Here is a 230,686-nt window from a genome sequence, read left to right as displayed (position 1 = left end):
GGTGTGTTCGCCCGCGAAGGCGATGCGCTGCATAGGACGCTCCCACAGGCGCCAGTACTTGCTGATCTGCCCCGGACCAAACGCCAGGTAGGAGCCGCCAGTACCCGCGTCGGTGCTGTAACGACGCACCTCATAGCCGGTAAACGCCCCTCGCGCCTGTGGATAAAACGCGTGCAGGCGGATCAACACCTGATCGACCATCTGTTTGTCGCCGAACGCCTGAAGCAGGCGAGCGTTGTCACCCGACAGGTTGATCACCACGTTGGCACCGCCCTTCAGCGCAGGCTCGATCCAGAGCATGCCAAGGCCGGTGTTGCTGTAGATTTCACCGGACATCCGCGCACGGCTTTCCCAGACTGGCGTTTTGAACTTCAGCATCAGCTGATCGCGCCAGCCGTAGTTGGTGCCCTTGATCGCCGCCAGGTGCAGGTTGTCCAGGCCCGGCGTCATTTGGATCTTGGCCAACGCCCGCAATGGCACGGCCAAGACCACGTAATCCGCCTGGTAACCGACACTGCCAACCTTGACGGTAACACCGTCTTTATCTTGGCTGATCGCCGTGACCGGCGAACTGGTCTTGATGGTTTTCAGCTGTTTGACGAACGCCTGGGCCAATACCGGGCTGCCGCCAGGCAGGCGGGCGGCACGCAGGTCACGGTCGTTGACGCCACGGTAGACTCGATTCTGCTGGGCGAAATACAACAGCGACAGGCGCGATGGTTCGTCATAACGGGTACGGATCTGCTGGTTGATCAACTGCCGCGCGGTAGTCGGCAGTTGCAGTTTGTCCAGCCAGGTGGCGACGTTCATCTGATCCAGGGCGAACAGGGTGCTATTGCCCGCCGGGTTTTCCGGGTCGTTGATCGAACGGGCCAGGTCGTCGAGGGTTTTCTCATAACGCTTGATGGCCTCGGCGGTGGCCGGCTGCTTGGTGGCCAGGTCAGCGGCGCTGAAGTACTCGCCGTCGATCAGATAGCCCGGTGTACGAACGAACTCAGGCGCCGGCAGGGTGCTGAGCTTGAAGGTGTCCAGGTACTTGTTGAGGATCGGCTGTGCCTTGCTGTTGCCAATCCACTCGCTGGTGGCCAGGCCTGAACGCCCACCCATGCTGGGTTTGGCTTCCAGCAAGGTCACCTGCCAGCCCTTGATTTGCAATTCATAGGCAGCGGTCAGGCCCGCCAGGCCACCGCCGACGACAATCGCCGTCGGCTGCTTGGCGGCCGCCAATGCCCCCGTACTGAACAGCCCAATCATTACTAACGCGCACGCGCGCAGCCAACCAGCAGACATTTGGCGAACTCCGGATCAAAGGCAGATAGAAGTGGGGGGTGAACACCCCAAGAAAGCTGCGTGAAGGATACGCCAGCATTGTCGGCCTCGCCAGCGAGCCGGGGCAGGATCACGCACTATGGGTTGTTCTCCTCCAGCGCTTTGCATAGGCTTGCGCGCATACCCGAATACGCATCGCCAGGAGAGAGCCGATGGGCCTGAATCAACAGTGGATGCAACGTGACCTCAAGGTCCTGTGGCACCCCTGCACCCAGATGAAAGACCACGAGCAACTGCCGCTGATCCCGATCAAGCGCGGCGAAGGCGTCTGGCTCGAAGATTTTGAAGGCAAACGCTACCTGGATGCGGTCAGTTCCTGGTGGGTGAATGTGTTTGGCCATGCCAACCCACGCATCAACCAGCGCATCAAGGATCAGGTCGATCAACTTGAGCACGTGATTCTGGCCGGTTTCAGTCATCAACCGGTCATCGAACTTTCAGAGCGCCTGGTCAAGCTCACGCCTGACGGACTCAATCGGTGTTTTTACGCCGATAATGGGTCTTCCTGCATCGAAGTCGCACTGAAAATGAGCTTTCACTACTGGCTAAACCAAGGCCAGCCGGAGAAAAAGCGCTTCGTCACCCTGAGCAACAGCTACCACGGCGAAACCATCGCGGCCATGTCGGTCGGTGACGTCCCGCTGTTCACCGAAACCTACAAGGCGCTGTTGCTCGATACGATCAAAGTACCAAGCCCAGACTGCTATTTGCGCCCAGAAGGGGTCAGTTGGGAGGCGCATTCGCGCACGATGTTCGCGGCCATGGAACAGACCCTGGCCGAACACCATGCGACCATCGCGGCAGTCATTGTCGAGCCCTTGATTCAGGGTGCCGGTGGCATGCGCATGTACCATCCGGTGTACCTCAAGCTGTTGCGCGAAGCCTGTGACCGCTACGGGGTTCACCTGATCCACGACGAGATCGCCGTAGGCTTCGGCCGTACCGGAACGATGTTCGCGTGCGAGCAGGCAGGCATCCGGCCAGATTTCCTCTGCTTGTCCAAGGCCCTGACCGGCGGCTATCTGCCGCTGGCCGCCTGCCTGACCACCGATCAGGTGTACAACGCGTTCTACGACGATTACCCGACCCTGCGCGCGTTCCTTCATTCGCACAGCTATACCGGCAACCCGCTGGCCTGCGCGGCGGCCCTGGCGACTCTGGATATCTTCGAGCAAGACAACGTCATCGAGAACAACAAGGCCCTGGCCCAGCGCATGGCCAGCGCCACGGCACACCTGGCCGATCATCCGCATGTGGCCGAAGTGCGCCAGACGGGCATGACCCTGGCCATCGAAATGGTTCAGGACAAGGCCAGCAAGACGCCTTACCCGTGGCAGGAGCGGCGCGGCCTGAAAGTCTTCGAGCACGCGCTCAGCCGCGGCGCACTGCTGCGCCCACTGGGCAGCGTGGTGTACTTCCTGCCGCCGTATGTCATCACCCCGGAACAAATCGATTTCCTTGCCGAAGTCGCCAGTGAAGGCATCGACCTCGCCACGCGTGACAGCCTGAGCGTTGCCGTGCCCAGTAACTTCCACCCTGACTTCCGCGATCCGGGCTAGCGCACACCCTGGGGGCCGGCCCTACCGGCCTTCGGGGGTGAGCAATGCGCCAATCGCCCGTTTTGATTCAGAGACCGACATGAGACTGTCCCGTTTTTTCATTGATGCCCCGCTGAGCCTTGGCGAGCATGACCTGCCTGAAGCCCAGGCCCATTACATCGGCCGCGTACTGCGCATGGCCACTGGCGACGCTGTACAGCTGTTTGACGGCAGCGGCCAGGAATACCTTGGCGAGTTGCTGGAAGTCGGCAAGAAAAACGTGCGCGTGGTGCTCAGCGAAACCCTGCCGGGCCAAGCCGAGTCGATGCTGCACGTCCATCTGGGCCAAGGCCTGTCACGCGGCGAGCGGATGGACTGGGCAATCCAGAAGGCCACCGAGCTGGGTGCCAACGAAATCACCCCGATTGTCAGCGAGCGCTGTGAAGTCCGCCTCAAGGACGAGCGCGCCGACAAGCGCCTGGCCCATTGGCGCCAGGTAGCGATCAGCGCCTGCGAACAGTGCGGTCGCTCACGCCTGCCGGTCATTCATGCCCCTATGCTGCTGGCCGACTGGCTCAAGCAACGCGACGAAACGCTGAAGCTGGTCCTGCATCCGGTCGCCGAGCCAATGGTCAGCCACGCCAGACCCGAGCACCTGGCCTTCTTGATCGGCCCCGAAGGCGGCCTCTCGGAGGCGGAAGTCGGACAGGCCAAGAGCACCGGGTTCCACGCCGCCCGCCTGGGCCCAAGGGTACTGCGCACGGAAACCGCACCCGTGGTAGCACTGGCCGTTGCCCAACAACTGTGGGGTGATTTCTAAAGCACGTAGAAAAACACCGCGACAAAATGCATCAGGCTGCCGGCGATCACGAACAGATGCCAAATGCCATGCCAATGGCGAAAGCGGCTGTCATAGGCAAAAAAGATGATCCCGATGGTGTAGAACGCCCCACCACCGGCCAGCCAGGCAAACCCCGCAGTGCCCAGGCTGGCCAGTAGCGGCTTGACCGCGACCAGCACGATCCATCCCATCACCGCGTAGATGACGATCGACATCACCCGCGCCTCGGAGCGCGGTTTGATTTCCTGCAGCATACCGATCACTGCCAGCCCCCAGACGGTGCCAAACAAGCTCCAGCCCCAGGGGCCACGCAAACTGACCAGGCAGAATGGCGTGTAACTGCCCGCAATCAGCAGGTAGATCGACAGATGATCAAGCTTGCGCATGACCGTTTTGGCCTTGCCGCGTACGCTGTGATAGAGCGTGGAGATGCTGTACAGCAACAGCAAGGTGAAGCCGTAGATCGTCAGGCTGACAATTTTCCAGGGGTCGCCTTGCAGTACGGCAATCCCTATCAGCCATGTCGCGCCGACAGCGGCCAGTAGCGCGCCGACGAGGTGGGTCCATGCATTGAAGCGTTCACCATGGTACATGTGGCGCTGTCCTCCAAGGTCCTCTTGCAGGCTCATGCTACACAGGCATTCGCCTCAAACCACCCCCGCCTCTAGTAGTAGACGCTCCAAGGCGACCAGATCCGGCACCCGCGCCACCAACTCACCGACCTGTACGGCCGCCAACTCCAGCGGGGCCAACGGCACATCAACGTAGTTGAGCTGGCTGTCCAGCTTGCAGGAGCGCGGGATACCCTGCACCAGCAACGCCATGAAGCGCAGGCGGCCTGTCGCCCAGCGAGTTGAGCACGACGATCCGTGCCCGCTCGCCCACCTGTGTTGAGCCGCCACACGCGGCCTCGAAACTGATCAGAGGCAAGCGCTGATTGCGCCAGTCGATCCACCCCAGGTGCCAGTCGAAACCCTCCAACACCTGCATGCCAGGACGATAGCCAATCAGCTCGGCCACCGCGACGTTCGGCAACACCAGGCAGCGATCACTCAGCGGCAGTAGCAGACCGGTCAGGCTGCTACGCCCCCCGTTGCGGACGGGTTGTTCAAGCATTGTGCGTACTCCACTGGGCAATACTCTGCAGCAGCACCGACTCTTGATACGGCTTGCCCATGTATTCATTCACGCCAATGGCCATCGCCCGGTCACGGTGCTTCTGCCCGGTACGCGACGTGATCATGATGATCGGCAGGTCCTTGAGCCGCGGGTCCTGGCGAACCCGGGTCGCGACCTCGAAGCCATCCATGCGCGGCATTTCGATGTCGAGCAAGACCACGTCCGGGCGGTGCTCCTGCAACAACGCCATGGCGTCGACGCCATCCTTGGCGGTCAAGACGTTCATGCCGTGGCGCTCAAGCAGGCGCCCAGTGACCTTGCGCACGGTCACCGAGTCATCCACGACCAACACCAGCGGTGGGCGCATGACGGTACGCTCGGCCAACGTATGCAGTGAGCCACGCTCGGCACTTGGCTGTTGGGCGGGGCGCGACTGCTGCGCGCGCAACTGGGCGAGCAAGTCGAGAATCAGCACCACTCGCCCATCCCCCAGGATGGTCGCCCCGGACAGCCCTTGAACCGAAGCGAACTGCGGCCCCAGGCTCTTGACCACGATCTCGCGGCTGGCGGACAGGGCATCGACCTGAACCGCAAACTGCTGTTCTTGAGAATGCACCAACAGCACGGGCAGGGGCAGGGTCTGGCCGAGCAAGCGAGGTGGCGGCAGATCTTCCAGAAGCCCCCCAAGGTAGTGCAGTTCATAACGGTGCCCGGCGTACTCATAACGCGGAGGATCCAGCTGGTAACAGGCTTCGAGCTCGGCCGGAGGCACCCGAACGATACCCTCGATGGTGTTCAGCGGGATCGCATACTGCTCATCGCTACTGTGCACCATCAACGCCCGGTTGACCGACACGGTAAACGGCAAGCGAATCAGAAAGCGCGCACCTTTGCCCGGGATCGAGTCAATGATCATCGACCCGCCCAGTTGCTTGACCTCCTCATGCACCACATCCATCCCCAGCCCTCGCCCGGAGATCTGGGTGATTTTTTCAGCGGTGGAGAACCCTGGCTGCAAAATGAACTGCATGACCTCGTGATCACTGATCTCGGCGGCCGGGTCCAGCAGCCCGCGCTTGATGGCCTTGCGGCGCACGGCCTCCAACGACACACCGGCACCGTCGTCCGACATCTCAATGACGATATCGGCGCCTTCATGCAGCAGGTTCAAGGCAATCAGCCCCTGCTCCGGCTTGCCTGCGGCAAGGCGCACCTCCCGGGGCTCCAGGCCATGGTCGACTGCGTTGCGCAACATGTGTTCCAACGGTGCGACCATGCGCTCAAGCACGCTGCGATCCAACTCGCCTTCGGCATTGCCAACCACTAGCTCGACCTGTTTGCCCAACTCGCTGGCGACCTGGCGAACCACTCGCTGCAGGCGCGGTACCATGCGCTCGAACGGCACCATGCGCGTACTCATCAGGCCTTCCTGCAGGTCGGTATTCACCCGTGCCTGCTGCTGCAACAGGGCCTGCGCCTCGTGGGCGCGTACGCTCAAGGTCTCTTTCAGGTCGAGCAGGTCCGAAGCCGACTCAAACAACGCACGGGACAACTGCTGCAATTGCGAGTGACGGTCCATTTCCAGCGGGTCGAACTCTTCATAACCCAGCGGCTCACCTTCGCTCGGCTGCGCACCGAGCGCGCGGCCCTGGGTTTCGCTGTCGAGCCGACGCAACAGGTCTCGCATCCGCTCCAGCGTGGTTTCCATTTCACCCAGGGCCGTTTGCGCGTCATTCACCTGCTGCTCGATACGCCCGCGAATGATGGAATTCTCACCGGCGAGGTTGCCCAGGTCGTCGAGCAGTTCAGCAGCCACTTTCACCTGGTCAGCCGCCGGCCGTTCAGGTGTCGGGGCAGGCGCCTCGGCCACCACGCTGTCGCTTTGTGGTTGGCTTTCGCTGACCGCAGCACTGGTGAAATTACGGATGTAGTCGATCAGTGCGGTGGGGGCAGGCAGCGGTTGCTGCAGGCGCACTGCATCGAGCATGTGTGCCAGACGGTCATGGCAGTTCTGCAGCAGGCTGAACAGCGCCGCACTGGGCTGAAGCTGACCGGCGGCCAACTGCTCAAACAGAAACTCCAGCTCATGGGCGAGGTCGCCAATCGGTGCGATCTCGACCATCCGCGCGCCCCCTTTCAGGGTGTGCAGATCGCGTAACAGGTTCTCCACTTCCAGCGTATTGCGTGGCTCAGCCTGCCAGCGCAACAAGGCTGCCCCAGAGCTTTCGACGATATCGAAACCTTCCTCCAGGAAAATCTCCAGCAGCTCCTTGTCGCCCTCTTCTGCCGGCTTCTGTGTCACCGGCTGAACCGGCGCAGGCCCGGCGTCCTCCTGGCGGAACTCACGCAAGGCCGTGAGCGCGTCAAGCGCCGATAGCGGCATCTGGCCCTGTTGTAATTGGTCGAGCATCCGGGCCAACAATGCGTGACTGTCGAGCAGCAGTTCAAACAGCGCTGGCGATGCATTGAAGCGCCGATCCACCAGGCCCTCATAGAAGCTTTCGAGTGCCTGGGCCAGTTCGGCTACGGCACTGACGCCAGCCATTTGGGCGCCACCGTTGAGGGTATGCCAATCGCGCTGCAGCGATGACAGCGCGGCGCTGTTCTCCGGCTCGACACGCCAACGTGCCAGGGTTTGATCAGCCCCCTCGAGAATATCCACGGCCTCTTCGAGGAACAATTGCACCAGCGTTTCGTCGGGTAACTGCTCGGCCAGGGCCGCCGTCGCCTCGCCCAACTCATGCACCTGCGACTGCCCGCCGGCGCTACGAACCAGGCCCATGGCGGCAGGGTCCAGCCCCTCCTCCAACAGTTCACGCAAGGCGCGCAGGTGCTCAGGGCTGGCCTGAACTTCCTGGCCCGCAGCGATCTGGTCGAGCATGCCGATCAACGCCTCATGGGCATGCTGCGCCTCCTCGAAGAAACGCGGGCTGACCACAACACTGCTTTCCTCAACAGCGCCGTAGAGATCGAGCAAGGCCTCGCAGAGCTCATCCACCTGCCAGAGGTCCGCCAGGTGTGCGCTCTGCCCCAGCGTGGTCAATTCGTCGAGCAGGGCGCTCAGCTCCTGACGCTGCTCGGGGTGTTCCTGCCAACGCAGCAGCAACGACTCGGCATCAAGCAGAATGTCCATGCCCTGCGCCAGGAAGCTGGCAATCAACTGTGGGTCACGCTTGACCCGCAGGCCTGCACTAGGCGCCTCCAGCAAGGCCCGCAAACGCGGTCTTCACCACCTGATCTACCTGTTCGATCAGCAGCTCGGCACCCATGATCGGTGCCAATGGTGTGCTGTCGAGCTGCTCCAGGCCCCGGTGCAACAAGGCATCAGCGGTTTGCAGCAGGTAGATCTCGTCCAGATCAACACCCAATTGATGAGCCTTGTACTCACGTACGAGCAGGTCAAGGGCAGCCGCCAGCTCAGCAATCGGCACCACCCCCGCCATTGCCGCGCTGCCTTTGAGGGTATGCAGGGCCCGTTGCAGGTCGTCACTGACCGGCAGCGGCAGTTGCTCATCGGCACTCTGCAGGAACGCATCAAGGCTGGCCAAATGGGCCTGCGCTTCATTGCGGAAAATCTCCAGCAACTGCGGGTCAATGGCCTCGGCGTTGTCGGTCTGCGGTACATCGTTCATGGCCAAGGCATGCAAGTGCAGTGATAACTGCTCCACCGTCTCGTTCATCAGTGGCCGGCCTTCGGCGTACTCGGCCAGTAACGCTGGAAACAGCGCCAACGCCTGTTCCAGGCTTGCCAGTACCGGCTCCCCCGGCGCCACACGGCCTTCGAGCATGCGGTTAAGCAGATGTTCTGCCGACCACGCCAGTTCAGCCACGACCAGTGCATGCACCATCCGCCCGCTACCCTTGAGGGTATGAAAGCCTCGACGCAGCTCGACCAACACCGGTCGCAGGCGCGTATCACTGCGCCACTGAACCCACTGCTCATTCAGGTGCCGAAGAACGTCCTCGGCCTCTTCGAGAAACACCTCGCGAAGCTCATCATCGATTGTCGCGACGTCTGCCTCGACCGGTGCCGACGTCTCGACACGCGGTGACTCGAGCACATACCCCAGCACCGTGAAACTACGCTCAGCCTGCTCGAGGAAGCGCTCGACCTGCGCCTGAGGATCAGCGCTCAGGTACTGCAGGTAACATTCAAGGTTGCAGATGGCGTCGGCGAAAGGCTCCAGGGCACTGGCATCCGGCAGTTGCTCACTGCCGAGCAAGCGGCTTTCGACATAGTCGCCACAGTAGCGCAACAGGCGCGACGCACGTGGCAGCATGAGCATCGCCAAGGCACCACGAACTTGCGTGAACAACCCAGGCAGTGGCTCCAGGCGCTGGCGCTCCCAACCGCCCTCCAAGGCATCGGCGATCAGTTCCTTGGCTTGCTGCAGCACCCCATGAGATTCATCAAAGACCACTTGGCGTACTTCAGCCAGATCGGCACCCGGCGGCTGGGCCTGCCCAGGCGAATCAATCGAACCGACCATGCCGGCCAGCGTCGCCTCGACATACAGCAACGCACCCGCCACATCCATCAATACGGCATCGTCCGGGGCGCGCTGCCCGCGTGCCAGCCCCTGCAAGACCGAAACCTGATCGATGATGACCCGGCGCGGCTGGCCAAAACCAAGCACCGCGAGGGTATCGGCCGTCTGTCGCAAGGGCGCCAGCAGCGCCTCCAGCTCATCGACCTGCTGACGGTCGCCGCGCACAAAGAGGTCCAGGCGCTCCTTGGCCCATCGCAAGTCTTCACAGACAGCGGCGACCACCGAGCGCAAGGCATCACGGTCCGAGCCGACCTGCAAGCGGTCGCGCAGCCCACTCAGGGACAACTCCAGGTTGCCTTGCCCCTGGGCAACGTCAGGCTCGCTCGGCGGCACATCATTCAACGGGGGTTGCAGCAGTGGCTCGGCACCGCGAGCCGTACGCAATGGGTTGAGCAGCGGCAGGAGCACCAACGGAAGGTCACGCCCGGCAGCACGCAGACGCTCCAGGTACAGGGGTAACTGATCCAGCCCCCGGAACAAGGCGCCCAGCGCTTCACCACGGGCAGCCACGCGCCGTTGCTGCAAGGCCAGACTTAGTTGCTCCACCTCCTCGGCCAGCAGCACAGCCCCCTGCAATTCGAGCATCTGCAAACAACCCACAACCTGATGTATCGGCTCGACAACGTCGGCCAGGACCTCGATATCCCCCGGTTCAGCGGCAAAATGCTCCAGCGCCTTGCGCGCAGCACCCAGGCACTCGGCAATGGCGGCATTGACCCAGACCAGGGCAACAGTAGCGTGACGATCAACCATAAGCCCTCCAGTAGTCAGGGTCAGCGAGCCGGCGGTAAGGTAAAGCCCGACACCGAACGCCGCATTTCACTGGCCATACGGGCCAGATTGCCAATGCTCTCGGCCGTCGCGGTCGAGCCGGACGAAGTTTGCGAGGTGATCTGCTGAATCACCGCCATGGTATGGGAGATCTGCCCGGCCGAAGACGTTTGCAGCTGGGCGGCATCGGAGATGCTCAGAATCAGCTCGGCCAAGGTCTGCGACACCCCTTCGATTTCTGCCAGGGCCACCCCGGCATCCTGGGCCAGGCGCGCACCACGGACCACCTCGGCGGTGGTCTGCTCCATGGAAATCACCGCTTCGTTGGTATCGGCCTGAATCGCTCGCACCAGCGCCTCGATTTGCCGTGTCGCCGAAGACGAACGCTCAGCCAAGCGCTGCACTTCATCAGCGACCACGGCGAAACCACGTCCAGCCTCACCGGCCATGGACGCCTGAATCGCAGCGTTGAGCGCAAGAATGTTGGTCTGATCGGCAATGTCATCGATCAGGCTGACGATATCGCCGATTTCCTGAGAAGACTCGCCAAGGCGCTTGATGCGCTTGGCGGTGTCCTGAATCTGCTCACGGATGTTGTCCATGCCGTGGATGGTGTTGTGAACCACCTCGTTGCCCTTGTTGGCAATCGCCACCGCCCGCTCCGCCACTTTGGCCGACTCATAGGCGTGGGTCGAAACCCGATCGATCGACTCAGCCATGTCACCGACGGCCATCGACGCATCACTGATCTGCTGAGCCTGGTGCTCGGACGCCTTGGCCAACTGACGGGCTGTGGTCTGAGTATCCTGCACCGCGCTGGCAACTTCCTCGGCACTTTGGTTGATCGTCGCCACCAGGTCGCGAAGCTGGTCGATCGAGTAATTGATCGAGTCGGCAATCGCTCCGGTAAAGTCCTCGGTGACCGAGGCAGTGACGGTCAGGTCGCCGTCGGCCAGGTCTTCGATTTCATCCAGCAGGCGCATGATTGCCTGCTGGTTGCGCTCATTTTTTTCTGCCGTTTCATGCAGTTGGCGATGGGTTTCACGCACCATCACCAGGCCGATCAGAATGATCGAGGCCAGTGCCAGCAGACCCAACGCGTAGCCGCCAACGGTGTCCAGCGTGCGCCCTGCGGCCAGGTTCTCGAAGCCATTGGCCAGACGCGAGGCCTCATCGAGCAACGTCTGCGACAGGTTGAAAATGTTGCTGGCCGCTTCACGCACCCGGAACAACTCGGGGGACGTCTCGAGAATTTCGTCCACGGAGCCCGCGACGAACTGGAACAGTTCAGCGATTTCAGTCAGGCGAGCACGGGCATCGGGGTCTTGAACACGGGTCAGTTGAATCGACGGGTTGCCCGCCAGCATGCCCTCAAGGACCTGACCAAAGCGCGTCGCATCGCGCCCAAAGGCATCCGCGGCCTGAACGGAGGTGTCATCGCCGGCCAGCACTGTATTGACCGAGCCGAGAATGCGTTCGGCCAATAGCGCCTGGCGCTGGGCTACCGCAACCTGGCTGGCCGGGGCACCGTTCTTGAGGAGGATCTCCACGACCTTCTCGTATTCGACCTGCAACTGCGGAACCGTCTCGGACAGGGTTGCCGCCACCTGGTGCAGCGACAATACGGTCTGCTCACTGGCCAGGATCGTATCGGTGTATTTGCGCAGGTTTTCCCAGTCACTCAGCACGGCCTCCATTTCGCTACGCACGGCAGGCGGAGCGGAGGGCAGGCCGGTGGCGTGATCGCCCTTCTTCAAATAGCCCCAACGCTGCTCAAAGTCATTGCGAGCATCACTCAACAACTTGAAGGCCCGCGCCTTGCCCGCAGCCGCCTCAGTGGCGTTCTTGGCAATACGCTGGGACAACACGCGCAACTCGCCGGCATGCCCGATGTACTGCTTGTCGTAATTGGCCTGGGTATTGAGGTAGGCGAAATTGGCGAACAACAGGATGATCGACAGGATCAGCACGATAAACAGCACGGCAATCTGCGCGCTGCTGCGAGAGCCTTGTACCGAGGGAAAGGTCTTGGTCACGGGTTCGACATTCCTTTACAGCGCCACATCGAGAAAGCCCGTTGCCTGCGACAGGGCAAATGGACTGAAGATTCCCCAGCAACGCTCACGTTGAAAGTGGCCCTGGACAAAGGGCCCTGCCCCGGCCAACAGCGGCGACGGCACGGAGAGGTCCAGGCTGCGCAGCGGAAAGTGCTGCAGACCGGCAACTTCATCGACCAGCAGCCCGGCAAACACCTCCTGGTGATCCAGCACCAGTACGCGGCGCTGCTTGCGCAAACCGCTCTGGGCCAGGCCGAAATACCCACACAGGTCCATCACCGGCAACAACCGCCCACGCAGGTTAGCGACGCCAAGCACCCAGGGCTTGACCCCGGGGATACGGCTGAGGCGTGGCTCCTGCAGCACTTCGGCGACTTCCTGCATCGGCGCGACAAACCACTGTTCAGCGATACGAAAGCCGATCCCGCTCCAACTCTGCAGGCGGGTCTCCTGTAACGGCAGGTCGGCCGCCAACAGGCGACAGCGGCGGTCGATGTCCAACAGCAGTTCAAATGCCGTCAGCGACTCGCCCTTGGGCCGGGTGGTCAACCCTTGAGTACGCCGTCGAGGGTCTTGATCAGGGTCTGCTCATCCACCGGCTTGGTCAGGTAGTCGCGAGCGCCCTGACGCGTGCCCCAGACCTTGTCGGTTTCCTGGTCCTTGGTGGTCACGATAATCACCGGGATACCACTGGTCTCAGGGTCCTTGCTCAGTTGGCGGGTCGCCTGGAAGCCGTTCATGCCCGGCATGACGATGTCCATCAGTACCGCGTCGGGTTTTTCCTGGCGCGCCAGTGCCACACCGTCGGCGCCATTTTCAGCCTTGAGCACCTGATGCCCGTGTTTTTCGAGCATTCCGGTCAGTTTGTACATTTCAGTCGGCGAATCATCGACGATCAGAACTCGGGCCATGCTATTCCCCATCGAAGGAAAGGATGCCGCGCCAGGTGCGCAGCATCAGGGTGCGTGTTGTGCTTCTGCGGCGAAACCCGGCACATGCGCCTTGATCGCGTCCAGCAGTTCTTCCTTGCTGAAAGGCTTGGTCAAAAACTGATCAGAGCCGACAACCCGGCCGCGGGCCTTGTCGAACAGCCCATCACGGGATGACAGCATGACCACCGGCGTATCCTTGAACATACTGTTGTGCTTGATCACTGCGCAGGTCTGGTAACCGTCCAGGCGCGGCATCAACACATCGACGAAAATGATATCGGGACGGTGGTCGACAATCTTGGCCAGGGCGTCAAAACCGTCAGTGGCGGTAATGACGGTGCAACCGGCTTCGCCGAGCAACATCTGCGCGGTACGACGAATCGTCTTCGAGTCGTCGATGACCATCACCTTCAATGCCGCTTCGGGCTGTCCCATAATTGCTCTACCATCGCCTGGAAGGGCCGTGCAGGCCACATGCCAGGCCTTTTTAGCACACTCTCAAGGTGCATTCCATCGGCCTGCGCCGGGGTCGCCCACGATGCGTTTTCCGCTTGACCGCCAGCGTCGCCGGCGCCACCCTGACGCCACTTTTCATTTGAGCCACTGCGGCCCGTTGCCGCCGAGAGGATATACCCCATGAGCGTTCGCCTCGGGATTGTCATGGACCCCATTGCGCGCATCTCCTACAAGAAGGACAGCTCGCTGGCCATGCTGCTGGCCGCCCAGGAACGCGGCTGGTCGCTGTTCTACATGGAGCAGCAGGATCTTTACCAACGCGAGGGCCAGGCCCGGGCACGGATGCGCCCACTGCGCGTGTTTGCCGACCCCGAGCATTGGTTCGACCTGGAAGCGGAAACCGACGGCGCCCTGAGCGACCTGGACGTCATCCTGATGCGCAAGGATCCGCCCTTCGACATGGAGTTCGTCTACAGCACCTACCTGCTGGAGCAGGCCGAGGCCGCAGGCGTGCTGGTGGTCAACCGCCCACAGAGCCTGCGTGACTGCAACGAAAAGCTGTTCGCCACCCTGTTCCCGCACTGCACGCCGGCGACCGTGGTCAGCCGCCGCCCGGATATCCTGCGCGACTTTGCCACCGAGCACGGTGACGTCATCCTCAAGCCGCTGGACGGCATGGGCGGTGCGTCGATTTTCCGCCACCGCGTGGGTGACCCCAACCTGTCGGTGATCCTTGAAACACTGACGGCCCATGGCACCCAGCAGATCATGGCGCAAGCCTACCTGCCGGCCATCAAGGATGGCGACAAGCGCATCCTGATGATCGACGGCGAGCCAGTGCCCTACTGCCTGGCACGGATTCCGGCCAGCGGCGAAACACGCGGTAATCTGGCTGCCGGCGGACGTGGCGAAGCCCGCGAGTTGACCGAGCGCGACCGCTGGATCGCCGCACAGGTCGGCCCAACCCTGCGCGAGAAAGGCCTGCTGTTTGTCGGCCTGGACGTGATTGGCGAGCACCTGACCGAAATCAACGTCACCAGCCCGACCTGCATCCGCGAAATCGATAACGCCTTCGGTACCCGGATTGGCGTGCAGTTGATGGACGCCATTGATCGCAAGCTCAAGGCACGCTGACAGTCGAGGCAGGGAAACTACGCAGAGTGGGTTATGATGCCGGTCCTTTTTTCGACCTGGCCGCCCGCTTTGCCGGTTTCACCCCGGCTGCTGGATAACCCATGACGCTCCCCGCCGACATCCCCGCCGATTTTGCCCCGCCCCGCGTTCGCCCGGCGGACCGGCTCGGCTTTACCCTTTTTCTGGCGGCGCTGCTGCACTTGGCGCTGATCCTGGGTCTGAGTTTTACCTTTGCCAAACCCGAAGAAATTCGGCGGACCCTGGAAATCACCCTGGCCACCTTCAAGAGTGAAGCGCCACCAAAGAAGGCGGACTTCCTGGCTCAGGACAACCAGAAAGGCAGCGGCACCCTGGACAAGAAAGCGGTGCCCAAGACCACTGAACTGGCGCCCTTCCAGGACAGCACGATCAACAAGGTAACGCCACCGCCTGCCGCACGGCAGGAAGTGCTGCCGCAGCCGACACCGCCCAAGGCCGTGGTCACCACCCAGGCCGCCAAACCGCAGAAAGTCGAAACCCGGCCCAAGGAAGTCAAACCGCAACCAAAACCCAAGGTGGCGGCACCGGAATTCGACAGTTCGGAACTGTCCAGCCAGATCGCCAGCCTTGAGGCCGAACTGGCCCATGAACAGCAGGCCTACGCCAAGCGCCCACGCATTCATCGGCTCAATGCTGCCTCGACCATGCGCGACAAAGGCGCTTGGTACAAAGAGGAATGGCGCAAGAAGGTCGAGCGCATTGGCAACCTCAATTACCCCGACGAAGCGCGCCGCCAGCAGATCTATGGCAGCCTGCGCCTGATGGTCTCGATCAACCGCGACGGCTCGCTCTATGAGGTGCTGGTACTGGAGTCTTCCGGGCAACCGCTACTCGATCAGGCAGCACAGCGTATCGTGCGCCTGGCGGCGCCATTTGCGCCCTTCACCGGGGATCTTGCCGACATCGACCGGCTGGAGATCATCCGTACCTGGCGCTTCGCCCGCGGCGACCGCCTTTCGAGCAATTAAAGGGCGTGCCTCAGGCTTGTCAGTAGGGCGCCTCAACGCCACACTAAGGGTCATGAAGAACATCGCCCCGACCTACCTCAAGCACCAGTTTCTGATTGCCATGCCGCACATGGCCGATCCGAACTTTGCCCAGACCCTGACCTACATCGTCGAACACAACGAGAGCGGCGCCATGGGCCTGGTGGTCAACCGGCCACAGGAACTGAACCTGGCCGATATCCTCGAGCAACTTCGACCGGACACCGAAACGCCGACGCGCTGCCTTCAGATCCCCATCTACATGGGTGGCCCGGTACAGACCGACCGCGGTTTCGTGCTTCACAGCCGCGGCCCGACCTACCAGGCAACCATCGAGCTAGAAGGCTTGTCGCTGTCCACCTCGCAGGACGTCCTGTTCGCCATTGCCGACGGTACAGGCCCGCAAAACAGCCTTATCACCCTGGGTTATGCCGGCTGGGAAGCCGGGCAGCTTGAGGCAGAGCTCGCGGACAATGCCTGGCTCAATTGCCCATTCGATCCCGAGATCATCTTCGGCCTGGCCAGCGACCTGCGCCTTGAAGCGGCCGCCGCCAGCCTGGGGATCAACCTCAGCCTGCTGACCAGCCAGGCGGGGCACGCCTGATGAGTGCACCAAGGCTCCTGCTGGGTTTTGACTATGGCAGCAAACAGATTGGCGTGGCCGTTGGCCAGATGATCACCGGGCAAGCCCGCGAACTGTGCACGCTGAAAGCGCAGAACGGCGTGCCGGACTGGGCCCAGGTGGAAAAACTGATCAAGGAATGGCAGCCCGACGCAATTGTCGTCGGCCTGCCGTTGAACATGGACGGCACGCCCAGCGAAATGAGCGCCCGCGCCGAGAAATTCGCCCGCCGCCTGAATGGCCGCTTCAACCTGCCTGTGCATACCCACGATGAACGCCTGACCACCTTTGAAGCCAAGGGCGAGCGCATGGCCCGTGGCGGTCAGCGCGGCAGCTACCGCGACAACCCGGTCGACGCCATTGCCGCCGCCCTGCTGCTGCAAGGGTGGCTGGAAGCCAATGCCGGGCTGATGCAACCCTGATCACGGATTCAAGCCGGACCGTATTAGCGCCCGGCCTCTTGAGGAGCAAGCATGAGCCTACCCAATCCCGCCGAACTGATCCGGCAGATGGCCAGCGACCTGCAGGCGCATCTGGCCCGCCGTAACATCACCGAGCCGCGCTACATTGGCATCCGCACGGGCGGTGTATGGGTTGCCCAGGCCCTGCTTGAAGCCCTTGGCCAACAGGACGCCGCGCTCGGCACACTGGACGTATCGTTCTACCGCGACGACTTCAGCCAGAACGGCCTGCACCCGCAAGTGCGCCCGTCAGAGCTGCCCTTCGAAATCGAAGGCCAGCACCTGGTGCTGGTGGACGACGTGTTGATGAGCGGTCGTACCATCCGCGCCGCCCTAAACGAACTGTTCGATTACGGTCGTCCAGCCAGTGTCACCCTGGTCTGCCTGCTCGACCTGGACGCTGGCGAACTGCCGATCCGTCCGAATGTGGTCGGTGCAACCCTGTCCCTGGCTGCCCATGAACGGGTAAAATTGCTCGGCCCCGCCCCGCTCGCCCTAGAGCGCCAGGACCTCGCCACCGTTTCCGCACTTTAAGAGTCCCCCGCGATGACGCCAATCGACGCCAAGCGCCCGCTGCAGCTCAATGATCAGGGCCAGCTGCGCCACTTTCTCTCGCTCGACGGTTTGCCCCGCGAACTGCTGACCGAAATCCTCGATACCGCCGACTCCTTCCTGGAAGTCGGTGCCCGGGCCGTGAAAAAGGTCCCATTGCTGCGCGGTAAAACCGTGTGCAACGTGTTCTTCGAGAACTCCACCCGTACCCGTACCACCTTCGAGCTGGCTGCCCAGCGACTCTCGGCGGACGTGATCACCCTGAACGTGTCGACCTCCTCGACCAGCAAGGGCGAGACACTGTTCGACACGCTGCGCAACCTTGAGGCCATGGCGGCCGACATGTTCGTGGTCCGTCATGCCGACTCCGGTGCCGCACACTTCATCGCCGAGCACGTGTGCCCGGACGTGGCGATCATCAACGGTGGCGACGGCCGTCACGCACACCCGACCCAGGGCATGCTCGACATGCTGACCATCCGTCGGCACAAGGGCAGCTTCGAGAACCTCTCGGTGGCTATCGTTGGCGACATCCTGCACTCGCGGGTCGCCCGCTCGAACATGCTTGCGCTGAAAACACTGGGCTGCCCGGACATCCGCGTGATCGGCCCGAAAACCCTCCTGCCAGTGGGCATCGAGCAGTACGGCGTGAAGGTCTACACCGACCTGGAGCAAGGCCTGAAAGACGTCGACGTGGTGATCATGCTGCGCCTGCAACGTGAGCGCATGCAGGGTGGCCTGCTGCCGAGCGAGGGCGAGTTCTACCGCCTGTTCGGCCTGACCACCGCGCGCCTGGCCGGCGCCAAACCGGACGCTATCGTCATGCACCCGGGGCCGATCAACCGTGGGGTCGAGATCGAATCGGCCGTGGCCGATGGTGCCCACTCGGTCATCCTCAATCAGGTCACCTACGGCATTGCCGTGCGCATGGCCGTACTGTCCATGGCCATGAGTGGCCAGACCGCACAACGTCAATTCGAGCAGGAGAACGCCCAGTGACCCTCAGCATTCTCGGCGCCCGGATCATCGACCCGGTCAGCGGCCTGGACCAGGTCAACGACCTGCACATCGACGCGGGCAAGATCGTTGCCATCGGCGCCGCCCCGGCCGGTTTCAACGCTGCACGCAGCCTGGATGCCCAAGGCCTGGTGGCTGCGCCGGGCCTCGTCGACCTCAGCGTCGCACTGCGTGAGCCGGGTTACAGCCGCAAAGGCACCATTGCCAGTGAAACCCGCGCTGCTGCAGCCGGTGGCGTCACCAGCCTGTGCTGCCCGCCACGGACCAAACCAATACTGGACACCTCGGCGGTCGCCGAGCTGATTCTCGACCGCGCCCGTGAAGCCGGGCATGCCAAAGTATTCCCGATCGGCGCCTTGAGCAAAGGCCTGGAAGGCGAGCAACTGGCCGAACTGATAGCCCTGCGAGATGCGGGCTGCGTGGCCTTCGGCAATGGCCTGAGCGGCTTTGCCAACACCCGCACCCTGTGCCGCGCACTGGAATACGCCGCCACCTTCGACCTGACGGTGATCTTCCACTCCCAGGACCGCGACCTGGCCCAGGGCGGCCTCGCCCATGAAGGCGCAATGGCCAGTTTCCTCGGCCTGCCGGGTATTCCCGAAACCGCCGAGACCGTGGCGCTGGCGCGTGACCTGCTGCTGGTTGAACAAACCGGCGTGCGCGCACACTTCAGCCAACTGACCAGTGCCCGCGGCGTCGAGCTGATTGCCCAGGCCCAGGCCCGGGGCCTGCCCGTGACCGCCGATGTCGCCCTGTACCAGTTGATCCTCACCGATGAAGCGCTGGTGGACTTCTCCAGCCTTTACCACGTCCAGCCACCGCTGCGCACCCGGGCCGACCGCGAAGGCCTGCGCGAGGCCGTGAAATCCGGTGTAATCCAGGCCATTTCCAGCCATCACCAGCCTCACGAACGTGACGCCAAGCTGGCACCGTTCGGCGCCACCGAGCCAGGTATCAGCAGTGTCGAACTGCTGCTGCCGCTGGCCCTGACGCTGGTCGAAGACGGCCTGCTGGACCTGCCAACCCTGCTCCAACGCCTGTCCAGCGGCCCGGCGCACGCCTTGCGCCTGCCGGTTGGTGAACTGAAGGTGGGGGCAGCCGCCGACCTGGTGCTGTTCGATCCGAAGGCCTCGACTGTCGCGGGCGAACAATGGCGCTCCAAGGGTGAAAACTGCCCGTTCATCGGCCACTGCCTGCCAGGCGCCGTACGTTACACCCTGGTCGACGGGCATATCAGCCACGAAGCCTGAGCCTGCTGACACCTCAGGCTGCTGAAGAACCCCCGCTTTTTAGCGGGGGTTCTTTTTTAAGCCAACGACAGGGTAAGACCGTAGCGCCCCCTGACCGACTCGCCTGAGACGGCACATGGGAAGCCGGCAAGACCCGCCTGCAAAACAACCGCTCATCCGTAGCAGTTGAAATACCCGTCATCACCCCCATATGAGTCTGCATCGGCATTTTCGCCCCGCTGCGTGGAGACTCTCCCCTTGACCACCATCGTTTCAGTACGTCGCCACGGCAAAGTCGTCATGGGCGGCGACGGCCAGGTTTCACTCGGCAACACCGTGATGAAAGGCAACGCGAAGAAAGTTCGTCGCCTGTACCACGGCCAGGTACTCGCTGGCTTCGCCGGCGCCACCGCCGATGCGTTCACCCTGTTCGAGCGTTTTGAAGGCCAGCTGGAAAAGCACCAGGGCCACTTGATCCGCGCTGCCGTCGAACTGGCCAAGGAGTGGCGTACCGACCGCTCCCTGAGCCGCCTGGAAGCCATGCTCGCGGTCGCTAACAAAGATGCCTCGCTGATCATCACCGGCAACGGTGACGTGGTCGAGCCGGAAGATGGCCTGATTGCCATGGGCTCCGGCGGCAACTTTGCCCAGGCCGCCGCACGCGCGCTGCTGATGAAGACCGACCTGTCGGCCCGCGAAATCACCGAGACGGCCCTGGGTATCGCCGGCGATATCTGCGTGTTCACCAACCACAACCTGACCATCGAGGAAGAGGACCTGGCGGAGTAACCAGCTGTTCTGGCGCCCAGCATTTCATCGCTGGGCTTTTCCACGCTGAACTCATCGTTAAAGGACCACCTATCACCATGTCCATGACCCCCCGCGAAATCGTCCACGAACTCAACCGCCATATCATCGGCCAGGACGATGCCAAGCGCGCCGTCGCCATTGCCTTGCGCAACCGCTGGCGCCGGATGCAGCTGCCTGCTGAGCTGCGCGTCGAAGTGACCCCGAAGAACATCCTGATGATCGGCCCGACCGGCGTCGGTAAAACCGAAATCGCCCGGCGTCTGGCCAAGCTGGCCAACGCACCGTTCATCAAGGTCGAAGCGACCAAGTTCACTGAAGTCGGCTATGTGGGCCGAGACGTCGAGTCGATCATCCGCGACCTGGCCGATGCCGCCATCAAGCTGCTGCGCGAACAGGAAATGGTACGCGTACGCCATCGCGCAGAGGACGCCGCCGAAGAGCGCATCCTCGACGCCCTGCTGCCACCGGCCCGCACAGGTTTCAACGAAGACGCCGCCCCGAGCCAGGACTCCAACACCCGTCAGCTGTTCCGTAAGCGCCTGCGTGAAGGCCAACTGGACGACAAGGAAATCGAGATCGAAGTCGCCGAGGCGATGGGCGTCGACATTTCTGCGCCGCCGGGCATGGAAGAGATGACCAACCAGTTGCAGAACCTGTTCGCCAACATGGGCAAGGGCAAGCGCAAGAGCCGCAAGCTCAAGGTCAAGGAAGCCCTGAAGCTGGTGCGCGACGAAGAAGCCGGGCGTCTGGTCAACGAAGAAGAACTCAAGGCAAAGGCCCTGGAAGCCGTCGAGCAGCACGGTATCGTATTCATCGACGAAATCGACAAAGTCGCCAAGCGTGGCAACGTCGGCGGTGCCGATGTATCCCGTGAGGGCGTACAACGCGACCTGCTGCCGCTGATTGAAGGCTGCACGGTGAACACCAAGCTGGGCATGGTCAAGACCGACCACATCCTGTTCATCGCCTCGGGTGCGTTCCACCTGAGCAAGCCAAGCGACCTGGTTCCCGAGCTGCAAGGCCGCCTGCCGATTCGTGTCGAACTCAAGGCCCTGAGCCCGCAAGACTTCGAGCGCATTCTCAGTGAGCCACATGCGTCGCTGACCGAACAGTACCGCGAACTGCTGAAGACCGAAGGGTTGAACATCGAGTTCACCCCGGAAGGCATCAAGCGCCTTGCAGAGATCGCCTGGCAGGTCAACGAGAAGACCGAGAACATCGGTGCCCGTCGCCTGCACACGCTGCTGGAGCGCCTGCTGGAAGAGGTGTCGTTCAGCGCTGGCGACCTGGCCAGTGCCCACAGCGAAACACCGATCCAGATCGACGCCGACTACGTCAACAGCCACCTGGGCGAATTGGCGCAGAACGAAGACCTGTCTCGTTATATTCTGTAAGCCTCACCCTCTTACAGGCAGGGCCGTTCGCGGCCCTGATCGCTTATGACTCGACTCCCCACCGCAATCAACCTGCACAAAGCCTCCAAGACCCTGAGCCTCAGCTATGGGCCCAACGAGGTCTACCACCTGCCCGCCGAGTTCCTGCGCGTGCACTCCCCCTCCGCCGAGGTCCAGGGCCACGGCACCCCCATCCTGCAATTCGGCAAGCTCGGGGTCGGCCTGAGCGCGATCGAACCGGCCGGCCAGTACGCACTGAAACTGACCTTCGATGACGGCCACGACAGCGGTCTGTTCACCTGGGAATACCTGGAGCAACTGTGCCTGCGCCAGGAACAGCTCTGGGCCGAGTACCTGGAGGAACTGGCCAAAGCCGGCAAATCCCGCGACCCTTCCGAGTCTGTCATCAAACTGATGCTCTAATCGGGCACTCTTGTGTTTTAGAGCGCATTTTCTAATTTGATCTGCTTGAATGCCTCTGCACAGCCAATGGATGGCTGGCGTGCGCAACACCTTAACGTCGGGTTACCAATGGATCTGGCAAGTTCCCTGCATCGGTTTTTTTGCAGGCTCTAGTCGAGATGCCGAAGTCGCGAGCGAGCGCAGGCTGTCTTCTCACGCAAAGACCACCCGCACGACGCGCCTTCGTTTTCATCCAGACACGCTGTACGCAGTTCGTTATCACTGGTCACCCGAGCAGTAGTACCGGCCTCTCCTGTGCCACCGCCACAGCCAAAACCGGTACTCGTCTCAGGACAACGGAGCGTCGTAGATGAGCAACAAGAACAACGATGACCTGCAGCGCCAAGCCTCGGAAAACACCCTGGGCTTAAACCCTGTAGTGGGCTTGCGCCGTAAGGATTTGCTGACTTCTGCCCGTATGGTGCTGCGCCAGGCCATCCGCCAGCCGCTGCACAGTGCCAAGCATGTCGCGCACTTCGGCATGGAACTCAAGGATGTCCTCTTCGGGAAGTCCAGCTTGCAACCGGAGAGCGATGATCGTCGCTTCAACGACCCGGCCTGGAGCCAGAACCCCCTGTATCGCCGCTACCTGCAGACCTACCTGGCCTGGCGCAAGGAGTTGCACGACTGGATCGGCGACAGCAATCTGTCGGAACAGGACATCAGCCGTGGCCACTTCGTCATCAACCTGATGACCGAAGCCATGGCCCCGACCAATACGGCTGCCAACCCGGCTGCGGTGAAGCGCTTTTTCGAAACGGGCGGCAAGAGCCTGCTGGATGGTTTGTCCCACCTGGCCAAGGATCTGGTGAACAACGGCGGCATGCCCAGCCAGGTCAACATGGACGCCTTCGAGGTTGGCAAGAACCTGGGCACCACCGAAGGCGCCGTGGTGTTCCGCAACGAAGTACTGGAGCTGATCCAGTACCAGCCAACCACCGAGCAAGTGCTTGAACGCCCGCTGCTGGTGGTACCGCCGCAGATCAACAAGTTCTACGTCTTTGACCTGAGCCCGGAGAAAAGCCTGGCACGCTTCTGCCTGCGCTCCAACGTGCAGACCTTTATCGTCAGTTGGCGAAACCCGACCAAGGCTCAACGCGAATGGGGCCTGTCGACCTACATTGATGCACTGAAAGAAGCCGTCGACGCCGTGCTGGCGATTACCGGCTGCAAAGACCTGAACATGCTCGGCGCCTGCTCCGGTGGGATTACGTGCACCGCGCTGCTCGGCCATTATGCGGCGCTGGGCGAGAACAAGGTCAATGCCCTGACCCTGCTGGTCAGCGTACTCGACACCACCCTCGACAATCAGGTAGCACTGTTCGTCGACGAGCAGACCCTGGAAGCCGCCAAGCGACACTCCTACCAGGCCGGCGTGCTGGAAGGCCGCGACATGGCCAAGGTATTCGCCTGGATGCGGCCCAACGACCTGATCTGGAACTACTGGGTCAACAACTACCTGCTGGGCAATGAACCTCCCGTGTTCGACATCCTGTTCTGGAACAACGACACCACGCGCCTGCCAGCCGCCTTTCACGGCGACCTGATCGAAATGTTCAAGAACAACCCATTGACCCGCGCCGATGCACTGGAAGTGTGCGGTACCCCTATCGACCTGAAGAAAGTCACCAGCGACATCTACAACGTCGCCGGTACTGCCGACCACATCACACCGTGGCAGTCCTGCTACAGATCCGCACAGCTGTTCGGCGGCAACGTGGAGTTCGTGCTGTCCAATAGCGGCCATATCCAGAGCATCCTCAACCCGCCGGGCAACCCCAAGGCACGCTACCTGACGGGAGGTGAGCTGTTGTCACAGGCCAGCGAATGGCAGGAAAACGCCATCAAGCACCCAGACTCCTGGTGGCTGCACTGGCAAAACTGGCTGACAGAGCGCTCGGGGGCGCTGAAAAAAGCGCCGACACGCCTTGGCAGCAAAGCCTATAGCGCAGGCGAAGCCGCACCGGGCACCTACGTTCACGAGCGTTGATACACCCGCCGCCGTGGCCAGCTGAGGGGCGCGGCGCTTTATCCATCACAGGGGCTCGCGCATGCCGCAACCGTACGTTTTCAGAACTGTCGATCTGGATGGTCAATCCATCCGAACGGCAGTTCGCCCCGGCAAATCGCACTTGACGCCCTTGCTGATCTTCAACGGCATTGGGGCCAACCTGGAACTGGTGTTTCCATTCATCCAGGCGCTGGACCCGGACCTGGAAGTGATCGCCTTTGACGTGCCCGGTGTCGGCGGCTCCTCCACCCCGCGCCGCCCGTACCGCTTTCCAGGCCTGGCCAAACTGACCGCACGCATGCTCGATTACCTGGACTATGGCCAGGTCAATGTCATCGGGGTTTCCTGGGGTGGCGCCCTGGCGCAACAGTTCGCCCATGACTACCCGGAACGCTGCAAGAAACTGGTACTGGCGGCGACCGCTGCCGGTGCGGTCATGGTCCCTGGCAAGCCCAAGGTACTGTGGTTGATGGCCAGCCCGAGGCGCTACATACAGCCCTCCCATGTCATCCGCATTGCCCCGGACATTTATGGCGGTGCATTTCGCCGCGACCCGGACCTGGCCTTGTCACACGCGGCCAAGGTGCGCTCTTCGGGCAAGCTGGGCTATTACTGGCAACTGTTCGCCGGGCTTGGCTGGACCAGCATCCACTGGCTGCACAAGATCCAGCAGCCAACCCTGGTGCTGGCCGGTGACGACGACCCCTTGATCCCACTGATCAATATGCGCCTGCTGGCCTGGCGAATTCCCAATGCCCAGCTACACATAATCGACGACGGCCATCTGTTCCTTGTCACCCGGGCCGAGGCCGTCGCACCGATCATCATGAATTTCCTCCAGCAGGAGCGCCAGCGGGCCGTGATGCATCCTCGGCCTGCACCTGGCGGTTGAGCGGTGCCCTGGCCTGTCGCTTGCGTGCGTGGCAGAAAGGCTCCGCCAGAACCGCGAAGCGCAATTGGTGCCGCACTTGCATGGATGAGTGTGTTGATGGCTTGACGACGGAGTGTTGCCTGATGAAAGACAGACCCGCGAAGGGCGTACCACCGGCCCCCGCCACTTATATCAACGCGCAGAACGCGATCACCGGATTGCGCGGCCGCGACTTGATCTCGACCTTGCGTAGCGTCAGTCGCCATGGTTTGCGCCACCCGCTGTACACAGCCAAACACATGCTGGCTCTGGGCGGACAGTTGGGTCGGGTGCTGCTGGGCGATACCCCTCATCAACCCGGCCCTCGCGACGAGCGCTTCAACGATCCGACCTGGCGCCAAAACCCTTTTTATCGGCGTGGCCTGCAGGCCTACCTGAGCTGGCAGAAGCAGACAAGCCAGTGGATCGACGGCAGCCAACTGAGCCATGACGACCGCGCCCGTGCGCACTTCCTGTTTTCACTGATCAACGATGCCCTGGCCCCGAGCAACTCACTGCTCAACCCGCTTGCGGTGAAGGAGCTGTTTAACACCGGCGGCCTGAGCCTGCTGCGTGGCCTGAACCATCTGCTTGATGACCTGCGGCACAATGACGGGATGCCCCGGCAGGTCAACCGGGAGGCCTTTGAAGTCGGCAAGACACTGGCCACCACACCCGGCGCCGTGGTGTTTCGCAACGAACTGCTGGAGCTGATCCAGTACAAGCCGATAAGCGAGAAACAGTACGCCCGGCCCTTGCTGGTGGTGCCGCCCCAGGTCAACAAGTTCTATATCTTCGACCTCAGCCCGCACAACAGCTTCGTCCAGTACATGCTCAAGAACGGCCTGCAGGTGTTCATGATCAGCTGGCGCAACCCAGACCCGCGCCACCGTGAGTGGGGCCTGTCCAGCTACGTGCAGGCCCTGGAAGAAGCCACCAACGCCTGCCGAGCCATCAGCGGCAGCCGAGACGTGAACCTCATGGGGGCCTGCGCAGGTGGTTTGACCATGGCCGCGCTACAGGGCCATTTGCAAGCCAAGCGCCAGTTGCGTCGGGTACACAGCGCCACCTACCTGGTGAGCCTGCTCAACAGCCAATTCGACAGCCCGGCCAGCCTGTTCATCGACGAACAGACCCTGGAAGCCGCCAAACGACGCTCCTACCAGCACGGTGTGCTCGACGGGCGCGAAATGGCCCGCGTGTTCGCCTGGATGCGCCCCAACGATCTGGTCTGGAACTACTGGATCAACAATTACCTGCTGGGCAAGTCGCCACCGGCGTTCGATATCCTCTACTGGAACAACGACAGCACCCGCCTGCCCGCCGCGCTGCACGGCGACCTGTTGGACTTCTACAAGCACAACCCGCTAGCCCACGCCGCTGGCCTGGAAGTGTGCGGCACCCCCATCGACTTGCAGAAGGTTACGCTCGACAGCTTCACCGTGGCCGGCGACAACGACCACATCACCCCATGGGATGCGGTCTATCGCTCGACCCTGCTGCTCGGCGGTGAACGGCGCTTCCTGCTGGCCAACAGCGGGCATATCCAGAGCATCATCAACCCGCCGGGCAATCCCAAGGCCTGGTTCATGGAAAACCCGAAACTGAGCAGTGACCCACGCGCCTGGTTCTATGACGCCAAGCAGGTCGATGGCAGCTGGTGGCCGACGTGGCTGGAATGGATACAGAAACGCTCCGGGACGCAACGCGAAACCCTGAATGTACTCGGCAACCCAAACTTTCCCCCCATGGACCCCGCACCCGGCACCTACGTGCTGGTGCGCTGAACAAGAAGAACGGATGAAAACCCGCGACCGTATCCTTGAGTGTGCCCTGCAACTGTTCAACCAACAGGGTGAACCCAACGTCTCGACTCTGGAGATCGCCAATGAAATGGGCATCAGCCCGGGCAACCTGTATTACCACTTCCATGGCAAGGAGCCCCTGGTACTCGGGCTGTTCGAGCGTTTCGAGGAAGAACTGACGCCGCTGCTCGATCCACCGGTCGACCTGCGCCTGGATGCCGAGGACTACTGGCTGTTTCTGCACCTGATCGTCGAACGCATGGCCCAGTACCGCTTCCTGTTCCAGGACCTGTCGAACCTGGCCGGACGCCTGCCACGCCTGGCACGCGGTATCCGCAACCTGCTCAACGCGCTCAAGCGCACCCTCGCCGCCCTGCTGTCCAGCCTCAAGGCGCAAGGCCAGATCAAGGGCGACACGCGCACCCTCGGCCAATTGGTCGAGCAGATCACCCTGACCCTGCTGTTCTCGATGGATTACCAGCGCATCCTGGCTCGCGACAGCCAGGTCGGCATCGTCGTCTATCAGGTGATGATGCTGGTCGCACCGCACCTTGAGCCTGCGCCACGGCATGCGGCCGAACAGCTCGCGCTGCGTTATCTGGACGATTGACAGCCTCACCGGCCAGAACTGAAAACGCCCGGCACACAGGCCGGGCGCTTGTCGACAGCCGCCTCGATCAGGCCTGGCTGGTAGATGCCGGGGTCGCCGACGGCGTACCGCTGACCGGGGCTGGCGCCGCGCTTGCTGCTGGCGTGGCGGCCAGAGCGGCGTTCACGGTTTCAGCAGGCTTGGTCGCCGGTGCCTTTTTCACGGCCGGTTTTCTTGCCACGGGCGGCTTGGCAGCAGCAGGCTTGGCCGCGGCTTTTGCAACTGCTGGCTTGGCAGCCGGTTTAGCCGCTGCAGCCTTGGCTACGGGTTTGGCTGTAGATTTGGCAGCGGCTTTCGGCGCGGCCTTGGCCAGTGGCTTGGCGGCAGTGGCAGGTTTGGCCGCAGCAGGTTTGGCCGAAACCGACTTGACCGAGGCGCCGGTGAGCTTCTCGATCTGCTTGGTCAGGGTATCGACCTGCTGATGCAGTGCCTTGACCTCATTGCGGCTAGGCACCCCCAGACGCGAAATCGCACTGTTCAGGCGCTTGTCGAAGGCTTCTTCGAGCTCGCTCCACTTGCCCAGCGCCCGCTCCTTCACATCGCCAACCCGTGATTTCGCGGACTTTGCCGAACTCTTTGCAGCATCTACCTGCTCGTCGACCCGGGTCTTGGCCTGCTTCTCGGCTTTCTCGCCATCCTTGACCAGGGTTTCGAACAACTTACTGCCATCGTTGCTGATCTTTGAGTAAGCGCCCAAGCCTGCCAGCCAGATCTGACGGGAGTACTTTTCGACCTCGCCGACCCAGGAGCTGCCTTCTTTTTCTACTTTCTTCTTGCCAGCCATCCCGCTCTCCTTAGTGTTTACGTGCAACGTGTTCGAGCAATGCTGTCAGCTCATCGAGCTTGGCAGAAAGTGTCTCCACGTCATGTTTAGACGGAATGCCGATACGATTCAAGGCGCTGGCGACGCGCGTGTCGAATGCCTTCTCGATTTTATCGAGCTGCACTTCGACCTTGCCTTTGACGCCACTGATCTCATCCTTGACCGAATCGATCTGGCTGTTGGCCGCGTCGAGCTCATGGTCGATACGCTTTTTGCCGCGTTTTTCGATACCTTCGCCCGCCTTGACCAACTCTTTCAAATAGTCGGCACCTTCCTGCCCGACCCGGGCATAGGCTCCCAGGCCTGCCAGCCAGATCTTGCGCGCGTAGCCGCGCACCTCACCCAGCGTACCGCTCTGGGTATGCTCTTTTTGCTTCAGGGAAACCTTGGCCATGCTCTGCACCTCACGTTGATCGCGGAAATGGAGAAACTGCCCACGAGGTCGGGGCTTGTGCACAAGGTAGGGGGAAAAATTAGAATGCTCACCCTAAGGCGAGATAACCGCACTACGCCCTTGGCGGCAAAGCCGACGCCTGTGACGATGACAGGTACCGGCGTTGCAGGCGAAGAGCACCGAGATGTCAGGCCAGGGCCTTGTCCAGCGCCCGTTCGATTTCAGCCTTGATGGTCCCGCCCATCATCGACAGCATCATCCCCAGTTTCAATTCGACGCGAATGCTGTCGTCACCGATCTGAATGCTGCCATTGGCGCCACTGCGCTTGACCTGGACAGTGTCGCCTTCCCACTGTGCCTTGAGGTCATACTCCCGGGCCAGGCGCTCCACCAGGGCTTCGGCCTTCTGCCGGGCCGCCTCGCGGCCTAGGCTGTGTCTACGTTCAACGCTGATCTGGGTCATTCAATCAATCCTGGCTAAGAAGGCATACTGGCGGCCTATATTAGCCCGCCCCCCTCCTGCGACACAGCCCGCCAAGACAAATCACGCCGCACGCCCTAGAATGGCGGTAATTTTTTCCGGTGACAGCGATATGAACGATCAGCGCAAAGGCGAAAACGCCGAAACCACCACTCACTTCGGCTACCAGAGCGTGCCGGAAAGCCAGAAGGCGGAAAAGGTCGCTGAGGTTTTCCACTCGGTGGCGGGTAAGTATGACTTGATGAACGATGTGCTTTCCGGCGGCATGCACCGCCTGTGGAAGCGCTTCACCATTGAACTGTCGGGCGTTCGCAGCGGTAACCGCGTCCTCGACATCGCCGGCGGTACCGGCGATTTGACCCGCAAGTTCTCCCACCTGGTCGGCCCGACCGGTCAGGTCGTACTGGCCGACATCAACGCCTCGATGCTCAAGGTCGGGCGTGATCGGCTGCTCGACCTGGGTGTGGCTGGCAACGTCGAGTTCGTCCAGGCCGATGCCGAAAAGCTGCCCTTCCCGGACAACCATTTCGACTGCGTCACCATCGCCTTCGGCCTGCGCAACGTCACCCACAAGGAAGACGCCCTGCGCTCCATGCTGCGAGTGCTCAAGCCCGGTGGCCGTCTGCTGGTGCTGGAGTTCTCCAAGCCGACCAACAAGGTGATGTCCAAGGTTTACGATGCCTATTCGTTCGCCTTCATGCCGCTGATGGGCAAGCTGATCACCAACGACGCCGAGAGCTACCGCTACCTGGCCGAATCGATCCGCATGCACCCGGATCAGGAAACCCTCAAGGCGATGATGGTTGAAGCCGGTTTTGACCGCGTGACCTATCACAACATGACCAGCGGCATCGTTGCCCTGCACCGCGGCATCAAACCCTGATGTTGCTGAGCGGCCTTCTCGCCAGTGTCGAACACGGGGTCAACCGTGTTTTGCGCCTGGACAGCACGGCACTGCCACGCCTGGCACGGCTCGAGGGCAAGGTGATCGCCATCGACTGTCGCCAGCCAGCGCTGCAGTTGTTCATCCTGCCCAGCGATGAAGGCCTGCTGTTCGCCGCGCATTGGGCAAACGACGCCGACTGCACCCTGCGTGCACCGGCTTCAAGCCTGATGCGCCTGGCCATGAGCAAGGACAAGACCGCCGTGCTGCACAGCCCGGAGGTCGAACTCGACGGTGACAGTGGAGCACTGCTGGACCTGGTCGCAGTGCTACAAGACCTTGAACTGGACTGGGAGTATGAAGTCTCCCGCTGGCTCGGGCCGGTGGCTACGCAACTGATCAGCGGTCACCTGCGCAGCCGCGCCCAGTGGACCCGCCAAGGCCTGTCCAGCCTCAACCAGAACATCGCCGAGTACCTGGCCGAAGAGGCCCGGACACTGGTTGGGCAACGCGAAGCCGAGGTGCGCTTCAGCGAGCTCGACACACTCAAAGTCGATATAGAACGTCTCGAGGCGCGTATTGAGCGCCTTGCCCGATCCCTTGAATCCAGCGATAACGCATGAAGCTGCTTGCCGTCCGCCGTCTGTTGCGCATCCAGCGCGTCGTAATCCGCTACCGTCTCGATGACCTGCTGTTCGCCCTGCCGTTGCCCTGGTGGCTGATGGCGCTGCGTTTCGTCATGCCGTGGCGCTGGCTGCCACGCAAGCCCGTGGCGCTGAGCCGTGGCGCACGCCTGCGCCTGGCGTTGCAGGATCTGGGGCCGATCTTCATCAAGTTCGGTCAGTTATTGTCGACCCGCCGCGACCTGCTGCCCGAAGACATTGCCGATGAGCTGATGTTGCTGCAGGACCGCGTACCGCCGTTCGATCCGCAAAAAGCCATCGCCATGATCGAGGAACAACTCGGGGCGAAAATCAGCGAAGTGTTCAGGCGCTTCGACGTCGAGCCCTTGGCTTCGGCCTCTGTGGCCCAGGTACATGCGGCGCAGCTGAAAAGTGGCGAAGAAGTGGTGGTCAAGGTCGTACGCCCGGGCCTCAAACCCATCATTGCCCAAGACCTGGCCTGGCTGTTCCTGATTGCCCGTGCCGCCGAGCGGCTCTCATCCGACGCCCGCCTGCTGCACCCCGTGGAAGTGGTCAGCGACTACGAAAAGACTATCTACGACGAACTCGACCTGTTGCGCGAGGCAGCCAACGCCAGCCAGCTCAAGCGCAATTTCGAAGGTTCGGAAATGATGTACGTTCCGCAGGTGTACTGGGACTGGTGCCGGCCGAAAGTGCTAGTCATGGAACGCATCTACGGCATTCAGGTTACAGACCTGGCGACCCTGGCCGATCAGCGCACCGACATGAAGATGCTCGCCGAGCGCGGCGTCGAGATCTTCTTTACCCAGGTATTTCGCGACAGTTTCTTCCATGCCGACATGCACCCCGGCAACATCTTCGTCAGTACCGTGAAGCCGTGGAGCCCGAAGTACATCGCCATCGACTGCGGCATCGTCGGCAGCCTGACCCCCGAGGACCAGGACTACCTGGCGCGCAACCTGTTCGCGTTCTTCAAGCGTGACTACCGCCGCGTCGCGCAATTGCATATCGATTCGGGCTGGGTGCCTGCGCACACCAAGCTGAACGAGTTCGAGGCGGCGATCCGCACCGTGTGCGAACCGATCTTCGAGAAACCGCTGAAGGACATCTCCTTCGGCCAGGTCCTGATGCGCTTGTTCCAGACGGCCCGGCGTTTCAACATGGAAGTCCAGCCTCAGCTGGTACTGCTGCAGAAAACCCTGCTGAACATCGAGGGCCTGGGCCGTCAGCTCTACCCCGAGCTAGACCTGTGGAGCACCGCACAGCCGTTCCTGGAGCGCTGGATGCGTGATCGCGTCAGCCCGAAATCGTTGCTGCAGAACCTGCACAACCAGGTTGAACAGGTACCCCATCTGGCCGGTATGGCCCGCGACCTGCTCGAACGCCTGTCGCAACCGCATGCCAGCGAGCAATCAACGGCCCGGCGCCAGAACACCGACAGCTGGGCGCTGCGCCTTTTGGGCGCCGGCCTGCTCGCCGGTGGCGCAACCCTCGCCGCGGGTGCCATCAGCCTCAGTGCTCCCGCGGCCTGGCCGGCCTGGCTGATGCTCGCCGCCGGGCTCTACCTGATCGTGCGTCGATAGCCAGCCAGACACCTGGCTGGCAAACTAGCGAAAACATTCGACATAAGATCGAGTGTGGTTTTGGAGTTTTTCATGAAAGACTGGCTGGACGAGATCAACTGGAACAGCGACGGTTTGGTACCGGCGATCGCCCAGGACCACAAGACCGGGCGCGTACTGATGATGGCCTGGATGAACCGCGAAGCACTGACCCTGACTGCCGCTGAGCAGCGTGCCATCTACTGGTCGCGTTCGCGTGGCAAACTGTGGCGTAAGGGTGAGGAGTCGGGGCACGTGCAAAAACTGCACGAAATGCGCCTGGACTGCGACGCCGACGTGATCATCCTGATGGTCGAGCAGTTGGGCCATATCGCCTGCCATACCGGCCGTGAAAGCTGCTTCTATCGTGTCTTCGAGAACGGCGAATGGAAAACCGTCGACCCGGTTCTGAAGGATCCACAAGCCATCTACAGCGCAGGACACTGACATGAGCGACACCCTGACCCGTCTGGCCGAAGTGCTGGAGGCGCGCAAAGGCGCAGCACCCGACAGCTCCTACGTCGCCAGCCTATACCACAAGGGCCTGAACAAAATCCTGGAAAAGGTCGGCGAAGAATCGATCGAGACTATCATTGCTGCCAAGGATGCTGCTGCCAGTGGCGACTACAGCGATGTCATCTACGAAACCGCAGACCTGTGGTTCCATAGCCTGGTAATGCTGGCCTCGTTGGGACAGCACCCCCAAGCGGTACTGGACGAACTGGACCGTCGCTTTGGCCTGTCCGGGCATGCCGAAAAAGCTGCGCGCAAGCCAGATCTGACTGAATAAATTCGAAGGAGTGCACCATGGGTATTTTTGACTGGAAACACTGGATCGTACTGTTGGTCGTCGTGGTGCTGGTGTTCGGCACCAAGAAGCTGAAGAACTTCGGCAGCGACCTGGGCGAATCGATCAAGGGCTTTCGCAAGGCCATGAACGAGGAAGACAAGCCCGCCGACGCAGCGCCTGCCCAACCTACCCAGGCACACTCATCGCAAACCATCGACGGCCAGGCACACAAGGTCGAAGAACCCGTCCGGCAAGAACCGGTCCGGAAGGACTAACCCATGTTCGGGATCAGCTTCTCCGAGCTGCTGCTCGTCGGCCTGGTTGCCTTGCTGGTACTTGGCCCAGAACGCCTGCCCGGCGCGGCGCGCACTGCGGGCCTGTGGATCGGGCGGCTCAAGCGCAGCTTCAATTCAATCAAGCAGGAAGTGGAGCGTGAGATCGGCGCCGACGAAATTCGTCGCCAGTTGCACAACGAGCACATCCTCTCGATGGAGCAAGAAGCACGCAAGATCCTCAATCCGCAGAGCGTAGCGCCCCAGCCTTTCCAGCCACCGGCTGAAAGCAGCCCCGCACAGCCAGCGCCGAGCCTGACGCCAGCTGCCACGGACGCACCGGCTGCGCCTGCGCCTCTCAACGATTCGCCACAACCGCCGCGAGCACCATGAGCGATATCCCGGAAAACGACCAGCCAATGCCGCTGGTTTCACACCTCACTGAACTGCGCACACGCCTGTTGCGTTGTGTTGCGGCCATCTTCCTGATCTTCGCCGGGCTGTTCTCCTTCGCGCAGCAGATCTACACCCTGGTGTCGGCGCCGTTACGCGCACACCTTCCGGCCAACGCAACGATGATCGCCACCGATGTGGCCTCGCCGTTCCTGACGCCGTTCAAGCTGACCATGATCGTCTCGCTGTTTCTGGCGATCCCGCTGATCCTGCATCAGATCTGGGGGTTTATCGCGCCCGGCCTGTATCGCCACGAAAAGCGCATCGCCGTGCCCCTGCTGGTATCGAGCATCCTGCTGTTCTATGCCGGCATGGCATTCGCCTACTTTTTGGTGTTCCCACTGATTTTCGGTTTCTTTGCCAGCGCGACACCGGAAGGCGTCTCGATGATGACGGACATCGCCAGTTATCTGGACTTCGTCATGACCCTGTTCTTCGCCTTCGGCGTTGCCTTTGAAATTCCGGTGGCGGTGGTGCTGCTAGTCTGGATCGGCGTGGTCGACGTCAAGTACCTGAAGAAGATACGCCCTTACGTGATCATCGGCTGCTTCGTCGTCGGCATGATCCTGACCCCGCCAGACATCTTCTCGCAGACGCTGCTGGCAGTGCCCATGTGGCTGCTGTTCGAGATTGGCGTACTGTTCGGCGGCCTGATCCGCAAGCGCAGCGAACACCCTGAGGCACCCGAGCAAGACCACAACGACCAGCCGCCAGCGACCCAAGCGTGAACCTGCTGTTACTTGAGGAAGCCGACTTCGTTGCGGCTGACCGGGTGGTGCTGGGCGACCGCCGCTTTACCCACATGCAGGAAATTCACCGGGTAGCGGTCGGTGACAACCTGCGGGTTGGCCGCCTTGGCGGGCAAATGGGCCAGGCTCAGGTACTGCGACTGGAAGGGCATGAGGCGGAGTTGCAGGTCACCTTCGACCAGCCGCCACCGGCCAAGCTGCCGCTCACCCTGGTGCTGGCACTGCCTCGTCCCAAGATGCTACGCCGTGTGTTCCAGACCGTTGCGACCATGGGCGTACCGAAACTGATCCTGGTCAACAGCTACCGGGTCGAGAAGAGCTTCTGGCAAACGCCGTTCCTTGAGCCCGACGCCATTCGCGAGCAGTTGATTCTCGGCCTTGAACAGGCACGCGACACCGTGCTGCCCGAAGTGATCATCGAGAAGCGCTTCAAGCCGTTTGTCGAAGATCGCCTGCCGGCCATCAGTGCCGGCACCCTCGGGCTGGTCGGTCACCCCGGTAATCATCCCCCCTGCCCACGTGGCCTGGACGAGCCGGTAACCCTGGCCATTGGCCCGGAGGGTGGCTGGATCCCCTATGAAATCGACCTACTGAACAAGGCAGGCCTGACGCCGGTACAGCTCGGTGACCGAATCCTACGCGTGGAAACGGCAGTAACCGCATTGCTCGCCAGACTTTTCTGACTTCAGGTTCAATGATCGAGGCCGATGCATTGGCATTAGAACAATGAATCGCCTCGACCGCTGGCAAGGAGTCGCACCATGTACCGTTGGTTCTCCCATCAACTCGGCAATCTCAGCGTTAACCTGAAACTCGGGATTGGCTTTGGCCTGGTGCTACTGTTAACCCTGATCATCACTCTGACCGGCTGGCAGGGCTTGCAGGGGGTTATCGACCGCGGCGACAAGCTTGCAGCCATCTCCCGCGTGAGCCAGCAGACCCAGGAGCTACGCAATCAGCGCCTGAACTATGAAAAAGAGCGCACGGCAGAGGCAGCAGCCAATGTAGAAAAAGCCTTGGCGGCCCTGGATGACAACCTGCAGCAGGTGCGCAAGCGCATCAACGACAGCCAGGACAAAGACCGCCTCGGTCGCCAGATCGATGCCGTAGCCGAGTACCAGCGAGCCTTTACCGACCTCAAACAGGCGGCACAAGATCGCGAGCATAGCCGTGGGCAACTGGGTACGAGCGCTGACCGCGCTGCCGGCCTGCTCGAGCAGATTGAGCAGCAATTGCTCAAAAGTGAAAGCTTGAGCCAGTTCAACAGCGCAATGACCGTTGACAAGCTGCTGCAGAATGCGCGCTTTCAAGTGCGCGGCTACACCTACAGCGGCAAGCCAGAGTTTGAACAAACCGCCACCGCCGCCATCGATCAGGCCGCAGCCCAGCTCAACGCCCTGATCGACAAATTGCCGACCGAGCACACTGAGTCACTGACCAACGCCGGCCATGCGCTAGCCGGCTACCGAGCAGCCGTTGGCCTCTACCGTGACGCCCAATTGGCCAGCGAACACGCCCTGCAGCGCATGGCACAGCAGGGCCAGGTGTTGCTCGACCTGAGTCGCGAGCTGACGCTGTCGCAAACCCAGCAGCGCGATGACGAGTCGCAGCACGCCAAGCTGATGCTCACGCTCGCCACAGGCCTGGCACTGCTGCTGGGTGTTATCGCCGCCTGGGCCATCACGCGACAAATCATCGTGCCCTTGCGCCATACGCTGACCGTGGTCGACCGTGTTGCCGACGGCGACCTGAGCCAACACGTCAACGTCGAACGCAGCGACGAGCTGGGCCAGTTGCAACACAGCATGCAACGCATGACCCACAACCTGCGCGAACTGATCGGCGGTATCGGCGACGGGGTTACGCAGATTGCCAGCGCGGCCGAACAGCTGTCGGCTGTCACTGAGCAGACCAGCGCTGGGGTCAACAACCAGAAGGTTGAAACCGATCAGGTCGCAACGGCCATGAACGAGATGGCCGCAACCGTGCAGGAAGTGGCACGCAACGCCGAGGAAGCCTCCGAAGCGGCAGTAATGGCCGACCAGCAGGCCCGCGAAGGAGATCGGGTGGTGGGCGAGGCCATCGCCCAGATCGAGCGACTGGCGGCCGAAGTGGAACACTCCAGCGAAGCCATGAGCCAGCTCAAGACCGAAAGCGACAAGATCGGTAGTGTCCTCGACGTGATCAAGGCCGTGGCCCAGCAAACCAACCTGCTAGCCCTCAACGCAGCCATCGAGGCTGCCAGAGCAGGTGAAGCCGGGCGTGGTTTTGCCGTAGTGGCCGACGAAGTGCGCAGCCTGGCACAACGCACACAGCACTCGACCGAGGAGATCGAAGCGTTGATCGCCAGCTTGCAACATGGCACCCAGCAAGCGGCCAGCGTGATGGACAGCAGCCGTGGCCTGACCGAAAGCAGCGTCGAACTGACCCGTCGTGCCGGCACCTCGCTGGAGACGATCACCCGTACCGTGTCGTCCATCCAATCGATGAACCAGCAGATCGCAGCCGCGGCAGAACAACAGAGCGCCGTGGCAGAAGAGATCAACCGCAGCGTGATGAATGTGCGTGACGTCTCTGACCAAACCTCCGCTGCCAGTGAGGAGACCGCAGCCTCCAGCGTCGAGCTGGCGCGCCTGGGCACTCACCTGCAGACGCTTGTCGGCAAGTTTCGCCTGTAGTCATTAAACACCCTGTAAACGCGCGCCGCCCCTGGCTTTCTGGCCTCGGGCGGCGCGCGCATGTATGTAATGAAAGAAAAGCCCTACAAATAACGTAAAAAACTCCAATTTCACGCAAACTTAGGCGAAATTTCCTACATCACTCACAGGTTCAGGTCCTCGTTCTCCGGCCGATGAGCACAATGGCCGCGCCTCCCCCTTCAGGTGCGAAGCCCTTCATCATTCAGGAGAACCGCCATGTTCGGACCCTTGTCCCGCCTGCTTAGCAACCTGAGCGTCAAGCTCAAACTCGCCGCCGGTTTTGCCATGGTTCTGTCGCTGACACTGGCCATAACCCTGTTCGGTTGGACCGCGCTGGGTGATGCCATTGAGAGCTCAAAGCGACTGTCCAGCATTGCCCGACTCAGTGAGCTCAACAAGGATCTGCGCGCCGAGCGCATCACCTTCCGGGTGTTGGCTGACGATGAGAGCAAGGGCCAGGTACTCAAGGCCTTGAACGACATGCAGCACATGCTGGAACTCATGCTGCCGCAGTTCGACGACCCCGTAGAACTGAAATTGCTGAACGACGAGCAACAGCTCGTGCACACCTACCAGCGCGACTTCGACACCCTGCAAAAAGCCGTCACGTTGCGCATGACGCACTTTCAAGCGCTGGAGGTTCAGGAGCAGCAAGTTCTCGACACGATTGATGCCATCGAGAAGCAGCTCCTGCTCCTGCAGGATACGGAGCATAACCAGACAGCTCGCTCCAAGGCGCTGACGCTGCTGGAAAACCTGGGGCGGCAGATCGACAATATCAGTCAGCAACGTCAGGTGCCAGCCTACATGTCCAACCCTACCAGTGCCTTTGCCAATGTCGGCAAGCAGGCGATGACCGCTGCCGAGTCGGCACTCGGTCAGTTGGGCACGGCACTGGCTCAACTCCGGCTGACGGACACCTCGGCACTGCAGGCGAGCGGCTCAGCACTGAGCCGCTATGGCCAGGCGCTGGATCAGTACCGTAATGCAGCCATTGCAGTCGAAAATGTACAGAATGATCTGGAAACCCTTGGCAAGCAGATGCGTGAAGTCGGCCAACGCCTGACAGACCATCAACTCAGTGTTCAAGAGCAAGAGGCGCACACCGCGCAAGCCGCCCTCAGCAGCGTCTCCGCGCTGGCACTGCTGGTCGGTATTCTGGCTGCGTGGATTATCACCCTGCAGATCACCACGCCCCTGCGACACACCCTTGAGCTGGCCGCACGGATTGCTCAGGGTGACCTGAGCGGCGATAGCGAGGTGACGCGCCGGGATGAAATGGGCCAGTTGCAACGCAGCATGCACCGCATGACCTTAAGCCTGCGCGAGTTGATCGGCGGTATTGGTCATAGCACTTCCCAGCTGTCGGACGCCGTACAAACGCTTTCGGCCGTAGCCGCTCAGACACATGGCGGTGTCAGCAGCCAAAAGGAGGAAACCGATCAGGTGGCGACCGCCATGAACCAGATGGCCGCAACGGTACAGGAGGTAGCCCGCAATGCCGAGCAGGCTTCGGCTGCAGCCTGTGATGCCGACCATCAGGCCCAACTGGGCGATCAGGTCGTCGCGGAAGCCGTCGCACAAATCGAACAGCTGGCGGATCAAGTCAACCGTTCAATCCAGGCAATGGGCAAGTTGGCGCAGGAAAGCGAGCGCATTGGCAGCATTCTGGATGTGATCAAGTCGGTCTCGGAGCAGACCAACCTGCTGGCACTCAATGCCGCCATTGAGGCGGCCCGGGCAGGTGAGGCTGGACGAGGCTTCGCCGTAGTTGCCGATGAGGTACGAGGGTTGGCACAACGCACCCAGCAGTCCACCGAGGAAATCGAGGAACTGATCGCCAACCTTCACAACGGTACCGCTCAGGTCGTTGAACTGCTCGACAGCAGCAGGAACCTGACCCAGGACAGCGTTGCCCTCAGCAGAAAAGCTGGCGCGGCCCTGGCCCAGATCGCTCACAGCGTCTCGAACATCCAGGGCATGAACCAGCAGATCGCGACAGCCAGCGAAGAGCAAAGCGCAGTCGCCGAGGAGATCAACCGCAACGTGATCAATGTGCGCGATGTTGCCGAGGAAACCGCATCGGCCAGCACACAGATCACCCGATCGAGTGTGGAGCTACAGAAACTGGGCAATCAATTGACGACGATGGTCGGCCGATTCGGCATCTGAGCCTTGCGCAAGGAATGACCCGAGCATGGGGGCTGGCGAACCAGCGCCCATGACACAAGCGCTACAGCACCTGGCGCAGGAACGCCTGGGCACGCAGGTCCTTTGGCGAGGTAAAGAACGCCTCGGGTGGCGAGTCCTCCAGCAGCTTGCCGTGATCGAAGAACAGCACCCGGTCCGCGACTTCGCGGGCAAAGCCCATCTCGTGGGTGACGCAGACCATGGTCATGCCTTCCACAGCCAGGGTCTTCATGACGTCCAGCACTTCACCGACCATTTCCGGGTCGAGTGCCGAGGTCGGCTCGTCAAACAACATCACCTTCGGGTCCATCGACAGTGCCCGGGCAATCGCCACGCGCTGCTGTTGGCCACCCGAGAGCCTGGAGGGGTACTCGTTGGCCTTCTGACCGATACCGACCTTCTCCAGCAATGCCCGCGCCTTGGCCTCGCGCTCCTGCTTGCTGCGCTTGCGCACCACCTTCTGTGCCAGGCACAGGTTCTCCAGCACGGTCATGTGCGGGAACAGGTTGAAGTGCTGGAACACCATGCCGACTTCACGACGATAGGCGTTGATGTCGGTCTTCGGGTCGTTCAACTGCAAGCCGTCAATGGCCACCGAGCCCTCATCAAAACTTTCCAGGCCATTGAGGCAGCGCAGGAAGGTCGACTTGCCCGACCCCGAAGGACCGAGCACTACCAATACTTCGCCCTTGGCTACGTCGGTGCTGACGTGGTCGACAGCTCGTACCACCTGACCACGGGTATCGAAGACTTTTACCAGATCGCGAACTTCAATCACTTTGCGCGAGCCTCCGCTCAAGCCGGCTGGCGAAATGCGACAGCGGCAGGTTGATCAGCAGGTACAGGCCGGCAACGCAGAACCAGATCTCGAAGGTCGAGAACGAGGTAGTAATTGCCTCACGGCCACTTTTGGTCAATTCGGTGATTGCAATGACCGAGACCAGCGACGTGTCTTTGACCAGGCTGATGAATTGCCCTGCCAGCGGCGGCAGGACACGTTTGAATGCCTGTGGCAGCACCACATGGCGCATCGACTGGCTCGCACTCAGCCCCAGCGAGCGGGCGGCTTCACTCTGGCCACGGGCAATCGACTGAACCCCAGCACGCACGATCTCGGCCACGTAGGCACCGGTAAACAGCGCCAAGGCTGCTACCCCGGCGAACTCTCGAGACAGGTTGAGCACCGTGCCGATGAAGAAATAGAAAATGAAGATCTGCACCAGCAGCGGCGTACCACGCACCAACTCGACGTACACCGTCGACAGGTCGCGCAGGGTCGGGTTGTTCGAGAGCCGACACAAACCGGCCACCAGGCCGACCAGCAGGCCCAGCACACCGGAGGCCAGCGAAATCCATACGGTGGTCCACAGGCCCCAGGCCAGCGGCCCTGCGGTCCAGTGCCGAGTGACACCCACCAGATCGCCTTCAGCAACATCGTCGCCCTTGGACAGCTGCAGGCTGTTCTGCTCGACGTCCAGCACCTGTTCGCCGCCGTCTTCGTCGCGCAGGGTGACCTTGGCCATGCTGCCCTGCTGCACAATGGCTTCGACCTTGCCGTAGCCGGCCGCGCGCTGCGCTTCTTCAGCCTGGTAAGCGAAATACTGTGGCACCCGACTCCAGCGCCACTCGTAGGAAATCACCGAGGTCGCGTAATACAGGCTGACGGCCAGGCCGACCAACACCAATGCGGTCAGCCCGTGCCAAGGCCACTGAGCTTTCTTGTGTTTAATCACGAAAGGTAGTTCCGTAAAAGCGAACGCGCAGGGCTAGCCTGCGCGTCAGGTTTCAAGCCAGTCGAACGACGGCCTTATTCCATGTCCTTGAGCCAAGCGGTGTCTTTGAACCACTTGTCATGGATACGTTTGTAAGTGCCGTCGTTGTGGATCTGGTGCAGGTAGTTGTTGATCCAGTTGATGCTGTCGTAGTCGCCTTTCTTCAGGCCGAAGGCCAGCGGCTCATAGGTGAACGGCTCGTCCAGGAACAGCAGCTTGCCAGCACCGGCCTTGTTCACCGCAACCACGTTGTAGGGGGCATCGTAAATGAACGCATCGGCTTTGCCGTTGACCACGTCCATCACGGCTTCCTGCTCGTTGTCGTAGCCGTGATACTTGGCTTTGCCGATCAGCTTCTTGGCGACCAGTTCACCGGTAGTCCCCACCTTGGAGGTGATACGGTACTCGTCGGTGTTCAGGTCTTTGTACGACTTGACCTTGTCTGCGAGCTCCTTGCGGATCAGCAGGGTCTGGCCGACCACGATGAAGGGTTCGCTGAAGTTCAGACGCAGGTTGCGTTCCTGGGTCAGGGTCATGCCGCTGCCGATCATGTCGAACTTGTCGGTCAGAAGCGCCGGGATGATACCGTCATAGCTGGTGGACACCAGCTCCAGCTTGACGCCCATGGCCTTGGTCATGGCCTTGAGCAGGTCGACTTCGAAGCCGATGATTTCGCCACGCTTGTTGGTCATCTCGAACGGCATGTAGGTAGGGTCCATACCCACGCGCAGGGTGCCGCGCTTGACTGCGTCGTCAATTGCCCCGGCCTGGGCCGTTGCCACTGTAGCCAGTGCTGCGACGCCGGCCAGCAGCATCGACAGGTACTTTTTCATCATCACCAGATCCCCCAACAGGAAAGCTCGAATTTTATTGTGATCGCAGATCGCCCTGATGGACGACGCACTGTATCGAAGTGCGCGATGCTACCCCATGCGCCGCAAGGCACATATAGGCGATAGGCACTTTGTTATGTGTTGTCGGCAGAAACGACATCGCCGGCAAGCCCAAGCCCCATGTAGGGCACTCAGGTTTGTCGGCGATGGTTGCAGCGCAGTTCAACGATCAGGCATTAGCCAGCGATGGCAACTCCTGCGACTGCGGGTGTAACGGCAACAACGGCGAATGCGGGTTGCTGGCAATCGATTGCCGCCAGACGTCCAGCCAGGCGGCACTCTGCTCGGCCCAGACACGCTCATGCAAGCGTGACAACGCTACCGGGTCACTGAGCAGTGCCAATCGGGTACTGCCGTCGAGTGCGCCAGGGCCAACCTCCAACGCCTTGGCGATACGCTCGGCACGCAGGGCCTCGATCGGTGCGGCAACACCATGACGCGCCGTCGCCAGGGCACAGGCCAGGGCATTCTGCTGTGGATCGACCACTGCCCGGACAAAACCGTCATTCAGTGCATGCCAACGGTTTTCATGGGTGTACTGATCAGTCGCCAGCAACTCATGCGGTGTCGCGTATTCCTCAGGGATCAGGAACAGGCGTTCATCCTTGGCGCGCAGGCCCAGGTTGACCCGGCTGGAGATCACCGAAACCGGAATCGACAGCATCAGCGAACCGACAATCGGTACCAGCCACCAGAGGAAGCTCGGGTTCAGCCATGCCACCAATAGTGCCCAGGCAACGCCCAGCAGGGTTTGCGGGCCATGCCGGCGAACAGCCTCGCTCCATGGCGTGGAGTCGTCGTCACGCTGTGGCGAGTTCCAGGTTGCCGCCCAGCCCAGGAACGCGGCCAGCACGAAGCGGGTGTGGAAAATCATCCGCACAGGCGCCAGCAGCATGGAGAACAGCATCTCCAGCAGCATCGACAGCGTCACCTTGAAGCGACCGCCAAATTCCTTGGCGCCCTTGGCCCAGATCAGAATGATGCTGAGCAACTTGGGCAGGAACAACAGCACAATGGTCGTCGAAAACAGCGCAATGGCTTTTTCCGGGTGCCATTGAGGCCAGAGCGGGTAAAGCTGACGTGGCTCGAGGAAGTACTGCGGCTCCATCAAGGTGTTGGTTGCCAGCAGCGCCGTCGACAGCACCAAGAAGAAGAACCACAGCGGCGCCGACAGGTAGGACATCACACCTGTGAGGAACACCGCACGGTGTACCGGGTGCATGCCCTTGACCAGGAACAGACGGAAGTTCATCAGGTTGCCGTGGCACCAGCGCCGGTCGCGCTTGAGCTCGTCGAGCAGGTTAGGCGGCAGTTCTTCGTAGCTGCCCGGAAGATCGTAGGCAATCCACACGCCCCACCCCGCACGCCGCATCAGTGCGGCCTCGACGAAGTCGTGGGAGAGGATCGCACCGGCGAAGGCACCCTTACCCGGCAACGGCGCCAAGGCGCAGTGCTCGATGAATGGCTTCATCCGGATAATTGCGTTGTGCCCCCAGTAGTGCGACTCGCCGAGCTGCCAGAAGTGCAGTCCGGCAGTGAACAGCGGGCCATAGACGCGGGTGGCGAACTGCTGCATGCGTGCATACAGCGTGTCCATGCCCGAGGCTTTTGGCGCGGTCTGGATGATACCGGCGTCCGGATTGGCTTCCATCAACCGCACCAGGCTGGTCAGGCATTCGCCACTCATTACGCTGTCGGCGTCGAGTACCACCATGTAACGGTAGTCCCCACCCCAACGGCGGCAGAAGTCGTCCAGGTTGCCACTCTTGCGCTTCACACGGCGACGACGGCGGCGATAGAAGATCCGCCCAAAGCCTTTGGCCTCGCGGCAAACCTCCAGCCAGGCCTGTTGCTCGGCCACGGCAATATCGGTGTCGTTGGTGTCACTGAGCACAAAGAAATCGAAACGGTCGAGATCGCCCGTCGCAACCACCGACTCGAAGGTCGCCCGCAACCCTGCAAATACACGCGGGACATCTTCGTTACAGATCGGCATGACGATCGCAGTACGCGCCTGCGGCGCAATCGGCTCGTTGCCAGCGCTGCTGCCAGAGATACGGTACTTGTCGCGCCCGGTCAGCAGCTCAAGGAAGCCCATCAAGGCCGTCCAGAAACCCGCGGATACCCAGCAGAAGAGGATACCGAACAAGACCAGGATGCTGGTCTGCAATGCATACGGCCAGACCTGTTGGACGGTGGTCAGCAGCGGCTGGTTCAGGACCTCGTCGAGGTCGACGAATGACCAGCCCTGATAAGGCAAGATGCCTTTCATGTACCAACCGGCAACGATGGTCTGCCCCAGCATCAGCGTTAGCAGGATGTAGCGGCGCACCGAACCGACCCAGCGCCAGCGTGCAGCCGGTAGCTCGCGCTTTTCGGGCGCAGGGGCGTTTGTCCGGCCGGTCAAACGACGCCAGGCGCGAATCAGGATATTGGTCCGCCACGGCTCAGGAACCACCCGAGTGCGACGAATTGGCGGGGTAGCCTTCAGGCACAACCGACCGCTGGCATCGAGGCCGAGCATCTCGGCCTCCTCCAGTTCCTCAGCCGTACCCAAGGTAAGGCGACCTGCAACCGACGCCTGGGCGGCCTCGGCCTCCCCGGCAGACGGTTGTGCGGACAAGCGTTGATGCAGCTCGCTGAACGAGGTGCAGCTGGCCAGTTCGGCCCGCTGCTCGTCGCTCAGTGGCAGGTGTTCCAGGTATTCGCTCAGCGACCCTGGTTGTGCAGAGTGTTTACTCATCGGCAGGCAACTGATAACTCCAGGTCTCGGTCAGGACTTGTTCGGTCGTGGCCGGAGCCGTGGTGGTGGATGCCGCATCGGCGGCTGGCTGTGCGGCCGCTTTCTCGGCCTTGTCTTTGGCCTGCTTGGCAGCGGCTTTTTCCTGCTTGGTCGGCTTGGCCGGCTCAACAGGAACGTCACGTACCAGCGCAGCACGCATTTCAGTGGACTTGTTCGGGTCCTTGACCTTGAACCGCAAGGTCAGGCGCCAGCCCTGGATTTCCGGGTTGTAGCGCAGGCTGTTCTCGACCAGCTCACCGTTGTCGCCAAGGCTGACCTGGCTACGTACAGCGGTGTCTTCCGGCAACGCCTTGAGCACCGGGCCTTCAAAGTCGACCAGGAAGGCCACGCTACCGTCAGGCTGACGGATCAGGTTGGATTGCTTGACATCACCGGTCGAACGCAGGGTCTGCTTAACCCAACCCAGCTTCGGCGAATGCAGTTCGGACTCATCCATGGTCCAGTGCAGGCGGTACTCGAACTCGGCAGCAGTACCAGGCTCAGGCAGTTTTTCCGGGCTCCAGAACGCAACGATGTTGTCGTTGGTTTCATCGGCAGTTGGAATTTCCACCAGGTCGACCGTGCCCTTGCCCCAGTCGCCAACAGGCTCGATCCAGGCGCTTGGGCGCTTATGGTAGTTGTCATCCAGGTCTTCGAACTGGCTGAACTCGCGCTGACGCTGCAACAGGCCAAAACCACGTGGGTTTTCCACGCTGAAGTTGCTGACAGCCAGATGTTTCGGGTTGTTCAGCGGGCGCCACAGCCATTCGCCGTTGCCGGCATGAATCGACAGGCCTTCAGAGTCGTGCAGGGCAGGACGGTAGTTGAGCACCTTCGATGGCTGGTTGCCACCGAACAGGAACATGCTGGTCAGCGGGGCAATGCCCAGGCGGCTGACACGGTCACGCAGGAACACCTTGGACTTGACGTCAACGATGGTGTCGCTACCCGGACGCAGGGTCAGACGGTAAGCACCGGTGGAACGAGGCGAGTCGAGCAACGCATAGATGACCAGTTGCTTGTCGGTCGCCTTTGGACGCTCGATCCAGAACTCAGTAAAGCGTGGGAACTCTTCGCCAGACGGCAGTGCCGTGTCGATAGCCAGACCACGGGCAGACAGGCCATAGGCTTGCCCCTTGCCGACCACGCGGAAATAGCTGGCGCCCAGCAAGGTCATGATTTCGTCTTGCTTGTCAGCCTTGTTGATCGGGTACAGCACGCGGAAGCCGGCGTAACCGAGCTTTTCAGTGGCCTTGCTGTCAAAGCTCAAGTCACCGAAGTCAAAGCGGCTGGCGTCGTACTTGATTTCGTGGACTTTGCTGCCGACAACCTCGTTGATCGTCACAGGGGTGTCGAAGTGCATGCCCTGGTGATAGAAGGACAGCTTGAAAGGCGTCTTGGCCTTGGCCCACTCGGCCTTGTCCTCGCGGAAGCGAATTTGCTGGTAGTCCGCGAATTTCATTTCGCGGAACACTGCTGGCAGGTTGCTCTTCGGCGCCTCGTACTTCTGCCCGGCAAGATCCTTCGCCTTGGCCGCTACATCGTCAAGGTTGAACGCCCAGAGCTGGCCTGCGCCGAGCAGGCAGACGAGCGCCGAGCCGGCTGCCAGAGCCTTGCGCAGCCGATTGCCAGGAGTTCTTGGTGCATTACAGGGACTTACAATCACGAGCAACCCTCGCCGAAAACAGATCAAAGAACCAACGGCCAGCCATCGTTTGCCGGGTTGGCGAGCACTGTTCGGACTCCGAAAGGGCGTAATGATTCCCTAAACGGCGTCAGACAGTTCTCAAGTTAAAGTAAAACAAATCGGCGAACGCCGATCTTGGTAGCGCGCGATTATCTAGCAGGCAGCGCTACAACGCATCAGGGCAACACAACTATTTCTGCTAGAACCCCCCTTTTTTCCTGCAAAAAAGGAGGTTTTCAGCCTTATATTTGTAACATAAATGTTACGGGGCCATCATTGACCAGATGTACCTGCATGTCGGCACCGAAACGCCCGCTTTCAACTGTACCGTGCAACGCCCTCGCCTGCCCCAACAAGTACTCGAAAAGCTCGGCACCCAGCGCCGGTGGTGCAGCGCTGGAGAAGCTCGGGCGCAATCCGCTCTGTGTATCAGCCGCCAGGGTGAACTGCGAGACCAGCAGCAAGCCGCCCTGAATGTCCTTGAGCGACAGGTTCATCTTGCCCTGCTCATCACTGAACACGCGGTAATTGAGCAGTTTGTGCAGCAGCTTGTCGGCATGGGCGCGGGTATCGCCCGGCTCGACTGCAACCAGCACCAGCAATCCCTGGTCGACCGCCCCGACAATCTCTGCGTCCACCTCAACGCGTGCGCTACGCACGCGCTGCAACAGGCCCTTCACGCTTCTTCCAGTGGCAAGTCCAGCAAACGCCGGGCCATTTGGTCGGCAGCACGCACCAGCGCATCGGTGATACCCGGCTCAGACGCCGCATGCCCTGCATCGCGAATCACCTTCAGCTCGCTGTTTGGCCAGGCCTGATGGAGCTCCCAAGCATTATCCAATGGGCAGATGACATCATAACGACCATGCACGATCACTGCAGGCAGGTGGGCGATCTTCGGCATGTCGCGAATCAGTTGGTCGGGCTCAAGGAATGCATTGTTCATGAAATAATGGCATTCGATCCGCGCAATAGACAACGCGCGCTGAGGCTCGGAGAAGCGGTCGACGACCAACGGGTTGGGCCGCAGGGTAGCGGTACGCCCTTCCCAGGTCGACCAGGCCTTGGCGGCATGCATCTGGGCAATTTGATCATTGCCGGTCAGGCGCTTGTGGAAAGCCTGGACCAGGTTGCCGCGTTCCTCGGCCGGAATCGGCGCGATGTAGTCCTGCCAGTAGTCAGGGAACAAGCGGCTGGCGCCACTCTGGTAGAACCACTCGATTTCCTGTGGGCGGCACAGAAAGATACCGCGCAGGATCAAACCCTGTACGCGTTCGGGGTGAGTCTGGGCATAGGCCAAGGCCAGGGTCGACCCCCAGGAGCCACCGAACACCACCCACTTGTCGATACCCAGGTGCTTGCGAATGCGCTCAAGGTCCTCGACCAAATGCCAGGTGGTGTTGTTCTCAAGGCTGGCATGCGGTGTCGAGCGCCCGCAGCCGCGCTGATCGAAGGTAATGATGCGGTACAGGTTCGGGTCGAAATAGCAGCGACTCTGTGCATCACACCCTGCTCCCGGCCCACCGTGGATAAACACCACCGGCAACCCCTCGGGCGAACCGCTCTCGTCAACATACAGCACATGCGGCGCCTCCACGGCCAGATCGTGTCGGGCGTAGGGTTTGATCTGCGGGTACAAGGTCTGCATTACGCACTCCGTGTGGGGGAATTATTCTGCCGTTGGGCATCATAAACCCGAATTGCGCTTTGAGCATGCCCCCCGCAACATCTGACACCGCATAAAACCGTTCACACTGCGTAGTGCGCCTTGCCCCAGGCCACTGCTGCGTTGAGCAGGCGTTCCAGCACCTGCTGGGTGGGTTGCGCCAGATCCTCGCGATAATGGAACGGCTCGACTTCCTCCATATAGGTAGTCTGCGCTAACTCCAGCTGTACCGCATGAATGTGCCTGGCCGGGTCACCATAGTGACGGGTGATATGCCCACCCTTGAAGCGCCCGTTCAGCACATGGCTGTAACCCTCGGCGCAAGCGCACACCGCTTGCAACTGCTCGGCGAGTTGCGGGTCGCAGCTGGCCCCATTGAACGTGCCCAGGTTGAAGTCCGGCAGCGTGCCGTCGAACAGGTGCGGGACGTGCGAGCGGATCGAGTGGGCATCCCACAGCAGCGCGTAGCCGAACTGCTCACGCAGACGCGCCAGTTCCTGGCGCAAGGTGTCGTGATACGGGCGCCAGATACGCTCCAGATAGTCAGCTCGCTCGCGGGCCGATGGCGTCAGCCCGTCCTTGAACAACGGCGTACCGTCGAACAGGGTGGCCGGGTACAGCCCGGTGGTGGCACCGGTATACAGCGGCTGGTCATCGTCTGGACGGTTGAGGTCGATGACAAACCGCGAATATTCGGCGGAAACAATGCTGGCGCCCATGCTCACCGCAAAGTCATACAACCGTGGAATGTGCCAATCGGTATCCGGCAGGCTGCGTGCCGGTTCGATCAGGCCGGCCTCGACTGCCGGTGTCAAACGCACGCCGGCATGGGGCATGCTGATCAATAGCGGCAAGGTGCCTTGGTGAAAGTTCAGAACCTTATCCATAAAGACGCTCTTCAAAAATGGGTTTCAAGGCCATGGCGAATGACCCGCTTGGGTAAGTCGCCGCCCAACCAATAGGACAGGTCGGCAGGACGCTCGATGTCCCAGGCGATGAAATCGGCGACCTTGCCCACTTCCAGCGACCCGTGACTGTCGCCCAGCCCAAGGGCGCGGGCAGCATGCAGGGTCACCCCGGCCAGGGCTTCTTCCGGCGTCATGCGGAACAGCGTACAGGCCATGTTCATCATTAGACGCAACGACAGCCCTGGCGAGGTCCCGGGGTTGAGGTCGGTGGCGATGGCGATCTTCACACCGTGCTTGCGCAAAGCGTCCATCGGCGGCAGCTGGGTTTCACGCAGGAAGTAGAAAGCGCCGGGCAACAGCACCGCAACGGTGCCGGCTGCCGCCATGGCGATGGCGTCCTCCTCGGTCATGAACTCCAGGTGATCCGCCGACAATGCCTGATAGCGCGCCGCCAAGCTGGAGCCGTGCAGCGACGACAGTTGTTCGGCATGCAATTTGACCGGCAGGCACAATTCACGGGCTTTTATAAACACCCGCTCGACCTGGGCCGGGGAAAACGCCAGGTATTCACAGAACGCATCCACGGCGTCGACCAGCCCCTCAGCGGCCAGAGCCGGGAGCATTTCAGTGCAGATGTGTTCAATGTAGTCGTCTGCCCGACCGGCGAACTCCGGCGGCATGGCGTGCGCCGCCAGGCAGGTACCGCGCACCGTCACCGGCAACTCAGCGCCCAGCCGACGAATGACCCGGAGCAACTTGCGCTCACTGGCCAGGTCCAGGCCATACCCGGACTTGATTTCGACGGTGGTCACGCCATCGCGCAACAAGGCCTGCAGGCGTTGCCGAGCGCTGGCGTACAACTGTTCTTCCGTAGCGGCGCGCGTAGCGCGCACGGTGCTGGCGATACCACCACCCTGGGCGGCGATATCGGCATAGCTGACACCTTGCAAGCGTTGCTCGAACTCGCCACTGCGGTTACCGCCGAACACGGTATGGGTGTGGCAGTCGATCAGGCCCGGGGTTACCCAGGCACCGTTAAGCTCGACCACCCTGGCATCTGCCGTGACCGGCAGGGACTGGCGCGGGCCGATCCACTCGATCCGCTCGCCGGACGTCAAAATCGCCGCATCCTCGATGATCGAGTAAACACCTTGCGCCATGCTTGCCACATGGCAGTGCTGCCAGAGGGTTTTCATGCACCGTCTCCGTGACTATCGTTGAGTGTTGGACAATACCTGAGCAGGCGCCACAGCCACGCGCGGCTTGCACCAGAGCAGGTAAGAGGCAACCAGGAACACCACCCAGACCACGCCGACGAGCAGCGCTGCCTGTGTATCCGGGAAATAACCCAGCACACCGAAGATGAACACCATGAAGGCGATCGCTGCCGCTGGACCATAGGGCCAGAACGGTACCGGGAACTTCAGTTGCGCGGCTTCTTCACGGCTCATGCTGCGACGCATGGCGACCTGGGTCACCAGAATCATCAGCCAGACCCATACCGTGGCGAACGTGGCAATGGAGGCGATCAGCAGGAAGACGTTTTCCGGGATCAGGTAGTTCAGCACGACGCCGCTCAGCAGTGCCACACCCATGACCAGTACGGTCATCCATGGCACACCTTGACAGGAAACCTTGGCGAACCCCTTCGGTGCCTGACCTTGCTGAGCCAAGCCGTACATCATGCGCCCAGCGGCAAAAATATCGCTGTTGATCGCCGATACCGCCGCCGAGATCACCACAATATTCAGTACAGCTGCAGCCGAACCGATCCCCAGATTGCTGAAAATCTGTACGAACGGGCTACCTTGGGTACCGATCTGCGGCCACGGGTAGAGGCACATCAGGACGAACAGGGTCAGCACATAGAACAGCAGTATCCGCAGCGGAACAGCATTGATCGCCTTGGGCAGCACGCGCTGAGGGTCTTTCGCTTCACCGGCAGTGATACCGATGATCTCGATACCGCCAAAGGCAAACATCACCACAGCAAACGAGGCGATCAGGCCGCTCACGCCATTGGGCATGAAGCCGCCGTGGGCCGTCAGGTTGGCGATACCACTGACCGTGTCGCCATTGGCGCTGCCCAGCCCGAAGAGCATGATGCCGAAGCCGGCCAGGATCATCGCGACGATGGCAACGACCTTGAGCAGCGACAGCCAGAACTCCATCTCGCCGTAGACCTTGACGTTGCACAGGTTCAGCCCGCCGATCAGGAAGACAATACCCAGCACCCAGATCCAGCGCGCGACTTCGGGGAACCAGAAGCCCATGTAAATGCCGAAGGCCGTCACGTCGGCCAAACAGACAATGACCATTTCAAATGCGTAGGTCCAGCCGAGCACAAACCCGGCCATCGGCCCCAGATAGGTGGAGGCATATTGACCGAACGAGCCCGAAACCGGGTTGTGTACGGCCATTTCCCCCAGGGCGCGCATGACCATGAAGACGGCAGCACCGCCGATCAGGTAGGCCAGCAGCACTGCCGGGCCCGCCATCTGGATCGCCGAAGCAGAGCCGTAGAACAGGCCCGTACCAATGGCCGAGCCCAGGGCCATGAAACGAATATGGCGAGCCGTTAGCCCGCGTTTGAGTCCTTGCGATTGAGATTGCATTTCGCGGTCCTGATTATTTTTGTAGGCGAAAAGCGGTACGAGCCCTTTCGGGCCCGTACGGCAAAGGCGATATCAGCCCAACGGATCAGAGGCTCGGCAGAACGCCAGCCGGCAGCAGACCGTTCAAGTGCCCTTCAGCCAGCAAGGCGCTGGCTGCCTCGATGTCCGGCGCGAAGAACCGGTCCTTTTCGTAATAAGCGACCTTGCTGCGCAGCAGTTGACGAGCCGTTTCCAGCTTCGGCGAGGTCTTCAGCCCTTCACGCAGGTCCAGGCCCTGGCAGGCGGCCAGCCATTCCACGGCGAGGATGCCGCGAACGTTGTCAGCCATTTCCCAGAGGCGCTTGCCAGCAGCCGGCGCCATCGACACGTGGTCTTCCTGGTTGGCCGAGGTCGGCAGGCTGTCGACACTGTGCGGGTGAGCCAGGGCCTTGTTCTCGCTGGCCAGCGCTGCTGCCGTGACCTGCGCGATCATGAAGCCGGAGTTGACCCCACCATTGGCCACCAGGAACGGTGGCAGCTGCGACATGTGCTTGTCCATCATCAGCGAGATACGGCGCTCGCTCAGCGAGCCGATCTCGGCAATGGCCAAGGCCATGTTGTCGGCAGCCATGGCCACCGGTTCGGCGTGGAAGTTGCCGCCGGAAATCACGTCGCCCTCTTTGGCGAATACCAGTGGGTTGTCCGATACGGCGTTGGCTTCGATGACCAGTACTTCGGCCGCCTGACGGAACTGGGTCAGGCAAGCCCCCATGACCTGAGGCTGGCAACGCAGCGAGTATGGGTCCTGGACCTTGCCGCAATTCTCATGGGACGCCGAGACTTCACTGCCGTCACCCAGCAGGTCACGGTAGCAGGCCGCTGCGTCGATTTGACCGCGCTGACCACGGGCGGCGTGAATCCGCGGGTCGAAAGGCGAACGCGAACCGAGCACGGCTTCAACGGTCAGGCCACCGCAGGCCATGGCCGCTGCGAACAGGTCTTCACCCTGGAACAGGCCACGCAGCGCGTAGGCCGTGGACGCCTGGGTACCGTTGAGCAGGGCCAGGCCCTCCTTGGCAGCCAGGGTCAGCGGTTCAAGCCCTGCTACTGCCAGTGCTTCGGTCGCCGACAGCCACTGGCCTTTATGACGAGCCTTGCCCTCGCCCAGCAGAACCAGCGACATGTGCGCCAGCGGCGCCAGGTCACCGGATGCCCCCACCGAACCCTTGAGCGGGATGTGCGGGTAAACCTCGGCGTTGATCAGCGCGATCAGCGCATCGATGACCTTGCGGCGGATGCCCGAGAAACCACGGCTCAGGCTGTTGACCTTGAGCACCATGATCAGGCGCACCAGCTCATCGCAGATCGGCTCGCCGACACCTGCGGCGTGAGACAGCACCAGCGAGCGCTGCAGGTTTTCCAGGTCATGGCTGGCGATACGGGTCGACGCCAACAGGCCAAAACCCGTGTTGATGCCGTAGGCGGTACGGTTTTCCGCAAGAATCTGCTCGACGCAGGCAACGCTGTCGTCGATCTGCTGGTCGGCGCTGGCATCCAGCTTCAGTTTCAGCGGGTTCTTGTAGATGGCACGCAGCTGAGCCAAGGTCAGGGTGCCAGGCTTCAGGGTCAATTCAGTCACGTTGTTGCTCCGCTACAGAGAGGCGATTACGCCTGTCGTTAATTCAGTATCAACCATTGCGCGCCAATCAGCGCGTAATCATCGGCAGGTTCAGGCCTTGTTCCTTGGCGCAATCGATGGCGATCTGATAACCGGCATCGGCATGGCGCATCACGCCAGTGGCCGGGTCGTTGGTCAGAACGCGAGCGATTCGCTCGGCTGCCTCGTCGGTACCGTCACAGACGATGACCATGCCGGAGTGCTGCGAGAAGCCCATGCCGACACCGCCGCCGTGGTGCAGCGAGACCCAGGTCGCGCCGCTGGCGGTGTTGAGCAGTGCGTTGAGCAATGGCCAGTCGGACACAGCGTCGGAGCCATCCATCATCGATTCGGTTTCGCGGTTCGGGCTCGACACAGAGCCCGAGTCCAGGTGGTCACGACCAATCACGATCGGTGCCGACAACTCGCCGCGGCGAACCATCTCGTTGAAGGCCAGACCCAGCTTGGCCCGCTGCCCCAGACCAACCCAGCAGATACGTGCTGGCAGGCCCTGGAAGCTGATGCGCTCACGGGCCATTTCCAGCCAGTTATGCAGATGCGCATCGTCCGGGATCAGTTCCTTGACCTTGGCGTCGGTCTTGTAGATGTCTTCGGCGTTACCCGACAGGGCCGCCCAGCGGAACGGGCCGATACCACGGCAGAACAACGGGCGAATATAGGCCGGTACGAAGCCTGGGAAGTCGAATGCGTTTTCTACGCCTTCTTCCTTGGCCATCTGACGGATGTTGTTGCCGTAGTCGAAGGTCGGAATGCCCTGCTTCTGGAAATCGAGCATGGCCTGCACGTGTACGGCCATCGACTGCTTGGCCGCCTTGACCACGGCAGCCGGCTCGGTTTGTGCGCGGTCACGGTACTGTTCCCAGGTCCAGCCTGCTGGCAGGTAGCCGTTGAGCGGGTCATGGGCGCTGGTCTGGTCGGTGACCATGTCTGGACGCACACCGCGCTTGACCAGTTCGGGCAGGATTTCAGCCGCGTTGCCGTGCAGGGCAATGGAGATGGCTTTGCCTTCAGCGGTGTACTTGGCAATGCGCGCCAAGGCGTCGTCCAGGTCGTTGGCCTGTTCGTCGACATAGCGGGTGCTAAGGCGGAAGTCGATGCGGCTCTGCTGGCATTCGATGTTCAGCGAGCAGGCACCGGCCAGGGTTGCAGCCAGCGGCTGCGCGCCACCCATGCCACCCAGGCCGGCGGTCAGTACCCACTTGCCCTTGAGGCTGCCGTTGTAGTGCTGGCGGCCGGCCTCGACGAAGGTTTCATAGGTGCCTTGAACGATGCCCTGGCTACCGATGTAGATCCAGCTGCCAGCCGTCATCTGGCCGTACATGGCCAGGCCCTTGGCATCCAGTTCGTTGAAGTGCTCCCACGTGGCCCAGTGCGGCACCAGGTTGGAGTTGGCGATCAACACGCGTGGGGCGTTGGCGTGGGTCTTGAACACGCCGACCGGCTTGCCGGACTGCACCAGCAGGGTTTCGTCGTCGTTCAGGTTGGTCAGGCTCTCGACGATCTTGTCGTAGCACTCCCAGTTACGCGCCGCACGGCCAATGCCGCCGTACACCACCAGCTCTTTCGGGTTTTCCGCGACTTCAGGGTCGAGGTTGTTCATCAGCATGCGCAGCGGCGCTTCGGTCAGCCAGCTTTTGGCGGTCAGCGTAGTGCCGCGCGGGGCGCGAATTTCGACGTCACGGAATTTGTTCATGTTCTTGTCAGTCACGGTAACGGCTCCTCAAGCGATCGATCCCGCCCAACCCAGGCTGTGGGCGAGCGTGCCAGCGGTGGCAGGCAAATTCGGGATGGCAGCAGGGCTGCCATGCACACTCATACAAACACATATTTACTTGTATGTACAAGCATAGGCAATTGAAGTGCCAACTTCTCCGACGAACTGCCACAGAGGCACGCCACGGCCAACGCAGCGCAAGAAATCCGGGGTTCTGGCAGCAAAAGAAAACGTATGGGAGGGGGACAGGGGTGCAGAACAACGCCGTCAGACAAGGTGGCGTTGCACCACCTTGGGTCAATCAGTAACACACCCGCGCGCAACTCATCAGTAACCGCGGTAACAATCTCAGCAGTGGCTCAGCTCGATCAGGCAGCAGTGGCCACTCAGCTCAAGCGCCTGCAACCCCGCATTTCCTTCGACCTGCACGCAGTCGTGGCGCGACAGCGTCTGCACCGCATGCCCGCCCAACGCGGCACGAACCTGCTCGCCAGCAGCGAAGACCAACAGCGTCTGCGCCGAACTGAAGAGACGACTCTCACCCTCAAGCCATTGCAGGCGAGCGCGGTAACGCTGCGGCGCATAGATCAGGTTGAAATCGCGGATCGGCCCACCCAACAAGCGGCAGCTCACCTGACTTTCACCCGAGAACATGAAGGCATCGAAGGGCAGCAGTGCACGACTTGCCTCGCCATCGACCTGCAGCACCATGCCATCACCTTGCAGCACGGTGATGATCCGCTGGTATCCGGCAAAGCTGGAGAAGCCACCCGACTCGGCAATATCGGCAATCGAAAGACGCCAGCCAAAGCCCTCAAGGCCCTCTCCGGCGTCACGGGCGATTTCTTCGGTGCTGCCACCACCATTCTTCCAGGGCATGCGGGGGTAATTGACCGCGCGAAGTACCTGCATCTGACTCATTTACTGAAACGTCCTTCCAAGCGATGACGGGAACCAGGGTGAATCAAACGTGCCGCCGTCACCGGCTGACGGCCGGACCACGTGCGACGGCGAATCAGCAGGCACGGCTCGCCCTGCTCGATCTGCAGCAGGCGACATTCCTCCGGCTCAGCCAGAATCGCCTCGACCACATGCTCGCCCTCGGTCAGGGGTGCCACCTGGGACAGGTAGGCATAAGGGGTCTGCACGGTGAAATCCTGCTTGAGGTAGTCCGGTGCAACCTGGGCATTGACGAAGCGGTCTTCGATTTGCACCGGAATGTCGTTCTCGTAATGCACGATCAACGAATGGAACACCCGCTGACCTTCGCGCATATCCAGTGCCAACGCCCGCTCGGAGCCGGCAGCCTCTTCAGCCAGGGTCACCACCTTGCAGGTGTGTTTGTGCCCCCGCGCGGCGATCTCGTCTGCAATGTTATTGACGTCGAACAATGCGGAACGGGTCTTGGGCTCGGCAACAAAGGTCCCGACGCCCTGCATGCGCACCAACAGCCCCTCGGCTGTCAGCTCGCGCAGTGCGCGGTTGATGGTCATGCGACTGAAGCCCAGCTCACTGACCAGTTCGCTTTCCGACGGCACACGGTGGTGCGGTGGCCAGCTACCGTTCTTGATTTGCTGGGCAATCATTTGCTTGACCCGGGCATACAGCGGCGCCGGCCCCTCGCCCATTTGGGCAACCAGCGCGGAGACAGGTGGTGTCGGCACGTCGAGATCCTTGTTCAAAATGAGTACTCCATAGATTGCCGGAGTTTACCCAGCAGGCAAACGTCTGTATATGTATATACAAATAAACAAAACGAGGTGCCGTGTCGATGTCCGTCTTCTTTGCCGAACGTGCTTTGCTGCCTACCGGCTGGGCCAACAATGTCCGCATCGAGGTCGGTACCGACGGCCGAATCGGCCGCGTCCATACCGATGCCTCGGCCGAGGGCGCCGAACGCGTGGCAGGCCCACTGCTGCCGGGTATGCCAAACCTGCACTCACATGCCTTCCAGCGCGCCATGGCTGGCTTGGCTGAAGTGGTTGGCAACCCCAATGACAGCTTCTGGACCTGGCGCGAACTGATGTACCGCATGGTCGGCCAGATCAGCCCGGAACAACTGGAAGTGATTGCCCGCCAGTTGTACATCGAGATGCTCAAGGCCGGATACACCTCGGTCGCCGAGTTCCACTACGTGCACCACGATGCTGATGGCACTCCCTATGCCGACCCGACTGAACTGTCCCAGCGTATCAGCCAGGCTGCCAGCCACAGCGGCATCGGCCTGACCCTGCTCCCCGTGCTCTACAGCCATTCAGGTTTCGGTGGCCAAGCGCCCACCGATGGGCAGCGCCGCTTTATCAACAGCACCGAGCAGTATCTGCGACTACACGAGCGCCTGGCACCGCTGCTGGCGCAGCAACCCGCGCAACATTTGGGGCTGTGCTTCCACTCGCTGCGCGCCGTCACCCCGCAACAGATCGCTCAGGTCATGGCCGCCAGCGACCCACACTGCCCTGTGCACATACACATTGCCGAGCAACAGAAAGAAGTCGACGACTGCCTGGCTTGGAGCGGCCGACGCCCACTGCAATGGTTGTACGAGAACACCGAGGTTGATCAGCGCTGGTGCCTGGTCCATGCCACCCACGCCGAAGCCGACGAAGTCGCGCTGATGGCGGCCAGCGGCGCGGTAGCTGGATTGTGCCTGACCACCGAGGCCAACCTGGGCGACGGCATCTTCCCTGCAGTCGACTACCTGGCCCGTGGCGGTCGCCTGGGTATTGGCTCGGACAGCCATGTTTCGCTCAGCGTGGTGGAAGAACTGCGCTGGCTCGAATACGGCCAACGCCTGCGCGACCAGCGACGCAACCGACTGTACCGCGCGGAGCAGCCGATGGTTGGGCGCACGCTGTTCGATGCAGCCCTCAGTGGCGGAGCACAAGCGCTGGGGCAGCCGGTGGGTACGCTGGCAGAAGGTCACCGCGCCGACTGGCTGGTGCTCGATGGCAACGACCCCTACCTGGCAACGGCCAAGGGCGACGGCATCCTCAATCGCTGGCTGTTTGCCGGAGGCGATCGTCAGGTCCGCGATGTGATGGTCAACGGCAAATGGGTGGTACGCCAAGGCCATCATGCCGCCGAAGAACAGACCGCCCAGGCCTTTACCCGTGTGCTGAGAGAACTGTTGGGCTGACGCTGGAGTTGATGCTGGGGCCAGCCAGGCAAGCAATCACGGCCGCCTGGCAATATCCCGATCAGACACCCGCCAGATCAAGCGCGTCGTGTCGTACCCCTGCTGGCGTGCCTTGGCCAGCAGGCTTTCGCGCTCATAGGCCGGCACCGTCGGCTTGCGCGAGAGCAGCCAGAGGTAACGCCGGTTCGGGTTGCCAACCAGTGCGGTCTGGTAGTCATCGTCGAGGTACAGCACCCAATAGTCGCCCTTGGCGACGCCCGGCAGCAGTCTCGAGAACCAGTTATCAAACTCGACCCAGAGCTTGTCGGTCTTGCCTGGCACCTGTGGCGTGGCGGTACCGCTTGCCTCCTGCCACTCCCCTTCTAAGGTGCGACAGCGATTGAGAACGCCGACATTGCCATCTGGCTTGAGGCTGTAATGCGCTTCAGATTGCGCACAATCACGCTGGAAGAACATGGGCAAACGCGCCAGTTCATACCACGTGCCCTGGTAGCGCTTGAGGTCGACACGCTCGACTGTCTTGGGCGGCAGTGGCCCGCTATCAGAGTGCGCGCAACCGCCAAGAAGCAGAGCCGCGCTCAGCCCCAGCAGGTGAGAGAGTCGTTTCATTTGAGCCCCTGTCCTGAGTACATCAACACATTGTCACCCGCAAACTGGATACTGATGAAGGTGTCTTTGTCACCCCAGGTACAGCTGGAGATGCCCAACGCACCTGAGCAATCAGTTGGCTTGCCGAGCAGCTTTTCAACGTCGACCTTTGCCATGCCCGCCTTGAGCCGTGAGTAGTTTTCCTGATTGATTTTGTTGCACGCAGTCAGAAACACGCACAAGGACAACAGAGCGAGGGAACGCAACGACATGAAAGGTCACTCCTGAACATGAGGGGGCTGGGCGGATAGCCTGCCATCAGCTTAGAAGGGGAAAAGCCCCTGTGGTTCCCCGCAGTAGAACATTGATCGATGACGTTGGTCGGCTCAGGTGAAATGAGCATTAATCTTTTTTACCGCTTGGACGACACCTAGAGTGCGCTGCGACCTTTTGCCGCGCCCTCACCATTGATTCGCCTTGCGTAAAAAGACCTCGTAATGACCAAAAACCTGAAGTTCAGCCACAAGATCCTTCTCGCTGCCGCCCTTGTGGTCGTCGTCGCCTTCTCCGGCTTTATCCTGTTCAACGATTACCGGCAACGCGAGGCCCTGCGCGACAGCACCGAAGCATCGATGCAGGAACTGGGCAGCCTGACCACCAGCAACATCCAGAACTGGCTAGGCAGCCGTATTCAGATCCTGAATTCTCTGGCTCAGCAAATTGCCGTGGACGGCACCCAAAAAGACAGCCTGACACGCAGCATTGAGTTACCGGTCTATAGCGATAACTTCCTGATGACCTACTTCGGTGGCGAGGATGGCAGCATGTTGTCAGTGCCTGCCGGAAACCGTGCAGCCGACTATGACCCACGCGCCCGAGGCTGGTACAAGGCTGCCAGCAACGCCAACAGCACCATTATCACCGAGCCCTATGTATCGGCCTCCATGGGCAAGCTGGTCATTACCATTGCGACCCCGGTGCAGCATGATGGCCGGCGGGTTGGGGTGACGGGTGCCGATACAGGCCTGGACACCATCAGTTCGATCATCAACGCCTTGAACTTCGATGGGCATGGCCGCGCGTTCATCGTCGGCAGCGACGGCAAGATCCTGATCCACCCGGACAGCTCGTTGAACCTGAAGACACTGGCCGATGTGTACCCACAAGGTGCACCGACTATTGGCAGCGGGCTCAAGGAAGTTGAAGTCAATGGGCACAAGAAGTTCATCAGCTTCACGCAGGTCAGCGGCATTCCGTCGGTCAACTGGTACGTCGCACTGGAACTGGACCAAGAGGCGGCCTTTGCCATGCTCGGCGAGTTCCGTACCTCGGCGATGATTGCCATGGCGATTGCCGTGCTGATCATCATCGGCCTGCTCGGCATGCTGATTCGCGTGCTGATGGAGCCGTTGCATGTGATGGGCCGTGCGATGCACGACATTGCCGAAGGCGAAGGCGACCTGACCAAGCGGCTGCGCATCCATGCTCAGGACGAATTCGGTGCATTGGGGCAGTCGTTCAATCGCTTTGTCGAACGTATCCACGAGTCGATCCGCGAAGTGTCCTCGGCTACCGGTCAGGTCAATGAAGTAGCCACCCGCGTGGTCAGCGCCTCGAACGCCTCGATTCAGAATGCCGACCAGCAGGCCAGCCGGACCAACAGTGTTGCTGCAGCCATCAACCAGCTCGGCGCCGCCGCACAGGAGATCGCGCAAAACGCCGCGCTAGCGTCGCAACACTCCAGTGAAGCGCGCAACCTGGCCGAAGACGGTCAGCAGGTGGTTGATCAAACCATTTCGGTGATGAATCAGCTGTCGACGAAGATCAGCGACTCCTGCGGCAATATCGAAACCCTGAACGCCAACACGGTGAACATCGGGCAAATCCTCGACGTCATCAGTGGCATTTCCCAACAGACCAACCTGCTGGCGCTTAACGCTGCCATCGAAGCAGCGCGTGCCGGTGAGGCCGGGCGTGGTTTCGCGGTGGTGGCCGATGAAGTACGTAACCTTGCCCACCGTACCCAGGACTCAGCACAGCAGGTACAACGGATCATCGAAGAACTGCAGAGCGGGGCGCGGGATGCGGTCAACACCATGACCGAAAGCCAGAGCCAGAGTGAACGCAGTGTCGGTATCGCCAACCAGGCCGGCGAGCGCCTGGGCAGCGTGACCCAGCGGATCAGCGAGATCGATGGCATGAATCAATCGGTCGCTACGGCCACCGAGGAGCAGACCGCCGTGGTGGAGTCGATCAACGTCGACATCACCGAGATCAACACGCTGAATCAGGAAGGGGTGCAAAACCTGCAAACCACACTGCAGGCGTGCAATGACCTGGAGCACCAGGCCACACGCTTGAAGCATCTGGTCGGCAGTTTCAGGATCTAAACAGCGCTGCATCGCCGGCCAGGCCGGCGATGCGCCTTAGAACCGAGAGCCCGGCTCCAGCAGGAAGTCCATTTCCTCGTCGGTGCTGGGCCGACCGAGTACCAGATTGCGGTGCGGGAAGCGCCCGAAACGGGTTATGACGCGCTGATGCTGCTCGGCATAATCGAGAAAACCCTCGAACAGGCGACGATCAGACTCAGGCTGGGCCGCCAGCAACAGCCGGTAACGCTCGACGCAGATATTCTGCCAGTCCAGCACTTCGGCATGTTCCAGTACCAGCAGGATGAACACCCGCTGGATCGGCAAAAGCTGATAATCCCAGGCTTTGTCCAGGCCCTGCATCACCAGCACCTGTGCACGCCGGTCGCCATCGAAGGCTCGCGGCGTATCGCGATAGATCATCCGCGGCAGTTGATCCAGCAACAATACAAGGCCCAACCACCCCTGAGGGCTTTGCAACCACTCATCCAGGCCGCCAGCCAGTGCCTGCTCGACCAGATCACCGAAGCGCTCATGCGCCTCGGCATCGTGGTGCTTGCCGAACCACAAGGTGCTCTTCTCGTCAGCCACGTCTTGAGGGCTGGTGCCCCAACCGAACCACCACTCCAGTAACGGCTGCCAAGGTGCGAGCATGGAATTACTCCTTGTGGTAGCCGGTCACGCGCTCGACTTCCTGCTTGGAGCCGAGGAACACTGCAACGCGCTGGTGCAGGCTGTCTGGCTGAATGTCGAGAATACGCTGATGACCGTCAGTGGCAGCACCACCGGCCTGCTCGATGATGAACGACATCGGGTTGGCTTCGTACATCAGGCGCAGCTTGCCCGGCTTGGAAGGCTCGCGGGAGTCACGTGGGTACATGAACAGGCCGCCACGGGTCAGGATGCGGTGCACATCGGCAACCATCGACGCGATCCAGCGCATGTTGTAGTTCTTTTTCAGCGGGCCGGTTTCGCCTTCCAGCAACTCGCCGACATAGCGCTGTACCGGGGCTTCCCAGTGACGCTGGTTGGACATGTTGATGGCGAACTCGGCGGTGCTTTCCGGCACGCTGATGTTCTCGTTAGTCAGGACGAAGCTGCCCAGCTCGCGATCCAGGGTGAAACCTTTGACGCCATCGCCCAGGGTCAGGATCAGCATGGTCTGCGGGCCATAGATCGCGTAACCGGCAGCAACCTGCTTGGTGCCTGGCTGCAGGAAGGCTTTCTCGTTCAGGCTTTCGTTCTGGCTCAGGTACTCATTCGGGCAACGCAGTACCGAAAAGATGGTGCCGACCGACACGTTGACGTCAATGTTCGAAGATCCGTCCAACGGGTCGAACACCAGCAGGTAGGCACCCTTCGGGTATTTGCCCGGGATCTGGTAGGCGTTGTCCATTTCCTCGGACGCCATGCCGGCCAGGTGGCCGCCCCACTCGTTGGCCTCAAGCAGGATATCGTTGGAAATCACGTCCAGTTTCTTCTGGACTTCGCCTTGCACGTTTTCAGTGCCCATGCTGCCGAGGACGCCGCCCAGGGCGCCTTTGGAGACGTGGTGGCTGATCTCCTTGCACGCACGCGCCACCACTTCGATCAGGAAGCGCAGATCGGCAGGGGTACTGTTGCTGCGGGTCTGCTCAATCAAATAGCGACTCAGGGTAACGCGGGACATGTAAGGCTCCGAAGGAAGGGGGTAGTAAAAAACCCACGCAGTTTACAGGGAGAGTGAAGCGCTAGCGAGCAATAGGACGGGCTCGCCTGATCAGACGGCACATTGGCCCGAGAGTTCACCCCCTCGGGCCACATGCAGCCACTCACTCCAGCGCATGCCAGATCTCGGTGGCGTACTCGCGAATGGTCCGATCCGAAGAGAACCAGCCCATGCGCGCACTGTTGAGTACCGCCGAACGCCACCACAGCTCAGGTTCGCGCCACAACGCCTCTACGCGCCGCTGCGCCTCCCAGTAGGCGTCAAAATCGGCGCACACCAGGAAGCGGTCATAGGCCAGCAGGGAGTCGATCAACCCAACGTACCGCGATGGATCATCCGGCGAAAACACTCCGCCACGAATGGCATGAAGCACATCATTGAGGCGGTGTGAGGCGGCTGCAGTGGCATGGGCGCTGAAATCGCCACTGCGCTTGCGTGCCTCGACCTGCTGGGCGGTGAGGCCAAAGATAAACATGTGCTCGGCACCGACCTGCTCGGACATCTCGACGTTGGCGCCATCCAGCGTGCCGATGGTCAAGGCGCCATTGAGGCCGAACTTCATATTGCTGGTGCCAGACGCCTCATAACCAGCAGTGGAGATCTGCTCGGACAAGTCTGCTGCCGGAATGATGCTCTCCGCCAGGCTGACGTTGTAGTTGGGCAGGAATACCACCTTGAGCTGGCCCCGCACCGTCGGATCGTTATTGACCACCTTGGCAATGTCGTTGGCCAGCTTGATGATCAGCTTGGCCTGGTGGTAGCTGGCTGCCGCCTTGCCCGCGAACAGTTTCACCCTTGGCACCCAGTTGGTCTCGGGCTCGGCACGGATCGCCTGATACAGCGCCACGGTATGTAACAGGTTGAGCAGTTGGCGCTTGTACTCGTGGATGCGCTTGACCTGCACATCGAACATCGCCTCAGGGCTGATGGTGATACCCAAGCGGTCCTGAATCATTTGCGCCAGTACCCGCTTGCTGTGCAGGCGCTGCTCGGCGAAACGCTTGCGGAAGCCGGCCTGTTCAGCGAAAGGCTCAAGCCCCCTCAAACGTGTCTCCGGATTGTCGAGCAAGTCGGCACCGAGTGCCTCCACCATCATGCCGGTCAAGCGTGGATTGGCCTGGTAGAGCCAGCGGCGAAAGGTGATGCCGTTGGTCTTGTTGTTGATCCGGTCGGGGTACAACTTGTGCAGTTCGGCAAACACCGTGCTGCGCATCAGCTTGGAATGCAGCGCCGAAACACCGTTGACGCTGTGTGACCCTAGAAACGCCAGATTACCCATGCGCACACGGCGCCCGTTGTCCTCTTCAATCAGCGAGACCGCCCGCAGTACATCGAAATCATGGATGCCCTTGGCCCGCAGGGCGTCGATATGGAAGGCATTGATCAGGTAAATGATCTGCATGTGCCGTGGCAGCATCCGCTCCATCAGGCCCACCGGCCAGGTTTCCAGCGCTTCGGGCAATAGCGTGTGATTGGTGTAGGCCAGGGTATCGACAGTCAACTGCCAGGCGGTATCCCAAGGCACTTCGTGTTGATCGACCAACAGCCGCATCAACTCAGCCACGGCAATCGAGGGGTGGGTATCGTTGAGCTGGATCGCCACCTGCTTGGGCAGGTTAAGGAAGTCATCATGCATGTTCAGGTGGCGGCGCAGCAGGTCCTGCAGCGAGGCCGAAACGAAGAAGTACTCCTGGCGCAACCGCAACTCCTGACCGGCTTCGGTGCTGTCGGCAGGGTACAACACCCGCGAAATGCTCTCGGCGCGCGCCACCTCAGCCACGGCACCCAAGTGGTCACCGGCATTGAAGCGCTCCAGGTGCAGTTCTTCCAGCGCCCGTGCCCGCCAGAGGCGTAACGTGTTCACACTGGCGCCACGCCACCCGACGACCGGCGTGTCGTACGCCACCGCGCGTACCGTCTCCGCCGGCCACCATATTTGCCGGAAAGATCCGTCAGCCTGCTTGACGGTCTCCACGCTGCCACCAAAACTGATGGGGTAAATGACTTCGGCCCGTTCAAATTCCCAGGGGTTACCGAAGTCCAGCCAGTTTTCCGTCTGCTCCTGTTGCCAGCCATCGACGACCGCCTGACGGAACAGACCGTGCTCATAACGGATGCCGTAGCCGTGCGCCGCAATGCCGAGCGTTGACATGCTTTCCATGAAACAGGCCGCCAAGCGCCCCAGGCCACCATTGCCAAGGGCAGCATCCGGTTCGAGCAGGCGAATACGATCCAGGTCAACGTTCAACCCGGTCAAGGCTTCGCGTGCAACGTCCAGCAAGCCCAGGTTGCTCAGGCTGTCATACAGCAGGCGACCGATCAGGAACTCCAGTGACAGGTAATAGACCCGTTTCTGGTTACTTCGGTAGATCTGCCGCGTATGGTCCATCCAGTGGTTGACCATATGATCACGGGCCGCCAGGGCAATGGCTTCAAACCAGTCATGGTCGAAAGCGTGCTCCGGGTCCTTGCCAACCGCATACGTCAGTTTGGCCAATACAGCGGCGCGGAAGGCCGCCACCTCTTCGTCACGAGCAAGCGTTTCCTGAGACATTCGTCGTCCTCAAGCAGGTTGACGTTCGGGTGCGATCTATCAGCCTAGACGCTCCAGCACAGACCGACAGCCCTGGTTCGTGGTTTTCTGCGTGACGCCAGAAACTTTCATCGAGAAAAACCGGCAAATGGTTGTTCATTCTTTCACCAACCCCGGTATCATCGCGCGCCCGTATGACCGCCGAAAGTCGAACCCGATGAAACCGACCCTGATCGCTGCAGCTGAACTAGACCGCCTGGATACCTGGCAGAAATATGCCAGCCACATGTGTGGAGGCTGCATGTCCAGTTGCTGCACCCTGCCAGTGGAAGTGCGCATCAAGGACTTGATCCGTATCGGGGTAGTCGACGAATTTGAAAAGGACGAGCCGCCGAAGAACGTTGCCAAGCGACTGCAAAAGGAAGGGATTGTCGAGCGCTTCAATCAGAAGTCGGGCATCTTCACCCTGGCACGGATGAGCAACGACGATTGCCTGTACCTGGACCGCAAGAGCCGCCTCTGCACCATCTACGACAAGCGCCCGGACACCTGCCGCAACCACCCGAAAATCGGCCCTCGGCCGGGCTATTGCGCCTACAAGCCAAAGCCTCCAGCGCGCTAAGCGCTACCAACGGGTAGTCGTCGGCCTGGCTGGCGACAAACGCACATAAAAAAACGCCCCCGGCCTTTCGACCGGGGGCGTTTTCATTTAGCCGAGCTTAGTTAGCCTTGGCTTTCTTGGCAGCGCGGGTACGCTCGCCTTCGTCGAGGATCTTCTTGCGCAGACGGATCGACTTCGGCGTAACTTCACACAGCTCGTCGTCCTGGATGAACTCCAGAGCCTGTTCCAGGGTGAAACGAACCGGTGGAACCAGAGCGATGGTTTCGTCTTTACCCGAAGCACGCATGTTGTCGAGCTTCTTGCCCTTGGTAGGGTTGACGCCCAGGTCGTTGTCACGGCTGTTCAGACCAACGATCTGACCGTTGTAGATGTCCTGACCGTGCTCGATGAACAGCTTGCCACGAGCCTGCAGGGTTTCCAGGGAGTAGGTCAGTGCCTTGCCGGTCTCAACCGATACCAGTACACCGTTCTGACGGCCGGACATGTGGCCGGACTTCATGGTGTCGTAGCGATCGAAGATCGAGGTCAGGATGCCTGCACCGTTGGTCAGGGTCAGGAACTGGTTACGGAAACCGATCAGACCACGGGCTGGAATGTTGTACTCCAGACGCACACGACCTTTACCATCCGGCGACATGTTGGTCAGGTCGCCTTTACGCAGACCCATCTCTTCCATGACCTTGCCCTGAGCTTCTTCAGGGATGTCGATGGTGACGTTCTCGAACGGCTCCTGCTTGACGCCGTTGACTTCACGGATGATTACTTCAGGACGGCCTACAGCCATCTCGAAGCCTTCACGACGCATGGTTTCGATCAGAACCGACAGGTGCAGCTCACCACGGCCGGAAACCTTGAACTTGTCAGCCGAGTCGCCTTCTTCAACGCGCAGTGCAACGTTGTACAGCAGCTCTTTGTCCAGACGTTCCTTGATGTTACGGCTGGTGACGAACTTGCCTTCCTTACCGCAGAACGGCGAGTCGTTGACCTGGAAGGTCATCGAAACGGTTGGCTCGTCAACGGTCAGTGGCTTCATCGCTTCGACGTTCAGTGGGTCGCACAGGGTGTCGGAGATGAACAGCTCGTCGAAACCGCTGACGCAAACGATATCGCCCGCCAGTGCTTCTTCAACGTCAACGCGGTGCAGACCGTGGTGACCCATCAGCTTCAGGATACGGCCGTTGCGCTTCTTGCCGTCAACGTCGATGGCTACAACCGGGGTGTTCGGCTTGACGCGACCACGGGCGATACGGCCAACGCCGATAACACCGAGGAAGCTGTTGTAGTCCAGGGCAGAGATCTGCATCTGGAACGGGCCGTCACGGTCAACGGAAGGCGCTGGTACGTTGTCGACGATCGACTGGTACAGCGGGGTCATGTCTTCCGCCATGTCGGTGTGGTCCAGACCGGCAATGCCGTTCAGGGCCGAGGCGTAGACAACTTTGAAGTCCAGCTGTTCATCGGTAGCACCGAGGTTGTCGAACAGGTCGAAGATCTGATCCAGAACCCAATCAGGACGCGCGCCTGGACGGTCAACCTTGTTGATGACCACGATTGGACGCAGGCCGGCTTCGAAGGCCTTCTTGGTCACGAAACGGGTTTGCGGCATAGGGCCGTCTTGAGCATCAACCAGCAGCAGCACGGAGTCGACCATCGACATTACGCGCTCAACTTCGCCACCGAAGTCGGCGTGGCCGGGGGTATCCACGATGTTGATGTGGTAACCGTTCCAGTTGATGGCGGTGTTCTTCGCCAGAATGGTAATGCCGCGCTCTTTTTCCTGGTCGTTGGAGTCCATCACGCGCTCGTCGTTGAGCTCGTTGCGCTCCAGAGTGCCGGACTGACGCAGGAGTTTGTCTACCAGGGTGGTCTTACCATGGTCAACGTGGGCGATGATGGCGATGTTACGGAGATTTTCGATCACTTGTGTATCTCGAGCAGAGGATTCGGGTTGCCGCCAGTTTAGGCGGCGAATATGAATGAAAAACGCTCAACGGGCCCGCCGGTCGGGAGGGCGGTGGCGGATGCTGCCGCCATACAGCCCTGGCGTCTTATGCCGGGCGATAAACACGCACATTGGCATGTCCCTCGCTCAATAAGTGGTGGGCATGCAGGCGGCTCATTACGCCCTTGTCGCAATACAGCAGGTACTGGCGGGTAGCATCCAGTTCCTTGAAACGGCTGTTCAGGGCATAGAACGGCAGCACCTGAACTTCGATACCTTCGAGTACCAGTGGCTGGTCTTCCTGGGCGTCGGGGTGACGGATGTCGATCACCACCTGCCCGGCCAACGCCTGGCTGACTTCTTCAATTTGAATATCCTGGCCCAGCTCATCGATGACATTGTCGATCGAGATCAGGCGGGCACGCTCCAGCGCACGCTCCAGCACCGCCATGTCGAAACCGCGTTCTTCGCTTTCGACGCGGTGACGCTTGGCGCAGGTTGTCGGGTTCACCGAAATCACGCCGCAGTATTCTGGCATGTGCTTGGCGAACTCGGCGGTCCCGATCTGGTAGGCCTGATCGATGATGTCCTGCTTGTGGCTGGCCAACAGTGGGCGCAACACCAGTTTCTCGGTCGCCGAATCGATCACCGCCAGGTTCGGCAGGGTCTGGCTGGAGACCTGGGAAATCGCCTCACCGGTCACCAGTGCGTCGATTTCCAGGCGATCGGCAATGCGGGTTGCAGCACGCAACATCATACGCTTGAGGGTAACGCCCATATAGCTGTTACCGACCTTGCCGAGAATTTCGCCGACCACTTCTTCGAACGGCACGCTGACAAACAGCACACGCTGGCTGCTGCCGTACTTTTTCCAGAGAAAGTGTGCGACTTCCATTACGCCAAGCTCGTGGGCACGGCCACCGAGGTTGAAGAAACAGAAATGGGTCATCAGGCCGCGGCGCATCATCTGGTAGGCCGCCACGGTAGAGTCGAAACCACCCGACATCAGCACCAGGGTCTGCTCCAGCGCGCCCAGCGGGTAGCCGCCGATGCCCGGGTGCTGGCTGTGCACCACGAACAGACGCTCATCACGCAGCTCAAGACGCACGACCACTTCAGGGTTACGCAGATCGATCCCGGCTGCGCCGCACTGCTGCCGCAGTTGGCTGCCGACATAACGATCGACATCCATGGAGGTGAAGCTGTGCTTGCCCGCACGCTTGCAGCGAACCGAAAAATGCTTGCCGGCCAGCTGCGCACCATAATGAAGCTTGCACTTAGCGACGATATCGTCGAAATCGACCAGCGGGTATTCGTCGACCTGCAGGAAATGCGCAATGCCCGGCGTACAGGACAGGCGCTCGATCATCTCACGCTGCACTTTTTCATCGTCCAGGCGCGTGATGATCTCGAGATTATCCCAGACACCCTTGACCACGAGCTCTGGATCGAGGTCCTTGAGCACGACACGAATGTTGCGGCAGAGCTGGCGAATGAAGCGCTTGCGCACCGGGCCGCTCTTGATGGTGATCTCTGGGAAAATCTTGACGATTAGTTTCATGAAAAACTGCGTGCAATGTGCCAAGCGAAAAAGGGGGGCGCGGATTATAGCGGAAATTGCTCAAGGTTTGACCAACTATTGTACGGACGGCATCCATCGCACCAAAATAGGTCATCTTGATTAAAAATCGCATCATAAGAGTGCGAAAAAAATCCGCTTTTTCAGTATTTACGGCGCAAACGCCTATGTTTGGGGCAAAAAACCCAACTCGGGGCACTGGCATGCAATTTGCTCCCTTGTGAGGCAGGTTGCCTTGGCGGACTATTCGCGCCCGGCATCACCCAAATTCAAGGGCTGCACAGGCAAGCTCTACCCCACCCGGAGGACACTATGTCGAAGTCGGTTCAACTCATCAAAGATCATGACGTTAAATGGATTGATCTGCGCTTCACTGACACCAAAGGCACTCAGCACCACGTGACCATGCCAGCCCGTGATGCGCTGGATGAAGACTTCTTTGAAGCCGGCAAGATGTTCGACGGCTCCTCCATCGCTGGATGGAAAGGCATCGAAGCGTCCGACATGATCCTGATGCCGGTCGACGATACTGCCGTGCTCGATCCGTTCACCGAAGAGCCAACGCTGATCATCGTTTGCGACATCATCGAACCTTCGACCATGCAAGGCTACGACCGCGACCCACGCGCCATCGCCAAGCGTGCCGAGGAGTACCTGAAGTCCACTGCTATCGGTGACACCGTACTGGTCGGCCCGGAGCCAGAGTTCTTCATCTTCGACGAAGTGAAGTTCAAGTCCGACATCTCGGGCTCGATGTTCAAGATCTTCTCCGAACAAGGTTCGTGGATGTCCGACCAGGACGTCGAAGGCGGCAACAAAGGTCACCGCCCAGGCGTCAAAGGTGGTTACTTCCCAGTTCCTCCGTTCGACCATGACCACGAAATCCGTACTGCCATGTGTAATGCCATGGAAGAAATGGGCCTGGTCATCGAAGTTCACCACCACGAAGTGGCAACTGCCGGCCAGAACGAAATCGGCGTGCGTTTCAACACCCTGGTGAAGAAAGCCGACGAAGTTCAGACCCTGAAGTACTGCGTACACAACGTTGCCGACGCTTACGGCCGTACCGCTACCTTCATGCCGAAGCCACTGTACGGTGACAACGGTTCGGGCATGCACGTTCACATGTCCATCTCCAAAGAAGGCAAGAACACCTTCTCCGGCGAAGGCTATGCCGGCCTGTCCGACACCGCCCTGTACTTCATCGGCGGTATCATCAAGCACGGTAAGGCACTGAACGGCTTCACCAACCCTTCGACCAACTCCTACAAGCGTCTGGTCCCAGGCTTCGAAGCCCCAGTAATGCTGGCCTACTCGGCGCGCAACCGCTCTGCCTCGATCCGTATTCCATACGTTTCCAGCCCGAAAGCACGTCGTATCGAAGCGCGCTTCCCGGACCCGGCTGCCAACCCATACCTGTGCTTCGCAGCGCTGCTGATGGCAGGTCTGGACGGTATCCAGAACAAGATCCACCCAGGCGATGCCGCCGACAAGAACCTGTACGACCTGCCGCCTGAAGAGGCCAAGGAAATCCCACAGGTTTGTGGCAGCCTGAAAGAAGCCCTGGAAGAGCTGGACAAGGGCCGTGCGTTCCTGACCAAAGGCGGCGTTTTCAGCGACGACTTCATCGACGCCTACATCGCCCTGAAAAGCGAAGAAGAAATCAAGGTTCGCACCTTCGTACACCCACTGGAATACGAGCTGTACTACAGCTGCTAATCCCGTGACGCTCGCGCAAGCGGCGTAAGAAAGGCCTCCCTCGGGAGGCCTTTTTTGTTTCTGACGTCTCACCTACGCAAAGCCCCGACGCCTGGCACTGATCCCTGCAGGAAGCTGGCTTGCCAGCGATGCAGGCACCAGGCACTCGCTGACACACCCGTCGACGCCAACGCAGGCAAGCCTGCATCCCACAGAAAACGCAGCCTGAGCCGCCCTCGGAAGCCTCTTTCCAGGCAACGCCTTTAATGCAGAACCGATCCTGGCTCAATGCTCTATATTGGTGCGATGGGCCGCCTGCATCCGCTGTTCACAGCCCATTTTGGTTCAAGAAAATCGCAAGCCCAGGGCTTTGTAGTCCTTTTTTGGGCATATACAGGTCTTTTTCAGGCGAATCCGCTTCTTTTCGGAGCCTTGGTTTGTTTTTTGCATTTTCTTCGTATCAGCGGATTACCAGTGCGCGCGACCCTGGCTTCAGCCACGGTTGTCATGTACCAAAAGAGGTCAACGACGCCCCATGACCATCAGCGATGCTCTGCACCGACTGCTACTGGACAACCTGACCACTGCCACCATTCTGCTCAATGCCGAACTGCGTCTTGAGTACATGAATCCGGCGGCGGAGATGCTGCTCGCCATCAGTGGTCAGCGCAGCCATGGCCAGTTCATCAGCGAGCTGTTCACGGAATCGACCGAAGCGCTGAACTCCTTGCGCCAGGCCGTGGAACACGCTCACCCGTTCACCAAGCGCGAAGCCCAGCTCACCTCCTTGGCTGGCCAGACCCTGACCGTCGACTACGCGGTAACGCCCATCCTGAGCAACGGAAAGACCCTGCTGTTGCTTGAAGTCCATCCGCGGGACCGCTTGCTGCGGATCACCAAGGAAGAGGCTCAGCTGTCCAAACAAGAGACCACCAAGATGCTGGTCCGTGGCCTGGCCCACGAGATCAAGAACCCGCTTGGCGGTATTCGCGGCGCGGCACAGTTGTTGGCTCGCGAGTTACCCGAAGAAAGCCTGAAGGACTACACCAACGTCATCATTGAAGAGGCAGATCGCCTGCGCAACCTGGTTGATCGCATGCTGGGCTCGAACAAGCTGCCGTCACTGGCCATGACCAACATCCATGAAGTGCTGGAGCGGGTCTGTAGCCTGGTCGAAGCAGAAAGCCAAGGCTGCATCACCTTGGTGCGGGACTATGACCCAAGCCTGCCGGACGTCCTGATCGATCGCGAGCAGATGATCCAGGCCGTGCTCAACATCGTTCGCAACGCCATGCAGGCCATCAGCGCCCAGAACGAACTGCGCCTGGGCCGTATCAGCCTGCGTACCCGAGCCATGCGCCAGTTCACCATTGGCCATACACGCCATCGCCTGGTGGCCAAGGTCGAAATCATCGACAACGGCCCTGGCATTCCCGCCGAACTGCAGGAAACCATCTTTTATCCAATGGTCAGCGGCCGTCCCGACGGAACCGGGCTGGGCCTGGCCATTACCCAGAACATCATCAGCCAGCACCAAGGGCTGATCGAGTGTGACAGCCACCCTGGTCACACCAACTTTTCGATCTTCCTGCCGCTGGAACAAGGAGCCATGTCCTCATGAGCCGTAGTGAAACTGTCTGGATCGTCGATGACGATCGCTCCATCCGCTGGGTTCTGGAAAAAGCCTTGCAGCAGGAAGGCATGACCACCCAGAGCTTCGACAGCGCTGATGGCGTCATGGGTCGTTTGTCCCGGCAGCAGCCGGATGTGATCATCTCTGATATCCGCATGCCTGGGGCCAGTGGCCTGGACCTGCTCGCGCAGATTCGCGAGCAGTACCCTCGCCTGCCGGTCATCATCATGACCGCCCACTCGGACCTCGACAGCGCCGTTGCGTCTTATCAGGGCGGGGCCTTCGAGTACTTGCCTAAGCCTTTCGACGTTGACGAAGCCGTATCACTGGTCAAACGTGCCAACCAGCATGCCCAGGAGCAACAGGGCATGGATGTGGCACCCAGCCTGACCCGCACCCCGGAAATCATCGGCGAAGCACCGGCGATGCAGGAGGTGTTCCGTGCCATTGGTCGCCTGAGCCACTCCAACATTACCGTGCTGATCAACGGCGAGTCGGGTACCGGCAAAGAGCTGGTCGCCCACGCCCTTCACCGCCACAGCCCAAGGGCAGCATCGCCGTTTATTGCATTGAACATGGCGGCAATCCCCAAGGACCTGATGGAGTCAGAGCTGTTCGGCCACGAAAAAGGCGCCTTTACCGGCGCGGCCAACCTGCGGCGCGGGCGCTTTGAGCAGGCGGACGGCGGCACCCTGTTCCTCGATGAAATTGGCGACATGCCAGCCGACACCCAGACGCGCCTGCTGCGCGTGCTGGCCGATGGCGAGTTTTATCGGGTTGGCGGCCACGTGCCGGTCAAAGTCGATGTACGAATCATTGCTGCGACCCATCAGAACCTGGAAACGCTGGTTCAGGCAGGCAAGTTCAGGGAAGACCTGTTCCACCGCCTGAACGTGATCCGCATTCACATCCCGCGCCTGTCGGATCGTCGCGAAGACATCCCGACCCTGGCCCGGCACTTCCTCAGCCGTGCCGCGCAGGAACTGGCCGTCGAGCCCAAGCTGCTCAAGCCTGAAACCGAAGAGTTCATTCGCAACCTGCCATGGCCGGGCAATGTTCGCCAGCTGGAGAACACCTGCCGCTGGATCACCGTCATGGCTTCAGGCCGGGAAGTGCACATTGGCGACCTGCCGCCCGAACTGCTGAACCTGCCGCAGGACGCCGCGCCCGTCACCAACTGGGAGCAGGCCTTGCGGCAGTGGGCAGACCTGGCCCTGGCGCGTGGGCAGTCGAACCTGCTCGACAGTGCCGTGCCTAGTTTTGAGCGGATCATGATCGAAACCGCCCTCAAACACACTGCAGGGCGCCGCCGGGATGCCGCCGTGCTGCTGGGCTGGGGGCGCAATACCCTGACCCGGAAGATCAAGGAGCTGGGAATGAACGTAGCGGGCGGCGAAGAGGACGAGGCTGACGACGCCTGACGCCCCATTTCTGCAGGAGCATGCCTTGCTGGCGATCAAGGCGCCCGTTTCACCTGACGCGGCGCCGGCTCCTGCAGCCCCCGATGTAGAAGCTGCCCTCTCCTGCTGAACGCGCCACCCTGCACCAAACCCGCTCGCGATGCACCGCGACAAGGCAAAAATCCCCGTCCTAGAGCCTTCTTCTTCCGGTAAAACGGCTGTAATCAGCCATTTCCAGCCCTGCAACAAAACTGGCACACACAGTGCATAACATAGGTATCACCCGTTTTGGGGACCTTGGTACAGGCAGGCCGGGGAATCCCCTCTTTTATTCGCGCAACAATACCTGCAAGCGCCAACGCCCGTCCTGCTCTGCACCGGCCCAATCGCCGTGCAGAGGACGGGCCGCTACCAGGTTCACCAGCAAGCCCTTATCGGTCTTCTGCACCCGCCAGCTCACGGGCTTGCCCTCAAGTTGCAACTGACCACGCTGAGGCCGCCCATCAGCCTCGAACAGCAGCGCAACAGCACCCTCGACTTCTTCGCCATGCAGCTTGGGTTCTTCGTTGAACCACAGGTTCAGCCCTCCTTCGATGACCTCGACCTGCTCCAACTCCCGAGGCTCGGGCGCCGTCAATCGACCGATCATCAGCCCGACCAACATGCCGAAGATTGCCAGCGAGAACATCACTCGCGGCCAGAGTTGCGAACGTGGGTCCGGTTCAGGAGTAGAATGCCCTTCGTCTTTTTGCCCGGAGCCGTGCATGTTTCACGTCATCCTCTTTCAACCAGAGATTCCGCCGAATACCGGCAACATTATCAGGCTGTGCGCCAACAGCGGCTGCCACCTGCACCTGATCGAGCCTATCGGCTTTGAGTTGGACGACAAGCGCTTGCGCCGAGCGGGCCTCGACTATCACGAGTACGCCACACTCAAGCGTCATGCCGACCTGCCAAGCTGCCTGGAAAGCCTGGGGCAGCCGCGTCTGTTCGCGTTCACCACCAAGGCCTCGCGGCCCTTCCATGATGCCAGCTTCCAGCCCGGCGATGCGTTTTTGTTCGGTCCGGAAAGCCGCGGCCTGCCAGCCGAAGTGCTCGACGCGCTGAGCAGCGAGCAACGCCTGCGCCTGCCGATGCGCGAAGGCTGCCGTAGCCTGAACCTGTCCAACACCGTCGCGGTGGCCGTCTACGAGGCCTGGCGCCAGCAAGGCTTTGCCTGAACCAAGAAAAAAGCGCCCCGTGGGGCGCTTTCAGGTGACAGCAGTCGCTTATTGCAGCGACGGCGCCTCACCGGCTTCCTGCATACGCGCCATTTCCTGGGCGTACAGGGCATCGAAGTTCACTGGCGACAGCATCAGTGCCGGGAACGAGCCACGGGTCACCAGGCTGTCCAGCGCTTCACGCGCATAAGGGAACAGGATGTTCGGGCAGAATGCGCCCAAGGTGTGGCTCATCGAAGCGGCATCGAGGTTCTTGATCAGGAAGATACCGGCCTGCTGCACTTCAGCGATGAAGGCTACTTCTTCACCGTTCTTGACCGTGACCGACAGGGTCAGCACGACCTCGTGGAAATCGCCTTCCAGACCTTTTTGCTTGGTGTTCAGGTCCAGTGCGACGCTCGGCTCCCATTGCTGACGGAAGATCGCCGGGCTTTTCGGCGCTTCGAACGACAGGTCGCGCACATAGATGCGCTGCATGGAAAACTGCGGTGCGTTCTCATCCAGCGCTTCTGCGCCGTTGTTCTGTTGATCAGTCATGACAGATCCTTCTTTCCAGGGTCTTGTAGGGGTTCTGAATCAAGCCTTGAGCAAAGCGTCCAGCTTGCCCGCTCGCTCAAGGGCATACAGGTCGTCGCAGCCACCCACATGGGTAGCGCCGATCCAGATTTGCGGCACCGATGTACGCCCGGCCTTCTGGCTCATTTCAGCGCGCAGCTGCGGCTTGCCATCGACCTTGATCTCGTCGAAGGCTACACCTTTGCTCTGGAGCAGGTGCTTGGCGCGCGAGCAGTAAGGGCAGTAATCGCTGGAGTAGACGATGACATCAGGCATGGATCACTTCACCAATGGCAGGTTATCGGCGCGCCAGCTGGACACACCGCCAGACAGCTTGGCAGCGGTAAAGCCGGCCTTGAGCAGCTCACGGCAGGTAGTACCGGAATGCTGGCCCATGTTGTCGACCACGATCAAGGTCTTGGCCTTGTGTTTTTCCAGCTCGCCAATGCGTGCAGCCAGCTTGTCCTGAGGAATGTTCAGGGCGCCGACGATATGACCGGCAGCGAAGTCCTTGCTGGTGCGAATGTCGATGACCAGGCCCTTCTCGCTGTTGACCAGAGCGGTCAGTTCGCCGCTGCTGAGGCTGCGACCGCCGCGACGGGCCTCGGTGAGAATCAGCAGTACCAGCAGCACCGCGAACAGTGCGACGAGCAAATAGTGGTTAGTGGCGAATTCAATCAGGTGAGCAACCATCAGAGGGTTCCGGGCCATTAAAAATGTTGGCCAGTATACACAGCCGCCAAGGTCGGCCAAAGCCCGCCCGACGACCCCGCCTGCAGTAATTCCGCTTAATGTGTTGCAGCTTGTCGGCTTATTCCGTTAACCACACAAAGGGAATTCGTCATCCGGGACCAAGATGCCCTAAAATGCGTTTCTTTTTCATCTGAACAAGCGCGAGTGGGATTCATGACGAGCACGCCAAAACCCCTGGTCCTGATCATCCTGGATGGTTTCGGTCACAGCGAAAGCCACGAGTACAACGCCATCTACTCGGCCAACACCCCGGTTTATGATCGCCTGCGTGCTACACAGCCGCATGGCCTGATCTCCGGCTCCGGCATGGACGTGGGCCTGCCGGACGGCCAGATGGGCAACTCCGAGGTTGGCCACATGAACCTGGGTGCCGGGCGTGTGGTGTACCAGGACTTCACCCGTGTCACCAAGGCGATCAAGGACGGCGAGTTCTTCCAGAACCCCGTGCTGTGTGGCGCCGTGGACAAGGCGGTCGGTGCTGGCAAGGCCGTACATATCCTTGGCCTGCTCTCCGATGGTGGCGTACATAGCCACCAGGACCACCTGATCGCCATGGCAGAACTGGCCGTTCAGCGCGGCGCAGAGAACATCTACCTGCACGCCTTCCTCGATGGCCGCGACACGCCACCAAAGAGTGCGCAATCGTCCATCGAACTGCTCGACGCCACCTTCGCCCGCCTGGGCAAGGGCCGTATTGCCAGCCTGATCGGTCGCTACTACGCGATGGACCGTGACAACCGCTGGGACCGCGTCGCTGCGGCCTACAACCTGATCGTCGACAGTGTCGCCGAGTTCAGTGCCGACAGCGCCCAGGCTGGCCTGGAAGCAGCCTATGCCCGCGACGAGAGCGATGAGTTCGTCAAAGCCACACGCATTGGTGATGCCGTCAAGGTTGAAGACGGCGATGCCGTGATCTTCATGAACTTCCGTGCCGACCGTGCCCGCGAGCTGTCGCGGGTCTTCGTCGAGACCGAGTTCAATGAATTCCCTCGCGCACGCCTGCCGAAGCTGGCGGCCTACATCGGCCTGACCCAGTACTCGGCAAAGATCCCGGCACCGGCCGCCTTCGCCCCAGGAAGCCTGGACAATGTGCTCGGGGAATACCTGGCCAAGCAGGGCAAGACCCAACTGCGTATCGCCGAAACCGAGAAATATGCCCACGTCACCTTCTTCTTCTCCGGTGGCCGTGAAGAGCCGTTCCCCGGTGAAGAGCGCATCCTGATCCCGTCACCCAAGGTCGCCACCTACGACCTGCAGCCGGAAATGAGCGCCCCCGAGGTGACCGACAAAATCGTCGAAGCCATCGAGCAGCAGCGTTATGACGTGATCGTGGTCAATTACGCCAATGGCGACATGGTTGGCCATAGCGGTGTGTTCGAGGCTGCGGTCAAGGCCGTGGAGTGCCTGGATACCTGCGTCGGCCGGCTGGTCGAAGCACTGGAGAAGGTCGGCGGCGAAGCGCTGATAACTGCCGACCATGGCAACGTCGAGCAGATGGAAGACGAATGCACGGGGCAGGCGCACACCGCCCACACCACCGAACCGGTCCCGTTCATCTACGTCGGTAAACGCCCGTTCACCGTTCGTGACGGCGGCGTACTGGCAGATGTCGCCCCCACCATGCTGAAACTGATGGGCCTGGAACAACCCCGGGAAATGACCGGGACCTCGATCCTGATCGACGCCTGACCTGCGTAAACCAGCCATAACGGTCGGTTTTCCGGACAAACGCCTCAAGGCAGTTGCCTTGAGGCGTTTTTTTTGCGGCGCGTGCCGGGCATACTAGGCCGGTCTCCCTCTTGGTATCGCCCTTCAGATGCTTCGCGCCCTGATCCTTCTAGCCCTGACCTGCCTGTTCAGCCCGGCATTCGCCGATGAACGCGCACAAACCCAGCAGCAACTGGACGCTACGCGTCAGGATATTGCCGAGCTGAAAAAGCTCCTTGGCCAGTTGCAGCAGGAAAAATCCGGCGTGCAGAAAGACCTGCGCTCGACCGAAACCGACATCGGCAAGCTGGAAAAACAGGTGGAGGCATTGCAGAAGGAACTAAAAAAGACCGAGGGCGAGCTGGAGCGCCTGAACAGTGAGAAAAAAAAACTCCAGAGCGCCCGCATTGAACAGCAACGCCTGATCGCGATCCAGGCGCGTTCTGCTTACCAGAATGGCCGTGAGGAATACCTCAAACTGCTGCTCAACCAGCAGAACCCGGAAAAATTCGCCCGCACCCTGACCTACTATGACTACTTGAGTCAGGCGCGCTTGAGCCAGTTGCGCAGCTTCAATGAAACCCTGCGCCAGCTTGCCAATGTGGAAAACGACATTGCCCTGCAGCAGGCCCAGTTACTGGCCCAGCAAGGCAGCCTCGACAGTCAGCGCCAGGAGCTGGAAAAGGTCCGTGAGGAACGCCAGCAGGTACTGGCCAAGCTCGACACCGACGTAAAAGCCCGTGACCAGAAGCTACAGGCGCGCGAGCAAGAGCAGGCTGACCTGAGCCGCGTCCTCAAGACCATCGAGGAAACCCTGGCCCGTCAGGCGCGCGAGGCCGAAGAAGCACGCCAGCGTGCATTGCTTGCCCAACAGGAAGCCGAGAAACAGCGCCAGCGCGAAGCCCTTGCGGCCCGTGAAAACGATGCGCCGAAGAAGCCTCAGACAACCCCTGGCCCGCTGGTCTCCAGTGATGGAGCCGCATTTGGCGGGGCATTTCCCGCAGCCCGTGGCAAACTGCCATGGCCGGTCAATGGCCGCTTGCTGGCACGCTTTGGTGAAACCCGTGGCGATGACTCGCGGGCCAAGTGGGACGGCGTGATGATCAGCGCCTCTGCGGGCAGCCAGGTGCATGCCGTACACGGGGGCCGCGTGGTCTTCGCCGACTGGTTGCGCGGTGCCGGACTTCTGGTCATCCTCGACCATGGCAATGGTTACTTGAGCCTTTATGGCCATAACCAGACCCTGCTCAAGGATGCCGGCGACATCGTCAAAGCCGGTGAGGCCATCTCCACCGTCGGCAACAGCGGTGGCCAAAATACTTCGGCGTTGTATTTCGCCATTCGCCAGCAGGGTCGCCCGAGCGATCCGGCGCAATGGTGCAGGTCCCAGGGATAGGCATTACCTTATTGTTCACGGCCTGACCGCTATCTGTCATGCCGATGCCCCGAACGGGGCGAAACCCGGATCAGGAGTTCGTTCGACATGCTGCACTCGCCCCGCCTCACCTCGCTGGCCCTGGCTGCTGCCCTGGTCATCGGCGCGCCTCTGGCCAACGCCGCCGAACCGGCACAGCCAGCAGCGATGCCGGCCACGACCGTCAGCGCCAAGGCGCCACTGCCACTCGATGAGCTACGCACCTTCGCCGAGGTGATGGACCGCATCAAGGCAGCCTATGTCGAACCCGTCGATGACAAGACCCTGCTGGAGAATGCCATCAAGGGCATGCTCAGCAACCTCGACCCGCACTCGGCCTACCTGGGCCCGGAAGACTTCCAGGAACTGCAGGAAAGCACCAGCGGCGAGTTCGGTGGCCTGGGTATCGAAGTCGGCAGCGAGGATGGCTTCATCAAGGTGGTGTCGCCCATCGACGATACCCCGGCGTCCCGTGCAGGCATCGAGGCCGGCGACCTGATCGTCAAGATCAACGGCCAGCCGACCCGTGGCCAGACCATGACCGAAGCCGTCGATAAAATGCGTGGCAAGGTCGGTGAGAAAATCACCCTGACCCTGGTCCGCGATGGTGGCACACCGTTCGACGTGACACTGGCCCGCGCCATCATCCAGGTCAAGAGCGTCAAGAGCCAGATGCTCGAAGACGGCTATGGCTACATTCGTATCACCCAGTTCCAGGTCAAGACCGGCGAGGAAGTCGGCAAGGCGCTGGCCAAGCTGCGCAAGGACAACGGCAAGAAACTGCGTGGCCTGGTCCTGGACTTGCGCAACAACCCCGGCGGCGTGCTGCAGTCGGCGGTCGAGGTGGCCGACCACTTCCTGACCAAGGGCTTGATCGTCTACACCAAGGGCCGTATCGCCAACTCCGAACTGCGCTTCTCGGCTGACTCGGCCGACGCCAGTGAAGGCGTGCCGCTGGTGGTGCTGATCAACGGTGGCAGTGCTTCGGCATCCGAAATTGTGGCCGGCGCACTCCAGGATCAGAAACGGGGTGTACTGATGGGCACCGACAGCTTCGGTAAAGGCTCCGTGCAAACGGTACTGCCGCTGAACAATGACCGCGCACTGAAGATCACTACCGCGCTGTACTACACCCCCAACGGACGTTCGATCCAGGCCCAGGGCATTGTTCCCGACATCGAGGTGCGCCGCGCCAAGATCACCAGCGAGCAGGACAGCGAGAACTTCAAGGAAGCCGACCTGCAAGGTCACCTGGGCAATGGCAATGGCGGCGCAGACCGTCCATCGGGCAAAGGCTCCGCACGCAAGGCACGCCCGCAGGATGACGACTTCCAGCTCAGCCAGGCCCTCAGCCTGCTCAAGGGCTTGAGCATCACGCGCGACAAGTAAGGTGTTCTTGCGCTGCCTCGCGCTCGTACTGTTGTGCGGGCTGGCCGGTGCCGCCTCTGCGGCGCCGGCCTACCTGAGCCTGATCATCGATGACCTGGGACAAAACCCGGCACGGGACAGCCGCGTGCTCGCCCTGCCCGGCCCGGTGACACTCGCCGTGATGCCCGACACGCCACATGCCAGCGAGTTTGCTCGCCAGGCTCACCGGGCGGGCAAAACGGTCATTCTGCACATGCCCATGGACCCGGCAACAGGGCCCTATGCCTGGCATCCAGGCATGCCGCAGGCTGAACTGATGCGCCGCCTGGACGCCGCCCTGGTCAAGGTGCCCTTCGCGGCGGGCCTGAACAACCACATGGGCAGCCGGATGACCGCAGAGCCCGAGGCCATGGGTTGGCTGATGGATGAACTGCACCAACGCGATCTGTTCTTTGTCGACAGCCGCACCAGTGCCAGGACGGTGGCCGCAGCCAAGGCCCAGGAAAAGGGCCTGGCCAGCGTCTCACGTGATGTGTTTCTGGACGATGTCCGCACCACTGCCGCCATCGCGGCGCAGTTGCAACAGGGCATCGACCTGGCGCACAAACAGGGCTCGGCGGTACTGATTGGCCACCCTTACCCGCAAACACTTGACGTGCTGGAGCGCGAGCTGCCGAAACTGAAAGCCCAGGGCATCACCTGGATTGAAATACACCAGATGATTGCCGAACGCAGCAACCAGGCCATGCCCGGCCATGGCAAACATGGCCGGTACCTGCCCGCCCGCTGAACGCTCCCGCTCGTGCTCCAGGCGACGATCAGTCGAGCTGCAGTATCTTGTCCACGTCAGCCAACTTCACATCGCCCCGGTGGATATTGATAAGGCTTCCGTCATCCCGCGCATTGGCCAACTGATAGCGGCGCCCAAGGTTTCGGTCCTTCCAGGCCTTCAGGTGGCCTTTGACGAACTGCCGACGTGGCGTGGCATTGTCCGGGTAGTGGAGGTGTATTTCCCACAGCGGCTCCAGCTTTTGCGTTCTGATTTCATATTTTTCAATGAAGTCATTGGCATGCCCTTCGACCGGCGTTCGACTCCCTACCCGCGCGATCTGCAGCTTTGCATACTTGTACAGGTACTTCAGGCTCTCGGCCTGTGGCGGGCTCTCCTTGTAGAAGGTAATCAAATCCTCGCGGAGGGTATCGGCCGCCTCACGAAGCGCGACGATTTTGCCCAGGTCGCCCTCAGTCAACTGCTCCCCTAGTGCCTCAAGCTGCTGAGCCGCCTCACGGAAATTACGCTCTTCATGCTCAAAAATGTGCTCAAGGCTCTTCAGCGAATCGGTTTTTTTCAGGTAACCACGCAGTTTGCGCAACGCACCTTCACGCCTTTTCAACATGCGATTGGCTTTTTCCCTGGCCAGGCGCAATGCATCAGCAGAGGGCGCACCTTCCTGAGGAGCGGGCAGCTCATTGCTGCCTTGCGCCTGCTCAACCACTTCGACCCACTGATCACCATGCTGGTGAAAGCGGCTCAGGCGCTCCCCCGTCACCTTATTACGCTGCTCAACGTAGACCTGATCACCCTCGGTCACTTCCTCCCCTACCAGTACGCGCTGGTCATGCGTGGTGATGGTGCGCGATTTTACGGAAAACTTCGGCGTCGGACGCGGCCTGACAGGGGTACGGGGTTGATCCAGTTCCTGGGCCCTGATCGCGAGTGCCAAGTCTGTCTCGGCGCTGTGTTTCAAATCCTTCAGCTCCGCCCTGTAGCGCTCCAGCGCGTCGGCACGCACGTTGTCGTACGGGTTTTCCTGAAGAAACTCACAGATCTGTAACGTTGTGTCATAGACTTCAAGGCTACTGTTCAAAATGCTGATTCGATCAGACAGCGAAACGTCCTCCTGCTCCAGGGAGGCATGGGAATACCCTGCACGCTTTAAATCCGAACCGATCAGCAGATGTTCCAGCCACAGGAAGTCATCCGGGTCGGACATCGCAGCCCTGTTCATGACCAACTCGCCAAGGTCGGTCAGGTAGGCAAAGCGAAGCTCTTTCGTGCTGAACAAACGCTCGGCACGCACCTTGGCAACGGCGTCGCTCAACCCCGCCTCAACCAGCAGGCCGTCCAGATGATCGAGTTGCGCCAGGAAGTCCAGGATTTCCTTCTGCTCCTGAATGTTGGTCGTCAAAGCATCGACAAACTGATTGTAATGGTCGATTTCAAGCTCACTACGCGGCCATCTGACAACACGCTCACGACTCTCGGCAAGCGTGTCCCAATCGGTGCAAAGGTAAAGCCGTTGGTGCAGGGTGGCAGAATCAATGGCCAACTGGGTCAACACCGCGTCAAGGTTCTTGGAGACCCCTGTGCGCGCATAGAACTTCGCGTATTGAGGCTTACCCAAGTCGATAACAATGTCCCTGACTTGCCATTGAATATCCACCATCCGCCGTAGATGCGTGATCTGGTTCTTGTACTGCGCCGCCAGCACATTTTCCCGCTCAAGCTGAAGCGCTTGTACTTTTGCGATGACCCCTTCAAGCACCGTCTTGGCCGGTCCATCAGCGACCTCATGCTTGGCCTTGAAGCCCGCCAGAGTCTTCGCTGCGTTGTCTTTTTCGGCCACCAAACTCCGCGAGGTCTCGATCAGTTTCTCGAAAGCGTCTTTCTCCGTCACGTAGTCTTGCATGGCCTTGCTCATCTGCTCGAGCGTCGCTTCGTAATGCGCCTTGTTGGCCTCGGCCAATGCACTGATCTGACGCTTCGGGCCGCCGCCACGCAAGGCCAATCTCAAATCCAGCGCCCATTCATCAGCCGACAGGTGCCGCAACCGCGGGCCACGCTGAAGACGGTAAATGGGGTTGACCACCCAGACCTCCCCTGCCGCCCGGTCGACACGATAGACAGCCCCTGCAACCTTGGCATACAGGTTGTCATCGGTACCATACAGCCCCCGCGCCTCGTCATCCTCGCGATAGCCTCCCAGGTCTGTCATCGGATCCACCTGCCAGCGCCGAAGCTTTTCACGCTGCACTGCGCTCAGGTGGTTCGCGGGGTTGCTCCAGGAAAAATCCAGTGCGGTGCCATTGCCGCCAAGCGTGGCGGTAGTCGAGAACGACTGGTCTTTTTGCACTTTCACCAATGGCACCACATCGCCCTCAAGCCTGCGCGCAGGGCCGGCAATCTCTGGCAAGGCAACAGGCTTGGGCGGCGCGGTCTCACCGGGCGGCGATGAGCGGTGCAACAGGAGCAGGCCCAGATTGAACAGCAAATCAACAATCGCCGCGTCCCGCTGAAACTCATCCCCGCTGCGCAACGCCTTGAAATCCTCGTTCAGACTGCTAACCAGTTGAACGATCCAGATAACCACAGCGACAGGACCACGCAGTAGTGGCACTACCGCGCCGAACACCAGCCACGCACCTTTCTTAATCAGTGCCCAACGGCTTTCGGCATTGGACACCGAGTCTCGGTTGGCCAGCTCGACCAACATCCGGGTATTGCCCTCAAAGAGCCGTTCACAGGCCGTTCCCACCACGTCCACCGCAACCAACTGAGCAGGTGCTGACCGTTCCAGCGGCAATAAAGTGTCAATGATCACCCTGGATATGTGCGGCTCGTCGAAACCACCGTTGGCGTAGACTTGACGGGTATCATCACTGAACCAACTGAGGACACTCTCCTGTAACGCTCCCTCTTCCTTGATGGCATCAAACAGCGCCTCAGTGCTGGGGAACTGTAGCAACGGTTGCTCGGTGTCAAGCGGCCGGTACAGCACGCACGGACCTGTTGTCATATCACGGGGAGCAATGACAAAGAAATTGACGACCTCATCCGCGACCTCGCTGTCAGGCTCGTGCTTGAAGGCAAGCGGCCTGATCAACACGGCGGCCTCATCGCCCGTTAAATCATCACTCAGCCCCAGCGTCGCACTCCGCACATAGTTGTAGCCCACTTCACTGAAACCGGCCTGTCCACGGATTTTGGCCTCCAGCGCCACAAGCGGTAAATGCACTTCAAGCTCACGGCAAAACAGCTGTTGTCGACGCTTGAGCTGGGTAGGGTCGCCCAGTAACGCCGCGACGTGCTTGGGGTACACCTCACCGATGTTCACCCGCTGCACCAGTTCATCAATGTACTCAGGCGTCATCCAGGCCATGATCGGCTTGCCGTTCCGATGGCTGATGACCACAGTGCCACTGGGCTTTGAGACCAGATTGCCGATGGCATAGTCGGTAAAGGTCATGGCCTCGTGCCTGATCATGCCAGCTGTACCCAGTTGCCCTTCGGCAATCGCGAACGTCAGTATCAGATCATCCGCAAAGTAGTCGCCGTCCGATGGGTGATCATTCAGTAGCTGATCGCGCAGTGACTGAGCGGTAAAAGCCTTCAAGCTCGGCACATCATAAAGAAATGATTGCCCGCGAGACGTTGCCTGCGCATTGGCCAGCCCCAGCAAAAGGCCCATATAGGCAAACTGATCGGATGCCGAGGCATCACTTAACCAGTCTGGCAGGCTGTCGCTCAGTACGGCCTGTGGCACCACCGTCAGCAGCGCGGTGGGCTGGAAGAACACCGAAGGATCCGTGAGCGCACTAAAGCCTTGCTCCAGCGCCTGCACATCGGCAAATCGACGCGACGCCAACGGCGTCAATGCCTCTAACTGACGATTCAACAGTACACTGGCCTGCACCTCGAACAGGTTTTCTTCAGGCTCATGACAGCTCCAGGTCACCTGAGACACCACGAAACGCTTGGCGACCCACGCATGCAAGGCCTCGGAAAACGCCTCTTCGCGGGTAAACGATTCCACCCGCCCCGAAGGCTGACACCAGAGGAACCTGTCGTGCCCGTCTACCCGAGACTTCAACAGCACGTCACCACTCAGCAAGGCATAGGGACCGGCAGCCCCATCCACATGGATATCAATCAGGTAGGCTTGCGTGCAGTCATTGCCATAGCGCCGCTGTCGACTCATTTTCAGCGGTACTTCGACGACTTGGGACAGTGCAGCACGCTCCTCACGCCCTAACTCTGCAGTGGACTGGCTTGCAGTCAAAACGGTCTTGAGCACCTCGCTGAGCCACAGCGTCCGTGGCACCTGTGTGCTGCCCGTCTGCTGCCAGTAATCGACCAAGGCTTGTTGCAAATTGATATGAATCGTCGCCTGCAACTCATTCAGCGACTGAGCCACATCCTCCATGTCCAGACGATTCTTCAGGTCACCCGATTGCATGACTGCGGGGTAGTCATAGCTGAGCCGGTAGGCCTCCTGAGTCTCATTGGCAAATACCAGCGTTTTTCCCTGTGCGAAATGCAGCATGAAGACATCAAGCAGTGACTGGCGCGAATAGAACAGGCGCTTCTCACGCCTTTCGGGCACCATCAGGCTGATTTGACTGGCCGAGACCAGGCCGGGGTAGTTCCGGGCGAGGGATGGGTAACGTGCGAATAGCACCTCAAGCATCCGCCGCTCAAGCACGCTACGCAAGGTAGGGCGCGAGGCGAATTGCAAGGCAACCATCGCCTGAATGTTGATATCACTGGGGTGTAAAGAACCAGACATGCACAACTCCTGTCAGTGCGATAGAACACATACAGGAGCGTAACGTCAGCCTTGTACGGCCGATCAATAACTATCTACCACCAGGCAGAAGCGCCCTTCTCGCCTTACAGATAGCGGGCAAACGTAGCGTCAACAAACCCATCCTCGCGCATCTGCTCCAGTGCCTGCTGAAGCCGACTGACAACTGCGTCCGAAACGCTCTTGTTCAGTGCCAGGTACAACTCTGCACCATTAAAACGCAGCACCGTCTTGAGCTGGTTGATGCCGATCTGGCGGGCCAGGTAGCGACCCGCCGGGTCGCCCGTCGCCCACAGGTCGATCTCCCCCCGGAGCAGCTTCCCGGCATTGTCCTGATCCCGCAGCACGATGGAAGGTCGTAGCCCTTGCTTGCTCAGGTGTTCGGCAATGGCATCGCCCTTGTAGGCGCCTATCCGATAGCCACGAGCGTCTTCCAGGCGTTCCAGGGTGATCGGGCTGCCCTCAGGCGCCAGCAGGATCCAGTCATCCGGCCCGATAGGGCCTACCCATTTGAACAGCGCCTCGCGCTCCGGCTGGCGGGCCGTGACAAACACACCGTAGCCTGGCGTATGCAGGGCCAGCTTATAAATACGCTCCCAAGGAAAGCGCAGAGTCATGCTATAGGAGACATCCGCACGCCTGAACATTTCCCGAACGATATCAGCCGCAATGCCTTCGATATTGGCATCCTGAGCGAAGCTCTTGCCGTTCGTGGCCATGTTGTAAGGCGGAAAGTTCTCGGTCAGCAGCACCAATGGCTCGTCTGCACGAGCAACACTGCTGAGCAGGAATACGCTGAAGATCAGAAAAGCAGGAAGCTTGAACATGGCAGGCACCGGGATCCTTGGCGCCTTCAAGAGTGCCGGGCACCTGAGCGGCTGTCCAGCACCGCAGCACACATGAAAAAGAAAGGGCCCTGTTCCTGCGAACAGAGCCCTTGGCTTTCAGCGGATCATGGTCAGCTGTACACCCGACCCAACACCTGACGATGGCTCTCGAATTGATCGAGTACATCCCGGGTAATCTGCTCCGGCGTGAAGCCCATCAGGTCGTACTCCTGGCTACCGTTATGCAGGTAAACCTCGGCCCGATAGAAGCGTTGCCGTACATCGCTGGCACCGTCAGCCGGCGCTTCGTTTGGCGCGGCCAGGTAGCCATCCAGGCTGACTTCATAGACGAAGGGGTTGCCCTCCTCCATGTCGATCCGCAGGCCCATCGCCGCACGCGACTGGCCCAGGCGGGTCTGCACCTCATAGCCCAGGGTCTTCAGTTGCTCAGCCGCTTCCTTGAGCGCCGGGCTGACCTGCTTGTCCATGAAGCGCTGAACCATGGCCTGGGTCGGCTGAAGGTCCAGTTGGCTCAGGCGCTCGCTGAAGCCGCGACGGCCCCGGGCCGCCAATTCGGCTTGCTCCTGCTCGACCTGAGTATCCTGTTTCATCGCCTTGAACAGGCCGAACATGAACACCACCAGCACCACGGAGAACGGCAAGCCTGCCAACACCACCATGGTCTGCATGGCTTCAAAATTGCCTGCGAACAGCAGACCGATGGTCACCAGAGTGATGATCGCCGACCAGAGAATACGCAGCCAGTGCGGTGCGTCTTCGTCGACCTGGCCACCCTTGCAAGACAGGTTGGCCATCATGACTGCACCGGAATCGGCCGGGGTCAGGAACAGCACGAAACCGACAAACACGGCCACACCCACGACGATCTTGGCCGCTGGATAGTGCTCCAGCAGTTGATAGATCGACATTGAGGGCTGCTCCAGCGCCGTGCGTCCCAACTCCACCGCGCCCTGGTTGATCACCAGGTCCAGCGCGGTATTGCCGAAGATCGACAGCCAGGCCAAGGTGAAGCCCAACGGAATCAGCAGCACGCCGGCCACCAACTCACGCACGGTACGACCACGGGAAATACGCGCGATGAACATACCCACGAATGGGCCCCAGGAGATCCACCAGGCCCAGTAGAACACCGTCCACAGGCCCAACCAGCGCTCCGACTTGGCGCTGTCACCCTCATAGACGTAGAGGTCGAAGGTCTTCAGGATCACGCCGTTGAGGTAGTCACCCGTGTTCTGTACGAAGCTGTTGAGCAGGTGCAGGGTCGGGCCGTTGAACAGCACGAACAGCAGCAGGCCGCTGAACAGCAGGATGTTCAGGTTGGACAGGCGACGAATACCGTTTTCCACACCCGATACCGCAGCAATGGTGGCCACCGTGCTCATCACCAGAATGACGATCAGCAGGTTGGTCTTGCTATGGTCGATCCCAAACAGGTACTCCAGGCCCGACGATACCTGCATCGAGCCGATGCCCAGGTTGGTCACCAGGCCCAGCAGGGTCACGAACATCCCGAAGATATCAACGGTGTGCCCGGCTGCGCCCTTGACCCAGCGCTCGCCCATCAGCGGGTAAAGCGCCGAACGCAGGGCCAGCGGCTGGTTGTGACGATAGGCGAAGTAGGCCACCGACAGACCAACCAACGCGTAGATCGCCCAGCCATGCAGGCCCCAATGCAGGAACGTCAACTGCAGGCTCTGACGGGCTGCTTGCAGGCTGGCCGGTGTACCTTCCGGCGGGTTGAAGTAGTGATCCAGCGGTTCGGAGGCGCCGAAGTACAGCAGCGAAATACCGATACCGGAGGAGAACAGCATGCCGGCCCAGGCACCGTAGCTGAAGTCCGGTGTGTCGTCCTTGCCGCCCAGCTTCAACTTGCCGAAGGAGGAAAACGCCAGAACGATGACGAACAGCAGGTAGCCGCCAATCACCAGCATGTAGTACCAACCGAAACTACGCGACAACCAGGCTTGGGCCTGGCCAAGCACACGACCTGCAGTTTCAGGAACCGCGATCAGCAAGGCAGTCAGTACAAGAATCAACAGCGCCGAGGTGAAGAACACCACGCTATTGACCCGGACCCTCTCAACAGGGGTCTTTATCAAAGAGGCAGAACTCATTGCACAGAGGCTCCAGGCAGTGCGAGAGAAAACAACAGAACGACCCGTTACCTGAGCAAATGGTGCAATAGCCACATTGGCTCAGGTGTTATAAAAGCACCTTGGAAAAAACCGTAATCCCGAACGATTGCGTTAAAAAACAGACCGAAAACCCCGACCAGAAGGTTTGCCGCATGGCCGCGTGCCGTTCGGCCGATCTGTTCAATATTCCGCAAAAAACCGTCAACGCCTTGTGTTACGGGGCTTACACGTCATTTTAGGGTGCCAATTTGCGCCAACAGAAGGTCAGAAAAACCTGTCAATGGTGCAGATTGTCGCAGAGCTTATTCTTTGTTGATTGAACGTTCAATCAAAACAAAATAGACTGGCCTTCGCCGAGGCAGCCGCTTGTCGTCTGCCCGCAGGCCTGAGGAGATTTGCAAGATGCCCAAGGTCGGTATGCAACCCATCCGCCGCCAGCAGTTGATCGAAGCCACGTTGATGGCGGTCGATCAGGTCGGCATGGGAGATGCCAGCATTGCGCTGATCGCCCGTTTGGCCGGTGTGTCGAATGGCATCATCAGTCACTACTTTCAGGACAAGAATGGCCTGATCGCAGCGACCATGCGGTACTTGATGAGCGTGCTCACCGAGAGCGTCGCCGCACGTCGGCATGCGCTCAAGGACAACAGCCCGCGCGCCCACCTGCAGGTGATCATCGAAGGCAACTTCGACGCCAGCCAGGTCAACGGCCCGGCAATGAAAACCTGGTTGGCATTCTGGGCAACCAGCATGCACCAGCCGTCTTTGCACAGGTTGCAGCGGATCAACGATCACCGCTTGTATTCCAACCTGTGCTGTCAGTTCCGCCGCGTACTGCCGTTGCCTGAAGCACGCAGTGCCGCACGCGGGCTGGCAGCCTTGATCGACGGCCTGTGGCTGCGTGGTGCGTTATCCGGAGACGCCTTCGACACCGACCAGGCGCAGCAAATCGCTTACGAATACATGGATCTACAACTGGCAAAACAGACGAGCCCGGACACACACAACCAGGCCTCTGATGCACCGCGCCCGGCGATTGCCACACAGGCAGGAGCGCTGCGCGGATAGCCAAACCACAATGCACTTGCGAGGACACTATGGCCCGTTTCGAACTGCAAAAACTCTACATTGATGGTGGTTATGTCGACGCTGGCGGCGATGCCACCTTCGAAGCCATCAACCCGGCCAACGGCGAAGTCCTCGCCCACGTGCAACGTGCCACCAAAGAAGACGTCGAACGCGCCGTCGAGAGCGCCGAACGTGGCCAGAAAGTCTGGGCCGCGATGACCGCCATGCAGCGTTCGCGCATCCTGCGTCGTGCCGTTGACATCCTGCGCGAGCGCAACGATGAGCTGGCCGCGCTGGAAACCCTGGACACCGGCAAGTCCTACTCCGAAACCCGCTACGTCGACATCGTGACCGGTGCCGACGTACTCGAATACTACGCTGGCCTGGTACCAGCCATCGAAGGCGAGCAGATCCCGCTGCGCGACAGCTCCTTCGTCTACACCCGCCGCGAACCACTGGGTGTGACCGTCGGTATCGGCGCCTGGAACTACCCGATCCAGATCGCCCTGTGGAAATCCGCCCCGGCCCTGGCCGCTGGTAACGCGATGATCTTCAAGCCCAGTGAAGTCACCTCGCTGACCACCCTGAAACTGGCCGAAATCTACACCGAAGCCGGCCTGCCAGATGGCGTCTTCAACGTCCTGACCGGCAGCGGTCGCGAAGTCGGTACCTGGCTGACCGAGCACCCACGCGTTGAAAAAGTATCCTTCACCGGCGGCACCGACACCGGCAAGAAGGTCATGGCCAGTGCTTCGAGCTCCTCGCTCAAGGAAGTCACCATGGAGCTGGGCGGCAAGTCGCCACTGATCATCTGCGCCGACGCCGACCTGGATCGCGCCGCCGACATCGCCATGATGGCCAACTTCTACAGCTCCGGTCAGGTCTGCACCAACGGCACCCGCGTGTTCGTGCCTGCCTCTCTGAAAGCCGCCTTTGAAGCCAAGATCGTTGAGCGCGTTGCGCGCATCCGCGTGGGTAACCCGGAAGACGAAAACACCAACTTCGGCCCACTGGTCAGCTTCGCCCACATGGAAAATGTCCTCGGCTACATCGCCAAGGGCAAGGAAGAAGGCGCACGCGTACTGTGCGGTGGCGAACGCCTGACCACCGGTGACTTCGCCAAGGGTGCCTTCGTTGCGCCGACCGTATTCACCGACTGCCGCGACGACATGACCATTGTTCGCGAAGAAATCTTCGGCCCGGTGATGAGCATCCTCACCTACGAAACCGAAGAAGAAGTCATCCGTCGCGCCAATGACACCGACTTCGGCCTGGCCGCGGGTGTCTGCACCAACGACCTGACCCGTGCGCATCGCATCATCCACCAGCTGGAAGCCGGTATCTGCTGGATCAACGCCTGGGGCGAGTCGCCTGCCGAAATGCCGGTCGGCGGTTACAAGCAGTCCGGTGTCGGCCGTGAGAACGGTATCAGCTCGCTGGCTCAGTACACTCGCATCAAGTCGGTACAGGTCGAGCTGGGCAACTACAACTCGGTGTTCTAAGCACCCTTGTAGCCGCGCCCGAGTCGCGAGACCCGGGCGCCATCCGCTCACCTCGTTCACTGCCAAGAGGGTACATTCATGTCCCAAGAATTCGATTACATCATTGTCGGCGCAGGCTCGGCCGGTAACACCCTGGCCACCCGCCTGACCGAAGACGAAGGCGTCACCGTACTGCTGCTTGAAGCCGGCGGCCCGGATTACCGCTTCGACTTCCGTACCCAGATGCCTGCCGCCCTGGCCTTCCCGCTGCAGGGCCGCCGCTACAACTGGGCCTACGAGACCGATCCAGAGCCCTACATGAACAACCGTCGCATGGAATGTGGCCGGGGCAAGGGCCTGGGTGGCTCATCACTGATCAACGGCATGTGCTATATCCGTGGCAACGCCATGGACTATGACGGCTGGGCCAAACTGCCAGGCCTGGAAGACTGGAGCTACCTGGACTGCCTGCCGTATTTCCGTAAAGCGGAAACCCGTGACATCGGCCCTAACGACTACCATGGCGGCGAAGGCCCGGTCCGCGTGACCACGCCAAAGGCGGGCAACAACCCGCTGTTCCACGCCATGGTTGAAGCTGGCGTGCAAGCCGGCTACCCGCGCACCGAAGACCTGAACGGCTACCAGCAGGAAGGCTTTGGCCCGATGGACCGTACGGTGACCCCGGAAGGCCGTCGCTCCAGTACCGCACGCGGCTACCTGGACATCGCCAAGAAGCGCTCGACCCTGACCATCGTCACTCATGCCCTGACCGATCGCGTGCTGTTCAACGGCAAACGCGCTATTGGCGTGACCTACCTGCAAGGCGACAGCGAAGAGCGTGTCGAAGCCCGTGCACGCAAGGAAGTCATCGTCTGCAGCGGCGCCATCGCTTCGCCGCAGTTGCTGCAACGCTCCGGTGTCGGCCCGGCCAAACTGCTGCAGAGCCTGGACATTCCGGTGGTCCACGACCTGCCGGGCGTGGGTGAAAACCTGCAAGACCACCTGGAACTGTACCTGCAGTACGCCTGCACCCAGCCGGTCTCGCTGTACCCTTCGCTGCTGTGGTGGAACCAGCCCGCTATCGGTGCCCAGTGGCTGTTTGCCGGAACCGGTATCGGCGCCAGCAACCAGTTCGAGGCTGGTGGCTTCATCCGCACCCGCCCCGAGTTCGAGTGGCCGAACATCCAGTACCACTTCCTGCCGGTCGCGATCAACTACAACGGCAGCAACGGTGTGCAGGAGCACGGCTTCCAGGCCCACATGGGCTCGATGCGTTCGCCAAGCCGTGGGCGCATCCAGGTCAAGTCCAAGGACCCACGCCAACACCCAAGCATCCTGTTCAACTACATGGCAACCGAACAGGACTGGCAGGAGTTCCGCGATGGCATCCGCCTGACCCGTGAGATCATGGCGCAGCCGGCGCTGGACGCATACCGTGGTCGTGAAATCAGCCCGGGTGCGCATGTGCAAACCGACGCAGAGTTGGACACGTTCATTCGCGAGCACGCCGAAACCGCGTTCCACCCGTCCTGCTCGTGCAAGATGGGCACCGACGACATGGCCGTGGTCGATGGCCAGGGTCGCGTACATGGCATGGAAGGCCTGCGCGTGGTCGATGCCTCGATCATGCCGATCATCACTACCGGCAACCTGAACGCCCCAACGATCATGATGGCCGAGAAAATCGCCGACAAGATTCGTGGGCGTCAGCCACTGCCACGCAGCACCGCCAAGTACTACGTGGCCAACGATGCGCCGGTCAAGGGCAAGCCGCTGCGTGAAGTGAAGCAGGCATAAGCTAAGGCTGCGGAAAAAAGCGCTCGACCAGGCTCTGCCCGACGCCCCCCAGGCGTCGGGCATACGCCGCTCGCTGGAACGGCTCCCCGGTACGAAACTCGAACATCGCCTCGTCAGGAGCAACCGACTCAACCCCCTGCAAACGGACTTGAGTGAAACGAAAATCCGCCCCGACGACCTCGGCAATGTCGAGAATGCGCAGCGGCCGACCCGGCAAGATCAGTGCCTCGGCCTCATGTTCCAGGTCGGAAAAGGCTGCTACGGGCGACGCATAGGCGGGCCCACCAGGCTCCAGAACGAACACCACGGAGCTTTCGTCGAAACGTGCCTGAACGGCACTCCTGTCTTCACGGAACAACTCCCAGAGGGTGTACGGGTTTTCTGTAAACGACGTAAAGTCAGTCGTCAGGAGCACGTCCCCAACCTTCACCTGCCCACGCTTGAGCCATGCACCGGATGTGCCTCTCGCCGCAGACGCAGCGCGATACAGCCGCACCTGATTATCGCAGCCAACCATGCCCAACTCCTTGGATAATGCATGAATCCTGGCCACATTAGCGTCAACCGTGCCTTCCAGCGGCAGGCCGCGCAAGAGGTTGTTGTAGCGCTGCGGCGAATGGCTGTACTGCTTGATGTGACGTGCGCCAAAACCCAGTTCATCGCGGTACACCACATAAGGCTCACCAAACGGATCCAGGTAGTCGCCGCTGGCCGAGACCCGCTCCAGATCGGCTTCAGGCAGGTGCGTCAACAGGCTTCGCTGACGTGCCAACGCCTGATCGGACAGTGCCAGCAATTCATCGGCGGCGGGCCGCATGCAGGCCGTCCAGAACGTAGAGTTGCCGTCAGAGAGCGGCGGTGCCCCCACAGGCTGCGCATCAACCGGGAGCGGCGGCAACGCCACCTGCGGGGCTCGGGTCAATGGCACAGCCTCAGAACCACCCGGTGCACGAACAGCACGCGCTTCACCGTTGAAGGCATCGGCTTCAAGCATCTTGGCATCCAGCAACACAAACAACAGGTCCACAACCGCCAACACCCAACCGCGCCGGCGCTGGCGTATATCGCTCGCGTTGACAGCCTGGTCCAGATGCAATCCCAGGCTTGCCGCCCCGGCACCGACCGCCGCCAGGGCGAGCGGCCAGCCCAGTGGCGCCAGCGGTGAAACCACACGACTGACAACCCCCAGCCATGCCAGCCATTTGGCCTTGCGCAAGTCACTATTGGCGGTGATTCGTGCCAAGGCAACGGCCTTGAGTTCCTGCTTGGCGGCCTCCCGCAGATGCACAAAGACATCCCCTGCAACGGGCGCGACATCCCAATTGAGCACTCGCTGACCGGCTGATAGACGCTCACACAACACCTTCCCCGCGGCCGGATCAAGGTCAGGAAAGTGTTGCTGAAAACGCTGCCGGCCTGGCTCGTCCGCCACTTGCTCCTTTATCCAGGCATAGAGCTGGTCCTTGCCGGTAAAACGAATCAGGGCAGGCGTCTCGCTGGCCAGGTACAGCAGCAAGGCATTGCTCGGGAGTACCAACCAGAACATATCGCGCGCCACCTGCCCACTGAAGCTGAGGGCGCTGAAGCCGGAGTTCACACCCTCCCCCTGCGACTGGCGCAAGCGCGCGAGCGTTGCCGGGAAGCGGATCGAACCGACTGCCGCACGCAACACCGCCTGTTGCTCGGCGTCGGACAAGCCCTCCTTCTCTCGTGCATGCGCCAATGCTGTCAGAAACTGTGCCCGGGCAAGCAGACAGAAGTTATCGGCATGCTGCGCCCAGAACCGCTCCAGGGTTTGCAGGTACACCGACTGCAGGTCGAGCGCCCAGAAGGCCTCCATGACATTTTCAGGTGCCAGGCGAACCTCGACACGCTCGTCATAATGTCCATGGCCCGCACCCACTCGGTAAAACCCACCGTAGTTGCTGAGCAGGTCGGGATTGAGCTGGTCGTTGAGGGTGAAACGACGTTGAATCAGCTCGCTCAAGGTCATCGACTCGATCGGCGCACTGTAGTGCGCCCAACCACTGAAGGTTCGGTTGCTGCTGACGGCATGATCAAAGCGGTGCCAGTAGACTTGGTCGGGATCGAGCCAATAGCCGAGTGCATTTTCGATGATATGGCCTGCGCCAAGCCGGGCCAGGCTATGGATATCGGGATAGGCCCCGAGGAAGCCTTGAGCGATGTTCTGCAGAGAAGCGGATGCGAATGACGTCATGATAATTGCCGTATTGGTTGCCGATACGGCATTGCAAACGCTATCAAGCACATCACGGTGGTAACTATCTAGACAGTTTTCCAAGCGCTCAGGTTAGAATCCTTGGCACGCGACCTGCTTGTTTCTGCACACCTTTCCCGCCGATTGTCCTGGAGTACTGCCTTTGAATGCGACCGCCATCAACAGCCTGTTCTTGATCGGCGCGTTGCTGGTAGGTGCAAGTATTCTGGTCAGCTCACTGTCTTCGCGACTGGGCATCCCCATCCTGGTGATCATCCTCGCCGTAGGCATGGCAGCCGGGGTCGATGGCGGCGGCATCATCTTTGACAACTACCCCACCGCCTACCTCGTCGGCAACCTGGCACTGGCCGTGATTCTGCTCGATGGCGGCCTGCGTACGCGGGTCGCGAGCTTCCGTGTTGCCTTGTGGCCAGCGTTATCGCTCGCGACCGTCGGGGTACTGATTACCACCGGCCTGACCGGCATGATGGCGGCCTGGCTGTTTGACCTGAACCTGATCCAGGGCCTGCTGATCGGCGCCATTGTCGGTTCGACCGACGCTGCTGCGGTGTTCTCCCTGCTGGGCGGCAAGGGCCTGAACGAACGGGTCACCGCCTCGCTGGAAATCGAATCGGGCAGCAACGACCCCATGGCGGTGTTCCTCACCGTGACCCTGATCGACATGCTCGCCAGCGGTCAGACAGGCCTGCACTGGGGCCTGCTCGGGCACCTGGTGCGCGAGTTTGGCATTGGCGCAGTGCTCGGCCTGGGCGGCGGATGGCTGATGCTGCAACTGGTCAACCGGATCAACCTGGCCGGCGGCCTCTATCCGATCTTGGTGATCAGTGGTGGCCTGCTGGTATTTGCCCTGACCAACGCCCTGCACGGCAGTGGCTTCCTCGCCGTGTACCTCTGCGGCCTGGTACTGGGCAACCGCCCGATCCGCAGCCGCCACGGCATTCTGCACATGCTCGACGGCATGGCCTGGCTGGCACAGATCGGCATGTTCCTGGTGCTGGGGTTGCTGGTCACTCCGCACGACCTGCTGCCAATTGCCCTGCCGGCACTGGGCCTGGCCTTGTGGATGATCCTCTTCGCCCGCCCGCTGTCGGTGCTGGCCGGGTTGCTGCCATTCAAGGCCTTCCATGGCCGCGAAAAGGCCTTTATTTCCTGGGTCGGCCTACGCGGCGCGGTACCGATCATTCTGGCGGTGTTCCCGCTGATGGCCGGGCTGCCCAACGCACAACTGTATTTCAACCTGGCCTTCTTCATCGTCCTGGTCTCGCTGCTGGTGCAAGGCACCAGCCTGCCGTGGGTGGCCAAGCTACTGAAAGTCACCGTGCCACCTGACCCGGCACCCATCTCCCGCTCTGCACTGGAAGTGCACATCACCAGTGAATGGGAGCTGTTCGTCTACCGTCTGGGTGCTGAAAAATGGTGCATCGGCGCAGCGCTGCGTGAGTTGAAAATGCCTGAGGGTACCCGCATTGCAGCGCTTTTCCGTGGTCAGCAACTGCTCCACCCGTCGGGAAGTACCACCCTGGAGGTGGGTGACCTGCTCTGTGTCATCGGCCATGAACACGATCTCCCGGCCCTGGGCAAGCTGTTCAGCCAGGCACCACAACGTGGTCTGGACCTGCGCTTCTTCGGTGACTTCGTCCTTGAAGGTGACGCAGAACTGGGGGCTGTAGCGGCCCTGTACGGCCTCAAGCTCGACGGTCAGGACCCACACACGCCTCTGAGCCACTTCATCCAACAGAAGGTTGGTGGTGCGCCGGTAGTGGGTGACCAGATCGAATGGAACAACACCTTGTGGACCGTTGCGCTGATGGAGGGGAACAAGATCCTCAAAGTGGGCGTCAAATTTCCCGAAGGAAGTCGCCCCGGCCCGGGCCTGTTCCTCTAAACTCCGCTTTCTTACATCTGCTTGTACGAATTTTCTGCCTATGTCCTTGCGCACGCTTGTCTGCGCAGCCCTGCTGGGGCTGTGCCTTTCTGCAACCTTCGCCTTCGCTGCGGAGCCACCCAACGCTGCCGCTGTTCAGCAAAGTCTCGACAAGATTGCCGAGCGCAAGCTGCCTGAGGCGGAGCAGAAAGCCCTGCGTCAGGTGCTGGAACAAACCCTGGTCTTCCTCAACAGCAAGGATGACAGTGAAAAACGCCTGGCCGCGCTCAAGCAGCAACTCAGCGATGCCCCAAAAAAGACCGGTGAAAACCAGCGCGAACTGGCCAAGCTCAAGAGCAGCACGGTCATTCCGGTGGCTGAGCGTTATGCCAGCCTTGATGTTCCCCAGTTGGAACAGTTGCTCACCGAACGCACGACCCAACAGAGTGACCTGCAAAAGGCACTCTCCGAAGCCAACAGCCTGACCATTACCTCCCAGACTCGCCCGGAGCGGGCCCAGGCCGAAATCAGCGACAACCAGACACGCAGCCAACAGATCAATACCAGCCTGAAACTGGGCAAAGAAGCCGGGAAGGTGCTGTCGCCAGAACAGCGCAACCAACTCAATGCCGAGCTAGCCGCCCTCAACGCCCTGACCCTGCTACGCCGGCAGGAACTGGCCGGCAACAGCTTGCTGCAAGATCTGGGTAGCAGCCAGCATGACTTGCTGATCGAGCGCGCGGCACGCTTGGAGCAAGAGATTCAGGACCTGCAGACCCTGATCAACCAGAAGCGCCTGGCCCAGTCGCAGCAGACCGTCACCGAACAATCCATCGAGGCGCAGAAAGCCGGGGGCAGCAGTGTTCTGGCCACCGAAAGTGCTGCCAACCTCAAGCTCTCCGACTACCTGCTGCTGAGCACAGACCGGCTCAACCAACTGACTCAGGAAAACCTCAAGACCAAGCAGCAACTTGATGCCCTGACCCAGAGCGATCTGGCGCTGGACGAACAAATCAGTGTGCTCAAGGGCAGCCTGCTGCTGTCCAAGATTCTCTACAAACAGAAACAGTCCCTGCCGCACTTGAAAGTCGACGGTGACCTGGCTGACCAGATTGCCGATATCCGCCTCTACCAGTTTGAGATCAACCAGCAGCGCGAGCAGATCAGCAGCCCGAGTAGCTATGTCGACAAACTGCTGGCCAGCCACCCAGAGGAAAGCGCTACGCCGCAATTGCGCAAGGCGTTGCTTGAAGTCGCGATCACCCGCAGCGACCTGCTTGAACGACTTAACCGTGAACTGAGTGCACTGCTCAACGAATCCATCACCCTGCAACTGAACCAGAAACAGCTGCTGAGCACAGCGCAGAACCTGCGCGCCACCCTCGACGAGCAGATGTTCTGGATCCCCAGCAACAAGCCGCTGGAACTGGAATGGCTACGCAGCGTACCTGAGCGCCTGCAAAAGCAGGTCGTGAGCCTGCCGTGGGCCTCAAGTGTGAGTGAACTGGCTGACGGTCTGGTGCAGCGCCCGCTGTTGTTCCTGCCGCTGCTGTTGCTGATCGGTGCCCTGCTCTGGCGCCGCAACTACCTGTATGCGCGCCTGAGCAAGGTCCATCGGGATATCGGTCACTTCAAGCGCGATAGTCAGTGGCACACCCCTCAGGCGCTCCTGATCAACGTGCTGCTGGCGCTGCCGATCAGCCTGGCACTGGCCCTGTGCGGCTTTGCCTTGCAGATCGACGCACGCGGTCAGAATGCCAACCTCGGTGCCGCCCTGCTACAGATTGCCCAAGCCTGGATGGTGTTCTACACCGCTTACCGGATTCTCGCGCCCGCAGGTGTTGCCGAGCTGCATTTTCGCTGGGAGAAACCGCAGGTGGAGTTCCTCCGCAGCTGGATCCGGCGTCTTGGCGCAGTGGTGTTGGCACTGGTGGCCGTGGTGGCGGTCGCCGAGCACCAACCCTCGGCCTTGGCCGACGACGTGCTGGGTATCGGCGTAGTACTGACCTGCTACGCCCTGATGACCTGGTTGCTCAGCCGCCTGCTGCTCAGCAGCCCGAACCATAGCCAGGCCTCGCTATTTCGCATGGCCGTGGGGCTGGCCTTCACCGTGTTGCCAATCGCCCTGTTCGTCGCGGTCTGTTTTGGTTACTACTACACCGCGCTGAAACTCACCGACCGGCTGATAGACACGCTGTATCTGTTGATGCTCTGGCTGGTGATCGAGGCTGCATTCGTCCGTGGCCTGGCAGTTGCCGCACGCCGCCTGGCTTATCAGCGTGCACAGAGTAAACGTCAGGCCGTCAAGGAAGGCCCGGACGGTGAAACGATGATTGAAGAGCCGACCCTGGACATCGAACAGGTCAACCAGCAGTCGCTGCGCCTGATCCGCCTCGCGCTGCTTGGCATCTTCATTGGCGCCCTGTACTGGGTCTGGGCAGACCTGATCAGTGTGTTTGCCTACCTCGACAACATCACCCTGTACGAATACACCAGCGGCACCGGTGCAGCCATGAGCATGGTCCCGATCAGCCTCGGTGACCTGTTGGGTGCACTGGTGATCGTCGGTATCACCTTTGCCCTGGCCAGCAACCTGCCAGGCTTGCTGGAAGTGCTGGTACTGTCGCGACTGAACCTGGCCCAAGGCAGTGCCTACGCGACGACCACGCTGTTGTCCTATGCAATTGCCGGGATCGGCTTCGTCACCACGCTGTCGACCCTCGGCGTCAGTTGGGACAAGCTGCAGTGGCTGGTGGCTGCGCTGTCGGTCGGCCTGGGCTTCGGGATGCAAGAAATCTTCGCCAACTTCATCTCGGGGATCATGATCCTGTTCGAACGCCCGGTGCGTATCGGGGACACCATCACCATCGGCAACCTGTCCGGTACCGTGAGCAAGATCCGCATCCGAGCGACCACCATTACCGACTTCGACCGCAAGGACATCATTGTCCCGAACAAGACCTTCATTACCGGGCAACTGATCAACTGGTCGCTGACTGACACCATCACCCGAGTCACGCTCAAGATCGGCGTCGACTATGGCTCGGATCTGGAGCTGGTGCGCAACCTGCTGCTCAAGGCCGCCAACGACAACCCACGCGTGCTCAAGGAGCCGGCCCCGACGGTCTACTTCCTCAATTTTGGCGAAAGCACACTGGACCACGAACTGCGCATGCATGTACGCGACCTCGGTGACCGCAACCCGGCGCTGGATGAGGTCAACCGCGTCATCAACAGCGAGTTCAAGAAAAACAACATCAACATCGCGTACCGCCAACTGGAGATTTACCTGAAAAACATGCAGGGACAGGTGTTCAACATCGTTCCCGCAGAGGATCAGAAAACCGCCGTGCCAATCCCTTTGATTGGCAAGCCGGGTGATCTGGCATCAGGTTCCAATCCCGCCTGACTGGACGTCAACGGCCATACCCTTGCAGAATGCTCGGACATTCTCCTGGAGATGGCCGTTGAAAGCCCTCGACGAACTCACCTTCGATAACCGCTTCGCTCGTCTGGGCGATGCGTTCTCCACGTCGGTACTGCCCGAGCCGATTGCCGAGCCACGTCTGGTGGTTGCCAGCGATGCCGCCATGGCCCTGCTCGACCTCGACCCTACCGAGGCCCACTCACCGGTGTTTGCCGAGCTTTTCAGTGGCCACAAACTCTGGGCCGAGGCTGAACCTCGGGCGATGGTTTACTCCGGTCACCAATTCGGCTCCTACAACCCTCGCCTGGGCGATGGCCGTGGCCTGTTGCTGGGCGAAGTGCGCAATGACGCAGGCGAATATTGGGACCTGCACCTGAAGGGCGCCGGGCAGACGCCCTATTCGCGCATGGGAGATGGTCGTGCGGTTCTGCGCTCTTCGATTCGCGAGTTCCTCGCCTCCGAGGCCCTTCATGCCCTGGGTATCGCCAGCAGCAGAGCGCTGTGCGTAATCGGCTCGAACACGCCTGTGTGGCGCGAAACCCAGGAGCACGCGGCCATGCTGTTGCGCCTGGCACCCAGCCATGTTCGCTTCGGTCACTTCGAATACTTCTACTACACCCGCCAGCCGGAGCAGCAGAAGATCCTCGCCGAGCACGTGCTGAACCACCATTTCCCCGAGTGCCGCGATCAGCCCGAGCCGTACCTGGCGATGTTCCGTAGCATCGTTGAGCGCAACGCCGAACTGATCGCCCATTGGCAAGCCTATGGTTTCTGCCACGGCGTGATGAATACCGACAACATGTCGATCCTGGGCATCACCTTTGATTTCGGCCCCTTTGCATTCCTGGACGATTTCGACGCCCGCTTCGTCTGCAACCACTCGGATGACCAGGGACGCTACAGCTACAGCAATCAAGTGCCGATTGCACACTGGAACCTCAGCGCCCTGGCCCAGGCCCTGACGCCCTTCATCAGCGTCGAGGCCCTGCGCGAAACCCTGGCGTTGTTCCTGCCGCTGTACGAAGCCCACTACCTGGACCTGATGCGTCGTCGACTCGGCCTGACGCACGCTGAAGACGCCGACAAGGCGCTGATCGAGGGGCTCCTGCAGGTCATGCAACAGGGTGCGGTGGATTACACATTGTTCTTCAGAAAGCTCGGCGACCAGCCCGCAGAAGCAGCACTGCGCGTGGTTCGCGACGACTTCGTCGACCTCGCCGGTTTTGACCGTTGGTCTGAGGACTACCTGGCACGCATCGCCCGTGAACCGGGCAACAGCGAAGAACGCCGCGCCCGGATGCATGCGGTCAACCCGCTGTACATCCTGCGCAACTACCTGGCCCAACGCGCGATAGAAGCCGCTGAAGCGGGTGACTACAGCGAGGTGCGTCGCCTGCACCAGGTGCTCTGCACGCCATTCGACGAACAGCCGGGCATGGAAGCGTACGCAGAGCGGCCACCCGAGTGGGGCAAACATCTGGAGATCAGTTGCTCCTCGTGAGCAACTGCCAACACCAATGAATCAGACGAGAATCACTCGGAGCCGACATTGAAAAAGCTGCGCGTACGCTCCAGATAACCTCTATCGACTCGCTTCCCGGACGCCACCATGACCGACCCGCTGCTGATACCCTGCCCTCATTGCAATGGCCTGAATCGCATCCCCGCCGCACGCGTGGGCGACGCGCCGAAGTGCGGACGCTGCAAAAGCGCCGTGCTGCTGAACAAACCGTTTGAATTGAAACAGGGTGACTATGCCAGCCAGATCAAGGGCGATCTGCCACTGCTGGTTGATGTCTGGGCCGACTGGTGCGGCCCGTGTAAATCCTTTGCGCCGATCTTTGAACAAGCGGCCAGCCAGCTAAGCGGGCGCTGTCGCCTGGCCAAGCTCGACAGCGAGGCCAACCCGCAACTGGCCGGACAATTGGGTATTCGCTCAATCCCCAGCCTGATCCTGTTCAAAAATGGCCGCGAAGTCGCACGCCAAAGCGGCGCCTTCCCACTCCAGCACTTGCTGGAGTGGCTGCGCAGTCAGGGGATTTAAGCGTTTTCTTCCAGCAGCGAATGCAGTTCAACAAACTGCTGGGTCAACTTGTGCCGTGGTTCCAGATGGATCAACGGCAAGTTGGCCTGATGCGACTCGCGCATCTTCACTGAGCTGTTCAGGTAGACCGGCAGCACCGGCAAGCCTTCAGCCAGCAACTCGTCGAGCATCTGCTGGGGCAGGCTGGCCCGGGCCTGGAACTGGTTGACCACAATGCCCTCGACCTGCAGGTGCTCATTGTGGTCCTCACGCAGTTCCTCGATTTCGGCCAGCAGACCGTATAGGGCCTGGCGCGAGAAGCTGTCGCAGTCGAAGGGAATCAGTACCCGATCGGCCGCAATCAATGCCGATACCGCATAAAAGTTCAGCGCTGGCGGCGTATCGAGATAAATCCGGTCGTAGTCTTCGGACAACTCATCGAGCAACTTACGCAGCTTGTTGATCTTGTGCTTGGCTTCGAGCTTGGGTTGCAGGTCAGCCAACTCCGCAGTAGCGGTGACGACATGGAGGTTGTCGAACGGCGTCTCGTAGATGTCGACCTTGTTCTTCCTGGCAAAGGGGCCGGACGACAATGTCTGCTTGAAGAAATCGGCAATCCCCATGGGGATATCCTCGCCAGTCAGGCCGGTGAGGTACTGGGTCGAGTTGGCCTGAGCATCCAGGTCAATCAACAGGGTTCGGTAGCCTTCACTGGCACTCACCGCCGCCAGGTTGCAAGCAATACTCGACTTACCCACGCCACCTTTCTGATTAAACACCACGCGCCGCATGGAATGACCTCCGTGTATCAGTGAATGACCGAGTATGTGGGCGTGACGGCGGTTTAGCCAGCACCATTGAGCCCTTGACCCGCCAGCAGCTCGACAAAGGCACGGGCCATGGCCGAGGCTGACTCGCGTCGCTGTACCAACCACACAGCGGTAACCGCGTCGGCATCAAGCAGGGTTCGATAGACCACACCGTCAATACGCATGCGCTGAAAAGAGGCCGGCAACACTGACACCCCTAGGCCCGCTGCCACCAAGCCAATAATCGTCATGGCCTCACCCGCCTCCTGGGCAAAGTGCGGGCTGAAGCCGGCCTGCCGTGCCAGGCTCATCAATTGCGCATGCAAGCCACTGCCATAGCTGCGCGGGAAAAATACAAACGGCTCATTGGCCAGCGTCGACAACAACAAGCCACGCTCGCTGCCCTCCGCCAGCGGGTGTGTAGCGCTGAGCACCGCCACCAGAGGCTCACGGAACAACTCCGTGACGAGCAGGCTCTCCGGCAAGGCCAGCGGGCGCATCAGGCCGATCTCGATGGTCTCGTCGAGCAGCGCATCGGCAACATCACGGCTGCTCATTTCCTTGAGGTTCAGGTGCACAGCGGGAAAGCGCTGACGAAAGGCATAAATCGCCTTGGGGATACCCGAATTAATCGGCGCGGAGGTGGTGAAGCCAATTTTCATTTCACCCAGCTCGCCAAGCTGGGCGCGCCGAGCGACATCGGCAGCCTTATCGACCTGGGCCAGCACCTGCCGCGCCTCATCGAGGAACAAGCGGCCGGCTTCACTCAGCTCCACCCGTCGGTTGGTCCGCTCGAACAAACGCGCCCCCAACTCCTGCTCCAGGGCCTGGATCTGCTGGCTCAAGGGTGGCTGGGAGATGCCCAACAGCTGTGCCGCCCGCCCGAAGTGGAGCTCTTCGGCAACTGCAATGAAGTACCGCAAGTGGCGTAATTCCATGACACCCTCAACAGGTCGCAAAACCTCTTAAACAGGTCGAACAATATATTGGAAATGATCATTAGCTAGCTATATGCTTTTTCCACTGCCTGACTGGCCGTAGCCCTTCCGAGGTTTACCGTGAAAACTGCTGTTGCTCCCCTCGCCCATGACGTGCCCCCTGCACCCACCACGGACGCAGCCACCACCACTGACCACTGGATCGAAAAGGGCACACCGGCGTTCATGCGCACGGTGCTGGCATTGTTCTGTGGTGGCTTCGCCACCTTCGCGCTGCTGTATTGCGTGCAACCCATGATGCCGCTGCTGTCCCGGGAGTTCTCCATCAATGCGGCGCAAAGCAGCCTGGTGCTGTCGGTGTCGACTGCGCTGCTAGCGTTCGGTCTACTGGTCACCGGGCCTGTTTCAGACCGTATTGGGCGTAAGCCCGTAATGGTTGCAGCGTTGTTCTGCGCCGCACTGTGCACAATCGCCAGTGCGCTGATGCCCACTTGGGAAGGGGTTCTGGCGATGCGCGCGCTGGTCGGTCTGTCCTTGAGCGGGCTGGCTGCGGTGGCCATGACCTACCTCAGCGAAGAGATCTACCCTCAGCATCTTGGCCTGGCCATGGGCCTGTACATCGGCGGCAATGCCATTGGTGGCATGAGCGGACGCTTGATTACCGGCGTACTGATCGACTTCGTCAGTTGGCACACGGCACTGCTGGCCATCGGTGGGCTGGCACTGATCGCCGCGGTACTGTTCTGGAAAATGCTCCCCGAGTCGCGCAACTTCCGTGCGCGCCCGCTGAATCCTCGCAGCCTGCTGGACGGCTTCACCTTGCACTTTCGCGATGCCGGGCTGCCCTGGCTGTTCCTTGAAGCCTTCCTGCTGATGGGCGCCTTCGTTACCCTCTTCAACTACATCGGCTACCGCCTGCTGGCAGAGCCTTACCACATGAACCAGGCCCTGGTCGGGCTGCTGTCGGTGGTTTACCTGTCGGGCATCTACAGCTCGGCACAAATTGGCGCGCTGGCCGACAAGTTGGGCCGCCGCAAGGTGTTCTGGGCAACCATTGTGCTGATGTTCGGTGGCCTGCTGCTGACCCTGCTCGAACCCCTGCCACTAGTCGTCATCGGCATGCTGATCTTCACCTTCGGCTTCTTCGGCGCACACTCGGTGGCCAGTAGCTGGATCGGCCGCCGTGCCTTCAAGGCCAAGGGCCAGGCCTCGTCGCTGTACCTGTTCAGCTACTACGCTGGCTCCAGTGTCGCCGGCACCGCTGGTGGTGTGTTCTGGCACCAGGGCGGCTGGAACGGCATCGGCCTCTTCATCGGCAGCTTGCTGGTCATTGCCCTGCTGGTGGCACTGCACCTGAGCAAGTTGCCGGCGAAAAGTTAGAGGCCGTTCCTGCGCAGACTCAGTTCAATACCTCGACCAGATCCACATCGACATCACGCTTCATCAGGCCCTTGTCGACTTCGCCAGTCAGTTTGACCAGGGTCTTGTCGTTGAAGGCCACTGGCGGCAGGTCTTCGTCGTCGATTTCGACAATGATGTTGCCGGTAGCATCCTTGAACTCGTACTTCTCGTTCTTCAGCTTCTGGGTGATGTGACCTTGCAGCACGGCTGGGGTGTCGTCAGCCGCGTTGTGGGCCTCGGCAACCGTGGCCACCGATTGTGCGCCAGGGCCCGTGTAGCCAGCGGCCAGGGCAGCGGTGCTGAACAGGGGAGCGAGAAGCAGTGCGAGATAGCGGGTTTTCATAAGTGTGATCCAATCTTGGTTTCGATGGGACCAGCATAAGCAGGCACGCTGAATTCAAACTTAATGCAAAACGCCCGGCATTGGCCGGGCGCTTTTTATTCAACAGTGCTTACTGGTGGTACTGCGCCGACAACTCATGAACGGCGTTGATGAAGACACCAGCATGCTCAGGATCGACTTCCGGGGTGATGCCATGGCCGAGGTTGAACACGTGACCGGTGCCATGCCCGTAGCTGGCCAGGATACGCCCCACTTCAGCACGGATGGCTTCAGGCTTGGCGTAGAGTACGGTCGGGTCCATGTTGCCCTGCAGGGCAACCTTGGCGCCGACGCGCTGGCGGGCTTCGCCAATGTCGCAGGTCCAGTCCAGACCAAGGGCGTCGGCGCCAGCATCCGCAATGCTTTCCAGCCACAGGCCGCCATTCTTGGTGAACAGGATGACCGGAACCTTGCGCCCTTCGTGCTCGCGGATCAGGCCACTGACGATCTTGCGCATGTAGGCCAGGGAGAACTCCTGGTAGGCCGCAGCCGACAGGTTGCCACCCCAGGTGTCGAAGATCTGTACGGCTTGTGCTCCGGCGAGGATCTGCCCGTTGAGGTACGAGGTCACCGACTGCGCCAACTTGTCCAGCAACAGGTGCATGGCCTGCGGGTTGTCGTAGAGCATGGCCTTGGTCTTGCGGAAGTCTTTCGACGAGCCGCCTTCGACCATGTAGGTGGCCAGGGTCCATGGGCTGCCGGAGAAGCCGATCAGCGGCACCCGGCCATTGAGCTCACGGCGGATGGTGCTGACCGCATCCATCACGTAGCCCAGGTCCTTCTGCGGATCGGGGATCGGCAAGGCTTCGATGTCAGCCAGGGTGCTGACGACCTTCTTGAAACGCGGGCCTTCGCCGGTTTCAAAGTACAGGCCCTGGCCCATGGCGTCGGGAATGGTGAGGATGTCGGAGAACAGGATCGCCGCGTCCAGCGGATAGCGCTCCAGCGGCTGCAGGGTGACCTCGCAGGCAAACTGCGGGTTCATGCACAGGCTCATGAAATCGCCGGCCTTGGCGCGGCTGGCGCGGTACTCCGGCAGGTAACGGCCGGCCTGGCGCATCATCCATACAGGGGTAACGTCTACGGGTTGCTTGAGCAGGGCGCGCAGAAAACGATCGTTCTTCAAGGCAGTCATGTCGGCATCCGGAAAAAAAGTGGGGGCATTTTCTCAGACACCAACGTAAAAGGCACGGTATGAACCGTGCCTTTTGTCTATCGACCTGCACTAGGTCAATAGATTTTCTAAACTTCATCGCCGGACGAGCTCGCCCCACCACGGTCGCGATGGGGCTGACCCTGTGGGAGCGGGCTCGCCCCGCGATGTTTTTTCAGACGCCCAGGTAGTCCAGGATCCCTTCAGCGGCATTGCGCCCTTCGAAGATCGCAGTCACCACCAGGTCAGACCCACGGACCATATCGCCACCGGCGAAGATCTTCGGGTTGCTGGTCTGGTGCTTGTACGCGCCCTGCTCCGGCGCCACCACACGACCCTGGCTATCGGTCTGGATGCTGAACTGCTCGAACCATGGCGCGGGGCTTGGACGGAAGCCAAAGGCGATCACCACGGCGTCTGCCGGGATGATTTCCTCGGAGCCGGGAATCGGCTCAGGGCTGCGACGGCCACGGGCATCCGGCTCGCCGAGACGGGTCTCGACAACCTTCACGCCCTCAACCTTGTCTTCGCCCACAATGGCGATTGGCTGACGGTTGTAGAGGAATTTCACGCCCTCTTCCTTGGCGTTCTTCACCTCTTTGCGCGAGCCTGGCATGTTGGCTTCGTCACGACGATAGGCGCAGGTTACCGCCTTGGCACCCTGACGGATGGACGTGCGGTTGCAGTCCATCGCCGTGTCACCACCACCCAGCACCACGACCTTCTTGCCTTTCATGTCGACGAAATCTTCCGGCGACTTTTCAAAGCCCAGGTTGCGGTTGACGTTGGCCACCAGGAAGTCCAGCGCATCATGCACGCCCGGCAGGTCTTCACCAGGGAAACCGCCTTTCATGTAGGTGTAGGTACCCATGCCCATGAACACGGCATCATACTCGGCCAGCAGCTGTTCCATGCTGATGTCCTTGCCCACTTCGGTGTTCAGGCGGAACTCGATGCCCATGCCGGTGAAGACTTCACGACGATTGCTCAACACGGTCTTTTCCAGCTTGAACTCGGGGATACCGAAGGTCAGCAGACCGCCGATTTCCGGGTTCCGGTCGAACACCACCGGGGTTACCCCACCACGCACCAGCACGTCGGCACAGCCCAGGCCAGCCGGACCGGCACCGATGATCGCGACACGCTTGCCGGTCGGCTTGACCTTGGACATGTCCGGGCGCCAGCCCATGGCGAACGCGGTGTCGGTGATGTACTTCTCGACCGAACCGATGGTCACCGCACCAAAACCGTCGTTGAGGGTGCAGGCACCCTCGCACAGGCGGTCCTGCGGGCACACCCGGCCGCAGACTTCCGGCAGGGTGTTGGTCTGGTGCGACAGTTCCGCCGCCGCCAGGATGTTGCCCTCGGACACCAGCTTCAACCAGTTGGGAATGAAGTTGTGCACCGGGCACTTCCATTCGCAGTACGGGTTGCCACAGCCCAGGCAGCGGTGGGCCTGTTCGGCCGACTGCTGGGGTTTGAAGGGTTCGTAGATCTCCACGAACTCTTTCTTGCGTTGACGCAGCAGTTTCTTCTTCGGATCCTTGCGCCCGACCTCGATGAACTGGAAGTCATTACTCAGACGTTCAGCCATGTTTAAACCTCATCAAACTCTTCAGGCGCATATCACTGCGGGTTGGCACGGGTGCTGGACAGCAGGTTCTTCAGGCTCGCAGCCTTCGGCTTGACCAGCCAGAAGCGGCGCACGTAGTCGTCCAGGTTCTCCCAGAGCTCACGTCCCCACTCGCTACCCGTCTCTTCGACATACTCGCCGAGCACGCGCTGCAAGTGGCTGCGGTACGCTTCCATCGCTTCGCCGGTGATCCGCTGGATTTCCACCAGTTCGTGGTTGACCTTGTCAACGAAGCTGTTGTCCTGGTCGAGCACGTAGGCGAAACCACCGGTCATACCAGAACCGAAGTTGTAGCCGGTCTTGCCCAGTACGCAAACGAAACCGCCAGTCATGTATTCGCAGCAGTGGTCGCCAGTGCCTTCCACAACCGTGTGGGCGCCGGAGTTACGCACAGCAAAACGCTCGCCAGCAGTACCCGCAGCAAACAGCTTGCCGCCAGTAGCGCCATACAGGCAGGTGTTGCCGATAATCGCGCTGTGCTGCGTAGCAAACGGGCTGCCCGCTGGCGGTACGATCACCAGTTTGCCGCCAGTCATGCCTTTGCCGACATAGTCGTTGGCGTCGCCTTCCAGATACATGTTCAGGCCACCTGCGTTCCAGACGCCGAAGCTCTGGCCTGCAGTACCCTTGAAGCGGAAGGTGATCGGTGCTTTGGCCATGCCCTGGTTGCCGTGCAGACGGGCGATCTCGCCGGAAATCCGCGCGCCGATCGAACGGTCGCAGTTGCAGATGTCCAGGTTGAATTCGGCGCCCGCCAGATCCTTGATCGCTGGCAGGGCCATCTCGACCATCTTCTCGGCCAGCACACCCTTGTCGAACGGCGGGTTGCGGTCAACTTGGCAGAACTGCGGCTTGTCAGCCGGCACATGCTCACTGCCCAGCAGCGGGCTGAGGTCCAGGTGCTGCTGCTTGGCAGTTTCGCCCGGGAGCATTTCCAGCAGATCGGTGCGCCCGATCAGCTCACCGAGGCTACGCACGCCCAGTTTGGCCAGCCACTCACGGGTTTCTTCGGCGACGTAGGTGAAGAAGTTCACCACCATGTCGACGGTACCGATGTAGTGGTCCTTGCGCAGTTTGTCGTTCTGGGTCGCTACACCAGTGGCGCAGTTGTTCAGGTGACAGATACGCAGGTATTTGCAGCCAAGGGCGATCATTGGCGCCGTACCGAAGCCGAAGCTTTCAGCACCCAGAATGGCTGCCTTGATCACGTCCAGGCCGGTTTTCAGGCCGCCGTCGGTCTGCACGCGAACCTTGCCACGCAAATCGTTGCCGCGCAGGGTCTGGTGAGTCTCGGCCAAGCCCAGCTCCCACGGGGCACCGGCGTACTTGATCGAGGTCAGTGGCGAAGCACCAGTACCACCGTCGTAACCGGAGATGGTGATCAGGTCGGCATAGGCCTTGGCCACGCCAGCGGCGATGGTACCGACGCCCGCTTCTGCCACCAGCTTCACCGAAACCAGCGCCTGCGGGTTGACCTGCTTGAGGTCGAAAATCAGCTGCGACAAGTCTTCGATGGAATAGATGTCGTGGTGCGGCGGCGGCGAGATCAGGGTCACGCCAGGTACGGCATAACGCAGCTTGGCGATCAGGCCGTTGACCTTGCCACCAGGCAGCTGCCCACCCTCACCCGGCTTGGCGCCCTGGGCCACCTTGATCTGCAACACTTCCGCGTTGACCAGGTATTCCGGCGTCACGCCGAAACGGCCTGTGGCCACCTGCTTGATCTTGGAGCTCTTGATGGTGCCATAACGGGCTGGGTCTTCACCGCCCTCACCGGAGTTGGAACGCGCACCCAGGCGGTTCATGGCTTCAGCCAGCGCTTCGTGCGCCTCTGGCGACAGGGCGCCAAGCGAGATACCAGCAGAGTCGAAACGCTTGAGGATTGCTTCCAGTGGCTCGACTTCGTCCAGCGCCAGAGCCTGGTCTGCGACCTTGACCTTCAGCAGGTCGCGGATCATCGACACCGGGCGCTTGTCGACCAGCGCGGTGTATTCCTTGAACTTGGCATAGTCGCCCTGCTGCACAGCGGCTTGCAGGGTGTTGACCACATCCGGGTTGTAGGCGTGGTATTCGCCACCGTGAACGAACTTGAGCAAACCGCCTTGCTGGATGGGCTTGCGCGGGCTCCAGGCTTCGGCAGCGAGCAGCTTCTGCTCGTTCTCGATATCAACGAAACGTGCGCCTTTCAGGCGGCTGGCAACGCCCCGGAAACTCAGCGCTACCACTTCATCCGACAGGCCAACGGCCTCGAACAACTGGGCGCCGCGGTAAGAAGCAATGGTGGAGATACCCATCTTCGACAGGATCTTCAGCAGGCCCTTGGAGATGCCTTTACGGTAGTACTTGAAGACCTCATCCAGGTCACCCAGCACTTCCCCGGTGCGGATCAGGTCGGCCAGCACTTCGTACGCCAGGTACGGGTACACAGCAGAAGCGCCGAAACCGATCAGTACCGCAAAGTGATGCGGGTCACGCGCGGTCGCGGTTTCCACCAGGATGTTACTGTCGCAGCGCAGGCCTTGCTCGGTCAGGCGGTGGTGTACGGCACCGACAGCCAGCGATGCATGCACCGGCAGCTTGCCCGGGGCAATATGGCGGTCGCTCAACACCAGTTGAGTCTTGCCACTGCGCACCGCTTCTTCAGCCTGATCGGCAATGTTGCGGACCGCTGCCTCAAGGCCGAGGCTTTCCTCATAGTTGAGGTCGATCAACTGACGCTCGAAACCTGGACGATCCAGGCTCATCAGCGAACGCCACTTGGCGGGCGAAATCACTGGGGAGCTGAGGATCACCCGCGAGGCATGCTCAGGCGATTCCTGGAAGATGTTGCGCTCGGCACCGAGGCAGATTTCCAGGGACATGACGATCGCTTCGCGCAGCGGGTCGATCGGCGGGTTGGTGACCTGGGCGAACTGCTGGCGGAAGTAGTCGTACGTCGAACGCACGCGCTGCGACAACACTGCCATCGGCGTGTCGTCACCCATCGAGCCCACAGCTTCCTGGCCTTGCTCACCGAGCGGACGCAACACCTGGTCACGTTCCTCGAAGGTGACCTGGAACATCTTCATGTACTGCTTGAGCTGGTCAGCATCATAGCTGGCCACGCCCTGGTCATCGCTCAGGGTTGCCTGGATACGCAGGGCGTTCTGGCGCAGCCAGCGCTTGTACGGGTGACGCGACTTCAGACGGTTGTCGATGGCGTCGGTGTCGAGGATCTGCCCGGTTTCAGTGTCCACGGCGAAGATCTGGCCCGGGCCGACACGGCCCTTGGCGATCACGTCTTCAGGCTTGTAGTCCCACACGCCGATTTCCGACGCCAAGGTGATGTAGCCGTTCTTGGTGGTGACCCAACGGGCTGGACGCAGGCCGTTGCGGTCGAGCAGGCACACGGCGTGGCGACCTTCGGTCATGACCACACCGGCTGGGCCGTCCCATGGCTCCATATGCATGGAGTTGTACTCATAGAACGCACGCAGGTCAGCGTCCATGGTTTCGACGTTCTGCCACGCTGGCGGAATGATCATCCGCACGCCACGGAACAGGTCGATACCGCCGGTGACCATCAACTCCAGCATGTTGTCCATGCTCGAAGAGTCGGAACCGACGCGGTTGACCAGCGGGCCGAGCTCTTCCAGATCAGGGATCAGTTCGTTGGCGAACTTGGTTCGACGCGCCTGGGCCCAGTTGCGGTTACCCGTAATGGTGTTGATCTCGCCGTTGTGGGCGAGGAAGCGGAATGGCTGAGCCAGCGGCCATTTCGGCAGGGTGTTGGTGGAGAAGCGCTGGTGGAACACACAGATCGCAGTCTGCAGGCGCTCGTCGCTGAGGTCCGGATAGAAGGCGGCAAGGTCTGCCGGCATCATCAGGCCCTTATAGATGATCGTCTTGTGCGAGAAGCTGCAGATGTAGTGGTCGGTATCGGCAGCGTTGGCCACCGACGAGCGCCGACGCGCACTGAACAGCTTGATGGCGAATTCCTGATCGCTCAGGCCTTCACCGCCGATGAACACCTGCTCGATTTGCGGCAGGCGCTCCAAGGCCAGACGGCCCAGAACGCTGGTATCGATCGGCACCTTGCGCCAGCCCAGCAATTGCAGGCCCGCGGCAAGGATTTCCTTGTCCATGTTGGCGCGTGCCGCTTGCGCCTTGGCATCATCCTGATTGAAGAAGACCATGCCCACGGCGTACTGCTTGGGCAGGTCGCTGCCGAACTGCTCGCGAGCGACGGCTCGCAGGAACTGATCGGGCTTCTGCATCAGCAGACCGCAGCCGTCACCGGTCTTGCCGTCGGCGTTGATCCCACCACGGTGGGTCATGCAGGTCAGGGCCTCGATGGCCGTTTGCAAAAGGTGGTGGCTGGGTTCGCCCGTCATATGGGCGATCAGGCCAAAACCACAGTTATCCTTGAATTCTTCGGGATGGTACAGACCTGTTTTCATAGACACTTTCTCACCAGGTTCGCCTCTCACCAAGGCAAATCTCTTTTTAGTACAACCACTTACCATCCACGCCGAACGAACGCCAGCTTTGCGGGGGCAAAAGGGCAGTCATTGTTGCACAGCGACAAGGTAGCCCACAAATTTGGCGACGAAATCGCGCAAATCCATGTCGCATTTTTGAATGTTTTATAAGCACTGCCGTGATAGCGGCTTCGCTTGAGTCTGAAGCGTTTCAGCCTGGACTGCAATGGCTTTTGGCCGTCAGTCTGGGACAGAAAAGCCTGCCGCGCATGGCGCAGCAGGCTTGACCGAAATTCAGGAGACGCTCAGCAGGTGGCGGGGGTGGTGCCACCGAGCTATTTCAGCGGGTCGCTGCCAGCTCTTGTTGGACGCTGGCAACACTACGAGGCCAAGGTTTACCAGCCTGGACCTTGGCTGGCAAGGCCTTGATTGCAGCAAGTGCGGCATCACGGCTGGCAAAGTTGCCGTAGGTAACGACGAACAGCGGCTTGCCCTGCAGGTTTTTCTTGAAGTAGCGATAGTCGCCACCCTGAGAATTGACATAGGCCTGAGCCGTCGCCTCAGAGCTGGTACCGAGGATCTGGACCACATAGTTGCTCGGCTTTTGCCCGGCATACCAGTTACCACCGGCGGCGGCCTTCGCGACTGGTTTCTCTGCCGGCTTTTCTACCGGTTTCGGCGCCGGCTTGGCTGCGGCGACCTGCACAGGGGCAGGCGCAGGCTTCACTGCAGGTGCAGGCGCAGGTGCAACCGGCTTGCTGGCAGCGGCGACCGGGGCTTGCTGAGCGTGTGCAGCCGGTTGCACCTGAGTAGACGCTACCGGTTGGGCAGGTGTCGGTGCAGGGCCAGCGGGAACACCAGCAGGGGGTGCGATGGTCGTCACCGTAGGCGGCTGCAATGCAGTTTCGCCAGCAGGCGTACTTTCATCACCGTCCCCCATGCCCGCCGCTTCAGCCAGCGGACCACGCATCACCGGTTGAGACTGCCCCACCAGTGGCAATGGCATAGGCTGCGAGGAGCCAGCAAATTCGATGGCCGGGCCACCATTGTTGGACTGGGCAGTGCTTGGCTGCCCCTGGCCCAATGGCAGCTGTGCCTGCTCTGCAGGCGCTCCGGCAGGCGCCTGGTCGCCCTTCTTGGGCATCAACACTGCCGCCGCAACGGCGACCACTACCACAGCAGACAACGCCAGTACGTGCTTCTTAGGCATTTTGAACCCCATTGATGGTCGCTTCGCCGTCGTGCGGCTGGCAATCATGGCTTCGATCAAGGCATCCCGGGCAACCTGGTTGATTACGCCAGGCCAACCCTCCGAATGCTCGTGAATATCGGCGATCTGCTCACTGGTCAGCACGTTGAGGCCACTTCCGGCACCTTCCAGGCGCTGCTCCAGGTACTCCCGGGTTTCATCCTCGCTGTAAGGCTGCAGCTCAATGATATGGAAGCGCTCCTGCTCGGCATTCAGCGCATCCAGCCCGGCGATCAGTGACGGCTCACCGAACAGGAACACGTGCGGACGCCCCTCAGGAGTGCCCGCAGCCAGTTCCAGCAAGGCTTGGAGTGCCGACTCGTCGAGTTGTTCCGCATCATCGACCAGCAAATAGACTTCCTGCCCGGTCAGCGCCAACTGCACCACCTGAGCGAGAATCTCTGGAACCTCGGCCTTGGCCAGGTTCAACGACTGGGCGACCTGCCCCAGCACACTGGCGGCATCGCTTGCCCCACGTGCCGAGACCACAATGCTCTGTACGGACTGCTTGTTGGTACTGGCGACCAGGGCCTGGCGCAGCAAGGTCTTGCCGCTGCCCAGTGGCCCGGTGACCACCAGCAATAGTTGACTGTAACGCGCCAGGTGATGGAGCTGGCCCAACACCGGCTTGCGCTGGGCCGGGAAGAATTTGAAACCAGGCACCCGCGCAGCGAAGGGGTCGTGGCTCAACTGGTAATGGCCGAGAAAGGCCTCGTCGGCATGCAAACTAGTCATCGAACTCTTATCAACCTCAAAGCTGGGCCACGATCGCGCGGTAATCCGCGTCCAGCGTGGCCTGAAGAATCTCTCTTGGATAGTCGTCGGTAACCACAGCCTCACCCAACTGGCGCAACAGCACCAGCCGCAGGCGACCGTCGAGTACCTTTTTGTCGACTGCCATATGCTCCATGAAATGCGCCGGGGTCATTTCCTGTGGAGGCACCACCGGCAGGCCTGCGCGTTGAAACAGGCGGATGGCCCCGATCTCGGGCCTGCTGACTGATCCAGCCCAGACGCATGGACATTTCCAGCGCCATGACTGTGCCAGCGGCAACGGCTTCACCGTGCAACCAGACACCATAGCCCATGTGAGTCTCGATCGCATGACCGAAGGTATGTCCCAGGTTCAGCGTGGCGCGCACGCCGGACTCACGCTCATCAGCGCCGACCACGGCGGCCTTGGCCGCGCAGGAGCGCTGAATGGCAACGGTAAGCGCGGCTTGATCAAGCCGGCGCAGGGCATCGACATTCGCTTCCAGCCAGCCCAGGAACGGCTCATCGCAGATCAGGCCGTACTTGATGACTTCCGCCAGGCCTGCCGAGAGTTCGCGGGCCGGCAGTGTATTCAGGCTGGTGGTATCGATCAGCACTGCATTGGGCTGATAGAACGCACCGACCATGTTCTTGCCCAACGGATGGTTGATACCGGTCTTGCCGCCCACCGAGGAGTCGACCTGCGACAGGAGCGTGGTCGGCACCTGGATGAAATCCACGCCACGCTGGTAGCACGCCGCCGCAAAACCGGCCATATCGCCGATCACACCGCCGCCAAGGGCGATAATGGTGGTCCGACGATCATGACGCGCGGTCAGCAGGGCGTCGAAAATCAGCTGCAGGGTTTCCCAGTTCTTGAAGGCTTCGCCATCCGGCAATACCACTGGCAGCACTGAAAAAGCGCCCAATGTACGGGTCAGGCGCTCCAGATAAAGGGGGGCAACGGTCTCGTTGGAAACGATGGCAACCTGCCGACCCGCTATGTGCGGCGCCAGCAACTCGGGCTGATCCAGCAAGCCCTCACCAATGTAGATCGGATAGCTACGTTCACCCAACTCGACCTTAAGTGTCTGCATGTTTCCCCACAATGAACTAGGGCGCGGGAGCAATAGCGCGGCCCGCGCAGTAACGAGGTGCCCTGTCACGGCATGACTGGCCGCCGAGGATAGCCTAACGGGGCGGCAACTTCTCCAGGCGTTCGAGAATATCCAGCACCACCATGCGCGGCGGCCGTTCGTCGGTTTCGACGACCAGATCGGCGATCTCCCGGTACAGCGGATCGCGCAGCTCCAGCAAGGCACGCAAGGTCGCAGCAGGATCGGCGGTACGCAACAACGGTCGATTGCGGTCACGCGCGGTGCGCCCGACTTGTTGTTCAACCGAGGCATGCAGGTAAACCACTCGCCCACCGGCATGCAATGCCCGGCGATTGGCTTCACGCATCACGGCACCACCGCCGGTTGCAAGCACAACGCCATCGGCCTCGCACAGCTCGGCGATCATCGCCTGCTCACGATCACGAAATCCCGGCTCGCCTTCCTTGTCGAAGATCCATGGGATATTGGCGCCCGTACGCAGCTCGATTTCCTTATCGGAATCCTTGAACGGCAGACGCAGCTCTTTGGCAAGCAGACGGCCAATGGTGCTTTTGCCAGCACCCATCGGCCCAACAAGTATCAAATTTCGCACAGAATCAACGACTCACAGCAATCGCCTGGTCACTCATGATACGCGGAGTCAGGAAGACCAGCAGCTCAGATTTTTTTTCTTGTACGACATCGCGCTTAAACAGCCGCCCAACATACGGCACATCGCCCAAAAATGGCACCTTATCCACCACTTTACTTTGCACCGTCGAATACACCCCGCCAATCACGATGGTCTCCCCATCACCCACCTGAACCTTGGCGTTGACCTCATTCTTCCGTATCGGCGGCACCTGAGCCTGGGCATTGAGGTAATCAGGCTCATCCTTGGTCACCTTGACGGCCATCACCACACGGTTGTCTGCCATGATCTGCGGCGTCACTTCAAGTGACAGGGACGCCTCGCGAAAGGTGATCGAGGTGGTGCCATTGGCGCCCGACTCCTGATAAGGCACCTCGGTCCCCTTGAGGATCCGTGCAGTTTCTCGGTCAGCAGTCACCACCTTGGGCTGCGAGATGATCTCCCCGTTACCGGATTTTTCCATCGCAGTGAGCTCAAGGTCCAGCAATTGGCTGTCACGAACCAGCCCCAAGCCGATGCCCGAGCTCGCCCGTTCCGCCCCAAGGTCGACAAAAGGCCGCCCCACCTCACCCGGCCCGTAGAGCGCCACGCCAGCACCCAGGCTCAACTCGCCACCCCAGCGAATGCCAAAGCTTTTCTCGTAGTCGACATTGGCCTCAACGATCCTTGCCTCGATCAGCACCTGACGCACAGGCACGTCCAGTTGCGCGACGAGCTGGCGCAACGCGTCAAGGCGCGCCGAAGTCTGGTTCGCGAGAATCGTGTTGGTGCGTTCATCAATCACGATCGCACCGCGCTCAGCGCCTGCTGCATCCCCTGTGAACAAGCCCAGGTAGAGCTCAGCGATATCTGCCGCCCTGGCATGCGTGACCTGCAACACCTCACGCTGCAATGTCGCCAGACCCGCCAATTCTTCCAGCGGTGCCACCATCAGCACATTACCGTCCAGGCGCCTGCCAAGCCCCTTGCTGCGTAACACCAGGTCCAACGCGTGATCCCAAGGCACGTCCTGCAAGCGCAGGGTGACAGTGCCCTGCACCGCATCGCTGGTTACCAGATTCAGCTCGGTGAAATCGGCCAGCACCTGCAACACCGAACGCACCTCGACATCCTGAAAGTTCAGCGACAATGGCTCTCCAACATAAGGACCTGTCGATACAGCCGCGCGCAGATCTGTGTCTGCCATGACTAAAAACAGCACACCAAACACCCAACACCGCTTGCTCATCCATGACCTCCAGTGTCAGCGACCGTCTCCTCGGTCTGCCTGCTTCAACACAAGGGTTCGGGGCCGCTCAAGCCAGCCCCTGCCCTCAATGAACACTTGCTCGACAAGCTCCACTTGATGCTCGCTGATGGCCACGACGCGTCCGTGATCAGGCCCCAAGCGATCCTCCAACTGAATACGGTGTATCGAACCCGCCCCTCTCAGCAGAGCCACTCTCCCCTGCCGACCGCGCAGGCTGCCGACCATTTCAAACTGCTCAAGCGCAAGCCGCTCAAGCAGCGTGCGCGACTCAAGTGGCTCAACGGCAGCAAACGGATCATGTGGCAGTGGCGCTGAAGCGTCGACGATCACCGGCAACAGGGCAGGCTCCAGCGCCTGAGACTGATCACCAGCACGATAGGTACTGGCAAGCAGGCGCAGCTGCAGTTGCCCCGGTGCCTTCGCCTCCGCCGGGGCCAGTTGCAACGACGTCAAGGTGACGATACGGGACAGCCCGGCCAGACCGGCGAGCAAGGCCGTCAGTTGTGGATAAGCGCCTATGGCGTTCAATTCCAGCGGCTGTTCGACAAAATAGGCATGAGGCACCTCATCAAGCAGCTTGAACTGCTCGACCCAAAGCCCGTCGCCCAGCCGCGCGACATCCTCCAGCAACCGTGCAGCATCGCCCTGCTGCAACCGCTGCCTTGCAGACTCAAGACGGTGCTGCAAGGCATCGATCTGCTGGTGATAGCCCTCCGACAGCGCGGCCTGCACCGACTTTTCGGCAATTTCGCCCCTGAGCGCTGCCTCTCGGCCCATGGAGCGCTCAAGATCCAGCAGCCCATCACGCACCTGAAACCCGTAGCCTAACCCTGTCACGGCAGCCAAGGAGGCTGCCAGCAGCGCGGCCTTCGCCCGCCAGGACCAACTGCCCAGCACGCCCCACTCCAAACCGGCAAGCATTGCCAGCCGGCTCATGGCGCAGGCTCCGAATCAGCCAACTGCACGCCCACCAGCAGTTGAAAGGCCACCCCCGTTCCGCTCGACTGCACATCCTGCAGCTCAGGCCTCTGCAAGCCCGGCACGGTGCCAAGGTTACGCAGGAAGCGGGCAACCGCTGCACTTGAAGGGGCCAACCCCGAGACGTTCAACTGCGCAGCCTCAAAGAGCAATCCGGTAAGCTGTACACCCTGCGGCACGGCGTAAACCAAACGCTCAAGCACGTCGAATCCCTGGCCCTCCTGCAACACCTCAACGTCCTGTAACTGCTCCAGCAAGGCATCACGTTGCTCTGCCAGATCGGACAGGCGGGCGATCAACTCATCAAGCTGCTCACTGTCTTGTTGCAACCCGGCATTGCGCGCCTCCTGTCCGCTTAGCCGCCGTTCGACCGCACGATCCACCAGGTACACACCTGCGCCCCCCAGCACGAGCGTTGCAACCAGCATTACCTGCAACTGCTTACCCCGTGCCTGGCGCCTGGCCTCGCGCCACGGCAGCAGGTTGACCCGCCGCATCAGTCAAAGCTCCTGCGCGCAAGGCCGCTGGCAATCGCCAGGCAAGGCGCCGCTGCACGCAATGCGCCATCCCGCACACCGGGCATGCCGTCAAAGGGGTCAAGCACCGAGCAGGCAATACCCAACCTCGGCTGCAACTGCTCGGCAAGCGCCGCAGTGGCACCAGCACCCGCCAACAGCAACTGCTCTGGCATTGATCCGCGGCCACGCTCCAGGCTATCCAGCAACCAGTGGTCGAGCGCACGCACAATGGACTCCAACTGCAGGGCCGCATCCCCGCCCCGTAATTCGTCCCGACGGTGTTCACCGGCCTCGCGCAGATGATGAAAGACAAGATGGTCTGTCTCGACCACTAGCACCGCAGACACCTCACCTGACGCCCGACAGGCAACCCGCTGCAAGGCATGGCTGTCGATATCGACAACCTGTGGGCACAGGCCAGCCAGCGCCAGGACCTCCTCGATCGCCTCCAGCGCATCCCAGCGGCATACCGCTACCGCCACATCGAGCGCGCCCGGTGCCTGCGCATTGACACCCATCACTTGAAAGTCGATGGCAGCGTCATCGAGCGGGTAAGGGATGCCACCTGCAAGCTCGTCAGACAAACGGTCAGCCATTTCGGCCTCACCGAGCCCACGCGGCAACGTCACCTCACAACACATGACCGCCGATGCCGGCAGCGACAGTGCGGCATCAACCGCTGTAGCGCCACTGCGCCTGAATGCCTGGGCCAACGCCGCTGCGATCACATCAAGCGCCACCATGCGCCCATCGATCACCGCCCCAGCAGCCAGTGGCTCAATCGCCCAGGCGCGCACCGCACCACCGCCCCCACGACGCTCCAGTTGCACCAGGCGTACGGCAGTAGCGACAATTTCAATACCCAAAAGTGAACCGGCATCCTTGCCGAAACGTCCAAACATTGGCTTTCCCTATTTTTATAGTCACCATTCACCGCGCAGCGCTTGCGCCAGCGGCAATCGAGCACCTTGACAAGGGCTCGCGTAACGCGCCGAGGTGAAATTTGCTTATAATGCCCAGCGTTTTTTGACGTCTGCCGGGCCTGTGCTCAACTCACTCCTCTACCTGGACACCCCAAAGCCTTGATACGCCTGCTGAAGTTCTTCTGGTGGTCTTTCGTCGCAGTCATTTGTGCGCTCGTACTCGGTCTGAGCGGCGCGTTTCTGTATCTTAGCCCCAGCTTGCCCTCGGTAGAGGCCCTCAGAAGCATCCAGTTGCAGATCCCCCTGCGGGTCTACAGCAGTGACGGCAAGCTCATCGCCGAGTTTGGCGAAATGCGTCGTTCACCCATCCGTTTTGCCGACATTCCGCCGCATTTCATCCAGGCATTGCTGGCTGCCGAAGACGACAACTTCGCCAATCACTACGGGGTCGACCCGAGCAGCCTGATGCGCGCTGCAACACAATTGATCAAGTCGGGCCACATCCAGAGTGGCGGCAGCACCATCACCATGCAGGTGGCGAAGAACTTCTTCCTGAGCAGCGAGCGCAGCTTCTCGCGCAAGACCAACGAAATTCTCCTGGCCCTGCAGATCGAGCGCGAACTGACCAAAGATGAAATCCTTGAGCTGTACGTGAACAAGATCTACCTGGGTAACCGCGCCTACGGCATTGAAGCCGCAGCCCAGGTTTACTACGGCAAATCGATTCGTGACGTAAGCCTGGCGCAAATGGCGATGATCGCCGGCCTGCCCAAGGCGCCCTCGCGCTTCAACCCGCTGGCCAATCCGGTACGCGCCAAAGAGCGCCGCGACTGGATCCTCGGCCGTATGTACAAGCTTGGCAAAATCGACGAAGCCAGCTACCTGAGCGCGTTGGCTGAGCCGATCAACGCCAGCTACCACGTACCGACCCCCGAAGTGAACGCGCCCTACATCGCCGAGATGGCCCGCGCCGAGATGGTTGGCCGCTACGGCAGCGACGCCTACACAGAAGGTTTCCGGGTGACGGTTACCGTCCCTAGCGACCTCCAGGAAATGGCCAACAATGCCGTACTGGAAGGGCTGCTCGCCTATGACCAACGTCACGGCTACCGCGGACCGGAATCGCGCCTGCCCGGTAAAACCCGAGCGGCATGGCTGCAGGAACTGAACAAGCAACGACCGCTGGGAGGCCTGGAGCCGGCCATCGTGACCCAGGTTGACAAGAGCGGCCTGCATGTCCTGACCCGCACCGGTGAAGAGCTTCCGGTTGCCTGGGACAGCATGAAATGGGCCCGCCCATTCCTCAGCACCAACAGCCAGGGCCGCAGCCCACAACAACCTGCAGATGTTGCCCAGATCGGCGACCTGATCCGGGTGCAACGCCTGAGCAGCGGCATCCTGAAGTTCAGCCAGGTACCCACAGCGCAGAGCGCACTGGTCTCGCTCGACCCCCACAGCGGCGCTATCCGCGCACTGGTCGGCGGGTTCTCCTTCGAGCAGAGCAACTACAACCGCGCCATGCAAGCCAAGCGTCAGCCAGGCTCAAGCTTCAAGCCATTCATCTACAGTGCTGCACTGGATAACGGCTACACCGCCGCCAGCCTGGTCAACGATGCCCCTATCGTGTTTGTCGACGAGTACCTGGACAAGGTCTGGCGCCCGAAGAACGACACCAACACCTTCCTTGGCCCGATCCGCCTGCGTGAGGCACTGTACAAGTCGCGCAACATGGTTTCGATCCGCCTGCTGCAGAGCATGGGCGTCGACACCACGATCGACTACATCACCAAGTTTGGCTTCAACAAACAGGACCTGCCACGCAACCTGTCGCTGGCCCTGGGCACGGCAACCCTGACCCCGATGGAGATCGCCACCGGCTGGAGCACCTTTGCCAACGGCGGCTACAAGATCGCCCCGTACCTGATCGAGCGCATCGAGAGCCGTAACGGCGAAACACTGTTCACTGCCAACCCGGCGCGCGTGCCGCAAGGTAATGAAGACCAGAACGGCATTGCCGCCCCCGAAGCCGGGCCAATCAGCGTCGATACCGCCAACCCTACGACCATGGTGCAAGCGCCAGTGATCGCGCCACGTATAATCGATGGCCGCACCGCGTACATCCTTACCAGCATGCTGGAAGACGTGATCAAGCGTGGCACCGGGCGCAGGGCGATGGTCCTGGGGCGAACCGACCTAGCCGGCAAGACAGGCACCACCAACGAAGCCAAGGATGCCTGGTTCTCTGGCTACAACGCCGACTACACCACCACGGTGTGGACGGGCTTCGACCAGCCCGAGACCCTCGGCCATCGCGAGTATGGCGGCACGGTAGCCCTGCCGATCTGGATCAACTTCATGGGCGCAGCGCTGAAGGACAAACCTGCGCACAGCCTGGCAGAGCCGGAGGGCATCCTCAGCCTGCGAATTGACCCGGCCAGTGGTCGTGCAGCGACACCTAGCACGCCAAACGCCTACTTTGAACTGTTCAAGGCTGAAGACTCACCGCCGTCAGTCAACGAACTGGGCAACAGCAACCTGCCGGGCAGCCCGCTGCCCGCAGATGAAGCAGCTCCGATCGACCTGTTCTGACGCCAAAGCAACCGTACTCCTACACCGCAGGAGTACGGCTCTTGCAGGCGACGGCGTCATCGTTGGGGTAAAGCCCTATCGCGGCGCCTGCATCGCAGGCAAGCCTGATCCTACAGAGATGCACTGTTCTGCGCGGATTCCTGTGGGAGTTGGCTTGCCAACGATGCAGGCGCCGCGGACTCGCTGGCACCGCGCCGATGCCATCGCAGGCAAGCCTGCCCCTACAGGTGCGGGATGCAGGCTTGCCTGCGATGGCTTCTACGGCGCACAAAAAAAGCCCCGACGCTCACGCGCCGGGGCTTTTTGCTGGAGCGCTACAACGGCTTAGCCGTTGAACACGTCATCCACGCTTTTCAGCGGGTAGTTCTGTGGATACGGCAGGGTTGCCACACCGGTCTCGATCGCAGCCTTGGCCACAGCATCGGAGATCACGGTGATCAGGCGAGCATCCATTGGCTTCGGAATGATGTACTCACGACCGAACTCCAGCGCGATACCGCCGTAGGCGTCGCACACTTCCTTCGGCACTGGCAGCTTGGCCAGCTCACGCAGGGCGTTGGCAGCAGCGATCTTCATCTCTTCGTTGATGCGCTTGGCGCGAACGTCCAGGGCACCACGGAAGATGAACGGGAAGCCCAGTACGTTGTTGACCTGGTTCGGGTAGTCCGAACGGCCGGTGGCCATGATCACATCGTTACGGGTGGCGTGAGCCAGTTCCGGCGAGATCTCTGGATCCGGGTTGGAGCAGGCGAACACGATCGGGTTGGCCGCCATGCGCTTGAGGTCTTCAGCGCTCAGCAGGTTCGGGCCAGACAGGCCTACGAACACGTCAGCGCCTTCCAGCGCTTCGGACAGGGTGCGCTTCTCGGTAGCGTGAGCGAACACCGCCTTGTACTGGTTCAGGTCGTCACGGCCAGCGTGGATAACGCCAGTACGGTCAACCATGAAGATGTTTTCGATCTGCGCACCCATGCTCACCAGCAGCTTCATGCAGGAGATGGCAGCAGCGCCGGCGCCCAGGCAGACGATTTTCGCCTCGCCCAAGGTTTTGCCAGCGATTTCCAGGGCGTTGATCATGCCCGCAGCGGTCACGATCGCAGTACCGTGCTGGTCATCGTGGAATACCGGGATGTCGCACTGCTCGATCAGAGCACGTTCGATCTCAAAGCACTCTGGCGCCTTGATGTCTTCCAGGTTGATACCACCGAAGGTGATGGAGATACGCTTGACGGTGTCGATGAACGCCTGTGGGCTTTCCGAGTCGACTTCGATGTCGAACACATCGATACCGGCGAAACGCTTGAACAGAACACCCTTGCCTTCCATGACAGGCTTGGAAGCCAGAGGGCCCAGGTTACCCAGGCCGAGGATGGCAGTGCCGTCGGAAATGACTGCTACCAGATTGCCCTTGCCGGTGTACTTGTAGGCCAGCTCTGGATCGCGAGCGATTTCACGTACCGGCTCGGCGACGCCCGGGCTGTAGGCCAGGGCCAGGTCGCGAGCAGTCGCAGTAGGCTTGGTGAGCTCGACGCTCAGTTTCCCCGGACGAGGCTGAGCATGGTATTCGAGAGCGGCAGTTTTCAAATCTGACATGATGGGCATTCCGCTTTTACTGTTCTGACGAGCCGCCGAGGATACGCAAAGAGCAAGGGGCCGACAAGACTGCCCGGTCACTAGTGTCAAGGCCTTTAACCTACGACTTTCTGCCAAGAGCCGCGTCCTGCAAGGCTTTCAGTGTGTACAATTTATTTTAAAAATGTCCACAATTTTTACTTAATCAACCCGATCGAGCATGCTTGGGTCAGTCAGCGGCAGCAACCAACGCGCCTGCCCCGATTTCAGCCCGCCTTTGCGGGAACGATCCAGCACCCAACCCCGTGCTTCGACCTTGCGCCCCTTGAGACCCTCAAAAAAGGACGATGGGAAGTCACCCTGCAAGCGCGGGCTGACCTGAAGCACCAGTCCTTCGTCGATTTCGATCCAGATGCCGCCACGGTTACGCTCAATGCCCCGAACCCGGCCAGTAATCAGCGCAAAGCCCGACTGTTCGATTTGCCCGGCAGTACGCACTGCAGGCGCGCGCCAAAGCCCCAGCCCCGCCTTGCGAGCCACTCGCTCGGCGTCCTGCTGGCACGCTACCAGCGCAACGTTAGGCGCCACTGCCACGCGATAGCCCAGGCCTTCAGCCAACAACTGCGCCTCAATATTGTCGCCATTGCGTGTGTAGATATGTGCAAGTGTACGCCCATACTTGTCGCGACCTTGCACGCCGGGCTGCAGGCCAATACGCCCGCCACTGGCCTTGACCAACGCTTGCAGGCGTTGCCGGGCAGCGTCGGCAAACGGTTCACTGCTGCGGCCTTTGCGACCGATTTCCGGGGCATTTACCCCAATCAGGCGCACGCTGCGCCCATCCTCCAGACGCACGGTATCGCCATCGACCACCTGCGTGACGCTAACCGACTGTACGCTGGCCGGGGCAGGACAGAACGCCAAGGCGACGCCCTGCCAAATCGCGCCCATAAAAAAGGCGCCCACGAGGGACGCCTTCTTCAGCAGCATTGACAGGCCCACAGGGGCTAGCCTTGCGCGCAATCTTACTTCTTGGCACCGAACATGCCGAAGCGATCGGCGAACTTCTGTACGCGGCCGCCAGTGTCCAGTACTTTTTGCTTACCGGTGTAGAACGGGTGGCACAGCGAGCACACGTCGAGGCTCAGTGGCTTGCACAGAGTCGAACGGGTTTCGATGACAGCGCCGCAGCTGCAGGTGGCAGTAACGGCTTCGTATGTTGGATGAATTTCTGGCTTCATGGTCACTTCCTCGACTGCGTGCCGCCATCCAACACCATTGTTGAATACCGCACGTAATTAGGCGGCGAATAATACCAGAGCCGACGGTCGACGCAAGTTGTCGCTTGCACCGGCGGTCGTCTGCTAGGCTCGGCGGTTCAGGAATCCCCCTTCAGAGAAATTACCGCGTGTCCGACGTCATTCTGCGCCTTGCTCTGCCCTCGCCCCTGCGGCGACTGTTCGACTACAGGGCCCCAGCGAGCATGGCCCGCGTCGAACTGACACCCGGCATGCGCATTCGTGTGCCATTCGGTCGGCGCGAAATGATCGGCATCCTGGTGGAGGTCTGCGACCACAGTGACGTCCCAGCCGACAAGCTCAAGCCCGCCATCGCACTGCTCGACCCGGTCTCTCCGCTGCCGCCCGCCTTCTTCAAGCTATGCCTGTGGACCGCGCAGTACTATCAGCACAGCCTGGGCGACACCTTCAGTTGGGCGCTGCCGGTGTTTCTGCGCCAGGGTGAACCGGCCGAGGCGCGGCAGGAGCGCTTCTGGCAGATTGCACCTGGCGCACGCCTGGACGACCCGCGCATTGCCCGGGCACCACGCCAACGTGAAGCATTGTCGACCCTGGCCCAGCACCCGCACGGCGTCGCCCACGGCCTGCTCGGCAAACTGGGCCTGAACAAAGACAGCCTTGACCTGCTGCTGAGCAAAGAACTGGTGCAGGTTGAAGTACGCCGCCATGCGCCGCAACAGCGCCATGAGCATTGGCTGGCACAACCGGAACTGCCGCTCAACGAGGAACAGCACGCCGCCTTCAACGCCGTGCGAGCCGGTTTCGACAGCTTCCACGCCTTCCTCCTTGCTGGTGTCACCGGCAGCGGCAAGACCGAGGTTTACCTGCAACTGATCCGTGAAGCCCTGGAAGCCGGCAAACAGGCGCTGATTCTGATCCCCGAGATCAACCTTGGCCCACAGACCCTGGCCCGCTTCGAGCAGCGCTTCAATGCCCGCATCGCCTTATTGCACTCCGCGGTCAACGATCGCGAACGCCTGGATGCCTGGCTGGCGGCCCGCGATGGCGAGGCCGACATCATCATCGGCACCCGTTCAGCCCTGTTCACCCCCATGAAGAACCCGGGGCTGATCATCATTGATGAAGAGCATGACGGCTCCTATAAACAGCAAGAAGGCCTGCGTTACCACGCACGCGACCTGGCACTGGTACGCGCTCGCCAGGAAAATATCCCGATCGTGCTGGGCTCCGCCACGCCATCGCTGGAAAGCCTGCACAATGCCTACACGGGTCGCTACGGCCTGCTGCGCCTGAACCACCGCGCCGGAGGTGCCCAGGCACCGCGTTTTCTGCGTCTGGACGTCAAGAGTCGCCCACTGGACAGCGGCATCAGCGGCCCGATGCAACAAGCCATCGGCCAGACACTCGCAGCGGGGCAGCAGGTACTGGTGTTCCTCAACCGCCGAGGCTTTGCCCCGACATTGCTCTGCCATGATTGCGGCTGGATGTCCGAGTGCCCGCGCTGCGATGCGCGGATGACCGTTCACCAGCGCTCCGGCGAGTTGCGCTGCCACCATTGCGGCTATGACGAGCGCGTGCCACGCCAGTGCCCACAATGCAACAAGGTCGACCTGCGCCCGGTCGGCGCCGGCACCGAGCGCGCCGAAGAACGCCTGAGCATCCTGTTTCCGGACTACCCGGTGCTACGCGTCGACCGCGACAGCACCTCGCGCAAGGATGCGATGAACCAGTTGTTTGCCACCATCCAGCGCGGTCAGCCGTGCATTCTGGTCGGCACCCAGATGCTGGCCAAGGGTCACCACTTCCCGAGGGTCACGCTGGTTGCCATTCTCGATGCCGATGGTGGACTGTTTTCCGGCGATTTCCGCGCCAGCGAGCGCATGGCCCAGTTGATCGTTCAAGTTGCGGGCCGCGCAGGGCGCGCAGAAGAGCCCGGCAGAGTCATTATCCAGACTCACCTGGCCGACCATCCACTGCTGGTGCAACTGACCGAACAAGGCTACTTCGCCTTTGCCGAGCAGGCCCTGAGCGAGCGCCGTGCAGCCGGCCTGCCACCCTTCGCACACCTTGCCCTACTGCGTGCCGAAGCCCACAAGCCCGGGCAGGCCGAGGGCTTTCTCGATGAAGCCTGCGCCGCCGCCGAACAACTGCTGGCCGAGCACAACCTGCATGGCATCGAGCTGCTCGGGCCAGTACCTGCGCCAATGGAGCGTCGGGCCGGTCGTTACCGCGCACAGTTGCTGCTGCAGGCCAACGCACGCGCGCCGCTGCATCGGCTGATCAATGCCTGGCTGCTATTGTTGGAACACATGCCCAGCGGGCGGCAGGTACGCTGGTCGCTGGATGTGGACCCGGTCGACCTCTACTGACCCATCCGGCCTCATCGTCAACGAGGCCGGTTTGAGTACGTATTGCAGAGGATCGAACGCAAGACAGCCCCAAAGGTTGGCAAGCTCGTGCCAGCAACGGATAATGTTCAGTTTTTCCACCTGCGCATCCAAGCGCCGCCGCGCTTGCGGTCGAAAGAGAATCCCATGAAAGACACCATTCGCCAGCTGATCCAGCAAGCCCTCACCCAACTCGTCACCGACGGTGTGCTGCCTGAAGGGCTTACGCCGGCGATCCAGGTGGAAAACGCCCGGGACAAGACCCACGGCGACTTCGCCAGCAATATCGCGATGATGCTGGCCAAGCCGGCCGGCATGAAGCCACGCGACCTAGCCGAAAAAATCATCGCGGCCCTGCCCGCCGATGCCCAGGTCAGCAAAGTGGAAATCGCCGGCCCCGGCTTCCTGAACTTCTTCCAGAATACCCAGGCCCTGGCGTCACGCCTCGACGCCGCGCTGGCCGACAGCAAACTTGGCGTACAGAAAGCCGGCCCACAACAGAAAGTGGTCGTTGACCTGTCGGCACCCAACCTGGCCAAAGAGATGCACGTTGGCCACCTGCGCTCGACCATCATCGGCGATGCCGTCGCCCGCGTACTCGAGTTCCTCGGCGACAACGTGATCCGGCAGAACCACGTCGGCGACTGGGGCACCCAGTTCGGCATGCTGATGGCCTATCTGGAAGAAAACCCGATCACCAGCGACGAGCTGTCGGACCTGGAAAACTTCTACCGCGCCGCGAAAAAGCGCTTCGACGAGTCCGAAGCCTTCGCCGACCGCGCGCGCGGCCTGGTGGTCAAGCTGCAAGCCGGTGATGCCGAATGCCTGAAGCTGTGGACCCGCTTCAAGGACATCTCGCTGTCGCACTGCCAGAAGACCTACGAGCAGCTCAACGTCAAACTGACCATGGCTGACGTCATGGGCGAAAGCGCCTACAACGACGACCTGATCAACGTGGTCAACGACCTCAAGGCCAAGGGCCTGCTGGTCGAAAGCAACGGTGCCCAGTGCGTATTCCTCGAAGAGTACAAGACCGCCGACGGCGACCCACTGCCGGTGATCGTGCAGAAGGCCGATGGCGGCTACCTGTACGCGACCACTGACCTGGCAGCCGTGCGCTACCGCAGCAACGTCCTCAAGGCCGACCGCGCCCTGTATTTCGTTGACCAGCGCCAGGCACTGCACTTCCAGCAGGTGTTCGAAGTCGCCCGCCGCGCTGGCTTCGTCGGTAACGACATGATCATGGAGCACATGGGCTTCGGCACCATGAACGGTGCCGATGGCCGCCCGTTCAAGACCCGCGACGGCGGCACGGTCAAGCTGATCGACCTGCTCACCGAAGCCAAGGAACGTGCGTACACCCTGGTCAAGGAAAAGAACCCGCAACTGGCGGAAGATGAACTGCGCGCCATCGCCCAGGTTGTCGGTATCGACGCGGTGAAATACGCCGACCTGTCCAAGCACCGCACCAGCGACTACAGCTTCAACTTCGACCTGATGCTCAACTTCGAAGGCAACACCGCGCCTTACCTGCTGTACGCCTACACCCGCGTGGCGGGCGTATTCCGCAAGCTGGGCAAGGACTTCAGCGAAGTTGACGGCCATATCACCCTGCAAGCCGCCCAGGAACACGACCTCGCGGCACGCCTGGCGCAATTCGGCGAAACCCTGAACAACGTTGCTGAAAAAGGTACGCCGCACGTGCTTTGCAGCTACCTGTACGACGTCGCCGGCCTGTTCTCCAGCTTCTATGAGAACTGCCCGATCCTGGCCGCCGAAACGGCCGAACAGCAACAGAGCCGCCTGCGCCTGGCCGCACTGACCGGTCGCACCCTCAAGCAGGGCCTGGAACTGCTGGGCCTGGAAACCCTGGAGCGCATGTAAGGTGGCAGCCAAGAAAAAGCCCGCCCCCAAGCGCGGCGCCAGCCGCTATCAGGCACCGGAGAAGAAACCGATCCCCGGCTGGCTGTGGCTGGCTGTCGGCCTGACCGTGGGCGCGTTCATTGTCTTTCTGATGAAGCTTGATCCGAGCACCGACGAGGTCAAGCGGAGCAAGCCCGAACAGCAGAAAGCCGAGCGCGCTGCCGAAGCGAACAAGACACCGCCCAGCCCACAGCAACCAGTGAAGCCGAAATACGACTTCTACACCTTGCTGCCAGAGTCGGAAGTCATCGTGCCGCCGGAAGCCGTACCGGAGAAAACCCCGCCGGTACCCGCCCAGCCACAGCAGCCGGTGACACCGGCTGAAGCCGCGAAGATCGACACCGCCAGGGCCCAGGCCGCACTGCTGGGGCAAACGCCGCCACCGCCACCTCCCGTGGTGAAACCGGCAGCGACCACCCAGTTCTTCCTGCAGGCCGGCTCGTTCCGCAAGCAGGCTGACGCCGACAAGGTCCGTGCGCAAATCATCCTGCTCGGCCAGGCAGTGCAGGTCGAGTCCGGCATGGTCCGCGACGAAACCTGGTACCGCGTGCTGGTGGGCCCGTTCAGCAACCGCGAACAATTGACCGTGGCCCAAAAGCAGTTGGCCGGTAGCGGCTTCAACAACCTGCTCTTGCAGCAGCGCCAAAACCGCCAGTAAGCCCCCTCGCCCAGCGGCGCCTTAGCGCCGTTGGGCGTTTCTCAGCGACACCTGGTCGTTCAGGGTCCAGAAGTCGTACAGCACGCCCACCAGAAACAGACCGCCCGTCACCAGATAGATCAGGCCACTGATCCATTTGCCCTGGTACATGCGATGCACGCCAAACACCCCAAGAAACGTCAGCAGAATCCAGGCGATGTTGTAATCCAAAGGCCCAGAGTGAAAGCGCATGTCGGCTTCACGGTCCATCGACGGGATCAGAAACAGGTCGATCAACCAGCCGATGCCGAGCAACCCCAGGGTAAAGAACCAGATTGTGCCTGTGACTGGCTTGCCATAGTAAAAGCGGTGCGCACCGAGAAAACCGAAGCACCACAGCAGATAGCCTACAACCTTGCTGTGCGTGTCATGGAAGGGTGGGCTCTGTTGATAACTGTTCATTCGTAGCCTCAGCGGGTTATGTGAAAATTTTCTAAACAAAAATGTGACTTTTCAGTAGCAAGCCGACGTATGGTGCCGTCGAAATCGACCAACGGGGCAGATCCGCGCAAAAAAGCTGTTATAAAGTTGCGCGCTAACCAACAAGAGCCCTGCCTATGCGTCCCCTTTTCAAGACATGGCTGACTATTTGCCTATTATTGCCCCTGGCCGCCCACGCCACCAATCGTGAGCAACGTCTTCCTAATGGCTTCTCTGGCTATACCGCCAATGCCACCGGCGTACACGCCAACAAAGGTTCGGCATCACCGATCCACTATGCCAACCGTAGTGCAAAACCGACAAAATCAACGGCCAACCTGTCGGCCAAGCAAAGCAGCGATGTGCTGAGCCGCGCCGTCAACGCGCTGGGCACCCCCTATCGCTGGGGTGGCAGCAGCCCAAGCAAAGGCTTCGACTGCAGCGGCCTGGTCAAGTACGCCTTCAACGATATCGATGAAGTCGACCTGCCTCGCACCTCCAACGCCATGGCCAGCGGCCACGGCATCAAGGTCGATAAAAAAGACCTGAAACCGGGCGACTTGCTGTTCTTCAACATCAAGAGCCGCAAGGTCAACCACGTTGCCATTTACCTGGGCAACGACCGCTTCATCCATGCGCCACGCACCGGCAAGCGCGTCAGCATTGATACGCTGAACAAGCCTTACTGGCAGAACCATTATGTGGTTGCAAAGCGCGTACTGCCCAAGGACCAGCAACAGCTGAACCTGGCCAAGCGCTAAAACCCACCGGGCGCGCATCCCACCGCCCGGCGCGTATCAGCACTGATCTCCCCCCTTGCCATCAGACCCTGCAGACAACTGTCCAGGGTCTGCATGCCCAGCGCCCCGCCGGTCTGGATTGCAGACTGGATCTGCACCACTTTCCCCTCCCTGATCAAATTGCGAATCGCCGGCGTCGCCAGCATGATCTCGTGCGCGGCTACCCGGCCACCACCGGGCTTGCGCACCAGCACCTGAGACACCACCGCCTGCAGGGACTCGGCCAGCATCGCACGTACCAATTGCTTTTCCTCGGCGGCAAATACATCGACGATCCGGTCAACGGTCTTCGCTGCCGAGCCCGTATGCAGGGTGGCCAGCACCAGATGCCCGGTTTCGGCCGCCGTCAGGGCCAGGCGAATCGTTTCCAGGTCCCTCAATTCCCCCAGCATGATCACATCCGGGTCCTGACGCAGGGCGGCCCGTAGCGCCGCCGCAAAACTGTGACTGTGACGCTGCACCTCACGCTGGCTGATCCGGCCACGCACCGGGCTGTGGATAAACTCGATCGGGTCTTCGACCGTGAGAATATGCAGGGCGCGCTCGCGGTTCAGGTGATCAATCAAGGCTGCCAGGGTGGTGGACTTTCCCGAGCCGGTGGGGCCGGTCACCAATACGAGCCCACTACGCAGTTCAGCGATTTGCCGGAAAACAGCACCCAGCCCCAACTCAGCCAGGCCACGTACCGATGAGGGGATCAACCGGAATACCGCCCCCACGCCCTGCAACTGCTCGAAGGCATTTACCCTGAAGCGCCCCACCCCCGCCATGGCAAAGGAGAAATCGAGATCCTGAAGGGTTTTGAAATCCTTTTTTTGCTGATCCGTCATGATTTGCGCGATTAACGCCCGCGCCTGATCAGGCTCAAGCGGCGGCAAATCCAGTCGCAGCATCTCGCCATCCAGGCGGATCATTGGCACATCACCGGCCGCCAGGTGCAGGTCCGAGGCCCCCTCCTTGACAGCAAGGGCCAGCAGTTCAGTCACATCCATAAGACTCCCCAAACACCGCCAAGCAGGTAGAATGCCGCAGACCCAAAGAGCCGCTGGCATCGATCATGTCCACCATAGCAGACAACATTTCCACCCTCGCCGAGCGCATCCACCGTGCCGCCGAGGCTGCCGGGCGAGATCCGGCCAGCATCAAGCTGCTGGCCGTGAGCAAAACCAAACCTGCCGCCGCCGTGCGCGAAGCCTTCGCTGCCGGCCTGCGCGACATGGGCGAGAACTACCTGCAGGAAGCCCTGGGCAAACAGGCCGAATTGACCGACCTGCCCTTGACCTGGCACTTCATCGGCCCCATTCAGTCGAACAAGACGCGCGCTATCGCCGAGCACTTCGACTGGGTACATTCCGTGGATCGCCTGAAAATCGCTCAACGCCTTTCAGAGCAGCGCCCTGAATCGCTGGAACCATTGAACATCTGTATTCAGGTCAATGTCAGTGGCGAAGACAGCAAGTCCGGCTGCACCCCGGAGGAACTGCCCGCGCTGGCCGCTGCTATCGCGGTGCTACCACGGCTGAAGCTGCGTGGCTTGATGGCGATACCCGAGCCCACCGAAGACCGCACCGCGCAGGACGCAGCCTTTGCCAAGGTACGCGACCTGCAGGCCAGCCTGGGCTTGCCACTTGACACGTTATCCATGGGCATGAGCCACGACCTGGAGTCGGCGATTGCACAGGGTGCAACCTGGGTGCGCATCGGTACCGCGCTGTTTGGCGCCCGTGACTACGGCCAACCCTGACCCTGCTTTACTCACCTTTTTCGACAAGGACCTGACATGAGCAAGACTCGTATTGCCTTTATCGGTGCCGGCAACATGGCCGCCAGCCTGATCGGCGGCCTGCGCGCACAGGGCCTAGAGGCTGCGCAGATTCGCGCCAGCGACCCTGGCGCCGAACAACGCGCCAAAGTTCACGCCGAACACGGCATCGAGATGTTCGCCGACAATGCCGAGGCCATCGACGGCGCCGACGTGATCGTGCTGGCCGTCAAACCGCAGGCCATGAAAGCCGTTTGCCTGGCCCTGCAACCCAGCCTCAAGCCAAACCAGCTGGTCGTCTCGATTGCTGCCGGCATCACCTGCGCCAGCATGAACCAATGGCTTGGCGCCCAGCCGATCGTACGCTGCATGCCCAACACCCCAGCGCTACTGCGTCAGGGCGTCAGCGGCCTGTTCGCCACCGCCCAGGTCAGTGCCGAACAGCGCCAGCAGGCCGAACAACTGCTCTCGGCCGTAGGCATCGCACTGTGGCTGGAACAGGAACAGCAACTGGACGCCGTTACTGCCGTATCCGGCAGCGGCCCGGCCTACTTCTTTCTGCTGATCGAAGCCATGACTGCAGCCGGCGAGAAACTTGGCCTGCCACGTGAAACCGCAGCACGCCTGACCCTGCAGACCGCACTGGGTGCCGCGCAAATGGCAGTTACCAGTGATGTCGACGCAGCTGAATTGCGCCGTCGGGTGACCTCGCCAGCCGGCACCACGGAGGCGGCGATCAAGTCCTTCCAGGCTGATGGATTCGAAGCGCTGGTGGAAAAAGCGCTGGGCGCAGCTGCGCACCGCTCGGCCGAACTGGCCGAACAACTAGGCAACTAAGGAGCCGAAGATGATCGGACTGAACACCGCTGCAATCTACATTCTGCAGACCCTCGGCAGCCTGTTCCTGCTGGTCGTGATGCTGCGCTTCATCCTGCAGCTGGTTCGCGCAGACTTCTACAACCCGCTCAGCCAGTTTGCCGTACGCGCCACCCAGCCGCTGCTCAAACCGTTGCGCCGGATCATCCCCAGCCTGTTCGGCCTGGACATGTCGTCATTGTTGCTGGCACTGGCCGTGCAGCTGCTGCTGATGGGCCTGACCTTGTTGCTGGCCTACGGCACCACCGGCAACCCGGTACAGTTGCTGATCTGGTCGATCATTGGCGTCACCGCGCTGTTCTTGAAGATCTTCTTCTTCGCCCTGATCGTCAGCGTGATCCTGTCCTGGGTCGCACCGGGCAGCCACAACCCTGGTGCCGAACTGGTCAACCAGATCTGCGATCCGTTCCTGGCCCCGTTCCGTCGCCTGCTGCCAAACCTCGGCGGCCTGGATATTTCGCCGATCCTGGCGTTCATGGCGCTGAAACTGATCGACATGCTGGTCATCAACAACCTGGCAGCCATGACCGCAATGCCAGAGATCCTGCGCCTGCTGGTCTGATTTCAGGCCTGACGACACCACGCCCGCAGAGGCGACCTTGCCGACGATGAATTCACATGGCTTCGTCGGCAAGGCCAGCCATCTACCACGCGGCTTGCCCCCCACCCCAGCGGTCTTTAGACTTACGCCTCATTTAAGCGTGAGCAGGGTCGATGTCCACTGTCTTTCCCGAAGATTCGGTCGGTCTGGTAACACCGCAACTGGCGCACTTCAGCGATCCCCTGGCCCTGGCCTGCGGTCGTTCGCTGGCCGCCTACGACCTGATGTACGAAACCTACGGCACACTCAACAGCAGCGCGAGCAACGCCGTGCTGATCTGTCATGCCCTGTCGGGGCACCACCACGCGGCGGGCTACCATAGCGCCGACGACCGCAAGCCCGGATGGTGGGACAGTTGCATCGGCCCCGGCAAACCTATCGACACCAACCGTTTCTTCGTCGTCAGCCTGAACAACCTCGGCGGCTGTAACGGCTCCACCGGGCCAAGCAGCATAAACCCGGCGACCGGCAAGCCTTTTGGTGCCGAGTTCCCGGTGCTCACCGTGGAAGACTGGGTACACAGCCAGGCACGCCTGGCCGACCGGCTTGGCATCAGCACCTGGGCGGCGGTCGTTGGCGGCAGCCTCGGCGGCATGCAGGCGCTGCAGTGGACCATCAGTTATCCCGAGCGGGTACGCCACTGCCTGACCATCGCTTCTGCACCGAAACTCTCGGCGCAGAACATCGCCTTCAACGAAGTGGCGCGCCAGGCCATCCTGTCCGACCCGGAGTTTCACGGCGGCTACTTCCAGGAGCACGGGGTAATCCCCAAGCGCGGCCTGATGCTGGCGCGCATGGTCGGGCACATTACCTACCTGTCCGATGACTCGATGGGCGAGAAGTTTGGCCGCGAACTGAAAAGCGACAAGCTCAACTACGACTTCCACAGCGTGGAATTCCAGGTTGAAAGCTATCTGCGCTATCAGGGCGAAGAATTTTCGGGGCGTTTCGACGCCAACACCTACCTGTTGATGACCAAGGCCCTGGACTACTACGACCCGGCCGCCGCCCACGGGGGTGACCTGGCCGCGACCCTGGCCGGCGTCAAAGCCGATTTCTGCGTGATGTCGTTCACCACCGACTGGCGCTTCTCGCCCGCCCGCTCGCGGGAGATCGTCGACGCACTGATGGCCGCGAAGAAAAACGTCTGCTACCTGGAGATCGATGCGCCACAAGGCCACGATGCCTTCCTGATCCCGATCCCACGGTACCTGCAGGCCTTCTCCCGCTACATGAACCGCATTGCCCTCTGAGGACCCCATGAGAGCCGATCTGGAAATCATCCAAGACTGGATCCCCGCTGGCAGCCGGGTACTCGACCTTGGCTGCGGTAATGGCGAGCTACTGGCTTCGCTGCGCGCCAACAAACAGGTAACCGGCTACGGCCTGGAAATCGACCCCGACAACATCGCCGAGTGCGTGGCCAAGGGCGTCAACGTCATCGAACAGGACCTCGACAAGGGCCTGGGCAACTTTGCCAGCAACAGCTTCGATGTCGTGGTCATGACCCAGGCCCTGCAGGCGGTCGAATACCCGGACCGGATTCTCGACGAAATGCTGCGGGTCGGTCGCCAGTGCATCATCACCTTCCCCAACTTCGGTCATTGGCGCTGCCGCTGGTACCTGGCGACCAAAGGTCGCATGCCGGTGTCGGACTTCATGCCGTATACCTGGTACAACACGCCGAACATCCACTTCTGCACCTTTGAAGACTTCGAGGCGCTGTGCCGCGAGCGCCGGGCACAAGTACTCGACCGCCTGGCAGTAGACCACTTGCACCGCCACGGGTGGGCAAGCAAGCTTTGGCCTAATCTACTAGGTGAGATCGGCATTTACCGTGTCAACAGCCCGGGCCTGCAGGAACATCAGGTCGCGGTTTAACCCCGCCCTTTTCGAGGAGTACGATCATGCGCCGTCTAGTCCTGTTTCTATGCAGCCTGTGCCTGGCCATCCCGGTCCTGGCTGCCGATGCCGCCAAGCCCGAGCGCAAGGAAGTCTTCGGTGATGTGACCGTTCACTACAGCGTCTTCAACTCCGGCTTCCTGCAACCGGCGACGGCCCAGGCTGCTGGCCTTGTACGCAGCAAGAACCAGGGCGTGCTGAACATCACCGTTCTCAAGGACGGCAAGCCCAGCGCCGCCTCGGTCAGCGGCACGGTCAGTGACCTGACCAGCCGTAAGACCGACCTTACCTTCAAGCAGGTCAATGATCAGGGCGCGACGTACTACATTGCCCAGTTCCCGGTGCAGCAGCCAGAAACCTACACCTTCACGGTCACTGTCGGTGCCGCTGGCAAAACCAACAGTTTCAGCTTTAACCAGGAAGTATTCCCAGGCGAATGATGACTTTTCCACAGCTCGTATTGGCCAGCCATAACGCCGGCAAACTGAAAGAACTCCAGGCCATGCTCGGCGACTCGGTTCAACTGCGTTCAATCGGTGAATTCAGTAGCGTAGAGCCCGAGGAAACCGGCCTGTCGTTCGTTGAGAATGCCATCCTCAAAGCCCGTAATGCGGCGCGTATTTCCGGGTTGCCGGCCTTGGCCGACGATTCAGGGCTGGCCGTGGACGCCCTCGGTGGCGCCCCAGGCATCTACTCGGCACGCTACGCCGATGGCCAGGGCGACGCGGCCAACAACGCCAAGCTGCTCGACGTTCTCAAGGACGTTCCACACGACCAGCGCACAGCCCAGTTCGTTTGCGTGCTGGCACTGGTACGGCACGCTGACGATCCGCTACCCATTCTCTGCGAAGGTCTCTGGCACGGTCGCATCCTGACCGAAGCCAGCGGTGCCAACGGCTTTGGTTATGACCCGCTGTTCTGGGTGCCGGAGCGCAACTGCTCGAGCGCCGAGTTGAACCCGGTCGAGAAAAATCAGCTGAGCCACCGTGCTCGCGCCATGAGCCTGCTGCGACAGCGCCTGGGCCTGGGCCTGGCATGACCGAGCATTCACCAGCACAGCCTCTGCACCTGAGCGAGGCTGGCTTCAGCTCCCAGGCACCTCGGCTGGCGCTGCCACAGCTGCCACCCCTTGCGCTGTATATCCACATCCCCTGGTGCGTGCGCAAATGCCCGTACTGCGACTTCAACTCTCATGCGGCCAGTGCCGAGCTGCCAGAAGAGGCCTATGTCGACGCACTCCTGGCTGACCTTGAGCAGGAGTTGCCTGCCGTCTATGGCCGGCCGCTGAGTTCGATCTTCTTCGGTGGTGGCACCCCTAGCCTGTTCAGCGCACAGGCACTGGGCCGGTTGCTGGCCGGTGTCGAACAACGCATCCCGTTCGCCAGTGACATTGAAATCACCCTGGAGGCCAACCCCGGAACGTTCGAGCAGGAGAAGTTCACCGCCTACCGGCAACTGGGCATCAACCGCCTGTCGATCGGCATCCAGAGCTTCCAACAGGCCAAGCTCGAAGCCCTGGGGCGTATCCACAACGGTGAAGAAGCCGTGCGTGCGGCCGACATGGCACGGCGGGCCGGGTTCGACAACTTCAACCTGGACCTGATGCACGGTTTACCCGATCAGTCCCTGGATGACGCCCTGAGCGACCTGCGCCAAGCCATCGCCATGGGCCCGACCCACCTGTCCTGGTACCAGCTGACCCTGGAGCCGAACACGGTGTTCTGGAACCAGCCACCGGTGCTGCCCGAAGACGACATCCTCTGGGATATCCAGGAAGCCGGCCAGGCCCTGCTTGCCGAGCATGGCTACGCCCAGTACGAAGTGTCCGCCTACGCCCAGCCCGGGCGCGCTGCGCGGCACAACCTGAACTACTGGAGCTTCGGCGACTTCATCGGTATTGGCGCGGGCGCCCATGGCAAGCTCAGCCACCCGGACGGGCGCATCGTGCGCACCTGGAAGACTCGCCTGCCCAAGGACTACCTGAACCCGGCCAAAGCCTTCAAGGCGGGTGAAAAGCTGTTGCCCGTTGAGGAGCTGCCGTTCGAGTTCCTGATGAACGCCCTGCGCCTGACTCAAGGGGTGGACGCGGAGCTGTTCAGCCAGCGTACCGGGCTGCCGATGGAACAGTTGGCGGCGGCACGTCGCGAAGCCGAACAAAAGGGACTTTTGCAGGTCGAACCGACGCGACTGGTGGCCACGCCACGCGGCCAGTTGTTCCTCAACGACCTGCTGCAGTATTTCTTGACCTAAGGATTGCGAATGGACTTGGTACTCGACCTGCTCTCAACCGTTTCCCGCTGGAGCCGCAGTAACCTGTCGGAGATTTCCTTGGCGCTGGTCGGCTGCCTGCTGGTGCTGTTCGGCACGGATATCAAGGGCTGGATCGAACAACGGATCGGCAATCTGGCGGGCGCCTTGCGCGTCCCGTTCATGGCCCTGCTGTGCCTGATCGGCAGTGGTGCGGCGCTGATCTATGCCACACCCTGGGTGGTGCGCGGCCTGAGCCAGTTCAACAACTATGCCCTGGCACCGGTACTGCTGGTGGTACTGGTGCTGATCGGCGTTGTCGCCGACCGCCGCTGACCTGCAGGAGCCGGCAGTGCCGGCTCGCGCAGAGGCTTACGCCAGCTTCTCGAACTTCAAGTCCCAGACGCCATGCCCGAGCCGCTCACCGCGACGCTCGAACTTGGTAACCGGGCGCTCTTCAGGACGCGGTACGCATTTGCCGTCTGCTGCCAGGTTGCGGTAACCCGGTGCAACGTTCATGACTTCCAGCATGTACTCGGCATAGGGCTCCCAGTCCGTGGCCATGTGCAGCACACCACCGACCTTCAGCTTGCTGCGTACCAGCTCGGCGAATGCCGGCTGAACAATGCGCCGCTTGTGGTGACGGCTCTTGTGCCAAGGGTCCGGGAAGAACAGCAGCAAGCGATCAAGGCTGTTGTCAGCCACGCACTTGTTCAGCACTTCGATGGCATCGCAGTCATACACCCGCAGGTTCTTCAGGCCCTGGGTCAGCACGCCATTGAGCAGCGCACCGACACCCGGCCGGTGCACTTCGACACCGATGAAGTCCTGTTCAGGCGCAGCAGCGGCCATTTCCAGCAGGGAATGGCCCATGCCGAAACCAATCTCCAGCGTGCGCGGAGCGGCGCGACCGAAAACCTGGTCGAAATCCACCGGGCTATCGCTCAGCGGCAGGACAAACAGCGGCGCGCCCTGGTCCAGACCACGCTGCTGGCCTTCAGTCATGCGGCCGGCACGCATCACAAAACTCTTGATGCGGCGGTGTTGACGCTCTTCGCCTTCAGGAGAGATCGGCGGTTGTTGCGATTCAGTCATCGGGAGCTCTTACTTGATCAGACCATCCAGCGGCGACGAGGCGCTGGCATAGAGTTTTTTCGGCATACGACCGGCCAGGTACGCCAGGCGGCCGGCAACGATTGCATGTTTCATGGCCTCGGCCATCATGATCGGCTGCTGAGCATGGGCAATCGCCGAGTTCATCAGCACGGCTTCGCAACCCAGCTCCATGGCAATGGTCGCGTCCGAGGCGGTACCGACACCGGCATCGACCAGCACAGGCACCTTGGCTTCTTCCAGGATGATTTGCAGGTTGTACGGGTTGCAGATACCCAGGCCAGTGCCAATCAGGCCCGCCAGCGGCATCACGGCAATGCAGCCAGCTTCGGCCAGTTGCCGGGCGATGATCGGATCATCGCTGGTGTACACCATCACGTCGAAACCGTCCTTGACCAGCACTTCGGCGGCCTTCAGGGTTTCGATCACATTGGGGAACAGGGTCTTCTGGTCCGCCAGCACTTCCAGCTTCACCAGGTTGTGCCCATCGAGCAGTTCGCGGGCCAGGCGGCAAGTACGCACGGCTTCGACGGCGTCATAGCAACCGGCGGTGTTCGGCAGGATGGTGTAGCGGTCTGGCGGCAGCACGTCGAGCAGGTTCGGCTCGCCCGGGTTCTGGCCGATGTTGGTACGGCGCACGGCGACGGTGACGATCTCAGCCCCCGAGGCCTCGATGGCCAGACGGGTTTCTTCCATGTCACGGTACTTGCCGGTACCCACCAGCAGGCGCGACTGGAAGGTACGGCCAGCCAGGGTGAAAGGCTTGTCGCTACGAACATTGCTCATCGGAAATCCTCTTGGGGGTTGAGGGGCTTGCAGGTGAATCGCGGGGCGGCCTAGCCGCCACCAATGGCGTGGACGACTTCGACCTGATCGCCTTCGCGCAGGGCGGTGGCGGCGTGCTGACTGCGCGGCACGATATCCAGGTTGAGTTCCACTGCAATCCGGCGGCCGACCAACTCCAGCCGGGTCAACAATGCCTCGACGGTCGTACCGTCAGGCAGCTCATAGGGTTCACCGTTCAATTGAATGCGCATGCGGACGGCAGCCATTATTTTCAGGGGGCAAGCATTCTAGCCCCGATCCACGCGGATGACCAAGGCAAAGCAGCGCCATTCGTCCCGGTTTTCGACCGATCAGTCAACTCAGGCGCCAGGCGGCAAAGCCCCAGGCACAACCAGCCCGCGAGGAACGCCACACCGCCCAGTGGCGTGATGATGCCCAACTTGCCGACGCCGGTGAGTGTCAGCAGGTACAGGCTGCCAGAGAACAGCACGATACCCAGGCTGAACAGGCCGCCGGCCCAGCCCACCAGGCGCCCGGGGAGCTGCGTGGCAAGCAACGCTACCGCCAGCAGGGCCAGGGTGTGAATCAGTTGATACGTGACCCCGGTTTGAAAGATCGCCAGGTACTCACTGCTCAAGCGTGCTTTCAGGCCGTGGGCGGCAAAGGCGCCAAGGGCGACACCGGTAAAACCGAAAAAGGCAGCGAGCAACAAGAAACTACGAAGCATAAGACAACTCCCAGTCAGGATCATGGCGAGGCAGAGGGTCTGTATAATGGCCCGCTCCATCGGTTCGGCCAAGCCATCTCTCCTATGCTGTCATCCCTACTGCGTCGCCTCACTCGTGCCCTGCTCTGGTTCGCGGCCGGCAGTGCCCTGCTGGTGCTGCTCTTTCGCTGGGTGCCGCCACCGGGCACTGCACTGATGGTCGAGCGCAAGGTTGCCTCCTGGTTCAACGGCCAACCGATAGACCTGCAGCGCGACTGGCAACCCTGGGAACAGATCTCTGACGATCTGAAAGTGGCGGTGATCGCCGGAGAAGATCAGAAATTCCCTGAGCATTGGGGCTTCGATTTCACGGCAATCCAGGCCGCGCTGGCCCACAACGAACGTGGTGGCAGCATCCGCGGGGCCAGTACGCTGAGCCAGCAGGTGGCGAAGAACCTGTTTCTCTGGTCGGGGCGCAGTTGGTTGCGCAAGGGGCTGGAAGCCTGGTTCACGGCGCTGATCGAAGTGTTTTGGTCGAAAGAGCGCATCCTTGAGGTGTACCTCAACAGCGCTGAATGGGATGACGGGGTGTTTGGCGCACAGGCCGCCGCCCGGCACCACTTCGGTGTCAACGCCCGTAACCTGTCCCAGCAACAGGCCAGCCTGCTCGCTGCCGTGCTGCCCAGCCCACGCAAATGGAGCGCCAGCCACCCCAGCAGCTACGTCGCGCGACGTGCCAGCTGGATACGCCAGCAAATGCGCCAGTTGGGCGGCAGCAGTTACCTGAGCCTGCTCGACAGCCGACGTGCGGCGCCCTGGAATCAGTAAGCCGCTGCCCTGTATCGCGGGCAAGCCAGTTGCCACACGATGTGAACAAGGCCATGCAGTACAGGTCGCCCTATTGAGCAAACGCCTGCAAAACAAAAGCCCCTGGCCTTTCGGTCAGGGGCTTTGTTTGTAAGGCTTGGCGCAGCGCCTTACAGCCCGTCGAGCAGGGCCTTGTTGCGTACCGCACCCTTGTCGGCGCTGGTGGCCAGCAGAGCGTAGGCTTTCAGCGCAGTGGTCACTTTACGTGGGCGCACTTCAACCGGTTTCCAGCCTTTCTTGTCCTGCTCAACCCGGCGTGCAGCCAGTTCGGCGTCATCCACCAGCAGGTTGATCGAGCGGTTCGGGATGTCGATCAGCACTTTGTCGCCATCACGTACCAGGCCGATTGCACCACCGGCTGCCGCTTCTGGCGAAGCATGGCCAATCGACAGGCCCGAGGTACCGCCAGAGAAACGACCGTCGGTCAGCAGCGCGCAAGCCTTGCCCAGGCCTTTGGACTTCAGGTACGAGGTCGGGTAGAGCATCTCTTGCATGCCCGGGCCGCCTTTCGGACCTTCGTAACGGATGATGACGATGTCACCTTCCTTCACTTCGTCGGCGAGGATGCCGCGTACCGCGCTGTCCTGGCTTTCGAAGATCTTCGCGTTGCCTTCGAACACGTGGATCGACTCATCGACGCCGGCAGTTTTCACCACGCAGCCGTCCAGGGCGATGTTGCCGTAAAGCACAGCCAGGCCGCCTTCTTGCGAGTAGGCGTGCTCAACGCTGCGAATGCAGCCGTTTTCGCGGTCGGCGTCGAGGGTTTCCCAACGGGTCGACTGGCTGAAGGCGGTCTGGGTCGGAATGCCGGCCGGGCCCGCGCGGAAGAAGGTATGCACCTCGGGGTCATCGCTCTGGGTGATGTCCCACTTGGCAATGGCATCGGCCATGGTCTTGCTGTGTACGGTCGGCAGGTCGGTATGCAACAGGCCACCACGGGCCAGTTCACCGAGGATGCTGATGATGCCACCGGCGCGGTGCACATCTTCCATGTGGTACTTCTGGATGTTCGGCGCCACTTTGCACAACTGCGGCACTTTGCGCGACAGGCGATCGATGTCGCGCAGGTCGAAGTCGATTTCGGCTTCCTGAGCCGCGGCCAGCAGGTGCAGGATGGTGTTGGTCGACCCACCCATGGCGATGTCCAGGGTCATGGCGTTCTCGAACGCCTTGAAGCTGGCGATATTGCGCGGCAGAACGCTCTGATCGTTCTCGCCGTAGTAACGCTTGCACAGCTCGACGATGGTCCGGCCAGCCTGCAAGAACAGTTGTTCGCGGTCGCTGTGGGTGGCCAGGGTCGAGCCGTTGCCCGGCAGGGCCAGGCCCAGGGCTTCGGTCAGGCAGTTCATCGAGTTGGCGGTGAACATGCCGGAGCAGGAACCACAGGTCGGGCAGGCGCTGCGCTCATACTCGGCGACCTTTTCATCGGAGGCCGAGGAGTCGGCTGCGATGACCATGGCGTCGACCAGGTCCAGGCCGTGGCTGGCCAGCTTGGTCTTGCCGGCTTCCATCGGGCCGCCGGAAACGAAGATCACCGGGATGTTCAGGCGCAGGGCGGCCATCAGCATGCCGGGGGTGATCTTGTCGCAGTTGGAGATGCAGACAATGGCGTCAGCGCAGTGAGCGTTGACCATGTACTCGACCGAGTCGGCGATGATCTCGCGGCTTGGCAGCGAGTAGAGCATGCCGTCATGGCCCATGGCGATGCCATCATCGACCGCGATGGTGTTGAATTCCTTGGCCACGCCACCGGCGCGTTCAATCTCACGGGCGACCAGTTGGCCGAGGTCCTTGAGGTGGACGTGGCCCGGTACGAACTGGGTGAACGAGTTGGCAATGGCGATGATCGGTTTCTTGAAATCGTCGTCTTTCATACCCGTGGCGCGCCACAGGGCGCGTGCGCCGGCCATGTTGCGGCCGTGGGTGGACGTTTTCGAGCGGTAATCTGGCATGGAGCACTCCTGGCGGCTAAGCAGGTAACAAAAAGGGGAGTGAGCGTCTCTTGTCCTTTGCACCGAAGGCAGGTGGCCGCTGGTGCGGATGAAGCCGAGAACGCCGCGGGATCGCCGTGCGCTCGGCCAGAGCTCATAAACCCGCCGGGGATGACTGGCGATGAATAGGCCGATTCTACACGGCTGGCCGCGGGAAGGAATGGCGCTATAGCGGGTTGGTGCGTCAGCGGTGCCTCCAAGGGGAAAATCTGGCGGCACTTGGTTAGACTGCCGCCCTTCGCAGCTCCCCCGGCAAAAGGACTTGGCATGCCCGCGTTATCCCCTTCGTTATATTTTTATCTGCTCGTTGGCGCCCTTCAGGGGCTGTTGCTCTTGAGCGCACTTTGGCTGGAGATCCCCTGGATCAGCACCATGCTGGTGACACTGGCTACCGTCGGCGGGATCAACCTGCAACTGCTCGGGCGTTCAGTACTGCAGCGTGGTACCTGGGTACTGGTTGCACTGATGACACTGGTGATGACAGCGATCAGCGGCTGGGTCTTTTCCGACAACGGCTCGCAGTGGTTGCAAGGGTCCTGGGTGGTCTGCGCGAGCCTGCTGGGCTACATCGGCTGCGCCTTCATCGCCAGTTGGCCAACCCGTGAAGGCCGCTGGCCACGCTATGAAGACCTGTTCAGGCATGCCTGGAACAACATTTTCATCGTGCTCCTCGCCCAGCAGCTGATCATGGTGGTGATGCTGCTGGTGCTGTTATGTGGTGCGCTGTTCAAGATGCTGGGCGTGCCGCAGGTCAAGGCGGTGCTCGAGTCACCACTGTTCCTCGCGATCGCCCTGACACTGGTGTTTTCCCTCGGCATGCGCATAGGCCGCGAGAAAGAGACGGTCATTGGGCTGCTGCGTGGCGTGCTGCTGGCGGTGTGCCGCTTCCTGCTGCCATTCGGAGCACTGATGACCGTGCTGTTCATCCTGACCTTGCCATTCAGTGGTCTGCAACCGGTCTGGGATACCGGTTCTTCGACCCTGATCCTGCTGTGCCTGGTGGGGCTTAACCTGTTTCTGGTCAATGGTGTGTTCCAGGACGGTCACGACAGCGCCCCATACGCCAGAGGCTTGCGGCTTTTGGTGGAGTTGTCCCTGCTGTGCTTGCCGGTGCTGGTCGTACTGGCAGGCTACTCGACCTGGCTGCGCATTGAGCAATACGGCCTGACGCCGCAACGTTTCATGGCGATCCCACTGCTGCTGGTCGCGCTGCTGTATAGCCTTGCGGCGGTGTGGGCGGTTGTTCGCCGGCAGTCGGTGTGGCTGGGGCATCTGCGTACCAGTAACCCGCCCATTGCCCTGTTTGGCTGCGTGGTGTTGGTACTGGTGCATACGCCACTGGTGAGCCCTGAGACCTGGAGCGCAAAGCACCAGGTGCAACGCCTGCTCAGCGGGCGTACAGCGGTGGCGGACTTCGATGCCTGGACCCTGCGCTACCGGCTTGGTGCGCCTGGAATCGAGCAGCTCGAATGGCTCACGGCCGAAGTGGACCGCGGGCAGATTCTGGACGCTCAAGGGCGCGAGCAGCTGCGTGAGATTTTGAAAGAGCCGACCTACCGCTCGAACTCGGCAGAATTTGACGGCCGTGATAACGCCTTGAAGATCGAGTGGGTCGGCAATACCGAGGACGGTGTCGAGACGATGCTGAAAGGCGCGTTCATCGGCATGCATTGCCAGGGGGCTGGTTGCGTACTGCACGCCATGGACCTGAACGACGACGGTCGCAACGAGGTGCTGCTCGTGTCCAAGGAGGAATGGGCGTTCAAGGCTTACATTCTGGAGCGTGATAAGCACGGCGAGTGGCGAGCGGCTGCAGACCTGGAGGGGCAGGAAGACCCGGCGCGCATGATCGAGTTGATCCGCCAGGGTGCACTAAAGCCGGTCAAACCCCGCTTTAACACGTTCAACATCGACGGTGTGGAACTGAGCGCAGTGCCAACGCACGACTAGGTGTTGGGCTGCCGAGCAGCCCAACACCGGCACCGCATGTTAGCTGTTAGGCAGCAAACGGCAGGTCAGGCTCTTGATGTAGCGGGTTTCCGGAATCGCCGGGTGTACCGGGTGATCCGGGCCCTGGCCGCCACGTTCCAGCAACTGGATGTTGCGGTCCAGGTGGCGGGCGCTGGTCAGCAGAATGTTCTGCAGGTCGTCTTCAGGCAGGTGCATCGAGCACGACGCGCTGACCAGGATGCCGTCCTTGGTGAGCAGGCGCATGGCTTGCTCGTTCAGGCGACGATAGGCGCCCTCGCCGTTCTTCAGGTCTTTCTTGCGCTTGATGAACGCCGGTGGGTCGGCCACGATCACGTCGAAACGCTCTTCGGCAGCTTTCAGTTCTTTCAGTGCTTCAAATACGTCACCTTCGACGCAAGTGACCTTCTCGGCAATACCGTTGAGTGCAGCGTTACGCTCAACGCCGTCCAGGGCGAAGCCCGAAGCGTCGACGCAGAACACTTCGCTGGCGCCAAAGGCACCGGCCTGCACGCCCCAACCACCGATGTAGCTGAACAGGTCGAGAACACGCTTGCCTTTGACGTACGGCGCCAGGCGCGCACGGTTCATGCGGTGGTCATAGAACCAGCCGGTTTTCTGGCCTTCCATCACCGGCGCTTCGAACTTCACGCCGTTTTCTTCCAGTGCAACCCACTCGGGCACCAGGCCGAATGCGGTTTCCACATAGCGATTCAGCCCTTCGGCATCACGTGCAGCGGAGTCGTTCTTGAACAGGATGCCACTTGGTTTGAGCACCTGGATCAGCGCGGCAAGGATGTCGTCGCGGTGCAGTTCCATGGTGGCCGAAGCCAGTTGCACGACCAGAATGTCGCCGAAACGGTCGACCACCAGGCCCGGCAGCAGGTCGGAATCACCGTAGACCAAGCGGTAGTAAGGCTTGTCGAACAGGCGTTCACGCAGCGACAGGGCCACATTCAGGCGGTGCACCAGCAGCGACTTGTCCAGCGGCAGCTTGGCATCACGCGACAGCAGGCGAGCACAAATCAGGTTGTTCGGGCTCATGGCGACGATGCCAAGGGCTTTACCGCCCGCGGCTTCCAGCACCGCCTGATCACCGGCCTTGAATCCATGCAGCGGGGTCGCGGCGACGTCGATTTCGTTGCTGTAAACCCATAGATGGCCGGCGCGCAGGCGGCGGTCGGCGTTGGCTTTGAGGCGAAGGCTGGGCAGGGACATGACGTCGCTCCGGAAAAAAGAGCGGGAGTATAACGCGTCGACGAGGTTCAACGCGTGGCTGAGGATAAATAGCCGCCAAGTGGTGAACCGAGGTGGCAATTAGTTGCAATTGAGCCATCTGCCGGTGTTCCTTGGGCGCAGGGCAAGGTTAAAATCGCCGCTCAGCCCCGAGTGTGTACTTATGTCCCAAGAGCTCTCCTCCGAACAGATTCAGCAGGCCCTGCAGGGCATCAGTGTGCCGCCCCAGCCGCAAATCATGGTTGATCTGCAAATGGAGCAGTACATGCCTGATCCAGACCTGGAGATGATCGCCAAGCTGATTTCCCAGGATCCGGGGCTTTCTGGAGCACTGCTCAAGCTGGTCAACTCAGCGCATTTCGGCCTGACCAACAAGATCGCTTCGATTCAGCGCGCGGTGAATCTGCTCGGTAGCCGTTCGATCATCAACCTGATCAATGCGCAGTCGATCAAGGGCGAGATGAGCGATGAAACCATCGTCACCTTGAACCGTTTCTGGGACAACGCCCAGGACGTGGCCATGACCTGCATGACCCTGGCCAAGCGCTTGGGCTCACAAGCGGTGGACGAGGCCTATGCCCTGGGGCTGTTCCACGACTGTGGCATCCCGCTGATGCTCAAGCGTTTCCCGGAATACATGAGCGTGGTCGAAGACGCCTACGCCAGCGCCGGGCCCGGCCAGCGGGTGGTCGATACCGAAAACCAGGTGTTCAACACCAACCATGCCGTGGTCGGCTACTACACCGCCAAGTCGTGGCGCCTGCCGGAACACCTGAGCAATGCCATTGCCAATCATCACAACGCCCTGGCGGTATTCAGTGATGAATCGGCGCGTAACAGCCAGTTGAAGAACCTGCTGTCGATCCTGAAGATGGCCGAGCATATTTGCGCTTCGCACCGGGTGCTGGGTGGCCAGAGCGAAGACCATGAGTGGAACACCATCAGCCATCTGGTGCTCGATTACGTCGGCTTGCCTGAGTACGACTTCGAAAACCTCAAGCAAACCATCCGCGACCTGGGTGGGCATTGATCGATGCCTGAATTGCCAGAGGTCGAAACAACACGACGCGGGATCGCGCCCTATCTGGAAGGTCAGCGGGTCAAACGGGTGATCGTGCGTGACCGGCGCCTGCGCTGGCCGATCCCCGAAGACCTTGATGTTCGCCTCTCAGGCCAGCGTATCGTCAGCGTCGAACGGCGGGCCAAGTACCTGCTGATCAACGCCGAAGTCGGTACATTGATCAGTCACCTGGGCATGTCCGGCAACTTGCGGCTGGTAGAAATCGGCCTGCCAGCGCTCAAGCACGAGCACGTGGACATCGAGCTGGAGTCCGGGCTGGCACTGCGTTACACCGACCCCCGGCGCTTTGGCGCGATGCTCTGGAGCCTCGACCCACTGCACCATGAACTGCTGATCAAGCTGGGGCCTGAGCCGCTGACCGATCTGTTTGACGGTGAGCGCCTGTTCCAGCTATCGCGGGGACGCTCGATGGCGGTCAAGCCATTCATCATGGACAACGCGGTGGTGGTGGGCGTCGGCAATATCTATGCGACCGAGGCGTTGTTTGCCGCCGGCATTGACCCTCGACGCGAAGCGGGGAGCATTTCCCGGGGCGCGCTACCTGAAACTGGCTATCGAAATAAAACGAATCCTGGCCAGTGCCATCGAGCGTGGCGGTACCACCTTGCGTGACTTTATCGGTGGCGACGGCCAGCCTGGCTATTTCCAGCAGGAACTGTTCGTTTACGGACGCGGGGAAGAACCGTGCAAGGTGTGTGGCAGCACCTTGCGAGAAGTACGCCTTGGGCAGCGCGCCAGCGTGTACTGCCCACGCTGCCAGACCTGAGCCGCCTCAGCGCGGGCTGAATACCTCGGAGGTGCCCAGCCCGCGTGGATCGCTGGCCGCCTCCAGAGTATGCACGGCCTTGTCCCAGAACAGCACCTGTTGATTGCCATAGGCGCGACCCACGTCCTTGAGCGTGTAGCCACGCGCCTGCAACTCGCGCTGCTGCTCGGCACTGAATGCCCCCGGCTCATGTTCGACCACGTCCGGCAGGTACTGGTGGTGGTAGCGCGGCACCGCTGGCCACGTGGCCACGGGGCGGCCATCAAGAAACGCCATGACCGATAACAACACCATGCTCGGGATGCGGCTGCCGCCAGGCGTACCAAAGGCGGCGAACTGGCTGGGGCTCTCGATAAACGTGGGGCTCATGCTCGACAGCGGTCGCTTGCCGGCGGCTACCGCATTGGCCTGGCTGCCGGCCAGCCCGTAGCTGTTGCTGCCGCTGGGGTCTGCTGCAAAGTCGTCCATTTCATTGTTCAACACCACACCCGTACCAGGGGCGCTGTAGGCGGCACCAAACGGCATGTTGACCGACAAGGTGGCCGCTACCGCATTGCCTTCGCCGTCGATCACCGCGAAATGAGTGGTGTGGTCGCCTTCGCGCCAGGCCGGCGCTGGCGGCAAATCGGCACTGGGGGTCGCCTTGTAGGTATCAATGCCATCGGCCAACCCCTGCAGGTAACCGCGCGAAAGCAACTGGGGGATCGGGTTACTGACGTAATCCGGATCGCCCAGCAGGCCACGGTCTCGGTAGGCGCGGCGCAGTACTTCAAGCACGTAATGACTGCGCTGCACGCTGTCGGCGCTCTGCCAGGGCAGGCGCTGAAGCATGGCCAGGCTCTGTGCCAGGGCTACACCACCGGCAGACGGCGGTGGTGCGCTGATCAGCTCGCGGTGCTCGGCCAGCGGGTAGCGCAACGGTTCACGGTGAACGACGCGGTAGTCGTTCAGGTCGTCCTGGCGCCAGATACCGCCTGCACCCTGCACGCCACTGAGCAGTGCCTTGGCCGTGGCGCCGGCATAGAAGCCGTCATGACCCTGCTCGGCCAAGCGTGTCAGGGTGACGGCCAGTTCAGGCTGGCGGATGAACGTACCCAACGCCGGGACGTCACCGTCTTTCAAGAACAAGCGCGCACTTTCCGGGTCGTCACGCAGGGCAGCCAGGCGCATCTGGGCACGGTCGCGGTAAACCCGGTCGACAGCAAAACCCTGATTGGCCAGGCGAATGGCCGGCGCCAGCGAGCGGGTTAGCGGCAGCCTGCCGTAGTTGGCAGCGAGGTCGGCCAGCGCGGCAGGCAGGCCTGGAATAGCGGCAGCCAGCGGCCCATTGATCGACAGGCCCGGTTGAACCTTGCCGTCCTTGAGGTACAGGGTCGCGGTGGCCTTGCCCGGCGCACGCTCGCGGGCATCGATGAACTGATAGCGGACCGGTGAGCCGGGTTGGCGCAGCAGGAAGAACCCACCGCCACCCAGCCCAGAACCATAAGGCTCAACCACCGCCAGGGCAGCACTCACGGCAATTGCCGCATCGAACGCGTTACCGCCCTGCTCCAGCATTTCCCGGGCGGCTGCCGTGGCTTCCGGGTGCGGGCTGGCAATCGCCGCCCGCCCCGGGCCGTCGGCCAAGGCCTGCGTGGCACACAGCGCCAGCGCGGCGCCAAGCAACAGTGAGCGAAGCGCGGCGCTACCGGGCATCAGGCCTTGCCGGTGATCTTGCGGTACTTGATCATCAGCTCTTCATGGGTTTCCGGGTGGGCTTCATCCAGCGGGATGCAGTCAACCGGGCAAACCTGTTGGCATTGCGGTTCGTCGTAGTGACCGACGCACTGGGTGCACAGGTTCGGGTCGATCACGTAGATCTCTTCGCCCTGGGAAATAGCGGCGTTCGGGCACTCGGGTTCGCAGACGTCGCAGTTGATGCAGTCGTCGGTGATGATCAGGGACATGGGGACTCCGGCCTGGGCATCTGGCCCTGGCATGTGAAAACCAATGGCGTAATTGTGCCGCATTAGCGCCCGCGATGCACGCGGGCGCTCGGTTCAGGCCGGAAGAATCACTTCTTGAAGCGTTGGGTCAGGGCGTCGGCCACCGCTGGGTGAACGAACTTGCTGATGTCTCCACCCAAGGCTGCGATTTCACGCACCAAGGTGGAGGAGATAAACGAATAGCGTTCGGAGGGCGTCAGGAACAGGCTCTCGACATCCGGGGCCAATTGGCGGTTCATGTTCGCCAGCTGGAACTCGTACTCGAAGTCGGACACTGCGCGCAAACCTCGCAGGAAGACATTGGCTTGCTGCTCCTTGGCAAAATGCGCCAGCAGCGTGGAGAAGCCGATGACTTCGACATTGGGCAGATGACGGGTGACCTCGCGCGCCAACTCGACCCGTTGTTCCAGAGGGAACAGCGGGTTCTTCTTGGGACTGGCGGCAACCGCGATAATCACGTGGTCGAACAGGCGCGAGGCGCGTTCGACCAGATCGCCATGGCCCTTGGTAATAGGGTCGAATGTCCCTGGGTACAACACTCGGTTCATCGCGTCGTCCTGGCAGGAGTGCGTTGGGGAGTCGGATGGTAGCGCAGCCTCTGCAGTCGGCCAAGTCGCATGCACAGGCTGATGGCACTATAGACAGCATGAATAAGGCTTGTCACCCGCCTTTCGACAGGCGCTTGGCCAAGGCATCACTGAGCCTGGCGCTCAGGCCATACACCGATAACTGTGGGTTGGCGCCAATGCTGGTGGGGAACAACGAGCCGTCGTGAATCGACAGATTGGCCAATTGATGATGCTGGCCAAGGCTATTGCACACCGCCTGGCGCGGGTCTTCACCCATGGCGCAGCCACCCATGACATGGGCGCTGCCCAAGCGGACAAGATAGCGTTCGAGGTTCAGGCCGTCGATCATCAGCCGGGCTTCGGCCAGGCTTTTCACGTAATGCGCGTCACTGTGCAGGGGCAGCACCGCCTCGGCCCCAGCGGCGAACTGGATCTCGGCCATGCTGTGGAAGGCGCGACGCAGGCCATCCCAGGTGTAGTCGGATATCGAATAGTCGAGCACGGGTGAACCATCATCGCGCAGCGACACCTCGCCACCGACACTCTGTGGATGGAAGCCGTCACGCATGAGTGCCAGCATGACATGGGTGTTCGGCAGTTGCGCCATGCGCAGGGCATTCTCGCGACCAAAGTGACCTAGCAGGGTACTGGCCAGCGCCGGGTGCAGGGGCGGTACCTCCAGCTTGTAGGCCATGGGCCCGGTAACGCCGTCGCGCCATTGAAAATGGTCGGAGTAGATCGACTGAGGGGCGCCGTAAAACGGGTTCACGGTGTCCTTGAACTGTGCGGCGCTGAAATTGACCAGGTGCAAGAAGGTGCGCTTGCCGAGACGTTGATGTGGGTCTGGCGCATCGGAGCGCAACAACAAGGCCGGGCTGTTGATACCGCCACCGGCCAGCACATAGTGCTGCGCCTTGATGGTGATGCGCCGGCCCGTGGGTGAAACGCAGCGGCTGTCCATGGCCACACACTCCAACTGCGCGATACGCTCACCGTTATGCACCAGGCGCTCGGCACGGGCCAGGTACAGCAGCTCGCCGCCGCGTTCCAACGTCGCCGGAATACTGGTGACCAGCATCGACTGCTTGGCGTTGACCGGGCACCCCATACCGCAATAGCCCAGGTTCCAGCAGCCACGCACATTGCGAGGAATGACCTTCCAGGCGTAACCCAACTGCTCACAGCCGCGGCGCAGCACCTCATTGTTGGCATTCGGCGGCATGGCCCAGGGCTCAATGCCAAGTCGCTTTTCCATGCGTTCGAACCATGGCGCCAGTGCTTCGGCACTGTGGCCTTTGACCCCGTGCTCGGTGGCCCAGTGGTCCAGGGTTTGCGCCGGCGTGCGAAAACTTGAGGTCCAGTTGATCAGCGTCGTGCCACCGACCGCCCGGCCTTGCAGGATGGTAATGGCGCCGTCCTTGCTCATGCGGCCTATGCCCTCCTGGTAGAGGTTGGCATAGGCCTGGTCTTCAAGCAGGTGAAAGTCGCTACTGGTCTTCAACGGCCCCTCTTCGATCAGCAGCACCTTGAGCCCGGCGGCGCTGAGCAACTCGGCGGTGGTGGCGCCGCCGGCACCGCTGCCGATGATCGCCACATCGGCTTCCAGCGTCAGATCCTGGCTCAGTGTCGAACCGTCGTAGGTCTTCCAGCCTCGGGCCAGGCCTTCGCGGAACAGATCGGGTACGGGCATGTCGGTGCTCTGGATAAGGGGGTCAGATTTTCGGCGGGCCGGGGTAGCCACAGTCGGCCCACGCATCGGGCAGGCTGTACCACGCCATCTGTAACAGTTGAAGCAGCGAGCCATGCCCCATGCGTAGCAGGTCGAAGGTGCTGTGCTGCCATCGTTTCAGAAAGGCCTGGATCTGCTCGCTACTCGCCTGGTCCCACGCGCCCCATACGCCGGTGAGCGGGCCTCGGGTCAGGGGCAGGCTGAGCACATCGAGTAGCTGTCGGGTCAGTTTCAGCATGGCTGGGGAGAGGTAGGCGAGCTTGTCATCCAGGCTGCGCAGCACCGCCTCCACCGTGTGCACTGCAGCCGTGCCTTCCAGAACCACGGGAATCAGCGCCCGCAGCATCGGCAGGTCGCTGTCGCGCAGTACCTGCAAGCCCTTGGCCGACGGCGCCGGTGTGCAACCACCCAGCCCAACCGTGGCAAGCAGCGCGGTGGCGCCGAGCCCCAGCTTGAGCAGGCTACGCCGGTTCAGTGTGTGCAGGTCAGGCAGGCATGTCGTCATTGTTATTGGGCCCGGGGGTATCGCCGATTAACGGATGAACAGTTTGTACACCAGCTTTTGCAGGGCCTTGCCATAAGGCGGGTAGATCAGCCGCGCCGCATTCAATCGCTGCTTGACCAGCACAGCCTTAGCCTTGCTGAAGGTCAGGAAACCATCATGCCCGTGGTAATGGCCCATGCCAGAAGGGCCGACGCCACCAAACGGCAGGTCATCCTGAGCAACATGCAACAGGGTGTCGTTCAGGCACACCCCACCGGAGTGCGTCTGCTCCAGCACACGCTGCTGTTCTCGGCGGTTATAGCCGAAGTAATACAGCGCCAGCGGGCGAGGCCGCTGGTTGACGTAGGCCAGGGCATCGTCAAGCTGGCGATAGGGCACAACGGGCAACAGCGGACCGAAGATTTCGTCCTGCATGACCCGCATGTCGTCGTTGACCTGCAGCAGCACATGAGGTGCCAACTGCCGGCCCTCGCGGTGCTCCCCGGGGTACAGGTCGAGCACCTGCGCGCCCTTGTCGCGCGCATCGCTGAGGTAGTCGTTGAGCCTGGCCAACTGGCGCGGGTTGATGATGGCGCTGTAGTCCGGGTTACCTGCGATCTGTGGATAGAACCGCTGTACCGCCTTGCGGTAGGCGTCGACAAACCCGGCCAAGCGCTGTTCAGGCACCAGTACATAGTCCGGGGCAACACAGGTTTGCCCGGCATTCAGGGTTTTGCCAAAAGCAATCCGTTCGGCTGCAGCCTCCAGTGGTACATCCGCCGAGACGATCGCCGGGGATTTACCCCCAAGTTCCAGCGTCACGGGGGTCAGGTTTTGTGCGGCGGCCTGCATGACCTTGCGCCCGATGGAGGTCGCGCCCGTGAACAGCAGGTGGTCGAACGGTAAGTGCGAGAACGCCTCGCCAACCTCGGCCTCGCCCAGCACCACACTGACCAGGTCATCGGGAAAGACCTTCTGCAGCAGGCCTTTGAGCCGTTCGCCAGTGGCCGGCGTGGCTTCGCTAAGCTTGAGCATCACCCGGTTGCCGGCTGCCAGAGCACCAGTCAGCGGGCCTATGGCAAGAAACAGCGGGTAGTTCCAGGGCACGATCACCCCGACTACGCCCAATGGCTGGTACTCCACCCGCGCACGGGCAGGCTGGAACGCCAGACCGACCGGGCGCCGAGCCGCTTTCATCCAACGCTGCAGGTGCCGCTCGGCATGGCGCAGGCCCTGAACACTGGGCATCAGTTCGGCCAGCAGGGTTTCATCGGCACTGCGCGTGGAAAAGTCGCGGCCAATCGCCTCGACCAGTTCGTCCTGATGCTCCAACAGCGCCAGGCGCAGGTGCTTCAACCACTGCCGACGCTGGGCCGCAGGCGGCATCGGGTTACCGGCAAAGGCCTGTCGTTGAGCGGCAAAGGTCGCGTTCATTGCATCAAGTGCAGTGGCTAGCGGTAGCGTACTGGCAGTGTCGACGGTCATGCAGTGCTCCACGACAGGGGCAATATGAATAGAGCTAATGCTCTAATATTGCACTGTTGTACCAATTTTAAAAGCCTCTGGCCGGGTACATCCTGCGGTCGATAAACCGTAAGATGGGCCTAATCATTCAAGCTCATGTTTTGGGAGCTGACCCATGGCCCCACGAATCAATACCCGCGAACGCATCGTGCAGAACAGCCTGGAGCTGTTCAACCAGCAAGGCGAGCGCAGTGTGAGTACCAACCACATCGCCGCTCACATGGAGATTTCGCCTGGCAACCTGTACTACCACTTTGCCAACAAGCAGGAAATCATCGCCGTATTGTTCACGCAGTACGAAGAACAGGTGGACAGTTTCCTGCGCCCGCCAGAAGGGCGGATGGCGACCGTGGAGGACAAGCGCTTCTACCTCAAGGAATTGCTGGCCGCGATGTGGAACTATCGCTTCCTGCACCGCGACCTTGAGCACCTGCTCGACAGCGACCAGGAACTGGCCTCACGTTACCGCCGCTTTTCTCAGCGCTGCCTGCTGCAGGGGCAGGCGATCTATCGCGGTTTCGTCGAAGCCGGCATCGTTGCGATGGACGCCGTACAGATCGAATCATTGACGCTCAATGCCTGGATCGTGCTGACCTCCTGGGTACGCTTTCTCTGCACGACCCGCGAGCATTCCGCGCACCTGAGTGAAGAAGCGTTCAAGCGTGGCGTTTATCAGGTGCTGGTACTTGAGCTGGGCTTCGTCACCGCCCAGGCGCGCCCGGCGGTGGATGCCCTGTGTGAAGAATTCTACGTTTCGCTGAACAAGGCACTGGAGCAGTGACGCCCCCGGCCTTTGCTACTCACCCTATTTGAACGATAAGGAGATGGTCATGCCCCTCGCGCAACTGATGAGCCCTGAGCAACTGGCCGAACGGCTCGAACAGCCAAAGCTGGTGGTGCTCGATTGCCGCTTTGCCCTGGACGATGTCGATTACGGTCAGCGCAGTTATGCCGGAGGGCATATCGCCGGTGCGCATTTCGCCGACCTGGAGCGCGACCTTAGCGGCCCAGTGGTCAAGGGCGTGAGTGGACGTCACCCGCTCCCCCAGCCAGGGCGGTTGATTGAACGCCTGCAAAGCTGGGGCGTGGATAACGACAGTGACGTCGTGCTTTATGACGATGGCCCGGGCGCCTTTGCCGCGCGAGCCTGGTGGCTGTTGGCCTGGCTGGGCAAGCGCAGTGGCGTCTACGTGCTCGACGGCGGGCTCAAGGCCTGGCACGCCGCAGGGTTGCCGTTGAGCCTGGACCCCGCAGAAAAACGAGAAGGACATTTTTCCGGCAAACCGGATCAGGCCATGCTGGTTTCGGCGCAGCAACTGAACAAACGTCTGGGTTCACCGGAACTGACCTTGCTTGATGCCCGTGCCTTGCCGCGTTTCCGTGGCGAAGTAGAACCTATCGACCCGGTCGCAGGGCATATCCCGGGCGCCCAATGCGCAGCCTTCACCGATAACCTGGGCACTGATGGCCGTTTCCTGCCGGCCGAACAGTTGCGCCAACGCTTTGCTGCTGTTCTGGGCGCACGTCAGCCAGAAAACCTGGTGGCCTATTGCGGTTCAGGCGTGACCGCCTGCCATAACCTGTTTGCCCTGTGCCTGGCCGGTTACCCGCTGGCAACGCTGTACGCAGGCTCCTGGAGCGAGTGGATTACCGACCCGCAAAACGCTGTCGCCACCGGCGATTAAGCACCGCTGGCCAACCACTGCGGAATGCGCCGCTCCAGGTAATAGCCGGGGTGGCGTAGGCTCCCGTCGATAAAACCGACATGCCCACCGTGGGCATGCAGTTCCAGAGTGGTCTGCGTCGACAGCTCGTTGTTACCCGGCAGGCTGTGGCGAAACACGAAGGGGTCATCGCTGGACTGGATGATCAGCGTTGGCGTCCGATTCTCTCCGAGAAAGTAACGGCTCGATGAACGCCGGTAATAGTCATGGGCGTCGGCAAAGCCGTTCAGCGGCGCAGTGACCTTGCCGTCAAAATCCCAGAACGTGCGCAAATGCTCCAGTGACCCCAGGCGCTCGATAGCCGACAACCCCTCCTGATGACCGTGGCGCTGGAAATGCCGCTGCTTGTCTTTCACGTAAGCCCGCATCGCGCGCATGAAATGGGCTTGATACACCCGCGAAAAGCCCTGGCCAATTCGGTCGGCACACTGATCCAGGCGAAACGGCACCGAAACCGCCACGGCGGCCTGCAAAGGACAGGCTGTACCGGTCTCGCCCAGGTATTTGAGCAATATGTTTCCACCCAGCGAGTAGCCAACAGCATAGAGCGGTGCAATAGGGCGCTGAGCCTGCAGGTGAGCGATGACTTCGGCAAGGTCCTCGCTGGCGCCAGAATGGTAGCTGCGCGGTAACAGGTTCGGCTCGCCTGAACAGCCTCGCCAGTTCACCGCAACACTGCCCCAGCCTTGCAGGGCCAGTGCCTGCTGCACGCCGAGGATATAAGGCGATGACGAAGAACCGGTGAGGCCATGCAACAACACCACAAGAGGCGCATCAATGCTGTGCGGGCCATGCCAGTCAAGATCAAGGAAGTCACCGTCCTTGAGCCAAAGGCGTTCACGCCGACGTGACGGCACCGCAAGCTTGCGCCATAGCGGGCCCCACAAGGTTTGCAGATGGGGGTTGCCCAGCCCGGGGGCTGGGCGAAAGACAGGGGTATTGAAGGCTGCGGCCAACGTCGATTCCTCTTCGTGCATCGACTACGTTGCCACAAACCTGAATGCTTGTACCGCCTCTATTCGTCGGTTTGCGCAATCAACGAGAGATCAGGCAACGGCTCCTGAGGCACCTCGGGGCCCACACTGATGAACACCGACTTCGTGAGGTCCAACTTACGATTTACAGCAAGCCTGACAGCCTCTGGCGTCAAGGCGAAAGCCTCTTCCTGTTGCCGCTGAATGTAATCAAGCGGCCTACCGTTGAAGCCTATGGCAGAAATTTTCCGCACCGCGAGGGCGTTGACCGAAATTGAGTTGAGCGCTTCGCTACGAAATAGCTGTCTGGCCAGGTCCAGCTCTTCCTGGGTGGGGCCGTTACGCAGGAATGTCTCCAGCATCTCACTGACCAACGCTTGAGAAGCCTCGTTGTAGCGAGGCTCTACATCCCATTTGATCTGCAACGAACCGCCAGCCTTGAACGGCATGAACGTGGCCACAACACCATAGGTCAGCCCACGTTTATGGCGCAGTTCATTCGTCAGACGTGCGTTGGGATGGTTGCCCAATAAAATACTGGCAATCTCCATGGCAACGTAATCCGGGTCGTCTAGCGTGACGCTCGGAAATGCCAGCATGACATCGGTTTGTGCATTCGGGCGCTCAAAATGCAGAACCTCAGGCTCAGCTTCTGGCGTACTGGCAATCGGAGGTTGAGCCGGCCCCTCGGGCAGCGCCTGGCTAACGGTTTCGGCAATGGCCTTGGCCTCCTCCAGCGCCAGATCACCGATCAGTGAAATGACCATGTTCTGGGGGGTGTAGGTCTGGCTGTGAAACCTGTGCAAGGCTTCGCGGGTAACCGCTGCAATACCCTCTGGCGTGCCCCCTGACGGCTGGGCGTAGGGGTGGCCACGAAAGAGCTGGGCATATAACTCGTTCTTCAGGAAAAACGGCATCCAATTGTTGTCATCGTTCAACTGATTGAGCATCTCCCCTTTCAACCGCTGCAACTGAGTGGCGCCCAGTGCGGGCTTGCCAACCACCTCGGCGAACAGCTCAACCAGCGGTATACGGTGCTCGGCAGCGCTCAGGCTGCGCAGCGAAACAGAGACAGAGTCCGCTTCGTAACGGGTCGAGAACTTAGCGCCGTGCCGCTCGAACAGTTCGGCAATTTCGTCGGTGTTGTAGTCTTTGGTTCCTTCGTTGAGCATGCTCACGGTAAGCGCTGATAACCCTGGCGTGTCGCCATCCCGGACGCTGCCGGCATCAATCTTCAGCACCAGATCAAACATGGGCAGGCCAGGCGAATGCACGAATAGCACCTGAGTGCCTGCGTCGGTACGCCAGGTCTGAATGTCCTGCTTTATCTCGGGGTGGCTGAGCAGATCAATCTCGTGAGGTGAGGTAAGCCCACCGAACAGTTCATCCGTTGCTGTTGCGGCGGTAGAGGTCATCAGGGTGAAGAGCGCAACGCTTAGTACGCCAATCACGCCATGACGCATACGTGCCTTGAGGTTATTCATGGTCGGCCTCCTTGGCCTGCAGATGGGCAATGGTCAAACGCTCACGCGTCAACAGGCTTTGGGCGGCGTGCTGAACATCCTCGGCGGTGACAGCTTGCAGTGCCTGGATTTCGTCGTTGAGGTAGGTCAGCGGTAAACCGCTGCCGACGAACTCGCCGATGGCGTCGGCCTGTGCACCCAATTCGTCGCGGACATACACCTGCGAAGCGATCAAACGCGCTTTGGCACGTGCCAGTTCGGCTGCTGTAGGTGGCGTGGACTTGAGTGCTTCGAGCATTTCCCAGATCCGCATTTCGACGTCAGCCAATGCGGGCTGGGTGGTCGGGTTTGGGAACGCATCCAGCGTCAGCAGTGTGTCGCCGCGCCGGTAGGGCTCGTAGGAAGACTGTACATAGGACAGCATTTTTTCATGACGGATCAGTTGGGCGTTCATGCGTGAACTGAAGCCTTCCGTGAGTATCTGAGGAATCAGGCGCAATGCCAGGGGCAGATGAGGCGCTTCAGCCGTTGCAGCACTGGGGACGTTAAAGGCCAGTATCAGGCCAGGCTCCAACTGGGGCAGGCGCAGGTCCAGGCGACGCTCGCCCACGCTACCCTGCTCGCGAGGCACTTTCTTCACCGGAGTGTCTCGGCGCGCAATGGCGCCGAAATAGCGCTCAACCAAGGGTTTAAGCGTTTCAAGGTTTACGTCACCCACCACCACAAGGGTGGCGTTGTTGGGGACATACCAGTCGCGATACCACTGCCGCAGCTCCTCGACGCGCATCTGTTCAAGGTCGTTTGCCCAACCAATTGTCGGCGTCCGGTAGCTGCTCTGTGCATAGGCGTGGGCCTGGACCCGTTCCTGAGCCAACATGATCGGCGCGTTGTCCACGCGGCGGCGGCGCTCAGCCTTTACTACCTCGATCTCACGCGCATATTCCGTTGCGCCCAAACGCGCAGTTTCCATCGCGTCAGCGGCTGCCTCCAGGGCGATTGCAAGCCGGTCGCTGGGCAAGGTCTGGTGAAATACCGTGGCGTCATGTGTAGTGAAGGCGTTTTCCGTGGCCCCGATGCGGCCGAATATCTTTGCAATCTGGCCGGGGCCGATTTTGCTGCTGCCCTCGAACATCAAGTGTTCCAGTGCATGGGACAATCCCGATTGGCCGGGGTATTCGTAGCTGGAGCCGACGTGGTACCACAGCTGCGATTCAACGAGAGGGGCACGGCGATCTTCTCGCAAAATAACCTGCAGGCCATTGTCGAGGGTGAAGTGCTGCAAGGGGGCGGGTTCACTGGCCGTTGCCAGTAGCGGCAGGCCGGGGGCAAGACAGGCGAGCGCCCATCGCAAGGTTTTTTTGATCATGGGAAGTACTCCATAAAGTGGCATCAATTGCCGGAGTAGCTTCTGTGTTCTGCCAAAGGGGATGGGTGTAGATAGTTATTGAGGTGTCAGGCCCGCCGAGCGGCGGGCCTGATGTGCGATCAGCTGCGCTGCCACAACGCGTAGTGCACCTGGCCGGCCTTTTTCTCCCGGTGCAACCGCCAGTTGCCGGGCATGTGCAGGCTCGACGGCGCGGTCTCACTCTCGGTGTAGATCCACGCGCGTGGCGCCAGCCATTGGCGCTCTTCAAGCAGGCTGCAGGTCGTGCTCAGCAGGTCCTGGTGAAACGGCGGATCGAGAAACACCACATCAAAGGGAGCACCTGGCTCGCCCTGCAGGTAACGCTGGGCGTCACTCTGGATCACCTGGCCAAGTGTGCAGCGCAGGAGTTCCAGGTTCTGCTTGAGGCTGGCAATCGCAGCCGGATTGTTGTCCAGCGCTACCGCAGAGGCGGCACCGCGCGACAACGCTTCAAGGTACAACGCCCCGCTGCCACTGAAAGCATCCAGCACACGCGCGCCTTCGATGTAGGCAGCCAGCCAGTTGAACAGGGTTTCTCGCACCCGGTCCGGGGTCGGGCGCAAGCCTGGGCCGTCGGGGAAATTCAGACGACGGCTACGCCATTCGCCGCCAATGATGCGCAGTTGGCCCTGGCCATTGTGGGCACGGGCCGGTTTTGCGGATGGACTGGCCATTAATGCTCCGGAACACCGAGCGGTTGCTCGGCGGGTTTGTCTGTAGGGGGTGGCAAAGGCTTTTGCGGCACACTCGGCCCCGCCGTAACGATGACCATCTTGTCAGCCACCAGGTGCTTGTTCAGCGCCGCCCTGACCTGCTCGGTGGTCAGGCTCTGGGACTGCTGCATGTAGTCTTCCAGGTAGGTCAGCGGCAGGTTGTAGAAGCCGATAGCGCCCAGTTGGCCAACGATACTGGCGTTGCTGGCATTGGACAGCGGGAAGCTGCCGGCCAACTCACGCTTGGCGTCGTCCAGCTCTTGCTGGGTAGGGCCGGTTTTCAGGTAGTCACGCAGAATGTCCTGAACCAGTTTCAGGGTGCCCTCGCTGAGTTCGGCGCGGGTCTGCAGGTTGATCAGGAACGGCCCACGTGCCTGCATCGGCGTGAACCCGGAGTACACCCCGTAGGTCAGGCCGCGTTTTTCCCGTACTTCGCTCATCAGCCGCGTGCCGAATGTACCGCCACCCAGGATCTGGTTACCCAGCATCAGCGCGGCATAATCCGGATCGTTACGGTCGATGCCCAATTGGGCGAGCAGCAGGTGGGTCTGCTTGGACGGGAAGTCGATATGGCTGGCGCCCGGTGTGGGCTCTCTCGGCTCGGCGACTTTGGCCAGTGCCGGGCCTTTAGGCAGCGCGGCAGACACCTGGGCAGCGATCTTTTCGGCGTCTTCGCGGCTCAGGTCACCCACCAGTGCGATCACGACGTTACCTGCGGCGTAGGCCTTGGCATGGAAAGCACGCAGTTGTTCGACGGTAATCGGGGTAATGCTCTTGGCATTGCCATCGCTCGGGTGAGCGTAGGGGTGGCTGCCATAGAGGCGTTCGAACAGTTGCTGGCTCGCCAGCTTGCCGGGGTTCTGTTTCTGGTACTCGAAACCCGCCAGCAACTGGTTCTTGATTCGCGCCAATGCATCGCTCGGGAACGTCGGCTTGCCGACCACTTCAGCGAACAGTTTGAGCGCAGGCTCACGCTTGCTCGTGCTGCTCAGGCTACGCAGGGTGGCAACGGCCATGTCGCGGTAGGCGCCGTTACCGAAATCGGCCCCCAAGCCTTCGAAACCTTCGGCAATGGCACTGACGTCCTTACCGGCAACGCCTTCATTGAGCATTGCATTGGTCAGGGTCGCCAAGCCAGGGGCATCGCCATCCTGGCTACTGCCTGCAGCGAAAGTCAGGCGTAGGTCGAACATCGGCAGCTCGCGGGCTTCGACGAACAGCACCTTGGCGCCCTCAGCGGTGTTCCAGGTCTGGATATCCAGTTGGCGGCGACTCGGCGCCTTGTCGTCGAGCTCAGCCAGCGACTGCAAGGTATTGCTTGGCTTTGCCGCCGGTTTTTCCGCGACTGCAGCATTATCGGACTGGGCAGGGCGGGCCAGGAAGAATGCCAGCAGTGCCACCGCCAGCAGGATACCCAGGCCCATCAGGGTGTAACGGGGAGTCGTGCGCTCACTCATGAGCCTTTTCCTCGGGCAATACGTGGGCGATGCTCAGGCGCTCGCGGGTGAAGTAGGTGCTCGCGGCCTTCTGGATGTCAGCCGGGGTCACGTTTTTCAGCTCCTCCAGTTCGTTGTCGATCAACTTCCAGGACAGGCCAACCGTTTCCAACTGACCAATGGTCGTGGCCTGGCTGCTGATGGAGTCGCGGTTGTAGACCAACCCGGCGATCACTTGGGCGCGAACACGCTCAAGCTCTTCAGCCGACGGCGGTGTGGTCTTCAGCTCTTCGAGCAGTTTCCAGATACCGGCCTCGACGTCGGCCAGGGTCTTGTTCTTCTGGGTATTGGGCGTGGCCGAAATCACGAACAGGCTGTCACCACGGGCAAAGGCGTCGTAGTTGGTAGACGCCCCGGAAACCAGTTCCTGCTCACGCTCGAGGCGGGTAGACAGGCGGGCGCTGTAGCCCCCATCAAGCAGGGCCGAGATCAGGCGCAGGGCGTGTACGGTACGCGGGTCCTTGGCGGTTGCCAGGCTCGGTACGTTGAAGCCGTAGATCAGGCTCGGCAGCTGGGTACGCACATGCAGCGTCAGCTGGCGCAGGCCAGGCTCGGCCAGTTCCAGCGGAAGCTTCGCCGAGGGCACCGGACGCTTGGGAATACCGCCGAAAAAGCGCTGGGCGAGGGTTTTGACCTCGTCTGGAGTGACGTCGCCGACCACGACCAAGGTGGCGTTGTTTGGCACATACCAGGACTGGTACCAATGGCGCAGGTCTTCGACGGTCATGCGCTCAAGGTCGGCCATCCAGCCGATGGTCGGTGTGTGGTAGCCGCTGGCCGGGTAAGCCATCGCGTTGAACCGCTCGTAGGCCTTGGCAGTCGGCTGATCGTCGGTGCGCAGGCGGCGCTCTTCCTTGATGACTTCGATTTCACGGCTGAATTCGTCGGCAGGCAGGCGCAGGCTGGCCATGCGGTCGGCTTCCAGCTCAAAGGCCACCGGCAAACGGTCGCGGGCCAGCACCTGGTAATAGGCGGTGTAGTCATCGCTGGTGAAGGCGTTTTCTTCGGCGCCCAGGTCACGCAGGATGCGAGAAGCTTCGCCAGGGCCAAGTTTCTCGCTGCCCTTGAACATCATGTGCTCCAAGGCATGGGACAAACCGGTCTGCCCCGGCGTCTCATAGCTGGAACCCACCTTGTACCAGACCTGCGAAACCACCACGGGGGCGCGGTGGTCCTCGCGCACGACCACTTTGAGGCCGTTGTCGAGGGTGAACTCGTGAGTGGGCTGCGGATCGGCGGCAAAGGCCGCGAACGGCAGAATAACTGTGCTGAGCAGCAGGCCAGTGGCACGGCGGGCTAGAGCATTCATTCGTTGTTCAACCTGTAGGACTGCCCGCTTGGTCTTAGCGTCTGCGGGCGAGGAGGTGCTAGGATACTGATCCGGTTGCCAGACGACCATGCCTGTCGGGGTTCAAGCCCGAAGGCTTCTCGACAAAATGTGCGCATGAACAAGCCGGTTTAAACATAGTCTGTTCTGCGTTGAAAGAATTTTTTGAGGCGCCACAGTGGCGCATCGCTACCCTGAGATAGCCGTCTTCCATGTTTGGTTCCAACGACGACAAAAAGAACCCGGCCCCGGCCGGTGAAAAGAAGGGCCTGTTCGGTTGGCTGCGCAAGAAGCAGCCGGTTGTCGAACAGCCACAGCCGCCCGCCCAGGATGTACCTGAGCAGGTCGCGCCAACCGTCGCCGAGCCGGCGATCAACGTCGCCCCTGTTTCGGCCCCGACACCCGCAACGCCTGTTGCAGAGGTTGCCCCCGCTGCGGCCCCGGCAACACCGCCTGCCGGGTTGACCTTGCCGGTTCCAGAGGAGCCGGTGGCACTGATGGCTGACCTCGAGCCGCATTCGCCGCCACCGATTCCCCATCGCGACGCACCGGTTGCGCCGCTCGAATCGACCCCGCCGGTGGTTGCAGCGCCTGCGCCAGCCGCCGAACCTGCACCTGCACCTGCACCTGCACCTGCACCTGCACCTGCACCGGTCGTAACTGCGCCGATCACTCAGGCAGCGCCACCTGCGCCTGTGACTGCATCAGTCGAGCCAGCGCCAGAGCGTACCGAAGAAGCCAAAACCGGTTTCTTTGCCCGCCTCAAGCAAGGCCTGTCGAAAACCAGCGCCAGCATCGGCGAAGGCATGGCCAGCCTGTTCCTGGGCAAGAAGGCCATCGACGACGACTTGCTCGACGAAATCGAAACCCGTCTGCTGACCGCCGACGTCGGCGTTGAAGCCACATCGGTAATCATCCAGAGCCTGACCCAGAAGGTCGCGCGCAAGCAGTTGGCTGACAGCGATGCCCTGTATAAATCGCTGCAAGGCGAACTGGCCGACCTGCTCAAGCCTGTTGAACAACCGTTGCGCATCCAGTCGCAGAGCACGCCTTTCGTGATTCTGGTCGTCGGCGTCAATGGCGCGGGCAAGACCACCACCATCGGCAAACTGGCGAAGAAACTGCAGCTTGAAGGCAAAAAAGTCATGCTGGCAGCAGGCGACACCTTCCGTGCCGCCGCCGTCGAGCAGTTGCAGGTGTGGGGTGAGCGCAACAATATCCCGGTCATTGCCCAGCACACCGGCGCCGACTCGGCCTCGGTCATCTTTGACGCACTGCAGGCCGCCAAAGCCCGCGGTATCGACGTGCTGATCGCCGACACCGCAGGCCGCCTGCATACCAAAGACAACCTGATGGAAGAACTCAAGAAGAGTCCGTCGGGTAATGGGCAAACTCGATGCGGCTGCCCCACACGAAGTCCTGCTGGTGCTGGACGCCGGCACTGGGCAGAACGCCATCAATCAGGCCAAGCACTTCAACCAGAGCGTTGAGCTGACCGGCCTGGCATTGACCAAACTCGACGGCACCGCCAAAGGCGGGGTGATCTTCGCCCTGGCCAAGCAGTTTGGCTTGCCAATTCGTTACATTGGTGTGGGCGAAGGCATCGACGATCTGCGGACCTTCGAGGCCGAACCCTTTGTGAAAGCACTGTTTGCCGAGCGGGAGCATCCATGATCCGATTCGAACAGGTCGCCAAACGCTATCCGAATGGTCACGTTGGCCTGCATGAATTGAGTTTTCGGGTACGTCGGGGCGAATTCCTGTTCGTCACCGGCCATTCCGGCGCCGGCAAGAGCACCTTGCTGCGCCTGCTGCTGGCCATGGAACGTCCGACCAGCGGCAAGTTGCTGCTGGCTGGCCAGGACCTGGGGCAGATCAGCAACGCACAGATCCCGTTCTTACGTCGCCAGATTGGCGTAGTGTTCCAGAACCACCAGTTGCTGTTCGACCGCACCGTATTCAACAACGTCGCCCTGCCGCTGCAGATTCTTGGCCTGTCCAAGGCCGAGGTGGCCAAGCGGGTCGACTCCGCACTTGAACGCGTGGCCTTGTCGGACAAAGCCGAGCTGTACCCCGGCGACTTGTCCACAGGGCAACAGCAGCGTGTCGGTATCGCCCGGGCGATCGTTCACCGCCCGGCCTTGCTGCTGGCCGACGAACCGACCGGTAACCTTGACCCGCGCCTGGCTGCAGAGATCATGGGTGTTTTCGAAGACATTAACCGCCTGGGCACCAGCGTGCTGATCGCCAGCCACGACCTGGCACTGATCGCACGCATGCGTCACCGCATGCTGACCTTGCAGCGCGGCCGTCTGATCGGCGATGGGGAGGCCGGGCAATGAGTGCAACACGTAGTCCCAAGGTTTCCGAGCGGGTGGCACCGAAACCGGCCGACCCTGCCCCGGAGAAGAAAAAACGCGGCAACGACGACGATGACGGCCCGGACTTCGGCACCCTGCTGCATGCGTGGCTGGAAAGCCACCGCTCGAGCCTGCTCGACAGCCTGCGTCGCCTGGGCAAACAACCGATTGGTAGCTTCTTCACCTGCCTGGTGATGGCCGTCGCCCTGAGCCTGCCCATGGGCCTGTCATTGCTGCTGAGCAACGTCGAGCGGCTCGGCGGCTCCTGGCAGCGCGCAGCGCAAATCTCCCTGTACCTGAAACTGGACGCCAGCAGCCGTGACGGCGAAGCCTTGCGCGACCAGATCAAAGGCATTGCGGGAGTCGCCGAGGCAGAGTTTGTCAGCCGTGATCAGGCCCTCAACGAGTTTCAGAAGCAGTCCGGCCTGGGCGAAGCCCTGCGCGAACTGCCTGAAAACCCGTTACCTGGTGTCATCGTGGTCACCCCGAAGGAAGTCGACAAACCGGCCCTCGAGGCCTTGCGTCAGCGTCTGGCCGAACTGCCTAGGGTTGAACTGGCCCAGCTGGACCTGGTCTGGGTCGAGCGCCTGGCAGCGATCCTGAAGCTGGGTGACCGCTTTGTCTTCGGTCTGACCGTGCTGCTGGTCTCGGCGTTGCTGCTGGTAATTGGTAACACCATTCGTCTGCATATCGAGAACCGCCGCATCGAAATTGAAGTCATCAAGCTGGTCGGTGGTACCGATAGCTATGTCCGTCGACCGTTCCTGTACATGGGCGCACTCTACGGATTTGGCGCAGGTGTACTGTCCTGGGGCGTGCTGGCATTTGGCTTGAACTGGCTGAATGATGCGGTGATCGGGCTTTCTGGCCTCTACGGTAGCGATTTCGCACTGGCAGGTGTGCCGCCAGCCGATGGTCTATCGCTCTTGCTTGGTGCAGTGTTGTTAGGGTATATCGGTGCTTGGATTGCGGTCGCTCGTCACTTGAGCGAGCTCGCACCGCGATAAAAAGTGTCTTTTTGCCTGCATTGACGTAGCGCTTGGGGGAACTTGTTCTGGGTTCCCCGGTCAATGCTGGCAGTGCCCACGGGCACGAATTCAGTGAGTCGGAGGTTTTTTCGTATGACCACTTCGTTGCAACCTGCTTATGCCCTGGTCCCCGGTGCAAACCTGGAGGCCTACGTACACACGGTCAACAGCATCCCTTTGCTGACCGTTGAGCAGGAGCGTGAACTGGCCGAGAGTCTCTACTACCAGCAGGATCTTGAGGCGGCTCGGCAAATGGTGCTCGCCCACCTGCGTTTTGTCGTGCATATCGCCCGCAGTTACTCGGGTTACGGGCTGGCCCAGGCTGACCTGATCCAGGAAGGTAACGTTGGCCTGATGAAGGCGGTCAAACGCTTCAATCCGGAAATGGGCGTTCGTCTGGTGTCGTTCGCCGTGCACTGGATCAAGGCCGAGATCCACGAATTCATCCTGCGTAACTGGCGGATCGTCAAAGTCGCGACCACCAAGGCTCAGCGCAAGCTGTTCTTCAACCTGCGCAGCCAAAAGAAACGTCTGGCCTGGCTGAACAACGATGAAGTGCATCGTGTAGCCGAAAGCCTGGGTGTAGAGCCGCGTGAAGTCCGCGAGATGGAAAGCCGCCTGACCGGTCAGGACATGGCCTTCGACCCAGCCGCTGAAGCGGACGACGACAGCGCCTTCCAGTCTCCAGCCAACTACCTGGAAGACCACCGTTACGACCCGGCACGCCAGCTTGAGGATGCCGACTGGAGCGACAACTCCACCAGCAACCTGCACGAAGCCCTGCAAGGCCTGGATGAGCGTAGCCGCGACATTCTCTACCAGCGCTGGCTGGCCGAAGAAAAGGCCACCCTGCATGACCTGGCTGAGAAATACAGCGTGTCGGCTGAGCGTATTCGCCAGCTTGAGAAAAACGCGATGAACAAGGTCAAGGCGCTGATCGTCGCCTGAGACCGCCTTAGCGGCCCAAACCCATCGTTGGCAAGCCAACTCCCACACCGCCTTGTGCAATCCAGTGGAAGTCAGGCTTGCCTGCGATACAGGCGCCGCGAACCGACTGCCCTGCAGAATCATGCGCTCGCTACGTTGACGTAGGCGCCGGCCCTGCCGACGACACCGGCATCCCATCCAATACGCCTTCAACCAATGCCTTGGCCATTTCCGCCGAATGCAGCACCGACCACAACATCCCACGCCCGGTTTCTTCGGCATGGTGCTGGCAGTAGTAGTCGGTAACGTCACGGATACCACGCAGCAATAGGGTCGCATGAACCAGCGCGTCTTCGGCCTGGACACCGCTGCAAACGCTGAACATCGGAGGATGACTGGACTGGCAGGTGCCAAAAGGGATGGCGGCAGTGGTGCCAAGGGCGGGCGGCGGATCGGGGACGATTTTTTTCATGGTGCAGCCTCCAAACTCATTATTGAAGCTGACCACCCCTCCTTCTCACAGAATGGGTGGCAGCCATGCGCGGGGTGAGAAACCGGCGAGTTTGGAGACCGGCCAGGCATAAGCCTGCCCGCGCACAGCTACCATAAAGACGCTGCTACACGAAAACTCGCGGGTTCTCACGCCCGATCGCCGATGGAGCGGCGACTGAACGAAAGTAATCTCACGATTCCCCCCGAACAACCTTTCGAGTTCGACAGCGCTCGTAGGATAGTTCCTAAATTCTAGAATTACAGTAGCCCGTGACACCGGTTAACTAGCGCTTCAACGCTTCGCAACACTTTTTATTCCAAAAACAACTAAGCAAATTCCATTTCGATATAAATTCGTCAGTTTTCATGCTGTTAGCATTTCTGTTCGCAATCGCACACAGAAGCGATGCCCCTGCTTTGTTTTGGAGCTTCAATGAATCTGCCGTTAACCCTCAACCTGCTGGCGTTCCTCGCATTGCTGCTAGGCCTGGCACAAACCCGTAACAGCACCTGGAGCCTGGCGAAGAAGGTCCTCGCGGGCCTGATCCTCGGCGTACTGTTCGGAACCGCTCTGCATGCCATTTATGGCGCCGGCCACCCGGTGCTCAAGGCCACCCTCAGTTGGCTCGATCTGGTCGGTAACGGCTATGTGCAGTTGCTGCAGATGATCGTCATGCCGCTGATCTTCGCGTCGATCCTCAGCGCTGTGGCCCGTTTGCACAACGCCTCGTCACTGGGCCGGATCAGCTTCCTGACCATCGGCACCCTGCTGTTCACCACGGCCATTGCCGCGCTGATCGGCATCGTGCTGACCAACCTGTTCGGCCTGAGTGCTGAAGGGCTGGTCGCCGGCACTCAGGAAATGGCGCGCATGCAGACCATCCAGAGCGATTACGCCGGTAAGGTCGCCGACCTGAATATCCCGCAATTGCTGCTGTCGTTCATCCCGCAGAACCCGGTGGGTGATCTGGCCCGGGCCAAGCCAACCTCGATCATCAGTGTGGTGATCTTCGCAGCCTTCCTCGGCGTGGCCGCGCTGCAGTTGCTCAAGGACGATGCGGAGAAAGGCAACCGTGCCCTGGCGGCCATCGACACCCTGCAAGCCTGGGTGATGCGCCTGGTTCGCCTGGTGATGAAACTGACCCCCTACGGCGTGCTCGCACTGATGACCAAGGTGGTGGCCAGCTCGAACCTGGACGACATCCTCAAACTGGGTAGCTTTGTGGTGGTGTCCTACATCGGCCTGGGGCTGATGTTCGTGGTGCATGGCCTGTTGCTGTCGCTGAGCGGCGTCAACCCGCTGCGTTTCTTGCGCAAGGTCTGGCCGGTGCTGACCTTCGCCTTCACCAGCCGCTCCAGTGCAGCCAGTATTCCGCTGAATATCGAAGCGCAAACCCAGCGCCTGGGCGTGCCGCAGTCGATTGCCAGCTTCGCTGCCTCGTTCGGCGCCACCATTGGCCAGAACGGCTGTGCCGGCCTGTACCCGGCAATGCTGGCGGTAATGGTTGCGCCTGCAGTGGGCATCAACCCGCTCGACCCTCTGTGGATCGCAACCTTGGTGGCGATTGTGACCCTGAGTTCGGCCGGTGTGGCGGGCGTTGGGGGCGGGGCTACCTTCGCCGCGCTGATCGTACTGCCGGCGATGGGCTTGCCTGTGGAACTGGTGGCGCTGCTGATTTCGGTAGAACCGCTGATCGACATGGGCCGTACAGCGCTGAACGTCAGTGGCTCAATGACAGCGGGCGTGATTACCAGCCAGATGATGCAGCAGACCGACAAGGCACTGCTGGCAGCGGATGAACACGCGGCGCTGTCAAATACCTGAGTTGGGCGTCAGCGCCTACAAGGCCTTCTCCCAGACCTCGAAGTGATACGCCGGGGTCTGTTCATTGGCCGGGTTTTCCTGGGTGGATGCCAAGCGCCAGTGCGCAGCATCAAACTCAGGGAACCAGGCGTCCCCTTCCGGGCTCAACTCGACCCGGGTCAGGTACAAGCGATCTGCCAGACCACGCGCCAGCGCCTGGGTGTAGAGCTGCGCACCGCCGATCAGCATCAGCTCGTCCACCCCCCTGCTCACGCGCCCAGACGTCGGCACGGGCGATAGCCGCCTCCAGCGAATCGAACACCTCGGCACCTTCCAGTGTCAGCCCAGGCTGGCGGCTGACCACCAGATTGAGCCGCCCCGGCAATGGTCGACCGAGCGAATCCCAGGTCTTGCGACCCATGATGATCGGCTTGCCCAAGGTGGTGGCCTTGAAGTACTTGAAATCCCCCGGCAGGTGCCAGGGCATGCGGTTGTCGATGCCGATCACACGGTTCTCGGCGAGCGCCGCGATCAGGCTGAGGGGAAGTGATGTTTTCATGTCGGCGAGGATAGCAAAGCCCGCAGTGCCACGCCTGGGTTATGCTCTGGACTGACGTGATCAATGGACTTTTGCGTGACTGGACTGACAGACCTGGACAAACGCTGGCTTACCGAAGCGGTACGCTTGCGCGAAGAACACGCCGGCCCTCTGGACGATCAAGAGGCTAATCGCCGTGCCCGCCAACTGGGGGGCGACCTCGCAACGCGGATCGAAAACCGTGCGCTCTGGCTGGCTGAACGTGACGGCATGCGTGCCGCGCTGCTGCACTGGAAACAGGGCGCGCGACTGGCCCTGCTGGTGCTGCTGGCGGTGGCTGTGCTGAGCGGTGCCGGTTTGGCCTTTGCCGCGCTGGGTGACGGCCAGCGACCGGTGAATGTGTTCTGGGCCGTGGGTAGCCTGCTCGGGGTCAACCTGCTGCTGTTGCTGAGCTGGGCCATGAGCTTTTCCCTGGCTGGCGAGCAAGGTGCAAGCCTGGGCCGTGTGTGGCTATGGCTGAGCGAAAAGCTCGCCCGTGACGCGCAGGCGGTGCATCTGGCGCCGGCCTTACTGCTGTTGTTGCAACGCCAGCGGCTCAACCGCTGGCTGCTCGGGGCACTGGTCAACGGCCTCTGGCTATTGGCACTGGGCAGCGCCCTGCTGGTGCTGCTGGTACTGCTGGCAACCCGCCGTTATGGCTTTGTCTGGGAGACCACCATCCTCGGCGACCAGACCTTCATTGACCTGACCCAGGCACTCGGTGCCTTGCCGGCACTGCTGGGTTTCAGCGTGCCGGACGTGGCCATGATCCGCGCCAGCGGCGTCAGCCAGCCGGTGCTGGAACTGGCCCGTCAGGCGTGGGCCGGCTGGTTGCTGGGCGTGCTGGTGGTCTACGGCCTGCTGCCGCGCCTGCTGCTGGCCGCGACCTGCCTGTGGTGCTGGCGACGTGGTCGCCAGCACCTGAGCCTGGACCTGAAGCTGCCCGGCTACAGCACCCTGCGTGAGGCCCTGATGCCCAGTAGCGAACGCTTGGGCATCAACGACCCAGAACCCGCGGCCATGCCAGAGGTCACTCGCCTGGCCGACGCGGAACACAGCGCAGGTGCCCTGCTGGTGGGCCTTGAGCTGGACGACCAGCGCCCGTGGCCACCGGCGCTACCCGCCAGCGTCGTGGATGCCGGCATCCTCGACAGCCGCGAGTCGCGCAACCGGCTGTTGGAACAACTGAGCCGCTTCCCCCCTGCACGTCTGGCGATAGCCTGCGACCCACGCCGCTCGCCGGACCGTGGCAGCCTGGCGTTGATCGCCGAACTGGCGCGCAGCGCCGGGGCCACGCGGATCTGGCTGATGCAAGCTCCGCCTGGGCAAGCACTGGACAGCGAGCGACTGGGCGACTGGCATCAGGCGCTGGAAAAATTTGACCTGAGGTTCGCCGACACGGCGCCCTTGCACTGGCTGGAGCATGGCCATGACTGAGCCCTTGAAGCTAGCCGTGGTCGGCCACACCAACGTCGGCAAGACCTCGCTGCTGCGCACCCTCACCCGCGATGTGGGGTTTGGCGAAGTGTCACACCGGCCCAGCACCACCCGCCACGTGGAAGGCGCACGGTTGTCGGTGGCGGGCGAGCCCCTGCTGGAGCTTTACGACACACCGGGCCTGGAAGACGCCATTGCCCTGCTCGACTACCTCGAACGCCTGGAGCGGCCCGGGGAACGCCTCGACGGCCCGGCACGACTGGAGCGCTTTCTGCAGGGCAGCGAAGCCCGCCAGCGTTTTGAACAAGAAGCCAAGGTGCTGCGCCAGTTACTGGCCAGCGATGCCGGGCTATACGTGATCGATGCCCGCGAGCCGGTGCTGGCCAAATACCGCGATGAACTGGAGGTGTTGGCAGGCTGCGGTAAACCGCTGCTGCCGGTGCTCAATTTCGTCGCCAGCAGCAACCATCGTGAACCGGACTGGCGCGAAGCGCTGGCCCGTTTGGGGCTGCATGCGCTGGTACGCTTCGATAGCGTGGCCCCACCGGAGGATGGCGAACGCAGGCTCTATGAGAGCCTTGGCATTCTGCTGGAAAGTGCCCGCCCGGCCCTGCAGCGCTTGATCGACGACCAACAAGCGCAGCGCGAAGCGCGTCGTCACAGCGCCCGCCAACTGATCGCCGAGCTGCTGCTCGACTGCGCAGCCTGTCGCCGCAGTGTAGTGGCAGACCCCACACAGGAAGCGGCGGCTATCGAGCAGTTGCGCCAGACCATACGCCAACGTGAACAACGTTGCGTCGACGCCTTGCTCAAGCTCTATGCGTTCCGCAGCCAGGATGCCAGCGCCGAGGATCTGCCGTTGCTCGACGGACGCTGGGGCGATGACCTGTTCAACCCGGAAACCCTCAAGCTACTAGGTGTTCGCCTGGGTAGCGGCGTGGCGGCGGGAGCGGCCGCAGGTGCGGGCGTTGACTTGCTGGTAGGTGGCCTGACCCTGGGGGCGGCAGCATTGGCTGGCGCCATTGCCGGCGGCGCGCTGCAGACCGCACGCAACTATGGCTCGCGCTTGCTGGGCAAGCTCAAAGGGCAACGTGAACTGACAGTGGACGACGGTGTGTTACGCCTGCTGGCCTTGCGTCAGCGCCAGCTGGCCCAGGCGTTGGACAGCCGTGGGCACGCAGCACAGGCGCGCATCACACTGGGCACACCACAGGACAACAGCTGGCGTGACGGCAAGCTGCCCGAAGCCCTCAACAAGGCTCGGGCGCACCCGCAGTGGTCATCGCTCAATGCGGGGGCGCGGCTGAGCCAGGCAGAGCGCCTTGAGCAGCTTGAAGCCTTGGTGCAAGAGCTGTAGGCCCTGTCGCTTACTGCTGCGCCACCTTTTCCGACTTGCCGTCATAGCGCCTGCGCCATTCAGCCAGGATGCCGTCACGGTTTTTCGAGGCCCAGGCGAAGTCGTTCTTGATCAGGCGCTGTTCATAGTCGGCTGGCAGTTCGGTCTGTGGTTTGGCGATGCCCGGCTGAGCCAGTACGGCGAAGTTTTCCTTGTACAACTCCATCGCCGCCGGGCTGGCGGAGAAGTCGGCCAAGCGCTTGGCGGCTGCTTCATGCTGGCTGCCCTTGAGTACGGCAGTAGCCTCGATCTCCCAGCCCAGGCCTTCTTTTGGCAAGACGATATCCAACGGCGCACCTTGGCGCTTGAGCTGAACCGCCGGGTACTCGAAGGAAATACCAATCGGGAATTCACCGGCCGCGGCCAACTTGCAGGGTTTGGAACCGGAGTGAACGTACTGGCCGATGTTCTGGTGCAGAGCATCCATGTACGCCCAGCCCTGTGGTTCACCAAAGGTCTGCAACCAGGCGCTGACGTCCAGGAAGCCAGTGCCGGAGGACGCAGGGTTCGGCATGACGATCTTGCCCTTGTATTCCGGCTTGGTCAGGTCCTGCCAGCTCAGAGGCTTGCTCAGGCCCTGCTTCTCGGCCTCGATGGTGTTGAAGCAGATGGTCGCCGCCCAGACGTCCATGCCAACCCAGGCCGGTGGATTGGCCGCGTCGCGGTAGTTGCCACCAATCTTTTCCAGGTCTTTGGGGGCGTAGTGCTGCAGCATGCCCTGCTGGTCAAGAACCGCCAGGCTGGAGGCCGCCAGGCCCCAGACCGCATCGGCTTGCGGGCGATCCTTTTCCGCCAGCAGCTTGGCGGTAATGATGCCGGTGGAGTCACGTACCCATTTGATCTCGATATCCGGGTTGGCCTTCTCGAACGCCTGTTTGTAGGTCTTCAACTGCTCGGCTTCCAGTGCGGTGTACACCGTCAGTTGAGTCGTAGCGGCCTGGGCCTGCACAGTCATGGCAGTGAGGACGGCAGCGGCAAGAGCAAGTGGCTTGAACATGGTGCGGTTCCTTGAGCGGTACAGGTTAGAGGGTCATCAGTGGCCTGGCGCACGCTGGCGCCAGGCTTGGGAGCGTTGCAGCAGGCCGCGCGAGGCCCAGGCCAGCAGCAGCGAGACGGCCGCGCTGGTCAGCAGAATCAGGGTGGACATGGCCGCCGCGCCGCCGACGTTGCCGGCATCGTCCATGTTCAACACAGCGACGGCGGCGAGGATGGTGTCGGGGCTGTAGAGGAAGATCGCCGCCGACACCGTGGTCATCGCCGAGACGAACAGGTAGCGAATGATGTCCAGCAGTGCGGGCAGGCAGATCGGCACAGTCACCCGCAGGAAATGCCGGTACAGCGGCGCCTTGAGCGACAGTGCGGCGGCCTCGAACTCGCCGTCGAGCTGGCGCAGTGCGGTGGTCGCGGTCATCTGAGCGGTGGTCAAATAATGTGCAATGGTGCACACCACCAGCAGCGTCATGCTGCCGTAGAACACATGCAACGGGTTGCCGCTCAAGTTGAAGAAGAAGACATAGCCCAGACCCAGCACCAGCCCCGGCACAGCCATCGGCACAAAGCTGAGCAGGCGCAGCAGCAGGTTCAGGCTGCGTTGGCCGCGGGTTTTCTCCATCAGGTAGGCACCGGTGAAGATCACCACACTGCCAATCAGTGCCACACCCAGGGCCATGGTCAGGCTGTTGCGATAAGCGAGCCAGCCGCCACCGGCGGTGTCGTCGAACTGGTAGTGCTTGAGTGAAAGCGACAAGTTGTAAGGCCAGAACTTCACCAGCGACGAGTACACCGCCATGCCCACCACCAGCAACAGGATCGCGCACACCAGCAGTACCAGCGCCAGGAACCAGCCATCGCGCTGCCGCGATGGCGCCGGCAGGAACACCTGTGCCCGGCCACTCATTGCATCGCCCTGACGGCGGCGCAACCAGGCATCGACCGCGAAGCTGAACAGCGCTGGCAGCAACAGCACCATACCGATCAGTGCGCCGCGACCGAACTGCTGCTGCCCCACTACGGCCTTGTAGGCTTCCAGCGCCAACACCTGATAGTCGCCGCCCACCACGACCGGCACACCGAAGTCCGTGATGGTCAGGGTGAATACCAGGCAGAATGCAGCGAAGACCGCCTGCCGGGTTGCAGGCCAGGTAATGCTGTGGAACGCCCGCCAAGGGCCTGCGCCCATACTGGAGGCTGCATCGAACAACCGTGCATCGGCCAGCGACAGTGCCGACAGCAGGATCATCAGGGCATGAGGAAAGGTGTAGATCGCCTCGCCGAGGACAATGCCCCAGAAACCGTAGATGTTGTCGTTGAGCAGACCGCGCAGCAGCCCCTGGTTACCGAACAGGTAGACCAGCGCAATGGCCGGCAACATCGACGGCGCCAGCAGTGGCAACAGCGAAATCCCGCGCCAGATCGACTTGCCCGGAATCAGCGTGCGCTGCAGGGCATAGGCGAACAGGTAGGCCACGGGCACGACGATGGCTGCCACGCTCAGCGATACCTTGAGACTGTTGCCCAGCAACCAATGGAAATTCGCGCTGGTCACCAGCTCAATGGCCGCCGTCAGGCCGCCGCCCTGCCCGGCCTCGCTGCTGAAACCACGCCAGAAGATCGCAAGCAGCGGCAACAGGACAGCGACGGTCAACAGCAGCAGCAACAGCACCTTGCCGCCGACCACGAACAAGCGATCACCCCGTGCGATACGGGCCGATTGAGTGCGGGACGCCTGAGCGCCCGGCAGTGCGATTGGCGCAGCCATCTCAGGCAAACACCTGCAGGCTGCGCGGTGGCAGGGCGACCCAGATGTCTTGTGAACCCAGGCGCGGCATGGCCTCCGGCGCGACTTCCGCCAACAGCGGATGGCCAGGCAGTTCGTTGAACTCAAAGCTCATGCGGCAGCGGTTGCCGAGGAACGTGATCTCCCGCACCCGGGCCGGGAACAGGTTTTCTTCGTGGGTCGGCGGGTTGACACTGATCGCCTCGGGGCGGCAGAACAACCGACCGCTGCGGGCCTGGCTAGCGCCTTGGTCGAGGCGCATGTTCATCGAACCGACCTGCGCATGGCTGTCGCTGCTGCGCTGGAACGGCAGCCAGTTACCCTGACCGACGAACTCGGCCACAAACGGGGTGGCCGGTTTGTCATAAATCGCCTGCGGGGAGGCGTACTGCTCAACCTGCCCGTTGTTCATCACGGCAATGCGGTCGGCCATCAGCATGGCCTCGTCCTGATTGTGAGTCACCATCAGGGTGGTGATGCCAAGCTGACGCTGCAATTGGCGTAACTCGCTGCACAAGTGCTCACGCACACGGGCGTCGAGCGCCGACATTGGCTCATCGAGCAGCAACAGTGAGGGGGCTGGCGCCAGGGCACGCGCCAAGGCAACGCGCTGCTGCTGCCCGCCAGAGAGTTGGCCGGGGTACTTTTTCTCGCTGCCCGACAGGCCCACCAGCTCCAGCATCTGCGCGACACGCTGGCGCACTTCATCACGGCCACTGCCGCTCAGGCCATAGGCAATGTTGGCTTCGACCGTCAGGTTGGGAAACAGCGCATAAGACTGGAACAGAATGCCGTAGTCCCGCGCCTGCGGTGGCAGGTCGGAAATGTCACGATCACCGATGTACAGCGTGCCACGGTCCTGACGCTCCAACCCGGCGATGCAACGCAGCAACGTGGTCTTGCCGCACCCGGAAGGGCCAAGCAGGCAGACCAGTTCGCCTGCGGCGATATCCAGGGATACATCTTGCAGTGCCGTGAAAGCACCGAAGCGCTTGTGGATGCCGCGCACCTTCATCTGTGCGCCAGGGTTTACGAGTGGGTTGTTCATGGCAGGGCCTCACCGAGCAGATGAGGGTCATGCTAGGAGGCGAATGCGAAGCTTCTGTGGCGCCCAGGCAAAAGCTACCGATAGTGGTATAGGCAGATTTGGGTTAACTGCCATTGCCAGCAAAGCCGCACCTTTTGCAGCGGCGGTGTGCCAGTGGGTGCGCAGCGCCTGCATCGCGGGCAAGCCCGGCTCCTACAGGGATAGGCGCAGTAGGCTTGCCTTGGCCTACAGGTCGCAGGCCGCGACTTCCTGGGCAAGGCCAAGAAACGCTGCGGGCAGGCGGGCCTGGCGCCGTTCTTTCAGGCAATAGAGGTATTCGTACATGTGCGGAGCGCCCTCCAGGGTCAGCACGCGCAATTCCGGGTTATGCGGCACTTCATGGCGGGCAATGATGCTGATGCCGATGTTGCGCAGCACCCCCTCGCGAATCGACTCGCGACTGCCGATTTCCAACAACGAACCCGCCTTCACCCCGGCATCGGCCAGCATCTGTTCAGTCAGGCGACGCGTCGTGGAACCAAGCTCACACGCATCAGCAGGCAATGCCCGCTCAAGGCGCTGAGCGGTACAGACCCGCGATTGGCCAACGGATGATTGCGGTGCACCGCCACCACCAGCGGGTCGGTGCCAAGCACCCGCCGCACCAGCCTGGCATCTTCGAGTAACTGCGAGGACGCCGCGAGGTCCACCCGGTAGTCTTCCAGCAACTCCAACACCTGTTGGGAGTTGCCGATCTCTACCGAAACCTCAACCTGCGGCAAGCGTTCACGGAAGATCTTCACCAGGTCGAGAATGTAGTACGGCGCCGTCGCGGCGATGCGCAGGGTGCCCTGGGCCTGGCCGCTGTTACGCAGGAAGAACTCGATATCCGCTTCCTGCTGCAACAGCACCTTGACCATCGGCAACAGGCGCGCACCGTCGTCACTCAAGGTCAGGCGACGACCGCCACGGTAAAACAACTCAACCCCGTACTGGCTTTCCAGATTGCGGATCTGCGTGGTCACGGTCGGTTGGCTGAGCCCGAGCTTCTTCGCCGCCAGGGTAATGCTGCCCAACCGCGCGACCATGTAGAACGCTTTCAACTCGGCACTCAACATACATCCTCATTTTCTCAGCAGACGCAGACCGTTGAAGACCACCAACAGACTGACGCCCATATCGGCAAACACGGCCATCCACATGGTCGCCATGCCAGCAAAGGTGATGCCCAGGAAGATCGCCTTGATCCCCAGCGCCAGCACGATGTTCTGCTTCAGAATCGCCGCGCTGTTGCGCGAGAGCCTGACGAAGGCCGGGATTTTGCGCAAGTCGTCATCCATCAACGCCACGTCGGCCGTCTCGATGGCCGTGTCGGTGCCGGCTGCAGCCATGGCAAAGCCAATTTCGGCCCGTGCCAGTGCCGGAGCATCGTTGATACCGTCGCCGACCATGCCCACCCGATGACCTTTGCTGTAGAGGTCTTCAATGGTCTTGAGCTTGTCGGCGGGCAACAGGTTGCCGTAGGCCTGATCGATGCCCACCTGGGCGGCAATGGCCTCGGCGGTATGCGGGTTGTCGCCGGTCAGCATGACGGTGCGGATGCCCAGTTCGTGCAATTGAGCGATGGCCTCACGGCTGCTGTCCTTGACCGTGTCGGCCACGGCAAACAACGCCACCGGGCCGGAGCCGTCAAGCAACAGCACGACACTTTTGCCCTGGCGCTCCAGAAAATCGAGACGGGCTTCCAGTTGCGGCGAGCACAGGCCAAGGTCTTCTACCAGCCGATGGTTACCCAGGTGGTACAAGGTGCCCTCGACCTGCCCGCGGACCCCTCGCCCCGGCAGGGCCTGGAAGTCATGAACCTCATGCACGACGATGCCCTGCTGTTCGGCCTGCTGCGCTACCGCATGGGACACCGGGTGGTCGGAACGGGCGGCGAGGCTGGCGGCGATGCGCTGCGCGGCGCTTTCGAACAGTGGATCGAGCAGTTGGAAATCGGTCTGCACCGGTTTGCCGTGGGTTAGGGTGCCGGTCTTGTCCAAGGCCAGGAAATCAAGCTTGCGGCCGCCCTCCAGGTACACGCCCCCCTTGATCAGAATGCCCTTGCGCGCAGCAGCGGCCAGGCCACTGACAATCGTCACCGGGGTAGAAATCACCAAGGCACAAGGGCACGCGACCACCAGCAAGACCAAGGCCCGGTAGATCCAGTCGAACCACGCGGCTCCGGTGAACACTGGCGGCACGACCGCTACGAGCAGGGCAAGAGCAAACACCACCGGGGTGTAAATGCGCGAGAACTGATCAACGAAGCGCTGCGTCGGCGCACGCGCACCTTGTGCCTGCTCCACGGCCTTGATGATCCGCGCCAGGGTCGATTGACCGGCGGGCGCTGTTACACGGAACTCCAAGGCCCCACCCTGGTTGATGGTGCCGGCGAACAGTTTGTCGCCCGGCCCTTTCTCGACGGGCAGGCTTTCGCCGGTGATCGGCGCCTGATCGACGCTGGATTGCCCCAGCAGTACCTCACCATCCAAACCGATACGCTCACCGGGACGAACCCGTACACGAGCGCCCAACGCCACGTGTTTGACCTCCATCTCCAGCCACTGGCCATCAGCCTGCTGTACGGTGGCGCGGTCAGGGCTCAACTGCATCAAGCCGCCGATGGCGTTACGCGCACGCTCCAGCGAGCGGGCCTCGATCAGCTCGGCCAAGGTAAACAGGAACATCACCATCGCCGCTTCCGGCCACTGACCGATCAGCACTGCACCGGTCACCGCGATGCTCATCAGGGCGTTGATGTTCAGGTTGCGGTTTTTCAGGGCGATCCAGCCCTTCTTGTACGTACCCAGGCCGCCGCTGAGGATTGCCACCAGCGCAACCAGTGCCACCACCCAGTTCGGCGCGGCCGCCGTGAAGTGAATGACTTCCGCCACCAGAGCCGCGACGCCAGAAAGCGCCAGCGGCCACCAAGGCTTCTTCGCCGTTACACGCGGCTCATCCTGCGTCTCGGCGTTCTCTGTCAGCGGTTCGGCCTGCATGCCCAGGCCAGCGATGACCTGCTCGATAACCTTCGCCTCAACCAGGGTATGCCGCACGCCAAGCACGCGGTTGATCAAGTTGAATTCCAGTTGCTCGATCCCCGCCAGTTTGCCCAGCGCGTTCTGGATAAGGGTCTGTTCGGTCGGGCAGTCCATGGCCTCGATCCGAAAGCGGCTCAGGCGAGCGTTGGCACTGCTCACCTCGCTCAATTGAATCAGCGCCGGCGCCTCGGCAGCCGAGCAACAGGCATGGCCGTGCGCTTGATGGCCATGAGCGTGGTGATTGTCGTGGTCATCATGCGCCTTATGGGCGTGGTTGTGGCTGACGGGCTGGTGCATACGGTTCATCCCTAAAGGTCCTGTTGCCAAGTACACACCCTGTAGCCACTATAGGGTCAAGCAATCTGCCGGGGAATGTGCAATGAAAATCGGTGAACTGGCCAAAACGACTGACTGCCCGGTGGAAACCATCCGCTACTACGAGCGCGAAGGCCTGCTGCCAGAGCCTGCGCGCAGCGAGGGTAATTACAGGCTCTACACCCAGGCGCATGTCGAGCGCCTGACCTTTATCCGCAACTGTCGAACCCTCGACATGACCCTGGATGAAATCCGCAGCCTGCTCCGCCTGCGCGACAGCCCGGAGGCCCAGTGTGAAAGCGTCAACGCGCTGATCGATGAGCATATCCAGCACGTCAAGGCCCGGATCGACGGGTTGCTGGCCTTGCAGGAGCAGTTGCTGGAACTGCGCCAGCATTGCCACGCCCAAGAGGAACAGTGCTCGATCCTGCAGCATCTGGAGGTCAACGGGGCAGTCACCGCGCCGGGCGCAGAGCATTCACATGTAGGTCGCAGCCACGGCCACTGATGGCCCTCACAGTGCCTGGGGATTAACCGCCAACTGCGCCTTGACCGCGTCTGCCTGCTGGCGCAGGGCGTCCTCGAACAGGCTGACCAACTGTGAAGGTGGCCGATGCAGGGGTTTGACGATATTCACGGTAAAGGGAATCGGCACCGTGAAGGGGCGGATCTGCACACCCTGGCCAACGAAGTCCAGGGCAGTCAGCGGGTTGACGATCGCCAGGCCAATCCCCTCGCGGACCATTGAGCACACCGATGCCGCACTGTGGGTGTCCAGTACCAAGCGCCGCTCGACCTGCGCTTGCCGGAAAATTTCGTCGATCTGCTGCCGGTAGGTGTCCAGCGTGGACAGGCTGATAAAGGGTTGCCCGGAAAAGTCGGCGGGCGCCAGGCGTTGCTTTTCCAGCAACGGATGCCCGTTGGGCAATACACAGACCTCATCCACAGTCATCAGCGGCGATAGCACGGTGCCAGGCGGCGTGCTGCTCACCTCGGTCAGGCCGATGTCGTGCCGCTGCGCGGAGAGCCATTCTTCCAGCAAAGGCGATTCTTGCTGGCTGATGGTGACACTGGCCTTGGGGAACTGCGCCAGAAAGCGCTGGCAGGTCTTGGGCAGCAGCGACTGGGAAAACACCGGCAGGCAAACAATCGACAACTGCCCCTGCTCGAACTCGCGCAGGGCGTCCACCGTATTGAGAATGCGATCAAGGCCAAAGTAGGCCCGCTGCACCTCCTCGAACAGCGCCAGCGCCTGTGAGGTCGGTCGTAACCGACCACGGGCCCGCTCGAACAGCTTCAAACGGGACAGTTGCTCGAAACGCGCCAGTTCACGGCTGACGGTCGGCTGCGAGGTGTGCAGCATAGCAGCGGCCTCAGTCACGCTGCCCGAGGTCATGACCGCACGGAAAACCTCAATGTGACGCAAGGAGATGGACATGGGCCGCTCGGGAGATCGAAAGCCATATCATAAATGAATGACCTCACGGCAAATTGATATTTTATGCCGCCCCCACCTTTCTCCATGATGCAGGCCATCCACGCCCCGCCACACCGGGGCCGCGCCATACCCCAGGGAGAACCTCATTGGAACACGCCGCCGCACAACGTCCAGGCCCATGCCGGACCACCGCCATCACCGATAGCATGCTGACCCGGTTGGCCGCCGAACACGGCACCCCACTGTGGGTGTACGACGCCCAGGTAATTCGTCAGCGCATCCAGCAACTGGCGGGCTTCGACACCATCCGCTTCGCCCAGAAAGCCTGCTCGAACCTGCATGTACTGCGCCTGATGCGTGAAGCGGGGGTAGCGGTTGATGCCGTATCACTCGGTGAAATCGAGCGCGCACTCAAGGCCGGCTTCAAAACCGGCCGCACCTCAGGTGCTGCCGAAGTGGTGTTCACCGCCGACCTGTTCGACCGGGCCACCCTGAACCGCGTGGTAGAAACGCAGATCGAGGTCAACGTGGGCTCGATCGACATGCTTGAGCAACTGGGCGAGCGCTCCCCTGGGCACCGGGTCTGGCTGCGCATCAACCCGGGCTTCGGTCACGGCCATAGCAACAAGACCAACACCGGCGGTGAAAACAGTAAGCACGGGATCTGGCACAAGCAGCTGCAAGAGGCGCTGGCCCAGGTTCGCAAATATCAGCTGCATCTGGTCGGCCTGCATTTCCATATCGGCTCGGGCGTGGACTACTCCCACCTGCAGCGGGTGTGCAGCGCCATGGTGGAGCTGATTGGCCGCCTGGACCACGACATCGAAGCGATCTCTACTGGTGGCGGGCTGTCGGTGCCTTACCGCGATGGCGAACAGGCCGTAGACATCGCGCACTACCTCACGCAGTGGCGTGAAGCCAAACAGCAGATCGAGCAGCAGTTGGGTCACCCAGTGCGCCTGGAAATCGAGCCGGGTCGTTTTCTGGTGGCCGAGTCCGGCCTGCTGGTCGCTGAAGTACGCGGGACCAAGCCGATGGGCAGCAACCACTTCACCTTGGTCGATGCCGGTTTCAATGACCTGATGCGCCCCTCGATGTACGGCAGCTACCACGAGATTTCACTGATTCCACAGCCTGGCACCGCGCAGGCGCCGCGTCCGCCGCGCGCTACCGTGGTGGCAGGCCCGTTGTGCGAATCCGGTGATGTGTTTACTACTCAGCTTGAAGGCGGCATTGTCGAATCGCGCCTGCTGCCGTCGGCTCAGGTGGGGGATTACCTGGTGTTCCATACCGCCGGCGCCTATGGCGCGTCGATGTCGTCGAACTACAACAGCCGCGGGCATGCCGCTGAAGTACTGATCGACGGCGAGGCCAGTCGGTTGATCCGCAAACGCCAAAGCCTTGAGTCGTTGCTGGCGCTTGAACTGGACGCCTGAGGCTGTAACCAAACACAACACAGGCCGCAATAGCCTGTGTTGTGAGGCGGCGGTCAAACCGCCATTGGCGCGGTCATCGGCGCGTGGTGCTCGTAGCCTTCAAGGCTGAAGTCGCTCGGCTCGATCAGTTCCAGCCACTCGGGCTGGTAAATACCCGTCTTGGCGAATTCCGGCACACGGTCGGAGATCACCAGCTTCGGCGCGGCCAGTGGTTCGCGCTTGAGCTGCTCGTTGAGCATGTCCAGGTGGTTCTCATAGACGTGCGCATCGCCAATGAAGTAAGTGAACCAGCGTGGCGTGTAACCGGTCAGACGGCCCACCAGCGACAGCAGTGCAGCGCCTTCGGTGAGGTTGAACGGCGTGCCAAGGCCCAGGTCGTTGGAGCGGATGTAGAGGGTCAGGGAAATTTCCTTGGTCTCGACATTCGGGTGGAACTGGTACAGCAAGTGGCACGGCGGCAGGGCCATCTCGTCAAGCTGGGCACAGTTCCAGCCGTGGAACAGGATGCGTCGGCTGCCTGGGTCATTGATGATGGTGTCGACGCACTGGCGAATCTGGTCAATGGCCTTGTACAGCACCACGAACGCTTCACCGTCTTCCTCGGCCTCGGCAATCGTCTGGAAGCCCTGGCTTTGAGCGAGCGCGATGGCAGCCGGGTTACTCAGCGCAATACGCTTGTACGCCGGCCACTGGCGCCATTGCACGCCGTAGATTTCACCCAGGTCGTCGGCACCCTGACGGAACGGGTTGGCCAGCCACTGCGCATTCTCGTTGGCGTTCTGGTCCCAGACCTTGCAGCCCAGTTCGCGGAACTGCGCTGCGTTCTTCACCCCGCGCAGGAAACCGACCATCTCGCCAATGGCTGACTTGAACGCCAGGCGGCGGGTGGTGATGGCCGGGAAGCCCTCCTGCAGGTCGAAACGCAGCATGGCACCGGGGAAGCTGATGGTGCGGATGCCGGTACGGTTGCCCTGCAGGGTGCCGTGCTTGATCACGTGGGCGACCAGTTCTAGATATTGCTTCATGACTTACCTGTTTCAAAACAGGCAGAGGCGCACCCCTGCCTTACACATTTAAAGCGCAGCGCCCTTGGCGGTCGGCGCGCGGCGATAGGCCCACCAGATCAACCCGATACCACCGAGGATCATTGGTACGCAAAGCAGTTGGCCCATGGTCAACCAACCAAACGCGATGTAGCCCAGTTGCGCATCGGGCACGCGGACGAACTCGACGATGAAGCGGAAGATGCCGTAGAACAGCGCGAACATACCGGAGATGGCCATCGTCGGGCGTGGTTTGCGCGAATACAGCCAGAGAACCAGGAACAATGCCACACCTTCCAGTGCAAACTGGTAAAGCTGCGACGGATGGCGCGGCAATTGTGCCGGATCACTGAAGGGCGGGAAGACCATGGCCCACGGCACATCGGTCGCCTTGCCCCACAATTCGCCGTTGATGAAGTTGCCGATACGCCCCGCACCCAGGCCAATCGGTACCAGCGGTGCAACGAAGTCCATCAGCTCAAAGAACGACTTGTTGTTGCGCTTGCCGAACCACAGTGCCGCCAGCATGACGCCGATAAAGCCGCCATGGAACGACATGCCGCCCTTCCAGACTTCGAAAATCAACGCGGGATTGGCCAGGTACGCACTCAGGTCATAGAACAGTACATACCCCAGGCGGCCACCGACAATCACCCCCATGGACAGCCAGAACACCAGGTCGGAAAGCTTTTCGCGGCTCCAGGTCGGGTCGAAACGCTTCAACCGGCGCGATGCCAGCAGCCAGGCGCCGCCGATGCCGATCAGGTACATCAGGCCGTACCAGTGGATTTTCAGCGGCCCGATGGCCACGGCCACGGGGTCGATATTCGGATAAGGCAGCATCAAACGTCCTCTATTCTTAAAGCAAAAAGCTCAGGCCGACACAAAACAACAGTGCGGCAAACAGCCGTTTCAGCAGGCGGGGCGACAGCTTGTGGGCCAGCCGCGCACCAAAACGGGCAAAAAACATACTGGTCAGGGCAATACCCAACAGCGCCGGCAAATACACGAACCCGAGACTATGCGCTGGCAACAACGGGTCGTGCCAGCCCAGAACCATGAAACTTAGCGCACTGGCCAGGGCAATCGGGAAGCCGCAGGCCGATGAAGTCGCCACCGCCTGCTGCATCGGCAGGCTGCGCCAGGTCAAAAACGGCACGGTCAGCGAGCCGCCGCCAATGCCGAAGATCGCCGAGGCCCAGCCGATCACACTGCCGGCAGCGGTAAGGCCGGCTTTGCCAGGGATACTGCGGCTGGCCTTGGGCTTGAGGTCCAGCGCCATCTGCAGGGCAATGATCAGGGCGAACACACCAATGATCTTTTGCAGGTTCGGGCCCTGGATCGCCGAGGCGGTTTTCGCACCAATACCGGCGCCGATCAGGATCCCAAGGGTCATCCAGATGAAGATCGGCCACTGCACCGCGCCTTTGCGATGGTGTTCGCGAATGGCATTGACCGAGGTGAAGACGATGGTCGCCAATGAGGTGCCGACCGCCAGATGGGTCAATACCGAGGCGTCAAAGCCCTGCGCGGTGAAACTGAAGACCAATACCGGCACGATAATGATGCCGCCACCAACGCCGAACAGCCCGGCCAGCACGCCTGCACAGGCACCCAGCACTAGATAGAGCAGGAATTCCATTGTCGCCCCCGGAAAATTCTGTCCGGCATGGTAACGGAAGCCGGGGTAATGGCTCCAGTGGCTCGCAGCGAAGGCTCTGTTACAGTGAGTGAAAACACCAGGAAAGTCCAGCCATGTGCCTGATCGTTTTTGCCTGGCGACCGGGGCATCCCCAGCCGCTGATCGTTGCCGCCAACCGCGATGAATTCTATGCCCGCCCTGCCCAACCGCTCAGCCATTGGGCCGATGCGCCAGGGGTGTATGCCGGCCGCGACCTGGAAGCCGGTGGCACCTGGCTGGGCGTCGGCCCTGCCGGTCGCTTCGCCGCACTGACCAACATCCGCGACCCCGACCAGCCTCTGGGCCAGCGCTCACGAGGCGAGTTGGTGTCGGGGTTTCTGACCGGGACGCAGCCTATCGAGGCCTATCTGGATCAGGTGGCCAGCCGTGCCTCGGAGTACAGCGGCTTCAATTTGCTGCTGAGCGATGGGCAACAGTTGGCGTACTTGAGTGCGCGGGAGGCCACCCCTAGGCTGCTGGATACCGGCGTCTATGGCCTTTCCAATGCCGGGCTCGACACACCCTGGCCCAAGTTGCTCAAGGCCCGTGCTGCACTGCAGGCTCAATTGCATGAGCCTCAGCCCGAGGCATTGTTGACGTTGCTGGCCGATGGCCAACAGGCGGCAGAGAGCGAACTGCCGGAAACCGGCGTAGGCATGGCCACGGAGCGGCTGCTGTCGAGTGTGTTCATTGCCAGCCAGAGCTACGGCACACGGGCCAGCACGGTGCTGCTGGTGTCGGCGGATGGTTCGCGGCAGTTGGTAGAGCGCAGCTTCGGGCCCTTTGGCGGGCATTTGGGCGAGGTGGCATTGCACCTATGACCCTATGAACCTATGAAATGCGAACCTATGAAATGCGCGGTGCCTGAGAGACAGGCACCGCGCAAGGTTGTAGCAGTGACGCGACGTAGCAGCCCCTACAAGGTCTTCGGCGACGCCGGGTTGATCATCCGCGCCAGGCCCAGGTTCTTCAGGGCCAATTGCAGCGAGCTGTGGATAACTTGCGGGTTGTCGATCTTCATGGCCTGGGCCAACAGGTCCTTGGACTGGCTCAGGCTGATCTGACGCAGCATCCACTTCACCTTGGGCAGGTTGGTGGCGTTCATCGACAGGCTGTCAAAGCCCATGGCCATGAGCAGCACCGCCGCCGCCGGATCACCGGCCATCTCACCGCAGATACTCACCGGCTTGCCTTCGGCATGAGCGTCGTTGACAACGTTCTGCAACGCTTGCAGCACCGCCGGGTGCAGGTAGTCGTACAGGTCGGCAACCCGCGGGTTGTTGCGGTCGACGGCCAACAGGTACTGCGTCAGGTCGTTGGAGCCGACCGACAGGAAGTCCACCATGCGAGCCAGTTCGCGGGTCTGGTAGACCGCCGCAGGAATCTCGATCATCACCCCCACCGGCGGCATCGGCACATCAGTGCCTTCATCACGCACTTCGCCCCAGGCGCGGTGGATCAGGTGCAAGGCCTCTTCCAGCTCATGAATACCGGAAATCATCGGCAGCAGAATGCGCAGGTTGTTCAACCCTTCGCTGGCCTTGAGCATGGCACGGGTCTGCACCAGGAAGATTTCCGGGTGGTCGAGGGTCACGCGGATACCGCGCCAGCCGAGGAAGGGGTTGTCTTCCTTGATCGGGAAATAGGACAAGGCCTTGTCGCCGCCGATGTCCAGGCTGCGCATGGTCACCGGCTGCGGATGAAACGCAGCCAGTTGCTCGCGGTAGATCGCCAGCTGTTCCTTCTCGCTGGGGAAGCGCTGGTTGATCATGAACGGGACTTCGGTGCGGTACAGGCCGACACCCTCGGCACCGCGCTGCTGGGCGCGGGCGACATCGGCAAGCAGGCCGGTGTTCACCCACAGCGGCATGCGATGGCCGTCGGTAGTGATGCACGGCAGCTCGCGCAGGGCGTCGAGCCCCTGAGCCAACTGGCGCTCCTCTTCCACCACCTCGGCATACTGCTTGCGCAGTACCTCGCTGGGGTTGGTGTAGACCTCGCCGTGGTAGCCGTCGACGATCATCTGAATGCCGTCGACCTTGGAGTACGGCAGGTCGACCAGGCCCATGACCGTCGGAATACCCATGGCCCGGGCCAGGATCGCAACGTGGGAGTTGCCCGAACCCAATACCGAGACCAGGCCCGCAAGCTTGCCTTCAGGCACTTCGCCAAGCATGGCAGGGGTCAGCTCTTCGCTGACCAGAATCGTGTTGTCGGGATAGACCAGCGTCTGCTGGCGGGCCTCCTGCAGGTAGGCCAGCAGTCGCCGGCCCAGATCCTTCACGTCGGAAGCCCTCTCCCGCAGGTAGTCGTCGTCCATCAGCTCGAAACGGCTGACGTGCTCGCCGACCACCTGGCGCAAGGCACCCTGGGCCCATTGGCCGGTCTTGATCACCTGCACGACTTCACCGCCCAGGGCAGCATCTTCAAGCATCATCAGGTAGACGTCGAACAACGCACGCTCTTCTGGGCGCAACTGGGTAGCCAGCTTGGCCGAGAGGTTGCGCATGTCGTTGCGCACGCCTTCAAGGGCGGTGTTGAACAGGCTCAGTTCGGCGTCAATGTCCGTGACGGTCTTGTCCGGCACGACGTCGAGGTCGGCCGGCGGCAGCATGACCACGGCGGTACCGACCGCTGCACCCGGCGAACCCGGCACACCGACGAATTTGGCTTCCTGGATACCTTTGCCCTGACGGCCCAGGCCACGGATCGAGCCCGTCGCCTCGGCATGGGCGATAACCCCGGCAAGCTGTGCGCTCATGGTCACGAGGAAGGCTTCTTCGCCCTCATCGAACTGGCGACGCTCTTTTTGCTGGATAACCAGAACACCAACCACCCGACGGTGGTGGATGATCGGCGCCCCGAGGAACGAGGCAAAGCGTTCTTCGCCCGTTTCGGCAAAGTAGCGATAACGCGGGTGATCGGCGGCGTTTTCGAGGTTCAGCGGCTCTTCGCGGGTGCCCACGAGGCCGACCAGGCCTTCGTTGGGGGCCATGCTGACCTTGCCGATAGACCGTTTGTTAAGGCCCTCGGTGGCCATCAGGACGAAACGGTTGGTTTCCGGATCAAGCAAATAGACCGAGCAGACCTGACTGCCCATGGCCTCTTTGACGCGCAAGACAATAATCCCCAACGCCGTTTTCAGATCCTTGGCGGAGTTAACTTCCTGGACGATCTTGCGCAGCGTATTGAGCATGGCTCGGGGTCGAACTCCGTCGTCAGTCGCGCGCCAACAGGCGCGGTGCAAGCTCTTTGAGAGCGCGGCGGTAAACCTCGCGCTTGAATGTCACCACCTGGCCCAGCGGGTACCAATAACTGACCCAACGCCAGCCATCGAACTCCGGTTTCCCGGTCAAATCCATCCGCACTCGCTGCTCATTGGACACCAGGCGCAGGAGAAACCATTTCTGTTTCTGGCCGATACACAGCGGTTGGCTGTGGGTACGCACCAGGCGTTGGGGTAAACGATAACGCAACCAGCCACGGGTGCAGGCAAGAATTTCAACATCATGTCGTTCAAGCCCCACTTCTTCGTTCAGCTCGCGGTACAAGGCCTCTTCTGGTGTTTCCTCGGGGTTGATCCCGCCCTGGGGAAACTGCCAGGCATCCTGGTTGATACGACGAGCCCATAGCACCTGCCCGGCATCATTCGTCAGAATGATCCCGACATTGGGGCGAAAACCATCGGGGTCGATCACGGCAGCAACCTCGCAAACGCATGTCCCCGCATTGTTCCACAAAGCCCACAAGGCCAGCAACGCGCCTGCGGACCTTATGTGCATCGATGTGAAAAGTCCGTATTCTTAAGGACTTTTCAGATGTTATGCGAGTGACTGCAATGCGCCTGGCTTTATTCGATCTGGACAATACTCTCCTTGGCGGTGACAGCGATCACGCATGGGGCGATTACCTCTGCGAGCGCGGCATTCTCGACCCTGTCGAGTACCAGAACCGCAACGATGCCTTCTATCAGGACTACCTGGCCGGCAAGCTGAATCTGAACGACTACCTGAACTTCAGCCTGGAAATCCTCGCCAAAACCGAAATGGCGCAACTCGACGAATGGCACCGCGACTTCATGCGCGACTGCGTTGAGCCGATCATCCTGCCCAAAGCCCTTGATCTGCTGGAAGAGCACCGTAGCGCAGGCGACAAGCTGGTGATCATCACCGCCACTAACCGTTTCATCACGGGCCCGATTGCCAAGCGCCTGGGCGTACAAACCCTGCTGGCCACCGAATGCGAGATGATTGATGGCCGTTACAGCGGGCGCAGTACCGATATACCGTGTTTCCGTGAAGGCAAAGTGACACGCCTCAATCGCTGGCTGCTGGAAAACGGCTTCAGCCTGGAAGGCAGCCATTTCTACAGCGACTCGATGAACGACCTGGCGCTGCTGGAAGCGGTCGAACACCCGATTGCAGTCGACCCGGACCCGAACCTGCGCGCCGAAGCCGAAAAGCGTGGCTGGAGAGTCATCAGCCTGCGTGACTAAGGGCTGAAGGCAATCAATCGCCAGCACGTCCTGCACCCAAGTAGTGCAGGGTGTGCTGGCGACAGGCGCGACGATTACACCGGTTTAGCGACCATCAGGCCGATGATGCTGAGGAAAATAACCGCGCTCAGCGCTGCCAGTATCACGACCGAGCGTCGACTGGCTGTGGCCTTGCCCAATCGCCCCACCAGCAGCAACCAGCACACGCACCCCAGCAGGTAGAGTACGGCCCCGCCAAGCAGCCAGGCCTGTTCCAGCGGCCAACCAATCAGGTGCACCAGCCACCAGCCACTGAAGGGCAGGCTGAACAGGCTCAGGCCCATCAGAATCCAGACGAACAACCAGGGCCGCTGCAGGCTCGTCGCAGGGCCGGCTACCGTATTGGCGCGCTGACGCCACGCCTGGAACACCAGCCCCAATGCACACCCCAGCGACAACGCCGTCGCCAGGCCATGCAACATTTTCATCACGCTTAAAGTTTCCATACGAAAGCATCCCACCCCATCAAAGCACCGTCTTGAGCGTAGCAGCCTCAGCCGAGGAACAGCCGGTACGCCGGGTTCTCGGTTTCATCCCAGTAGGGGTAGCCGATCTTGGCCAGCGCTGCGGGTACCAGATGCCGCTCTTCGTCCGGCACCTGCAAACCTGCAACCACACGGCCGTCGGCCGCACCGTGGTTACGGTAATGGAACATCGAGATGTTCCAGCGCCCACCCAGTTTGTTGAGGAAGTTGAACAGCGCACCCGGGCGCTCCGGGAACTCGAAGCGCAGCACCATCTCGTTGCTGACACCCGCCGCATGACCTCCGACCATGTGCCGGATATGCAACTTGGCCAGTTCGTTGTCGGTCAGGTCGAGCACCGGGAAGCCCTGCTCACTCAGGCTTTGCAGCAAGGCGCTGCGCGGGTCGGTGTCAGGATGGGTCTGCACGCCAACAAAAATATGGGCTTCGCCCTCGGCGTGGTAACGGTAGTTGAACTCGGTGATCTGGCGCTTGCCAATGGCCTCGCAAAACGCCTTGAAGCTGCCCGGCTGCTCAGGGATGGTCACGGCAATGATTGCCTCACGCCCTTCACCCAGCTCGGCGCGCTCGGCCACATGGCGCAGACGGTCGAAGTTGACGTTGGCACCGGAGTCGATGGCCACCAGCGTCTGGCCGCTGACACCGCGCAGTTCGACGTATTTCTTGATGCCCGCCACACCGAGGGCGCCCGCAGGTTCGGTGATCGAGCGGGTATCGTCGTAAATATCCTTGATCGCCGCACAGATCTCGTCAGTACTGACGGTAATGACCTCGTCGACGTAGTCTTTGCAGATCTCAAAGGTGTACTGGCCGATTTGCGCAACTGCCACGCCATCGGCAAACAACCCGACCTGCGGCAATACCACGCGCTCACCCGCAGCCATGGCGGCTTGCAGGCAATTGGAGTCATCCGGCTCGACGCCGATCACCTTGATCTCCGGGCGCAGGTACTTCACGTAGGCCGCGATACCGGCAATCAGGCCACCACCACCGACCGGAACGAAGATCGCGTCCAACTGGCCCGGGTGCTGGCGCAGAATCTCCATGGCCACGGTGCCTTGGCCTGCGATGGTGTGCGGGTCGTCGTAGGGGTGGATGTAGACGAAGCCCTTCTCATCGACCAGTTTCAGCGAATAGGCCAGCGCTTCGGGAAAGGAATCGCCATGCAGCACAACCTTGCCGCCACGCGAGCGCACACCTTCGACCTTGATCTCGGGCGTGGTCTTGGGCATGACGATGGTTGCCTTGATGCCCAACTCCTTCGCCGCAAGTGCTACACCCTGGGCATGGTTACCCGCCGACGCGGTGACCACGCCACGGGCGAGTTCCTCGGGGGTCAGTTGGGCCAGCTTGTTGTAGGCGCCACGAATCTTGAAGGAGAACACCGGCTGCAGGTCTTCGCGCTTGAGCAGCACGGTATTGCCCAAGCGCTTGCTCAGCTGCCCGGCACGTTGCAATGGCGTTTCGACAGCGACGTCATAGACGCGCGAGGTGAGGATCTTCTTGACGTACTGTTCGAGCATCGGGAAAGCATCACTGGGCGGCTGGGACAAGGCCTGGGAGTCTACCCCAGCGCCCTGTCGGGCGACCACCGCCAGCCTAGGGTTTTAGCCGTTATACTAGGCAACCTCAGATACTCCTCCCCGCTTCGGAGCCCGCATGACCCAGGACCAACTCAAACAGGCTGTCGCCCAGGCCGCTGTCGATTTCATTCTGCCCAAGCTCGATGACAAGAGCATCGTCGGCGTCGGCACCGGCTCGACCGCCAACTGCTTCATCGACGCCCTGGCCAAGCACAAAGGTGCCTTCGACGGTGCCGTTGCCAGTTCCGAAGCCACTGCTGCGCGCCTGAAAGGCCATGGCATTCCGGTGTATGAGCTGAACACCGTCAGCGAGTTGGAGTTCTATGTCGACGGTGCCGACGAAAGCAACGAGCACCTGGCCCTGATCAAGGGCGGCGGCGCCGCACTGACCCGCGAGAAGATCGTTGCCGCCGTGGCCAAGACCTTCATCTGCATCGCTGACGCCAGCAAGCTGGTTTCCGGTACTGGGCGCCTTCCCGCTGCCAGTGGAAGTGATCCCGATGGCCCGCAGTCACGTTGCCCGCCAACTGGTCAAACTGGGCGGCGACCCGGTGTACCGCGAAGGCGTGGTAACCGACAACGGCAACATCATCCTCGATGTGTACAACCTGCAGATCACCAACCCGGTGGAACTGGAAAGCCAGATCAACGCCATCGTTGGTGTCGTCACCAATGGTCTGTTCGCCGCGCGCCCTGCCGATCTGCTACTGCTGGGTACCCCGGAAGGCGTAAAAACACTGCGTAACTGATACACCCGTCAAGCGCAGGCCGGCCCCCAACGATGGTCGTTTACGGGGCCGGTTGCTTCTTGAAGATGTAGAACAGGTTGGGTTCACTGACCAGGTAGAGCGTCCCGGCATCGTCCAGGGCAATACCTTCTGCCTGCGGCACGCTCTGCTGCAGCCCTTGAAAACCCTTGTGCAGAGACAAGCTGTTCAACGGTTTCCCTTCAGTATCCAGCTCCAGTACCAGTTTCGATTCGTCCGACAAGGCCAGCAAATGGCCGCTGCGCTCATCGAACACCAGGCTCGACAAATCACGCATGAACAACCGTGAATCACGCTGGCGATCCTGCACTACATGCACGGAATAAGGCTGCCCGTCGCCCTCATGAGGGAACCCCTGCACCTCGTAGATCAACATCGGGTCGCGCTCCTTGGCCACGAACAGACGCTTGCCTGCCGAGTCATAGGCCAAACCCTCGAACCCTTTGTTGCCGTTCAGACCAACCCCCAGAGACAGCTGCTCAGCGGTACTGGCATCCAGCACGCGGGTGTCATCATTCAGTTGAACAAGGATCAGCCGCTGTTGGCGCTCGTCGGTGATGACATAGCTGCCAGGCTCGACATACTCAACGGCTTCCGGGTCGCCGAAACCAATCAACGGCAAGCGCCTCACGATGACGCCATCCAGCGACAGCTCTATCAGTTCTGAACGCTTGTTGGTGACACTGAACAGGCTTTTACGATCAGGGTCGTAGGTCAGTGCAGAGAGGTCATCGTCTAGCCCCTCGATAGGCTTGGCTTCAAGTACGACCTGATAGCGATCCAGGCCAATACCGTGCTCGACCGGCTGCCACCAGGTCTTGAGGTTGAACCAACCGCGCTCGAGCAATCGATACTCGTGCGCCGCCAAAGCCAACAAAGAAAGGGCCGACAGGCTGATAAGCAAAGCAAGCAGAGGTAAACGGATAAAACGTCGCATTCAGGCAGACTCAACAAAAATCGACCTAAAGCTAACCATACCCACCTGAATCGAAGCTTAAAGCACCAGGGCAAGCACGCTTAGTGCTTGCGGAAGCGATAGAACAGGTTCGGCTCGCTGACCATATACAGCGTGCCCTGCTCATCCATGGCAACCCCTTCAGCCCGTGGAATACGCTTTTGCAAACCGTTGAAGCCGCCCTGCAGGGTCATGAAGCTGACCTGTTGGCCCTGCTGATCCAGCTCGAGCAACATGTTGGAGTCGGCCGACAGCACCAGCATATGGCCCGTACGTGGATCAATGCCAAGGGCAGATACATTGCGCAGATCGAGTTCGTCGCTGGACAGCGACTGTTTCTGACCGCTCAATTGGCCCGAACTATCGCTACTCCAGGTGAACAACTTTGGTGGCCGCTCCTCACCCAACACCAACCGTTGGCGTTTTGGCTCCCAGGCAACCCCCTCGAACGCCTTGTTCTGATTCTTCGACGGCCCAAGGTCGTATTGCGGGAAGTCGGCGCTGTTCAGTGCCTTGGTATCGGCATCGACCCGGATGATGGTCACGGTATGATCGCGCTCATCGACAATTGCCATGCGCCCACCCTCCAGCACGGCAACCCCCTCGGGGTTGCTCCAGCCATTGAGGGGCATTTTGCGCAGCACATCACCGTCCAGCGTCAGTTGAACCAGGAACGGGTTCTTGCCCATCACCGCGAACAGGGTTTTGGTTTGCGGGTCGTAGGAGACATCTGAAGCTTCGTCATCTTCCATGCCAGGCAGCACCTTGGCATCAATGTCGGCGTGGTAGTCCGGCAACCAGACGCTAGCCCGTTGTTCTGCCGGGCTCTCGAAACGCTCTTTGATCCAGAGCAGGCCACGGTCATCCCAATGCATGGCATAGGCCACGCCATAGCCGATGACCGCCGCAGTCGCCAACCAGGTCGACCAACGCAACATTAAAGGACGCTTGCGCACAGACGGCAGAGAGTCGCCGGAAGGAAACGGTGTGGTCATCGAGGATTCCTGCTTGTTTTTTACCGATTTAATAGCACAGCACCGGCAGGTTCACGTGAACCAATGCGCAGGCATTATCCGGATGACTTGTGAAAAAATCGGTAAAAGCAGGCTGACTGTAACGATAAAGCAGGTGGCAGCCATTACGACTGCCACACAGGTCCGGCGTACCGGCGCTCAGAGTACCTTGCTTTCGAAACGGCTGATGCCAGGCAGCTCCAGCACCAGTTCGTCCCCCTGATTCAGCGGGCCGACGCCTGCTGGCGTACCGGTGAGGATCACATCACCGGCCTGCAGGGAAAACTGTGCCGCCATGTACTGGATCATCGGAACAATCGGATTAAGCATCAGCTCGCTGTTGCCATCCTGGCGTACCTCGCCATTGATGCTCAGACGAATGCCGATATCGGTCAGGTCCTCGAAGGTACTGGCCGGCACAAACGGCGCCAGAACGCAGGCACCATCGAACGACTTGGCCAATTCCCAGGGCAAACCCTTTTCCTTCAGTTTGGACTGGACGTCACGCAGGGTCAGGTCCAGTGCCGGGGCGAAGCCGGAGATCGCATCGAGCACTTCTTCTTCGTCGGGCTGGGTCGACAGCGACTTGCCCAACAACACGGCGATTTCCGCCTCGTAGTGCACCGAGCCACGTTCGGTGGGGATCTTGAAACCACCCTCGAGCGGCACGACACAACTGCCGGGCTTGATGAACAACAAGGGTTCAGTCGGTACCGGGTTATTCAGTTCCTTGGCATGTTCGGCGTAATTACGGCCAATGCACACCACCTTGCCCAACGGGAAGTGAATACGCGTGCCGTCTAGATACTGGTGCTGGTAGCTCATTGCCGACTCCTGGCGCTGTTAATCACTTTTGGGGGAAACGCGTCACTCGACCGGGAAGATTTTGCCCGGGTTCATGATCCCATTCGGGTCGAAGGCGGCCTTAACCGCCTTCATGTACTCGATTTCCACGGGCGAACGGCTGTAGGTCAGGTAGTCGCGCTTGGTCATGCCAACACCGTGCTCGGCAGAAATCGAGCCGTTGTACTTCTCTACCGTTTCGAAAACCCATTTGTTGACGGTAGCGCACTTGGCGAAGAACTCGTCCTTACTCAGGTTTTCCGGCTTGAGGATGTTCAGGTGCAAATTGCCGTCGCCGATGTGGCCATACCAGACGACTTCAAAATCAGGGTAGTGTTCGCCGACAATCGCATCGATATCCTTCAAGAACGCCGGCACTTTCGATACGGTGACCGAAATGTCGTTCTTGTAGGGCGTCCAGTGCGAGATGGTCTCGGAGATGTACTCACGCAGTTTCCAGAGGTTTTTCAGTTGTTGCTCGCTCTGGCTCATCACGCCGTCGATCACCCAGCCTTGCTCCACACAGTGCTCGAAGGTTGCCAGGGCGTCGTTGGCCACCTCTTCGGTGCTCGCCTCGAACTCCAGCAAGGCATAGAACGGGCAGTCGGTGTCAAAGGGTGCAGGCACATCGCCACGCGCCATGATCTTGGCCAGGGCCTTGTCGGAGAAGAACTCAAAGGCGGTGAGGTCCAGCTTGCCCTGGAAAGCATGAAGCACCGGCATGATCGAGTCGAAGTCCGGGGTGCCCAGGACCATCGCGGTGAGGTTCTTCGGCGCGCGGTCCAGGCGCATCGTGGCTTCAACCACAAAGCCCAGAGTGCCTTCAGCCCCAATGAACAACTGACGCAGATCGTAACCGGTGGCGTTCTTGATCAAGTCCTTGTTCAACTCAAGCAGGTCGCCCTTGCCGGTGACGACTTTCAGGCCAGCCACCCAATTACGGGTCATGCCGTAGCGAATAACCTTGATACCGCCGGCATTGGTGCCGATATTGCCGCCAATCTGGCTTGATCCTGCTGAAGCAAAGTCAACCGGGTAGTACAGCCCCTGGTCTGCCGCGAACTGCTGCAGTTGCGCGGTAATCACCCCAGGCTGGCAGACGACCGTACGATCACCGGCGTTGAAACCGAGAATCTGGTTCATGTAGTCGAAGGCCACTACCACTTCGCCATTGGCCGCAACGGCTGCGGCGGAAAGCCCGGTTCGCCCGCCCGACGGCACCAGCGCAACCTTGCGCTGGTTGGCCCAGCGGACGATGGCCTGTACCTGTTCGATGCTCTTCGGAAACACGATGGCCAGCGGTGCCGGCGCAAAATGTTTGGTCCAATCCTTGCCGTACGTATCGAGGGAAGCAGCGTCGGTCAGTACCTTGCCAGGTTCAACCAGAGTCAACAGCTCATCAATCAGCGCAGGATTGGTCATCGATAGAACTCTCGAACAATTCATAGTCACCCTGAGGACTCTTCACGTGCCAGGGATGGGCGTATCAAGGGGTCGTTATGCTAGCATATGCCCCCCGCTAATCGTGCTTCAGGCCGATCTGCGACAGCTTCTCTTCCCTGCCATTTTTTCTCCGGGACACAGGTTTACGCAGATGAGCAAGACTTCTCTCGATAAGAGCAAGATCAAGTTCCTTCTCCTCGAAGGCGTCCACCAAACTGCCGTGGACGTCCTTAAGGCCGCCGGGTACACCAACATTGAGTACCTCACCGGCTCTCTGCCCGACGCCGATCTGAAGGAAAAGATCGCCGATGCTCACTTCATCGGTATCCGCTCGCGCACTCAGCTGACCGAAGAGGTTTTCGACTGCGCCAAGAAACTGGTCGCTGTCGGCTGTTTCTGCATTGGTACCAACCAGGTCGACCTCAACGCGGCTCGCGAACGCGGTATCGCCGTGTTCAACGCACCGTACTCCAACACCCGTTCCGTTGCCGAACTGGTACTGGCCGAGGCCATCCTGCTGCTACGCGGCATCCCGGAGAAGAACGCGTCCTGCCACCGTGGTGGCTGGATCAAGAGCGCGGCCAACTCCTTCGAGATCCGTGGCAAGAAGCTGGGTATCGTCGGCTACGGCTCGATCGGCACCCAACTGTCGGTCCTGGCTGAAGGCCTGGGCATGCAGGTTTACTTCTACGACACCATCACCAAGCTGCCGCTGGGTAACGCCACTCAGGTGAACAACCTGCACGAGCTGCTGGGCATGTGCGACATCGTCTCGCTGCACGTTCCAGAAACCGCAGCCACCCAGTGGATGATCGGCGAGAAGGAAATTCGCGCCATCAAGAAAGGCGGCATCCTGATCAACGCCGCCCGTGGCACCGTGGTCGAACTGGACCACCTGGCTGCCGCCATCAAGGACAAGCACCTGATCGGCGCCGCCATCGACGTATTCCCGGTCGAGCCACGCTCCAACGATGAAGAGTTCGAAAGCCCGCTGCGCGGCCTGGACAACGTCATCCTGACCCCGCACATCGGTGGCTCGACTGCCGAAGCGCAGGCCAACATCGGCCTGGAAGTGGCAGAAAAGCTGGTCAAGTACAGCGACAACGGTACGTCGGTATCCTCGGTCAACTTCCCTGAAGTGGCCCTTCCGGCCCACCCAGGCAAGCACCGTCTGCTGCACATCCACCAAAACATCCCGGGTGTTCTCAGCGAGATCAACAAGGTCTTCGCCGAAAACGCCATCAACATCTCCGGTCAGTTCCTGCAGACCAACGAGAAGGTGGGTTACGTGGTTATCGACGTAGATGCCGAGTACTCCGACCTGGCCCAGGAAAAACTGCAACAGATCAAGGGCACCATCCGTTCCCGCGTTCTGTTCTAAGCATCCTGCGGCATAAAAAAGGGAGGCCCTGATGGCCTCCCTTTTTTTGTGTGCCGTGTTTACTTGACGGTCACTGTGATCTTCTTCGATTCAACACTCGGCTTGAATGGCACGTGGAACTTGTCGCCCAGCACCAGTTGCAGCGTGTGCTTGCCTGGCGTCAAGGTGATCTGGGTTTCAGTCTGCGCCTTACCGAAATGAACAACATGCTCACCCGGCGGCAGCGGCTGATTGTCGGCCGGCAACACCGTGGCTGGCAGCACCTGGTCAGCAGCAGGCTCTTTGCTCACGTCGACCAACAGGTGGTGGTGACCGGTGTGCGGGGTATCATCGCCGGCAGGCTTGAGCGCCATGCCTTCGATACCAAACTTGACGGTAAAGGTCTTGTCCACCGTAGCCCCATCGGCAGGGGACAGAATGGAAACCTTGGCCCCTGCAGGCGGTTCCTGGCTTTTCAGGCCCTCGGCTGCTGCCAGAACGGAGACGCCCATTAGCAGACCAGCAATAGCTGCACACGAAATCAGGCTTTTCATTCACTACTCCTGTGATTTACTTCACTAACAGAGGCTGCAAAATAGTGCGGCAGCAGCCAGTAACCATAGATCAATTGGAACGGTCTGTGTTTGTCTGTCTTCCTACAAAATATTTTGTAGGAAACGTCTAACATCCACTACCGACCAAGGTCCTAGGTGGCGTTCGACCGCAGCATTTGCATAAAGTCGCGGCGAACCGATCTTCAACTGCCAAAATAAAACAGGGGCAACAATGCGTTTGACCATAGGGGTATTGCTTGCAGCCCTGCTCAGTACAGCAGCGCACGCGGAACTGATCGACGACGTTAACGACCGCAACGAACTGCGCATTGCCGTCCAGGCATCCAACCCACCGTTCAATTTCAAGGACAATGACCAACTGAGCGGCTTCGAGATTGAACTGGGACGCGCCCTGGCAAATGAACTGGACGTCAACGCCTCGTTTATCGTGACCGACGCCACCGACCTGATCATGGGCGTGGAAAGCGGCAAATACGACATCGCCCTCAATCAGATCAGCGCAACCCCTGAGCTCAAGGATCGCCTGGATTTCAGCGCGCCCTACAGCTACTCCAGCGCCCAACTTATCGTGCGCAAGGAAGAAAAACGCCCACTGACAACCCTTGATGCCCTGAAGGGGCACACCCTGGGCTTCGTTCAGGGCAGCCAGTTTGCCGAACAGGCGCGCGTCATTGAAGGCGTAGACCTGCGCGGCTATCCGGATACGCACCAGCCCATAAAGGACATGGCCGACGATCAGATCGACGCCGTCATCAGTGATCGTTTGCTGGTGCCCTATGCCGTGCGCGACAGCAAACTACCCGTTACCGAAGGTGCAACTGTCGGCCCTGTGCTCAACCTGGCGATTCCCTTCCAGAAGGGTAACCCGGCTTTCCACAGCGCTCTGGACAGCGCACTGCAGCGCATCAAGAACGATGGTCGGTTGAGCGCGATGTCGGAAAAATGGTTCGGGATGGATGCCAGCAAACCGCCGAAGCCTTAAGCCTCAAGCGCATTCAATGCCTGTAATGCGGCGTCCAGCTCCAGCTCGCTGAAGACCTGAACGCCCTCGCGGCGCAGCAGTGCCGTGGTAACACCCTCGCCCGGCACCTTGGTGCCACTGAACGTGCCGTCATAGGTCAGGGCATTGCCACAGGACGGGCTACCGGACTTGAGCACGGCAATACGGATGCCGTGTTGCCGCACCAGCTGCAATGCCCGCTCGGCACCGGCCAAAAAGGCCGTACTGACATCCTCGCCATCGACGTTCACGACCACTACACGCCCCTCAAGTACGGCAGCGCCCTGGCCTCCGGGGATTTCCGCAGGTGGCCGCGGTGTCGGCAAACCACCTGCCACCTCGGGGCACAAGGGCACGACACGACCTTGCCGTTGCCATTGCAGCAGGCAATCCGGATACCCGCTGGCACGACCGTCATAACGCACCGGCTGGCCGAGCAGGCAGGCACTGACCAACACCTTGTGCATGTCAGAATGGCTCGTTGCCGCGTCGGCGAAACCAGCCCGTCAGGGACAGGCGATCACGAGTGGCCGGCAGCACCTCATGGGGAATGTCCCCGGAGAGGAACACCACCAGGCAACCGCCAGTTGGCTGTACATCATGCTCGACCCCACCTTTGAGGCTCATGCGCAGTTGTCCGCCGTTCTCTGGCAGCCAGGCTTCATTGAGGTAAAGCACCGCCGACACCATACGTCGGTCATCGTCGCGGAAGCGGTCCAGGTGCTGGCGATAAAACGCACCTGGCGGGTAGAACGCAAAGTGGCATTCAAAGTCCTCAAGCCCAAGGAACAAGCTGCTGTTCATCGCCTCGCGCAGGCTGTCCATCACCCCCAGGTACTGATCGCAAGCCTTGGACTCACCGGGCTCGATCCACTGGATATGGTCGCCGCGAATACCCTCGCGAACCTCCTGGGTAGCGCCGCGCCCGACGGCTGCCGGGGCTAGATCACCCTCGGTCTCACGCTTGCGGCACTCAGCCGCCAGCGCCCGCGTCAGGGTTTTCTGGCAGGAAAATATTCTGCTGCGACCAGCCATGGCTGGCCAGGTCATCAACGATACGTAACAACAGTGGGTGATCAGAGGATATGCGCATGCCGCGCATAGTATCTATCTGCCAAAAAAATCGACAGCGCCACTTGGCTGACAGAACACATCGCGTCTCGACAAAGGCCCGCCAAGCCACGGACAATAGCGCTCTGCCGACAGGAGTCTTTAATGCGTCGTTTGTTTTTTCTGCTGCTATTGAGCTGCACCATGCCTGTCTGGGCAGACAGCCTCGACCAACTCTACAAGGTCGCCGGCTGGCCTGAGCAGCGCGCCCACTTTACCGATGCCCTCGATGCCGCCCAGCAGCGCTACCAAAACAGCCTGCCGCCTGCGGTGTTTCAAGCATTGGTCAACAACAGCAACCAGCGTTTCGAGCCAAAGGCTGTAGACGCGCGCGCCGCCGCCCAGTTACGCGCCAACCTGAGCAATCCGACACCGGCCCTGGCGTTTTTCCAGTCGCCGCTGGGACGCAAGATCGTCGCTGCCGAGCTGCTGGCCACCCGCCGCGACCAATTGGCCAAGAATGCCAAGGGCTTGCCGCGTATTCAGGCAAGCGATACCCGCCTGCTGATCATTGGTCACCTGGCCAAGGCCCTGCCGGCCCGCGAAGCCGGTGCCGAAGTCAGCCTGGCGATTGCCGGCGTGGCGGCGGACAGCCTCAGCCAGATGATTCCGGGACTGCTCGGTGGTGGTCAGGCTCAGGGCATGCTTGACGGCCAGCGCGCAAGGCTGATGGAGCAGATCGGCAACGACCTGAACAACACCCTGCTCTACGTCTACCGCGACCTGTCGGACCCGGAGCTGGAAGAGTTCGCCAGTTTCGCCGAGTCTGCAGAAGGTCAGGCCTACTACAAGGCCGCCCTCGCGGCGATTCGTGCCGGCCTGGCGGTCGGCCAGAACAGCGCCGACCTCAAGTAAGGTGCTCGCCAATGAACGCGAAGTAGCGCTGGCGAATCGTCGGCAGTTCATTGGCCAGGTGGTGTCGCGCCTCGGGCAGCATCAGCACCTGAGGCTGGGCGAATTTCTCCCGTAGCACCAACAGGTTATGCGGCCAGTCAACGGTCATGTCCGACTGCCCCTGAATGATCAGCGGCCGACGCGTACTCGGCGGCGCCGCCTCGATACGCTTGACCCATTCAATCAGTGCTCCAACCCAGGCCGTGGGCAAACGCCGCGGCTGCAAGGGGTCTGCCAGCAGGAACGGCAGAAACGTCGGGTCGTTGGTGTTCTCGCTGAAACGCCGCTCAATGCCCTTCACGAACGGTCGCAACAGGTAGTAGCTGAACCTCGACCAGCCCCAGGCGCGAGGTCGCACCAGCGGTGCCAGCAAAATCACCCGGCCCTGGATCGGGCTGTCATCACCGTGATTCAGTATATGGTCGATCACGATGGCGCCGCCCGTGCTTTGCCCGCACAGGTGCCAGGGCTGTGGCAGGCCTAGTGCGGCCGCTTGCGCGAACAAGGCCTCAAGCACCTGTTGATACACCGCGAAGTCATCGATACTGGCCCGCTCGCCACTGGACAGGCCATGCCCGGGCAGGTCACAGGCAATCACACTGAAGCCCTGGTCCAGCGCCCAGTCGATGACATGCCGGTACAAGCCCATATGGTCGTAGAAGCCGTGTAACAGGATCAGTGTCGCCACCGGGGCCGGCGCCAGCCAGACCTGGCCGACCACGTCATAGCCGGCCACCTGGAATCGCCCCAACCAGCGCTCCACCGGTACCGGGCGCGCCGGCAGGTCCAGACCATAAAAGTGCTGATACGCCGCCGCCTGCGCTGACAGCGGCTGACGAGCCGATAGCGGCTGCAAGCTGGCGCGCAAAGCATCTGGCTGGAACGAAGCGGACATAGCGGGCATCCAGGCACAAAAACAAAGGATTGATCCACGATATTCATCTGTCGTCACTGGCATGGCAAGCTATGCGCCCTTTTGTGGACCCATGGACATGCCTCGACCACGTGCAAAAACGCTGTTAACCGGCCTGACCCTGCTGCTTTGCGCAGCCATCCTGTGGTGGGCCTATGACAGCTTCCAGAGCCGCTACCTGCGCACGTTCGACAACCAGACCGCACTGTTTGCCGGTGACAACCTGCACCTGCCTGCCGACCTCGCCGGCCCTGGGCCGATCCGCGTGGTGCACTTCTGGGACCCGGCCTGCCCGTGCAATGTTGGCAACCAACAGCACCTGAGTGAGTTGATCGCACATTTTGCGCCCCAAGGCGTAGCCTTCTATGCAGTACAGAAAGCAGGCAGCCGCGGCCAGCTGCCGCCCAACCTGAGCGCCCTGAAGCCCTTGCCAACACTGCCAGGCGCTGAACAGCTGCCCGCCAGCCCTGCCGTGGCGATCTGGGACCGAGACGGCAAGCTGGCCTATTTCGGCCCTTACAGCGAAGGCGCGACCTGCAATTCGAGCAACAGCTTCATCGAGCCGATTCTGCAGGCGCTGAGCCAAGGACGCTCAGTCAGCGCCACGCACACCTTGGCAGTGGGCTGCTACTGCCCATGGGGCGCCTGATTTCTCACCCCCCTTGCCGATGGGTTGAGTTTGCAACGTCTATCCTCTGTCCGAAAACACACGCGCCCGTTGTTGAAGCCGTCACTCGCCCCACACAAGGAGTCTCGATGAAACGCAGCCTGAGCTTACTCGCCGTCACCCTCACGGCACTGGCCGCCGGTGGCTTCTGGTATGTACAGAGCAAATTGCCGCAACGTCAGGGCGAGGTAACCCTGGCCAACCTGCAAGCCCCCGTCAGCGTACGCTATGACGAGCGTGGCGTACCGCATATCCGAGCGCGTAACGAGACCGACCTTTACCGAGCACTGGGCTACGTACATGCCCAGGACCGCCTGTTCCAGATGGAAATCATGCGCCGTCTGGCCAGAGGTGAACTGGCCGAGGTGCTCGGGCCGAAACTGGTGCCAACCGACACGCTGTTCCGCAGCCTGCGCATCCGCGACCAGGCCGAACTGATGGTGGCCCGTCAGGACAAACAATCGCCCGCCTGGATAGCCCTGCAAGCCTACCTGGACGGCGTTAACGCCTGGCAGGCCTCGCACCCCAAACCGATAGAGTTCGACATACTGGGTATCACGCCACGCCCCTTTACGGCCGAGGACACCCTGAGCATCGCCGGCTACATGGCGTACAGCTTTGCTGCCGCCTTCAGGACCGAACCGGTGCTCACCTATATCCGCGACCAACTGGGCCCAGACTACCTGAAAATCTTCGACCTGGACTGGCACCCTGAAGGCGCGGTACAGGCAGCACCCAAGCTCGCTGCCGCCGACTGGCAAAGCCTCAACCTGCTAGCCCAACGCAGCCAGCAGGCACTGTTTGACGCGGGTATCCCGCAATTCGAAGGCAGTAACGCCTGGGCCGTGGCCGGTAGCCACACCCGTAGCGGTATGCCGCTGCTGGCAGGCGACCCGCATATCAGTTTTGCCGTGCCAGCCGTGTGGTACGAAGCCGAGCTGTCCGCACCCGGCTTCAATCTGTACGGCTACCACCAGGCGCTGAACCCCTTTGCCTCGCTGGGGCATAACCGCGAGTTCGGCTGGAGCCTGACCATGTTCCAGAACGACGACCTCGACTTGATCGCCGAACAGGTCAACCCGACACAGCCCAATGAGGTTCGTATCAACGGCCAATGGCAAGCGCTGACACGTAGCGAAGAGCAGATCATGGTCAAGGGCGAACAACCGGTGACCCTCGCACTGCGCAGCTCACCGCACGGACCCATCGTCAACGACGTGCTAGGCAAAACCGCCAGCACCACCCCGATCGCCATGTGGTGGACGTTTCTCGAAAGTGAAAACCCGATACTGGAGGGTTTCTACGAAATCAACCGCGCCAATACCCGGGAAAAAATGCGCAGCGCTGCCGCGAAGATCCACGCGCCAGGCCTGAACCTGGTCTGGGCGAATGCCCGCGGCGACATCGGCTGGTGGGCCGCCGCCCGGTTGCCGATCCGTCCGGAGGGCGTCAACCCGGCATTCATCCTCGATGGCAGCAGTGCACAAGCCGACAAGCTCGGCTTCTACCCGTTCAACGCCAACCCCCAACAGGAAAACCCGGCCAGCGGTTATATCGTCTCGGCCAATGCCCAGCCACAGTCACCGACCGGCATGCCCATTCCCGGCTATTACAACCCGGCCGACCGTGGTCAACAGCTGGCCCACCACCTTGCAACCGACCAGACCCAATGGGATATACACAACAGCCAGGCATTGCAGTTGGGCACCACCACCGGCTATGGCCCGCGCACCCTCGCACCGCTGTTGTCGGTACTGCGAGAAGTCGCCGAGGGGGAACAGGAAAAGGAACTGGTCGAGCAACTGGCCGCCTGGCCTGGCGACTATCCGCTGGATTCGATCAGCGCCACCGTGTTCAACCAATTCCTCTATGAGCTGAGCCGCGCCGCCCTGCACGATGAGCTGGGCGACCTGTGGTTTGACACCCTGATCTCGACCCGCGTCATTGACGCAGCGCTACCGCGCCTGGCCGCTGACCCTGACTCGCCGTGGTGGGAGCATAGAGGCAGCAACGAACGTGGCAACCGCAAGGATGCTGTTGTCCAAGCCTGGCATAACAGCCTGGCGCACCTGCGCAAAACCCTTGGCAACGACCCGGCAAGCTGGCAATGGGGCAAAGCACACACCTTGACCCACGGTCACCCGCTGGGCCAACAGAAACCGCTGGACAGGCTGTTTAACGTAGGGCCGTTCAATGCCCCAGGCAGCCATGAAGTGCCGAACAACTTCTCGGCGAAGATTAGCCCGGCACCATGGCCGGTGACCTATGGCCCCTCGACACGACGCCTGATCGACTTTGCCGATGCCGGCCAGTCCTTGAGTATCAACCCGGTTGGGCAAAGTGGCGTGTTGTTCGATACCCACTATGCCGACCAAGCCCGGGACTACATGGACGGGAAGTACCAGCGGGCGCAAATGGGGGTGATCCCGGCGAAGAGCATATTGCATCTGACACCGGAACCCTGACAGCCCTGCGACCAGCAAGTCGGTAGAGGCCAGCCTTGCTGGCCCCTACACCTCGCGGGAATGACAGCGACGAAACCGTGCTTCCAGATTGCGATCGGGCATGGCATGGCTGCGCAGGGCGTTCAAGGTCTGCTCGACATAGTCGCGGGTGCTGCCATACCGCCCCTTGGCCTGGGCAAAGATCTGGCTGAGCAACGTATCCGGCAGATTGCCGGCGTAACACGGCAAGTGCCGCTCCAGGACAAAACCCAGTGCCTGAACCTTGCTGCCGTCATCCAGTCGGCAACTCAGCCAATGTGGCCGATAGGCCGGATAGGGCATTTCTCGCTGCCAGAGCGCCAGCAACGAATCGTGCAGATGCTCTTCCGGCAGACGGTAGGCAAACCCGCTGCAGGAGCCGCCGCGGTCCAGGCCAAAGACCAGCCCTGGGCACTCCGGCGTGCCACGGTGCTCATGGGACCACAGGTAGAGGCCGCGATGATAACCATGCACCCGCGCCCGACGCCGCTCCTCGGCGGAGCACTCTGGACGCCAGATCAACGAACCGTAGGCAAATAGCCAGACCGGCCCCCCTTGATGCAAGGCCATGGTGCGATGAACCGAGTGCAGAAGTTGCTCTTGAGTCAATTGCGACCCGAAATCAAGCAAGGGAGGATATGCCACATTCACAGATGCAGTTTCAATTGCCGACATAGCCGTCGCCAGAATTCCCCGTGAGTTAATTAGGTAACTCACTCTAAAACAAATACACAGTCCGTGCAGTTACCGTACGGCAGATAGCCCACGAAAAACAAGCCCTCAAACGGTCTGAAAGAGCCGCTTTACAAGTGTTTCAGCAAGTAATAGCAGACACTTGCAAGTGCCGCGAAAGTTAATTTCAGCCCCTGCAACAATGGCCTTTCATAATGGCAAGCGACAATAACGGTTAGTTAGTAAGGCGCGCTATTGCAGCGCGCCTTGATCCCGTTAGCCGTTTCGCGGCGCATAGGCGAAGACATCGGCACGCATTTGATGCGCATCCATGCCGGCACTCACCAAAGCATCGAGCGTGGCATAGATCATGGCCGGCGAACCGCTGGCGTAGACCTGTACCGAAGTCAGTTCGGTAATGTCTTCACACACGGCTTCGTGCAACAGGCCGCAGCGCCCCTCCCAGCCACACAGGTCACTGACGACCTTGTGCAGGTACAGGTTAGGTAGCTGCTGCCACTCGTCCCAGTGCTCAAGCGCGTAGAAATCTTCTGGACGACGCACACCCCAGTACAGGTGCACCGGGTACTTGAAACCTTGCGCGCGGCAATGCTCGATCAGGCTGTGCATCTGCGCCATACCGGTGCCTGCAGCGATCAACACTAACGGGCCTTCCGGCAACTCGGCCAAGTGCGTATCACCGAACGGCAGCTCAACACGGGCCATGCCCTGACGCTGCAGTTGGGCAATCAAATCACGCGCACTGTTCTCACGGGCCAGCACGTGCAACTCCAGATCACGCCCACGATGTGGCGCCGAGGCCAGGGAAAAAGCCGATTTCTCGCCGTTTTCCCGCTCGATCATCAGGTACTGCCCAGCGTGATAGCGCGGTGGCTTGCCGGCAGGCGCACGCAGGCGCACGCGCCAGACGTCACCGCCAAGCTCGACACACTCACTCACCTGGCAAGCCAGCTTGCGCACTGGCAGCTCGCCCAGCGCCAACACACCGTCCCATAGCAAGGTGCAATCCTCGAGGGGTTCGGCAATACAAGTGAACAGTTCGCCGTGATCACGCACCTGCCCTTCCTGGCGCACACGACCGTCAACCAGCAGTGCGGCGCAGACATGGCAGTTGCCATTGCGACAGCTCTGTGGGCAGTCGTAACCGAGACGCTGCGCCGCTTCCAGAATCCGTTCTCCGGGCTTGATCGTCAATACCGCACCGGAAGGCTGCAACGTTACCTGCATCAGTCTATTCCCAACTGGTTCCACAACTCATCGATTCGCCGTGTGACAGCCTCATCCTTGACGATGACGCGGCCCCACTCACGGGTGGTCTCGCCTGGCCACTTATGGGTTGCGTCCAGGCCCATCTTCGAACCCAGCCCGGAGATCGGCGAAGCGAAATCCAGGTAATCGATTGGCGTGTTGTCGATCATCACCGTGTCGCGCTTGGGGTCCATGCGCGTGGTAATGGCCCAGATCACGTCATTCCAGTCGCGGGCATTGATGTCATCATCAGTGACGATAACGAATTTGGTGTACATGAACTGTCGCAAAAACGACCACACACCCAACATCACCCGCTTGGCATGCCCCGGGTACTGCTTCTTCATGGTCACTACCGCCATGCGGTAGGAACAGCCTTCCGGCGGCAGGTAGAAGTCGGTGATCTCCGGAAACTGCTTCTGCAGGATCGGGACGAACACTTCGTTGAGTGCCACACCGAGAATCGCGGGCTCATCCGGCGGCCGCCCGGTATAGGTGCTGTGGTAGATCGGCTTGGTCCGGTGGGTGATTCGCTCGACGGTGAACACCGGGAAGCTGTCGACTTCGTTGTAATAGCCGGTATGGTCGCCATAAGGCCCCTCTGGGGCCATTTCACCAGGATGAATCACCCCTTCCAGGATGATCTCGGCGCTCGCCGGCACTTGCAGATCGCTGCCACGGCATTTGACCAGCTCGGTGCGGTTGCCCCGCAACAGGCCGGCAAAGGCGTATTCGGAGAGGGTGTCGGGAACCGGGGTCACAGCGCCGAGAATGGTTGCCGGGTCAGCGCCCAAGGCCACCGCCACCGGAAATGGCTTGCCCGGGTTCTTATCGCACCACTCACGGTAGTCGAGCGCACCGCCTCGGTGGCTCAACCAGCGCATGATGACCTTGTTGCGGCCAATCACCTGCTGACGATAGATGCCGAGGTTCTGGCGATCCTTGTTAGGCCCACGGGTAACCGTCAGGCCCCAGGTAATCAGCGGCGCGACGTCGCCTGGCCAGCAGGTCTGCACCGGCAGCATGCCCAGGTCGACATCATCACCCTCGATAACCACTTCCTGGCAGACCGCGTCTTTGACGACCTTGGGTGCCATCGACACGACCTTCTTGAAGATCGGCAGTTTCGACCAGGCGTCCTTCAAGCCTTTCGGTGGCTCTGGCTCCTTGAGGAAAGCCAGCAACTTGCCGATTTCGCGCAGCTCGCTGACCGACTCGGCACCCATGCCCATGGCCACGCGCTCAGGCGTGCCAAACAGGTTGCCGAGCACCGGAATATCATGCCCGGTAGGTCGCTCGAAGAGCAGGGCCGGGCCTTTGGCCCGCAGGGTGCGGTCGCAGACTTCGGTCATTTCCAGGACAGGAGAAATCGGAACCTGGATGCGCTTGAGTTCGCCACGCTGTTCCAGGCCGCGGATAAAGTCGCGCAAATCGCGATACTGCATGCGTAAGCCTCATGTTGGCCGTATCGGACGGGGTGGCAAAGTGTAGCCTTATACCCGGTCGGCCAGAATAGCCAATGTGCAGATAGCAAAAAGCCGGGTTTCCCCGGCTCTTGCGACCTGCTCGAATTTACTTGCGCTTCATCGAGAGGAAGAACTCGTCGTTGGTCTTGGTCTGCTTGAGCTTATCGATCAAGAACTCAATGGCCGCAACTTCGTCCATCGGGTGCAGCAGCTTGCGCAGAATCCACATGCGCTGCAGTTCGTCGTCGGCGGTCAACAGCTCTTCGCGGCGAGTACCGGAACGGTTGATGTTGATGGCCGGGAAGACGCGTTTTTCAGCGATCTTGCGGTCCAGAGGCAGTTCCATGTTACCGGTGCCCTTGAACTCTTCGTAGATCACTTCGTCCATCTTCGAACCGGTTTCAACCAACGCAGTGGCGATGATGGTCAGCGAACCGCCTTCCTCGATGTTACGCGCAGCACCGAAGAAACGCTTTGGCTTCTCCAGGGCGTGGGCATCGACACCACCGGTCAGTACCTTGCCGGAGCTCGGGATGACGGTGTTGTAGGCACGGGCCAGACGGGTGATGGAGTCGAGCAGGATGACTACATCCTTCTTGTGCTCGACCAGGCGCTTGGCCTTCTCGATCACCATTTCAGCCACTTGTACGTGGCGGGTTGGCGGCTCGTCGAAGGTCGAGGCAACCACTTCGCCACGCACCGTGCGCTGCATTTCGGTCACTTCTTCCGGGCGCTCGTCGATCAGCAGAACGATCAGGTGGCACTCGGGGTTGTTACGGGTGATGTTGGCCGCGATGTTCTGCAGCATGATGGTCTTGCCCGCTTTTGGCGGTGCGACGATCAGGCCGCGCTGACCTTTACCAATTGGCGCGCAGAGGTCAATGACCCGGCCAGTAAGGTCTTCGGTGGAACCGTTACCGGCTTCCATCTTCAGGCGCACGTTCGGGAACAACGGCGTCAGGTTTTCAAACAGGATCTTGTTCTTCGCGTTTTCTGGACGGTCGAAGTTGATGGTGTCGACTTTCAACAGTGCGAAGTAACGCTCACCTTCTTTTGGTGGGCGGATCTTGCCAACGATGGTGTCACCGGTGCGCAGGTTGAAGCGGCGGATCTGGCTAGGCGAAACGTAGATATCGTCAGGGCCGGCCAGGTAAGAGGCATCCGCCGAACGCAGGAAACCGAAACCGTCCTGGAGAATCTCCAGCACGCCATCACCGGAGATTTCCTCGCCGCTTTTCGCATGCTTTTTCAACAGGGAGAAAATCACATCTTGCTTGCGCGAACGGGCCATATTTTCTATGCCCATCTGTTCGGCCATTTCGAGCAGATCGGTAATCGGCTTTTGCTTGAGTTCAGTCAGGTTCATAAGGGGAGTGACGTAATCATGTAAGAAGGGAGAATTAAGCTTCTGGCTTAATGAAGCCGCGCCGCAAAGAAGGCGACAGGATCGCGTACTGATTCGAATTGGGGATGCGTCGGCGACGGCGTGCAGAGGGCACCGAAGAAACAGTGCGAGGCCGAATGTACCACTTGCTTTTTCTGGCGTCTAGTCACCGAGCAAAGAAAAGCCCCGACAAATGCGGGGCTTTTTTGACTCAGATATTGGCGTCCAGGAAGGCCGCCAGCTGAGACTTCGACAGTGCGCCGACCTTGGTGGCCTCGACGTTGCCGTTTTTGAACAGCATAAGGGTAGGAATACCACGCACGCCGTGCTTGGCTGGCGTTTCCTGGTTTTCGTCGATGTTCAGCTTGGCGACGGTCAGTTTGCCCTCATAAGTGGCGGCGATGTCGTCCAGCACTGGAGCGATCATTTTGCAAGGGCCGCACCATTCAGCCCAATAGTCCACCAGCACTGGGCCCTCAGCCTTCAGCACTTCCTGCTCGAAGCTGGCGTCAGTGACGTGTTTGATAAGATCGCTGCTCATGGAAGTCTCCAAGGTCGTAAGCAAAAAAACGTCGCCCATCATAGCCGCCCAGATGGCGGACAGGAAGTCGCAGGCGATTGAGTGTAACTATAGTTGTGGATGACTTTGCATATCGATTTGTCACAACAACGTCACATTCCCCCGTGCAACCTGCGCCATATCAAGCCTTCCTACACTGCGCGTTGGCGTCAGCGATGGATCATGTCAGGATTGGCGGGTTAAAGACCGAGAACCCATGATCATGCCGCAAACCACAGCCAAGAACCTGTCCTTGATCGCTGCTATCGACCTGGGCTCCAACAGTTTTCATATGGTCGTCGCCAAGGCCATCCACAGCGAGATCCGCATTCTTGAGCGGCTCGGTGAAAAGGTTCAGCTGGCCGCCGGCATCAATGAAGAGCGCCAGCTCAGCGAAGAATCCATGCAGCGCGGGCTCGATTGCCTCAAGCGCTTTGCCCAGCTTATCAACGGAATGCCTGACGGCGCCGTACGTATCGTCGGTACCAACGCCCTGCGCGAGGCCCGCAACCGCGGTGAGTTCATCCGCCGTGCCGAGGCCATTCTCGGCCACCCGGTCGAAGTCATTTCCGGTCGCGAAGAAGCCCGCCTGATTTACCTGGGCGTCTCCCATACCCTGGCCGACACGCCGGGTAAGCGCCTGGTTGCCGATATCGGCGGCGGCAGTACCGAATTCATCATTGGCCAGCGCTTCGAGCCGCTGCTGCGCGAAAGCCTGCAAATGGGCTGTGTCAGCTTCACGCAGCGCTACTTCCGCGACGGCAAGATCACGCCCGCTCGTTATGCCCAGGCCTACACGGCAGCACGGCTGGAGCTGATGAGCATCGAGAACGCCTTGCACCGCCTGACCTGGGATGAAGCCATTGGCTCGTCCGGCACCATCCGCGCCATTGGCCTGGCCCTGAAATCAGGCGGCCAGGGCTCGGGCGAGGTTAATGCCGAAGGGTTGGCGTGGCTCAAGCGCAAGCTGTTCAAGCTCGGCGATGTCGAGAAAATCGACTTTGAAGGGATCAAGCCAGATCGCCGGACCATCTTCCCGGCAGGCCTTGCCATCCTCGAAGCCATCTTCGACGCCCTGGAACTGCAGCGCATGGATCACTGCGAAGGTGCTCTGCGCGAAGGCGTGCTGTACGACCTGCTGGGCCGCCATCATCACGAAGACGTGCGTGAACGCACGCTCGGCTCGCTGATGGAGCGCTACCACGTCGATCAAGGCCAGGCCGCGCGCGTCGAGCGCAAGGCCCTGCATGCCTTCGATCAGGTAGCGGCGGCCTGGGATCTGGAAGACGGCATCTGGCGTGAACTGCTGAGCTGGGCAGCCAAGGTACATGAGGTGGGCCTGGATATCGCCCACTATCACTACCACAAGCACGGCGCCTACCTGATCGAGCACTCGGACCTGGCCGGGTTTTCCCGCGAAGACCAGCAAATGCTGGCGCTACTGGTACGCGGTCACCGGCGCAATATTCCCAAGGACAAGTTTGCCGAGTTCGGCGACGACGGCGTCAAGCTGATTCGTCTGTGCGTGCTGCTGCGCTTTGCCATCCTGTTCCACCACATCCGTGGCACTCAACAGATGCCGCAAGTCACCCTGCATGCCGCAGGCGATAGCCTCGACGTGGAGTTCCCGAAGGGCTGGCTGGAGCAGAACCAGCTGACCCAGGCCGACTTCGCCCTTGAGGCGGAGTGGCTGGCCCGGGTCGGCTTCGTCCTCAGCGTACGCTGAGGACCGGGTTGCTCAGGCGCTCAAGCAGAGTCGCCTGGGCACTGCGCGGGTTCTGGTTGCCGGTTGGCATGCTGCGTACGTAGCGGCCGTCCGACTGCAGAATCCAGGCGTGGGTGTTGTCGGTCAGGTAGCCTTCCAGCTCCTTTTTCACCCGCAGGATCAGCTTCTTGCCCTCGACCGGGAAACAGGTCTCCACACGCTTGTCGAGGTTGCGCTCCATCCAGTCGGCACTGGAAAGGAACATCTGCTCCTCGCCACCATTAAGGAAGTAGAACACCCGCGTGTGCTCAAGGAAGCGACCGATGATCGAGCGCACATGGATGTTATGCGACACACCGGCGATACCTGGGCGAAGGCAGCACATACCGCGCACCACGAGATCAATACGCACCCCGGACTGGCTTGCCTTGTACAACGCACGGATGATCTTCGGATCGGTCAGCGAGTTGAACTTGGCGATGATGTGCGCCGGCTTGCCGTCGAGGGCAAACTGGGTTTCACGCGCGATCATGTCGAGCATGCCCTTTTTCAGGGTAAACGGCGCGTGCAGCAGCTTCTTCATGCGCAGGGTCTTGCCCATGCCGATCAACTGGCTGAACAGCTTGCCGACGTCTTCGCAGAGGGCATCGTCAGAGGTCAGCAGGCTGTAGTCGGTGTACAGGCGGGCGTTGGCAGCATGGTAGTTACCCGTACCCAAGTGCGCGTAGCGAACGATCTCACCGGCTTCGCGGCGCAGGATCAGCATCATCTTGGCGTGGGTCTTGAAACCGACCACACCGTAGATCACCACGGCACCTGCGGCCTGCAGGCGGCTGGCCATCTGCAGGTTTGACTCTTCATCGAAACGCGCGCGCAATTCGATCACCGCTGTGACCTCCTTGCCGTTACGCGCCGCGTCGACCAGCGCGTCAACGATTTCCGAGTTGGCACCACTGCGGTAAAGCGTCTGGCGCACGGCCAGGACATGAGGGTCCTTGGCGGCCTGGCGCAACAGATCGACCACCGGAGTGAACGACTCGAAGGGGTGCATCAGGAGAATGTCCTGCTTGCTGACCACGCTGAAAATATTCTCGCTGTTCTGCAACAGCTTGGGGATGGCCGGAGTGAACGGCTTGTATTGCAACTCAGGGTGGCTATCCAGGCCGGTAATGCTGAACAGTCGGGTCAGGTTGACCGGCCCATTGACCCGGTACAGCTCGCTCTCGCTCAGGCTGAACTGCTTGAGCAGGTAATCCGACAGGTGCTTGGGACAGGTATCGACCACTTCCAGACGTACCGCATCGCCGTAACGACGCGAGAACAGCTCGCCACGAAGGGCCCGCGCCAAGTCTTCGACGTCCTCGGAATCGAGCGCCAGGTCGGCGTTTCGGGTCAGTCGGAACTGATAGCAGCCCTTCACCTTCATGCCCTGAAACAGGTCATCGGCGTGGGCATGAATCATCGACGAGAGGAACACATAGTTGTCGCCCGGGCCGCCGACGTCTTCCGGCACCTTGATGACTCGCGGCAGCAAACGCGGTGCCGGGATGATCGCCAGGCCGGAATCGCGACCAAAGGCGTCAATCCCTTCAAGCTCGACAATGAAGTTCAGGCTCTTGTTCACCAGCAACGGGAACGGGTGCGTCGGGTCGAGACCGATCGGTGTAATGATCGGAGCGATCTCGTCGCGGAAGTAGCGCCGCACCCAGGTCTTGAGCTTGGTGTTCCAGTAGCGACGGCGGATGAAGCGGATCTGGTGCTTCTCCAGCTCCGGCAACAACACGTCATTGAGGATCGCATACTGGCGGTCGACTTCGCCGTGAACCAGCTCGCTGATGAGCGCCAGCGCCTGATGCGGCTGCAGGCCATCGGCACCCGCCTGTTCACGGGCAAAGGTAATTTGCTTTTTCAGGCCCGCTACACGAATTTCGAAGAACTCATCCAGGTTACTGGAGAAGATCAGCAGGAACTTGAGCCGCTCCAGCAGTGGGTAGGACTCGTCCAGCGCCTGTTCCAGCACCCGAATGTTGAACTGCAGTTGCGACAGTTCCCGGTGGATATACAGGCTACTGTCGTCCAGGCCCGGAATGGCGATTGCCGGGGCGGGGGCCACCACAGGGGCCTCGACCACAGGCGCGTCCACCACGGGTGCCAGAACCGCTGCCGGCTCTGGCGGTGTTTCCACCATCGGCTCAGGCACTGGCTGGGCATCCTTCATAGCAGCGTCATTAAGCACTTCGTTATTCATCTAGCGTTCCTGAAGGGCGTTACTGCCCTCTCATCAATTGAGCAGCGCGAACAGCGAAATAAGTCAGGATGCCATCAGCACCTGCTCGTTTGAAAGCGGTGAGCGACTCAAGGATAACCCCTTCGCTGAGCCAGCCATTCTGAATGGCTGCCATGTGCATGGCGTACTCGCCACTGACCTGGTAGACGAAGGTCGGAACCTTGAACTCTTCCTTGACCCGGTAAAGGATATCCAGATACGGCATGCCGGGCTTGACCATTACCATATCAGCACCTTCGGCCAGGTCGGCGGCCACCTCATGCAAGGCTTCGTTGCTGTTGGCAGGATCCATCTGATAGGAGGCCTTGTTGGCCTTGCCCAGGTTAAGTGCCGACCCGACCGCATCGCGGAACGGGCCGTAATAGGCGCTGGCGTACTTGGCCGAATAGGCCATGATCCGCACATTGACGTGACCGGCCAGCTCCAGCGCCTCGCGAATCGCCTGGATACGACCGTCCATCATGTCAGAGGGCGCAACCACCTGCGCACCCGCTTCGGCATGGGACAGTGCCTGACGCACCAGGGCATCGACGGTGATGTCGTTCTGTACATAACCTTCTTCGTCGAGGATGCCGTCCTGACCATGGGTCGTGAACGGGTCCAGCGCGACGTCGGTGATCACACCCAGCTCAGGGAAACGTGCGCGCAATGCACGGGTTGCACGCTGGGCAACACCATCGGGGTTCCAGGCCTCGGCAGCGTCCAGCGACTTCTTCTCGGCCGGCGTGACCGGGAACAGCGCCAGCGCCGGAATGCCCAGCTTGACCCATTCGTCGGCTGCCTCGAGCAGCAGGTCGATGCTCAGACGCTCGACACCGGGCATCGACGCGACTTCTTCACGGCGATTCTCGCCGTCCAGCACGAATACCGGCAGGATCAAATCATCGACAGTCAGAACATTTTCGCGAACCAGACGACGGGAAAAATCATCGCGACGGTTGCGACGCAGGCGGGTGGCAGGAAACAAACGGTTAGCGGGGGTAAAGCTCACGGCAGACTCCTGAGCCCGCGCAGGCGGGCGAGCGCGACAGTTATAAGCAGCCATTATGACGCGTGTATGACAGCTATGGGCAACCCTGCGACTTGAGGACGCAGACATTGTCCTTGTAGGAAATGTTCACGTCGAGACACATTTGGACACTTTCCCGAACGCGCTCGAAGGGGTAGGCTGCGCGTTCATTTCGCCCAGCTCCCAGAAAATGCTCCAACAATTCCTACAGGATTTCGGCTACTTTGCCCTTTTTCTCGGTACCTTTTTTGAAGGTGAGACCATTTTGGTGCTTGCCGGATTCCTTGCGTTCCGCGGATATATGGACATCAATCTGGTGGTGTTAGTTGCTTTCTTCGGCAGCTACGCCGGCGACCAGCTCTGGTACTTCATGGGCCGCCGGCATGGGCGCAAGCTGCTGGCGCGCAAGCCGCGCTGGCAACTGATGGGCGACCGCGCACTGGAACATATTCGCCGTCACCCGGACATCTGGGTACTCAGTTTCCGCTTTGTCTACGGTTTGCGTACCGTCATGCCAGTGGCCATTGGCCTGTCCGGCTACCCGCCACGCCGCTACCTGCTACTAAATGGCCTCGGTGCCGCCATCTGGGCTGCGGCACTGGGCGCAGCTGCGTACCACTTCGGGGCCATCCTCGAAGGCCTGTTGGGTAACGTGAAGCGTTACGAACTATGGGTGCTCGGCGGTTTGCTGCTGCTTGGTGGAGTGTTGTGGTTGCGTCGGCGCTTCAGGGCCGCTCGTATTGCCAGGAAAGAAGCGGCTGACGCGCTGCAAGCCAATATGGCGGCTGGTGTGGAGGCCGATCAGGGCGAGGACACTGACGCCGCTGTAAGCGAGCAGCATGAGCCACCCCGGCGTCGTAACAGCCCATAACCCCACGTGCCCGGCCAGCGCCATGGCCGGCAGATTCAGTAGCAACCGCACGCATTCCAACCGAAAGGCCAAGGGCCGATTCTCCAGCACGGCGCCCAGTGCATACAAACCCAACGCCATCAGGCACCAGCCTAGCCCAAGCGCTGCCCGCGACAACTGCTCACCCTGCGCCAGCAGGTAGCTGCCAAAGGCGACGTAAACGGCAAACTGCACCACCCCGTACAGTTGCATTGGCCAGCCCAACGGGACCTCGAACTTCTGGAAACGACTCAGGTCCTGCTTGGCATGCGGATAACGCCGAGCCACATCGACCGGGCGCCAGCCAGTCGGCATGAACCAGATTCGCACCGCGTCCCACCAGCGCTCAGCGCGCCGGGCGTCTGCCCACAACTGCGCATAAACCTGCAGGTTGGCCCACAGCGGGTTCCAACTGGCCAGGGGCGTGGTCACACCGAAAACAACCGGTTCCTTGTCGTCTTCCTCACAGAACGTGCCGAACAGGCGATCCCAGAAAATGAACACACCACCATAGTTACGGTCCAGGTACACAGGGTTCTGAGCATGGTGTACACGGTGATTGGACGGTGTAACAAACACCCACTCAAACCAGCCGAGCTTGGGAATATGCCGGGTATGCACCCAGAACTGGTACAGCAGGTTCAGCGCCGCGACGCTGACAAATACCAGCGGTGGCACGCCCAGGACAGCCAACGGCAAACAGAAGATCCAGGAGAAAATGAAGCCGGTACTGGTCTGGCGCAAAGCAGTGGACAGGTTGTAGTCCTCGCTCTGGTGGTGCACCGAATGTGCCGCCCAGAGCACATTGCGCTCATGCCCGAAGCGGTGCAGCCAGTAGTAACAGAAGTCATAGCCAACAAAGGCCAGCCCCCACACCCAGAAGCGCTCGGCAGGCAGGGCAAACAGCGCCAGATGCTCCCAGGCCACGGCGTACGTTACCAAGCCAACGCCCTTGGTCAGCAAACCACTGGTGGTCGACAGCACACCTGTGCTGAGACTATTGATAGCATCGGCCACGCGGTAATTGCGCATGCCCCGCCAATGGTCGGCCAGCAGCTCCAGCGCAATCAGCACAAAGAAAAAAGGCACCGCATAGAGGATGAAGTCCATGGCCCGTCCACCGTCAGGTTGTTCACCCAGATTAGGCCGGGTTCGCTGGAATCCCTATGGCGACAACTGCCAAATTAGAGGACATTTAGCGCCTCGAATCGGGAGGAGTAAGCATGACTAAAAAAGTTGCAGTAATTCTGTCCGGCTGCGGCGTCTACGACGGTGCGGAAATCCACGAGAGCGTGATCACCCTGTTGCGCCTCGATCAGCGCGGCGCCCAGGTGCAGTGCTTTGCACCGAACATTGCCCAGATGCATGTGATCAACCACCTGACCGGCGAAACGATGCCCGAGTCGCGTAACGTGCTGGTGGAGTCGGCTCGCATTGCCCGCGGCAGTATCAAGGACCTGCAAGAGGCCGATGCCAAGGACTTCGATGCCCTGATCGTGCCTGGTGGTTTCGGGGCAGCAAAGAACCTGTCGAATTTTGCCACCGAAGGCGCGGGCTGCAGCGTGCACCCAGACGTGCTGGCCGTGGCCGAAGCGTTCGCCGAAGCCGGTAAACCGGTGGGGCTGATCTGCATTTCGCCGGCCCTGGCAGCCAAGATCTATGGCCCGGGAGTGATCTGCACCATCGGCAACGATGCCGGCACCCGCGCAGCGATCGAAAAAATGGGCGGCACCCACCAGGAATGCCCGGTCGATGAGATCGTCGAAGACACTGCACGCAAGCTGGTAAGCACCCCGGCCTACATGCTGGCCCAATCGATCAGCGAAGCAGCCGCGGGTATCAACAAGCTGGTGGACCGGGTGCTGGAGCTGGCCTCGCAGGACGACTGAGTCGCCCTACCCCGGGAACTCGCGTGCCAGGCGCGTGAGGATGCGGTCCAGCGAGTTGGCGAATGCCTGCTTCTCGCGATCACCGTAAGGCGCCTGGCCACCCCCCACCTGGCCCTGCTCACGCAGATCGGTAAACAGGTTACGCACCGCCAGGCGCTCGCCCATGTTGTGTGGGTCAAACTCACGCCCACGTGGGTCGAGCGCGGCGACACCCTTCTTGATCAGGCGATCGGCCAACGGCACATCGCTGCAAATCACCAACTCGCCGGGAACCGCATGTTCGACGAGGTAATCGTCGGCAGCATCCGGACCACTCGGCACCACGATCAGCCTGACACACGCAAACGCGGGCTTGATCTGGCTTTGCCCAGCGACCAGCACCACCTCGAGTTGGCGCTTGAGGGCGAATTTGACGACCTGATCCTTGGCTGCCTTGGGGCAGGCATCGGCATCGATCCAGACACGCATGGTTATATTTTCCGGAAGAACAGGCGAACAGTATCCCTGCTCGCCTGCCCGGCTTCAAATCAACTGACCTGCACCCGGCGCTTTTCAGCCAGGCGGCTGCGCCCATACAGTGTCGCAACCGCCAGCAGCGCCACAGCCTGGGCCGCCAGCGAATAGGCGTCAGCGTGAATGCCCAGCCAGTCGAACTCAAAGAACGCCACAGGCCGAGTACCAAAGACACCGGCCTCTTGCAGCGCCTTGACCCCATGCCCGGCAAACACCACCGAAAGGGCGCAGAGCAGGCCGGCATTGATGCTGAAGAACAGCGCCAACGGCAGCTTCGCCGAGCCACGCAGAATCACCCAGGCCAAACCAACCAACAGCACCAGTGCCGTGGCCCCACCAGCCAGCACCGCGTTGTGGCCCGCCGGGCCCGCTTGCAGCCAGAGGGTTTCGTAAAACAGCACGACCTCAAACAGCTCGCGGTAAACCGAAAAGAATGCCAGCAAGGCAAAGCCAAAACGCCCACCGCCACTGACCAGGCTGCTCTTGATGTAATCCTGCCAGGCCGCCGCATGACGGCGATCATGCATCCACACGCCAAGCCAGAGCACCATCACACTGGCAAACAGTGCCGTGCAGCCTTCAAGCAGTTCGCGCTGGGCGCCGCTGACATCAATCACATAGGCGGCCAATGCCCAGGTTGCCAACCCTGCCAGCAACGCCAGCCCCCAACCAATGTTCACCCCGCGCACCGCTGCGGCCTGGCCGGTGTTGCGCAAAAAGGCAATGACCGAGGCCAACACCAGAATGGCCTCCAGGCCCTCGCGCAGCAGAATCAACAGGCCGGAAACAAAGCTCAACGACTGGCTCAGGCCGCCGCCACCGAGCAGTTCTTCGGCTTTGGCCAGCTTGCTCTTGGCAACCTCAAGCTTCTGGGCAGCCTGAGCCACTGGCAAACCGTCCTGCAGCGACTGCCGGTAGGCCATCAACGCCCGCTCGGTGTCCTTGCGCGCGTTGGTGTCGAGGTTATCGAGCGAGCTTTCGACCAGTTCGAAGCCTTCCAGGTAGGCGGCAACGGAAAGGTCGTAGGCCTGTTCGCGATCACCGGCCCGGTAAGCTGCCAGGCTCTTGTCCAGCGTACTGGCGGTATAACCCAACAGTTGTGAAGCGCCACGCTGCACCTGCGGCGGCTGGGCTCGCTGGGCGCGGAACACGGCGACGGCCTCAGCCCCTTCGTTGGCCTGGACCTCCAGAGGGGTATGCCGCGCCAGATCAGCGAGGTTGAATTTCCTGTCACTCTTGGCCTTGGCTGGGTCGGCGGTGAAACCTGCGATGTAGGCAGCCAAATCCCAACGCTGACGCTCATCAAGCTGATCGGCAAACGACGGCATGTCCGTGCCTTCGATACCCAGGCCGAGGGTGTTGTAGAGGTCAAACAGGCTCAAGCGGTCCAGCCGCTCGCTGCTGGTCAGGTTGGCGGGCGGCGGCGTCAGGCCTACACCTGCCGGGCCGTCACCAACACCGTTATCACCGTGACAGACAGCACAATGCTGGGCATACAACGGGGCGCCACGAACAGGGTCAGGCGTGATGACCGGTGCCTGGCTTACCTCATACGCCGCCGCCAACTGAGCCCCCAATTGCCGGGCCTGAGTGGCCACCACGGTTGCTTCCTCACGCTGGCTGACCGCCTCACGCAATTGCGCCACACCCTGCTCCAGTGCCTGGCGCTCAGGGCGCTGCGGCAGCGCACTGATCAAACCCTGCAACACCCCCAGGAATTCAAGCTGCTCACGGTACTCAGAAGGGTCTACCACCTTCCCTGCCTCAACGGTTGCCGGGTAATCGGCGCCAATGTAATCGAGCAGGTGCAATGCCTGGGCGGCGCCCTCAACCGTACCGGCAAACAGAGAGGTGCTGCTCAACGCCAACACTGGCCAAAGCAACCAGGCAAGCAAACGGAAGCGGGAAGTCATGAGCGAATCTCGAACAAGAATGCGTGGCATTACATTGTTCACTTCCATTGATTCACACTCAAGGCTTGCGAAGGTCTGCCTTGAAAAAAATTGTCACAAAATCAGGTGGTAAACGCCCTGCGTGTAATCCGCCGCCCGTCGGGTCGTATTCTCTGATGGCAAAACAGGAAGATCCCGAGTCAAAACGCCATTAATTAGCCAGCAAATTGCGCTTATAATGCCGCGCCATTCCATATAGCGAATGGAAATTTAGGCTCCTCTATTAATGAGGATTTGGAACTAGCCGTTCAAAGGGATAACAGCCTCCCGCCTGTTGTGGCTCTTCATTGATCAGGGAAGAAGGTTTCAGATGGCATCCCGTGTCCTTACCGTCGCATCACTCTGTGCGATCGTCCAACTCACTGGTTGCGCGGTTTTTCGCAACTACGACAGTGAACTCCAACAAACCAACCAACACTTGAGCAGTGGCAACGTCGATGCGGCCCTCGCTTTGTTGGAAAAAAACAATAAAGGCGAAGACAAGGACCTGCTCTACTACTTCGAGAAAGGCGAACTGCTGCGCTCCAAGGGCGATCTGGCGGCCAGCCAACAGGCGTGGCACCAGGCCGACAATGTCGTGTTCAAATGGGAAGAGTCGGTAAAGCTGGACACCGGCAAGTACCTGGCCCAGTTCGGCAGCTACCTGGTCAATGACAAGGTGCGCCGTTATGAAGGCTACGACTACGAAAAAGTCATGCTCAGCACCCAGATGGCGCTGAACCTGCTGGCCCTGAATGACTTCGATGCTGCCCGTACCGAAATCAAGAAGACCCACGAGCGTGAAGCGGTCATTGCCGAACTGCGCGACAAGGAATACCTCAAGCGCGAAGAGGAAGCCGAGAAAGAAGGTATTAAGACCGAGTACAAAGACCTGCAGGGTTACCCGGTTGCTGCGCTCGACGCGCCAGAAGTGGTCGGTTTGAAAAACAGCTACCAGAGTGCCTTCAGCCACTACCTGTCCGGTTACGTCTATGAGGCCCTGGGCGAACGCGGCCTGGCTGCGCCAGGCTACCGCAAGGCTGCCGAATTGCGCCCGAACACCCCACTGTTGGAGCAGGCTCTTCTCGACCTGGACAAACCTGCGGCCAAAAACAGCGACAGCGACGTGCTGATCGTGGTGCAAAGCGGTCTGGCGCCAGCCCGTGACTCGATTCGCGTGCCGTTGCCACTGCCCATCAGCGGTAATCTGGTGATCACCCCGCTCTCCTTCCCGATCATCAAGGAAGACACTTCCACGCCGCGGTTTTCGCAGATCGGGCTGGACCGCAACACCCTTGAGCTGACGGCCCTGAACAGCACCACCGCCATGTCTCGCCGCGCCCTGCGCGATGACATGCCCGGTATCATCCTGCGCACCAGCGTGCGTGCGATCAGCCGCGGCGTCGCCCAGAAGCAGCTCAACGACACCAACCCGCTGGCCGGCCTGGCCGTCGGCATCGCCTCGGCTGTCGTCGAAGGTGCCGACACCCGCACCTGGCGCACCCTGCCAGACGACACCCAAGTGGTCCGCGTACGCATGAGCCAGGGCGAGCATACCCTGAGCCTGCCTTCGAACCTGGGCGGCACACAGGTCAAGGTCAAAATCGAGCGGCCCTATCAGGTTGTGACCCTGCGCGTGGTCGGCAGCCAGGTCTACGCCGGCGGCCCTGCTACCCAAGTCATCCCGAACACCACTGCCCAGGCTGTCGCCAGCATCAAGTAACCCAAAGGAAGCGCAATGCGAATCAAACTCCTCGCAGCCTTGACCACCGTTGCCCTGCTGGCCGGCTGCGCGACCCCGCCGCCAGCACCTGGCAGCGCCGCCAGTAAAGTCGTGGTGATGGGCAAGTTGAAAAACATTGAGGTCGGCCAGATGCGGGTTGCCCGCGAGAACGGCTTTCTCACCGTCAAGGTGTCACTGAACAACACCAGTAGCAGCAACAAGGCGATGTTCTACCGCTTTGCCTGGCTGGGTAACGATGGATTCCCTGTAGCCGACGAAGAAGGCTGGAAAACCCTGACCCTGTACGGGTCGCAATCCAGCATTCTGCCGGCCATCGCGCCCGTGCCACAAGCCACCGACTTCCGTCTCGAAGTCCAGTCGCAGTAATTCGATTTTCAGGAGATCCATTTTATGTTCGCACGTTTTTCGATCCTCGCCGTTGTCGTCGCCCTGGCCAGCGGTTGCGCCAACAACTCCCCTGTTCTGGGTGGCAAGAACATTGGCTACGGTGACAGCAAGGCCGTCGAACTGGTCACCAACGAGTTCGGCTCCACTGACCTGCAAATGATCGCCGAGAGCATGACCCGGTCGCTGGCCCAGTCCGGCATCCTTCAAGGCCGCCCTGTCGTGCAGGTCTACGATGTGAAGAACAAGACCAGCGAGTACATTGATACCCGCGAAATCACCACGTCGATCAAGACCCAGCTGATGAAGTCCGGCACTGCGCGCTTCGCCAGCGACAACACCCAGATGCAAAGCCAGGTCGACCAACTGAAACTGCAGAACCAGAGCGGTCTGTACAAGAAAAACACCGTGGCCAAGACCGGCAACATGATCGCGGCCAAGTACCGCCTGGAAGGCTCGATCAGCTCGATCGTCAAACGCAGCAGCGACTACAAGGACGTCTTCTACAAGTTCAGCCTGCAATTGATCGACGTCGAAAGCGGTCTGGCCGAATGGATGGACGAAAAAGAAATCCGTAAGACCACGGAGCGCTAAGCAATGCGTGCATGGATTGCAAGCCTCGGCCTGGCGTGTGCGTTCAGCGCACACGCGGCTCCTAAAGTCGCGGTCACCGACCTCGCCTATCAGGAACGTGTGGAGGAATACATCCACACCGTTTCCGCGCAACAGAGCTCCAACGCAAGCATGTACTCGGCCAACAGCTCGTCGAGCTACAACGAGTACGAGAGCAGCCAGAGCTACGTCGAGCAGACCGAACTGCGCAAGTTCAGCGGTGACATCAAGGGTGAGATTCTCAAGACCGGAATGTTTCAGCTGGTACAAGGCACACCCTATACCGCCAAGGCCAAGGAAGACGTCTACGACGTCATCAAACGGATCAAGAACGGTAATTTCAAGGGTGCTGACTATGTGCTGTTCGGCACCTTGTCGGACATCGACTTCCAGCGTGATATCACCTCGCTGGACCGCACTGACAGCTACTCCGCAGTGCTCGGCCTGACCCTGGTCGCCGACTTCAGCCTGATCAACACCAAAACCTTCGAAATTACCTCGGCGTTTACCGCCATGGGCGAAGGCCAGGACACCAAGCTGGTCAATGGTGACGATGTGCGCGTCACCCTGAACCGGCCGCGTGTGGTCCGTGAAGTCTCCAAGGAGCTGGGCATGGATGTGGGCTCGGCAACTGAGCGAGCAGCTTGGCCAGGCAATGCCGGAACACGAGCGGCGCCCGATGCGCAACAACCTGCCGCCGGACGAACCGGCGCAGATCCTGCGCTAAACAACAAGAAAGGCGACCCTGGGGTCGCCTTTCTTGTTTCTACCGGGGCAGTTGGCGCCCGGAACTCAGACCGTCGCCCGACGCAGGGTCGCCAGCAGCGCAGCAGCGCCCACGAACAACCCGGCAAAGGTACGGTTCATGCGCCGCTGCTGCTTCGGAGTACGCAGCAAGCGCAGTACCCGTGCCGCCAAGCCGGTGTAACCCGCCATGACCAGCAGGTCGACCGCCACCATGGTGGCCGTGATGATCAGGTACTGCGGCAGCAGGTCCAGGTGCGGGTTGATGAACTGTGGCAGTACCGCCAGCATGAAGACCAGCGCCTTGGGGTTGCTGATGTTCACCAGAAAGCCGCGGAACACCAGGCTCAGTGGCTTGCCAATCGGCCGCACGGCGGCGTTGTCACTGAGGTCGGCGGGCAATGCACGCCATTGTTTGACGGCCAGGTAGACCAGGTAGCAGACCCCGAACCACTTGATGAACTGGAAGGCCGTGGCGGATGCCGCCAGCACCGCCCCCACGCCCGCGGCGATGATCGCAATCTGCATGATCAACCCCAATTGCAGGCCCAGCGCATTCCAGTAGCCCCGCCAGAAGCCATACTGCAGGCCACAGGACATCGAGGCAATGGCGCCAGCGCCCGGAGACAGGCTAATCACCCAACATGCAACAAAGAACGCCAACCATGTTTCCAGCGACATGACACACCTCAGCGGGGACTCTAGTACAAAGCCCAACGCTAATGCGCCGCTGGAAAAAACGCCACGGTTTTTTTGACCGCCGATCAGTTGCTCTTCGGCGCGTCCTCGCCCACCAGCGGTAGCGCATCAGCGCCGCGCCAACGCCGTACCGACTTCTGGAAGAACTGGCTGTTGGGCACCTGCACCAGTGCACCGCCAGTCTCGGGCAGCTCGACCAGCGTGGTAAACAACAGGTTGATGGCAATGACACGGCCTTTGACACCCGGCTTGTCAGTGGTGTCCACCAGCTCGACCACATCACCCAGACGGAACGGCCCAACGGTGAAG

The 230,686-nt window shown here is 61.0% G+C and carries 191 protein-coding genes and 13 pseudogenes (2 of these 204 only partly in view); 92 read left to right on the top strand and 112 right to left on the bottom strand.

Annotated features, from left to right (window positions below; genetic code table 11):
• Positions 1-1,290: the 5' portion of a flavin monoamine oxidase family protein gene (locus ACZ9H3_RS17470; protein WP_476221710.1), read on the bottom strand. 477 nt of this gene lie to the left of the window's left edge; the window shows 1,290 of its 1,767 coding nt (coding positions 1-1,290); the start codon lies at positions 1,288-1,290; the stop codon falls past the left edge of the window.
• A gap of 191 nt (positions 1,291-1,481) precedes the next feature.
• Here ACZ9H3_RS17470 and ACZ9H3_RS17465 point away from each other — a divergent pair, with 191 nt between their 5' ends.
• Both ACZ9H3_RS17465 and ACZ9H3_RS17460 read left to right on the top strand, forming a co-directional pair.
• Entirely contained in the window at positions 1,482-2,888 is a 1,407-nt protein-coding gene (locus ACZ9H3_RS17465) for an adenosylmethionine--8-amino-7-oxononanoate transaminase (RefSeq protein WP_065761324.1), read from the top strand.
• Positions 2,889-2,967: 79 nt separating this feature from the next.
• Positions 2,968-3,687 carry a 16S rRNA (uracil(1498)-N(3))-methyltransferase gene (locus ACZ9H3_RS17460; protein ID WP_476221708.1) on the top strand — a complete coding sequence of 240 codons (720 nt, stop codon included), beginning with the start codon at positions 2,968-2,970 and terminating at the stop codon, positions 3,685-3,687.
• On the opposite strand, the gene trhA is transcribed toward ACZ9H3_RS17460, so the two are convergent.
• The 8 genes and pseudogenes from trhA to pilG all read right to left on the bottom strand — a co-directional run bounded on the left by trhA (position 3,684) and on the right by pilG (position 13,572).
• Positions 3,684-4,301: a PAQR family membrane homeostasis protein TrhA gene (trhA, locus tag ACZ9H3_RS17455; protein WP_065761334.1), complete on the bottom strand. Its 618-nt coding sequence runs from the start codon at positions 4,299-4,301 to the stop codon at positions 3,684-3,686. The genes ACZ9H3_RS17460 and trhA overlap by 4 nt on opposite strands.
• A gap of 54 nt (positions 4,302-4,355) precedes the next feature.
• A pseudogene (locus ACZ9H3_RS17450) lies at positions 4,356-4,824 on the bottom strand (chemotaxis protein CheW).
• Complete coding sequence (locus ACZ9H3_RS17445; RefSeq protein WP_476222789.1) at positions 4,817-7,609, bottom strand: response regulator; 2,793 nt, start codon at positions 7,607-7,609, stop codon at positions 4,817-4,819. Before ACZ9H3_RS17445 ends, ACZ9H3_RS17450 begins: the two are co-directional and overlap by 8 nt.
• Positions 7,610-8,018: 409 nt before the next feature.
• The gene (locus ACZ9H3_RS17440; protein ID WP_476221705.1) at positions 8,019-10,130 is read right to left on the bottom strand and encodes an Hpt domain-containing protein; all 2,112 of its coding nucleotides are present in this window, start codon (positions 10,128-10,130) and stop codon (positions 8,019-8,021) included.
• Positions 10,131-10,150: 20 nt separating this feature from the next.
• Entirely contained in the window at positions 10,151-12,184 is a 2,034-nt protein-coding gene (locus ACZ9H3_RS17435; protein ID WP_065761328.1) for a methyl-accepting chemotaxis protein, read from the bottom strand.
• Positions 12,185-12,199: 15 nt separating this feature from the next.
• Positions 12,200-12,754: a chemotaxis protein CheW gene (locus ACZ9H3_RS17430; RefSeq protein WP_065761329.1), complete on the bottom strand. Its 555-nt coding sequence runs from the start codon at positions 12,752-12,754 to the stop codon at positions 12,200-12,202.
• A complete protein-coding gene (gene pilH / locus ACZ9H3_RS17425) occupies positions 12,751-13,116 on the bottom strand; it encodes a twitching motility response regulator PilH (RefSeq protein ID WP_065761330.1) in 366 nt (121 codons plus the stop codon). Before pilH ends, ACZ9H3_RS17430 begins: the two co-directional genes overlap by 4 nt.
• A 45-nt stretch (positions 13,117-13,161) precedes the next feature.
• Positions 13,162-13,572, bottom strand: coding sequence for a twitching motility response regulator PilG (gene pilG, locus ACZ9H3_RS17420; RefSeq protein WP_476221702.1), 411 nt, complete (start codon positions 13,570-13,572; stop codon positions 13,162-13,164).
• 201 nt (positions 13,573-13,773) lie between these two features.
• Between pilG and gshB the strand changes: the two genes are divergently transcribed.
• From gshB to ACZ9H3_RS17350, 14 genes are all read left to right on the top strand, one after another.
• Positions 13,774-14,727, top strand: a complete 954-nt coding sequence (gene gshB, locus ACZ9H3_RS17415; protein WP_065761333.1) for a glutathione synthase — start codon at positions 13,774-13,776, stop codon at positions 14,725-14,727.
• Positions 14,728-14,828: 101 nt separating this feature from the next.
• Positions 14,829-15,734 carry a TonB family protein gene (locus ACZ9H3_RS17410; protein ID WP_476221699.1) on the top strand — a complete coding sequence of 302 codons (906 nt, stop codon included), beginning with the start codon at positions 14,829-14,831 and terminating at the stop codon, positions 15,732-15,734.
• 52 nt (positions 15,735-15,786) lie between these two features.
• Positions 15,787-16,356, top strand: coding sequence for a YqgE/AlgH family protein (locus tag ACZ9H3_RS17405; RefSeq protein WP_476221697.1), 570 nt, complete (start codon positions 15,787-15,789; stop codon positions 16,354-16,356).
• On the top strand, positions 16,356-16,796 hold the full coding sequence (gene ruvX / locus ACZ9H3_RS17400; protein ID WP_163935928.1) for a Holliday junction resolvase RuvX: 441 nt from the start codon (positions 16,356-16,358) through the stop codon (positions 16,794-16,796). Before ACZ9H3_RS17405 ends, ruvX begins: the two co-directional genes overlap by 1 nt.
• Before the next feature lie 51 nt (positions 16,797-16,847).
• Positions 16,848-17,369, top strand: coding sequence for a bifunctional pyr operon transcriptional regulator/uracil phosphoribosyltransferase PyrR (gene pyrR / locus ACZ9H3_RS17395; protein ID WP_065761897.1), 522 nt, complete (start codon positions 16,848-16,850; stop codon positions 17,367-17,369).
• A gap of 12 nt (positions 17,370-17,381) precedes the next feature.
• The gene (locus tag ACZ9H3_RS17390) at positions 17,382-18,386 is read left to right on the top strand and encodes an aspartate carbamoyltransferase catalytic subunit (protein WP_065761896.1); all 1,005 of its coding nucleotides are present in this window, start codon (positions 17,382-17,384) and stop codon (positions 18,384-18,386) included.
• Positions 18,383-19,654, top strand: coding sequence for a dihydroorotase (locus ACZ9H3_RS17385; protein ID WP_476221694.1), 1,272 nt, complete (start codon positions 18,383-18,385; stop codon positions 19,652-19,654). Before ACZ9H3_RS17390 ends, ACZ9H3_RS17385 begins: the two co-directional genes overlap by 4 nt.
• 237 nt (positions 19,655-19,891) lie before the next feature.
• On the top strand, positions 19,892-20,422 hold the full coding sequence (gene hslV / locus ACZ9H3_RS17380; RefSeq protein WP_065761255.1) for an ATP-dependent protease subunit HslV: 531 nt from the start codon (positions 19,892-19,894) through the stop codon (positions 20,420-20,422).
• A gap of 77 nt (positions 20,423-20,499) precedes the next feature.
• Positions 20,500-21,837: an ATP-dependent protease ATPase subunit HslU gene (gene hslU, locus ACZ9H3_RS17375; protein WP_099773368.1), complete on the top strand. Its 1,338-nt coding sequence runs from the start codon at positions 20,500-20,502 to the stop codon at positions 21,835-21,837.
• 45 nt (positions 21,838-21,882) lie between these two features.
• On the top strand, positions 21,883-22,260 hold the full coding sequence (locus ACZ9H3_RS17370; protein WP_065761257.1) for a gamma-butyrobetaine hydroxylase family protein: 378 nt from the start codon (positions 21,883-21,885) through the stop codon (positions 22,258-22,260).
• 349 nt (positions 22,261-22,609) lie between these two features.
• Entirely contained in the window at positions 22,610-24,289 is a 1,680-nt protein-coding gene (phaC, locus tag ACZ9H3_RS17365) for a class II poly(R)-hydroxyalkanoic acid synthase (RefSeq protein ID WP_454240578.1), read from the top strand.
• 61 nt (positions 24,290-24,350) lie between these two features.
• A complete protein-coding gene (gene phaZ, locus ACZ9H3_RS17360) occupies positions 24,351-25,202 on the top strand; it encodes a poly(3-hydroxyalkanoate) depolymerase (RefSeq protein WP_065761259.1) in 852 nt (283 codons plus the stop codon).
• 122 nt (positions 25,203-25,324) lie between these two features.
• Entirely contained in the window at positions 25,325-27,007 is a 1,683-nt protein-coding gene (gene phaC / locus ACZ9H3_RS17355; protein ID WP_476221689.1) for a class II poly(R)-hydroxyalkanoic acid synthase, read from the top strand.
• 13 nt (positions 27,008-27,020) lie between these two features.
• Positions 27,021-27,635 carry a TetR/AcrR family transcriptional regulator gene (locus ACZ9H3_RS17350; RefSeq protein ID WP_065761261.1) on the top strand — a complete coding sequence of 205 codons (615 nt, stop codon included), beginning with the start codon at positions 27,021-27,023 and terminating at the stop codon, positions 27,633-27,635.
• 67 nt (positions 27,636-27,702) lie between these two features.
• Here the strand turns inward: ACZ9H3_RS17350 and ACZ9H3_RS17345 are convergent, their stop codons facing one another.
• The 3 genes from ACZ9H3_RS17345 to ACZ9H3_RS17335 all read right to left on the bottom strand — a co-directional run bounded on the left by ACZ9H3_RS17345 (position 27,703) and on the right by ACZ9H3_RS17335 (position 29,354).
• Positions 27,703-28,458, bottom strand: coding sequence for a phasin family protein (locus ACZ9H3_RS17345; RefSeq protein ID WP_476221687.1), 756 nt, complete (start codon positions 28,456-28,458; stop codon positions 27,703-27,705).
• Positions 28,459-28,468: 10 nt separating this feature from the next.
• A complete protein-coding gene (locus ACZ9H3_RS17340; RefSeq protein WP_476221685.1) occupies positions 28,469-28,891 on the bottom strand; it encodes a phasin family protein in 423 nt (140 codons plus the stop codon).
• A gap of 187 nt (positions 28,892-29,078) precedes the next feature.
• The gene (locus ACZ9H3_RS17335; RefSeq protein ID WP_065761264.1) at positions 29,079-29,354 is read right to left on the bottom strand and encodes a polyhydroxyalkanoic acid system family protein; all 276 of its coding nucleotides are present in this window, start codon (positions 29,352-29,354) and stop codon (positions 29,079-29,081) included.
• 130 nt (positions 29,355-29,484) lie between these two features.
• On the opposite strand from ACZ9H3_RS17335, the gene ubiE reads away from it, so the two are divergent.
• From ubiE to ACZ9H3_RS17275, 12 genes and pseudogenes are all read left to right on the top strand, one after another.
• Positions 29,485-30,255: a bifunctional demethylmenaquinone methyltransferase/2-methoxy-6-polyprenyl-1,4-benzoquinol methylase UbiE gene (gene ubiE, locus ACZ9H3_RS17330; protein ID WP_065761274.1), complete on the top strand. Its 771-nt coding sequence runs from the start codon at positions 29,485-29,487 to the stop codon at positions 30,253-30,255.
• Positions 30,255-30,878 (top strand): ubiquinone biosynthesis accessory factor UbiJ, encoded by a 624-nt coding sequence (locus ACZ9H3_RS17325; protein WP_065761265.1) that lies wholly within the window; start codon positions 30,255-30,257, stop codon positions 30,876-30,878. The genes ubiE and ACZ9H3_RS17325 overlap by 1 nt, the downstream gene beginning before the upstream one ends.
• Entirely contained in the window at positions 30,875-32,482 is a 1,608-nt protein-coding gene (gene ubiB, locus ACZ9H3_RS17320) for a ubiquinone biosynthesis regulatory protein kinase UbiB (protein ID WP_476221681.1), read from the top strand. The genes ACZ9H3_RS17325 and ubiB overlap by 4 nt, the downstream gene beginning before the upstream one ends.
• Positions 32,483-32,554: 72 nt before the next feature.
• A complete protein-coding gene (gene hisI, locus ACZ9H3_RS17315) occupies positions 32,555-32,947 on the top strand; it encodes a phosphoribosyl-AMP cyclohydrolase (protein ID WP_065761267.1) in 393 nt (130 codons plus the stop codon).
• A gap of 1 nt (position 32,948) precedes the next feature.
• A complete protein-coding gene (locus ACZ9H3_RS17310) occupies positions 32,949-33,290 on the top strand; it encodes a phosphoribosyl-ATP diphosphatase (protein ID WP_065761268.1) in 342 nt (113 codons plus the stop codon).
• 17 nt (positions 33,291-33,307) lie between these two features.
• Complete coding sequence (locus ACZ9H3_RS17305; protein ID WP_065761269.1) at positions 33,308-33,565, top strand: twin-arginine translocase TatA/TatE family subunit; 258 nt, start codon at positions 33,308-33,310, stop codon at positions 33,563-33,565.
• A 3-nt stretch (positions 33,566-33,568) separates the two neighbouring features.
• A complete protein-coding gene (tatB, locus tag ACZ9H3_RS17300) occupies positions 33,569-33,955 on the top strand; it encodes a Sec-independent protein translocase protein TatB (protein ID WP_099773364.1) in 387 nt (128 codons plus the stop codon).
• Complete coding sequence (tatC, locus tag ACZ9H3_RS17295; RefSeq protein ID WP_065761271.1) at positions 33,952-34,743, top strand: twin-arginine translocase subunit TatC; 792 nt, start codon at positions 33,952-33,954, stop codon at positions 34,741-34,743. The genes tatB and tatC overlap by 4 nt, the downstream gene beginning before the upstream one ends.
• Positions 34,740-35,447, top strand: a complete 708-nt coding sequence (locus ACZ9H3_RS17290) for a 16S rRNA (uracil(1498)-N(3))-methyltransferase (protein WP_330522257.1) — start codon at positions 34,740-34,742, stop codon at positions 35,445-35,447. The genes tatC and ACZ9H3_RS17290 overlap by 4 nt, the downstream gene beginning before the upstream one ends.
• A gap of 78 nt (positions 35,448-35,525) precedes the next feature.
• A pseudogene (locus ACZ9H3_RS17285) lies at positions 35,526-36,587 on the top strand (methyl-accepting chemotaxis protein); the annotation flags it as partial.
• On the top strand, positions 36,570-37,442 hold the full coding sequence (locus ACZ9H3_RS17280; RefSeq protein ID WP_442963004.1) for a methyl-accepting chemotaxis protein: 873 nt from the start codon (positions 36,570-36,572) through the stop codon (positions 37,440-37,442). The pseudogene ACZ9H3_RS17285 and the gene ACZ9H3_RS17280, both read left to right, overlap by 18 nt.
• A gap of 237 nt (positions 37,443-37,679) precedes the next feature.
• Positions 37,680-39,635, top strand: coding sequence for a methyl-accepting chemotaxis protein (locus ACZ9H3_RS17275; RefSeq protein WP_476221676.1), 1,956 nt, complete (start codon positions 37,680-37,682; stop codon positions 39,633-39,635).
• Positions 39,636-39,696: 61 nt separating this feature from the next.
• On the opposite strand, the gene ACZ9H3_RS17270 is transcribed toward ACZ9H3_RS17275, so the two are convergent.
• The 14 genes from ACZ9H3_RS17270 to hutC form a co-directional block, all read right to left on the bottom strand.
• Positions 39,697-40,431: an amino acid ABC transporter ATP-binding protein gene (locus ACZ9H3_RS17270; RefSeq protein WP_065760652.1), complete on the bottom strand. Its 735-nt coding sequence runs from the start codon at positions 40,429-40,431 to the stop codon at positions 39,697-39,699.
• On the bottom strand, positions 40,424-41,386 hold the full coding sequence (locus ACZ9H3_RS17265; RefSeq protein ID WP_065760651.1) for an amino acid ABC transporter permease: 963 nt from the start codon (positions 41,384-41,386) through the stop codon (positions 40,424-40,426). Before ACZ9H3_RS17265 ends, ACZ9H3_RS17270 begins: the two co-directional genes overlap by 8 nt.
• Positions 41,387-41,460: 74 nt before the next feature.
• On the bottom strand, positions 41,461-42,258 hold the full coding sequence (locus ACZ9H3_RS17260) for a transporter substrate-binding domain-containing protein (protein WP_176717448.1): 798 nt from the start codon (positions 42,256-42,258) through the stop codon (positions 41,461-41,463).
• Between the two features lie 229 nt (positions 42,259-42,487).
• Positions 42,488-45,061 (bottom strand): glucans biosynthesis glucosyltransferase MdoH, encoded by a 2,574-nt coding sequence (mdoH, locus tag ACZ9H3_RS17255; protein WP_099773362.1) that lies wholly within the window; start codon positions 45,059-45,061, stop codon positions 42,488-42,490.
• A complete protein-coding gene (locus ACZ9H3_RS17250; protein ID WP_330522253.1) occupies positions 45,054-46,766 on the bottom strand; it encodes a glucan biosynthesis protein G in 1,713 nt (570 codons plus the stop codon). Before ACZ9H3_RS17250 ends, mdoH begins: the two co-directional genes overlap by 8 nt.
• Positions 46,767-47,029: 263 nt before the next feature.
• A complete protein-coding gene (gene dtd, locus ACZ9H3_RS17245) occupies positions 47,030-47,467 on the bottom strand; it encodes a D-aminoacyl-tRNA deacylase (RefSeq protein ID WP_476221673.1) in 438 nt (145 codons plus the stop codon).
• Positions 47,464-48,435: a prolyl aminopeptidase gene (gene pip, locus ACZ9H3_RS17240; protein ID WP_102052686.1), complete on the bottom strand. Its 972-nt coding sequence runs from the start codon at positions 48,433-48,435 to the stop codon at positions 47,464-47,466. The genes dtd and pip overlap by 4 nt, the downstream gene beginning before the upstream one ends.
• 101 nt (positions 48,436-48,536) lie before the next feature.
• Positions 48,537-49,340 carry an N-formylglutamate deformylase gene (gene hutG / locus ACZ9H3_RS17235; RefSeq protein WP_330522251.1) on the bottom strand — a complete coding sequence of 268 codons (804 nt, stop codon included), beginning with the start codon at positions 49,338-49,340 and terminating at the stop codon, positions 48,537-48,539.
• Between the two features lie 11 nt (positions 49,341-49,351).
• On the bottom strand, positions 49,352-50,557 hold the full coding sequence (gene hutI, locus ACZ9H3_RS17230) for an imidazolonepropionase (protein WP_476221670.1): 1,206 nt from the start codon (positions 50,555-50,557) through the stop codon (positions 49,352-49,354).
• A 15-nt stretch (positions 50,558-50,572) separates the two neighbouring features.
• Positions 50,573-51,976 carry an amino acid permease gene (locus tag ACZ9H3_RS17225; RefSeq protein WP_476221668.1) on the bottom strand — a complete coding sequence of 468 codons (1,404 nt, stop codon included), beginning with the start codon at positions 51,974-51,976 and terminating at the stop codon, positions 50,573-50,575.
• A gap of 85 nt (positions 51,977-52,061) precedes the next feature.
• Positions 52,062-53,594: a histidine ammonia-lyase gene (hutH, locus tag ACZ9H3_RS17220; protein ID WP_476221666.1), complete on the bottom strand. Its 1,533-nt coding sequence runs from the start codon at positions 53,592-53,594 to the stop codon at positions 52,062-52,064.
• A gap of 67 nt (positions 53,595-53,661) precedes the next feature.
• The gene (hutU, locus tag ACZ9H3_RS17215; protein ID WP_176717446.1) at positions 53,662-55,326 is read right to left on the bottom strand and encodes a urocanate hydratase; all 1,665 of its coding nucleotides are present in this window, start codon (positions 55,324-55,326) and stop codon (positions 53,662-53,664) included.
• A 369-nt stretch (positions 55,327-55,695) separates the two neighbouring features.
• On the bottom strand, positions 55,696-56,268 hold the full coding sequence (locus ACZ9H3_RS17210; RefSeq protein ID WP_476221665.1) for a HutD/Ves family protein: 573 nt from the start codon (positions 56,266-56,268) through the stop codon (positions 55,696-55,698).
• Complete coding sequence (gene hutC, locus ACZ9H3_RS17205) at positions 56,265-56,975, bottom strand: histidine utilization repressor (protein WP_176717445.1); 711 nt, start codon at positions 56,973-56,975, stop codon at positions 56,265-56,267. Before hutC ends, ACZ9H3_RS17210 begins: the two co-directional genes overlap by 4 nt.
• Positions 56,976-57,118: 143 nt before the next feature.
• On the opposite strand from hutC, the gene ACZ9H3_RS17200 reads away from it, so the two are divergent.
• The gene (locus tag ACZ9H3_RS17200; protein WP_454240572.1) at positions 57,119-58,483 is read left to right on the top strand and encodes a formimidoylglutamate deiminase; all 1,365 of its coding nucleotides are present in this window, start codon (positions 57,119-57,121) and stop codon (positions 58,481-58,483) included.
• Positions 58,484-58,519: 36 nt separating this feature from the next.
• Here the strand turns inward: ACZ9H3_RS17200 and ACZ9H3_RS17195 are convergent, their stop codons facing one another.
• On the bottom strand, positions 58,520-59,092 hold the full coding sequence (locus ACZ9H3_RS17195; protein ID WP_476221663.1) for a lipocalin family protein: 573 nt from the start codon (positions 59,090-59,092) through the stop codon (positions 58,520-58,522).
• Positions 59,089-59,343 carry a hypothetical protein gene (locus tag ACZ9H3_RS17190; protein WP_065760637.1) on the bottom strand — a complete coding sequence of 85 codons (255 nt, stop codon included), beginning with the start codon at positions 59,341-59,343 and terminating at the stop codon, positions 59,089-59,091. Before ACZ9H3_RS17190 ends, ACZ9H3_RS17195 begins: the two co-directional genes overlap by 4 nt.
• Positions 59,344-59,568: 225 nt before the next feature.
• On the opposite strand from ACZ9H3_RS17190, the pseudogene ACZ9H3_RS17185 reads away from it, so the two are divergent.
• Together ACZ9H3_RS17185 and ACZ9H3_RS17180 are read left to right on the top strand one after the other, a co-directional pair.
• Positions 59,569-60,606, top strand: a pseudogene (locus ACZ9H3_RS17185) (HAMP domain-containing protein); the annotation flags it as partial.
• A gap of 24 nt (positions 60,607-60,630) precedes the next feature.
• A complete protein-coding gene (locus ACZ9H3_RS17180) occupies positions 60,631-61,461 on the top strand; it encodes a methyl-accepting chemotaxis protein (protein WP_371918252.1) in 831 nt (276 codons plus the stop codon).
• A 36-nt stretch (positions 61,462-61,497) separates the two neighbouring features.
• Here ACZ9H3_RS17180 and ACZ9H3_RS17175 read toward each other — a convergent pair whose 3' ends face one another.
• The 3 genes from ACZ9H3_RS17175 to ACZ9H3_RS17165 all read right to left on the bottom strand — a co-directional run bounded on the left by ACZ9H3_RS17175 (position 61,498) and on the right by ACZ9H3_RS17165 (position 65,702).
• A complete protein-coding gene (locus ACZ9H3_RS17175) occupies positions 61,498-62,094 on the bottom strand; it encodes a DUF924 family protein (RefSeq protein WP_065760635.1) in 597 nt (198 codons plus the stop codon).
• Between the two features lie 4 nt (positions 62,095-62,098).
• The gene (locus ACZ9H3_RS17170) at positions 62,099-63,109 is read right to left on the bottom strand and encodes a class 1 fructose-bisphosphatase (protein WP_065760634.1); all 1,011 of its coding nucleotides are present in this window, start codon (positions 63,107-63,109) and stop codon (positions 62,099-62,101) included.
• 142 nt (positions 63,110-63,251) lie between these two features.
• The gene (locus tag ACZ9H3_RS17165; protein ID WP_476221661.1) at positions 63,252-65,702 is read right to left on the bottom strand and encodes a glycogen/starch/alpha-glucan phosphorylase; all 2,451 of its coding nucleotides are present in this window, start codon (positions 65,700-65,702) and stop codon (positions 63,252-63,254) included.
• A gap of 196 nt (positions 65,703-65,898) precedes the next feature.
• On the opposite strand from ACZ9H3_RS17165, the gene ACZ9H3_RS17160 reads away from it, so the two are divergent.
• On the top strand, positions 65,899-66,303 hold the full coding sequence (locus ACZ9H3_RS17160; RefSeq protein WP_065760654.1) for a YkgJ family cysteine cluster protein: 405 nt from the start codon (positions 65,899-65,901) through the stop codon (positions 66,301-66,303).
• A 97-nt stretch (positions 66,304-66,400) separates the two neighbouring features.
• Here the strand turns inward: ACZ9H3_RS17160 and typA are convergent, their stop codons facing one another.
• Entirely contained in the window at positions 66,401-68,224 is a 1,824-nt protein-coding gene (typA, locus tag ACZ9H3_RS17155) for a translational GTPase TypA (protein ID WP_099773353.1), read from the bottom strand.
• 127 nt (positions 68,225-68,351) lie between these two features.
• Positions 68,352-69,806: a tRNA uracil 4-sulfurtransferase ThiI gene (gene thiI / locus ACZ9H3_RS17150; RefSeq protein ID WP_476221660.1), complete on the bottom strand. Its 1,455-nt coding sequence runs from the start codon at positions 69,804-69,806 to the stop codon at positions 68,352-68,354.
• A gap of 330 nt (positions 69,807-70,136) precedes the next feature.
• Between thiI and glnA the strand changes: the two genes are divergently transcribed.
• The 3 genes from glnA (at position 70,137) to ntrC (ending at position 74,576) form a co-directional block, all read left to right on the top strand.
• Positions 70,137-71,543: a glutamate--ammonia ligase gene (gene glnA / locus ACZ9H3_RS17145; protein ID WP_065761549.1), complete on the top strand. Its 1,407-nt coding sequence runs from the start codon at positions 70,137-70,139 to the stop codon at positions 71,541-71,543.
• A gap of 514 nt (positions 71,544-72,057) precedes the next feature.
• Positions 72,058-73,143: a nitrogen regulation protein NR(II) gene (gene glnL, locus ACZ9H3_RS17140; protein ID WP_330522245.1), complete on the top strand. Its 1,086-nt coding sequence runs from the start codon at positions 72,058-72,060 to the stop codon at positions 73,141-73,143.
• A complete protein-coding gene (ntrC, locus tag ACZ9H3_RS17135; protein ID WP_099773352.1) occupies positions 73,140-74,576 on the top strand; it encodes a nitrogen regulation protein NR(I) in 1,437 nt (478 codons plus the stop codon). Before glnL ends, ntrC begins: the two co-directional genes overlap by 4 nt.
• A 307-nt stretch (positions 74,577-74,883) precedes the next feature.
• Here ntrC and ACZ9H3_RS17130 read toward each other — a convergent pair whose 3' ends face one another.
• Positions 74,884-75,321 (bottom strand): hypothetical protein, encoded by a 438-nt coding sequence (locus ACZ9H3_RS17130; protein ID WP_099773351.1) that lies wholly within the window; start codon positions 75,319-75,321, stop codon positions 74,884-74,886.
• Here ACZ9H3_RS17130 and trmL point away from each other — a divergent pair.
• Entirely contained in the window at positions 75,320-75,775 is a 456-nt protein-coding gene (gene trmL, locus ACZ9H3_RS17125) for a tRNA (uridine(34)/cytosine(34)/5-carboxymethylaminomethyluridine(34)-2'-O)-methyltransferase TrmL (RefSeq protein ID WP_065761545.1), read from the top strand. The two genes, ACZ9H3_RS17130 and trmL, sit on opposite strands and share 2 nt — an antisense overlap.
• 48 nt (positions 75,776-75,823) lie before the next feature.
• Here trmL and secB read toward each other — a convergent pair whose 3' ends face one another.
• The 3 genes from secB to ACZ9H3_RS17110 are packed head-to-tail and all read right to left on the bottom strand — an operon-like array spanning position 75,824 to position 77,023.
• A complete protein-coding gene (gene secB, locus ACZ9H3_RS17120) occupies positions 75,824-76,312 on the bottom strand; it encodes a protein-export chaperone SecB (RefSeq protein WP_065761544.1) in 489 nt (162 codons plus the stop codon).
• A gap of 39 nt (positions 76,313-76,351) precedes the next feature.
• The gene (gene grxC / locus ACZ9H3_RS17115) at positions 76,352-76,606 is read right to left on the bottom strand and encodes a glutaredoxin 3 (protein ID WP_065761543.1); all 255 of its coding nucleotides are present in this window, start codon (positions 76,604-76,606) and stop codon (positions 76,352-76,354) included.
• A 3-nt stretch (positions 76,607-76,609) separates the two neighbouring features.
• Positions 76,610-77,023, bottom strand: a complete 414-nt coding sequence (locus ACZ9H3_RS17110) for a rhodanese-like domain-containing protein (RefSeq protein ID WP_065761542.1) — start codon at positions 77,021-77,023, stop codon at positions 76,610-76,612.
• A 213-nt stretch (positions 77,024-77,236) separates the two neighbouring features.
• Between ACZ9H3_RS17110 and gpmI the strand changes: the two genes are divergently transcribed.
• The 4 genes from gpmI to ACZ9H3_RS17090 all read left to right on the top strand — a co-directional run bounded on the left by gpmI (position 77,237) and on the right by ACZ9H3_RS17090 (position 82,362).
• The gene (gpmI, locus tag ACZ9H3_RS17105) at positions 77,237-78,772 is read left to right on the top strand and encodes a 2,3-bisphosphoglycerate-independent phosphoglycerate mutase (RefSeq protein ID WP_065761541.1); all 1,536 of its coding nucleotides are present in this window, start codon (positions 77,237-77,239) and stop codon (positions 78,770-78,772) included.
• A gap of 127 nt (positions 78,773-78,899) precedes the next feature.
• Positions 78,900-80,186: a murein hydrolase activator EnvC family protein gene (locus tag ACZ9H3_RS17100; RefSeq protein WP_476221656.1), complete on the top strand. Its 1,287-nt coding sequence runs from the start codon at positions 78,900-78,902 to the stop codon at positions 80,184-80,186.
• Between the two features lie 87 nt (positions 80,187-80,273).
• Positions 80,274-81,593, top strand: a complete 1,320-nt coding sequence (locus ACZ9H3_RS17095; protein ID WP_065762004.1) for a S41 family peptidase — start codon at positions 80,274-80,276, stop codon at positions 81,591-81,593.
• A 1-nt stretch (position 81,594) separates the two neighbouring features.
• The gene (locus ACZ9H3_RS17090) at positions 81,595-82,362 is read left to right on the top strand and encodes a divergent polysaccharide deacetylase family protein (protein ID WP_454240568.1); all 768 of its coding nucleotides are present in this window, start codon (positions 81,595-81,597) and stop codon (positions 82,360-82,362) included.
• Between the two features lie 28 nt (positions 82,363-82,390).
• Here ACZ9H3_RS17090 and ACZ9H3_RS17085 read toward each other — a convergent pair whose 3' ends face one another.
• The 3 genes from ACZ9H3_RS17085 to betT all read right to left on the bottom strand — a co-directional run bounded on the left by ACZ9H3_RS17085 (position 82,391) and on the right by betT (position 90,119).
• Positions 82,391-87,139, bottom strand: a complete 4,749-nt coding sequence (locus ACZ9H3_RS17085) for a dermonecrotic toxin domain-containing protein (protein ID WP_476221653.1) — start codon at positions 87,137-87,139, stop codon at positions 82,391-82,393.
• Positions 87,140-87,243: 104 nt separating this feature from the next.
• Entirely contained in the window at positions 87,244-87,984 is a 741-nt protein-coding gene (locus ACZ9H3_RS17080; protein WP_330522240.1) for a substrate-binding periplasmic protein, read from the bottom strand.
• A 131-nt stretch (positions 87,985-88,115) separates the two neighbouring features.
• A complete protein-coding gene (gene betT, locus ACZ9H3_RS17075; RefSeq protein ID WP_330522239.1) occupies positions 88,116-90,119 on the bottom strand; it encodes a choline BCCT transporter BetT in 2,004 nt (667 codons plus the stop codon).
• A 423-nt stretch (positions 90,120-90,542) separates the two neighbouring features.
• Between betT and betI the strand changes: the two genes are divergently transcribed.
• The 3 genes from betI (at position 90,543) to betA (ending at position 94,486) form a co-directional block, all read left to right on the top strand.
• Positions 90,543-91,208 carry a transcriptional regulator BetI gene (betI, locus tag ACZ9H3_RS17070; RefSeq protein WP_065758226.1) on the top strand — a complete coding sequence of 222 codons (666 nt, stop codon included), beginning with the start codon at positions 90,543-90,545 and terminating at the stop codon, positions 91,206-91,208.
• 29 nt (positions 91,209-91,237) lie between these two features.
• Positions 91,238-92,710: a betaine-aldehyde dehydrogenase gene (gene betB, locus ACZ9H3_RS17065; protein WP_476221650.1), complete on the top strand. Its 1,473-nt coding sequence runs from the start codon at positions 91,238-91,240 to the stop codon at positions 92,708-92,710.
• A gap of 78 nt (positions 92,711-92,788) precedes the next feature.
• The gene (gene betA, locus ACZ9H3_RS17060) at positions 92,789-94,486 is read left to right on the top strand and encodes a choline dehydrogenase (protein WP_476221648.1); all 1,698 of its coding nucleotides are present in this window, start codon (positions 92,789-92,791) and stop codon (positions 94,484-94,486) included.
• Position 94,487: 1 nt separating this feature from the next.
• On the opposite strand, the gene ACZ9H3_RS17055 is transcribed toward betA, so the two are convergent.
• A complete protein-coding gene (locus tag ACZ9H3_RS17055; RefSeq protein ID WP_330522236.1) occupies positions 94,488-96,704 on the bottom strand; it encodes a dermonecrotic toxin domain-containing protein in 2,217 nt (738 codons plus the stop codon).
• 163 nt (positions 96,705-96,867) lie between these two features.
• Between ACZ9H3_RS17055 and ACZ9H3_RS17050 the strand changes: the two genes are divergently transcribed.
• The 4 genes from ACZ9H3_RS17050 to trxC all read left to right on the top strand — a co-directional run bounded on the left by ACZ9H3_RS17050 (position 96,868) and on the right by trxC (position 104,060).
• Positions 96,868-98,610 carry a potassium/proton antiporter gene (locus ACZ9H3_RS17050; RefSeq protein WP_065758222.1) on the top strand — a complete coding sequence of 581 codons (1,743 nt, stop codon included), beginning with the start codon at positions 96,868-96,870 and terminating at the stop codon, positions 98,608-98,610.
• Positions 98,611-98,650: 40 nt separating this feature from the next.
• On the top strand, positions 98,651-101,998 hold the full coding sequence (gene mscK, locus ACZ9H3_RS17045; RefSeq protein WP_476221644.1) for a mechanosensitive channel MscK: 3,348 nt from the start codon (positions 98,651-98,653) through the stop codon (positions 101,996-101,998).
• A 58-nt stretch (positions 101,999-102,056) separates the two neighbouring features.
• Entirely contained in the window at positions 102,057-103,517 is a 1,461-nt protein-coding gene (gene selO / locus ACZ9H3_RS17040; RefSeq protein ID WP_409280786.1) for a protein adenylyltransferase SelO, read from the top strand.
• 108 nt (positions 103,518-103,625) lie between these two features.
• Complete coding sequence (gene trxC / locus ACZ9H3_RS17035) at positions 103,626-104,060, top strand: thioredoxin TrxC (protein WP_476221641.1); 435 nt, start codon at positions 103,626-103,628, stop codon at positions 104,058-104,060.
• Here the strand turns inward: trxC and ACZ9H3_RS17030 are convergent.
• Together ACZ9H3_RS17030 and ACZ9H3_RS17025 are read right to left on the bottom strand one after the other, a co-directional pair.
• Complete coding sequence (locus ACZ9H3_RS17030; protein ID WP_065758219.1) at positions 104,057-104,830, bottom strand: ParA family protein; 774 nt, start codon at positions 104,828-104,830, stop codon at positions 104,057-104,059. The genes trxC and ACZ9H3_RS17030 overlap by 4 nt on opposite strands.
• 53 nt (positions 104,831-104,883) lie before the next feature.
• Positions 104,884-105,786, bottom strand: a complete 903-nt coding sequence (locus ACZ9H3_RS17025; protein WP_102052669.1) for a LysR family transcriptional regulator — start codon at positions 105,784-105,786, stop codon at positions 104,884-104,886.
• 153 nt (positions 105,787-105,939) lie between these two features.
• On the opposite strand from ACZ9H3_RS17025, the gene ACZ9H3_RS17020 reads away from it, so the two are divergent.
• Entirely contained in the window at positions 105,940-107,166 is a 1,227-nt protein-coding gene (locus ACZ9H3_RS17020) for an MFS transporter (RefSeq protein WP_476222785.1), read from the top strand.
• Positions 107,167-107,185: 19 nt separating this feature from the next.
• Here the strand turns inward: ACZ9H3_RS17020 and ACZ9H3_RS17015 are convergent, their stop codons facing one another.
• The 11 genes and pseudogenes from ACZ9H3_RS17015 to pilM form a co-directional block, all read right to left on the bottom strand.
• A complete protein-coding gene (locus ACZ9H3_RS17015; protein ID WP_099773342.1) occupies positions 107,186-107,530 on the bottom strand; it encodes a YgiW/YdeI family stress tolerance OB fold protein in 345 nt (114 codons plus the stop codon).
• A gap of 109 nt (positions 107,531-107,639) precedes the next feature.
• Complete coding sequence (hemE, locus tag ACZ9H3_RS17010) at positions 107,640-108,704, bottom strand: uroporphyrinogen decarboxylase (RefSeq protein ID WP_065758214.1); 1,065 nt, start codon at positions 108,702-108,704, stop codon at positions 107,640-107,642.
• Between the two features lie 193 nt (positions 108,705-108,897).
• A complete protein-coding gene (locus ACZ9H3_RS17005; RefSeq protein WP_099773340.1) occupies positions 108,898-110,316 on the bottom strand; it encodes an FAD-dependent oxidoreductase in 1,419 nt (472 codons plus the stop codon).
• A gap of 32 nt (positions 110,317-110,348) precedes the next feature.
• A complete protein-coding gene (gene gltB, locus ACZ9H3_RS17000) occupies positions 110,349-114,794 on the bottom strand; it encodes a glutamate synthase large subunit (protein WP_099773339.1) in 4,446 nt (1,481 codons plus the stop codon).
• Positions 114,795-115,155: 361 nt separating this feature from the next.
• Entirely contained in the window at positions 115,156-116,799 is a 1,644-nt protein-coding gene (locus ACZ9H3_RS16995; protein ID WP_476221636.1) for an AAA family ATPase, read from the bottom strand.
• Between the two features lie 16 nt (positions 116,800-116,815).
• Positions 116,816-117,914 (bottom strand): annotated as a pseudogene (aroB, locus tag ACZ9H3_RS16990) (3-dehydroquinate synthase).
• Positions 117,915-118,008: 94 nt separating this feature from the next.
• Positions 118,009-118,527 (bottom strand): shikimate kinase AroK, encoded by a 519-nt coding sequence (gene aroK / locus ACZ9H3_RS16985; RefSeq protein WP_065758209.1) that lies wholly within the window; start codon positions 118,525-118,527, stop codon positions 118,009-118,011.
• Positions 118,528-118,531: 4 nt separating this feature from the next.
• On the bottom strand, positions 118,532-119,752 hold the full coding sequence (locus tag ACZ9H3_RS16980; RefSeq protein WP_245704302.1) for a type IV pilus secretin PilQ: 1,221 nt from the start codon (positions 119,750-119,752) through the stop codon (positions 118,532-118,534).
• 57 nt (positions 119,753-119,809) lie between these two features.
• On the bottom strand, positions 119,810-120,751 hold the full coding sequence (locus tag ACZ9H3_RS16975; protein WP_476221633.1) for a pilus assembly protein PilP: 942 nt from the start codon (positions 120,749-120,751) through the stop codon (positions 119,810-119,812).
• The gene (locus tag ACZ9H3_RS16970; protein ID WP_476221631.1) at positions 120,748-121,290 is read right to left on the bottom strand and encodes a PilN domain-containing protein; all 543 of its coding nucleotides are present in this window, start codon (positions 121,288-121,290) and stop codon (positions 120,748-120,750) included. Before ACZ9H3_RS16970 ends, ACZ9H3_RS16975 begins: the two co-directional genes overlap by 4 nt.
• Complete coding sequence (pilM, locus tag ACZ9H3_RS16965; RefSeq protein ID WP_476221629.1) at positions 121,290-122,213, bottom strand: pilus assembly protein PilM; 924 nt, start codon at positions 122,211-122,213, stop codon at positions 121,290-121,292. The genes ACZ9H3_RS16970 and pilM overlap by 1 nt, the downstream gene beginning before the upstream one ends.
• Positions 122,214-122,396: 183 nt before the next feature.
• On the opposite strand from pilM, the gene ACZ9H3_RS16960 reads away from it, so the two are divergent.
• A complete protein-coding gene (locus tag ACZ9H3_RS16960; protein ID WP_176717395.1) occupies positions 122,397-124,823 on the top strand; it encodes a penicillin-binding protein 1A in 2,427 nt (808 codons plus the stop codon).
• Positions 124,824-125,147: 324 nt separating this feature from the next.
• On the opposite strand, the gene ACZ9H3_RS16955 is transcribed toward ACZ9H3_RS16960, so the two are convergent.
• The 3 genes from ACZ9H3_RS16955 to rpmE form a co-directional block, all read right to left on the bottom strand.
• Positions 125,148-126,416 carry a malic enzyme-like NAD(P)-binding protein gene (locus ACZ9H3_RS16955; protein WP_454240552.1) on the bottom strand — a complete coding sequence of 423 codons (1,269 nt, stop codon included), beginning with the start codon at positions 126,414-126,416 and terminating at the stop codon, positions 125,148-125,150.
• Between the two features lie 180 nt (positions 126,417-126,596).
• The gene (locus ACZ9H3_RS16950; protein WP_476222782.1) at positions 126,597-127,385 is read right to left on the bottom strand and encodes a thermonuclease family protein; all 789 of its coding nucleotides are present in this window, start codon (positions 127,383-127,385) and stop codon (positions 126,597-126,599) included.
• Between the two features lie 35 nt (positions 127,386-127,420).
• Positions 127,421-127,636, bottom strand: a complete 216-nt coding sequence (rpmE, locus tag ACZ9H3_RS16945) for a 50S ribosomal protein L31 (protein ID WP_065758202.1) — start codon at positions 127,634-127,636, stop codon at positions 127,421-127,423.
• 167 nt (positions 127,637-127,803) lie between these two features.
• Between rpmE and ACZ9H3_RS16940 the strand changes: the two genes are divergently transcribed.
• From ACZ9H3_RS16940 to ACZ9H3_RS16930, 3 genes are all read left to right on the top strand, one after another.
• The gene (locus ACZ9H3_RS16940; RefSeq protein WP_102053218.1) at positions 127,804-130,023 is read left to right on the top strand and encodes a primosomal protein N'; all 2,220 of its coding nucleotides are present in this window, start codon (positions 127,804-127,806) and stop codon (positions 130,021-130,023) included.
• Between the two features lie 165 nt (positions 130,024-130,188).
• Positions 130,189-131,925, top strand: a complete 1,737-nt coding sequence (argS, locus tag ACZ9H3_RS16935) for an arginine--tRNA ligase (RefSeq protein WP_065758200.1) — start codon at positions 130,189-130,191, stop codon at positions 131,923-131,925.
• A gap of 1 nt (position 131,926) precedes the next feature.
• Positions 131,927-132,622, top strand: a complete 696-nt coding sequence (locus ACZ9H3_RS16930) for an SPOR domain-containing protein (RefSeq protein ID WP_065758199.1) — start codon at positions 131,927-131,929, stop codon at positions 132,620-132,622.
• Positions 132,623-132,643: 21 nt separating this feature from the next.
• Here ACZ9H3_RS16930 and ACZ9H3_RS16925 read toward each other — a convergent pair whose 3' ends face one another.
• A complete protein-coding gene (locus ACZ9H3_RS16925; protein WP_476221625.1) occupies positions 132,644-133,063 on the bottom strand; it encodes an NINE protein in 420 nt (139 codons plus the stop codon).
• A gap of 155 nt (positions 133,064-133,218) precedes the next feature.
• Here ACZ9H3_RS16925 and ACZ9H3_RS16920 point away from each other — a divergent pair, with 155 nt between their 5' ends.
• On the top strand, positions 133,219-133,842 hold the full coding sequence (locus ACZ9H3_RS16920; protein WP_065758197.1) for a C40 family peptidase: 624 nt from the start codon (positions 133,219-133,221) through the stop codon (positions 133,840-133,842).
• Here ACZ9H3_RS16920 and ACZ9H3_RS16915 read toward each other — a convergent pair.
• Positions 133,839-134,873: a type IV pilus twitching motility protein PilT gene (locus ACZ9H3_RS16915; RefSeq protein ID WP_065758196.1), complete on the bottom strand. Its 1,035-nt coding sequence runs from the start codon at positions 134,871-134,873 to the stop codon at positions 133,839-133,841. The two genes, ACZ9H3_RS16920 and ACZ9H3_RS16915, sit on opposite strands and share 4 nt — an antisense overlap.
• Positions 134,874-134,938: 65 nt before the next feature.
• Here ACZ9H3_RS16915 and ACZ9H3_RS16910 point away from each other — a divergent pair, with 65 nt between their 5' ends.
• The 9 genes from ACZ9H3_RS16910 (at position 134,939) to ACZ9H3_RS16870 (ending at position 141,605) form a co-directional block, all read left to right on the top strand.
• Complete coding sequence (locus ACZ9H3_RS16910) at positions 134,939-135,625, top strand: YggS family pyridoxal phosphate-dependent enzyme (RefSeq protein WP_330522222.1); 687 nt, start codon at positions 134,939-134,941, stop codon at positions 135,623-135,625.
• A gap of 36 nt (positions 135,626-135,661) precedes the next feature.
• Entirely contained in the window at positions 135,662-136,480 is an 819-nt protein-coding gene (gene proC / locus ACZ9H3_RS16905) for a pyrroline-5-carboxylate reductase (protein ID WP_099773330.1), read from the top strand.
• A 10-nt stretch (positions 136,481-136,490) separates the two neighbouring features.
• Positions 136,491-137,081 carry a YggT family protein gene (locus ACZ9H3_RS16900; RefSeq protein ID WP_065758193.1) on the top strand — a complete coding sequence of 197 codons (591 nt, stop codon included), beginning with the start codon at positions 136,491-136,493 and terminating at the stop codon, positions 137,079-137,081.
• A gap of 152 nt (positions 137,082-137,233) precedes the next feature.
• Complete coding sequence (gene metX, locus ACZ9H3_RS16895; RefSeq protein ID WP_065758192.1) at positions 137,234-138,373, top strand: homoserine O-succinyltransferase MetX; 1,140 nt, start codon at positions 137,234-137,236, stop codon at positions 138,371-138,373.
• 7 nt (positions 138,374-138,380) lie between these two features.
• A complete protein-coding gene (gene metW / locus ACZ9H3_RS16890) occupies positions 138,381-139,001 on the top strand; it encodes a methionine biosynthesis protein MetW (RefSeq protein ID WP_065758191.1) in 621 nt (206 codons plus the stop codon).
• A 26-nt stretch (positions 139,002-139,027) separates the two neighbouring features.
• The gene (locus ACZ9H3_RS16885) at positions 139,028-139,462 is read left to right on the top strand and encodes a DUF4426 domain-containing protein (RefSeq protein ID WP_330522221.1); all 435 of its coding nucleotides are present in this window, start codon (positions 139,028-139,030) and stop codon (positions 139,460-139,462) included.
• On the top strand, positions 139,459-140,061 hold the full coding sequence (gene rdgB / locus ACZ9H3_RS16880; protein WP_454240545.1) for an RdgB/HAM1 family non-canonical purine NTP pyrophosphatase: 603 nt from the start codon (positions 139,459-139,461) through the stop codon (positions 140,059-140,061). Before ACZ9H3_RS16885 ends, rdgB begins: the two co-directional genes overlap by 4 nt.
• Positions 140,058-141,272: a radical SAM family heme chaperone HemW gene (hemW, locus tag ACZ9H3_RS16875; protein WP_454240544.1), complete on the top strand. Its 1,215-nt coding sequence runs from the start codon at positions 140,058-140,060 to the stop codon at positions 141,270-141,272. The genes rdgB and hemW overlap by 4 nt, the downstream gene beginning before the upstream one ends.
• 9 nt (positions 141,273-141,281) lie before the next feature.
• On the top strand, positions 141,282-141,605 hold the full coding sequence (locus tag ACZ9H3_RS16870; protein ID WP_065758187.1) for a DUF3392 domain-containing protein: 324 nt from the start codon (positions 141,282-141,284) through the stop codon (positions 141,603-141,605).
• Positions 141,606-141,641: 36 nt separating this feature from the next.
• On the opposite strand, the gene trmB is transcribed toward ACZ9H3_RS16870, so the two are convergent.
• The 4 genes and pseudogenes from trmB to ACZ9H3_RS16850 form a co-directional block, all read right to left on the bottom strand.
• Entirely contained in the window at positions 141,642-142,364 is a 723-nt protein-coding gene (gene trmB / locus ACZ9H3_RS16865; RefSeq protein WP_102053216.1) for a tRNA (guanosine(46)-N7)-methyltransferase TrmB, read from the bottom strand.
• Positions 142,365-142,373: 9 nt separating this feature from the next.
• Positions 142,374-143,168: a thiazole synthase gene (locus ACZ9H3_RS16860; protein ID WP_065758185.1), complete on the bottom strand. Its 795-nt coding sequence runs from the start codon at positions 143,166-143,168 to the stop codon at positions 142,374-142,376.
• Positions 143,169-143,218: 50 nt separating this feature from the next.
• Positions 143,219-143,419, bottom strand: coding sequence for a sulfur carrier protein ThiS (gene thiS / locus ACZ9H3_RS16855; RefSeq protein WP_065758231.1), 201 nt, complete (start codon positions 143,417-143,419; stop codon positions 143,219-143,221).
• A gap of 103 nt (positions 143,420-143,522) precedes the next feature.
• Positions 143,523-143,895: pseudogene (locus tag ACZ9H3_RS16850) on the bottom strand (DUF423 domain-containing protein).
• Between the two features lie 84 nt (positions 143,896-143,979).
• Here ACZ9H3_RS16850 and mtgA point away from each other — a divergent pair.
• Positions 143,980-144,702, top strand: coding sequence for a monofunctional biosynthetic peptidoglycan transglycosylase (gene mtgA, locus ACZ9H3_RS16845; protein WP_065758183.1), 723 nt, complete (start codon positions 143,980-143,982; stop codon positions 144,700-144,702).
• A 149-nt stretch (positions 144,703-144,851) separates the two neighbouring features.
• Here the strand turns inward: mtgA and ilvD are convergent, their stop codons facing one another.
• Complete coding sequence (gene ilvD, locus ACZ9H3_RS16840; protein ID WP_065758182.1) at positions 144,852-146,693, bottom strand: dihydroxy-acid dehydratase; 1,842 nt, start codon at positions 146,691-146,693, stop codon at positions 144,852-144,854.
• Between the two features lie 372 nt (positions 146,694-147,065).
• Between ilvD and ACZ9H3_RS16835 the strand changes: the two genes are divergently transcribed.
• A complete protein-coding gene (locus tag ACZ9H3_RS16835) occupies positions 147,066-148,682 on the top strand; it encodes a DUF4153 domain-containing protein (protein ID WP_476221618.1) in 1,617 nt (538 codons plus the stop codon).
• Between the two features lie 39 nt (positions 148,683-148,721).
• On the opposite strand, the gene ACZ9H3_RS16830 is transcribed toward ACZ9H3_RS16835, so the two are convergent.
• On the bottom strand, positions 148,722-149,918 hold the full coding sequence (locus ACZ9H3_RS16830; RefSeq protein ID WP_065758180.1) for a class I SAM-dependent rRNA methyltransferase: 1,197 nt from the start codon (positions 149,916-149,918) through the stop codon (positions 148,722-148,724).
• Between the two features lie 235 nt (positions 149,919-150,153).
• On the opposite strand from ACZ9H3_RS16830, the gene ACZ9H3_RS16825 reads away from it, so the two are divergent.
• Together ACZ9H3_RS16825 and mutM are read left to right on the top strand one after the other, a co-directional pair.
• Positions 150,154-150,966 carry an HDOD domain-containing protein gene (locus ACZ9H3_RS16825; RefSeq protein ID WP_330522363.1) on the top strand — a complete coding sequence of 271 codons (813 nt, stop codon included), beginning with the start codon at positions 150,154-150,156 and terminating at the stop codon, positions 150,964-150,966.
• A gap of 3 nt (positions 150,967-150,969) precedes the next feature.
• Positions 150,970-151,783 (top strand): annotated as a pseudogene (gene mutM / locus ACZ9H3_RS16820) (bifunctional DNA-formamidopyrimidine glycosylase/DNA-(apurinic or apyrimidinic site) lyase).
• A gap of 6 nt (positions 151,784-151,789) precedes the next feature.
• On the opposite strand, the gene ggt reads toward mutM, so the two are convergent.
• From ggt to ACZ9H3_RS16790, 6 genes are all read right to left on the bottom strand, one after another.
• Complete coding sequence (gene ggt / locus ACZ9H3_RS16815; RefSeq protein WP_476221616.1) at positions 151,790-153,478, bottom strand: gamma-glutamyltransferase; 1,689 nt, start codon at positions 153,476-153,478, stop codon at positions 151,790-151,792.
• A complete protein-coding gene (locus ACZ9H3_RS16810; protein WP_065758176.1) occupies positions 153,478-153,729 on the bottom strand; it encodes a YfhL family 4Fe-4S dicluster ferredoxin in 252 nt (83 codons plus the stop codon). The genes ggt and ACZ9H3_RS16810 overlap by 1 nt, the downstream gene beginning before the upstream one ends.
• 107 nt (positions 153,730-153,836) lie before the next feature.
• Positions 153,837-154,316, bottom strand: a complete 480-nt coding sequence (coaD, locus tag ACZ9H3_RS16805) for a pantetheine-phosphate adenylyltransferase (protein WP_065758175.1) — start codon at positions 154,314-154,316, stop codon at positions 153,837-153,839.
• Between the two features lie 112 nt (positions 154,317-154,428).
• Complete coding sequence (locus ACZ9H3_RS16800; protein ID WP_476221614.1) at positions 154,429-156,027, bottom strand: GMC family oxidoreductase; 1,599 nt, start codon at positions 156,025-156,027, stop codon at positions 154,429-154,431.
• A gap of 22 nt (positions 156,028-156,049) precedes the next feature.
• On the bottom strand, positions 156,050-156,541 hold the full coding sequence (locus ACZ9H3_RS16795) for a twin-arginine translocation pathway signal protein (RefSeq protein WP_330522362.1): 492 nt from the start codon (positions 156,539-156,541) through the stop codon (positions 156,050-156,052).
• A 57-nt stretch (positions 156,542-156,598) separates the two neighbouring features.
• Positions 156,599-158,035: a coniferyl aldehyde dehydrogenase gene (locus tag ACZ9H3_RS16790; RefSeq protein WP_476221612.1), complete on the bottom strand. Its 1,437-nt coding sequence runs from the start codon at positions 158,033-158,035 to the stop codon at positions 156,599-156,601.
• 154 nt (positions 158,036-158,189) lie between these two features.
• On the opposite strand from ACZ9H3_RS16790, the gene ACZ9H3_RS16785 reads away from it, so the two are divergent.
• A complete protein-coding gene (locus ACZ9H3_RS16785; RefSeq protein ID WP_065758172.1) occupies positions 158,190-158,855 on the top strand; it encodes a TetR/AcrR family transcriptional regulator in 666 nt (221 codons plus the stop codon).
• Between the two features lie 49 nt (positions 158,856-158,904).
• On the top strand, positions 158,905-159,759 hold the full coding sequence (locus ACZ9H3_RS16780) for a sulfurtransferase (RefSeq protein ID WP_476221610.1): 855 nt from the start codon (positions 158,905-158,907) through the stop codon (positions 159,757-159,759).
• Here ACZ9H3_RS16780 and ACZ9H3_RS16775 read toward each other — a convergent pair.
• The 6 genes from ACZ9H3_RS16775 to ACZ9H3_RS16750 all read right to left on the bottom strand — a co-directional run bounded on the left by ACZ9H3_RS16775 (position 159,756) and on the right by ACZ9H3_RS16750 (position 167,158).
• Positions 159,756-160,775 carry a hydrolase gene (locus ACZ9H3_RS16775; protein WP_476221608.1) on the bottom strand — a complete coding sequence of 340 codons (1,020 nt, stop codon included), beginning with the start codon at positions 160,773-160,775 and terminating at the stop codon, positions 159,756-159,758. The two genes, ACZ9H3_RS16780 and ACZ9H3_RS16775, sit on opposite strands and share 4 nt — an antisense overlap.
• A 38-nt stretch (positions 160,776-160,813) precedes the next feature.
• Positions 160,814-162,256 carry a M16 family metallopeptidase gene (locus ACZ9H3_RS16770; RefSeq protein ID WP_476221606.1) on the bottom strand — a complete coding sequence of 481 codons (1,443 nt, stop codon included), beginning with the start codon at positions 162,254-162,256 and terminating at the stop codon, positions 160,814-160,816.
• Complete coding sequence (locus tag ACZ9H3_RS16765) at positions 162,249-163,601, bottom strand: M16 family metallopeptidase (protein ID WP_102053207.1); 1,353 nt, start codon at positions 163,599-163,601, stop codon at positions 162,249-162,251. The genes ACZ9H3_RS16770 and ACZ9H3_RS16765 overlap by 8 nt, the downstream gene beginning before the upstream one ends.
• Positions 163,602-163,720: 119 nt before the next feature.
• Complete coding sequence (gene rsmD / locus ACZ9H3_RS16760) at positions 163,721-164,314, bottom strand: 16S rRNA (guanine(966)-N(2))-methyltransferase RsmD (protein ID WP_476221604.1); 594 nt, start codon at positions 164,312-164,314, stop codon at positions 163,721-163,723.
• Entirely contained in the window at positions 164,314-165,810 is a 1,497-nt protein-coding gene (locus ACZ9H3_RS16755) for a M16 family metallopeptidase (RefSeq protein WP_476221602.1), read from the bottom strand. Before ACZ9H3_RS16755 ends, rsmD begins: the two co-directional genes overlap by 1 nt.
• Positions 165,803-167,158, bottom strand: coding sequence for a M16 family metallopeptidase (locus tag ACZ9H3_RS16750; protein WP_476221600.1), 1,356 nt, complete (start codon positions 167,156-167,158; stop codon positions 165,803-165,805). The genes ACZ9H3_RS16755 and ACZ9H3_RS16750 overlap by 8 nt, the downstream gene beginning before the upstream one ends.
• A gap of 230 nt (positions 167,159-167,388) precedes the next feature.
• Here ACZ9H3_RS16750 and ftsY point away from each other — a divergent pair.
• The 4 genes and pseudogenes from ftsY to rpoH all read left to right on the top strand — a co-directional run bounded on the left by ftsY (position 167,389) and on the right by rpoH (position 171,512).
• A pseudogene (gene ftsY / locus ACZ9H3_RS16745) lies at positions 167,389-168,850 on the top strand (signal recognition particle-docking protein FtsY).
• On the top strand, positions 168,847-169,518 hold the full coding sequence (gene ftsE, locus ACZ9H3_RS16740; RefSeq protein WP_010222191.1) for a cell division ATP-binding protein FtsE: 672 nt from the start codon (positions 168,847-168,849) through the stop codon (positions 169,516-169,518). The pseudogene ftsY and the gene ftsE overlap by 4 nt, the downstream one beginning before the upstream one ends.
• Complete coding sequence (gene ftsX / locus ACZ9H3_RS16735) at positions 169,515-170,543, top strand: permease-like cell division protein FtsX (RefSeq protein WP_065757981.1); 1,029 nt, start codon at positions 169,515-169,517, stop codon at positions 170,541-170,543. The genes ftsE and ftsX overlap by 4 nt, the downstream gene beginning before the upstream one ends.
• Before the next feature lie 114 nt (positions 170,544-170,657).
• Positions 170,658-171,512, top strand: a complete 855-nt coding sequence (rpoH, locus tag ACZ9H3_RS16730) for an RNA polymerase sigma factor RpoH (RefSeq protein WP_065757982.1) — start codon at positions 170,658-170,660, stop codon at positions 171,510-171,512.
• A gap of 130 nt (positions 171,513-171,642) precedes the next feature.
• Here rpoH and ACZ9H3_RS16725 read toward each other — a convergent pair whose 3' ends face one another.
• On the bottom strand, positions 171,643-171,963 hold the full coding sequence (locus ACZ9H3_RS16725; protein WP_065757983.1) for a DUF3077 domain-containing protein: 321 nt from the start codon (positions 171,961-171,963) through the stop codon (positions 171,643-171,645).
• 453 nt (positions 171,964-172,416) lie between these two features.
• On the opposite strand from ACZ9H3_RS16725, the gene ACZ9H3_RS16720 reads away from it, so the two are divergent.
• Entirely contained in the window at positions 172,417-173,808 is a 1,392-nt protein-coding gene (locus tag ACZ9H3_RS16720) for an L-cystine transporter (protein WP_330522206.1), read from the top strand.
• Positions 173,809-173,823: 15 nt separating this feature from the next.
• On the opposite strand, the pseudogene ACZ9H3_RS16715 reads toward ACZ9H3_RS16720, so the two are convergent.
• Positions 173,824-174,346 (bottom strand): annotated as a pseudogene (locus ACZ9H3_RS16715) (dihydrofolate reductase).
• Between the two features lie 63 nt (positions 174,347-174,409).
• On the opposite strand from ACZ9H3_RS16715, the gene ACZ9H3_RS16710 reads away from it, so the two are divergent.
• Positions 174,410-175,801 carry a DUF2868 domain-containing protein gene (locus ACZ9H3_RS16710; protein WP_476221594.1) on the top strand — a complete coding sequence of 464 codons (1,392 nt, stop codon included), beginning with the start codon at positions 174,410-174,412 and terminating at the stop codon, positions 175,799-175,801.
• Complete coding sequence (locus ACZ9H3_RS16705) at positions 175,794-177,158, top strand: GTPase/DUF3482 domain-containing protein (protein ID WP_330522205.1); 1,365 nt, start codon at positions 175,794-175,796, stop codon at positions 177,156-177,158. The genes ACZ9H3_RS16710 and ACZ9H3_RS16705 overlap by 8 nt, the downstream gene beginning before the upstream one ends.
• A 10-nt stretch (positions 177,159-177,168) precedes the next feature.
• Here ACZ9H3_RS16705 and ACZ9H3_RS16700 read toward each other — a convergent pair whose 3' ends face one another.
• The 5 genes and pseudogenes from ACZ9H3_RS16700 to ACZ9H3_RS16680 form a co-directional block, all read right to left on the bottom strand.
• Positions 177,169-178,194 (bottom strand): putative 2-aminoethylphosphonate ABC transporter substrate-binding protein, encoded by a 1,026-nt coding sequence (locus ACZ9H3_RS16700; protein ID WP_476221591.1) that lies wholly within the window; start codon positions 178,192-178,194, stop codon positions 177,169-177,171.
• Positions 178,195-178,230: 36 nt separating this feature from the next.
• Positions 178,231-179,955 (bottom strand): putative 2-aminoethylphosphonate ABC transporter permease subunit, encoded by a 1,725-nt coding sequence (locus ACZ9H3_RS16695; protein ID WP_476221589.1) that lies wholly within the window; start codon positions 179,953-179,955, stop codon positions 178,231-178,233.
• A gap of 1 nt (position 179,956) precedes the next feature.
• Positions 179,957-181,021 carry a putative 2-aminoethylphosphonate ABC transporter ATP-binding protein gene (locus ACZ9H3_RS16690; RefSeq protein WP_065757990.1) on the bottom strand — a complete coding sequence of 355 codons (1,065 nt, stop codon included), beginning with the start codon at positions 181,019-181,021 and terminating at the stop codon, positions 179,957-179,959.
• A 225-nt stretch (positions 181,022-181,246) separates the two neighbouring features.
• Positions 181,247-182,118: pseudogene (locus tag ACZ9H3_RS16685) on the bottom strand (LysR family transcriptional regulator).
• Between the two features lie 6 nt (positions 182,119-182,124).
• Entirely contained in the window at positions 182,125-184,380 is a 2,256-nt protein-coding gene (locus ACZ9H3_RS16680) for a heavy metal translocating P-type ATPase (RefSeq protein WP_476222779.1), read from the bottom strand.
• An 82-nt stretch (positions 184,381-184,462) separates the two neighbouring features.
• On the opposite strand from ACZ9H3_RS16680, the gene cadR reads away from it, so the two are divergent.
• Entirely contained in the window at positions 184,463-184,906 is a 444-nt protein-coding gene (gene cadR, locus ACZ9H3_RS16675; RefSeq protein WP_065757992.1) for a Cd(II)/Pb(II)-responsive transcriptional regulator, read from the top strand.
• Between the two features lie 6 nt (positions 184,907-184,912).
• On the opposite strand, the gene ACZ9H3_RS16670 is transcribed toward cadR, so the two are convergent.
• Complete coding sequence (locus ACZ9H3_RS16670; RefSeq protein WP_454240525.1) at positions 184,913-185,836, bottom strand: LysR family transcriptional regulator; 924 nt, start codon at positions 185,834-185,836, stop codon at positions 184,913-184,915.
• 194 nt (positions 185,837-186,030) lie between these two features.
• On the opposite strand from ACZ9H3_RS16670, the gene lysA reads away from it, so the two are divergent.
• Positions 186,031-187,272: a diaminopimelate decarboxylase gene (lysA, locus tag ACZ9H3_RS16665; RefSeq protein ID WP_476222777.1), complete on the top strand. Its 1,242-nt coding sequence runs from the start codon at positions 186,031-186,033 to the stop codon at positions 187,270-187,272.
• 53 nt (positions 187,273-187,325) lie between these two features.
• On the opposite strand, the gene ACZ9H3_RS16660 is transcribed toward lysA, so the two are convergent.
• Genes ACZ9H3_RS16660 through ACZ9H3_RS16650 form a run of 3 tightly spaced genes read right to left on the bottom strand, consistent with a single transcriptional unit; the run spans position 187,326 to position 189,957 of the window.
• On the bottom strand, positions 187,326-188,297 hold the full coding sequence (locus ACZ9H3_RS16660) for a thymidylate synthase (RefSeq protein ID WP_330522202.1): 972 nt from the start codon (positions 188,295-188,297) through the stop codon (positions 187,326-187,328).
• 48 nt (positions 188,298-188,345) lie between these two features.
• Positions 188,346-189,158 carry a prolipoprotein diacylglyceryl transferase gene (gene lgt, locus ACZ9H3_RS16655; RefSeq protein ID WP_102053227.1) on the bottom strand — a complete coding sequence of 271 codons (813 nt, stop codon included), beginning with the start codon at positions 189,156-189,158 and terminating at the stop codon, positions 188,346-188,348.
• A 16-nt stretch (positions 189,159-189,174) separates the two neighbouring features.
• Positions 189,175-189,957 (bottom strand): sulfite exporter TauE/SafE family protein, encoded by a 783-nt coding sequence (locus tag ACZ9H3_RS16650; RefSeq protein WP_099773310.1) that lies wholly within the window; start codon positions 189,955-189,957, stop codon positions 189,175-189,177.
• A gap of 113 nt (positions 189,958-190,070) precedes the next feature.
• On the opposite strand from ACZ9H3_RS16650, the gene ACZ9H3_RS16645 reads away from it, so the two are divergent.
• Positions 190,071-190,817 (top strand): NRDE family protein, encoded by a 747-nt coding sequence (locus tag ACZ9H3_RS16645; RefSeq protein WP_065757997.1) that lies wholly within the window; start codon positions 190,071-190,073, stop codon positions 190,815-190,817.
• A 95-nt stretch (positions 190,818-190,912) separates the two neighbouring features.
• Here the strand turns inward: ACZ9H3_RS16645 and ptsP are convergent, their stop codons facing one another.
• Together ptsP and ACZ9H3_RS16635 are read right to left on the bottom strand one after the other, a co-directional pair.
• Positions 190,913-193,192: a phosphoenolpyruvate--protein phosphotransferase gene (gene ptsP, locus ACZ9H3_RS16640; protein WP_476221585.1), complete on the bottom strand. Its 2,280-nt coding sequence runs from the start codon at positions 193,190-193,192 to the stop codon at positions 190,913-190,915.
• Positions 193,193-193,214: 22 nt separating this feature from the next.
• Positions 193,215-193,694: an RNA pyrophosphohydrolase gene (locus ACZ9H3_RS16635; protein ID WP_065757999.1), complete on the bottom strand. Its 480-nt coding sequence runs from the start codon at positions 193,692-193,694 to the stop codon at positions 193,215-193,217.
• Between the two features lie 140 nt (positions 193,695-193,834).
• On the opposite strand from ACZ9H3_RS16635, the gene ACZ9H3_RS16630 reads away from it, so the two are divergent.
• Positions 193,835-194,491: a histidinol-phosphatase gene (locus tag ACZ9H3_RS16630; RefSeq protein ID WP_476221582.1), complete on the top strand. Its 657-nt coding sequence runs from the start codon at positions 193,835-193,837 to the stop codon at positions 194,489-194,491.
• A gap of 74 nt (positions 194,492-194,565) precedes the next feature.
• On the opposite strand, the gene ACZ9H3_RS16625 is transcribed toward ACZ9H3_RS16630, so the two are convergent.
• Entirely contained in the window at positions 194,566-194,976 is a 411-nt protein-coding gene (locus ACZ9H3_RS16625) for a DUF2269 family protein (protein ID WP_065758001.1), read from the bottom strand.
• 47 nt (positions 194,977-195,023) lie between these two features.
• On the bottom strand, positions 195,024-196,538 hold the full coding sequence (gene ilvA / locus ACZ9H3_RS16620) for a threonine ammonia-lyase, biosynthetic (RefSeq protein WP_065758002.1): 1,515 nt from the start codon (positions 196,536-196,538) through the stop codon (positions 195,024-195,026).
• A 136-nt stretch (positions 196,539-196,674) separates the two neighbouring features.
• On the opposite strand from ilvA, the pseudogene rpiA reads away from it, so the two are divergent.
• Positions 196,675-197,347, top strand: a pseudogene (rpiA, locus tag ACZ9H3_RS16615) (ribose-5-phosphate isomerase RpiA).
• Between the two features lie 40 nt (positions 197,348-197,387).
• On the opposite strand, the gene ACZ9H3_RS16610 reads toward rpiA, so the two are convergent.
• From ACZ9H3_RS16610 to ACZ9H3_RS16595, 4 genes are all read right to left on the bottom strand, one after another.
• Positions 197,388-198,302 (bottom strand): SdiA-regulated domain-containing protein, encoded by a 915-nt coding sequence (locus tag ACZ9H3_RS16610; RefSeq protein ID WP_476221580.1) that lies wholly within the window; start codon positions 198,300-198,302, stop codon positions 197,388-197,390.
• A gap of 80 nt (positions 198,303-198,382) precedes the next feature.
• Entirely contained in the window at positions 198,383-199,315 is a 933-nt protein-coding gene (locus tag ACZ9H3_RS16605; protein ID WP_476221578.1) for an SdiA-regulated domain-containing protein, read from the bottom strand.
• A gap of 177 nt (positions 199,316-199,492) precedes the next feature.
• Positions 199,493-200,158: a fumarylacetoacetate hydrolase family protein gene (locus ACZ9H3_RS16600; protein ID WP_065758006.1), complete on the bottom strand. Its 666-nt coding sequence runs from the start codon at positions 200,156-200,158 to the stop codon at positions 199,493-199,495.
• Between the two features lie 42 nt (positions 200,159-200,200).
• The gene (locus ACZ9H3_RS16595) at positions 200,201-201,598 is read right to left on the bottom strand and encodes an FAD-binding oxidoreductase (RefSeq protein WP_330522199.1); all 1,398 of its coding nucleotides are present in this window, start codon (positions 201,596-201,598) and stop codon (positions 200,201-200,203) included.
• 172 nt (positions 201,599-201,770) lie between these two features.
• On the opposite strand from ACZ9H3_RS16595, the gene serA reads away from it, so the two are divergent.
• Entirely contained in the window at positions 201,771-203,000 is a 1,230-nt protein-coding gene (gene serA / locus ACZ9H3_RS16590) for a phosphoglycerate dehydrogenase (RefSeq protein WP_065758008.1), read from the top strand.
• A gap of 59 nt (positions 203,001-203,059) precedes the next feature.
• Here the strand turns inward: serA and ACZ9H3_RS16585 are convergent, their stop codons facing one another.
• Positions 203,060-203,533 (bottom strand): DUF4399 domain-containing protein, encoded by a 474-nt coding sequence (locus ACZ9H3_RS16585; RefSeq protein WP_330522197.1) that lies wholly within the window; start codon positions 203,531-203,533, stop codon positions 203,060-203,062.
• A gap of 232 nt (positions 203,534-203,765) precedes the next feature.
• On the opposite strand from ACZ9H3_RS16585, the gene ACZ9H3_RS16580 reads away from it, so the two are divergent.
• A complete protein-coding gene (locus tag ACZ9H3_RS16580) occupies positions 203,766-204,536 on the top strand; it encodes a transporter substrate-binding domain-containing protein (protein WP_065758010.1) in 771 nt (256 codons plus the stop codon).
• On the opposite strand, the gene ACZ9H3_RS16575 is transcribed toward ACZ9H3_RS16580, so the two are convergent.
• Entirely contained in the window at positions 204,533-205,021 is a 489-nt protein-coding gene (locus tag ACZ9H3_RS16575) for a 2-thiouracil desulfurase family protein (protein WP_065758011.1), read from the bottom strand. The two genes, ACZ9H3_RS16580 and ACZ9H3_RS16575, sit on opposite strands and share 4 nt — an antisense overlap.
• 1 nt (position 205,022) lies before the next feature.
• Positions 205,023-205,656: pseudogene (locus tag ACZ9H3_RS16570) on the bottom strand (2OG-Fe(II) oxygenase).
• Positions 205,657-205,769: 113 nt separating this feature from the next.
• Here ACZ9H3_RS16570 and ACZ9H3_RS16565 point away from each other — a divergent pair.
• The gene (locus tag ACZ9H3_RS16565; RefSeq protein WP_065758013.1) at positions 205,770-206,519 is read left to right on the top strand and encodes a DUF2059 domain-containing protein; all 750 of its coding nucleotides are present in this window, start codon (positions 205,770-205,772) and stop codon (positions 206,517-206,519) included.
• On the opposite strand, the gene bipL is transcribed toward ACZ9H3_RS16565, so the two are convergent.
• Complete coding sequence (gene bipL, locus ACZ9H3_RS16560) at positions 206,512-207,453, bottom strand: phospholipase BipL (protein WP_476221573.1); 942 nt, start codon at positions 207,451-207,453, stop codon at positions 206,512-206,514. The two genes, ACZ9H3_RS16565 and bipL, sit on opposite strands and share 8 nt — an antisense overlap.
• A 97-nt stretch (positions 207,454-207,550) precedes the next feature.
• Between bipL and ACZ9H3_RS16555 the strand changes: the two genes are divergently transcribed.
• Entirely contained in the window at positions 207,551-208,120 is a 570-nt protein-coding gene (locus ACZ9H3_RS16555; protein WP_476221571.1) for a DUF6436 domain-containing protein, read from the top strand.
• Positions 208,121-208,227: 107 nt separating this feature from the next.
• Positions 208,228-210,603 (top strand): penicillin acylase family protein, encoded by a 2,376-nt coding sequence (locus ACZ9H3_RS16550; RefSeq protein WP_476221569.1) that lies wholly within the window; start codon positions 208,228-208,230, stop codon positions 210,601-210,603.
• A 45-nt stretch (positions 210,604-210,648) separates the two neighbouring features.
• On the opposite strand, the gene ACZ9H3_RS16545 is transcribed toward ACZ9H3_RS16550, so the two are convergent.
• The 5 genes from ACZ9H3_RS16545 to trxA all read right to left on the bottom strand — a co-directional run bounded on the left by ACZ9H3_RS16545 (position 210,649) and on the right by trxA (position 215,953).
• Positions 210,649-211,296: a gamma-glutamylcyclotransferase gene (locus tag ACZ9H3_RS16545; RefSeq protein ID WP_099773300.1), complete on the bottom strand. Its 648-nt coding sequence runs from the start codon at positions 211,294-211,296 to the stop codon at positions 210,649-210,651.
• A gap of 273 nt (positions 211,297-211,569) precedes the next feature.
• A complete protein-coding gene (locus ACZ9H3_RS16540) occupies positions 211,570-212,541 on the bottom strand; it encodes a CDP-6-deoxy-delta-3,4-glucoseen reductase (protein ID WP_476221568.1) in 972 nt (323 codons plus the stop codon).
• A complete protein-coding gene (gene ubiD, locus ACZ9H3_RS16535) occupies positions 212,541-214,007 on the bottom strand; it encodes a 4-hydroxy-3-polyprenylbenzoate decarboxylase (protein ID WP_099773298.1) in 1,467 nt (488 codons plus the stop codon). Before ubiD ends, ACZ9H3_RS16540 begins: the two co-directional genes overlap by 1 nt.
• A 127-nt stretch (positions 214,008-214,134) precedes the next feature.
• On the bottom strand, positions 214,135-215,394 hold the full coding sequence (rho, locus tag ACZ9H3_RS16530; RefSeq protein WP_065758020.1) for a transcription termination factor Rho: 1,260 nt from the start codon (positions 215,392-215,394) through the stop codon (positions 214,135-214,137).
• 229 nt (positions 215,395-215,623) lie between these two features.
• On the bottom strand, positions 215,624-215,953 hold the full coding sequence (gene trxA, locus ACZ9H3_RS16525; protein WP_099773297.1) for a thioredoxin TrxA: 330 nt from the start codon (positions 215,951-215,953) through the stop codon (positions 215,624-215,626).
• Between the two features lie 241 nt (positions 215,954-216,194).
• Between trxA and ppx the strand changes: the two genes are divergently transcribed.
• Positions 216,195-217,697 carry an exopolyphosphatase gene (gene ppx / locus ACZ9H3_RS16520; RefSeq protein ID WP_065758070.1) on the top strand — a complete coding sequence of 501 codons (1,503 nt, stop codon included), beginning with the start codon at positions 216,195-216,197 and terminating at the stop codon, positions 217,695-217,697.
• On the opposite strand, the gene ppk1 is transcribed toward ppx, so the two are convergent.
• Positions 217,684-219,924: a polyphosphate kinase 1 gene (gene ppk1 / locus ACZ9H3_RS16515; RefSeq protein ID WP_454240514.1), complete on the bottom strand. Its 2,241-nt coding sequence runs from the start codon at positions 219,922-219,924 to the stop codon at positions 217,684-217,686. The two genes, ppx and ppk1, sit on opposite strands and share 14 nt — an antisense overlap.
• A gap of 19 nt (positions 219,925-219,943) precedes the next feature.
• Positions 219,944-220,954: a porphobilinogen synthase gene (hemB, locus tag ACZ9H3_RS16510; RefSeq protein ID WP_476221564.1), complete on the bottom strand. Its 1,011-nt coding sequence runs from the start codon at positions 220,952-220,954 to the stop codon at positions 219,944-219,946.
• Between the two features lie 208 nt (positions 220,955-221,162).
• Here hemB and ACZ9H3_RS16505 point away from each other — a divergent pair, with 208 nt between their 5' ends.
• Entirely contained in the window at positions 221,163-221,843 is a 681-nt protein-coding gene (locus ACZ9H3_RS16505; RefSeq protein WP_176717390.1) for a DedA family protein, read from the top strand.
• Positions 221,844-221,891: 48 nt separating this feature from the next.
• On the opposite strand, the pseudogene ACZ9H3_RS16500 reads toward ACZ9H3_RS16505, so the two are convergent.
• Positions 221,892-222,893: pseudogene (locus ACZ9H3_RS16500) on the bottom strand (sterol desaturase family protein); the annotation flags it as partial.
• Positions 222,894-223,084: 191 nt separating this feature from the next.
• Here ACZ9H3_RS16500 and elbB point away from each other — a divergent pair.
• Positions 223,085-223,750, top strand: coding sequence for an isoprenoid biosynthesis glyoxalase ElbB (gene elbB, locus ACZ9H3_RS16495; RefSeq protein WP_099773294.1), 666 nt, complete (start codon positions 223,085-223,087; stop codon positions 223,748-223,750).
• 6 nt (positions 223,751-223,756) lie between these two features.
• On the opposite strand, the gene ACZ9H3_RS16490 is transcribed toward elbB, so the two are convergent.
• The gene (locus ACZ9H3_RS16490; RefSeq protein WP_065758026.1) at positions 223,757-224,218 is read right to left on the bottom strand and encodes a YaiI/YqxD family protein; all 462 of its coding nucleotides are present in this window, start codon (positions 224,216-224,218) and stop codon (positions 223,757-223,759) included.
• A gap of 59 nt (positions 224,219-224,277) precedes the next feature.
• Positions 224,278-226,176, bottom strand: coding sequence for an FTR1 family protein (locus tag ACZ9H3_RS16485; protein WP_476221560.1), 1,899 nt, complete (start codon positions 226,174-226,176; stop codon positions 224,278-224,280).
• Between the two features lie 349 nt (positions 226,177-226,525).
• Here ACZ9H3_RS16485 and ACZ9H3_RS16480 point away from each other — a divergent pair, with 349 nt between their 5' ends.
• The 4 genes and pseudogenes from ACZ9H3_RS16480 (at position 226,526) to ACZ9H3_RS16465 (ending at position 229,661) form a co-directional block, all read left to right on the top strand.
• Positions 226,526-227,917: a COG3014 family protein gene (locus ACZ9H3_RS16480; protein WP_454240510.1), complete on the top strand. Its 1,392-nt coding sequence runs from the start codon at positions 226,526-226,528 to the stop codon at positions 227,915-227,917.
• 15 nt (positions 227,918-227,932) lie between these two features.
• Entirely contained in the window at positions 227,933-228,304 is a 372-nt protein-coding gene (locus ACZ9H3_RS16475; protein WP_476221558.1) for a YcfL family putative periplasmic lipoprotein, read from the top strand.
• 24 nt (positions 228,305-228,328) lie between these two features.
• Positions 228,329-228,916, top strand: coding sequence for a penicillin-binding protein activator LpoB (gene lpoB, locus ACZ9H3_RS16470; protein WP_065758029.1), 588 nt, complete (start codon positions 228,329-228,331; stop codon positions 228,914-228,916).
• 3 nt (positions 228,917-228,919) lie between these two features.
• Positions 228,920-229,661, top strand: a pseudogene (locus tag ACZ9H3_RS16465) (penicillin-binding protein activator LpoB).
• A gap of 65 nt (positions 229,662-229,726) precedes the next feature.
• On the opposite strand, the gene ACZ9H3_RS16460 reads toward ACZ9H3_RS16465, so the two are convergent.
• Complete coding sequence (locus ACZ9H3_RS16460; RefSeq protein WP_099773292.1) at positions 229,727-230,359, bottom strand: LysE family transporter; 633 nt, start codon at positions 230,357-230,359, stop codon at positions 229,727-229,729.
• An 83-nt stretch (positions 230,360-230,442) separates the two neighbouring features.
• Positions 230,443-230,686 carry the final stretch of a mechanosensitive ion channel domain-containing protein gene (locus ACZ9H3_RS16455; RefSeq protein ID WP_476221555.1) on the bottom strand. 344 nt of this gene lie beyond the right edge of the window, so the window shows 244 of its 588 coding nt (coding positions 345-588); the start codon falls outside the window, past its right edge; the stop codon is at positions 230,443-230,445.

It is taken from the genome of Pseudomonas sp. TE3910, from assembly GCF_056279025.1.
The sequence above is the reverse complement of the archived record's forward strand: the minus strand, read 5'-3'. Positions and strand labels throughout refer to the sequence as shown.

Coding starts and splice junctions, on each gene's coding strand:
- ACZ9H3_RS17465 (WP_065761324.1), top strand. CDS start 1,482: ATGGGCCTGAATCAACAGTGGATGCAACGTGACCTCAAGGTCCTGTGG.
- ACZ9H3_RS17460 (WP_476221708.1), top strand. CDS start 2,968: ATGAGACTGTCCCGTTTTTTCATTGATGCCCCGCTGAGCCTTGGCGAG.
- trhA (WP_065761334.1), bottom strand. CDS start 4,301: ATGTACCATGGTGAACGCTTCAATGCATGGACCCACCTCGTCGGCGCG.
- ACZ9H3_RS17445 (WP_476222789.1), bottom strand. CDS start 7,609: ATGGGCCTGGTTCGTAGCGCCGGCGGGCAGTCGCAGGTGCATGAGTTG.
- ACZ9H3_RS17440 (WP_476221705.1), bottom strand. CDS start 10,130: ATGGTTGATCGTCACGCTACTGTTGCCCTGGTCTGGGTCAATGCCGCC.
- pilH (WP_065761330.1), bottom strand. CDS start 13,116: ATGGCCCGAGTTCTGATCGTCGATGATTCGCCGACTGAAATGTACAAA.
- pilG (WP_476221702.1), bottom strand. CDS start 13,572: ATGGGACAGCCCGAAGCGGCATTGAAGGTGATGGTCATCGACGACTCG.
- gshB (WP_065761333.1), top strand. CDS start 13,774: ATGAGCGTTCGCCTCGGGATTGTCATGGACCCCATTGCGCGCATCTCC.
- ACZ9H3_RS17410 (WP_476221699.1), top strand. CDS start 14,829: ATGACGCTCCCCGCCGACATCCCCGCCGATTTTGCCCCGCCCCGCGTT.
- ACZ9H3_RS17405 (WP_476221697.1), top strand. CDS start 15,787: ATGAAGAACATCGCCCCGACCTACCTCAAGCACCAGTTTCTGATTGCC.
- ruvX (WP_163935928.1), top strand. CDS start 16,356: ATGAGTGCACCAAGGCTCCTGCTGGGTTTTGACTATGGCAGCAAACAG.
- pyrR (WP_065761897.1), top strand. CDS start 16,848: ATGAGCCTACCCAATCCCGCCGAACTGATCCGGCAGATGGCCAGCGAC.
- ACZ9H3_RS17390 (WP_065761896.1), top strand. CDS start 17,382: ATGACGCCAATCGACGCCAAGCGCCCGCTGCAGCTCAATGATCAGGGC.
- hslU (WP_099773368.1), top strand. CDS start 20,500: ATGTCCATGACCCCCCGCGAAATCGTCCACGAACTCAACCGCCATATC.
- ACZ9H3_RS17370 (WP_065761257.1), top strand. CDS start 21,883: ATGACTCGACTCCCCACCGCAATCAACCTGCACAAAGCCTCCAAGACC.
- phaC (WP_454240578.1), top strand. CDS start 22,610: ATGAGCAACAAGAACAACGATGACCTGCAGCGCCAAGCCTCGGAAAAC.
- phaZ (WP_065761259.1), top strand. CDS start 24,351: ATGCCGCAACCGTACGTTTTCAGAACTGTCGATCTGGATGGTCAATCC.
- phaC (WP_476221689.1), top strand. CDS start 25,325: ATGAAAGACAGACCCGCGAAGGGCGTACCACCGGCCCCCGCCACTTAT.
- ACZ9H3_RS17350 (WP_065761261.1), top strand. CDS start 27,021: ATGAAAACCCGCGACCGTATCCTTGAGTGTGCCCTGCAACTGTTCAAC.
- ACZ9H3_RS17345 (WP_476221687.1), bottom strand. CDS start 28,458: ATGGCTGGCAAGAAGAAAGTAGAAAAAGAAGGCAGCTCCTGGGTCGGC.
- ACZ9H3_RS17340 (WP_476221685.1), bottom strand. CDS start 28,891: ATGGCCAAGGTTTCCCTGAAGCAAAAAGAGCATACCCAGAGCGGTACG.
- ACZ9H3_RS17335 (WP_065761264.1), bottom strand. CDS start 29,354: ATGACCCAGATCAGCGTTGAACGTAGACACAGCCTAGGCCGCGAGGCG.
- ubiE (WP_065761274.1), top strand. CDS start 29,485: ATGAACGATCAGCGCAAAGGCGAAAACGCCGAAACCACCACTCACTTC.
- ACZ9H3_RS17325 (WP_065761265.1), top strand. CDS start 30,255: ATGTTGCTGAGCGGCCTTCTCGCCAGTGTCGAACACGGGGTCAACCGT.
- ubiB (WP_476221681.1), top strand. CDS start 30,875: ATGAAGCTGCTTGCCGTCCGCCGTCTGTTGCGCATCCAGCGCGTCGTA.
- hisI (WP_065761267.1), top strand. CDS start 32,555: ATGAAAGACTGGCTGGACGAGATCAACTGGAACAGCGACGGTTTGGTA.
- ACZ9H3_RS17310 (WP_065761268.1), top strand. CDS start 32,949: ATGAGCGACACCCTGACCCGTCTGGCCGAAGTGCTGGAGGCGCGCAAA.
- ACZ9H3_RS17305 (WP_065761269.1), top strand. CDS start 33,308: ATGGGTATTTTTGACTGGAAACACTGGATCGTACTGTTGGTCGTCGTG.
- tatB (WP_099773364.1), top strand. CDS start 33,569: ATGTTCGGGATCAGCTTCTCCGAGCTGCTGCTCGTCGGCCTGGTTGCC.
- tatC (WP_065761271.1), top strand. CDS start 33,952: ATGAGCGATATCCCGGAAAACGACCAGCCAATGCCGCTGGTTTCACAC.
- ACZ9H3_RS17280 (WP_442963004.1), top strand. CDS start 36,570: ATGCAACGCATGACCCACAACCTGCGCGAACTGATCGGCGGTATCGGC.
- ACZ9H3_RS17275 (WP_476221676.1), top strand. CDS start 37,680: ATGTTCGGACCCTTGTCCCGCCTGCTTAGCAACCTGAGCGTCAAGCTC.
- ACZ9H3_RS17260 (WP_176717448.1), bottom strand. CDS start 42,258: ATGAAAAAGTACCTGTCGATGCTGCTGGCCGGCGTCGCAGCACTGGCT.
- mdoH (WP_099773362.1), bottom strand. CDS start 45,061: ATGAGTAAACACTCTGCACAACCAGGGTCGCTGAGCGAATACCTGGAA.
- pip (WP_102052686.1), bottom strand. CDS start 48,435: ATGCAGACCTTGTACCCGCAGATCAAACCCTACGCCCGACACGATCTG.
- hutG (WP_330522251.1), bottom strand. CDS start 49,340: ATGGATAAGGTTCTGAACTTTCACCAAGGCACCTTGCCGCTATTGATC.
- hutI (WP_476221670.1), bottom strand. CDS start 50,557: ATGAAAACCCTCTGGCAGCACTGCCATGTGGCAAGCATGGCGCAAGGT.
- ACZ9H3_RS17225 (WP_476221668.1), bottom strand. CDS start 51,976: ATGCAATCTCAATCGCAAGGACTCAAACGCGGGCTAACGGCTCGCCAT.
- hutU (WP_176717446.1), bottom strand. CDS start 55,326: ATGAACAAATTCCGTGACGTCGAAATTCGCGCCCCGCGCGGCACTACG.
- ACZ9H3_RS17210 (WP_476221665.1), bottom strand. CDS start 56,268: ATGAGTCAGATGCAGGTACTTCGCGCGGTCAATTACCCCCGCATGCCC.
- hutC (WP_176717445.1), bottom strand. CDS start 56,975: ATGGGCGAGGGGCCGGCGCCGCTGTATGCCCGGGTCAAGCAAATGATT.
- ACZ9H3_RS17200 (WP_454240572.1), top strand. CDS start 57,119: ATGTCCGTCTTCTTTGCCGAACGTGCTTTGCTGCCTACCGGCTGGGCC.
- ACZ9H3_RS17195 (WP_476221663.1), bottom strand. CDS start 59,092: ATGAAACGACTCTCTCACCTGCTGGGGCTGAGCGCGGCTCTGCTTCTT.
- ACZ9H3_RS17190 (WP_065760637.1), bottom strand. CDS start 59,343: ATGTCGTTGCGTTCCCTCGCTCTGTTGTCCTTGTGCGTGTTTCTGACT.
- ACZ9H3_RS17175 (WP_065760635.1), bottom strand. CDS start 62,094: ATGCTCGCACCTTGGCAGCCGTTACTGGAGTGGTGGTTCGGTTGGGGC.
- ACZ9H3_RS17170 (WP_065760634.1), bottom strand. CDS start 63,109: ATGTCCCGCGTTACCCTGAGTCGCTATTTGATTGAGCAGACCCGCAGC.
- ACZ9H3_RS17165 (WP_476221661.1), bottom strand. CDS start 65,702: ATGTCTCAGGAAACGCTTGCTCGTGACGAAGAGGTGGCGGCCTTCCGC.
- ACZ9H3_RS17160 (WP_065760654.1), top strand. CDS start 65,899: ATGAAACCGACCCTGATCGCTGCAGCTGAACTAGACCGCCTGGATACC.
- thiI (WP_476221660.1), bottom strand. CDS start 69,806: ATGAAACTAATCGTCAAGATTTTCCCAGAGATCACCATCAAGAGCGGC.
- glnA (WP_065761549.1), top strand. CDS start 70,137: ATGTCGAAGTCGGTTCAACTCATCAAAGATCATGACGTTAAATGGATT.
- glnL (WP_330522245.1), top strand. CDS start 72,058: ATGACCATCAGCGATGCTCTGCACCGACTGCTACTGGACAACCTGACC.
- ntrC (WP_099773352.1), top strand. CDS start 73,140: ATGAGCCGTAGTGAAACTGTCTGGATCGTCGATGACGATCGCTCCATC.
- trmL (WP_065761545.1), top strand. CDS start 75,320: ATGTTTCACGTCATCCTCTTTCAACCAGAGATTCCGCCGAATACCGGC.
- ACZ9H3_RS17130 (WP_099773351.1), bottom strand. CDS start 75,321: ATGCACGGCTCCGGGCAAAAAGACGAAGGGCATTCTACTCCTGAACCG.
- secB (WP_065761544.1), bottom strand. CDS start 76,312: ATGACTGATCAACAGAACAACGGCGCAGAAGCGCTGGATGAGAACGCA.
- grxC (WP_065761543.1), bottom strand. CDS start 76,606: ATGCCTGATGTCATCGTCTACTCCAGCGATTACTGCCCTTACTGCTCG.
- ACZ9H3_RS17110 (WP_065761542.1), bottom strand. CDS start 77,023: ATGGTTGCTCACCTGATTGAATTCGCCACTAACCACTATTTGCTCGTC.
- gpmI (WP_065761541.1), top strand. CDS start 77,237: ATGACGAGCACGCCAAAACCCCTGGTCCTGATCATCCTGGATGGTTTC.
- ACZ9H3_RS17100 (WP_476221656.1), top strand. CDS start 78,900: ATGCTTCGCGCCCTGATCCTTCTAGCCCTGACCTGCCTGTTCAGCCCG.
- ACZ9H3_RS17095 (WP_065762004.1), top strand. CDS start 80,274: ATGCTGCACTCGCCCCGCCTCACCTCGCTGGCCCTGGCTGCTGCCCTG.
- ACZ9H3_RS17085 (WP_476221653.1), bottom strand. CDS start 87,139: ATGTCTGGTTCTTTACACCCCAGTGATATCAACATTCAGGCGATGGTT.
- ACZ9H3_RS17080 (WP_330522240.1), bottom strand. CDS start 87,984: ATGTTCAAGCTTCCTGCTTTTCTGATCTTCAGCGTATTCCTGCTCAGC.
- betT (WP_330522239.1), bottom strand. CDS start 90,119: ATGAGTTCTGCCTCTTTGATAAAGACCCCTGTTGAGAGGGTCCGGGTC.
- betI (WP_065758226.1), top strand. CDS start 90,543: ATGCCCAAGGTCGGTATGCAACCCATCCGCCGCCAGCAGTTGATCGAA.
- betB (WP_476221650.1), top strand. CDS start 91,238: ATGGCCCGTTTCGAACTGCAAAAACTCTACATTGATGGTGGTTATGTC.
- betA (WP_476221648.1), top strand. CDS start 92,789: ATGTCCCAAGAATTCGATTACATCATTGTCGGCGCAGGCTCGGCCGGT.
- ACZ9H3_RS17055 (WP_330522236.1), bottom strand. CDS start 96,704: ATGACGTCATTCGCATCCGCTTCTCTGCAGAACATCGCTCAAGGCTTC.
- mscK (WP_476221644.1), top strand. CDS start 98,651: ATGTCCTTGCGCACGCTTGTCTGCGCAGCCCTGCTGGGGCTGTGCCTT.
- trxC (WP_476221641.1), top strand. CDS start 103,626: ATGACCGACCCGCTGCTGATACCCTGCCCTCATTGCAATGGCCTGAAT.
- ACZ9H3_RS17030 (WP_065758219.1), bottom strand. CDS start 104,830: ATGCGGCGCGTGGTGTTTAATCAGAAAGGTGGCGTGGGTAAGTCGAGT.
- ACZ9H3_RS17025 (WP_102052669.1), bottom strand. CDS start 105,786: ATGGAATTACGCCACTTGCGGTACTTCATTGCAGTTGCCGAAGAGCTC.
- ACZ9H3_RS17015 (WP_099773342.1), bottom strand. CDS start 107,530: ATGAAAACCCGCTATCTCGCACTGCTTCTCGCTCCCCTGTTCAGCACC.
- hemE (WP_065758214.1), bottom strand. CDS start 108,704: ATGACTGCCTTGAAGAACGATCGTTTTCTGCGCGCCCTGCTCAAGCAA.
- ACZ9H3_RS17005 (WP_099773340.1), bottom strand. CDS start 110,316: ATGGCTGAACGTCTGAGTAATGACTTCCAGTTCATCGAGGTCGGGCGC.
- gltB (WP_099773339.1), bottom strand. CDS start 114,794: ATGAAAACAGGTCTGTACCATCCCGAAGAATTCAAGGATAACTGTGGT.
- ACZ9H3_RS16995 (WP_476221636.1), bottom strand. CDS start 116,799: ATGACTAGTTTGCATGCCGACGAGGCCTTTCTCGGCCATTACCAGTTG.
- ACZ9H3_RS16980 (WP_245704302.1), bottom strand. CDS start 119,752: ATGGCAGACACAGATCTGCGCGCGGCTGTATCGACAGGTCCTTATGTT.
- ACZ9H3_RS16975 (WP_476221633.1), bottom strand. CDS start 120,751: ATGAGCCGGCTGGCAATGCTTGCCGGTTTGGAGTGGGGCGTGCTGGGC.
- ACZ9H3_RS16970 (WP_476221631.1), bottom strand. CDS start 121,290: ATGCGGCGGGTCAACCTGCTGCCGTGGCGCGAGGCCAGGCGCCAGGCA.
- pilM (WP_476221629.1), bottom strand. CDS start 122,213: ATGTTTGGACGTTTCGGCAAGGATGCCGGTTCACTTTTGGGTATTGAA.
- ACZ9H3_RS16955 (WP_454240552.1), bottom strand. CDS start 126,416: ATGTCAGATTTGAAAACTGCCGCTCTCGAATACCATGCTCAGCCTCGT.
- ACZ9H3_RS16950 (WP_476222782.1), bottom strand. CDS start 127,385: ATGCTGCTGAAGAAGGCGTCCCTCGTGGGCGCCTTTTTTATGGGCGCG.
- rpmE (WP_065758202.1), bottom strand. CDS start 127,636: ATGAAGCCAGAAATTCATCCAACATACGAAGCCGTTACTGCCACCTGC.
- argS (WP_065758200.1), top strand. CDS start 130,189: ATGAAAGACACCATTCGCCAGCTGATCCAGCAAGCCCTCACCCAACTC.
- ACZ9H3_RS16925 (WP_476221625.1), bottom strand. CDS start 133,063: ATGAACAGTTATCAACAGAGCCCACCCTTCCATGACACGCACAGCAAG.
- ACZ9H3_RS16920 (WP_065758197.1), top strand. CDS start 133,219: ATGCGTCCCCTTTTCAAGACATGGCTGACTATTTGCCTATTATTGCCC.
- ACZ9H3_RS16915 (WP_065758196.1), bottom strand. CDS start 134,873: ATGGATGTGACTGAACTGCTGGCCCTTGCTGTCAAGGAGGGGGCCTCG.
- ACZ9H3_RS16910 (WP_330522222.1), top strand. CDS start 134,939: ATGTCCACCATAGCAGACAACATTTCCACCCTCGCCGAGCGCATCCAC.
- proC (WP_099773330.1), top strand. CDS start 135,662: ATGAGCAAGACTCGTATTGCCTTTATCGGTGCCGGCAACATGGCCGCC.
- ACZ9H3_RS16900 (WP_065758193.1), top strand. CDS start 136,491: ATGATCGGACTGAACACCGCTGCAATCTACATTCTGCAGACCCTCGGC.
- metX (WP_065758192.1), top strand. CDS start 137,234: ATGTCCACTGTCTTTCCCGAAGATTCGGTCGGTCTGGTAACACCGCAA.
- metW (WP_065758191.1), top strand. CDS start 138,381: ATGAGAGCCGATCTGGAAATCATCCAAGACTGGATCCCCGCTGGCAGC.
- ACZ9H3_RS16885 (WP_330522221.1), top strand. CDS start 139,028: ATGCGCCGTCTAGTCCTGTTTCTATGCAGCCTGTGCCTGGCCATCCCG.
- rdgB (WP_454240545.1), top strand. CDS start 139,459: ATGATGACTTTTCCACAGCTCGTATTGGCCAGCCATAACGCCGGCAAA.
- hemW (WP_454240544.1), top strand. CDS start 140,058: ATGACCGAGCATTCACCAGCACAGCCTCTGCACCTGAGCGAGGCTGGC.
- ACZ9H3_RS16870 (WP_065758187.1), top strand. CDS start 141,282: ATGGACTTGGTACTCGACCTGCTCTCAACCGTTTCCCGCTGGAGCCGC.
- trmB (WP_102053216.1), bottom strand. CDS start 142,364: ATGACTGAATCGCAACAACCGCCGATCTCTCCTGAAGGCGAAGAGCGT.
- ACZ9H3_RS16860 (WP_065758185.1), bottom strand. CDS start 143,168: ATGAGCAATGTTCGTAGCGACAAGCCTTTCACCCTGGCTGGCCGTACC.
- thiS (WP_065758231.1), bottom strand. CDS start 143,419: ATGCGCATTCAATTGAACGGTGAACCCTATGAGCTGCCTGACGGTACG.
- mtgA (WP_065758183.1), top strand. CDS start 143,980: ATGCTGTCATCCCTACTGCGTCGCCTCACTCGTGCCCTGCTCTGGTTC.
- ilvD (WP_065758182.1), bottom strand. CDS start 146,693: ATGCCAGATTACCGCTCGAAAACGTCCACCCACGGCCGCAACATGGCC.
- ACZ9H3_RS16830 (WP_065758180.1), bottom strand. CDS start 149,918: ATGTCCCTGCCCAGCCTTCGCCTCAAAGCCAACGCCGACCGCCGCCTG.
- ggt (WP_476221616.1), bottom strand. CDS start 153,478: ATGCCCGGTAGCGCCGCGCTTCGCTCACTGTTGCTTGGCGCCGCGCTG.
- ACZ9H3_RS16810 (WP_065758176.1), bottom strand. CDS start 153,729: ATGTCCCTGATCATCACCGACGACTGCATCAACTGCGACGTCTGCGAA.
- coaD (WP_065758175.1), bottom strand. CDS start 154,316: ATGAACCGAGTGTTGTACCCAGGGACATTCGACCCTATTACCAAGGGC.
- ACZ9H3_RS16800 (WP_476221614.1), bottom strand. CDS start 156,027: ATGCCCGTACCCGATCTGTTCCGCGAAGGCCTGGCCCGAGGCTGGAAG.
- ACZ9H3_RS16790 (WP_476221612.1), bottom strand. CDS start 158,035: ATGACCGTCGACACTGCCAGTACGCTACCGCTAGCCACTGCACTTGAT.
- ACZ9H3_RS16785 (WP_065758172.1), top strand. CDS start 158,190: ATGGCCCCACGAATCAATACCCGCGAACGCATCGTGCAGAACAGCCTG.
- ACZ9H3_RS16780 (WP_476221610.1), top strand. CDS start 158,905: ATGCCCCTCGCGCAACTGATGAGCCCTGAGCAACTGGCCGAACGGCTC.
- ACZ9H3_RS16775 (WP_476221608.1), bottom strand. CDS start 160,775: ATGCACGAAGAGGAATCGACGTTGGCCGCAGCCTTCAATACCCCTGTC.
- ACZ9H3_RS16770 (WP_476221606.1), bottom strand. CDS start 162,256: ATGAATAACCTCAAGGCACGTATGCGTCATGGCGTGATTGGCGTACTA.
- ACZ9H3_RS16765 (WP_102053207.1), bottom strand. CDS start 163,601: ATGATCAAAAAAACCTTGCGATGGGCGCTCGCCTGTCTTGCCCCCGGC.
- rsmD (WP_476221604.1), bottom strand. CDS start 164,314: ATGGCCAGTCCATCCGCAAAACCGGCCCGTGCCCACAATGGCCAGGGC.
- ACZ9H3_RS16755 (WP_476221602.1), bottom strand. CDS start 165,810: ATGAGTGAGCGCACGACTCCCCGTTACACCCTGATGGGCCTGGGTATC.
- ACZ9H3_RS16750 (WP_476221600.1), bottom strand. CDS start 167,158: ATGAATGCTCTAGCCCGCCGTGCCACTGGCCTGCTGCTCAGCACAGTT.
- ftsE (WP_010222191.1), top strand. CDS start 168,847: ATGATCCGATTCGAACAGGTCGCCAAACGCTATCCGAATGGTCACGTT.
- ftsX (WP_065757981.1), top strand. CDS start 169,515: ATGAGTGCAACACGTAGTCCCAAGGTTTCCGAGCGGGTGGCACCGAAA.
- rpoH (WP_065757982.1), top strand. CDS start 170,658: ATGACCACTTCGTTGCAACCTGCTTATGCCCTGGTCCCCGGTGCAAAC.
- ACZ9H3_RS16725 (WP_065757983.1), bottom strand. CDS start 171,963: ATGAAAAAAATCGTCCCCGATCCGCCGCCCGCCCTTGGCACCACTGCC.
- ACZ9H3_RS16720 (WP_330522206.1), top strand. CDS start 172,417: ATGAATCTGCCGTTAACCCTCAACCTGCTGGCGTTCCTCGCATTGCTG.
- ACZ9H3_RS16710 (WP_476221594.1), top strand. CDS start 174,410: ATGGACTTTTGCGTGACTGGACTGACAGACCTGGACAAACGCTGGCTT.
- ACZ9H3_RS16705 (WP_330522205.1), top strand. CDS start 175,794: ATGACTGAGCCCTTGAAGCTAGCCGTGGTCGGCCACACCAACGTCGGC.
- ACZ9H3_RS16700 (WP_476221591.1), bottom strand. CDS start 178,194: ATGTTCAAGCCACTTGCTCTTGCCGCTGCCGTCCTCACTGCCATGACT.
- ACZ9H3_RS16695 (WP_476221589.1), bottom strand. CDS start 179,955: ATGGCTGCGCCAATCGCACTGCCGGGCGCTCAGGCGTCCCGCACTCAA.
- ACZ9H3_RS16690 (WP_065757990.1), bottom strand. CDS start 181,021: ATGAACAACCCACTCGTAAACCCTGGCGCACAGATGAAGGTGCGCGGC.
- ACZ9H3_RS16680 (WP_476222779.1), bottom strand. CDS start 184,380: ATGCACCAGCCCGTCAGCCACAACCACGCCCATAAGGCGCATGATGAC.
- cadR (WP_065757992.1), top strand. CDS start 184,463: ATGAAAATCGGTGAACTGGCCAAAACGACTGACTGCCCGGTGGAAACC.
- ACZ9H3_RS16670 (WP_454240525.1), bottom strand. CDS start 185,836: ATGTCCATCTCCTTGCGTCACATTGAGGTTTTCCGTGCGGTCATGACC.
- ACZ9H3_RS16660 (WP_330522202.1), bottom strand. CDS start 188,297: ATGAAGCAATATCTAGAACTGGTCGCCCACGTGATCAAGCACGGCACC.
- lgt (WP_102053227.1), bottom strand. CDS start 189,158: ATGCTGCCTTATCCGAATATCGACCCCGTGGCCGTGGCCATCGGGCCG.
- ACZ9H3_RS16650 (WP_099773310.1), bottom strand. CDS start 189,957: ATGGAATTCCTGCTCTATCTAGTGCTGGGTGCCTGTGCAGGCGTGCTG.
- ACZ9H3_RS16645 (WP_065757997.1), top strand. CDS start 190,071: ATGTGCCTGATCGTTTTTGCCTGGCGACCGGGGCATCCCCAGCCGCTG.
- ptsP (WP_476221585.1), bottom strand. CDS start 193,192: ATGCTCAATACGCTGCGCAAGATCGTCCAGGAAGTTAACTCCGCCAAG.
- ACZ9H3_RS16630 (WP_476221582.1), top strand. CDS start 193,835: ATGCGCCTGGCTTTATTCGATCTGGACAATACTCTCCTTGGCGGTGAC.
- ACZ9H3_RS16625 (WP_065758001.1), bottom strand. CDS start 194,976: ATGGAAACTTTAAGCGTGATGAAAATGTTGCATGGCCTGGCGACGGCG.
- ilvA (WP_065758002.1), bottom strand. CDS start 196,538: ATGCTCGAACAGTACGTCAAGAAGATCCTCACCTCGCGCGTCTATGAC.
- ACZ9H3_RS16610 (WP_476221580.1), bottom strand. CDS start 198,302: ATGCGACGTTTTATCCGTTTACCTCTGCTTGCTTTGCTTATCAGCCTG.
- ACZ9H3_RS16605 (WP_476221578.1), bottom strand. CDS start 199,315: ATGACCACACCGTTTCCTTCCGGCGACTCTCTGCCGTCTGTGCGCAAG.
- ACZ9H3_RS16600 (WP_065758006.1), bottom strand. CDS start 200,158: ATGAGCTACCAGCACCAGTATCTAGACGGCACGCGTATTCACTTCCCG.
- ACZ9H3_RS16595 (WP_330522199.1), bottom strand. CDS start 201,598: ATGACCAATCCTGCGCTGATTGATGAGCTGTTGACTCTGGTTGAACCT.
- serA (WP_065758008.1), top strand. CDS start 201,771: ATGAGCAAGACTTCTCTCGATAAGAGCAAGATCAAGTTCCTTCTCCTC.
- ACZ9H3_RS16585 (WP_330522197.1), bottom strand. CDS start 203,533: ATGAAAAGCCTGATTTCGTGTGCAGCTATTGCTGGTCTGCTAATGGGC.
- ACZ9H3_RS16580 (WP_065758010.1), top strand. CDS start 203,766: ATGCGTTTGACCATAGGGGTATTGCTTGCAGCCCTGCTCAGTACAGCA.
- ACZ9H3_RS16575 (WP_065758011.1), bottom strand. CDS start 205,021: ATGCACAAGGTGTTGGTCAGTGCCTGCCTGCTCGGCCAGCCGGTGCGT.
- ACZ9H3_RS16565 (WP_065758013.1), top strand. CDS start 205,770: ATGCGTCGTTTGTTTTTTCTGCTGCTATTGAGCTGCACCATGCCTGTC.
- bipL (WP_476221573.1), bottom strand. CDS start 207,453: ATGTCCGCTTCGTTCCAGCCAGATGCTTTGCGCGCCAGCTTGCAGCCG.
- ACZ9H3_RS16555 (WP_476221571.1), top strand. CDS start 207,551: ATGCCTCGACCACGTGCAAAAACGCTGTTAACCGGCCTGACCCTGCTG.
- ACZ9H3_RS16550 (WP_476221569.1), top strand. CDS start 208,228: ATGAAACGCAGCCTGAGCTTACTCGCCGTCACCCTCACGGCACTGGCC.
- ACZ9H3_RS16545 (WP_099773300.1), bottom strand. CDS start 211,296: ATGTCGGCAATTGAAACTGCATCTGTGAATGTGGCATATCCTCCCTTG.
- ACZ9H3_RS16540 (WP_476221568.1), bottom strand. CDS start 212,541: ATGCAGGTAACGTTGCAGCCTTCCGGTGCGGTATTGACGATCAAGCCC.
- ubiD (WP_099773298.1), bottom strand. CDS start 214,007: ATGCAGTATCGCGATTTGCGCGACTTTATCCGCGGCCTGGAACAGCGT.
- rho (WP_065758020.1), bottom strand. CDS start 215,394: ATGAACCTGACTGAACTCAAGCAAAAGCCGATTACCGATCTGCTCGAA.
- trxA (WP_099773297.1), bottom strand. CDS start 215,953: ATGAGCAGCGATCTTATCAAACACGTCACTGACGCCAGCTTCGAGCAG.
- ppx (WP_065758070.1), top strand. CDS start 216,195: ATGCCGCAAACCACAGCCAAGAACCTGTCCTTGATCGCTGCTATCGAC.
- ppk1 (WP_454240514.1), bottom strand. CDS start 219,924: ATGAATAACGAAGTGCTTAATGACGCTGCTATGAAGGATGCCCAGCCA.
- ACZ9H3_RS16505 (WP_176717390.1), top strand. CDS start 221,163: ATGCTCCAACAATTCCTACAGGATTTCGGCTACTTTGCCCTTTTTCTC.
- elbB (WP_099773294.1), top strand. CDS start 223,085: ATGACTAAAAAAGTTGCAGTAATTCTGTCCGGCTGCGGCGTCTACGAC.
- ACZ9H3_RS16490 (WP_065758026.1), bottom strand. CDS start 224,218: ATGCGTGTCTGGATCGATGCCGATGCCTGCCCCAAGGCAGCCAAGGAT.
- ACZ9H3_RS16485 (WP_476221560.1), bottom strand. CDS start 226,176: ATGACTTCCCGCTTCCGTTTGCTTGCCTGGTTGCTTTGGCCAGTGTTG.
- ACZ9H3_RS16480 (WP_454240510.1), top strand. CDS start 226,526: ATGGCATCCCGTGTCCTTACCGTCGCATCACTCTGTGCGATCGTCCAA.
- ACZ9H3_RS16475 (WP_476221558.1), top strand. CDS start 227,933: ATGCGAATCAAACTCCTCGCAGCCTTGACCACCGTTGCCCTGCTGGCC.
- lpoB (WP_065758029.1), top strand. CDS start 228,329: ATGTTCGCACGTTTTTCGATCCTCGCCGTTGTCGTCGCCCTGGCCAGC.
- ACZ9H3_RS16460 (WP_099773292.1), bottom strand. CDS start 230,359: ATGTCGCTGGAAACATGGTTGGCGTTCTTTGTTGCATGTTGGGTGATT.